The following is a 228,903-nucleotide window of genomic DNA, read 5'->3' on the forward strand; positions in this document are numbered from 1 at the left end:
GTGTTGCGATTGACGAAGGGAGATGTCAGCCACGCCAGGTGCGCCTGCTTCTCGTGCAGCAGGTAGATCCGGGTGGGATCGATCACGAAAGTGATGATGCCGCAGATCGCATAGACCAGCCCCGCCGCGGCCACCGCCCGCAACAGCCCCCGCGCCAGTCTGCGGTTGGCACCGAGCACGACGCCGATGGCGAAGCTGAGCAGGCAAACGATTCCGACGCCGATCGAATAGAACGGCTGACCGCGCGCGATCGACACGGCCGGCGGCAGCTCGGCAGGCAGCAATCTGCCGGCCTGCGCCCACAACGCGTTCGGCGCCGCACCCGACCAGGGCCGGACGACCGACTGCTCGTGCAGCACCAGCATGGCAAGCGCCGTCAACAACGCCGTCACGGCGAGGATCATGAGCTGACTGCCGCGCAGGCGCATCGGTAACACCCCGAGCAGTGCAATCCCGAGCAGGATCGACCAGATCGCGGGCGCAACCGTACCGACCGAGCCGAGCGGCAGCGGCGCCAAAGCGACGACGGCGCAGAACAGCCACGATGACCAGCGCACCGGCCACGGCAATGCCGTCGCCTCGCTTGAGCCGGAAGCTAATCGCAAACGTGTCATGAAGCCGGCCGTGCCGGCTCACGCCCCAATATCAGGGCGCAAGCTTGATCGAATTACGAAGTAGGGTTGCGTTGTAGGCGGCCACGATCGGATCGTTCGCCGTTGCGGTCACGAGGCGGATCTGCTGCATCACCTTGGCGTCCTCGACGGATGCCGCGTTCGACGCATAGAGCACGTCCTTGTTGCGCAATTGGAAACGCGTGGCCAGGAAATAGCCGGCCGGATCGCGGAAATTGATGTTGTAGACGACCGGGATGATCGGCCCTGAATATTTGCTGACGTCGACGCCAAGCTTGGCGGCCACTTCCGGCAGTTCGCCGCGATAGACGAACACCGAGGCCGGATCGGCCGAGGAGTCGTTCAGGCCGCCCGCCTTGGCAACGGCTTCGGCGAGCGAGATGCGCCAGGCCTCGAAATTGAACTGGCCCTGCGCGCCCGACGCGCCGAAGGCGACGAAGGTTTGCGGCTCGCGGTAGACATAAATGGTGTCGCCGGGATGGGCGTAGATATTGCTCTGGGGCTCGTAGACCAGCTGGCCGAACGGCACCGTAGTACGTTTGCCGTCGCGCTCGAGCATGACCCATGTGTCAAAACCCTGCCCTTTCGGGCCGCCGGCGCGCGTGATCGCGTCAAGCACGTGCTCACCCGCGGCATTGGCGGGGAAGCGGTTCGGCGAATTGACCTCGCCGAGCACGGAGATCAGCGAGGTGCGCTGCTCGATCAGGGCGACCACGGCCTGCGGCTCGATCGCGCGATTCTTCAACGCATCGACGATCGAGCGCTGCACTTCGGTCGGTGTGCGGTTCTTGGCGCGGATCGCGCCGGCATAGGGCACCGAGATATTGCCGTCGGTATCGACGTTCTGGTTCGGCAGCGTGATGTAGTTGCCGGGACGCACGCCGGCCTCGACCGGAATGAACAGGCCGCCGGCGGCGGCCTCGAAGATCGTGACGCTGACGACGTCGCCGATGCCGAAGCGGATGTCCTTCGGCGGCGGGCCCTGGATGCCACCGGCGAGTTGCGGCGCGAACGACGCCAGCACGTTCTCGATCTGCGGTGTGATCTTGACCATCGCATAGGGCAGGCTTTCAGGATCGCGCTGCCCGGCCACGACATCGGAGCTCGTCGGACCGTTGGTCGGCATGTAATGGCAACCGCTGACCCAACAGGCGGCCGCAAGCAATAACATTACCCGAATGAAATTCGCACGCGACATTCAAATACTCCGGCCGTGCCGTAACACGCCGACTATCACAATCACAAGTTTCCGCGATATATTGCGATGCAATTGATAAATAATGTTATCGAGGTGAGGCAATTCGGCGACACCGGCGCACCGTCGTGAGACAAAGCCCCGCGCGCCGTCACTCCGGCTTTGCTTTCGTCCAATCTCCCCGTTATCTGTGAATGAGATGGTTTGAGTTAACCGATTGAGGGTTCGATGGCCCGCAGGAAGCTACCCGCAATCGCGTTGGGAATGGTCGCCTTGCCGCTGCTAGGCGCCCTCGGCGGCTCCGCCGTTTCTGCCGCAGAACTAAGCGTTTCCCCGCGCGCCGTGCAACGGGTCGGCGGCAACTGTCAGCGGCTGCAATATTGTCGTGGCGACGTCTGTCAGTGGAAACGGGTTTGCTGGCACGGCTGTCCCGATCGCTACTCCTGCGCGCCGCTTTACGGCGCCTATGGACCGTATGGCGGCCGCGATTATTGGGCGGCCTATAGTTACGGCGATCTCCGCCCGTTCTGAATGTTAATCGACTAACAAAGCCACAGGCCATCGAGGTTGGCCGGCACCGCGCCGGCGGCTCTGCGACGTGCGGGTTAACCCCAGCTTAGGCCCGGCCCGATATCTTGGGGGCGCAGGGTTTGGCTATGTTATTTGTTTTCCTTGGCAATTTGATCGGCGGCGCCGTTCTCGGGCTGCGCCAGCACTATCTGGTGCTGGCACCGGTGGCGCTCGTGGAACTCGCGCTGCTGGCCGCCATCGGAGTCGCGCGCCTGTCGTGGTCGGAAACCGCGCTGCTCATGATCGCTGCGCTCGTAGCGCTGCAAGTCGGATATCTGGCAGGCACCTTCGCGCCGCTGTTCTGGTCCCGCACCTCGACGCCACGTCTCGCCCTGCGCCGTTCGCAATAGCAGGGCATGACACTGCCCGCTTTGGCGTGCCCGATTTCCGTTGACCTCGCGGCAAGCCCGGGGCATCCCGCTGAATTGCGTCTCATCCTCTGCAGGACCTCCCCTCTCGTGTGGAACGTCACGGCCTTCATCTGCATCTTGATCGGGGCGTCGATTCCGCTCGGTCTCATCGACGCATCGCTCGCGACGGGTCTCGTCGGCGCGGCGACGTCGCTCGGGCTGCTCGCAAGCCTCGTGGCGATCCGTCCAGGTGAGCTGTCGTTCCTGAAGTCGGTGGTCGGTCCCGCTGTTGCGGCGGCGCTTCTGCCGGTGCTCTGGATCGTCCTGCAGATGCTTCCCCTGGCGGTCCTGGCGCATCCGGTGTGGAAGTTCGCCGGCGAAACGCTGGGGGCACAGCTCAGCGGCAGCATCACGATCGACACCGGCGCAAGCCTCGGCGCGCTGCTCATCTGGCTGTCACTCATGTCGGTCATGATCACCGCCGCCGCGATCGCGATCGACGCTCGCCGCGCCGACATGGTGGCCCGCACCATTGCAGCAACGGCGGCCGTCGCAGCCCTGATCCTGCTGCTATCAAGCGATCCGGTCAAAGTCTGGCCTGGCGCTGCGCGCGATGAGACGGCAAACGGATTCCTTGTCGTCGTTCTCGTTGGCGTTCCGCTCAGTGTTGCGCGCGCGCTCGCCGTCGGAGGGCACGCCGATGGCCGCACCGCAGCCCAATTGACACGGCTGCGCTGGCTGCTCGCCGCCGTCGCGCTGTTCTGCGCCGTCAGCGCCTGCTTGGTTGGGCGGCGCGGCGCCGCGACCGCGATCGCCGCGGGCATCGCCCTCGTCCTGATGACCTTCGCCGCGCGGAAGCTTCATCTGCACCGCTGGAGCAGCGCTGCTGCTGCGGCAGCGATCGCGCTGATCGCCCTGGCGACGGCGATCGGCAACCGTCATCCCGACGTGCCGCTTGCGGTCGCCTTTGTTCATGCACCGTCCGAGTTCGTGCAATCGACCCACAATCTGCTCGCCGACCTGCCCGCGCTCGGCAGCGGCGCCGGCGCCACGGCAACGCTGGCGTCGACCTATATGGACTGGCAGGGCGCCACCACGCGCCCCGTGATTGCGACCAGCGCGGCGGCCTTGATCGCGCAATTCGGTTCCGCCATGTTCTGGACTCTAGTTGCGGCTATCATCGTCGGCATCGCAGCGTTCACGGCCGGTGCGCGCAATCGCGGCCGCGACTGGTCCTACCCTGCATCGGCCGCAGCCGTCCTGCTGACGCTGCTGCTTGCTGGCTTCACCTTGCCGGAATTGCCGGCGCTGCCCGGAGTGATCGTGTTGGGAGCCGTGATCGGAACAGGACTGGCACAGCGGATCAGCCGTTCACGGTCGCAGGCGGGCTAGACGCCAGATGCGCAGCTTCCTCCAGCGTCTTGTCGGCCAGACCGGCGATCTCGAACATGAGGGCGACGAGACTTGCATCTACGCCGTCGGCGATATCCACGGTCATGCCGACCTGCTGCACGAGATCTGCGCCCGCATCGATGCCGACATCCGTCGGTTCCGGCCGGCGCGACCGATCCAAGTGTTCCTCGGCGACTATATCGATCGCGGACCGGATTCGCGCGATGTCATCGCCATGCTCGAACAACGCCGCCGCACCCGCAGCATGGTCTGCCTGCTCGGCAATCACGAGGCCTGCCTGCTGGAATTTCTCGTCAATCCCGACATGCTCGCGCAATGGCGGCAGTTTGGCGGCTTGCAAACGCTGATGTCCTACGGCCTGACGCCCTCGCCCAATCCCGACGCTTCCGAACGCAGGGCGCTCGCCCGGCAATTGATCCGCCAGATGCCGCCGGTCCATCTCGCCTTCCTGGGCTCGCTGCCGCTCTGTTATGTGCACAAACGCTATTTCTTCGTCCATGCCGGCGTCAGGCCCGGCATCGCGCTCAACCAGCAGCGCAAGGAGGATCTGCTCTGGATCCGCGACGACTTCCTGATCTCGGAAGATGATTTCGGCAAGGTCGTGGTCCACGGCCATACGCCGGTGCATGAGGCCGAGCTGCTGCGCAACCGCATCAATGTCGACACCGGTGCCTATGCGACCGGCCGCCTGACCTGCGTCAAACTCGAGGGAGCACGGCGAACCTTGCTGATGACCGGCAACCGGGCCGCGCGCCATGGCTAATGCGATGGCTAACACGATGGCTGACGCGATCGGCCGGAATGCGAGGCGTCTCTCGCCGGCCTTCGTGCCGGCCGCCGCTGCGATCGGCGCCGCGACGCTCGCCTTGTCGGCCTGGTGGCTTGCCGCCGATGCATTGCGCGCCAAACCGGCGATCGCCGCAGAGGTCGGCATGGTCAGAGGCGAGCTGTGGCTGCGCGACGGCTGGAGCCAATTGCAGACGTCACCGGAGGCGGCCGAAGCCGCGTTCACGCGGGCGATTCGCCTCTCGCCGATGGACGCCGGCGCCTGGTTCGGCCTCGCCTCGGCAACCGGACGGTTCGACTGGCTGAATCCGACCGCGTCGAAGGCGCTCAAGATGTCCTACTATACTGGCTTCAACCGCAGCGATCTGATCGCGCCGCGCCTGATCCTCCTGGCGCAAGTCGACACCACGCGCGATGTCGAATTGGTCGACCTGCTGCAGCGGCAGATCCGCCTGATCCTCACGCGGGCGCCGGAACTGAAGGGCGCGATCGGGCAGGCCTATCGCGTGGCTGGCGACGCCAACCGGCGCATCATCGAGGCGGAGTTCAAGGACGCCAACCAGAGCATTCCGCAGTAACGCGCGCCTGGCGCCCAGATGCCCAGCCGTCAGATACCCTTGTGACGCAACACCGCGCCGACCGTGCGCAGCAGGATGCGCAGGTCGAGCACGAAGCTCCAGCTCTTGATGTAGATGAGGTCATGCGCCACCCGCAGCTGCATGTCCTCGATCGCCGGCGTCGCGCCGCGCAGCCCTTGCACCTGCGCGAGACCGGTGATGCCGGGCTTGACGTGCTGGCGCTCTGCATAGCTCGCGATCAGCTTCGAATATTTGTCGTCATGCGCCAGCGCGTGCGGCCGCGGCCCGACCAGCGACATGTCGCCGCGCAATACGTTCACCAGCTGCGGCAGTTCGTCGATGCTGCGGCGGCGCAGGGTCGCGCCGATCCCGGTCAGCCGCGGATCGTTCGGGCGGGCCTGCGTGATGATATCGCCATCCTCGAGCACGTGCATCGAGCGGAATTTGAGAATGGTGAATTGCTTGCCGTCGAAGCCGTTGCGGCGCTGCCGGAACAGGACCGGCCCCCTGGAGTCGAGCTTGATCGCAATCGCCGTTCCGATCAGCAGCGGCGCGAACAGCACCAGGAGGCCGCTGGACGCCACGATGTCGAACAGTCGCTTGCCGGCGCGCTCGAGCGAAGTAAGCGGCGAGCGCTGCATTTCCAGCGTCGGGATCGGGCCGGTCGCCACCATCCGCAGCGCCAGGAACCGCTCCGCGGTCCGGTCCGGCAGCAGCCGCACCGGCAGCGGCGATGCCCGCAGCTGATCGCACACGAACTGGATGCGCGGCTCCTGCTGCCAGGGCATGGCCAGGATGATCTCGTCGGCGCCGCACTCGCGTGCTGCAAGAATGGCCGACGCGACGGCGGCCCGGTCGCCGGCGTCGTCGGACGATCCGGAGAGCTGGACCCGTCGCACCTCGCTGAGGCCGAAATCGCGCAGCAGGCTCGCTTGCCGCACCCGGGACAATTCGTCCGCCATCCCGACCACGACCGCGCGGCGCGTTGCCAGCATGCCGCGGTCGATCGCGCGTTGCAGCGGCGCCTGCAGCAGCATCCGTCCGCCGACCAGCCCGAGGCCGCCGATCAGGCCAAATGACAGCACCGACCCGCGCGAGACGCCGGAACCCACCTTCAAAAGGAAGATGATCAGGGTCATCAGCAGAACGACCAGCAGCCATCCGCCGAGCAGGCTGCTCCAGCGCCGGTCGAGACCGGCCAGCACCTGCGCGTTGTAAAGGCCCTGCGACTTCGCCACGAACATGTGAAGGATGGCGGCGAGGACCCCGATCCCTAGAAAACCCTCGAAGCTGTTGCTATAAACCGTGTGGTAGTAAAAGAGGTGATAGGCCGCGCCGCCGACGATGCTGGACAGCACGACGATTATCATCTCGAACGCGACGGCAAACGCCTCGAGGGAGGCGAAAGCGAACGAGAAGGCGCCGAAGTTAACCGGTACCTTCGCCAATCGAGCGTCCGAAAGGTCGGTCATCGGGAATTAACATTCGTGTTAACAATTCATATGTGTATTATCAGGCGGGTCGTGAGCTCGCAAGAGCTGCTGCGGATATCGGATAGAGAGCGCGCATGAGTTCATCGGCTGGCGAAACCGAGGCCGCGCTGGTGGCCCTCCTCCATCTCATCCGCCTGATGGGCGCCGAGCTCGTCGCGGGCCAGCACCGCGACGACGTCGAGGTGCTGGTCAAGGCGATCGAGACAAAGCTGCGCGCGGCCCGCTTCCCGGCCGACATGCCGAATCAGGACATCGTCAGGGGCCTGGACCTTGCGCAGGCCAGACTGCGTCCGATCTTCGAAGAGCTGCGCGCAAGGTCGGAGAAGGCACATCTGAGCGACCAGCTGCTGCTGGCTCCCAGGCCTTCACGCATCCACTAACGGATAGCTTACGTCAGCTTTGGGCTTCACCACGGCGGGGCAAGCCGCTCCCGCCGCCGGACCTGAGCGCAAGCTTTTCCTCGATCTTCATTTTCTCGAGCAGCAAGTCGGTCACGATCCGGCGCAGCCGTTCATTTTCCAGCCGTAATTCATCAATACGGTTATGGACAGGGGGGATCCCATCTCTATCATCGGTGCGAGCGGCGAATTCGGTAACAGTACCATTCGCCTGGTGGCCGCGTGCGGCCTCCTGCTTGCGCCAGCGATGAAACGTCATCACGCTAACGCCCAGCACCTTGCACGCTTGGGCCTGGGACTGCCCCCGCGCCATGAGTTCCTCGGCCTGTTTGACCTTGGAACTGATCTCCTCAGTAGAATGACGCCTCATTGGTCATCTCATTGCCCCCTAGATTAGCAATCATCGCATGGCCTATAAGCTATGTAAATGCAACAGGAAATTCAAATTGAGGGTTTCCCGGGGGCCTTTCGGGAGCCTCGAACTTGCCGGTCGGCAGCAACACATAGTGCGAAGAAACGCCGAAGCTGCAAGGTATTGAGCGGAATATACGGGGAATATTCCTCCGCTGAAAGGGCCCGATAAAAAAAGTTATACGACTTTCTGTGTATGAGAGTTTGATCGGGATAACTGGCGCACTGTTTGCATTCTCAAACGGGAAGCAAATGAGAATATTCAATCGGTCTCTCGACAGATTGTGAGTGCGCCATGCCTCGCCGCGATAATCGCCCCACCGGTCAAGCGCAACTTTCACAAATTTCTAACAAATTAATCCCGCGAGTTTCGCGTCCGGCCGCTTGCGGGCATACACGCCCAGCAGTAGTTACTAGGATGTTAGGTGTCACGAGGGTTTCAACATATTTGAGGATTATTTTCACGAAACCTAACGCTCATATCTCGATCCACGAATTATCAATTAAGCGCTTTCCCACCCGAGGCCATCAGGCGGAACCACGTCCGCCCGATAATCCGCGAACCATTCTGTGCTGACGCTTGTCAGAGCCAGCCTCTGATCAACATTTTTGCGAGGATCGACACCATGGCGCGTCTCAAGGTCTTCGAGGGGAACCAACCCGCGTCAAGCGAGGCGGCCGACATCCTGGAACGCCTCGTCGCGGAGAATTGCGAGCTCCGGCATACCGCGGTCGAACTGGTCTTGCAGAATTGGATCCTGCGCGAGCGTCTGTCCGATGTCGGGGCACGCAAGTCCGTGCCGCTGGAGCACTGACCGCCCCCACCCTCACGACCGCGATTATCCGCAGCAACGTCCGCCAGCTCGCCTAAACGAGCATCGGGCCAGCGCATCATTCAATTTAGAATTGAAATGTCCGCAACTGCAGGCGCGCGAGCATGCTCGCCGGATTGGCGAGGATGTGGCCGCATATTCTGCCGATGAGAAAGAGGCTGACGGACTTCAGCTGTGAACCCGGCGCAGCGCGACGCGCGGAGTGTTCTGCTCTCGAGACATGCCGAACGAACGCGACGAGCCCGGGCGTTCCTGGATTTCACGTAACTCAGCGATATCAAGCATCAGCGCAACGACTTCGTTGCGCAGCGATTGATTGGTCGCGAGCAACGCCTCTTCGATCGGCTGATGCAAATGTTGAACTTTGTGCTGCTTCATGGCGCGCCCTCGCTCTGCGGTTAAGGGTATGAGCGATGTGATTGAAGTTTCGATGACAGGGTTATTCCGCGCACATGGAAGGCGGTTAATGGGGCAGGTTTGCGACCAACATGGCTCCGAGTTAAATTTTCTCAATCAGGTTCCACAACCTGATCGCGAAGCGCCCGATCGGCGGCCTTTGATGTGTCGTACAGATGAGTTGGCAGCGGCAGCTATGAGGCGCGCGGCTGGACAACGCGGCTCAATGTGGGTCGGAAGCTCTACCAAGCGCATGATATTGCTTGGTGATCATTGATGGCTGCCGCGTCGTTCAACCGAACGTGCATTGTCCGGCTATCACAATGTCGCCGTGTTACAGCGATCGCGCTTCAAGGGACGCGCTCAGGTGCACACAAGATATTCCACCAAAGCTGCTCCTTAGACGCAAAATCTGCTGCTGCCACGTCCATCAAGGATCGCAGAGTGTTTCGACCGGTTGCGAATATTGAAGCGGCTGACGGTGCCTTGAAGCGCTCGAGCAATCCAGCGAAATGAATTCAACGCTGGACATCGGACAAGCGCGATTTCGCCTCCGCCGGACCCAACCGCGCTAACGCTATTCTAATTAAAATGAGCGGGACCGAAGCGTCCGGCTTGAACAGTGGGAGTGAACGCCTTTCGCGCACCTGTCGCTGCATTCGCACGCTTGCACAGTCCCCACGAACAGCAGCGACAGTGAAGATTCGCCATAAGCATCGCTAATTCGCCCCGCGTCGCGATCGCGCGCTATTTCGATTTAGGAGGCGTATCGTCGTCCATCTTGCCACCATTGGCGACGCACTTGTTGAAATAGTCCCGCTGGGCTTTGGCGCCTCCCCGCGCGCTCCCGGAAGCGGGATTGCCGGGCTGTAGCGGCGGAAATGCCTTCGCGACCAAGGCATCGCAGGCGCGCGCCACCTGCACGTCGATCGCATGCGCGAGAACCATTGCGCTGGAGATCATGATCACGGCTGAGGCGATCGCAAAACCCGAGATAACTCGCATTGCCACACTCCGTTCCAAACTGAATCAGTTTTTTCTCGAGCCCGGACTCGCAATGAGCGCACTAAAGCATGATCCGGAGAAGTGCGAAGCGGTCTTCCGTCGCAACAAAACGCGGATCGCGTTTGCGCGAAGATCAAGCTCTGACTGCGAGCTGAAACACGACGACGCTTCTCGCGGCGCCTAGGTCCGATCGACGTCGTGATAGGCCCGATACCAGGCGACAAACCTGGCAATGCCATCCTCGATCCGCGTCTGCGGGCGGAAGCCGATTTCACGCTCCAGGTCGGAGACGTCGGCTGACGTCTCCAGTACATCTCCCGGTTGCATCGGCATCAACTGCTTTTCGGCCTGCCGCCCCAAGCCCTGCTCGAGCAGCGCCACCACATGCATCAGTTCTTCCGGCCTGCTGTTGCCGATATTGTAGACCCGCCACGGCGCCCGGCTCGAGCCCGGATCGGGATGCGCTCCCGACCAGTTGACGTCGCCTTCCGGCGCGCGGCCGATCAACCGCACCATCGCCTCAACCACGTCGTCGACATAGGTGAAGTCGCGCCGCATGTTGCCGTTGTTGAACAGCTGGATCGGCTTGCCCTTGGTGATCGCGTCGGCGAACGCATAGAGCGCCATGTCCGGCCGATACCACGTCCCATACACGGTGAAAAACCGCAGCCCGGTTGCCGGTACGCGATACAGATGGCTATAGGAATGGGCGATCAGCTCGTTGGCCTTCTTGGTCGCGGCGTACAGGCTGACCGGATGGTCGACATTGTCGTGGACCGAAAACGGCAATTTGGTGTTGGCGCCATAGACCGACGATGAGGACGCAAACAACAGGTGCTTGCACGCGGTGTGTCGGCAGCCCTCGAGGACGTTGAGGAAGCCCTCCAGATTGGAATCCGCATAGGCGTGGGGGTTCTGCAGGGAATAGCGCACGCCGGCCTGCGCGGCGAGATGCACCACGACCTCGAAGCGATAACGCTCGAACAGCGCCTTCATGCCGGCTCGGTCGGCGAGGTCGAGCTCCACGAAGGTGAAGCCACGGTGCTGCTTGAGCAGATCGAGGCGCGCGCGCTTGAGCGCCGGGTCGTAATAGTCGTTCAGATTGTCGAGGCCGATGACCGGCTGCCCTGCCCGCAGCAGATGCTCCGCCAGATGGAAGCCGATGAAGCCGGCGCAGCCCGTGACGAGTAGATTGCCTGCGATCACCACGTCTTGCCCGTGCCTTTCGCCTTGCGCCGGACCATTCGAATAAGCCGTTACACGCGGCAGCCGCAGCTGTCTTCGCGTTGCGCGCCGCCAGGCGTCAGTTGCTGGCGCCCGGAGGCTTGTAGTCCGGAAAGCGGCTCAGGACGGCAGCTTTCATGAACTTGAAGTGCGCAATCTCGGTCGCCAATTCCTTCAGCCGGCGCTGGCCGTTGGAGATCTCGGCGTCAAACAGGTCTTGATGATAGTTGTCAAGCGCCTCGCGTTCGAGATATTCGTCGGTGCCGTTGCCGAGAGTCACCGCGGCGCGGGCCAGAACATCATCGACGCGGCGGCCAAGACCGGATTGCTCGCTTTCGGCCGCCTGCAACGCGGCCTCGATCGCGGCCATGATCGATCCGATCCGGGCGCGATCGGTCTCGGCATCGCGCTCGGCCGAGCGTGCCTTGAAACCTTCCTCGCCGCGCCGCGATTTGATCAGGTCCTGCGCGCGAGACCGCAAAAACAGCTGAAACATCTGTCAGTATCCGGTTCGGGCCCATTGAGGCAGCACAGGTCAAAATCGCCCGGTCTTAGTTAAAAAAGGGTGAATTGCCCTCATGCCCGGCCCTCAGGTCGGCTTTCCACTTGATCCAGGCCTTGTCGTGCTTGTCATAGAGCTCGAGCCACCGTCCCTCACCGGCTGACGGCACCAGGCCCGTCCCGTTATCGTGCCCGTCCGCCAGTCCCGGCAGCGAGGAGTCCAGGTCCTCGAACTCCGACGTCTCCTCAAGCGTCAGCCCGACCAGCACACGCTTGCCACTGACATCGACGACATACCGCCTTGGCGAATGCCCCCTGAGATCACTCATGACGTGAAAGTTCCCTTGCGATCCGCGGGGCTGGCGACGAGATCAGGGGCACGCTGGCATGCAACCAACCCGCCTGCCGCAACGGACGCCGACATGATGACCGATTGCATGTTGCCAGCCAACCCCAACTCACCGCACACCGTCGCGCTACCTCGATCGAACTACTCCGCTAGAACGCGCGACGCATGTGGCCGAACGCACTGACCGGCTGTTCCCGCCTCGACGATTTCGCGGCTGATGGCGCCACATACGGTGCATAGATCCGATATTGCGCGCGGCGCTTGTGCGACCGCCACGAGCGCGCGGCGAAACCGGAGAAGAAGCCTGCGACGAACACCGCCGCGAGAATCAGAGCAGGAGAAACCATCACAACCGTCCACGTTCGCCCCGATGTTATTAACATTCGAAGTTGTGACGACATCATGATTGGACGCGCCGAAAGATTGTTCAGCCGCTGGAATTTTTGTGCAATCGAACGACGCATCAATGATCAGGCGTCGACAATAATTGTTCTCGCGAGAGAACGTCTCAGGAGAACCACCAGAGCATGAATTTCAGGAACATCGAGCTGAGAAGATAAATCCACCCCGCCATCGCCAGCACCGTCAGTCCGACGAAGACACCTGAAACGCTTTTCTCCTTGAAGCGCGCCAGCAACGAGTTTTTTTCTTCTTGCGAATAGAACATCTCAGGCTCAAGGCGTAACTGATTCAAATCAGCTAGCAGTCAATTTCGATGATCTCGTGACGCGTCGCAGCAGCCATTCGCATCGCGCATCACAGATCACCGCTGCAAAACGCCGCCAGGCCGCACGCCATCGCGCAGTGGAAATTCCGTTCGACACGATCAGGAATTTTACGTCGGCGATCGCGGCGGCCCGCGCGCCGGAATTTCCCTTCGGATCCTCGCCCGATCGACGTCACATACGTCGATCAAGACGGTCGTGCAGCTTGACCAGGCGATGTGGCCGGCATGCAGGATAGCCGCGCGCCGGAGGCCGGCGCGACCGAACGGATTCTTCCCGGGAGCAATCTGCCCGCTTCGCCCTGCCTCTCAGTTTAACAATCAAGTCCTCGCACGCGGTCAACCAATGATAATCGCCTCACACGCGGAAAAAGGCGAACCAGACAATGCCGAGGATCAGGACGGCCAGCCCTGTCGAGGCCGTGAGCAGCGCGAGAACCGAAGGTCCAGGCTCGGCCTGCCGTGCCTCGGTCGGGGTTTCGACGATTTGACCGTGTCGTTCCGTTGCCATGGCAACCTCTTTGCTTAAGTGCCTGTAATTCCGGCGTTTGCCGCGCCCCTTCGACAGCCAACGCGTGATCGGGAGCGATGTTCCGAGAGCGTTGACGGCTGGGCCGACGGCAGTCCCGCCCGCCGCGTCAAACGGGCGCAGCGCGAGGACACGGTTAACGCCGTTGCGAGATTCACCGGGCCGTGTTGTTTCAAACTGGGGTTCCCGGTGTTATCCTTGACCGTTCCGTCGGTTGCGTAATCGGAGTTTCCCTGGAGTTTCCCCATGGCCCCTCGCGCCAATTGGAAGGGCTTTTTGCGCCTTTCGCTCGTGACTTGCCCGGTTGCCCTGTACCCGGCGACATCGGATACCGAAAAGGTCTCCTTCAACCAGATCAACCGCAAGACCGGCCACCGGATCAAATACGCCAAGGTCGACGCGGAGACCGGCGAGGAAGTCTCCACCGAAGACATCATGAAGGGCTACAAGGTCGACACCGACACCTATATCGAGGTCACCAAGGAAGAGCTCGACGACATCGCGCTGGATTCGACCCGCTCCATCGAGATCGACGAATTCGTGCCGCGCAGCGAGATCGACAGCCGCTATCTGATCCGTCCCTACTACCTCGTTCCCGACGGCAAGGTCGGCCACGACGCCTTTGCGGTGATCCGCGAGACCATCCGCAGCCTGAACAAGGTCGCGATCGGCCGCGTGGTGTTGACCAATCGCGAGCACATCATCGCGCTCGAGCCGCTCGACAACGGGCTGATGGGCACACTGTTGCGCTACCCGTATGAAGTGCGCAGCGAGAAGGAGTATTTCGACGACATCCAGGATGTGAAGATCACCAAGGACATGCTCGATCTCGCCAGGCACATCGTCGAGCAGAAGTCCGCCGACTTCGATCCGGAGGAGTTCGAGGACCGCTACGAGCAGGCGCTGATCGACCTGATCAACCAGAAGCGCAACGGCATCAAGGTCGCCAAGCCCGCGGCGAAGACCAGCGGCAACGTCATCAACCTGATGGACGCGCTGAAGAAGAGCCTTGCCAACGAGAAGCAGGCCGCGCCCGCCAAGGCCGAGGCAAAGGCCGCGAAGGGCAAGAAGCCGAAGAAGCGCATCGAGGGCCAGCGCGAAATGCTGCTGCCGATCTCGGGCAGCGGCAAGCGCGAGCCCAAGGAGGCCGCCAAACCCGAGCCGAAGAAGGCCGAGAAGACAACGCGCGCCCAGGGCACCGCGGCGCGCAAGAAGGCAGGCTAGCGCAGCGACCGCAAGATGAGCCCGGTCCACAGCGCCTGAGATGTTCCGGTCGAGATGCCCTGGTCGACGCCGTTTGACGAACCGATCGCGCTGCATCGCGGCGGCACACTGGTGACGCTGCAGCACGCCGCCGACTACATCATGAAGCTATCGGAAGACACCCAGCAGGAAACGCGCTGGCAGATCGCGGTCGAGCATCTGATCAATGCGGCGGAACAAGGCGCCGGCTGGTTGATGTTCGCGCGCATCGCGATGCTGCGCGCGTTGAACGGGGACGACTGAATCCGGAAAATGCCGAGCTGCCGGCTGGGCTTACTTGAATGCCGAGCTGACGGCATTGAATTGGCCGCTCACGCTGGTGCCGATGCCCCTGACGCCGGCGACGATCACGATGCTGATGCCTCCGGCGATGATGGCGTATTCAATGGCCGTCGCCCCGACCTCATCACGCAGAAACCTTGCCATCAACGCGCGCATGAAAAGCTCCTGTCCGACGCTCGCGGCTTTTTCTCCCGCGCCGTAGTAATATGCCGGCCAAACTAGGCCACATTGGTTGACGGCCCATTGAGGGAAAGGATGAACGGTCGCTTAAAAGTTGCAGCGAATTTCCGTGCTAGTTCTGCCTGCATCGGGTTGCCGCCGGGCGAGGCACTTGGCCGCGGCCGGAGCGCTTTCCAGCGAAGTGGACACCGGCTCGCGCAAAGAAAACGCGTCAAAACAAGTATCTAGAGCTCCGTTCTGATCCTGTCTGAGCGGAAACAGCTCCAGTCGTAAACGCATATCAGAACTACCTGATCCGGCCCCGGCCGCGCTTTACCGGTGCCGCGGAATCCTGTTCCTTTATCGGACAGGCGACAACGAGGCCGGAACGAACCGGCCGCATGCAAAGGGAGCGACCGTCATGAAGCTCGGCACCGCGATCGCGGAAATCATGAAGCGCGAGGGGATCGAGATCCTCACGGGCTACCCGGTCAACCACCTGATCGAATACGCCGCCAATGCCGACATCCGCCCGGTGATGGTGCGCCAGGAGCGCATCGGCGTGCACATGGCAGACGCGATCTCCCGCGTCACCTCGGGCGAGAAGATCGGCGCCTTCTGCATGCAGCACGGCCCCGGCGCGGAGAACGCGATGGGCGGCGTCGCGCAGTGCTACGGCGAATCCGTGCCCGTCCTGGTGCTGCCGATGGGCTATGCGCGTCGGCTGGCGAATATCGACCCGAACTTCAATTCCAGCCAGGCGATGAAGGCGTTTTCAAAATCGTCGGAGCCGATCAACATCGCAGCCGAGGTCTGCAACATCTTTCGGCGGGCGTTTACAAAATTGAAGAACGGCCGCGGCGGGCCGGTCATCGTCGAAATCCCCGTCGACATGTGGAACGAGGAGGTGCCGGAGCCTTTGAACTACACGCCGGTGCTGCGCACCCGCTACGGCGCCGACCCCGTCCATGTGAAGGAAGCAGCCGCCCTGCTCGTTGGCGCCAAGCGTCCGGTGATCTATGCCGGCCAGGGCGTGCATTATGCAAAGGCCTGGCCGCAGCTGAAGCGCCTCGCCGAACGGCTCGCGATCCCGGTCACCACCAGCCTCGGCGGCAAGTCGTCCTTCCCCGAGACGCACCCGCTCTCGCTCGGCTCCGGCGGCCTCGCGGTGCCGCGCGCGGTGCCGAAATTTCTTTCCGAAGCCGACGTGATCTTCGGCATCGGCTGCTCCTTCACCGAGACGTCATTCGGCATCGCGATGCCGAATGGCAAGACCATCATCCATTCGACGCTCGATCCGAACCACATCAACAAGGATGTCGAGGCCAAGGTCGGTTTGGTCGGCGACGCCGGCCTGGTGCTCGACGCGCTGCTGGAGGAGATCGGTAAGACCGTGACCTCGGACCGCAACGCAAGTGCGGTCGCCGAGGAGATTGCCGCTTCCCACAAGGAGTGGCTCGCCAAGTGGATGCCGAAGCTGACGCACAACGACGCGCCGCTCAATCCCTACCGCGTGCTGTGGGACCTGCAGCACACCGTCGACATCCACAACACCATCATCACCCACGACGCCGGCAGCCCGCGCGACCAGCTCTCGCCGTTCTGGAAGTCGGTCGAGCCGCTGTCCTATATCGGCTGGGGCAAGACCACGCAGCTAGGCTACGGCCTCGGCCTTGCGATGGGCGCCAAACTGGCAAAGCCGGACAAGCTCTGCATCAATGTCTGGGGCGATGCCGCGATCGGCTTTACGGGGATGGACTTCGAGACCGCGGTGCGCGAGCGGATTCCGATCATGTCGATCCTGCTCAACAATTTCTCGATGGCGATCGAATTGAAGGTAATGCCGATCTCGACCGAGAAATACCGCTCGACCGACATCTCCGGCGATTACGCCGCGATGGCCCAGGCCTTCGGCGGCTACGGCGAACGGGTGACCAAGCCCGAGGACATCATCCCCGCGATCAAGCGCGGCATCCAGAAGACCAAGGAAGGCGTGCCGGTGCTGCTGGAATTCATCACCAGCAAGGAGACCGAGGTGTCGCGGCCGGGGACGTGACGGCAACTCACACGCCGCTCTGCCACTTGATTTGACCGCGCCAGCGCAGGCAAGCTCCCTCCGGTGCAACTTCGGAGGGAGAGATGGCGCGCATCCTGGTGCTGGGGGCCGGCTTTGCCGGGCTATGGGCCGCGCTCGGCGCAGCCCGCAAGCGCGACGAGATCGGTGCACGGGCAGCGGACACCGAGATCCTCGTCGTCGATCGCAACGCCTATCACAACATCCGGGTGCGCAATTACGAGGTCGATCTCGGCGATGTCGCGCTGCCGCTCAAGGACCTGCTCGATCCGGTTGGCGTCGGCCACATGGTGGCCGAGGTCGCGGCGATCGATCCGGCGACGCGCGCGGTCACGATCAAGACCAGCGCGGGCGCGGAGGTTCTGAGCTACGACCGGCTGGTGCTGACCACCGGCAGTGAGCTGGTCCGCCCCGCCATTTCGGGCCTTGCCGCCCACGGCTTCGATGTCGACACGTATGAGGCAGCGATGCGGCTCGACGCGCATCTGGCGGCGCTCGGCAACGAGCCGCCCTCAGAAGCACGCGCGAGCGTCGCCATCGTCGGCGCAGGGTTCACCGGGATCGAGGTCGCGGCCGAGATGCCGGCCAAGCTGGCGCACGCCGGCATCACCGGCGATCATCGGGTCATCCTGATCGATCCCAATCCCGTCGTCGGCGCGACCTTCGGCGCGCATGGCCGCCCGGTCATCAACGAGGCGCTGGCCACGCTCGGCGTCGAGACGCGGCTGAATGTCCGGGTCAGTGCCGTCGGCGCCGACAGCATCACGCTCGATAGCGGCGAGATCATTCCGACCAAAACCGTGGTGTGGTGCGCCGGCATGCGCGCCAGCCCCCTCGCCGCCTCGCTGCCGGTCAGGCGCGACGCGCTCGGCCGCATCAAGGTCGACCATACCATGCGCGTCGAAGGCCTTGCGGACGTCTTCGCCGCCGGCGACGTCGCCGCCTGCCTGATCGACGGCGAGCACCCGACCGTGATGTCGTGCCAGTTCGCGCGGCCGATGGGCCGCTTCGCCGGCCACAATGTGGTGGCGGACCTGTTTGGCGAGAAGTTGCTGCCGCTCAATATCGACTGGTATGTGACGGTGCTCGATCTCGGCGCCTGGGGTGCGCTCTACACCACCGGCTGGGACCGCGAGGTGCACACCACAGGCGCCGCCGCCAAGCTCACCAAGCAGACCATCAACCAGCAGCGCATCTATCCGCCACGCAACGGCGACCGCGCCGCGCTGCTCGCCGCGGCCGCGCCGACGATCCAGACGGCGCCGCCGACGCGCAAGTAGTTTGGACTCACATTCGCCGATCGTCATTGCGAGCCACCCGGTCGGCGCGAAGCGCCGCCGGATGACAGGCTCCGCGAAGCAATCCACCCCGGGATAGATGGATTGCTTCGTCGCTACAGCGCAAAATGGCTTCGCAATTTTGTCGCGAGCTCCTCGCAACGACGGCGAGTACGTCTGCTACTGCGACAGCTTCACGAAGTTCGGAAACTTCATCTGGCCCTCGGCGATCGCCTTCGGCCAGACCGTGATCTGCTTACCGCCCTGCCACTGGAACACGAGGCCGGTCACCGCGCCCGGACCGGACTTGATGCCGTGGGTGAACTCGTCGTTCTTGCCATAGAACTGGATCTTGCCGATCGTGCCCTCGAAGTCGGTCTTCTCGAGCTCGGTCACCATCTTGTCCGGATCGGTCGAGCCGGCGCGCTGGATCGCCTCGGCGATGATGTAGACCTCGTCATAGGCGGTGTAGCCGGTATAGGCCGGCGGCGTGCCGAACTTGGCCTTGAACGCCGCCGCAAACGGCTTGGTCTTCGGCGTTACCGCAACATCGGGCGTTGCCACCGCGAGCGAGGGCACGCCCTCGGCCGCGCCGTTGGTATCGCCCCAGAAGGTCGGGCTCAGCGCCTGCGCGCTGATGCCGAACATCGGGATCGGCACCTGCTGGTTCTTCCACTGCACGGTCGGCTGCACGCCGACATGGGAGATGCCGGTGACGATCACGTCGGGCTTGGCGGCTTCCATCTTGTTGAAGATCGGCGTGAAGTCGGTGGTGTCGGGCGAGAAGCGAATGTGCTCGACCACCTTCAGGCCCGCTTTCGGCAGGCAGGCCTCGTAGCCGACGTCGAGCGGCTTGGTCCAGGCCGCGTCCTCGCTCATGATCGCGACCGACTTGAACTTGAGCTGGTCGACCAACAGCTCCTTGGCCGCGTCGCAGACCAGCTGCGCCTGCGCGGCCGAGGTCAGGTAGCCGTGGAAGGTGTACTTGTTCTTCTCATAGTCGTTGTGCACCGCCTTGGTGATCTCGTTCGAGGCGGCGCCGGGCGTGATCAGCGGCATCTTCAGCCGCGCAGCCCACGGCTCGAGCGCCAGCACGACCTCGCTGATGTAACTCGCGATCACGGCCGAAACCTTGTCCTCGCTCACCGCGCGCTGGAAGGCGCGCACCGAGTCCGCCGACGAGCTCTTGTTGTCGTAGGTGACGATCTCGATCTTGCGGCCCATCACGCCGCCCTTGGCGTTGATCTCGTCGGCTGCGATCTGCGCGCCGCCCGGCGTCGCCGCGCCCGCGATCGACTGCACTTCGGCAATGATACCGATCTTGATCGGGTCCTTGGACTGCGCATAGGCCGGTGCCGCGAGGCAGAGCGCGAGCGCCGAGGCCAACAGGCTCACGCGGGTCGCGGTTGAATATGCTGTCATCATGATCTCCCTTGCTTTGCTTTCTTCTTTTCAAACTGCGAACGTCAGAGAAAGTCCTTGCCGGCCTCCGCGGCGAACCGGCCCGGATCGCCCTCCCAGACGATCCGCGCGTGCTCCAGCACATAGACGCGGTCGGCATGCGGAAGCGCAAACGTCACGTTCTGCTCGCCCAGCAGCACCGTGATCTTGGTGGTCTGGCGCAGCTTCTCCAGCGCCTTCGACAGCAGCTCGAGGATGACAGGCGCAAGCCCCAGCGTCGGCTCGTCCAGGATCAGGATCTGCGGCTGCATCATCAGCGCGCGGCCGATCGCCAGCATCTGCTGCTCGCCGCCGGACAGCGTCTGCGCCATCTGGCCCTGGCGTTCCTTCAGGATCGGGAACAGCTCGAACAGCCAGGCGAGTTGCTTGGCCCGCGCCGCGTCGTCGAGATGTTGGCCGCCGAGGTCGAGATTTTCCCGCACCGTCATCTCGCCGAACAATTCGCGCGATTCCGGACATTGCACGAGGCCGGAGCGAGCGATCTTCGCAGGTCCCGTGCCGCGCAGTGGCTGCCCGCCGCGCAGGATCTCGCCGGTATACGGCAGGAAACCCGAGATGGTGTTGAACAGCGTGGTCTTGCCGGCGCCGTTGAGGCCGACGACGGAGACGAACTCGCCCTCATGGACGTGGATCGAGACGTTTTCCAGCGCCTGCGCCTTGCCGTAATGCACGCTGATATTCTCGACCTGCAGCAGCGGCACCTTGTCCTTGAACGAGGTCTCGGGCCGCGCGTGCGTCTGGATCGCGCCGCCGAGATAGACCCGCCGCACGGTCTCGTTCTTCATCACGTCCTCGGCGCGGCCGGTCGTGATCTCCTCGCCGAGATACATCGCGAGCACGCGGTCGACCAGCGCCGCGACGCTCTTGACGTTGTGGTCGACCAGCATCACCGCGCGGCCCTCGTCGCGGAAGCTGCGGATCAATGCCGAGAAGGTGCCAACCTCGGCGCTGGTGAGACCAGCGAAGGGCTCGTCGACCAGCACGACCTTGGGGTCGCGCGCGATCGCTTTGGCCAATTCCAGCCGGCGCAGGTCGGCGAACGGCAGCGTCGGCGGGCGGCGGTCCATCACTGCCCCTAGCCCGACGCGCTCGGCGATCCACTTGGCGCGCTCGGTCAGCGCCTTGTCGGGAAACAGCATGAACAGGCTGTCGGGCAACAGCGCGACCATGATGTTCTCCAGCACGGTCTGCCGGTTCAGCGGCCGCGAGTGCTGGAACACCATGCCGAAGCCCTTGCGCGCGATCTTGTGCGCAGGCAGCCCGGCGACGTTCTCGCCTTCGAACAGCACCTCGCCCGCGGTCGGGCGCTCGATGCCCATCACGCTCTTCATCGCGGTCGACTTGCCCGAGCCGTTCGGTCCGATCAGGCCGAGGATCTCGCCGGGATGCAGATCGAACGAGAGGTTCTTCACGGCGGTCAGGCCGCCGAATCTTTTGGTCAATCCGCGGACGGTGAGCGTTGCGGTGGTCACAGTCTGATCCATTTAAGAGCGGGCCTCGCGTGACAGGGCCGCTCCGAGGAAACCGCCGGGGAAGAACAGGACGACGAGCAGCGCCACCGCCGAGACGATGAAGGTCGCTAGCTCGCCGGTCGGACGCAGGAACTCGCCGGCCACGATCAGGAAGATCGCGCCCAGCGCGGCTCCCAGCACGGTGCGCCGGCCGCCGAGCACGGCGGAAACGATCACGTTCACGCCGACCGCAACGTCAACCACGGTGCCGACCGAGGCGGTGCCGAAGTAGAACACGAGCAGCGCGCCCGACAGTCCCGAGAAGAAGGCGCTGACGATGAAGGCCGCGAGCTTGTGCTTGACGATGTTGAAGCCGAGCGCACCGGCCTGCACCGGATCCTGCCCGCTCGCCTGCAGCACGAGGCCGACCGGCGATTGCGACAGGCCGTAGAGGATGGCCGCGCTCACGGTCATGAAGCCGAGCGCGATCCAGTAATTGGCGCCGGCATTGATGGTGATGACGTCGGGGATGGTGAGCCCGATCTCGCCGCCGGTGAGATCGGCGAACACCACGACGAAGTTCTGCAGCATCAAGACCGCCACCAGCGTGGTCAGGCCGAAATACGGCCCCCTCACCCGCAGCGCCGGCAGCGCCAGCACGAAGCCCGCGACGACCGACGCCAGCGCGCCGAGCAGGATGCAGAGATAGACCGACCAGCCGAACTGGTTGTTGAGGATCCCGGCGGTGTAGGCGCCGGTGCCGATCAGGAAGGTCGGCCCGAAATTGACCTCGCCGGCGAAGCCGAACAGGAGGTCCCAGGCCATCGCGAACACGCCGAAATAGAACGCGACGGTCAGCAGCCCGAGGATGTAGCCCGAGACGTAGAACGGCAGCGTCGCGCCGACCACCACGCAGACCAGCGAAATGAAGAACAGGCGCGAGGAAAAGAAGCTGGCCATCTCAGCGCCTCCCGAGCAGGCCCTGAGGCCGGATATACATCACGAACACCAGAAGCAGCAGCGCCGGAATGGTGCGATAGGCCGGCGAGATCATGTAGGCCGTGATGGTCTCGAGATAGCCGACGACGAAGGCTGCGATCAGCGAGCCCGACACGCTGCCGAGGCCGCCGAGCACGACGATCGAGAACGCGCTCGCGGTCAGCGGCCCGACGCTGTAGGAGCTGACGCCGAGGAACATGCCGAGCAGCACGCCGGCGATGCCGGCGAGAATGCCGTAGATGCCCCACACCACGATGTAGATCTGGGTGAGCTCGAGCCCGAGCAGCGTGACGCCGCGCGGGTTCATCGAGGCCGCCAGTACCGCCTTGCCGGTCCTGGTGCGGTTCACCAGAAGCCACAGCAGGCCGATCACGAGGCAGCAGACCAGCGCGGTGAAGATATTGTTGCGCGGTGTGCGGTTGCCGAAGATATCGACGACACCCTCGACGATCGGCAGCACCGTCTTGGCGTTGTTGGTGAAGAAATAGGCGATCAGCTCCTGGATCATGATGCCCCACAGCAGGGTGCCGGTGAGGACGAAGATTTCCTTTTCCTCGTTGGGGATCCGCGTTGAATTCTGGATCGGCTTGACGACCGCGAAATAGGTCGCGAACGACACGATCAGCGCGACGCCGACACCGAACAGCGCGCCGGTGTAGATGTCGAGGTGCAGCACGCTGGCCGCGGCCCAGGCCGCGACCGCCGCGGCCACCATGATGGCACCGTGGGAGAGATTGAGGACGCCGGAGACACCGAAGATCAGGGTGAAACCGGTGGCGCCGAGCGCATAGAGCGCACTGATGGCAAAGCCATCGATCAGGATTTGTAAGGCAAGCATCTCAGATTGGCCGCGGCAGCAGGGCTGCCTGTTGTGGAGGACACAGAACCGAACAGGGATGCTCCCGGGTGGGGCCCGGGAGCATGATCATCAGTCAGTTCGTGGTGACCTTGATGAAGCTCGGGAACTTGAGATCGCTTTTGGCGACCTCCTTCGGCCAGACCGCGACCTGCTTGCCGCCCTGCCACTGCAGCATCAGTCCGGTGATCAGGCCCTTGCCGTATTTGATCGAATGGGTGAACGGATCGTCCTTGCCGTAGAACTGGACGCGTCCGATGGTGCCCTTCCCAGTCGGTCTTCTCCAGCGCATCGACCATCTTGTCGGCCTCGACCGAGCCGGCGCGCTTCACCGCATCGGCGATGTAGTAGACCTCGTCATAGGCGGTGTAGCCCGCGTAGGACGGATAGTTGCCGTAGCGCTTCTTGAAGCCTTCCGCGAACGGCACCGACTTCGGCGTCACCGCGACGTTCGGGCCGGACACGCCCTGATACAGCACGCCTTCCGCCGCGTCGTTGGTGTCCTTGCCGAAGGTCTCATTGGTCGCCTGCGAGGAAATGCCGAACATCGGAATCGGCACCTGCTGGTTCTTCCACTGCACCGTCGGCTGCACGCCGACATGCGAGATGCCGGTGATGATCACGTCGGGCTTGGAGCCTTCGACCTTGTTGAAGATCGGCGTGAAGTCGGTGGTGTCGGGCGAGAAACGGATATGGTCGACGACCTTGAGCCCGATCTTCGGCAGGCACTCCTCGTAGCCGACATCGAGCGGCTTGGTCCACGCGGCATCCTCGCTCATGATGACCGCGGTCTTCATGTGCTTCTGATCGACCAGCAGCTCCTTGGCGGCGTCGCAGACCGACAGCGCCAGCGCGGCCGAGGTCAGGTAGCCGTGGAAGGTGTACTTGTTCTTCTCGTAATCGGCGTGGACGCTCTTGCTGATCTCGTTGGAGGCGGCGCCGGGCGTGACGAACGGCGTCTTCAGGCGCGAAGCCCAGGGCTCGAGCGCCAGCACCACTTCGCTGATGTAGCTCGAAATGACGACGTTGACCTTGTCTTCGTTGACCGCGCGCTGGAACGCGCGCACCGAATCCGCCGAGGACGAGTGGTTGTCGTAGCTGACGATCTCGATCTTGCGGCCGTCGATGCCGCCCTTGGCATTGATCTCGTCGGCGGCCAGCTGCGCCGCCTGTGGGATCGATGCACCGGCAATCGCCTGCGCTTCGGCGATCACGCCGATCTTGAGGGTGTCGGCAGCCAGCGCTCCGCTCGGCGCCGCAGCCAACAGGCCCAACATGGCCGCTCCTGCAAGTTTCTGCATCGCGTGCACGGGGAGTCGCAATGTTCTTGTCACCCTGTTTCTCTCCTCTTTTTCTTCGGCTGCTTCGAGCTCTTGGGGCGCGACTATAGCCGCGACAAAATGCGCAGCAAGTGAAACTGCGCGCAGATCGCCATGCAAGGACGGTGACTAAAGTAGTGGGTCGGCGCTCACCAAATGAACAAACATGAGGCAGCGGGGGAATAAAGTGGTGGTGCACCGATCGCTCAGATCGTCATTCCCCGCTGCGCAAATTACGCGGGGCGAGCGAAGCGGAGAGAGCGGAACGAAAAGCACGGCTCGGGCAATTCATGTCGCGAGAACGCGGATTGTTGCCCGCTGGCCGTGCGACAAGCTCAGTGCCGTCCCTGCGAAAGCGCTAGCGTATATACATATCCTCCGCAGTCTTTCCGGAGTCTTCTCAAAGAGTTGGCCGAAAACCGCAGAGAGCTTACTCATCTGCACTAGGGTTGCGCCCGCCGATTTCGGCTCTCGCCTAGTAGCTAACCCCTTGATGATGAGTCGGTTTTCTAGCCTCGAAGAGATGTGTAAATGCCCTAGTGCGAAAGCGGGGACCCACAACCACGGATGCTCATTGTTACGCGATTTGGAACGACGAGTCCGATTCACAACATCCGCCGCGGCGACGACAGCGGTGTATGAGTCGACTGCCTCTACTCCGCCATCTCCGCCGGCGGGCGGGCGGCGGGACCAGCGAGCGGGCGCTCTTCCATCGTGATCATGCAGATCGAGGCGGTGGTCAGCAGCACGGCGGCGGCGCCGAACACGTAGCGGAACGCATGGATCATGTCGGCCATCGGGATCGCGCTGACGGTGCCGGCGGAGGCGGCATGATGCTCGCCGGCGAGCGAGATGTCGGTCCCCAGCGTCATCAGCAGGATGGTAGTGAAGGCGGCGACCGTGAAGGAGGCCATCATCGCGCGGAAGAAGTTCATCGCGCCGGTCACGGTACCGACCTGCGGCCGCGCCACCGCGTTCTGCAACGACACCACGCTGATCGGGAATGTGGTGCCGAGGCCGAGCGCGAACACGCTCATCAACAGCAATAATCCCCACAGCGGCAGCGTCGTCACCGCCATGCCGACGGCACAGATCGCGGCCACCGAGGTGCCGACGATGGCGACGCGCTTGTAGTGCTTGGCCTTCGCCATGGTCCGGCCGGCGATCGCCGCACCGAAGGTCGAGATCGCCGCGAGCGGGATCAGCGCGAGGCCGGCCTCGCTGGCGGTGAGATGATAGACCACCTCGTAATAGAGCGGCAGATGCACGGTGAGGCCGACCATGGCGCCGAGCGCACAGCCGCCCGCCCCCATCGCGAACGGCACCACCGAGCCGCCGAGCAGCGACAGCGGCAGGAACGGCTCGTCGGCGCGGCGCGCGTGCCAGACGAAGGCGCCGGCGAGCGCGATCGAGGCGCCCACCATCGCGGTGATGGTCGGCGACAGCCAGGACAGACGGGTGCCGCCCCAGGTCAGCACCAGCATCAACACGACGGCCGAGGCCATCAGCAGGATGCCGCCGAGCCAGTCGACCTTGCGCTTGCGGTGGAACACCGGGATCTTGCCCATCTTCGGCAACAGCAGCGCCAGCGCCGCCGCCGCGAGCGGCAGATTGATCCAGAAGATCATCGACCAGTGCAGATGCTCGGCGAACACGCCGCCGACCACCGGGCCGAGAATGCCGCCGGCCATCCAGACGCTGGAGAAATAGGCCTGATAGCGGCCGCGCTCGCGCGGGCTCACCACGTCGGAGATCACGGTCTGGACTACCGGCATGATGCCGCCGCCGCCGAGCCCCTGCAGGCCGCGGGCAACGATCAGCATCGTCATGCTGGGCGCGATCGCGCACAGCACCGAGCCGACCACGAACAGGCTGAGCGAGGTGATGATCATGACGCGGCGGCCATAGATGTCGCTCAGCGTGCCGAACACCGGCGCCACCGCTGTCGAGGCCAAGAGATAGGCCGTGATCACCCAGGACAGATTGGTGACGTCGTGAAACTGGCGCCCGATCGTCGGCAGCGCGGTCGCGACGATGGTCTGGTCGAGCGCGGCCAGGAACATCGTCAGCATCAGGCTGATGACGATGGTGCGGACCTCGTCCGGATTGAGTGGTGCCGGCGGCGCCAGCGGCGGCGCTTCGCTGAGTTCGATCACCTCGCTCGGAAGGCGGGACAGCTCTTCGGCAATGTCGTCGGGCAATGTCTCTTGGTCGGCAGGAATCCGGCTCTGCCGTTCATACTTGTTCATTTGAGGCGTAATGCTGCTGCGCGGGCGCGTCCCGCGATGGAATCATTCTCTGCTTCGCAATTTATGCAGCAATTGAATGCTGAGGCAGGCACCCCAGCGCATGGGTGCATCCCGCCGCGATGTTCTCGCGGTGACGTGATCGCGGACGCGGCGACGACGTCACGCTTTGGTCGTCTTGCCCAGCGTTTTCGGCCGCTTCTTCAATTGTGCCCGTTTCGGCAGCAGCGCCGGCCATCGCACGATATGATCCTCGAGATCGGCGTCGTTGACATCGAGCTCGGTGCCCTCCACCCGCCCGCGCACCGAGACGCCGGCTTCATGGACGGTGTTGGGATCGCCCGAGATCAGGGGATGCCACCAATAGAGGTCCCGCCCCTCGGCCACCAGCCGGTAGCCGCAGCTCGGCGGCAGCCAGTTCAGCGTCCGGACGTTTTCGGGTGTCAGACGGACGCAATCCGGAACCTGGTCGGAACGGTTCGGGTAGTCCTTGCAGGTGCAGAGGCCGGAATCGAGCAGCTTGCAGGAGATATGGGTGAAATAGATCTTGCCGGTGTCCTCGTCCTCGAGCTTCTCCAGGCAGCACCGTGCGCAGCCGTCACACAGGCTCTCCCATTCGGCGTTGGACATCTCTTCCAACGTCTTGGTTTTCCAGAAGAATCCCTCCTGGTCCGACGGGCGCTTGGGCGATGCGGTCATGATATCCCTGAAATGGCGGTGCAACTCTTCTTGGGATGCCGGCAACGCTTGCGCAAGGGGGTGGTATTGCGGGGTCGAAAAAGCCGGTGGGCAGCGTTAGGGCTCCCATTAAATTCACAAGCCGCGCCATTGGTTTATGGCAGCCGCTCGGATAGAACAACGAACGAGTCCCCATCGACGCAAAAGCGCCTTGGGATTGCCGCAACATCGAAGCAAGACGCTGCCCTGTGCCCGGTTTGGGCGCCCACAGCGCAGTCGAACTGATCAAGGGTCCGGTCCTTTCAGATCATGCCGTCCCATTGGAAACAGAGGGTCCGGAACTTCTTCCTGGACCTCGATGCGCGTATCGACTCGACGCTGTTCTCGTCGGGCAAGGGCCTGCGCGAGCTCTACGAGCGCTATTCCACCTTCATGGACCGCTTCTATGTCGGCCGCTGGAAGCGCTGGGTGTTCATCGAGCCGCTGTCGGAGGCCGCAACCCTTGGGCTCGGCGGCATGATCCTGATGCTGACGCTCGCGATCCCCGCCTTCCGCGAGACCGCCGACGAGGACTGGCTGAAGAAGTCCGACCTCGCGGTGACGTTCCTCGACCGCTACGGCAACCCGATCGGCAGCCGCGGCATCAAGCACAATGACTCGATCCCGCTGGAAGATTTTCCGGACAATCTGATCAAGGCGACGCTCGCGACCGAGGACCGCCGCTTCTACGACCATTTCGGCATCGACGTGCCGGGCCTTGCCCGCGCGCTGGTCACCAACGCGCAGGCCGGCGGCGTCCGCCAGGGCGGTTCGTCGATCACCCAGCAGCTCGCCAAGAACCTGTTCCTGAACAACGAGCGCACCATCGAGCGCAAGGTGAAGGAAGCCTTCCTCGCGATCTGGCTGGAGACGCGGCTCACCAAGAACGAGATCCTGAAGCTCTATCTCGACCGCGCCTATATGGGCGGCGGCACCTTCGGCGTCGACGGCGCGGCGCATTTCTATTTCAACAAGTCGGTGCGCGACGTGAATCTCGCGGAGGCCGCGATGCTCGCCGGCCTGTTCAAGGCGCCGACCAAATACGCCCCGCACATCAACCTGCCCGCGGCCCGCGCCCGCGCCAATGTCGTGCTCGACAACCTCGTCGATGCCGGCTTCATGACCGAGGGCCAGGTGTTCGGCGCCCGCCGCAATCCGGCGGTCGCGGTCGACCGGCGCGACGAGAACTCGCCGAACTACTATCTCGACTACGCCTTCGACGAGATGCGCAAGCTGGTCGACACCTTCCCGAAATCCTACACCGAGCGCGTCTTCGTGGTCCGCACCGCGATCGACATGAACGTGCAGAAGGCGGCCGAGGAAGCGATCGAGAACCAGCTGCGACAGTTCGGGCGCGACTATCACGCGACGCAGGCCGCGACCGTGGTGTCCGATCTCGACGGCGGCATCCGCGCCATGGTCGGCGGACGCGACTACGGTGCGAGCCAGTTCAACCGCGCCACCGACGCCTATCGCCAGCCGGGCTCGTCGTTCAAACCCTATGTCTACACCACGGCGCTGCTGAACGGCTTCACGCCGAACTCGAAGATCGTCGACGGCCCGGTCTGCATCGGCAACTGGTGCCCGCAAAACTATGGCCATTCCTATTCGGGTCAGGTCACGCTGACGCAGGCGATCACCCGCTCGATCAACGTGGTGCCGGTCAAGCTCTCGATCATGATGGGCGGCAAGGAAGGGCCGAAGGCGGGCCGCGCCAAGATCGTCGAAGTCGCGCGGCGCTTCGGCCTCAAGGCGCCGCTGCCCGATACGCCATCGCTGCCGATCGGCTCCGACGAAGTCACGGTGCTGGAGCACGCGGTCGCCTATGCGACCTTCCCGAACCGCGGCAAGGCAGTGACGCCGCATTCGGTGCTCGAGGTGCGCACCGGCGCCGGCGACCTGGTCTGGCGCTGGGACCGCGACGGCCCGAAACCGCGGCAAGCGATTCCGCCGAACATCGCCGCCGATATGGCGGGCATGATGAGCCACGTGGTCAGCGAAGGCACCGCGCGCCGCGCCGCGCTCGACGGCATTCCGACCGCCGGCAAGACCGGCACCACCAACGCCTATCGCGACGCCTGGTTCGTCGGCTATACCGGCAACTTCACCTGCGCGGTCTGGTACGGCAATGACGACTATTCGCCGACCAACCGCATGACCGGCGGTTCGCTGCCGGCGCAGACCTGGCACGACATCATGGTCGCGGCGCATCAGGGCGTGGAGGTCAAGGAGCTCGTCGGCGTCGGCATGGGCCAGAAGCTGCCGCCGCAGCCGGCGCAGGCCAATGCCCAGGCCAACGCGGCGCCGCGCGTATTGGAGACCAAGCCGGGCCCGCCGCCGGTCTTGACCAAGCGCGGCGCGGATATCCTGGTGCGGGTCGAGAAGCTGCTCGACGACGCGGCCAGGACGGCTGAGAAGACCACCGGCAAGACCACGCTGAACGAGTCCTCGAAGACCGGCAAGGCCGAGTCCTCGAGCGCGCTGGCGTTCCCCGAAAACTACGTTGCCGCGGCCGGGCCGGACGGCGCGACACCGGCACCGCCACGCAAGAACTGACGTGCGGCTCCTCCTCACCACTTTGCTGGCACTCGTCATCGCCACCGCCGTCGGCCTCGGCCTGACCTACGCGACGGCGACCCGCGGCACCGATCTCGGCACGCTGAAGATCGGTGCCTGGACCGCGCGGCCGAAGAGCGGCACCTCCGATGTCGATCCCTACTCGCGCGCCACCATCGCGCGCAGCGGCGAGCTGCCGATCGGCACCGGCGACGGCATCGCGTTCTCGGCGACCACAGACGACAAGAACAAGCCGCTCGACGGCCGCTGCGACATCGTGGTCAGCGGCGTGACACCGGCGGCGCGGTTCTGGACGCTGACACTGTTCGACCGCAAGGGGCACCTGGTCGCCAACTCGCTGCAGCGCTACGGCTTCACCAGCCAGGAGATCATGCGCGCCTCCGACGGCACGTTCGAGATCCACATCGCCTCGCGCTCGCGCGCCGGCAACTGGCTGCCGACCGGCGGCATCGAGCGCTACGCGCTGATGCTGCGGCTCTACGACACGCCGGTCGGGGTCGCGACCCGCACCCAGCGCGACGCGCCAATGCCGTCGATCACAACGACGGGCTGCCCATGATCCGCGTGCTGCTCACCATCCTCGCAGGCGTGCTGCTCGGCGGCGTGGTGCATCTCGTCAGCGTGCTGGCGCTGCCGCGCATCGCCTCGCAGGACGCCTATTCGCGACTGACGCCGATGACCAAGCTCAACGAGGTGACGCAGCTGCCGCTGGCCGACCCGAGCCATTCGCCGATGCCGCTGATGGATCCGGCCTTCGCGGTGGCGATCTGCCGCTACGATCTCTCGACCGGGCCGCTCAAGCTCACCGTGCCGGTCAGCCAGGCCTATACGTCGGTGTCGTTCTACACCCGCAACGAGGTCGCCTATTACGCGATCAACGACCGCTCGGCCGGCAAGAAGGTGATCGAGCTCGACCTGATGACGGAAGCGCAGCACAACGAGCTGCCGGAGGACGAGGAAATCACCGCTGCCGACCGGCTGATCATCGACTCGCCGACCTCAACCGGCCTGATCCTCCTGAAGGCGCTGGCGCCGGAGCCCGGCCTGATGCCGCAGGCGCAGGCCTCGCTCGCCGCCTCCTCCTGCAAGGTGCAGACCGAGCCGGTCGCGGCCAAGCAGGAGGCGCCGCCGCCGCTGCCTGTGCCGGCCCCGCCGCCTGCGGCACGCAAGCGCTAGCTCGCGGCGAGCGCGTGCCGGCCGCAGCGGCAGGTCTCGTAGTCGACGGGATCGTGGCTGTTGACGATCGTCACATCAGCGCCATGCGCCGCCTTCAATTGCCGCAGCCGCTCCTGGTTCTGGATGCGCATCGCGCGATCCATGTCCGCCCGGCGCTGGAACATGCCGAGCACCAGCGGGATCCGCGGCCTGGCATCGAGCTGCGCATGGTGGAAATAGGCGTCGCCGGCGTGCAGCAGCCAGCTGTCCTTGTCGCGCACCGCGATCCCGCAATGGCCGAGCGTGTGGCCCGGCAACGGGATCATCAGGATATCAGGCTCGCGGTCGCCGAGCGCGCGCACGCCCTTGAAGCCGAACCAGTCCTCGCCGCCGGCACCGTAGAACGCCCAGTCCGGCCCGTGCTGCCACTGCGCCGTGATGTAGCGCCCCTGCGGCGGCGCGACCTGATGCGTCACCGCCATGTCGTACTCCTTCCGATGGACGTGCACCTTGGCCTTCGGAAAGTCCGGCACGCCGCCGGCGTGATCGCGGTCGAGATGCGTCAGCAGCACATGGCGCACATCGTCCGGCGAGAAGCCGAGCGCCTTGACCTGCCGCACCGCCGCCTCGGCCGGATCGAGCCGCGGCGTCGTCTGCCGCACCCATTTGCGTCCAAGCCGCGGTGGGTCGCCGATATCGTCGAGCCCGATTCCCGTGTCGACCAGCACGAGGCCGTCATTGCTCTCGACCAGCAGGCAATGACAGACCATCCGCGCCCGCTGGAAGATGCTGCCGCTGCCGTTCACGAGCCGCTTTCCGATCGGGCACATCGTGCCGGTGTTGAGATGGTGGATGCGCATGACAAGTCCTCCGCTGTAACAGGCGCAGACTTGCCACTCGCATTTCCATAGGTAAAATATTGTCTTTCTATCGATGTGATAGGATGTGCCTATGGATATCCGCGAACTCCGCTACTTCGCCGCAGTCTACCGCGAGCGCAATCTGACCGCCGCGGCGAAGCGCTGCTTCATCTCGCAGCCGTCGATCTCGGCGGCGATCACCAATCTCGAGGCCGAGCTCGGCACCACGCTGTTCATCCGGCACAAGAAGGGCATGGCCCCGACCGCCTCAGCCGCGCAGTTTCACGGCATCGCCCGCAGGATCATCGACGAGGCGGACGCGGCGCGAAACCTCTTCCGCAAGCCCGCGACGCGGCAGGCGCTGACGCTCGGCCTGTTGCGGACGCTCGATCAGACCCGGACCATCGCGCTGCTGAAGCCGCTGACCGGCAATACCGATCTTGCGCTCCGGCTGGTCGGCGCCAGCGAGAAGGCCGACGCGCGGATCGTCGCCAAGACCATGGTCGGCGCCGGCGAGCACTTCATCCCGCTGTGGAGCGAGCGCTATGTCGCGGCATTGCCGCCCTCGCATCCGCTGACGCTGAAGGAGACGCTCCGGACCACCGACTTCGCCGGCGTTCCGATGATCGATCGTTGCCATTGCGAGCAGCAGGAATTCTTCAAGGGTGCCTCACCGCCGCGCAAGCCGGTGGCGATCGCGGAATCCGAGGAATGGGCGATGGCGCTGGTCGCGGCTGGGGTCGGCGTCGCGATCGTCCCCGAGGGCGTGGCGCGCGGCAATCCGGACGTCGCGACGCGCGCGATCGATATCGACGTGACGCGCCAGGTCGGCCTCGCCTACCCCTCGGCCCACCCGCCCTCCGATGCGCTGAAGGCATTCATTGCGAGCTTGCCACGGCAAGCCAACAGTCGCCGGGTCAAATCGACGGCGAAGAAAACGAAGCGTGCCTAGACTAGCCCTTCGTCACCACGGCCTGGCCCGTCACCGGCGCGGAGATGAGCGGCGCATTGGCGGTGAGCCGGGCGAGTTCGTTGATCTGGCGCTCGGCGTCGGCCGCCATGCCGTCTGGCGCCTGGATCACCAGCCGCTCCAGCGCCCAGCGATAGGACGAGATGCGCCGCTCCAGGGCCTGCTGGACCCATTGCACGATCAGCGTGTTCTCTTCCATCCGCGCCACCGCATCGGCGCGTTCACGCGGCGACACATCGGCGATCATGTGGAGGCTGGCATTGCGCTTGCGATCGAGCTCGATCACCTGGATCGCGGTGGCGAAGAACGGCTCGAAGCGGGTGATGTCGTCGCGCACCTCGTCGATCAGCAGCGAATAGCGCGAGGCGAACGAGCGATGCGGCTCGTCGATCAAATTGCGGCCATAGGCGGTGCGATCGAACACGACCCTCTGCCGCCACGGCGAAGGCAGCGGCTGGTAGTCGCCGAATACGCTCTTCCACGCCGGACGCGACAGCGGCGGCTCGATGAACTGATAGGCGAGGTCGCGCAGCTGACGTTCGTGTTCGGTGAGCTGGAATTGCGAGGCGTTCTTGCCGATGCTGCCGGTCGCCTCGGCACCGATCCAGCGATGCATATCGTCGTTGCGGAAATCGGCGCGGGTGCGGCCGAAATCGCCGCCGCTGCAGCCGGCGAGCGCCGAGCCTGCCAGCAGCAGGATCAGCGCCGGGAGTGACCGCCGCGCGACGGTCCGCTGCACAAGCTCCGGCATTGCCCGATGTCCGCGATCAGGAGCGGCGTCGGCGACGGCGGCCCTGCGCAGTGCCCTGCTCCGGTCCGCGACCACCGCCGGTCTCCTCCGTCGTTCGCTCGATCCGGACGACGGGAAGGATCAGTACGGTCCCCATGCCTTCGCCGGCAGCACCGGCCATGCCCGGCCGCCGTGCAGCCGCATCCGCCGGAAACTCAACGATGGTGCCCATGTTCCGTTCTCTCTGGCCCCGCACGGACATGATTTGCCCCGCGCACGCCGAGTTAAGAACGCGCATGGTTAATGACATCTTAAGCCGCCGGTACGGACGGTTACGGATATGGCGCTGTGCCTTAATAGACACGCGCAAATTCGAGCATTCACCTTCACGGCTTGTTTTCCTTAACTGCCTCTTAAAACAGCCTGCGTAGGCTCGCTGCCACAAGGCTTTCAAACCGAAGTTCACTGGCAAGTCGCGTACGCCCGAGATGAGCGCAGCTCCGCTATTTCCTGGTTTCGATGGGCTGATGACGCTCTCCCGTCGCGAGGGCGTCGACATCCGCCCGACGCTGCTGCGCGTCCTGACCGACCTCTATGTGCAGGCGAGCGCCCACTCCGCCGATGAAGAGCGCCAGTTCGTCGAGTTGACGACGCGCCTGATCGACGAGGTCGACGACGCGACGCGTGCCGCGGTCCGCGCGCGGCTTGCGATCTATCCGGCGACGCCCGCGCGGATCGTGGACAAGCTCGGGCTGCGCCGCGTCGGTCCCGACCAGCCGATGCCGGCGGCCACGCCAATTCCCGCGCCCGCCCCGTCAGCGCTGCCGGCCAAGGTCCCGACCGAAGCCGAGCTGCGGATGGCCGCGAGCCTTGCCATGCGGCCAAACGATGCCGCCGAAATCTCCGACATGTTCTTTGCCGCCAGCACGAGGGAGCGCGCGCAGATCCTGCACAATCTGCAGGAGACGCCGCTGAAGGCCGCGGCGCGGATCCCGGCCGCGCGCGCCGCGCGCGCGATCCATATCCTGGAGATGGCAGCGTTTGCCGAGGACCTCGATAACTTCACGCTCGAACTCGGCGAGGCGCTGATCCTGCCGTCGCGGATCGCCGCGGACGTCGTCAACGATCCCGGCGGCGAGCCGCTCGCCTGCGCGATGCGGGCGCTTGACGTGTCGAGCGCCGCGTTCCAGCGGATCCTGATGTTCCTCAATCCGGAAGCCGGCTCCTCGGTCAACTACGTCTATCGGCTGTCGCGGCTCTACGATCGCCTGAGCGAGCGCTCGGCGTTGGTGATGCTGGCGGCGTGGCGCGGCTCGACCATGGCGGTGGCCCGCGCCAGGTATCGCTCGTCGCTCTATGACGATGAGCGTCATCGCGTGCGCGCGACGGCGTCGCAGACGCGCCCCGCGTTGCAGCCCGGCAGCGCGCCCGCCATTCGCAACCAGAAGTCCGGAAGCTAGTTTTTCGCCAGATCAAGAAAGTGCCGCCCGGCACGGTCCTCGGTCTCGACGATCCAGGCATCGGGATCAAAGCGGAGCTCCTTGGTCAAGCGCTCCTCGACAGACGGCTCGGATACCGGCTGTGGTGCCATCGGCACGAACAGCCGCTCGACCGGACGGCTGTCGTCATAGACCGTCTGCGGCGCCGGCGCATACAGCATCGCGTTGCCGTCCATCAACGCCACCTTGACGAACACGGCGCCGGCTTCCTCAGCGCCCTTCTTGCGGACTGCGCCGAACACGCCCTCGGTCTGGCAGCGGCGCAGATACGCCGCGACCCAAATGCTTGTTTTCAATCGCATGCGCCGAGCTATAGGCCAGCGGCGCGGTCACGTCCAATTGTCACAGATGTCGTCACGCCGCGGCGGGTTGACCGAACCAATCGTCACCCATATCCTTGCATCTGCGGTGCAAGCCGCGCCCGGGTCCACGGGAAGGGTTGAACCCACTTGCACCAATTGAGCGGCCAACCAAGCCTTTGTGCAGCCGGTTTTGTGGACCATCGGCGATGATGCACGGAGGTTTCCATGGACCGATCGCCCGGGCGATTGAATCTCGATCATCTGAAGAAGCAGGCCAAGGAGCTCATTCGCCTTTATCGGCGGCAGGCGCCAGAGGCCTACGCGCGTTTCCGGCATGCGCTTCCGGCTGCGGCCGGGCGCAGCGACGCTCAAATCGCCGCGCTCAATCTGCAGCTGCACGATGCGCAGTCCTGCGTGGCGCGCGATCTCGGCTTCGCCTCCTGGCCGGACCTGCGGCGCTATGTCGACGCACAATTGCCGTCCGGTAAAAGCAAGGCCGATCGCGTGCGGCGATGGCTGCAGCTGGTCTATGCCGCGGACGTCGCCGGCACCACCGACCGCGCCAATCCGCGCGTTGCGGCGCGGATGCTCACCGAGGATTCCAGTCTTGTCGCCGACGATCCCTATCTCGCCTGCGCCATCGGTGACGAGGAGACAGTGCAACGCACCGCCAACGACGATCCCACATGGGTCAACCGTGCCGGCGGTCCGTTCAAACTGCCGCCGCTGGTCGCCGTGACGCATTCCAGCCTGCTGCAGATTCCGGAATTTGAAGCGCGGCTGCATCGCTGCGCACGCCTGCTGCTGCAGGCCGGCGCCGATCCCGACCAGCACATCAGCAGCCGCTGGCCGCCCGGAACGCTCGACGCACCCGATGACAGCAATCCGCTGTCAGCGCTGTACGGCGCCGCCGGCCGCAACCACGATCTCGAACTGACCAAACTGTTGCTCGAAGCGGGCGCCAACCCGAACGACAATGAATCGCTCTACCACTCGCTCGAAGGCTCGGTGACGACTGGCCTGCTGCTCGAGCATGGCGCACGGATCGCCGGCACCAACGCGATGTACAAGGTGCTCGATGACGAGAACGTGGCGGCGCTCGACCTGCTGCTGCGGCACGGCGGCAATCCAAACGAACCCGCCGGCAACGCGCCGCTGACCGAATGCGGCTCGCCGTTGCTGTGGGCGATCCGCCGGCGGCGGTCGCGAACCTGCATCGCGATACTGCTCGACGCCGGCGCGGATCCGCGCATCACGACACCAGGCGGGCTCAGCGCCTACAGGTACGCGCTGCAGTTCGGACTGACCGAGGTCGCCGAGTTGCTCCGCGAGCGTACCGGCGACGAGACGCTTGCCGATGATGAGCGGTTCGTCGCGGCGTGCAGCAGCGGTGACGAGAGCGAGGCGCGGCGAATCCAGGCCGGTCGGCCCGATCTTCCAGGTTCACTTTCACCGCGGCAATTGCGGTTGCTCCCGGAGCTCGCCGCGGCAGGCGGCGACGATGCGGTGCGGCTGATGGTCGAGCTCGGCTGGCCGATCACGGTGCGCGGCGGCGATTGGGATGCGTCGGCACTCAATCACGCGGTGTTCCGCGGCAATGCCGGCCTGACGCGATTCCTGCTCGAGCACGGCGCGGAGTGGACCGAGCAGCACGGCTTCGGCGACAACGTGTCCGGCTCCTTGTCATGGGCCTCCTGCAACGAGCCGGTCAGGGGCGGCGACTGGGTGGCCTGCGCGCAGGCCCTGCTCGATCACGGCATGCCGCGCGCTATTCCGGATCGCGACGATCCGGAATGGGTGCTGGTGGCCGGCCGCAGGAAGCTGTTCTCCGACGAGGTCAGGGACGTTCTGCTGGGCGACGCGCCTTAACTCGTCATGGCCGGGCTTGTCCCGGCCACCCACGTCTTGGCTGCAACAAGTCTCAAAGACGTCAATGCCCGGGACAAGCCCGGGCATGACGAATACATATTCAATGCCTTCGCAGAGAGACTACTCGATCGAATGGCCGATCATCGCGCCGAGCTCGCGCACCAGGCGATCGGACATCTGTCCGGTCACCGGCAGCTTGCGGGCGCGCTCGAACTTCGCGATCGCGTGCTGGGTGTCGGCGCCGATCGTGCCGGTCGGCTTGAGCTGGCCGTAGCCATACTCGGTCAGTGTACGCTGGACCGCGGCGATGCGTTTTCCGGCCGGGCTCAGATGCTGTGTCGGAATCGACGCCGGCGGACGAATGACGCTGGACGGCGCGGCGGCCGGGGACGGTGCTGCGGCCGGTGGCGCAGTGGTCGATTTCAGCACCAGATTGGCCATCGGATCGACCGGCTTGGCCTCGACCTTGGGTTCTGCCGGCTTGGCTTCGACGGACCTGGTCTCGGCCGGCTTGGTCTCCACCGGCTTCACGTCGACGGGCTCGGCCGATCGGGCAGCCGCCTCGGCCGGACGCGGGCGCGGTATCGGGCTGGTGGCCGCGGCAACCGGGGCCGGCGGCGGCAGCGTCACAACCGAACCGCCGAACATCGGCGACGGATGACGGCCCGCCTGCAGGAACAGCGCATTGATCAGGATCGCAACGATGGCAGACGTCGCCAGCACGCCGGCGACCAGATCCTTCGGACTGTGCAGCAGCAGGCGCAGGACGAGGCCACGTTCCTCCTCGGCCGCGATGGCCACTGCCTTGGCGCCGCGGCGACGGCGCGGCGTTTCATCGTCATCCAAAGTCTGTCTAGGCACTCTTCTTCACCTGATGGGTTTGCTCTTGTAGTCCGGAACGCAGCGCGGGCTTCAGGGTCGAGACATTGCTGGACGGCTCGACGGCGGCGGGCGGGGTGAACGCCAGCGGCAGCGCGACCGATACAATGGTGCCCTCGCCCACCTTGCTCTCCACATTGATTTCGCCGTGGTGCAGGCCGACCAGCCCCTTCACGATGGAAAGACCAAGACCGGTGCCCTCGTGGCGGCGCTGATAAGTCTTGCCGGCCTGGAAGAACGGATCGCCGATCCGCTTGAGATCATCGGCGGCGATGCCGACGCCAGTGTCCGAGACACGCAGCACCAGCCGCGATCCCTCGACACCGGCCGACACGGTGACCTTGCCGCCGCGCTCGGTGAACTTGATGGCGTTCGAGACCAGATTGAGCACGATCTGCTTGAACGCGCGCGGATCGCCGTTCACGATCGGCAGATCGTCGGGCACGCGGGTGACGAGATCGACGCCGCTCTCGCGCGCCTTCAACGCCACAAGATTGCAGCAATTGAGCAGCGCAGGCCGCGGCGCAAACGGCTCCGGCGAAATCTCGAAATTGCCGGACTCCATCTTCGACATGTCGAGGATGCCGTTGACGACCGACAGCAGATGCTGGCCGGAATCGTTGATCAGCTGCGCGTATTCCTTGCGGCGGGCCACGTCGAGGCCGAGCACGTCTTCCTGCGCGATCATCTCGGAGAAGCCGATGATGGCGTTGAGCGGGGTGCGCAGTTCGTGGCTCATGGTGGCCAGGAAGCGCGTCTTCGACGCATCGGCCTGCTCGGCCACATTGCGCGCCTGTTCGAGCGCCTGCTCCTGCACCTTGCGATCGGTCACGTCGCGGATCACGGCGACGACCTCGGCATCGGCGGCGGCCTGATCGAGCGGGCGGCAGCGCATCTCGGCCCAGATGAATTCGGCGACGGCTTCGCCCCGCGCACCGTCACGGCGCACGCGGAACTCGACGCTGCGGGAGTCACCGCGCGCGGCGTCCGACAGCGCCGTGAGATAGGCCGGGCGATCGGCGACATGAACGCGGTCGAACAGGCCGTGGCCCAACAGCCGCGATGCCGGCACGCCGAGCATGTTCTCGGCCGCGGGCGAAATGAAGCGCACCGCGCCGTTGCGGCTGTGCCGCGACAGCACGTCGCTCATGTTATGCGCGAGCAGGCGGTAGCGCTCTTCCTCGACATAGAGCAGCGCCACGCTGGTGCGCGCCAGCGACTCCGCACCGAAGGCGAGCCCGGCGGCGTAGAAGATCGCCGACACGACGCCGAAGCCGACCAGCGTGCTGTTCGAAGCAACCGCGGGATCGACGACCGGCAGTACATGATAATGGCCGAGCACGCTCAGCAGCGCCGCGCAGATCATCGCCAGCGCGAACGCAAACGCCACCACGCGCCGGGAGGCCGACAGCGCCGCCTCGATCGGAATGACGACGAGCCACACGGCGGCGAACGAGGCGAGGCCGCCGGTCGTCGCCGCGATCATCATCACGAGACCGGCGAGCGCCAGCGACGACAGCACATGCGCGCCTTCATAGCGGCCGGTGCGCGACAGGAACCACGACAGCAGGATCGGCGCGATCAGCCAGGCGAATGCCGCGACCTCGATCGCCGTCGGCGCACCGCGCATCGCAAGAAAGGCAGGGAACGAGGCAAGCGCCGCCAGGCTGCCGAGCAGCCGCGGCGCCATGAAGGCACGATGGCGCGCACGCGTCAGCGCATCATATTGCGCCGACGGATGCAGCAGCGCATCCAGGCAATCGCGGATCAGACTCAAACTACTCACAGCACTCGCGCTTCGGCTCAATCGTCAACACAGACGCGCCGGAACGCCTCCTTCGTGATTGCAGGTCAACGTGTCAGAGCGAACTTAAGCGAACGCTAAGGCTGGGCGGCCTGCCGCCAAACACCGTGCATTGGAGCGGGTTTGACCCGCTATTCACCGGCCATTTGTCGGGGATGGTGAACGGCTGGTTTCCGGATGCGACATTCTATGGTTTCGAAATGGTGGACGGGGCGAATCCTGCGTATCCGGCGCGCGTCGGCCGCCATCAATCGAAAATTTACGGCGAATCAATTCAGGCGAATTTTCCGCGATTTTTCGGCGGATTTACTTCAATGCAGATACTTCCGATTTATCGACCGATGCTAACCCTCAAGGCCAATAGCGGCATCGACCGCGCAAGAAGCAAAACAAGACAGACGACCGGGATCGCGCCATGTTCTTCCTGCTGCGTTTGGCATTCTGGCTCGGGCTTGTGCTCGTGCTGCTGCCGAGAGACAAAACACCCGAAGCGGACAAGGCGCCGCAGATCAGCGCGTCGGACGCGGTGTCGGCCGCGACCGCGACGATCAACGACATGGGTCAGTTCTGCAAGCGCCAGCCGTCTGCCTGCGAGGTCGGCGGCCAGGCCGCGACCGCGATCGGCCAGCGCGCGACCGACGGGGCGCGCAAGCTCTACCAGATCATCACGGACAAGAAGCCACCCGACCACACCGGCTCGATCGGCCAGGACGAGACCGATTCAGCCACCGCGTTCCGCGACACGCTGACCGCGGAGGATCAGTCGATCGAATTCCGCCTGCCGCCGACGCCGTGAGCGGAAACCAAAGCGCTGTCGAGCGAGGCAGGCACCGGTTCGCGTGAAGAAAACGCGTCAAAACAGCCGGGAACCGGTTCCATTTTCATCGCTTTCGCGGCCCGCCTTCCTATATAAGCCGTCAAGGACAGGAAGCGGGCCACGATGACGACGATCGACGAAATCAGGGACAATTTTGCGCTGCTGGACGAGTGGGACGACCGTTACCGCTATGTCATCGAGCTCGGCCGCACGCTCGAACCGTTGTCGGAGGCGGAGCACTCGGCCGAGAACAAGGTGCAGGGCTGCGTCAGCCAGGTCTGGCTGTCGAAGCGGATCGAGCGCGATGCCAACGGCGAACCGCGCCTGATCTATATCGGCGACAGCGACGCCCACATCGTGCGCGGCCTGGTCGCGATCGTGCTGACGCTGTTTTCTGGGCAAACGCCCAAGGAAATCCTCGGCACCGACGCGCTCGCGCTGTTCGACGAATTCGGCTTCCGCGACCATCTGACGCCGCAGCGCTCCAACGGCCTGCGCTCGATGGTCGACCGCATCCGCAACGATGCGCGCGAGGCGCTGGCGTCCGCCGCGTAGATCTTTACTTCCGCTTCCGCGCCTGCTGACCGAGACCCATCTTCTTGGCGAGCTGCGATCGCGCCACCGCATAGTTCGGCGCCACCATCGGATAGTCGGCCGGCAGGCCCCATTTGTCGCGATACTGCTCCGGGGTCATGTTGTACTGGGTGCGCAGATGGCGCTTCAGCGACTTGAAGCGCTTGCCGTCCTCGAGGCACACCAGATATTCGGGCGTGATCGACTTCTTCATCGACACCGCAGGCTTGGCCGGCTCGCTCGGCGTGTCGTTGCGTCCGCTCGACACCCGCAGCAAAGCGGAGTGGACCTGGCTGATCAGGTTCGGAATGTCCGAGGCCGGCGTCGGATTGTTGCTGAGATAGGCCGAAACGATGTTGGCGGTCAGCTCGACCGGCGTTTTGCCTGACGTATCGGACATGGCTCAATCTTCCCCGTGCTCTCGGCAGCCCGGCGCCCACCGGACAGTATCCATGCGCAGCAATACATTAATGGAATCGCGTACTACTTTGCGAATATGCACGAATTGCAGCAAATCTGACAACAACGGCCGCGTTTCCGGCTACGGGCCGGCCGCGCGCAAGTATTGGCCCGGATCTTAAGGCCGCTGCTCCAGATGCGACCTGAGCTCGTCGATCGAGGCAAATCGCATCATGCCCTCCGGCATCTGCGCCTCGATTGATCCGTCCGAATAGAGCGAATAGGCCATGCCGTCGACGACGCCGGATTTGAGCACGGTCACCGGCGGCTGCTCCTGCGGCGGCGGCGGATGGCCCGACGACGGCGAGGCGGCGGCGGCCGACTGGGCCTCGCCGAAGGTGGATGGCGTCCGGGGGCCGCGCCGCGGGGCGACGTCGACCGGCCGCGGCCGGTCGGCCTTCGGCCAGGCATCGTCGAAGGTTGCCGACGCCGGTTCGGCCGAACCACCCGGATTCGGACGCAGTTCCGGCGACAACAGATCCGGCGTGAGCGGTTCGGCGGCACGCCCCTGGCTCCGCTCGCGCTCCTTGCGCGAGGAGGAAAACAGCAGATTGCGCCGCTTGGGCGGCGCAGCGCCATCCGCGGGCGCGGCCGCCGGTGCGGGCGGCGGCACCTCGCCTGATGCGCCGCGCGAGGCGATCTCGTCGTGCCAGGGCGGCGCCGCGGGAGCGGATGGCGGGAACGCTGGAGCCAGCGGCGGAGGCGCCGAGACCTTCGGCTCAGGCGGCGGGAACACCGGATCGTCGGGAGTGCCGCGCGGGGAAGTTGCAGACGGCGACCCGGACCGCAGACCCACTGCCACGACGGCATCGAGCCGGTCGCCCATGGCCTGGAGTTCGCGAAGGATGGCGGCAAGGGCGAGAACAATCACGCCGGTACATGCGCCGGTCACGCCTGTTGCGATCAACGTGCCGCCGACGCTGAATTCCTTGTTTGGAATTCCGAGGCCGATCGCCGCCAGGCCCGCCACGACCAGGCCCGCGCCGACGACCAACAGACCAACCTTCATCGAACTAACCCCCGGGAGACCCATCCGAAAATCGGCGCGGGCCACCAACGCCACGATACCGTCATATTGCCCACACCGCCAACCGCCAATTGTAGACAGAGTTCCCTAAAATCCCGCTTAACCAAGCCGCGATGCGTTGCTTCACCGCGGCCGCAGTGGCTGTCGGGCAGCCAGCTCCCGTAGATCTACTGGCTACGAATTGCTGCCAATTTATTGCAACGCATCTGGGAAATTACGCCACAATTACCAATTACTCGGAAACGGAACTGCGCTATGGATGCCGGGGAATGAGGCCCTAAAGCGCCAATCTGGGCCACAGGCACGCCGGTATCACTAGCTATGTCATCGATTACGACGTCTGCCCTCGAGGCGCCTGCGCGGCGCTCGGTGGAGAAGACCTGCGACGATCTCGCTGTCCTCGTCCTCGGCGTGGTCGCCGTGGTCGCCGGCTTGACGTTCCGCGATTACGGTCTGGGCTGGGACGATTACACCCACGCTGAATATGCCGACCTCCTGCTGCGCATGTACGAGTCCGGGTTCAAGGACACCGGCGCGCTGTCGTTTGCCAATCTGTATATGTACGGCGGCGGCTTCGACATGGCCGCGGCCTTGCTGCACAAGCTCATTCCGCTCGAACTGTTCGAGACGCGCCGCCTGCTCGGCGCGATCGTCGGCGTCATCGGCCTTGCCGTAACCTGGCGCCTGGCACGCCGTGTCGGCGGCCCGCTGGCGGGACTGGCGGCGCTGCTGCTGCTGGCGCTGTGCCCGACCCTCTACGGCCACATGTTCATGAATCCGAAGGATGCGCCGTTCGCCGTGGCGATGGTGGTCCTGATCATGGGCCTGGTCCGCCTGATCGAGGAATATCCGGCGCCCTCGCCGCGCACCATCCTGATCGTCGGCCTGGGGGCCGGCCTGTCGATCGGCTGCCGCGTGCTTGGCGGGCTCGCATTGATCTACGCCGTGGTCGGCTTCGTCCCGCTCCTGATCGAGGAATTCCGCAAGCAGGGCCCGCGCGAGGCGACCCACCGCTTTGCCCATGTCGTCTATGTGCTGCTGCCGGGACTTCTGCTGGGCTATCTCGTGATGGGCCTGATCTGGCCGTGGTCGATCATGGAGCCCGGACATCCGCTCGAAGCGGTGACCTATTTCTCGCACTTCTTCGAGAAACCGTGGAAGGAGATGTTCGACGGCGCGCTGGTGTCGGTGCCGGACATGCCGTGGTCCTATCTGCCCACCTTGTTCGCGCTGCAGCTTCCCGAAGTGCTGCTGGTGCTGCTGGCCGCCGCCGTCGTCATCACCTTGATGTCGCTGTCGCGCTATGACGTCACCGCGAAGCGCAAGTCGATCATGCTGATGCTGACGCTGGCGGCGACGCTGCCGCTGGTGATCGCGATGGTGAAGCGGCCGGCGCTCTATAACGGCATCCGCCACTTCATCTTCGTGATTCCGCCGATGACGGTGCTGGCCGGCGTCGCATTCGCGCGCGGCATGGACTGGCTCGGCGAGAACCGCCGCGCCTGGCAGCCCGCGGCGCTCGCCATGTTCGCATTCGGCCTCTTGCTGCCGCTCAGCGAAATGATCCGCCTGCATCCGTATCAGTACACGCACTTCAACCACATCGCCGGCACGGTGCGGACCGCGGACAACTTCTTCATGCTGGACTATTGGGGCCTGGCGCTGAAGCAGGCATCCGACGGGCTGCGCGAGCAGCTGGCGGAGCGGCAGGAAGTGCCGCCGCAGAACCGCAAGTGGAAGGTCGCGGTGTGCGGACCGCAGCGCCCCGCGCAGGTCGCGCTCGGCCCCGATTTCACGATCGGATGGGACAGCAATGCCGCCGACTTCGCGATGACGCTCGGCGAATTCTACTGCAAGGGCCTGGCCGCGCCGGTCATGGTCGAGATCAAGCGCGACGACGTCGTGTTCGCCCGCGTCTATGACATCCGCGGCCGCAGCATCTCGAGCCTGCTGGCGATCCCGGCGCCGTAACGCATCAGACTGGCCCACTGACGATCGCCGTTCGGATCGTGGGCCGCATGCCGACATGACTGTCACGCCGTTACCCTGCCTTGCTGCGGTCCGGCGGCGGCGCTACGCTTGGACCAAGCAATAACGCCATCAATGGAGCAATCGGCCATGTCGCCAGCGGAAGTGCGCCTGAAGGAAGTGCCGTCGGATATGAGTGCGGCGGAATGGGAGCAGCGGATCAATCTTGCTGCCTGCTACCGGCTGGTCGCGCTCTATGGCTGGGACGATCTGGTCGATACCCACATCTCCGCCCGCGTGCCGGGGCCCGAGCATCACTTCCTGATCAACCCCTACGGGCTGATGTTCGACGAGATCACCGCGTCGAGCCTCGTCAAGGTCGACCTCGACGGCAACCAGCTTTCGAAGAGCGACTACAGCATCAACCCGGCCGGCTTCACCATCCATTCGGCGATCCACGAGGTGCGCGAGGACGCCGGCTGCGTGCTCCATCTGCACACCGTCGACGGCACTGCGGTATCGAGCGGCCCCGACGGGCTGCTGCCGCTGAACCAGACCGCGCAGCTCGTCACCCACGACCTCGCCTATCACGACTATGAAGGCATCGCGCTCGATCATGACGAGCGCCCGCGCCTGCAGCGCGATCTCGGCAACAAGAACCACATGCTGCTGCGCAATCACGGCACCCTGACGGTCGGCCGCTCGGTCGCCTCCGCGTTCGAGCGGATGTACCATCTGGAGCGCGCCTGCTCGATGCAGGTGGCGACCCGCGCGCTCGGACCGATCGCCTATCCGGTCGACCAGCATGCGATCGACAAGAACACCGAGCTGCTCTCCAACCCGGACCGCGCCGAGCTGCGCTCGACCCAGCTGGTCTGGCCGCCGCTGCTGCGCAAGCTCGACCGGGTCAATCCCGGCTACCGTGATTGAAATTTCATAATCTTCGGGTAGGCTAACGGCCAACACCCTCTGCACTACCGAATCAAAACGCCGCCCAATTCCGGGCGGCGTTTTTACGTGAATTGCCGTTGCGCTATTTGGCGTCGCCGAACGCCGCCAGGATCCGCGCCCAGGAGCGGATGCCCTTGTGGTAGCTCTTGAGGTCGTACTTCTCGTTCGGCGAATGGATGTTGTCGTCGTCGAGCCCGAAGCCGATCAGCACGCTGTCGAGGCCGAGCGTGTGCTTGAAATCGGCGACGATCGGGATCGAGGCGCCGGAGCCGATCAGCAGCGCCTCCTTGCCCCATTCGTCGGTCAGCGCGCGGCGCGCGGCTGCCAGCGGCTTCATGTTCCAGTCGAGCGCGATCGCCGGCGCGCTGGAATGGTCGGTGAACTCGGCCTTGCAGTCGGCCGGCAGGCGCGCCTTCACATAGTCGCGGAACGCCTTTCGGATCTTCTCGGGATCCTGTCCCTCGACCAGGCGGAACGAGACCTTCGCTGACGCCTCGGCCGCGATCACCGTCTTGGAGCCCTCGCCGGTATAGCCGCCGACGATGCCGTTGATGTCGCAGGTCGGGCGCGAGGAGACCTGCTCGATCAGGAGCCGGTCCTTTTCGCCGGCGGGCACCGAGAGGCCGATCGGCTTGAGGAAGCTCTCCGGCGTCAGATTGAGCTGCTTCCACTGGGCCAGAATATCCGGCGGCAAATCCTTCACGCCGTCATAGAAACCGGGGATGGTGATGTGGCCGTTCTCGTCATGCAGGCCGCCGAGGATCCGCGTCAGCACGCGGATCGGGTTCTGCGCGCCGCCGCCGAACACGCCGGAATGCAGATCGCGATTGGCGGCCTTGATCTTGACCTCGTCATAGACCAGGCCGCGCAATGAGGTGGTGATCGCCGGCGTATTCGGGTCCCACATGCCGGTGTCGCAGACCAGCGCGAAGTCGGCCTTGAGGTCGTCCTTGTTCGCCTCGAGGAACGGCACGAAATTCGTCGAACCGATCTCCTCTTCACCCTCGATGACGATCGTGATGTCGACCGGCAGCGATCCCGTCACCGTCTTCCAGGCACGGCACGCCTCGACGAAGGTCATCAACTGTCCCTTGTCGTCCTCGGCGCCGCGCGCGACGATAATCTTGCGCCCGTCGGCATGGTCGGTCACGACAGGCTCGAACGGCGGACGGTGCCAGAGATTCAACGGATCGACCGGCTGCACGTCGTAGTGGCCGTAGAACAGCACGTGCGGGCGTCCGTCGGCCGAGCCGTTCAGCTTGCCGACCACGGCCGGATGGCCGGCAGTCGGCCGCACTTCGGTCTTGAAGCCGACTGTCGCGATATCCTTGGCGAGATGATCGGCAGCCGCCTTGCAGTCATCAGCGAAGGCCGGATCGGCCGAGATCGATTTGATCCGCAGCAGCGTGAACAGCCGCTCGAGACTGTTGTCGAAATCGGCGTCGATACGGTCGAGGACGGGCTGCAGCTTGGCGTTGGACATCGCGGATATCCTTTTTGTTGGACGTTGCGCCAGGTTGTAGCGCGCCGGCCGCGGGAGGCAAAGCCGGTCTCCCGCTTCGGCCGACCGGCGCGGTGCTATCTGCGCAGCAATCCGCCGAGCGCGCCGCGCACCAGCGCCCGGCCGATCGAGCCGCCAACCGAACCGCCGAGCGATTTGCCGAGATCGGCGGCCACGCCGCCGATCACCTTGTCGGTCACCGAGCGCGTGACGCTGCGCGCGATCACCTGTCCGGTCGACATGCGGCCGCGCTTGACGTTGGTGCCGAAGATCGTGGACGCGATCGAACCGAGCTGGCCGAGGATGCCGCCACCCTCGCCGCCAGCGCTGCCGTCCGCCGGCGCCGCCGTCCCGGCGAGCCGCTTCTGGATGATCTCGTAGGCGGATTCGGCATCGACCGCGGTGTCGTATTTGCCCTTGACCGGGCTCGCATCCATGATCGCCTTGCGCTCCTCCGGCGTGATCGGCCCGATCCGCGCCGACGGCGGGCGCACCATGACGCGCTCGACCATCGACGGCGTGCCGCCGCCCTCGAGGAACGACACCAGCGCCTCGCCCTTGCCGAGCTCCATGATCACCCGCGCGGTGTCGAGCTTCGGATTGGGCCGGAAGGTCTGTGCGGCCGCGGCAACCGCCTTCTGATCGCGCGGCGTGAAGGCGCGCAGCGCGTGCTGCACGCGGTTGCCGAGCTGCGCCAGTACCTTGTCCGGCACGTCGATCGGATTCTGCGTGACGAAATAGACGCCGACTCCCTTGGAGCGGATCAGCCGCACCACCTGCTCGATCTTGTCCATCAGCGCCTTCGGCGCGTCGGTGAACAAGAGATGCGCCTCGTCGAAGAAGAACACCAGCTTCGGCTTCGGCAGGTCGCCGGCCTCCGGCAATTCCTCGAACAATTCCGAAAGCATCCAGAGCAGGAAGGTGGCGTAAAGCCGCGGGCTCTGCATCAGCTTGTCGGCGACCAGGATATTGACGATGCCGCGGCCGTCGCGGTCGGTGCGCATGAAATCCTTCAGCGTCAGCGCCGGCTCGCCGAAGAACTTGGCGCCGCCCTGGTTCTCGAGCACCAGGAGCTGACGCTGGATCGTTCCGACGGTCGCCTTGGATACATTGCCGTAGCCTTGCGCGGCCTTACGGATCGGCGCCAGCGGATCTTCCTCGTCGTCGGCAGCCTTCTTGCTGCCGTCCGGGGCGATCGCATCCAGCAGCGCCCGAAGGTCCTTCATGTCGATCAACGTGAGGCCGTTCTCATCGGCGACACGGAAGGCAACATTAAGCACGCCCTCCTGCACGTCGTTCAGATCGAGCATCCGCGAGAGCAACAGCGGTCCCATCTCGGTGACGGTGGCGCGCACCGGATGGCCCTGCTCGCCGAACACGTCCCAGAATACGGTCGAGAACTGATCCGGCTGGAAGGTCAGGCCCATCTCCTTGGCGCGCTTCAGGATAAAGTCCTTAGCCTCGCCGACTTCGGAGATACCGGAAAGATCGCCCTTGATGTCGGCTGCGAAAACCGGAACGCCGGCGCGCGCAAATCCTTCAGCCATGACCTGCAGCGTGACGGTCTTGCCGGTTCCGGTCGCACCGGTCACAAGGCCGTGGCGGTTGGCCAGCGCAAGCGTCAGCCAGGCTGTTTCCTCGCCCTTGCCGATAAAGATCTTCTCATCGGTATCGGCCAACTTGGTGTCGGACGTCGCCATCGCTTCGCCTCTTAACGCGATTTTAAATCGGCTCGATCCATTCGAACCGATGACATCATATTGCATCTTGCAGGTCGATTGAAACCATCGGCGCGCACTGATGTATATTGTCGCTGCACCAGTTCCTCATACTTTATTCCCGGCCAAGATTCCGGGCCAAGTGACGAAAGGCATTGCGCATTGCGACAAGATGGTGTGAATCCGCCGCTCAATCTTGCAGAGGTGCAACACTCCCGACGCGATCGAAAAAGAAAACGAACTGAAATGCGCGGATCGCTTGTATTTCGTGACACAGGCGCTCAAGATAAATCTTCAAGAATGATCCGGCAAAAACCGGTTGAGGCGGGGCAATATGGACGAATTGGTTGGGCAGCTGGCCGCGAAGGCCGGCATCGACGGTGCTGTCGCTGAAAAAACCATCGGCATCGTTCTGGGTTTCCTCCGTAACGAGGGACCTTCCGACAAAGTTCAGGCTCTGATCGACCAAATCCCCGGCGCCGAAGCGGCAATCGCCGCCTCCAACAACAGCGGTGGCCTATCGCGGTTGATGGGTGGCGGTCTGATGGCTGTCGGCACCCGGCTGATGGCGCTCGGATTGAGCATGAGTGAGATTCAGAACGTCGCGCGTGAACTTTTCAGGTTCGGCCGCGACAAAATCGGAGCGGATCAAATGGGCGAGATCATCTCGGGGACGCCGGGCCTCAGCCAGTTTGCCTGAAGCATTCTCCCAAAACGCCATTGCACGTGCGCTCCCTTCTACCTGCATACGAGTATCATGACATACCCCCTCTCCGAGATCGAAGGCCTGTCCGCCTATTGCGCCACCAAACTGAAATCGCAGGGTATCCGCACGACCGACGCACTGCTTGAAGCCGCCCGCACCGTCAAGGGACGCAAGGCGCTCGCCGCCAAGACCGGGATCAGCGAACAACAATTGCTCGAATGGGCCAACATCTCCGACTACATGCGGATTCCCGGCATGGGCAAGGCGAAGGTCGGTCTGGTCCGCGCCGCCGGCGTCACCACCGTGCGCGAGCTCGCGCACCGCAACCCGTCGCGGCTCGCGCAGAGCATGAAGGACGCCAATGTGCGGCGTAAGCTCGTCCGCGTGATGCCGTCGGAGAAGTCGGTCGAGCTGCTGATCGAAGAGGCACGCAAGCTGCCTCCCAAGATCACCTATTAGCCTGTCTTAACGGCATTCGGCCGCCGGCCGCGTCACCCGCCATCGCCACACCTTGACTTGCCGCTGCGGTCAGCGCAAAGCCACCGCATGATGGCGAGCAAGCCCATAGCATCGACGGTGACCGGCCCGGCCGTATCGGCGCTGCTGCCGGCGCTGTTGTCGCGGCCCTATCCGGCCGTGATGGGCATCCTGAACGTGACGCCGGACTCGTTCTCCGACGGCGGCCAGTTCGCCGCACCCGAAGAGGCGCTGGCGCAGGCCCGCAAGCTGGTCGCCGAGGGCGCCGATATCATCGACATTGGCGCGGAATCCACCCGTCCCTACGGCTCGCAGCCGATCACCGCCGAGGCCGAGATGGCGCGGCTGAAGCCCGTGCTTGCCGACGTGATCGCGCTTGGCGTGCCGGTCTCGATCGACAGCATGAAATCGGAGGTCGTGGCCTGGGCGCTCGACCACGGCGCTGTCATCGCCAATGACGTCTGGGGCCTGCAGCGCGATGCCGGCATAGCGCCGCTGGTCGCCGCACGCGGCGTGCCCGTGATCATCATGCACAATCGCGAGCAGGCCGATCCGGCGATCGACATCATGCAGGACATCGCCGCCTTCTTCGAGCGCTCACTCGCGATCGCCGCAAGCGCCGGCATTTCGCCCGACCGGATCGTGCTCGATCCCGGCATCGGCTTCGGCAAGACCCCGGAGCAGAGCATGATCGCGCTGGCGCGGCTTGCCGAGCTCGACGCGTTCCACCTGCCGCTGCTGGTCGGCGCCTCGCGCAAGCGCTTCATCAGCACGGTCGCGCCGTCGGAGCCGCAACAGCGGATCGGCGGCTCGATCGCGGCGCATCTGATCGCCGCGCAGAATGGCGCCCGTATCATCCGCGCGCATGACGTCGCCGAAACCGTTCAGGCGCTGCGCGTGGCCGCAGCAATCGAGGGACAGCAATGACCGATACGATCTTCATCACCGGGATCGTCATCCATGCCCGTCATGGCGTGATGGAACATGAAACGGAGGTCGGGCAGCGCTTCGTCATCGATCTCGAGCTCTATACCGACCTCTCGGAATCCTCGCGCACCGACCGCCTTTCAGATACGGTCTCCTATTCCAACGTGGTGGCGACCGCGACATCGGCATTCAAGAACACCAACTACAAGCTGCTGGAGCGCGCCGCCGGCGCGGTGGCCGAGGACATCCTGGCGAGCTTCCCGCGCATCCGGGCGGTCAAGGTCACGGTGCACAAGCCGCACGCGCCGATCGCCGCGATCTTCGACGATGTCGGCGTCGTGCTGACCCGCTCGCGCCATCAACCGCCCCAGGGTTGAACGCAGATGGCTGACGTCCTGATCGCCCTCGGCGGCAATGTCGGCGACGTCCGCACCACGTTTCGCAAGGCGATCGCCAATATCTGCGGCATGACCCAGGCCGCGCTTATCGCACGCTCGTCGGATTATTCGACGCCGCCCTGGGGCGAGCAGCAGCAGGACAGCTTCATCAACGCCTGCATCGAGATCGAGACCAGTCTCGATCCGCATGCGCTGCTGTTCACGCTGCACAAGATCGAAGCCAAATTCGGCCGCGACCGTGCCAATGAGCAGCGCTGGGGGCCGCGCACCCTCGACCTCGACCTGATCGCCTATGACGACGTCACACTGAACAAGCCGGAACTGACGCTGCCGCACCCGCGTTTGTTCGAACGCGCCTTCGTCTTGGTGCCGCTCGCCGAGATCGTTCCTGACCGCGTCATCGCCGGGCGCCGCGTCGCCGATGCGCTGGCGAAGGTCTCTACAGACGGTATTTTCCGTCTAGCGGACCTCGATTAAAGCGAAACCACCGCAAACAACCGTTTGGCTTGGCCGCCCGCCCGTGGCAATTTCCGGCCAAATCAAGGGGCCCCGCGCGGGGCCGGTGAAGGACGATTTGGGCGGATGACGACCTCGACTGACGATTTGGCTCTGGCTTCGGATTTTCGACCTGCGACCTATGACGACTGGCGCAAGCTGGTCGACGGCGTGCTGAAGGGCGCCCCGTTCGAGAAGCTGGTCGGCAAGACCTATGACGGCCTGAAGATCGATCCGATCTACCGCCGCGCCGCCAATTCAAGCCCGCTTGCCGGCCGCGCCGCCGCTGCACCCTGGCAGATCCTGCAGCGGGTCGATCATCCCGATGCCGCACAGGCCAATGCGCAAGCGCTGCAGGATCTCGAGAACGGGGCGACCGGCCTCGAATTCGAGTTCGCCGGGGGTCCCGGTGCGCGCGGCTTCGGTCTTGCCGACGCCAGCAAGAAGACGCTGGCGCGCGCCTGCGGCGGCGTCCATCTCGATGCCGGCATCATGATCGCGCTCAATCCGGTGATCGGCCGCGAGAACGCCGGCGAGACCTTTGCCGACATGGTCGAGGCCCGCAAGCTCGACCCGGCCAAGCTCGATCTGCATTTCAATTACCAGGCGCTCAGCACCATGGCCGTGCGCGGTGCTGCGGCCATCGCCTGGCCCGACTACGAAAAGTCGTTCGGCCAGGTCGTCAATGGCCTCATCAAGCGCGGCTTCAAGGGGCCGTTCGTGCTGGCCGACGGCCGGCCGGTCCATGATGCCGGCGGCTCCGAGGTGCAGGAACTCGCGTTCACGCTCGCGCTTGGCCTCGCCTATCTGCGCATGCTGGAGGGCGCCGGCATCGAGCTCGACGCGGCGCGCGCGGCGATCTCGTTCCGCCTCAGCGCCGACGCCGACCAGTTCCTGACGATGGCGAAATTTCGCGCGCTGCGGCTGCTGTGGGCACGTGTCGAGCAAGCCTGCGGACTTGCGCCGAAGCCGATCTTCGTCAACGCGCAAACCGCCTGGCGGATGCTGACCCAGCGCGATCCCAATGTGAACATGCTGCGCGCGACGATCGCGACCTTTGCGGCCGGGCTCGGCGGCGCCAATGCGATCACGGTGCTGCCGCACACGCTGGCGCTCGGCCTGCCTGATGACTTCGCCCGGCGCGTGGCGCGCAACACGCAACTCGTGCTGCTCGATGAGTCCAACCTCGCCAAGGTCTCCGATCCCGCGGCCGGCGCCGGCGGCATCGAGACGCTGACCTCGCAGCTCTGCGAGGCGGCGTGGATGCTGTTCCAGGAGATCGAGAAGGCCGGCGGCATCTTCGCCGCACTCGAGCAGGGACTGCTGCAAAACAAGGTCACCGCGACGCGATTGCTGCGCGAGACCAATGTGGCGAAGCGCCGCGACGTGCTGACCGGCGCCAGCGAATTTCCGGATCTGCGCGAGGCCGCCCCCGCGGTGCTGGATGTGAAACCATCAGCGCCGGCGTCCCTCGCCGGCGCCAAGGTGAAGTTCGACGCCCTCGCGCCGATGCGGCTTGCCGAACCGTTCGAGGCGCTGCGCGACAAGTCGGATGCCGCGCTGAAGGCGCATGGCGCACGGCCGAAGATATTCCTGGCCAATCTCGGCACCGCCGCGGACTTCACGGCCCGCGCGACCTTCGCCAAGAGCTTCTTCGAAACCGGCGGGATCGAGGCTATCGACAGCGAGGGTTTTGCCGACGCGGCGGCGCTGGCCGCGGCCTACAAGGCCTCGGGCGCCACGCTGGCGTGCATTTGTTCCTCGGATAAGGTCTATGCCGCCAGCGCCAGTGAGGCCGCCAGGGCCCTTCAAGGCGCCGGTGCAAGGCATATCTATCTGGCAGGGCGGCCCGGCGACCAGGAAGCGGCGCTGCGGGCGGCCGGCATCGGCGAGTTCGTCTTCGCCGGCGGTGATGCGCTGGCGACATTGCGCGACGCCTATCGGCGGATGGAGCAGACATGAGCGCAGAGGCACCATCGACACCCGTTCTGACCGGCGGCTGCCAGTGCGGCGCCGTCCGGTTTGCCGTCTCGGCGGCACCGACCCGGATCAGCATCTGCCACTGCCGGATGTGCCAGAAAGCGTCCGGGGCGCCATTTGCCTCTTTCGCCGACATCGATCGCAACGACTTCAGATGGACCCGCGGCAAGCCCGCCGCGTTCAGATCCTCCTCGATCGCCGAGCGCGACTTCTGCGCCGCCTGCGGAACGCCCCTGAGCTTCCGCCGCATCGACGGGCCCCGCATCGAGATCATGACCGGCGCCTTCGACCGGCCCGACCGGGTGATACCGACGCAACAATTCGGAACCGAGTCCCGCCACGGCTGGGTGGTCGGCATCGCCAACCTGCCGAGCCAGACCACGATGCAGAATTACGGACCGGACAAGATGGCGACCATCGTCAGCCATCAGCATCCGGACCACGATTGAGTTAGAAGCTACAGCGATTGATCGAACGCAATCGCCAGTTTGAGGAAGCCCAGGGATGACCCGCATTCCCAATTTCGCCGATGTCGCCTTCCAGCCCGTGGCCAGTACGGCCCCGGCTGCGAGCGCCGAGCCGTGGCTGACGCCCGAGGGCATCCCGGTGAAATCCGTCTACGGCGAGGCCGATCTCGAAGGCATCGACTTCCTCGAGACCTGGCCGGGCATCGCGCCCTATCTGCGCGGCCCCTACCCGACCATGTATGTCAACCAGCCCTGGACCATCCGGCAATATGCCGGCTTCTCCACGGCAGAGGACTCCAACGCGTTCTATCGCCGTAACCTCGCGGCCGGACAGAAGGGCCTGTCGGTCGCCTTCGACCTCGCCACCCATCGCGGCTATGACTCGGATCATCCGCGCGTCTCCGGCGACGTCGGCATGGCCGGCGTTGCGATCGATTCCATCTACGACATGCGCACGCTGTTCGCCGGCATCCCGCTCGACCAGATGAGCGTGTCGATGACCATGAACGGCGCGGTGCTGCCGATCCTCGCGCTGTTCGTCGCGGCTGCCGAGGAACAGGGCGTGCCGCCGGAGAAACTGTCGGGCACCATTCAGAACGACATTCTGAAAGAGTTCATGGTGCGCAACACCTACATCTATCCACCTAGCCCCTCGATGCGGATCATCTCCGACATCTTCGCCTACACCTCGCAGCGGATGCCGAAATACAATTCCATTTCCATTTCCGGCTACCACATGCAGGAAGCCGGCGCGACGCAGGACCTCGAGCTCGCCTATACCTTGGCCGACGGCGTCGAATATCTGCGCGCCGGGCTTGCCGCGGGCCTCGACGTCGATCGTTTTGCCCCCCGCCTCTCTTTCTTCTGGGCGATCGGCATGAACTTCTTCATGGAAGTCGCCAAGATGCGCGCCGCGCGGCTGTTGTGGGCCAAGCTGCTCAAGCAGTTCAATCCGAAGGATCCGCGCTCGCTGTCGCTGCGCACCCATTGCCAGACCTCGGGCTGGTCGCTGACCGCGCAGGACGTCTTCAACAACGTGATGCGCACCACGATCGAGGCGATGGCGGCAACCCAAGGCCACACCCAGTCGCTGCACACCAACGCGCTCGACGAGGCCCTGGCGCTGCCGACCGACTTCTCGGCGCGCATCGCCCGCAACACCCAGCTGTTCCTGCAGCAGGAGAGCGGCACCAACCGCATCATCGATCCCTGGGGCGGCTCCTACTATGTCGAGCGGCTGACCCGCGATCTCGCGCAGAAGGCCTGGGGGCACATCCAGGAGGTCGAGGCGCTCGGCGGCATGGCCAAGGCGATCGAGGCCGGCGTGCCGAAGCTCAGGATCGAGGAAGCCTCCGCCAAGACCCAGGCGCGGATCGATGCCGGCCGCCAGGCGGTGATCGGCGTCAACAAGTTCAAGCCCGAGAACGAGAAGCCGATCGACGTCTTGAAGGTGGAGAACTCCACCGTGCGTCGGCTGCAGATCGACAAGCTGGCGCGGCTCAAGAAGGAGCGCAACCAGAAGGACGTCGATGCGGCGCTCGCCGCGCTTACCCGCTCGGCGGGCGAAGGCAACGGCAATTTGCTGGCGCTGGCGATCGACGCCGCTCGCGCCAAAGCCACCGTCGGCGAAATTTCGGACGCCATGGAAAAGGTGTTCGGCCGCCACCGCGCCGAGATCAAGTCCATCACCGGCGTCTACAAGCGAGAGGCAGCGGCGATGTCCAACAAGGTCGAAAAAGTGCAGGCCCTGATCGATGCGTTCGAGGAGGCCGAAGGCCGCCGTCCGCGCATCCTGGTGGCGAAAATCGGCCAGGACGGCCATGACCGCGGCCAGAAGGTGATCGCATCGGCGTTCGCCGATGTCGGCTTCGACGTCGATATCGGACCGCTGTTCGCAACCGCCGATGAAGCCGCCCGTCAGGCGGTCGAGAACGACGTCCACATTCTCGGCGTCTCCTCGCTCGCCGCGGCACATCTCACCGCGGTGCCCGAACTGAAGGCCGCGCTGAAGAAACACGGCCGCGACGACATCATGATCATCATCGGCGGCGTGGTGCCGCCGCAGGATTACGACGCGCTGTATGCCGCCGGCGCCGAGGCGATCTTCCCGCCCGGCACGGTGATCTCGGATGCCGCCGAGGAGCTGATCCACAAGCTCAACGCCCGGCTCGGCCATAGCGCTGCAGCGGAGTAACGCTGCCGCGCTTGCCCCCTGCCACCTGGAGTTTTTCATGCGCGCCGATCGCTTGATGACGCCTGCCCGCATCATGGCTTTTACCGGCCTGCTGGCCTGCCTCTGCCTGCCCGCCATCGCCGCCGATCCGAAGCCCGACGCGTCGATCAAGAATGCGAGCATCGAGGCGAGCGTCTATCTCGACGACAGGATCAAGGCAGATAGCGCGCTGGCGGCCGATTGCCTCGCCGAAGGCAAGACGTGGATCGACAAGAATGCCGCCGAGGCTGCGGCCGACCGCAAGCAGGAGCCTGACCTCTTCAAGGATCGTGGTGGCTACTCGTTCGAACGCAAATACTCGGAGCGCTCCGTCGTCGACGGCCGCTATGTGAGCGTGCTGCGCGATGACTACATGGACACCCACGGCGCGCATCCGAACTCCGACGTCAACACCATCCTGTGGGACACCACCGCGAAGAAGCGCATCAGCATCCGCCCGTTCTTCACCGAGACCGCAGACAACGGCCCAACCCTGACGGCGATGCGCAAGGCGGTCATCGCCGCGCTCAACGCCGAGAAGAAGCGGCGCGATGCCGGCGAGACCGCAACCGCCGAGTGGTACAAGGAGATGAAGCCGACCCTGCTCAAGATCGGCGCCGTGACGCTGGCGCCGTCGACCGAAGCGGGCAAGAGCTCCGGCCTCACCTTCCACTACCCGCCCTATGCCGTCGGCCCCTACGCCGAGGGCCAATACGTGATCTTCGTGCCGTGGGAGACGCTGAAACCCTATCTGACACCGGAAGGCGCAAAGATCTTCGCCGGCGCACGGCCGAAGGGCGATGCGGACGAGCAGCAATAGTTCGTAGCCCGCATGAGCTGAAGCGATATGCGGGGCCGGTTTCCCCTGACATCGCGGAGCCTGTCATCGGGCGCGCGTTCGCGCGACCCGTTGGCTCACCCGGGCTACGGGTGTCTGCACGATTTCTGGATAATGGAAGAATGCCGCTGAGTTGCCCGACGTGTCAAGTAGCCTTGTCGCACGTGCCTTGTCGCACGCCGGCTGCCAGCCGCCGGCTCCTTTGCATGGGGTTGTTTTCGACATTTTGGCAGTGCGCCCCTGCGACGTGCCGATCCGCGTTCCCCTCGCCTGCCATGGCCAGCCGTTGTAAACCAACACCATGACCTCACCGAAGCCTGCCGCTCCCGACATCCGCGCCCTCGCCAAGGACCTCCGTGCCGGCCACCGTGCCGCGCTGGCGCGGGCGATCACGCTGGTCGAGAGCCGGCGCAGCGACCACCAGGCGGCGGCGCGCGAGCTGGTGCAGGCGCTATTGCCCGACACCGGCAAGGCGGTGCGGGTCGGCATCACCGGCTCGCCCGGCGTCGGCAAATCGACCACCATCGATGCGCTCGGCATGTTCCTGATCGAGCGCGGCCACAAGGTCGCGGTGCTGGCGGTCGATCCCTCCTCGGCGCGCACCGGCGGCTCGATCCTCGGCGATAAGACCCGGATGGCGCGGCTCGCCGTCTCCGACCAGGCCTTTATCCGTCCCTCGCCCTCCTCGGGTACGCTCGGCGGTGTCGCGGCGAAGACCCGCGAGGCGATGCTGCTGTGCGAGGCGGCCGGCTTCGACGTCGTGCTGGTCGAGACCGTCGGCATCGGCCAGTCCGAGACCGCGGTCTGCGATATGACCGATTTCTTCTTGGCCTTGATGCTGCCCGGTGCCGGCGACGAGCTGCAGGGCATAAAAAAGGGCCTTGTCGAGCTCGCCGACATGATCGCGATCAACAAGGCCGACGGCGACAACCTCAAGCGCGCCAACCTCGCCGCCGCCGACTATCGCAGCGCGCTGCACATCCTGGCGCCGCGCTCCGAGCACTGGCATCCGCCGGTGGAGACCTATTCCGCGCTGACCGGCGCCGGGCTCGACCGGCTCTGGCAGAAGATCCTCGACCACCGTACCGCGATGAACGCCTCGGGCGAGTTCGCCGGCCGCCGCCGGGAACAGCAGGTGAAGTGGATGTGGTCGATGCTGGAGAGCCGGATGATGGCGCGGCTGCGCTCGGATGCCGCGATCCGCGCCAAAGTGAAGAAGATGGAGGCCGAGGTCGCCGGCGGCCGCATCTCGCCCGCGGTCGCCGCCGAACAGATCGCGGAGATGCTGCATTGAGCGGCAGACTGCGCATCCTCGTCACCGGCTTCGGGCCGTTTCCGGGTGCGCCGTTCAACCCGACCATGCCGTTGGTGAAGCGGCTGACCGCCCTGCGCCGCCCGGCCTTCGACGACGTCGCGCTGTCGAGCCACATCTTCGACGTCACCTACGCCGCCGTCGATCGCGAATTGCCCGAGCTGATCGTACGACATCGGCCGCAGGCGCTCTTGATGTTCGGCCTCGCCGGCCGCACCGACTATCTGCGGATCGAAAGCCGTGCCCGCAACGCGGTGACCACGCGCTTCCCCGACGCCGGCCGCCAGCATGCACGCAAGGGATTGATTGAGGGCGGCGCCGATGCGCGCATGTTCGGGCCTCATACTGAAAAATTACTGCGCGCCGCGCTGGCGACCGGGATCGACGCGCGAGCCTCGCGCGACGCCGGCAGCTATCTCTGCAACTATCTGAGCTGGCGCGCGATCGAGGCCGTCAACGGCGACAATGACTTGCGCCTCGCGCAATTCGTCCACGTCCCGCCGCTCGCCCATGACGGCACGGCTGCACCCGGCAAATCATCGATCACGCTGGAAGCGCTCGTCGATGCCGGCGAGGCCATGCTGATGGAGCTGGTGAAACTGACCCGGCAGGCCTCGCGCGCGTGAGCGCACGGATCGGGCGGTGTAAGTACACGTCCCTAGTTGGCATCCTCCAACTCACGCGTACGCAAGCTGCGCATCATTTCAATGAACTCAGGCTCCGCAGGATCGATCTTGCGGAATCTGTAAGGCTCGAACCCAATCATCGGAGGAGGTAGCGCGACGCCCGCTAGCCCGACGGTCAGACTCCCCGTCCAGGTCGTCCCGATGAAATTGACACGGTAGATGCGCCCCTTGTGCAGCAGATGATGGATGGGCACTACCGGCCCAATGGCTCCTTTCTTCGGGCCATTGTCGATGCAGACAACCAGGTCTCCTACGTCAAACACCGGTCTCTCCTCTCAAGCCAGCGGGCGAGCAATACTCCAGACGCGTCAACCGTAGACCCCGGCAAATACTAAAATTGGATCGAATGACGAGGTCTGCAACGGGTTGAATTCAGTGTCGTCCCGGCGAACGCCGGGACCCATAACCACGAAAGATCATCGTCGCTGCGATGATGAGTCGCGTTCACAACACAAGCCGCGGCGTATGGGTCCCGGTCTTCGCCGGGGCGGCCTGGGAAGGAGTCGTGGGCCCGCATTCTCCCCGGTGTCAGGCCCGCGAAGGCGGGGCATCCAGTACGCCGCGGCCTCTCGATTCAAGCACCGGCGGCTCTGGAATTCTGGATTACCCGCATGCGCGGGTGACGACACCGAGGAACGACTGTTTGACAACGTGAATCGGTTGCACCCGCGATTAACCCTACCGCCAACAATCGCCGCGCTGCCTCGGCGTGTTCACCATGCCGCGCCGCCTTTCGCGCTACCACTCGACCCGCGAACGTCACCGCTCGCGAATGTTGCGAGGGCCTTGCCCATGGACGTCAACCGCCGCCATCTGATCGGAGTAACCGCCGCCGGCGCAGCCGGCGCGCTTGCGATGTCGCCGGACGCCGCGCGTGCCGCCGCGCCATCGACCGGCTCGCTCGGCCGCGACGTCACGCAATATGGCGTGCACCCCGGCAGCCCGGACGACCAGACCCGCAATCTGCAGCGCGCGATCGACGACGCCGCGCGGGCGCAGGTGCCGCTGGCGTTCCCGCCCGGCGTCTACCGCACCGGCCTGTTGCGGCTTGCGCCCGGCAGCCAGCTAATCGGCGTGCGCGGCGCCAGCCGGCTGGTGTTCAACGGCGGCGCCTCGCTGCTGGAGGGCGAAGGCGCCGGCGGCGTCGTCCTGATGGGCCTCACCTTCGACGGCGGCAACGTCCCGCTGCCGAACCGGCGCGGCCTCGTGCACTGCCTATCGGGCCGCGACATCCGCATCACCGATTGCCGGTTCACCGGCAGCGGCGGCAACGGCATCTGGTTCGAGCAGATGTCGGGCGACGTCAGCAACAACGTCTTCACCGAGATCGCGACCACGGCGCTGGTGTCGTTCGACGCGCTGGGCCTGATGGTGTCGCGCAACACCATTAAGGGCACCAACGACAACGGCATCGAGATCCTGCGCACCGCGATCGGCGACGACGGCTCGATCGTCGCAGACAACCGCATCGAGGACATCAAGGCCGGCCCCGGCGGCTCCGGGCAGTACGGCAACGCCATCAACGCCTTCCGCGCCGGCAACGTGATCGTGCGCGGCAACCGCATCAAGAACTGCGACTTCTCGGCGGTGCGCGGCAATTCGGCCTCCAACATCCACATCACCGACAACAGCGTCAGCAATGTCCGCGAGGTCGCGCTCTATTCGGAGTTCTCGTTCGAGGCCGCGGTGATCGCCAACAACACCGTCGACGGCGCGGCGATCGGCGTCTCCGTGTGCAATTTCAACGAGGGCGGCCGCATTGCGGTGGTCCAGGGCAACATCATCCGCAACCTGCTGCCGAAGCGCCCTGCAGGCACCGACCCGAACGACGGCGCCGGCATCGGCATCTATGTCGAGGCCGACAGCACCGTGACCGGCAATGTGATCGAGAACGCGCCGACCTTCGGCATCGCCGCCGGCTGGGGCAAGTACCTGCGCGATGTCGCAATATCAGGCAACGTGGTCCGCAACGCCTTCGTCGGCATCGGCGTCTCGGTAGTGCCGGGCGCCGGCACCGCGCTGATCAACAACAACATGATCTCGGAAACCCCGCGCGGCGCGGTGGTCGGGCTCGACCATGCCCGCCCGATCACGCCGGATCTGTCGGCAGGCGGCGCCCAGCAATATGCGCAGCTCGTGGTCGGCGCGAACGCGGTGCGGCGCTAGATCCGGGAAAGGGCGAAGCGGTTTTTCCTCGCGACAAGCACGGAGATCACGCTCAAAAAATAAGCGAGAGCGGTCGCCTACAGCGCGTTGCGCAGCAGCGGATAGCGCCGCTGGATGGTGTCGAGATCGAGCACCGGCGGCGGCGCAGCCGGAGCGGGCATTTCCAGCGGCGGCGCGTCGGCGACCGTGGGCGGCTGCTCCAGCACCTCGGCCGCCGTTTCCAGCGCGGCCGCGACCGCTTTCATCGCCGCCTCGGCCAGGACCGCAGCCTCCGGCCGGCGCGCGGGCGGCGGCGAGATGTGGGGCGGCGGCAGTTTCGACCTGCCGCGGCCGAGCCAGGACAGATCGATCGGCGAATTGTCGAGCGAGGCTTCGCGGGTCAGCAATTCGCGCCAGATGTCGACCGCGGCGCGGGCTTCCCTGATGTTCTCGAGAAAGGCCTGCTCGCTGTGATAGCGCCGCCAGCGCCCGGTATCGAACAGTTCGGTAAGGTGCTCCAGCCTTTGCTCGGCGAGGTTGCACCAGCGTGCAACGATCTCCTGGCCTCTGGCCACGTCGGTCCGATGTGTCATTCAAATTGCCCGCAGGAAAAGAAACGGACGCAGACGCAACCGAACGAACCGAACCGAATCAACTGGACGCGACGCCGATATTCTGTGGAAAAGGTAAATAAAGTCTAACTAAATTCTTAGTCGCGAACGGGCGATCGAAGAAGTCCGCTCTACTACGGAGTTTCTCGCTCGAACTGCCTCAAGTCATCGACTTGCCGTGGTGGCGATGCGCACCGCTCCTGGGGCGGAATGATCCACAGCAAACCGTCGCAGCCGTCGCGCGTTTGCCCATCCCGTTGCGATCGGTCGGCGCCATCGCGCCGCGCACCGTCGAGTCCGTCACACAAGGGACCCCCAAAATGAAAGACCCGTCCGGGGGGACAACCGGACGGGTCAAAGCCATATGGGCGCTTGGGGTGGATGGGCGCTCGCGCCTGATATAGCCGGGGAGGGATAAACCGCTCCCACACACATAAGTCGTGAGAGGAAGGCGGACGTTCAAATCGCCGGCGATTTTTTTAACCTTCTCGCGCCGCGGTTCCATCGCACCGTTGCCGGCGTTCGGCGTCGAAAATCACTGCGCAGCACGGCGATTTGCAGCGGAATCCTCCGATGCGATCGACGGCGCGGGTTCATTCGACGTGCGGCTCACGGAAGTGTTATTGCCGTCGGCCTGCTGTGCAGGCTGCGACGGTTTGTCCGCGGCAGAGGCACCGGGAGCACTGGTGGCCGCCATCACCGCGGCAAGCGCATCCGCCTCCCCTGCACCGAACAGATCGTCACGTCCAGGTGTCCCGAGATCGCGCGCCGTGCTGGCCAGGACCCGTCGCACCTCGGCGGGCTTCAATGCCGGATTGCGTTCCAGCACCAAGGCCGCGATGCCGCTGACGAACGCGGCCGAAAACGAGGTGCCCGACATCAGCTGGTATTTGCCATCGGGCACCGGCGCGAGGAGGTCGGCGCCCGGGGCCGCCAGCGCGATATGGCTGCCGCGGTTCGAGGCCGCCATCAGCCGGTCGCCGGCATCGGTGCCACTCACCGCGATCACATCGGGATGGGCGGCCGGATACAGCGGCGGCGATGTCGGACCGGCATTGCCGGCCGCGGCGACCAGCACGACGTCCCGTGCCGCGGCGGCTGCCACGGCGCGTCCGACAAGTGCGTCCTGCGGTCCGGCGAAGCTCATGTTCACGATCTGCGCGCCATGCGCCACCGCGTAGTCGAGGCTCCTGAGGATCACATAGGAAGTGCTCCCGGCGCCGCCCGCGACCGCACCGAAGGCGCGGATCGCCAGGATCCGCACTTCCGGCGCGCTCCCCGTGAGCCTGACACGCGCCGCAATCGCGCCGGCAATGGCGGTGCCGTGGGCGTTTGGAGCATCCTTGCTGCCGAGCGCATCGAACGTATCGGCGACCGTGTTCGCCAATTCCGGATGGGCGGCGTCGACGCCGGAGTCGATCACGGCAATGGTGACATTCATCCCGCGCGCCAGCTTGTGAGCCGCGGGCAGATGCAGCTGTGTCTGGGCATATTGCGCCGGATCGCTGCCGCCCGACGCCTTCTGGTCCTGCAGCGCGTAACGGTAGTTGGGCTGTACGGAGCGGACGCCGGCATCGCTTGCGAGCTCGCGGCTCGCCGTTTCGGCCGAACGATTGCCCAGGATGCGGAACAGGCCGATCGTCGCACCCAGCAGCGCGACATTCTGCGAGGCGATCCGCCTCAACCCATGACGGCGTGCGAGTGCATCTGCTTCCGCCTCCGTCAATGCACCGTCGATTTCGGCCACGAGCTCATTTGGCACGGTTCGCACGCTCGACGCATCCTGTGCACGCAAACTGCCGCCACCGCCGGCCCTGCCCTTCCGCGTTGCGCCCTTGCCGCCGTTGCCGGCGACCGGCCGGTCGGAACATTGGCCTCGATCGCCGTCATCGCAATTAGCGGAGAGACGGGGCGCGGGGCGCACAGGGGGCGGCACGCGCGGTCGCGGCCCATCGTCGGTCCACGACGAGGCCGGGCCACGGTCCACCGATAGCGGCGGCATGCGGCCAACTGAGCCGCCGAACCCGCCGGCGGGATTGCCACCAAGCCTTCCGATACCGGGATTGGCCCGCATCCCGGACGAGACCTGTGGCGCGCCACCGGTCGGCGATCGCATGAAATTCTGGGCGGAGGCGGAGCCGGCAACACAAACCAGCAACAATGCTGCGGCTGCGGCGATCGCGTGGTTCGTCGATCTGGTCCGGCCGTTGGCGGCCATGGTGACCTCAACTCGGCGCAGAACCGTCAGCCGCCGATTACGGCGTTTCGACCGCGAGGCTGACGATCTTCTCCTTCTGCAAACGCGCAATCAGCGCAGCGACGCTGCTCTTGTCCATTGCGCGGAACTGCAGCCGGAACATCCCGCCCTTCCCGTCGAGGATCGAGGCCTGGTAATTGTCGAGCAGCGACGTGATGTCGGCGACCCTGGCATCGGGTGTGAAGCGCACCAGCAGCCGGGTCGGCGTCGCCGCCACGCTGGCGCCGAGGTCGCGCGTGATCGGCGCACTGGGCGCGACCGGCGCACTGCGCTCGGCGACATCGAGCGACGCCGTCTGGAACAAGGCCGGCTGGCTGCGCATCAGCACCGCGCCGATCACACCCGCCTGCAACAACACCACGACCGCACCGAGGCCGGACGACCACGCCAGCGTCCGCGGCGACAATTTCGAAAAGAACTCCGAGACAGAGGCCGACATGCGCGCGCCCATCGACGGCTTGTGCTCCGGCTCGGCATCGATCGCGGCGAACAGCTTCTGCATCGCGCGCGCCGAGGGCGCACCGAGGCTCTCGTTGAGGCCGATGGTCTCGGCATATTCCTCGCGAATGACGGCATATTGCCGAGCGAGCTCCGGATCGCTCGCAAGCGCGTCCTCGACGCGGCGCGTGTCACGCGCGTTCAGCGTGCCGGCCGCGTGCCAGGGCAGCAGCATCTCGATATCGTCAGGCTCTTGCACCTTTGTTCTCGCAGCCATCATGGCCAACCTCGCTCGACACCGGCTGCCTTCAGCAACTCGGCAAGTTTCTTGCGCGCATAGAACAGGCGCGTCTTCACGGTATTCTCCGGAATCCCCACGATCTCAGCGACGTCTTCCACGGATTTCTCGTGATAGTAGACAAGATCGACAATTTCCCGATGTTCCGCCGATAGTCCCGTCAGGCACCTACGCAGCGTGTCACCGGTGTCCTTCTTCTGCACCACCGTTTCCGGATCGTCGGACGTGTCCTCGATCGCGTTCGCGGCCTCATCGTCCAGCTCGGCGTCCTTCCTTCGCCGCAGCGAAGACAACGCCTTGAACCGGGTAATCGCCAGAAGCCAGGTCGAAACGGCGGATCGTCCCTCAAACTTGCCCGCCTGACGCCACACGTCCAGGAAGACCTCGCTGATGAGATCTTCCGCCACCTGTTCGTCCCGCACGAGCCGAAGCCCGAAGCGGTACACCCTGACATGGTGCCGCCCGTACAGCACCTGCATGGCAAGCCGGTCGCCTTGAGCGATCCGAGCGATCAGAACGTCGTCTGAAGCCGCCTGTGTCGCGCTCAATGCCCGTCTCGCAAAGTTGGTCTGAAGGGGGCGGTGCGTGGTTCGACGCGAGAGCCAAGATTCTTCACATTACGGCAATGTCCGCACTGCATGTGTGATCTATGCCACAGTCGGCGCTTCCAATGAGAAAAAATCAGCCGAGACTCGATAAAGGGTATCATAATAGTGGAAACTCTCGCGGGCAGGCACCATCCGGCGCGACCATACCAAGGCTTTATCGGCACGCCAGCACCGTCACGAAGTCCGCCACAGCGCAGGCTTGCCGCACATCGCTCCCGTCTCGCCTCTGCGAACGGATTCCCCTTACGAAACAAGGGCGATGACCGGGCTACACCGGGGTAGATTCGGTTCCAAAAGATACCAAACCTAAAGGCTTTCCCACGTAGATTTTCGCCGGACTTCACCAATGGCGAGACCATGGGCAGCGCTGCGTCGTCACTTCCCAGTCCGATCGCGGGCGCATCGGAAAGCGGCCGTCCCAGGCTGACGGCCGAGCGCCTGGCGCGCCGGGCCAAGCAGCGCCGCCAGATCCAGTCGATGATCGCGGCCTGCTTCGTGCTCGACGCCGTCGTGCTGCTGATCTACGCGCATGGCGGCACCACGTCGGCTTGGGTGGCGGCCGCCTACGCGCTGACCGGTCTGTCTTTGGTCGCCGTCTATGTGGTGCTCTCCGAGCGCGGCTTTCACGAGCGCTTCCGCGACCACTATCTGGTCGCGCCGCAATCGGCGATCAACATGGTGAACCTGCTGGTGTTCACCTACATCGCGCCGGAAGTCGGCGTGCTGTTTCTCTGCAACCTGTTCGTGGTGTTCGGCTTCGGCGCGCTGCGCACCTCGGCGCGGCAGACTGCGATCGTCTGGACCGTCATGGTGCTGGGCCTCGCCGCTCTGTTCCTCGGCACCGACAAGGCGATCGGGATGCCGACCGCGACCCGGATCGATCGCCTCGCCACCATGCTGGTGTTCGCGCTGACGATCGGGCGCTGCATGTGCCTCGGCATCTTCTCCAGTTCGATGCAGCAATCGCTGTACCAGAGCGGGCTGAAGCTGAAGGAAGCCTACCGGCGCATCGAGGAGCTCGCGGAGCTCGATGAACTGACCGGCGCCTCCAATCGCCGCAGCATCATGCGCACGCTCGAAGAGGAGATCGCGCGCTGCGCGCGCAACGGCAGCTCCTGCGCGGTCGCGCTGATCGACCTCGACCATTTCAAGCGCATCAACGACGTCTACGGCCATCCGATCGGCGACGAGGCGCTGCGCACCTTCGCCATCGGCATGTTCGCCAACCTCCGCAGCGTCGATCGCTTCGGCCGTTACGGCGGCGAGGAATTTTTGCTTGTGCTGCCCGACCTGTCGCAGGATCAGGCGATGCGCGCGCTCGAGCGGCTGCGCGCGATCATCGCCGATCTCGACTGGAGCGCATTCTCGCCCGGCATGCGGGTGACGATCTCCGCGGGCGTCACGACGCTCAAGCCGCGCGAAAACTCCGATACGTTGCTCGCCCGCGCCGATGGCGCGCTTTACGCAGCCAAGGCCAGGGGACGCAACCGCATCGCCAGCGCCTGAAATCCTTTTCCTCTTCGGCGCCGGAGAAGCCGTCGCCACCGCTCCAGGACAGAGTCATGAGTTTGAAGCCCGAGACCGCTCCCGAAAGTCTGCTCGATGAGCTGCAGACGACGCTCGCACACGGCACCGTCGCACGCCGTGTCGAGACGCTGCGCCGCGTGACCGACCTCTTCATCAACGGCTCGGTGAACTATTCCAACGAGCAGATCGTGCTGTTCGATGATGTTTTCCAATGCCTGCTCGAGCACATCGAAAACTCGGCCAAGGCGCTGCTCGCCGACCGCCTCGCCCCGATCGATACCGCACCGCCGCAGACCATCCGCACCCTTGCCTTCGACGACCTGATCGAGGTCGCGGGCCCCGTGCTGACGCTGTCGCCGCGGCTCGACGACGACACCCTGATCGAAACGGCGCGCAGCAAGAGCCAGGCGCATCTGCTCGCGATCTCGAACCGCAAGACGCTGAGCGGCGCCGTCACCGACGTGCTGGTGCTGCGCGGCAATGACGAGGTGATCCAGAGCGCGGTCAACAATCCCGGCGCGGAATTCACCGAGCGCGGCTTCACCCGCCTGGTCAGCCGCGCCGAGGGCGACGACAATCTGTCGACCTGCGTCGGGCTGCGCCCGAACATCCCGCGGCATCTCTATCTCAAGCTGGTCGCCAAGGCATCGGACGCGGTCAGGCAGCGGCTCGAGGCTGCCAATCCGCAGCAGGCCAAGGAGATTCCGATCGCGGTGAAGGAAGCGACGCGACGCGCGCGCTCGGCGCCGGCCGCCGTGACGCCGGACACCACGATCGCGCATGCGCTGGTCAAGTCGCTCTACCAAGACGGCCGGCTCGACGAATTCCAGCTCGCGGCCTTCGCCGAGGCCGGCAAGTTCGACGAGACCAATGCCTCGCTCGCCGCGCTCGCCAACGTCTCGGTCAGCGTCGCCGAGAACATGATGATCGAAACCCGCGCCGAGGGCGTCATGATCCTGGCCAAGGTCTCGGGCCTGTCATGGTCGACGGTGCGGGCGATCATCAACCTGCGCGACGACATCTCGGGCGGCGAGCCGACCGATCTGCAGGCCTGCAAGGACACCTATGAGCGGCTGCGGCCGTCGACCGCGCAGCAGGTGCTGCGCTTCCATCGCATGCAGCAGTCCGCGCCAGCGGCCTAGTAGCGTAGCGCCCGGTTTCCCATCAGTGCGCCGACGCTCGCGACGATCGCGGTCGCCAGCGTGTACCAGGTGGCGACGAACAGCGGCGAGTCATCCGTGCAGTGCGACGCGTAGACGGTTGCCGCCAGCCCTGCCGAGAGCAGGCCGGCTATCGCACCGGCGACCGCCGGCCGCGCCGGCGCGCCCTGCCGCAGCCCGTACAACGCGCCGACCAGCAGCGGCAGCGACATCGCGGGGATCGCGGTCATGCAGGCCATCGAATTCTTGCCGATCAGCCGCGTCATCATCGGCGTCCGCTGTGGCATCATCATCTCGCCGCTGATGGCGGCGACGAGGATGGCGGCGGGAATCAGCAGCCACCAGCCGAAGCCGCGCAGCGAAGCCTCCGGGCGCGACAGATGCAGGCTGACCGCGATCGCCGAGGCGGCAAGCGCCAGCGTCACGGCGAATTTCAGGTCGAAGAACGGATTGTGCATCGCGATCATCACGTCGGGCCGCACGCCGAGTTCGGCGAAGAAGATCAGAAGCGAGACCGGCGCCGCCGCCAGTAGTGCCAGCATCAGCGCAAGACCGATCGGACGCGAGCGATAGGCATTGTCGGCGGCAAGGGTTCGAATGAGTTGATCGGTGTCCATGCTCATCGATCCCGTAATTTCGCAGTGAGGCTCGCAAGCCCGCGATGCAGCGCGACCCGCACCGCGCCCTCGGTCATCGAGAATTTCGCCGCGGTGTCCTTGATCGAGGTGCTGTCGACCGCGATCGATTGCAGCACCTCGCGCTGCCGCGCAGGCAAAGCCTGCAACTGGGCGCTCACCTCGCCCGGCGAGGCCGTCGGTTCCGGCGTTTCCCCGGGCAGCGTCTCGGCGAAATCATCGATGTTGACGAAGATCCGCTTGCCGCGGCGGCGCAGCGCGTCGATCAGCTTGTTGCGCGCGATCGCGAACAGCCACGGCGCGAACGCCGCGCTGGTGTCCCAGGTCTGTCGCTTCAAATGTACCGCCAACAAGATGTCCTGCACGATGTCCTCGGACTGATCGACCGGTTGTCCCGCGCGCGCCAGGCCGCGGCGCGCCGCAGCACGGAGTACCGGCGTGATGGCCTTGAGCAGGCGATGGTACGCCGCATCATCGCCTGAAATGGCCGACCGCATCAGGCCGGTCCATTCATCCTCACGTTCGCGCACGCAGGCTCCTGAATTGCAATTCGGCCGATCTTTCAGTTCGTTACGCGGCATGCCAGACGATCACGAATTCGTGATCTCTATCCTCCTGCAAGACCGCGCCGAGGATCGGCCTCAAAGAATCGCTCCGGCGGGTTTCCAGACGTCACGGCTCATAACACCGATCGGTCCGACAAGCATCGGTGCTGCTGCCGTCGATGGGCCACTGGGAAGAAATTGCCCAGCTTTTGCCCCCGGATGCCCGAAGATTCCCTTTTTCTGCCCCGGTGTGGACACGCAGCGGGGTCTCTTTTCGCCCTTGGGCGGGCGACATGGGGAGATCATCAAAATGAAGATCAAAGCCAGCGGGCGCTTGGCATTGATGGTTGCGACAGGACTGACAGGGCTTCTTGTGTGTCTCGCGGCTCCGTTGCCGGCGCATGCGGCCGGATCGGACGCATCGGCATCGAAATCCGACAGCGCAACGACCGACAAGTCTGCCGAGCAGAGTTCGCGGCATGGCCGGCGCTCGGCACGCCACCGGTCCTCCAGGACCGCCGACAAATCCGACAGCAAGAAGGCCACCAATAACGACGCCGGCAGGGTCACCTCGGCAGGCATTCCCGCCACCGTCGCCAACGCCAATGCGGAGCTGACCTCCGGCGACGACAATGCAGCGGCGACGCCGGTGAAAGCCAATGTGTTGATTGCCGCGGCCGACAAGCCCGCAGACCAGTCCGACGGTAATGTGGTCGCATCCGACCAGCTCAACGAGGTCGACCGCGCCCTGCAGCAGGAGCAGCCGGCGGAACAGCCGCAGCCGGCCCAGCCGCAGACCGCTCAACAGGAGGCATCGCCGGCGCCGCCGCCGACGGTTGCCGTGGCTGCACCCAAGCCGGCCCCGGTTCTGGCGAGCAGCGACAGCGCGAGCTGGGACCAGACCTCGCTGATCGGGAAGATCTTCATCGGGTTCGGCGCTTTGCTCACGGTGGCCTCCGCCGCGCGCATGTTCATGGCCTAGCGGAGGCACCTGCGGTGCGGCGCGGGGGGCGCCGCACCGCAGCCCAAAGCCTCGTTTCAGCCACTTGAAGCGCATCCCGTCAGCGGGCACATTGCCCGGCAAATCAGGCACGGGGTTTGCGTCCATGGCTACGTTCGAATTCATCATTGTCGAAAGCAAGGGACCGGTCGGCGTCATCACGCTGAACCGGCCGAAAATGCTGAATGCACTCTCGTTCGGCGTGTTCCGCGAGATCGCCGCGGCGGTCGACGATCTCGAGGCCGACGACAAGATCGGCTGTATCCTGATCACCGGCAGCGAGAAGGCCTTCGCGGCCGGCGCCGACATCAAGGAGATGCAGCCGAAAGGCTTCATCGACATGTTCAACAGCGATTTCACCGCCATCGGCGGCGACCGCGTCGCCCGTTGCCGCAAGCCGACCATTGCCGCGGTCGCGGGTTATGCGCTCGGCGGCGGCTGCGAGCTCGCGATGATGTGCGACATCATCATCGCCGCCGACACCGCCAAGTTCGGCCAGCCGGAAATCACCCTCGGCACCATTCCCGGCATCGGCGGCACGCAGCGCCTGACCCGTGCGATCGGTAAGTCGAAGGCGATGGACCTCTGCCTGACCGGGCGGATGATGGATGCGGCGGAAGCCGAGCGCTCGGGCCTCGTGTCGCGGATCGTGCCGGCCGACAAGCTGCTCGAGGAGGCGCTCGCGGCAGCCGAGAAGATCGCCTCGATGTCGCGCCCGGCGGTCGCGATGGCCAAGGAAGCCGTCAACCGCGCGTTCGAGACGCCGCTCGCAGAGGGCATGAATGTCGAGCGCAATCTGTTCCACTCGACCTTCGCGCTCGAGGATCGCTCCGAGGGCATGGCGGCGTTCATCGAGAAGCGCAAGCCGGTCAACAAGAACCGCTAAAGCATGATCCGGAAAAGTGCGAAGCGGTTTTCCGGACAAGATCATGCTCAGACAACAGGCTAAGGCGCGATGATCTCATCGCGCTTTAGCCATTCGGCTCCGTTGCAATGCCGCGGTGACGAGCGCGCGATAGGCGCGCTCGGCGAAATGCGTCGGCTTGTCGAGACCGAGCCGCGCCAGGCATTCGCGGTCGGCGGCATCGGGCGGATGTCGCATGCCCTGCCACAGCAGGCCGGCGAGTTGCAGCGGCGTGTGCTGCGCCTGCTGCAAGATCTGCAAGGCCGGAATCAACCGCTGCTCGACATCGGTGAAGTCGCTGCCGAACGGGAATGACGGCAGCAGCCCGGCATCGCGCGCGGGCCTCAGCGCATCGCCGATGCGCTCGGGATAATTTTCGCGATGCGCCGCAGGAATCTCGTAGCTGCGTTGCAGCTTGCCGGCATCCTTTGCCCGCCGCATCAATTCGCCCTGGAAGCGGGAGTCCGAGACCTGCAGCATCGCGGCGATCACGTCGGCATCGGATTTCCCCCTGACGTCGGCAACGCCATATTCCGTGACAAAGACATCGCGCAGATGCCGCGGGATGGTCTCATGTCCATAGGACCAGCGGATGTTCGACTGCGCTTGCTTGCCGGACTGACGGGTCGCCTCCAGCGCCAGCACAGAACGTGCGCCCTCGAGCGCGAATGCTTGCGCCACAAAATTGTACTGGCCGCCGACCCCGCTCACGACCTGGCCGTTCTCGAGACCGTCCGAGATCGCAGCGCCGAGCAGCGTCGCCATCATCGCATTGTTGACGAAGCGCGCATCGACCCGGGCGCGACGCTTGCCGTCCTCGTCGCCGAAGATCTCGTTGGTGAAGGAAACCGGCATCATCTGGATTCGCGCCAGCTGCTCCGGTGCCATCTCGCGCAGCGCCCGGTAGAATGATGGCGGGCCCAGGAAGAATGCGCCGTGCAGGATCACGCCGCCGACCTCGCGCTTGAGGATGCCGGCGTCGATCAACCCGAGGAACGCCTCGAACAGCATCTCGCTGACGCCGTAGAGACCCTTTTCGAACGACCCGGTCTCGGCCGCGGCGAGTTGCCCGGTACCGGGCGCAAGGCGCTGCATGATGCCGTGGAATTGGGCGTTGTCGCGATGGCGGACCACGAGCCCCTGCGCCAGCGCGTCGCCGACCTGCCCGATGCCGATCTGCAACGTGCCGCCGTCGCGGACCAGACCGGCGGTGTGCAAGCCGATCGCATATTTGGTGTCGCTGATCGGCTCGGACGGCGGCGCGAACAGCGGGAAATCGGTCTCGGGACTGTCGAGCACCGCGGCGAATTCATCCGCCGGCAGGTCGCCGGCGCCGGGCATGAAGGGCAGCTCGGAATTGACCTGGCCGATCAGCTTGAACGACGCCCGCCCCCGCGCACGGGCGCGCAGCACGTCGAGCGTGGTGTCGGTGTTGCAGCTCAGGCTGTAGCGCGGCACGCCGTCGACCATGCGCTTGGCAACGAGCTGAGGCACGACATTCAGTCCGCGCGACAACAAATATGACGCCGCATGGGTGTAGTTGGCGGAAATGTAGTGCTGTTGCGCGAATGGCTGGTGCAGCCACTGCCCCGCGAGGAAGAAGAACTCGATCACCTTGATGTTGGGCGGAAGTGCGCCGTGATGCAGCGCATCCGCGTAGGCGAGATCTGGATAGCCGCCGAACAGGCGATCGATCACCGGTCCGATGAAGCGCCGTTCGAGCAGGCTCTTCGGCTTCGGCTTTTCCAGCGTCAGCGCGGAGAACAGCGTCAGGTTGATGGAGCGGTCGGCCACTGCTCGCGCATACAGCGCGTTGACGATGTGGTTGGCCTTGCCGAGGCCGAGCGGCAGCCCGACCACCAGTTCGGTTCCGACGTCACGAATGATGTGCTCCGCGATCGCCTCGGGGTCGGAGAAGAATATCGGCATCAGCAATGGACCCGGACGAGACGGTGGATAACCGGCATCGTTGAATCGACGGCCGGCGGTTCAAACTTATACTTCATATGACCGATACGTGCGCCTGTGACGAACCGGCAACAGACAAGAACTGAAATGATGTGCAGATGTCGCGCGGCGGTTTGTCTGTGGCGGCACCGCCCCGTAAACAGGTAGATGTGTCGGCGGCGTCGGCGGGGGCGCACTGCCGGAGTTTTGGTTTGCGGGATCACATGGTTGAGCGTGCCGCGAGGGTCGGCGACGTAGCGAGGCGCGTGCTTTTGTCGGGCATCGGCCTTGGCGCGCTGGCATGTGCGCTGCTGACGGAGACCGCGGCACGCGCCGAGAGCCTGCCGGACGCCCTGGTCAAGGCGTATCAGACCAATCCGCAACTCAACGCCGAGCGGGCGCGCCAGCGTGCGACCGACGAGAACGTGCCGCAGGCGCTGGCCGGCTACCGTCCCCAGATCATCGCCGGCCTGTCGGTTGGTCTGCAAGCGGTGCGCGACCAGCTGCCCGGCAATGTGATCCAGACCGCAACGCTGAAGCCGTGGCAGATCGGCGTCACGGTGACGCAGACCCTGTTCAACGGCTTCAAGACCGCCAACAGCGTCCGCGTCGCCGAGTTGCAGGTGCAGTCCGGCCGCGAGGCGTTGCGCAATGTCGGCCAGGGTGTGCTGCTCGACGCGGTCACCGCCTACACCAACGTCCTGGCCAACCAGACCCTGGTCGAGGCGCAGCGCGCCAACGTCGCCTTCCTGAAGGAGACCCGGGCAATCACCGAACGGCGCCTTAATGCCGGCGACGTGACGCCGACCGATACCGCCCAGGCCGAGGCGCGGCTCAACCGCGGCCTTGCCGATCTCAACGCCGCCGAGGTCAATTACGCGATCAGCCAGGCCACCTATGCGCAGGTGGTCGGCAACGCACCATCCCAGTTGCGCCCGGCCGAGACCATCGACCGGCTGTTGCCGCGCAGCCGCGAGGATGCGATCGCGCTCTCGCTCCGCGAGCATCCCGCCGTCACCGCGGCAGGCTTCGACGTCGACGTCGCCTCGACCTCGATTCGCGTCGCCGAGAGCAGCCTGATGCCGAATGTCTCCGTGCAGGGCAGCGTCAGCCGCAGCCGCGACACCGACACCACGCTCGGCAGCTTCGGCACCGATCAAGCCTCGGTGATCGGTCAGGTGACGCAGCCGATCTATGACGGCGGCACCGCCGCATCGCAGACCCGGCAGACCAAGGAGGTCGCGGCGCAGAGCCGGCTGGTGCTGGATCAGGTCCGCAATCAGGCCAAGACCGCCGTGGTCAGCGCGTGGGTCGCCAATGAGGGCGCCAAGATCGCGGTGTCGGCTTCCGAGTCCGAGATGAAGGCCGCGGAGGTTGCGCTGGCTGGCGTGCAGAAAGAAGCCGCGGGCGGCCAGCGCACCACGGTCGACGTGCTCAACGCGCAGCAGGATCTGATCACCGCGCGAGCACGGCTGATCGGTGCGCAGCGCGACCGCGTGATCGCCTCCTACACGCTGCTCAGCGCGACCGGGCGCCTCGACGTCAAGACGCTGAACCTGAAGACGCCGGACTATCTGCCCGAGGTGCACTACCATCAGGTGCGCGACGCCTGGCACGGCCTGCGCACGCCGTCGGGACAATAGGCATCGTGGAACCGTTCGCACCGCGAACGGGCCCTTCCCGCCCGCTCTCTCCGCCGATAACCTCCGCCCCCGCCGGCAACCCATAATGCCGGCGCGCGTATGACGCGCATAACAGCCGAGCACGCAGGGAGACGTCCAATGCTGACGCGACGCGATATGATGCTGGCTTCCATCGCAGCCGGAGTGACCATGACCAGCAGCAACGCATTTTCCAAGGCAGCGCAGCCATCGACCGCGGTGAATTTCGACATGCCCGCCGGGGCGTGCGACTGCCACACCCATATCCATGGCGACCCCGAGAAATTCCCGTTCTTCGCCGGCCGCGTCTACACCCCGGAACCGGCCTCGCCGGAGGAGATGAGCGCGCTGCACAAGGCGCTCCATGTCGAGCGCGTGGTGATCGTGACGCCGAGCGTCTATGGCCCCGACAATTCGTCGACCCTGTTCGGCATCACGGCCCGCGGGCCGACCGCGCGCGGCGTCGCCGTGATCGACGACAAGACCAGCGAGAGCGATCTCGATGCCATGAACAAGGCCGGCTTCCGCGGCATCCGCCTCAACCTCGCGACCGGCGGCGTCAACGATCCCAATGTCGGCCGGCAGCGCTTCTCGGCCGCGATCGAGCGGATGAAGGCGCGCGGCTGGCATGTGCAGCTGTTCACCAGCCTCGCCATGATCTCCGCGATCAAGGACCTCGTCGCTACAGCGCCGGTGCCGGTCGTGTTCGACCATTTCGGCGGCGCCGAGGCCGCCCTCGGCACGGACCAGCCGGGATTTGCCGACCTGCTCGCGCTGGTCAAATCCGGCAAGGCCTATGTCAAGATTTCCGGCGCCTACCGCGCCTCCAAGCTCGCGCCCGATTATGCCGACGCCACGCCGCTGGCGCAGGCGCTGATCGCGGCCAATGCCGAGCGTATCGTCTGGGGCACCGACTGGCCGCACCCGGATTCGGTGACGCCGCAAGGCAAGAAGGTCACCGACGTGACGCCGCTGTTTCAGATCGACGACGGCCGCCTCCTCAACCAGCTTCCGGTCTGGGCGCCGGACGCCGCGGTCCGCAAGGCGATCCTGGTCGACAACCCGGCACGGCTCTACGGCTTCACCTGATTCCTTCTGAGCTAGCGCTCGCGCGGCCGGCGCGAGAAATAGAAGATCAAGACCGGCAGCGTGATCAGGATCACCAGCGGCGCCAGCATCATGCCGGTGACAACGACGATGGCGAGCGGCTTCTGCACCTGCGAGCCGATGCCTTCCGAAATCGCCGCCGGCAACAGGCCGACGCCCGCCACCACGCAGGTCATCAGCACCGGACGCAGCTGCAGCTCGCCGGTGCGGATCACCGCGCGCATCCGGTCGTAGCCCTCGTCGATCAGCTGGTTGAACTGCGACAGGATGATGATGCCGTCCATCACCGCGATGCCGAACAGCGCGATGAAGCCGATCGCCGCCGAGACGCTGAACGGAATCCCCGAGATCAGAAGCCCGAGCACACCGCCGAAGATCGCCATCGGGATCACGCTCATCGCGAGCATGGTGTCGATCATCGAGCCGAAATTGAAGAACAGCAGCACCGCGATCAGCGCGAGGCTGATCGGCACCACGATCGACAGCCGCCTGATCGCATCCTGCAGATTGCCGAACTCGCCGACCCACTCGACGCGCGATCCCGGCGGCAGCTGCACCTGCTCGTCGATCTTCTGCTGCGCCTCCCGGATCGCGCTGCCGAGGTCACGCTCGCGGACCGAGAACTTGATCGGCAAATAGCGCTCCTGCTGCTCGCGGTAGATATAGGCAGCGCCGGAGATCAGGTTGATCGAGGCCACTTCGGAGAGCGGGATCTGCGTGATGCCGCCGTTGGCGTTCGCCACCCCGATCCGCAAGTTCTGGATCGCCTCCGCGCTCTTGCGATATTCCGGCGCAAGGCGGACGATAATCGGAAAGTGCCGGTCGCTGCCGGGCTCATAGAGGTCGCCGGCGCTGTCGCCGCCGACCGCAACCCGGATCGTGGCGTTGATGTCGCCCGGCGACAGGCCATAGCGCGCGGCGCGCGCGCGATCGACGTCGATCTGGATGGTCGGCTGGCCGAGCGAGGTGAACACCGCAAGATCGGTGACGCCCTGCACCGTCGACAGCACCGACTTGATCTTGTTGGCGGTGTCGGTCAGCGCCTGCAGATCATTGCCGTAGAGCTTGATCGAGTTCTCGCCCTTCACGCCGGACACCGCTTCCGACACGTTGTCCTGCAGATACTGCGAGAAATTGAATTCGACGCCCGGGAATTTCTCCTGCAACTGCGCCAGCAATTGCGCGGTCAGCACGTCCTTGTCGTGAGTATTTGGCCATTCGCTGGCCGGCTTCAGCGGCGCGAAGAATTCGGCGTTGAACAGGCCGGCCGCATCGGTGCCGTCGTCGGGACGGCCGTGCTGCGACACCACCGATACCACCTCGGGACGGCTGCGGATCAGCTTCCGCATCTCGTTGACATAGGCATTGCCCTCCTGCAGCGAGATCGTCGGCGGCAGCGTGGCGCGGATCCACAGATTGCCCTCTTCCAGCTTGGGCAGGAATTCGAGGCCGAGGAAGCGCGCGAAGATGATGGTCATGACCACGAGGCCGGCCGCGCCGGCCATCACCAGCTTGCGGTTGGCGATCGCCCAGTTCAGCACCGGCAGGTAGATCGCATCGAGCTTCTTGACGATCCAGGTCTCGGTCTCGTGGATATGCGCCGGCAGGATGATCGCGCTGAACGCCGGAGTGACCGTGAACGTCGCCAGCAGCCCGCCGGCCAGCGCGTAAGCATAGGTGCGCGCCATCGGGCCGAAGATGTTGCCCTCGACGCCGGACAGCGTGAACAGCGGCAGGAACGCCGCGATGATGATCGCCGCGGCAAAGAAGATCGAGCGCGACACGTCGGCGGCCGCCGACAGGATCGCGTGGCTCTTCATCCCCATCACCGTGTCCTCGGAGATGTGGCTTCGCTCGTCTTCCGACAGCGCGGTGGTCTGCGACAGCCGGCGGAAGATCGCTTCCACCATGATCACGGTGGCATCGACGATCAAGCCGAAATCGATCGCGCCGACCGACAGCAGATTGGCGGATTCGCCGCGCAGCACCAGGATGATCACGGCGAAGAACAGCGCGAACGGGATCGTCGCGCCGACGATCAGCGCGCTGCGGAGGTCGCCGAGGAATATCCACTGCAACAGCACGATCAGGAGGATGCCGACCACCATGTTGTGCAGCACGGTGTGGGTGGTGAGCTCGATCAGGTCCTTGCGGTCGTAGATCCGCTCGATCTTCACGCCGGGCGGCAGGATCGAGGAATGGTTGATGTCGTGGACCAGCTGCTCGACGCGGGTAATCGTCGGCGAGCTCTGCTCGCCGCGGCGCATCAGGACGATGCCCTGCACGATGTCGTCGTCATTGTCGAGGCCGGCGATGCCGAGCCGCGGCTTCTCGCCGATCGTGACATGGGCGATGTCGCGCACCAGCACCGGATTGCCGCCGGACTGCGAGACCATGGTGTTGGCGAGGTCGTCGATCGAGCGGATCAGGCCGACGCCGCGCACCACGGCCGATTGCGAGCCGATGTTCACGGTGTTGCCACCGACATTGATGTTTGCGTTGGACACCGCCTGCAGCACCTGCGGCAGCGTCAGTCCGTTGGCGACCAGCTTGTTGAAGTCGACCTGGATCTCGTAGGTCTTGGTCTTGCCGCCCCAGCCGGTGACGTCGATCACGCCGGGCACCGCGCGGAAGCGGCGCTGCAGCACCCAGTCCTGCAGCGTCTTGAGGTCGAGCACGCTGTAGTTAGGCGGTCCCTTCAGGCGGTAGCGGAAGATTTCGCCGATCGGGCTGAGCGGCGAGATGCCGGGCAGCACGTTGCCCGGCAGCGGCGCGAGCTGCGACAGGCGGTTGAGCACCTGTTGCAGCGCCTCGTCATAGGTGTAGTCGAAGGAGAACTGCAGCTTGACGTCGGAAAGGCCGTATAGCGAGATGGTACGGATGGTCTTGAGGTTCTTGATGCCGGCGACCTGGGTCTCGATCGGGATCGTGATGTAGCGTTCGATCTCCTCGGCCGAGAGGCCCGGGCTCTGCGTCACGATATCGACCATCGGCGGGGTCGGATCGGGATAGGCCTCGATGTTGAGCTGCTTGAACGCGAGCAGGCCGCCGATCAAGACGGCCACGAACATGGCCACCATCAAGTAGCGGCGATTGACGGCAAGGGCGACGAGGCGATCCATTCAGATCGGCGCTTTCAACTGGAAGGGAATTTTCTTGTTGAGCGTGATCTCCGCGCAAACGCGCTCTGCGTTTGTCGCGAGGGAAAACCGCTTCCCACTTTTCCGGATCATGCGCTTAGGTGCCTGATGCGGCGCGGTCGATGAAGAGGCTTCCCTTCGTCACGATCTGCTCGCCCGGCTTGAGGTTGCCGGCCACCTCGACGAGGTCGCCATTGATGAGGCCGGGCTTGATCTGACGCAGCTCGATGGTCTTGTCGTCGGCCCTCGCGACCCAGAGCCGAACCTGGTCGCCCTCGTAGATCAGCGCCTGCTTCGGCACGCCGACTGCCGGGTGATCGCCCTTCGAATACAGCGTCACATTGGCGAACATCTCGGGCTTCAGCCGCTTGTCGGCGTTGTCGATGGTGGCGCGAACCAGGAGCCGGCGCGAGGTCGCGTCGATCGCCGCGGCGACATAGTTGACCCGGGCGTTCAGCGTCTTGCCCGGCAGCGCCATCACGCTGAAGGTAAGGTCCTGGCCGACCGCGACATTGTCTGCGTCGGATTCGCGGACAAAGGCGATCAGCCAGACCGTCGACAGATCGCCGATCACGTAGACCGGGTCGCTGGCGCCGGTCGAGACATACTGGCCGGGACCGGCCTTGCGCTGGACCACGGTGCCGCCGATCGGCGCGAACACCGTCGTCTCCGGATTGAGGCGGCCCTTCTGCCGCAGCGTCGTGATGTCGTCGTCGCCGAAGCCGAGAATGTGCAGCTTGTTCTGCGCCGCTTCCAAAAGCGTCTGCGCCGAGCGCGCATCGTTCTGCGCTTGCACCAGCGCGGTCTGGGCCTGCTGATAATCCTTCAGCGGGATCGCCTTGCCCTCGGACAGATCCTTGGCGCGCTTCTCCTGGATCTGCGCCAGGTCGAGCGCCGACTGCGCCTTGTTGAGGCCGGTCATCGCCGCGATGTAATCGTTCTGCGCCTGCACGGTGTCGGCCGCCTCGATCACGAACAGCGGCTGGCCCTTCACAACGGCATCGCCCGGCCGCACCATGAGGCGGGTGACACGCCCGGTATAGGGCGAATAGACCGGGGTGGAGCGGTCCTCATCGATGCCGATCTTGCCCTCGGTCACCAGCTCGGAGCGGAAAGTGTGCTCGCTCACGGTCTGGAAGGTCAGGCTGGCCCACTCGGCCGCCGACGGCGCATAGCGCGCGCCGCCCTTGCGGGACTGGCTGGAGACCTCCGAAGATGTCTGCTTTTCCGAGCCGAAACGCGTGTAGCCATAGGCACCCGCGCAGGCAACCGCCAGCAGCGCCGCGGCCACGACCAGGCGCGGACGGCTAAAGCTCTGCATTCTCTTGGTAAACTCTTTCACCATGCGGTCCGCGGGGTCGATCGTTGCAGCATCCGGCGGGACGGCCCCAGCGGTGCGCTAATAGTGCTGAATTGGCGTCTCAAACAACCTAAAAATCGCCATTCGGCGACGCCTGTCGTTAAAGTTTGCATAGCCTGAACGGCAGCTGAATGTCTTATCCGGGAAACTCCGGGGCAGGAAACTCCGGAGGGTGACTGCCGAGCGGCATGGCCGGACGGGACCAATGGGCCGGTGTGCTGGACAGCACTGCGGCATGCCGGACCGAGCTCAGCGTACCAAAGCCGGACGGCAGCCGTTCGATGAAGCGCTGCACCGCATCCGCCTTCAGGTCCCCGGTCGCAAGGCCTCCTTCGAGGCGGCCAAGATTCCACAGCCAGCGCCCGGTCTGCGCCAGCGATACCCGGACGTGCCAGCTGCCGCCTTCGCGGGCCTGGCGGGCCTTCGCCATCATGGCACCGAACGCCATGAAATATCCGGTGGCGTGGTCGAGCATCTGGGCCGGCAATTCCTTCGGCCCGTCCGTGCCGGCCGCCTGCCCTTCGGCATGATTGAAGCCGGTCGTGGTCTGCACCAGCGAGTCGAAGCCGCGGCGCCCGGCCCATGGTCCGGCATGGCCATAGGCCGACAGCGTCACATAGACGATCCCGGGATTGATCCGCGCCGCTTCCTCCGGCGAGAAGCCGAGCCGCGCGATCGCCTGCGGCCGATAGCCCTGCGAGAGAATATCGGCCTGCGCCACCAGACCCTGCATCACGCCCCGCCCCTCTTCGCTCCGCAGCTCGAGGAAGCTCGTGAGCTTGCCGCGGCCGGTGTCGATGGTGAGCCAGGGGATCGCCGGCAGATCGGGACCGGAAATCAGCAGCACCTCGGCACCATGCGCCGCGAGCGTGCGGCCAGCGACGGGACCGGCGATCACGCGCGACAGATCGAGCACACGGATGCCGGCCAGCGGCCGGCTGCCGGCGGGCCACGGCTTCGGCGCGGCTTCGCCGATCTTCTCGATCGAGATCAACGGCAGTTTTGCCAGTTCTTTGGCATGCGGCGTCGCCGACCATTCGTCGTGCGAGCGCATCAAGGCGACGACGCCGCCGGCGGCGTAGGCCGCGGTCTCGAACGCCTCGCCGTCCCATTGCAGCAGCGCGGCCTGGACCTCGTCGCGCTCAGCGTTGCAGCCGAGCACCCTGCAGACGGCGTCGCGATGATGCGGGAAATTGGTGTGCAGGCGGACAAAGCGGTTGTCTTTGACACAATAGACGCCGGCGATCTTGTCCCAGGCCGGCGGCGGCGGCTTGTCGTCGACGCGCAAATAGCGCTCGCTGCGGCATTCAACGACGGCATGGCGGATGTCGACCGCGACGTCCTGCTGCTCGCCGCTGCGGGCCTTCCAGATCTCGGCCGCGGCGAGGCCGGCTGCTGCGATCGGCGCCTGCGCTGCGGCTGCGACCCGAAACGACGACGGCAGCTGCGGCTCGCTGCCGGTCAATGTGACCGCATCGAGCGCGGCCGGCGCGCCGCCGGCGCCGGTCCAGACATCGGAAAGGATTTCACGAATGTCCTGCATGCGAATACCCGTTTGCGATTATCCTATGCCCGAGCATGATGACAAAAAGGCGGTGCCCGATCCCAACAATCATTTCCGGCCCTGCTTATATCCAGCTCTGCCCGACCCACACAGGAGTTGCAATGGCTGCCATCGATCCTCTCACCGCCGGCGCTGTCTTCCTCGCGACCGCAGCGACCGACGCGGTCTATGTCATGTTCACCTCGGCGGTCGTGGCGCGCAAGCGCGTGCCGGCGGCGACCTGGAGCAGCGTCTGGTATGTGCTCTCCTCCTATGCGGTGATCAGCTACACCGAAAACTGGCTCTACGTCGCCTTCGCCGCCCTCGGCTCGTGGGTCGGCGCCTACGCATCGATCACCTTCCTGCACCGCCCGCCGGGCGGACCGCCGGTCGGCGCCGCGGTGGAGTAGCATGCAGCGGCTGAGGAAGTCATCCGCCATCGATGCGACGGTGAGACCCGCCCGACAGGGACCAGCTGTAAGCTACGTGTCAGCATTGGCGTGTAGGTTACACGTTCGCATTCGCGCGACATCAGTCGATGAACTGGTTGGATGGACAATGGCGCGTTCGCGCCGCATGAACTCGGAGAACCCATACGCCGCGGCGAATGTTGTAGGCGGGACTCGCCGTTGCAAGAGTGCATAGCAATTTGCTTCGGTGGTTAAGTCCCAGGCGTCGTCCCGGCGAAGGCCCATAGGCGCTAAGATAGTTTGATCATAGTCTGATAGTGGCGCTTATGTCTGGGTGGCTCGCGTAGATGTCGCCGGAGAGCGTGACTGGCTCTGCAGAGTAGAGCGATTGCGGGCTGTGGAATGATCGCTTGCCGTAGCGAAGCGACGAGCTGGCGCAGCAGACGCCACGTCACTGGGTGGGTCAGGCGGCGTCGGCCAAGCGGGGAGAGTCTTCGAGTTCGTCGACGAGCGGCTCGAGCAATAGAATGATCAGCAGATGAGCGAGGATATGGGGTCTGGCGGACCGCTCGTCGGTTCCGGGAGGTCCCTTCAGGCCAATCAGGCTTTTCAGCCGCTTGAAGCCGAGCTCAATGCGCCATCGCAGCCGATAGAGGGCGAGGATATCTGCAGTCGTGAAGTCCTCTGGCCTGAGTGAGGTCACCAGGATCACCCAATCTGCGGCGTCAAGTGTTTGCCTGGAGAGCTGATGACCTCCCTTTTGTGCAGTCCGGCGCGCCTTGCGTCGCGCAGCCGCAGCAGCTTGCGCCGGCTTCTTCGCGGCAACCAGACGCACTGCGAGCGGCGGCGCACCTGACTTGCGCTTTATCCAAATCGGCCGATCGATCAGGCCACGCGCCGAGGCGTTGCGCAGTTCGGCAGTGAGGTCAACAAGATTACCTTCGGCATCGAGCCAGCGCGCGCTCTTCCAGCCGGCCCGGATCACGAAGTCTGCATCGGCATCGACGAGATGCGCCATGCGCTCCGGTTGCAGATAGGCTCGATCGGCAAGACGGATCTCACCGGCAACCGCCGGTATCCGATCCAGCGTCTCGCCCGCTCGCTGATCGGTCAGTTCGAAGTGACCAAAGCGCTCCTGCGGAAGATCGAACGCGCTATGGATACGCCACACTGCGTTCTTGTTCCTGCCGCTCGTCCCAGCCTTGGGGACCGTCGTGGCGTCAACAATACGGATCAGACGACCGCGGATCGCCTTCGGCGCCGCGTCGGCAAGCGCCTGCTCGACCAAGATTGCCAGCCAATCTCCGCACTGACGTAAGCGATACAACAGAGCCACGTTGGAGATATCGACAAGCCCAACCGACGTGGCCCATGCCGCCGTCAACCGCAGCCCTTTCTCACCAAGGCAATAAGCCAAGATCAGGCGCAGCAAGTCGACCGCATTGCTGATCTCCCGCGGACGGACAAACGCCTTCGTCTTGCGCGCGCTAATGTTCAGAGCCTCGGCTCCGCCAAGTCGGGCGACAACGCGCGCCCAATCTTTGTTCACAAGCGATTCGTGTGCCATTCCATCTTGGAATCACAAACGAATCCAAGGCGCAAATCCTATTTTAGCGCCTATGGGCGAAGGCCGGGACCCATACGCCGCAGCGGATGTTGTGGATGGCACTCGTCGTTCCAGCAGAGCGTAACCATTTGCAACGGTGGTTGTGGGTCCCGGCCTTCGCCGGGACGACGATGAGTGTGTGGCGCGGTATGTGAGTCATGCTTCCGCGTTCTCACGACATGTTTTGTCCGAGCTTTGCATCTCGTTCCGCCCTCTCTTTTGAACAGAGGGCGCAGGGAAAGCCGGGTGCCGATCGCACCCATGGGCCCCGAGCAATAGGTAGAAAGCTCGGGGGTAGGACCACAGGTGTCCTCAGGGTGACGGTGAGAGAGCCGTCGCACGCGGTTCAATGAAAATCGCGGGACGGCGGCAGGATGCGGACGTTGCGTGGGTGGCGGATCTTTTGCGGCGAGTTGTCGCCGTGATCGCGGCGGTCGTCGTTGAGCGGCTCGATCAGCGCGGGGCCCGCCGGCACCGGATGTTTGCGGCTCAAGGATTCGTTGGCGAGGCCGATCAGATCGTGGGAGCGATCGGTCATGCGCTGCGCCACCAGATGCGTCACGCCCTCCGGGCTGCTCTGGATATAGCCCTCGACCAGGATCAGGCGCGCGCCCATCACCTCCTTGCGGTACTGCTCCATCACCTTCGGCCACACCACGATGTTGGCGATGCCGGTCTCGTCCTCCAGTGTCATGAACACGACGCCCTTGGCGCTGCCCGGCCGCTGCCGCACCAGCACGACGCCGGCACAGCGGACGCGGCGGCGGTCGTTGCTCCGGTTGATGGTGTGACAGGCGACGACGCGCTCCTTCGTAAAGGTGTCGCGCAAAAACTCCATCGGATGGCCCTTCAGCGACAGGCGGATGGTCTGATAGTCGGCGACCACCTGCTCCGGACGCGGCATCTCCGGCAGCGGCTTGGCGCCCTCATCCGGCTGCTCGCGTGCGGTGGCGGCCTCGAACAACGGCAGCGGCACGTCGTCGGGCAGCCGGCGCACCGCCCACAGCGCCTCGCGGCGGTCGAGCCCGAGCGAGCGGAACGCATCGGCGTCGGCGAGCAGGATCAGCGCGCGCTTGGGCAGGCCGGTGTCGCGCGCGAAGTCTTCCAGCGAGGTGAACGGCCGGCGGTTGCGCGCGGCAACGATGCGGTCGGCCCAGTCTGTCTCAACACCGTCATTCCGGGGATCGCGAAGCGAGAACCCGGAATCTCGAGATTCCGGGTCTGGTGCTAGCGCACCATCCCGGAATGACAGTTGAAGCTGTTTCAGCCTCTCCTCGTCCTCATCCAGCCAGTGAAATCCGTCGATCTGGCGAAAGCCGAGCCGCACCGCGCAATGATCGCCGACCTTCTCCTCGAGCGTGTTCTGCGCAAAGCTATGGGAGACATCGACTTCGCGCACCGTGACGCCGTTCTTGCGGGCGTCGCCGACGATCTGGGCCGGGGCATAGAAGCCCATCGGCTGCGAGTTGAGCAGGCCGCAGCAGAACGCATCCGGATGATGGTGCTTAAGCCATGAGGAGATGTAGACGAGTTGGGCAAAGCTCGCGGCATGGCTTTCCGGGAAGCCGTAACTGCCAAAGCCCTTGATCTGGTCGAAGCAGCTGCGGGCGAAATCCGGATCGTAGCCGCGCGCCACCATGTTGCCGACCAGCTTCTCCTCGTAGCTGCCGATGGTGCCGAGATTGCGGAAGGTCGCCATCGAGCGGCGCAGGCCATTGGCTTCCTCAGAGGTGAAATGGGCCGCCTCGATCGCGATCCGCATCGCCTGCTCCTGGAACAGCGGCACGCCGAGCGTCTTGTGCAGCACGTTGTAGAGTTCGTCCTTGTCGCCCTGGTCGGGCGCTGGCGATGGATAGCTGACCTTTTCCTGGCCGTTCCGCCGGCGCAGATAAGGATGCACCATGTCGCCCTGGATCGGCCCCGGGCGCACGATCGCGACCTCGATGACGAGATCGTAGAAGGTACGCGGCTTCAGCCGCGGCAGCATGTTCATTTGCGCCCGGCTCTCGACCTGGAACACGCCGAGCGATTCACCGCGGCACAGCATGTCGTAAACTTTCTTGTCGTCCTGCGGGACCGAAGCTAGCTCCCAGTGCTCGCCCTTGTGGTCGGCGATCAGGTCAAAACATTTGCGGATGCAGGTCAGCATGCCCAGCGCCAGCACGTCGACCTTCATCATGCTAAGGGCGTCGACGTCGTCCTTATCCCATTCGATGAAAGTGCGGTCGTCCATCGCGGCGTTGCCGATCGGCACATAGGTGTCGAGCCGGTCCTGGGTCAGTACATAGCCGCCGACATGCTGCGAGAGATGACGCGGAAACTCGATCAGCTCGGTGGCGAGCTCGACCGCGAGGTTGATCATCGCATTTTTGGGATCGAGCCCGGCCTGTCGCACCTGCATGTCGTTGAGGCCCTTGCCCCAGCTGCCCCACACGGTGTCGGCGAGCGCCGCGGTGACGTCCTCGGTCAGCCCGAGCGCCTTGCCGACGTCACGGATCGCGCTGCGCGGGCGATAATGGATCACGGTGGCGATGATCGCGGCGCGGTGGCGGCCGTAGCGGCGGTAGACATATTGCATCACCTCCTCGCGCCGCGAATGCTCGAAATCGACGTCGATGTCGGGCGGCTCCAGCCGCTCCTTGGAGATGAAGCGCTCGAACAACAGATCGACCTTGGTCGGATCGACCGAGGTGACGCCAAGCACGAAGCAGACCGCGGAATTGGCTGCCGAGCCGCGTCCCTGGCACAGGATGTTCTGGCTGCGCGCATAGTGCACGATGTCGTGCACGGTGAGGAAGTAATGCGCGTATTTCAGCTCGGCGATCAGCGCGAGCTCCTTGTTCAGGGTGGTGCGAAGCTTTTCGTCGATCTCGCCGCCGAAATATTTGTCGACACCGGCCCAGGTCAAATCTTCCAGATGCTGCTGCGCGGTCTTGCCCGGCGGCACCGGCTCGTCGGGATACTGATATTTGAGCTGGTCGAGCGAGAAAGAGATGCGTGCAGCAAAGCGCATGGTTTCCGCGATCGCGTCCGGCAGATTGCGAAACAGCCTGATCATTTCATGCGCCGGCTTGAGATGCCGCTCGGCATTGGCCTCGAGCCTGCGGCCGACCGCCTCGATCGTGGTCTTTTCGCGGATGCAGGTCAGCACGTCCTGCAGCGGGCGGCGCGCCGGATGGTGATAGAGCACCTCGTTGGTGGCGATGAGCGGCACACCGGCGTCGGTGGCGAGGCCATGCAGCCGCGCGAGGCGGCGCCTGTCGTCGCCGCGATAGAGCAGGCTTGCGGCGAGCCAGACGCCGTCGGCGGCGCTTGCCTTCAGCTTTGCAAGCAGATCGAGCGTGCCTGCCTCCTCAAAGCGATGCGGCAGCGCCAGCACCAGGAGCTGCCCCTCGACGAAGTCGAGGAGGTCGGCGAGCTTCAGATGGCACTCGCCTTTCTCGATCCGCACGATGTCGTCGCCGCGCTTGCCGCGGGTCAGGAGCAGGCACAGCCGGCCATAGGCGGCGCGATCGCGCGGATAGACCAGGATGTCGGGCGTAGAGTCGATGAAGACGATGCGGGCGCCGATCAAAAGCTTTGGCGGATGGGCAACCTTCTCGCTGTCGAGCTCCTTCCAGGCGCGCACCACGCCGGCCAGCGTGTTGTGATCGGCGAGCCCGATCACGGGAATCCCGAGTTCGCTCGCCTGATGCACATAGGCGCGCGGATCGGAACCGCCGCGCAGGAAGGAGAAATTGCTGGTGATGCCGATCTCGGCATAATCAGGTGGAGGTGCGCTCATGCGAACAGCCCATGCACATACCAGTTGGCCGGAACGGGCTTGCCCTCCTCGTCGCGCAGCTCGCTCTCGTAGAGACCGTCGCGAAAGATCCAGAAGCGCTGGCCTTCGGCATCCTCGACGCGGAAATAATCGCGCGTCAGCGACGCGCCGTCCTGCTTCCACCATTCCATCGCGATGCGCTCGGGGCCCTCGACCCGCACCACCTCGTGCTGCGCGCGCCGCCAGGTGAATTGATGCGGCGGACCGTCGGGCACGGTCGCGAACGGCACCTTGATCGGTTCGGGCTGCTCGAATAGCCGCAAGGGACGCAGCGGTGGTTCGCTCGCAACGTGCTCCGGCCAGGCGGCGGCGCTGGCCGCGGCCAGATGATGCTGCGCCGGCAGCGCGAGCGCCGATCGTTCGGGGATGTGGCTCTCCAGCGGCAGATGCACGACGACGCGTTTTCCGCCGATGCGGGCGGCGATGCGGTCGATCAGCGCCGAGAGCTCGTCATTGTCGTGTATGGTGGCGTCGAGATCGCGCTGCTGCTGTACCACGATCTCGGTACGCCCTGCGGCGAGGCGAATGAGATCGAAGCCGAAGCCGGGATCGAGCGGATCATTCAGCGCATCGAGCCGCTCGCGGAATAGGCGATCGATCATCTCGGGCCGCGTCACCGGACGCCCGGTCTCGACCATGATCGCGCGCACCGCACCGTCAGTGCGGAAGAAGCTCGCTTCCAGCTGCCGCGCACCTTTGCCCTGCTTGTCCATCGCCGCAACCAGCATCTTGGCAAGGCTTGAGAGCGTCAGCGCGATCACGGTGTCGGTCGCGATCGGCTCGGGGAAACGCTTCTCGACGATGTAATCGGGCAGCGGCTTGCGCGGGCTGATCGGGGCATCGCCCTGCCCGAGCGCGTGGCTGAGCAAGGTGGTGAAGGCCGCACCGAACCGCGCCGAGATTTCATGCGGCGCGCGCGAGGCGACATCGCCGATGGTCTTCAAGCCGGCGCGGCGCAGGCCGGTGGTGACAGCGGCATCGGCACCGAGCGCCGACACCGGCAGCGGGCCGACCGCCGCCGCTTCCTCGCTATCGGGGACAATCTTGCCCGAGGCGGTGCGCGTCAGCGTACGCGCCGCGATCGAGGTGCCGGCAATGGCCGCGCTGACGGCAAAGCCGCGCCGGCTCAGCGCCCCCGTCACGGTCTGCAGCAGCGCTCGCTCGCCGCCGAACAGATGCGCGCAGCCGGTGATGTCGAGAAACAGACCGTAAGGCAGATCGAGCGCGACCAGCGGCGTGAAGCGGTCGCACCAGCCGGCGATGTCGTTCAGCGTCTTCAGATCGGCGGCGGGATCGGCATCATAGACCGTGAGCTCCGGACAGATCGCCCGCGCATTGGCGAGCGGCAGCCCGATCGACAGCCCGGCGCGCACCGCGGCCTCGTCGATCGCGTGCAGCAGGATGGCGTTGTGGTCTTTTGCGACGACGACGCTGGGGAGTTCTGCTTTCTTCGCCTCTCCCGCTTGCGGGAGAGGGAGCCCTGCCACCTCCCGTGCATCAGCTTGCGAGGCGATGTCCTGCGCGAGCTTGCGCTTGATGCGGTCGATGGGCAGGCGTGGCAGCCACAGGCTGAGGATACGCCGACGGTTCACTGAATTGGCACTCATCACATTTCCATTCCATGATCCATCGCCCGACAGGGCCATGACGATTGCGCACGAGTTCGGCCTCGAAGCGCGGCGCGCCCCACACGCTCGCGGCATTGCCCGGCGGCGAATGCGCCGCGCGCACGATCCAGCGCGTCTCCGCGGTCGAGGGGATCGGGGTTGCCGCGATCCGCAGCACCAGCGCGGTGACGCCGGAGGCCTGCGCGGCCAGGGTCAATTTGCGGCTGGCGACGAGATCGAGCTGGCGCGCCTGGCCCCAGACCTCGAGCACGACCGCGCCGAGCGCATCGCAGGCGAGCGCGTCGGCCGCGGCGCGCAGGCCGCTATCGACATCGGCAGCGCGCACCGTGACCAAGAGGCGCGGATCGAGGCCGAGCTCGGCAAGCCCGCGCATCGATAGCGCGCCGTTTTCGCGATCGGAAAAATCCTGCCGCACCCAGACCAGCGGCTTGCGTGCCGACAGCCGTCCGGCGAGCCCCGCAATGAAGCCGGTCGCCGCGCCGCCTTGATGGCCGGCCGCGAACACCTCGTGCAATGCCGCCGGCGCAAGCCCGCCGCGCAGCATCGCATCCGCGCCGGCATGGCCGAGCGCGACGCGGTTCGGCATCGCCGCATCCGATGACGCCTCGATACGCGCGATGCTGCCGCGCAGAGACGCAAGCGTACCTATGCGTGCGGCGGCGCATGATCCGCCAAAGTGTGAGCGGTTTGGCGACAAGATCATGCGCCTTTCTTAAAAAAGAGGAGCGCGATCGGACGCAAAACCGGCGACCACTTTTGCTGATCGCGCTCCGGCATATGCGCCGCTCCTTCCAACCAAAATTTGAGGCCGTCACTGGTCTGAACAGAGAACCAGGGACTGGCTCATTTGTTCATGATATGTTCTAATATAAAGCTAACAGGGCCCGCGGAGTCAATCGGATTGGTGAGATCATCGATTAATGAGTGGAATCAATGGGATTCAGCAGCCGCCGAACCGGACAGGCCCTCATCTTCCGCAAGTCAGGCACGCAGGCCCCGAAAATGACGGCGTGACGGAAACGGAGCAATCGCATGCGCATCATCGTGCTCGACAACGACACCGATTTCGAGGGCTGGCGCAAGGCCGCGCGGCGATTGGCGCTGAACGATGTGAAGCCCGCGGAGATCACATGGACCGTACGCAGCGACGACGAATTGTCGTCGGCATCCTGCGTGAATGAATTGCCGGATACGCCGCAGGCGCGGTTCAATGTGTCGGCCAAATTCGTCGAGCTCGCAAAGGCCGCGATCCTGCATCGCAGTGACGAACGCTTTGCCCTGCTCTATCGCCTGCTGTGGCGGCTGCGCAGCCGTCACGATCTGCTCAGTGCGACCGATGATCCCGATATCGCCGAGGTCCACGCGATGGCGCGCGCGATCTATGTCGATATCGACAGGATGCATGCGCATCTGCGCTTCCGCGAGATCGGCCGCGAGCGGACGGCTCATTACGTCGCCTGGTTCGAGCCGGAGCATCACATCGTCGAGCTTGCCGCGCCGTTCTTCGCCGGCCGCTTCGCCGACATGCCGTGGTCGATCCTGACCCCCGACGTCTGCGCACATTGGGACGGGCACGCGATCTCGATCACGCCGGGCGTCGCCAAATCCGAAGTGCCGACCGAGGACCGGCTCGAGGAGGCCTGGCGGCGTCACGACAACGGCCGCTTCAATCCCGCACGGCTGAAAGTGATGGAGATGCCGCAAGCCTATTGGAGGAACCTGCCCGAGGACTCGATCATTAAGCCTCTGATCGAAGACGCAATGCGCATGACCAGCGGCCCCTTCATCGCACGCAAGGCGGCCGAGCCGCAGAAGCGGCAGGATACGCCGATGCCCCGCAAGCAAGTTCAAGGCAAGCAAGTTCAAGGCAGGCAAGCTCACGACATCATCGCGGCCTTGCGCGAGGAGGCCGCCGATTGCCGCGCCTGCCCGCTGTGGAAAGACGCAACCCAGACCGTGTTCGGCGAGGGACCGCAAAGCGCAACGCTGATGCTGGTCGGCGAGCAGCCCGGCGACAAGGAAGATCTCGCAGGCCACCCCTTCGTCGGACCGGCCGGCCAGATGCTCGATCGAGCGCTGCAGGAAGCCGGCATCGATCGCCGCAAGGTCTATGTCACCAATGCAGTGAAGCACTTCAAATTCGTGCCGCGCGGCAAGATCCGGCTGCACCAGAAGCCGAGCACACCGGAGATCCGCGCCTGCCGCCAGTGGTATGAGCGCGAGCTCGCCACCATCAAGCCGGACCTCGTGATGGCGCTCGGCGCCACCGCGGCGCAGAGCGTGCTCGGCAAGATCACGCCGATCAACAAGAACCGCGGCCATCTGATCGACCGCGACGGAACCAAGGTGCTCGTCACCGTGCACCCGTCCTATCTGTTGCGGCTGCCGGATGAAAAAGCCAAGGCGCTGGAATATCAGCGCTTTGTCGACGATCTGAAAATCGCCGCACACCAGTTGCGCAGATCAGCCGATGCGGCCTGAGTTCCGCAAAACCGACGGAACCTGAGGAACCACATCGCAACGAGAAATTGTTCTAAACGCGGACAAATACCTACAACCTTGAATTGATCCGTGGTAAGGTAGCGTGTTCCGCAGGTATCGGGCGTCATGTTCACGCCATGACGTACCCTGAGGCGGGCGCGCTGCGCGGTTTGCTAGCCCCGATCGTGCGGCGCGCCACCTCATCTCTCAATCCCCCTCCCTCATTTCGCAACCTTCCACTCGCAGGCGCCCGCCGAATTCTCCGGCTGCCCGGCCGGCCGGATGCCGGTGTGATGTCCTCCGCACATTGTCTCGTCCCGCGAAACGCAGGCCAGAGGTTTCCGTCGCGATCGGCAATCCCTTTTTGCTGAAGATTGCCACGAGGCCGCGAAGCCACGTGCGCGCTCAATGCGTTGCACAAAACTTCGGCTCGATGTCCACCGCCACGGGAGACCGCGCGTCTCGCGGGCCGGATTTCAATTGCTTGTCATATGCATCGATCAAAATCGGGAGCATTGGGACAGGAGTTTACCATGAGCGATATGGCGTTACCCGGCTCGATCGAGCCCGCCCTGAAAAAGGGTCCGGACCTCGACAAGGGCTTTCATCCTCTCACCGGGGTTATCTATTTGGGCGTGGTTGCGGCCGCGCTGCTGTTCGTTGCCTACAGCATCTATGCCGATGTCGACGCCACCGGCACGCGCATCACCTCGTTCCTGCCGTATATCCTGCTGTTCGTCGCGCTGCTGATCGCGCTCGGCTTCGAATTCGTCAACGGCTTCCATGACACCGCGAACGCGGTCGCCACCGTGATCTACACCCGCTCGCTGCCGGCGCATGTCGCCGTGGTGTGGTCGGGCATGTTCAACCTGATCGGCGTGCTGCTCTCCAGCGGCGCCGTCGCGTTCGGCATCGTCTCGCTGCTTCCGGTCGAACTGATCCTGCAGGTCGGCAGCAGTGCCGGCTTTGCCATGGTGTTCGCGCTCTTGATCGCCGCCATCATCTGGAATCTCGGCACCTGGTGGCTCGGCCTGCCGGCCTCGAGCTCGCACACCCTGATCGGTTCGATCATGGGCGTCGGCATCACCAACGCGCTGCTGCGCGGCCGTGACGGCACCTCGGGCGTCGACTGGTCGCAGGCGACCAACATCGCGAAGGCGCTGCTGCTGTCGCCGCTGTTCGGCTTCGCGCTCGCCGCCGGCCTGCTCTACCTCCTCAAGATCGCGCTGCAGCGCGCGACGCCGGCGCTGTTCGGCGAACCGGTCGGCGACCAGCCGCCGCCGTGGTGGATCCGCGGCATCCTGATCCTGACCTGCACACTGGTCAGCTTCTTCCACGGCTCCAATGACGGTCAGAAGGGCATGGGCCTGATCATGCTGATCCTGATCGGCACCGTGCCGACCGCCTATGCGCTGAACCGCGCAATGCCCTCGAGCCAGATCGAGCTGTTCACGGCGCACTCGACCGCGGCCAGCAAGGTCATCGAAGGCAAGGCCGCCGGTTACAACGTGATCGGCAACCCGCGCCCGGCTGTGACCAACTATGTCGCGCAGCACCAGATCAACGAAGGCACCTTTCCGTCGCTTGCGGTGCTGGTGCGCGACATCGGCCAGCAGGTTGCCCAGTATGGATCGCTGGCCAAGTTCCCGGCTGACGCGGTCGGCAACACCCGTAACGACATGTACCTGGCGTCCGAGGCGATCCGTTTCCTGATGAAGGACAAGGAAGCCGAGCTGACCGCTGCCGACATCGCCACGCTGAACCAGTACAAGGGCTCGCTCGATGCCGCGACGAAGTTCATCCCGAGCTGGGTGAAGTTCGCCGTCGCCATCGCGCTCGGCCTCGGCACCATGGTCGGCTGGAAGCGTATCGTCGTCACCGTCGGCGAGAAGATCGGCAAGACCCACCTGACCTACGCGCAGGGCGCCTGCGCCGAGATCACGGCGGCCGCGACGATCGCGGCGGCCGACGGCTACGGCCTGCCGGTCTCGACCACGCACGTGCTGTCGTCAGGCATCGCCGGCACCATGGCCGCCAACGGCTCCGGCCTGCAATGGGCCACGATCCGCAACATCGCGATGGCCTGGGTGCTGACGCTGCCGGCCGCGATGATCATCTCGGGCGTTCTGTACTACGTGTTCTACCACCTGTTCTGACGCCCCACGCTTTCGGCGCAGCAACGCGCCGGACAAAGGCCCGCACTCCGGTGCGGGCCTTTTGCTTTGGACCTGCAGCCCGGCTCCTTGCTCAGGCGGCGCAGGCCTTCGCAACCTCGGCCAGCAGGCCGCGCGCCCATTTGTGCAAGCCGGATTTGGCCGTCCTGGCGCCCCAGTGCATGTCGATCGAGATCGGCACGCGGAACGGCAGCGCAGCGACATGGAGGCCGCCGCGCATCGCCCGCGCCAGATGATGCGGGATAGTCGCGACGAGCCTGGTGCCTGTGATGATGCGCTCCAGACTGTCGTGGTTGGGCAGGCTGACCACTGGCTCGATCTCGATCTTCCTCGCCCTCAGCGCCGCGAGATAGAGCGGCTGCCACTCACCGCTGTGGGTGATGAAGACATGCTCGGCCCTGGCATAGGCCGACAGCGCGATCCGGCCGCGCGCCAGCGGATTGGCCCGATCCATCACGCAGACGTAGTGGTCGGTGAGGATATGGCGCCGGAAGAAGCCTTCGCCGGCGATGCCGACCGGACCAAGCACGATGTCGCACTGGTTCTGCTTGAGATGGACATCGCCGTGGCCCGCGGCATCGAGCAGGACGAGACGGACTTGCGGCGCGCCGGCGCGCAGCCGCGTGCTGAACTGCGGGATCAGGGTCTGGCGTTCGTGATAGTTGCAGGAGATCGTCACGCTGCCCTGCGTCGTCGCCGGATCGAATTCCGCCGGTGAGGCAAGCCCGTCGATCTCGCCGATCATCTCCCGCGCCCAGGTAACCAGCGTCGCGCAGCGCTTGGTCGCCGTCACGCCATTGCCGCTGCGAACGAACAGCGGGTCATGCAGCGCGCCGCGCAGCCGCTCGATCGCATAGCTGATGGTGGACTGGTTGACGTCGAGCCGTTTGGCCGCGGCGGAGAACGACTGCAGGTCATAGACCAGCACAAGGGTCCGCAGAGTCCCGATGTCGATCGGATCGATCGAGGAATTGGCCGCCACCCTTGCACCTCCCGCATTGCTGGCGGCCCAGCCTAGCACAAGGTCATGGAATATTTCGATGGTCCGGATCAATCCCATCGAATTGAGCGATCGTGCACCCGGAGCTAGCCTTGGCGAAAAAGCGCTTCCGGGAGGACCAATGACCAGCGCCGTGCCTGTCGTTACCGATATCGCGTATCAGGATCTGCTCGACGACCCCTATCCGATCTTCCGCCGGCTGCGCGAGATCGCGCCGGCGGTCTTCGTCGCGCCCGCGAAGCTGACGCTGGTGACGCGCTTCGACGACATCATGCGGATCGAGCGCGATCCCGCGACCTACTCGGCCGATAATCCGGCCTCGCTGGTCAACAAGGTGATGGGGCCGACCTTCATGCGCAAGGACGGCGCCGAGCATGCGATCGGCCGCAAGGCGATCGAGCCCTCGTTCCGTCCGGCCACAATCAAGGAGCATTGGGCGCCGCAATTCACCGCGATCGCAGAAAAACTGATCGATGATCTGTTGGCGACCGAAGAGGCCGATCTGTTCTCCGCCCTTGCCGCGCCGATGGCCTCGCTCAGCCTGATGGCAATGATCGGGTTTCGCAAGATGCCGTGGCAAACCCTCGCCGAGTGGTCGCAGGCGCTGATCGACGGCGCGGGCAATTACGCCGCCGACGCCGAGATCGAGCGCAAGGCGATGCAGGCGAGCGCCGAGGTCGATGCCGCGATCGACGCGGTGCTCGACGATCACCGCCGCCAGCCGAATCCTTCGGTCCTGTCCTCGATGATCAATGCCGATCCGCCGATGCCGATCGAGGCCATCCGCGCCAACATCAAGGTGATCATCGGCGGCGGCCTGAACGAGCCGCGCGACGCGATCCTGACGCTCGTGCTCGGCCTCCTGGAAAACCCGCCGCAGAAGAACAGCGTGCTGGCAAAGCCGGATCTGTGGCCGGCCGCGCTCGAGGAAGCGGTGCGCTGGATCTCGCCGATCGGCATGTATCCGCGCCGCGTCACCCGCGACGTCGATCTCTCCGGCACCACGCTGCCGCAAGACCTTCAGATCGGCCTCTGCGTCGGCGCCGCCAACCGCGACGGCAGCCGCTTCGTCGAGCCCGATCGCTTCGACGTGACGCGGCCCAAGCAATCGCATCTGGCATTCGGCGCCGGACCGCATTTCTGCGCCGGCACCTGGGTGTCACGGCTCACCGTCGGCAAGATCGTGGCGCCGATGCTGTTCGCGCGCCTGCGCAATCTGCGCCTCCGCGCGGAGGCGCCGCCGGTCGTGCGCGGCTGGGTGTTCCGCGGACCGGTGACGCTGCCGGTGCGATGGGACGCGTGAGCCTCACGCCGCCAATGCGTTCTCGACGATCTTCACGAAATACGACGTGCCGAAGACGATCGCCTCGTCGTTGAAATTGTAGGCGGGGTGATGCAGGCCGGCGCTGTCGCCGTTGCCGCAGAAGATGAAGGCGCCGGGCCGCGCTTCCAGCATGTAGGAAAAATCCTCGGCGCCCATCAGCGGCGGCATCTCGTGCACGTTGGACGCGCCCGCGACCTCGCGCGCGATGCGGCTCGCGAATTCGGTCTGCGCCTCATGGTTGACGGTGACCGGGTAGCCGCGCTCATAGGTCAGATCGATCTTCGCGCCGGTCATCTTCGCAACGCCGTCGACCACCTCGCGCACGCGCTTCTCGATGAGGTCGCGCACCTCGCGGGTCAGCGTGCGCACGGTGCCGCGCAACTCCGCGGTCTGCGGGATCACGTTGCGGGCGTTGCCGGCGTGGAATTCGCACATCGAGATCACGGCGGAGTCGAGCGGATCGACGGTGCGCGCGACGATCTGCTGCAAGGCGGTGACGAGCTGCGCGCCGACCAGCACGGAATCGATGCATTTGTGCGGACGCGCGGCGTGACCGCCGAGCCCTTCGATCTTGATGTCGATCGCATCGGTCGCGGCCATGATCGGGCCGGTGCGGATCGCGAACGAGCCGATCGGAATCCCCGGACCGTTGTGCATGCCGTAGACCTGCTCGATGCCGAAGCGGTCCATCAGGCCGTCCTTGATCATCGCGGCGGCACCCGCTCCGCCCTCCTCGGCCGGCTGGAAGATCACGACCGCCTCGCCGGCGAAATTGCGCGTCTCGGCGAGATAGCGCGCCGCCCCCAGCAGCATCGCGGTGTGGCCGTCATGGCCGCAGGCGTGCATCTTGCCCGGCGTCTTCGAGGCGTAGGGCAAATTGGTCTGTTCGTGAATCGGCAGCGCATCCATGTCGGCGCGCAGGCCGATCACCTTGACGTCGCCCTTCGCCGGCCCCTTCTTGCCCTTGATGACCCCGACCACGCCGGTCTTGCCGAGCCCGGTCGCGACCTCGTCGCAACCGAACTCGCGCAACCGGTCGGCGACGAATGATGCAGTGCGGTGCACATCGTAGAGCAGCTCGGGGTTTTCATGGATGTCGCGGCGCCAGGCCTGGATATCGGGTTGCAGATCGGCGACGCGGTTCACGATGGGCATGAGAATTCTGGCCTCAAAGGTTGGACGTAAGTCATCTCTAGCATGCAAGAGCCGGTCCACCCAAACGGATGTGGCATGCTCGCGGCTGGGGCCTGCATTCGCAATCGGGATGCGGGCCGTCCCTCGCTGGACTTTGCGCAGACCTCGGGCCTGATATCATCGCATCCGACCAAAGCCTAATAGTGCGGGACATATCCGGCGCGGATACTACCCCAGGTTTTCCGCACCGAAATCCTCTCGCCTTCCAACAGGGAGCGGCTGCATGACGCCGGATCAGGCGGTGTTGTTTTCCACCATCATCCTGCTGGTGCCGATGGGATACTTCCTGCTGGCGGCGCCGGCGTTCCTGCTCGTGAAGCTCGACGTCCCGCCGGTCACACGGCTGCTGCGCGGCATGTTCAATGCCTACTTCCTGGTGCTCACTGTTTCGGGCGTGATCGGCACGCTCGCCTTTGCCACGGCCGGCCGGTTCGCCGTTGCGCTTGGCATCGCCTTGATCGCGGCGTTCGCGGTGCTGGCGCGCCGATGGTTCTTGCGGCGGCTCGATGCTGAGGCGGACGCGCGAGACTCGGGTGATCCTACCGCGGTGCGGCGGCTGCGCCAGCTGCATTGGGGCGGCATGCTGTGCAACGCGGTGCAGGTGTTCGCTCTGGTCGGCAGCATTCCCTACATGGCGCCGCTGCCCTGATCGCGGTTTGCTCGCTCGTCCGGATGCGGTTCCCGGCTGTCCGCTATGCGTCACGTTTCCGATGCGGATCGTACTTCGAAAGCACGTCCTTGAGATAATCCCGGCTTTTCCATTCCGGGGCGGGCGGCTCGTACCCGGGCCGAGGCACGTACAGATTCGCCGGTACGTCCGCTGAGGCGCCCATCAGGTCCGGAACGTAGCGCGGGCAATTTGGAAAGATCTCGCATTTGACGCGCACGACGACCTTCGCGCCGTGATGCCCGGCAAGCACTTCGGCGCTGTCGTGGATCGTTGCCTTGCCTCGGATGCGCGTGCGAAACGTCTTGCCGTCGAGCCGTACAAACAACAATCCGACGTTCGGGTTGCGGTGAATATTGCCGAGCGTGCGGTACATGTTGTTGCCGTCGTACTCAGGGAATTCAAGCGTATCAGGCCCGGTGATCTTCACGAAGCCGGGATCGCCGGAACGCATCGAGCAATCGACGTTGTCCTGATAGCTGGTCGCGATGAAAAAGAAGCGCGTCTCCGCGATGAGCTTGCGGTCCTGTTCCCAGAACTCGAAGTGGAGGCGATGCTTCTCGAGGCCGTCGGCGACACGCCGACCGTCGAAGCGGTCCTGCAACTCACGCATTCCGTCGTGATAGAAAGGGGCGCGGACTGGGTCGGCCACGGCAATCCTCCGGCAAGTTGAGCAATCGGTCTGCACTTTGACGTGGCCGCGATTTTCCTTGGCAGTTCACCCGGCCAGCAAGGCGAAAGACTATTCATTCGGCATGGGCGTGGAAAGCCATCCAGGTCCGGAGCGGGTGAAAAGGCGTCGATAACGGCCGTCCCCTACCCTGATGTCAGCATCTGGCTGCGGATCTCCTGCGCGGTGCGGCGCAGCGGCAGCAGGAACTTCTTGCGCGCGCCGGCTTCGCTCACCGTTCCCGAGATCGTGTTGACGCTGAGCGCGGCGACCACCGCGCCCGCGGGATCGCGCAACGGCACCGCGATGCCGCAGATCGCCGGATCGAGCTCGCCATCGACCCAGGCATAGCCGTCGCTCTCGACCCGTGCGAGCAACTCGCCGAGACGCTCCGGATCGGTGACCGTGCGCGGCGTGACCTGCCTGAAGCCCCCGGTCGCGAGATAAGCCTCGCGGGTGCCGGGCGGCAGCGCCGCGAGCATGACGCGGCCGAGCGACACCAGATGCGCGGGCAGCCGGCTGCCGACGCCGAGATTGGCCGAGAGGATCCGCCGCGCAGGCAGGCGCAGCGCATAGACGATCTCGTCCTCGTCGAGCACCGCCATCGCGCAGGACTCGCCGATCTCGTTGCGCAGATTTTCCAGCGCGCGCTGCGCATGACCCCAGTATGGCAGCGCGTTGAGATACGACAGGCCGAGCCCGAGCGCGCGCGGCCGCAGGCTGAAATAGCGTCCGTCGGAGGCGCAATATTTCAGCGCGATCAGGGTCGCGAGGATACGCCGCGCGGTGGCGCGGTTGAGGCCGGCAGTATCGGCGGCCTCCGCCAGCGTGTGCCGCCCCGGCGGCTTGCCGAGTGCCTCGATGATCGAGAAGCCGCGCGCAATCGCGCGCACGAAGCCGTCACTCTCTTTGCTCATGGCGGGCGCCCAGCTGGTTCCGTCATCGCGCTCATGACATCGCAGCCCGCATGGCTGCCTGCACATGACGCGGCCCTGCGCGCTTGTCAGGGGCTCCCGACCGCGCTAGCGTGAATTCATATAGCGAATGAATTGTTCGCCTGGCGAACTCAATAGCAGGAGGATGCACGATGGCGCAAGCAGAAAGTTCTGCGGCCACCCCGTTCGAAACCGATTTCTGGAAAGACGCGAAGCTGCGCAAGGTGTGGGACGACATCGTCCCCGGCGAGCCGCGCAAGACGCTGCCCTACAAGCTCACGCAGGAAGCGATCGCGCTGTACTGCCGCGCAGTCGGCGAGACCAATCCGCTCTATCTTGACGAAGCAGCCGCCAAGGCCGGGCCCTATGGCGGGCTGATCGCGCCGCCCGCGATCCATATCCTGCTGATGTTCGCCTGCACGCCGGCCGACGACTGGATGCGCTCGCCGGGCACCGTCAATGCCGGGCAGTCGTGGAGCTACAACATCCCGGCACGCCCCGGCGACACCATCACCCTGCAGGCGCGCGCGCTCGACAAGTTCATCAAGCGTGAGCGGTTGTTCGTGGTGCACGACAATGTCTTCTTCAACCAGCATGGCGACGTGATCTGCTCGGGTCGCGGCCAGACCATCCGTCCGATGTAAGGAGGATCACCATGACCACGGCGAATTTCGAATCTCTCAAGGCCGGCGACACCATCGACGGCCCGGCATTTGCGGTTTCGCGCGAATCGATCCGCCTGTTCTGCGACGCGTCGCTCGACTACAACCCGCTGCATCTCGACGACAACTACATGAAGGGCGATTTCGGCAAGACCAATTTCGGCGGCATCATCATGCACGGCATGAACAATTTCGGCCTGATCTCGCGCATGCTGACCGACTGGGCAACGCCTGCCGGCGCGATCCATCGCAGGCTCGAGACGCGCTGGCTGAAGCCGGTGAAGCCCGGCGACACCATCCGCCCGGCCGGCACCATCAAAGCCAAGCAAACGACCGCGAAGTCGCGCTGGGTGCTGGTCGACGTCGCCGTACAGAACCAACGCGGCGAGACGGTCGCGGCCGGCGAAGCGATGCTGGAGTTCCCGCCGAACGCGAAGGCAGGCTAGCCGCGCGCACTCGATCGGAGCAACGGGCTCTTTCGCCCCGCCTGCGGGGACAGGTCGGAAATGCATCGCTAGTGTGCTGAATGCGAAGTTCGTGCGATTTCGCGGCAGCCACTTTCACGAACTTCGCATTCATAAAGCACACTAGAATCATAAGTTTGCTAGTGTCCTTATCGAATCCGAAGTTCGCTCCGAAGGTGCGGCAAATGATGCGAACTTCAGATTCGGGACACTAGATGCATTCCGGGTGAGGGCGAGCCTCCGCGAGGGTTGCTGTCACCGTCTATGGGGAGACGGTCCCTCACCCCAACCCTCTCCCCCTAAGAACGGGGCGAGGGAGCCTACCGCCGTCGCGGCACCAACAAACAATCAAATAATCACTTGAGGAGACTTTCATGCAGGATGCGGCCCATTCGCGGCTCTATGGACGGATCGCCTGGCGCCTGATCCCGTTCCTGCTGGCTTGCTACACGGTTGCGATCATCGACCGCTTCAACATCGGCTTTGCCAAGCTGCAATTCCTGCACGACCTGCAGATCGACGACGCCGTGTTCGGGCTTGCTGCCGGCATCTTCTCGGTCGGCTATGTCGCGCTCGAAGTGCCGAGCAATCTCCTGCTGGTCAAGGTCGGTGTCCGCAAGACGCTGCTGCGGATCATGGTGCTGTGGGGTGCTGTCACCATCCTGCTCGCGCTGGTGCAGAACCAGTATCATCTCTATCTGCTGCGCTTCCTGCTCGGCGCCGCCGAGGGCGGCTTCTTCCCCGGCATCCTGTATTATCTGACGCTGTGGTTCCCGGATCGCGTACGCGGCCGCATGACGAGCCTGTTCGTGATGGCGGTGCCGCTCGGCGGCGTCATCGCGGGTCCCGTGTCGGGCCTGATCATGGATCACATGCAGGGCGTCCATGGCCTGCATGGCTGGCAGTGGCTGTTCATCCTCGAAGGCGGCCCGGCCGTGCTGCTCGGCATCGGCGCCTATTTCTACCTCGCCGACGGACCGCAGGTCGCGAGCTGGCTGAGCGCCGACGAGCGGCGGCAGGTCGCAAGCGACCTCGCCCGCGACCGCGCCGCTGTTCCCGGCACCACGCGGAGCTTCGCGGCGGCGCTGCGCGAGCCGCGCGTCTATCTGCTCTCCTTCATCTACTTCGCGTTCTTCTGCTCGCTCAACACCATCCTGCTGTGGACTCCGACGCTGCTGAAACGCGTCGGCGTGGCGACCACCACCGAGATCGGCTGGCTGAGCGGCGCGATCTCGGTTGCGTCCGCGATCGGCATGGTGCTGATCGGCTACAGCTCCGACCGCACACGGGAACGGCGCTGGCACGTGGTCTGCTGCGGCCTCGTCGCAGCGGCCTGCTTCATCGCCTTGCAGGCCGCGCAAGACAGCGTGCTCCTGACCGTCACGCTGCTCGCCGTCGCCTCGATCGGCATCTTCGCGATCCTGTCGCTGTTCTGGACGATTCCGAACGCGATGCTGGAGGGCAGCGCCGCGGCCGGCGGCATCGCGCTGATCTCGGCGATCGGCTCGTTCGGCGGCGCGGTCTGCCCTGCCCTGATCGGCTGGATGACTGCCGCAACCGGGAGCATCTACGCACCGCTCGCCCTCGTCGGCGCCGTGCTCGGCATCGGCATGCTGACGCTGATCGTCTGTGTTCCCCGCGCGAGCCATGAGGTCACACTGGCCGAACCGAGCCGCCCCTGATCATCCAGCGCACGCCCGGCATCCACTGCCGGGCTTGTGTCGGCCCGCTGCGTCTGACTAATAAGAACCCAACAAAAGACGCTTGCCGGGAACGAGGACATGCCGCGAAGGCTCGAGGGTGATTTCGACTACATTATCGTCGGCGCAGGCACGGCGGGCTGCATCATGGCCAACCGCCTGTCGGCCGATCCGAAGAAGCGCGTGCTGCTGCTGGAAGCCGGCGGCAAGGACAACTGGATCTGGTTTCACATCCCGGTCGGCTATCTCTTCGCGATCGGCAACCCGCGCTCGGACTGGATGTTCAAGACCGAGGCCGAGCCCGGCCTCAACGGCCGCGCGCTCGCCTATCCGCGCGGCAAGGTGATCGGCGGCTCCTCCGCCATCAACGCCATGATCTCGATGCGCGGCCAGGCCGCGGATTACGACCACTGGCGGCAGCTCGGCCTCACCGGCTGGAGCTACAGCGACGTGCTGCCGGCGTTCAGGCGGCTGGAGGATCATTTCCTCGGTGAAAGCGAGCATCATGGTGTCGGCGGCGGCTGGCGCATCGAGGCGCCGCGGCTGTCGTGGCAGATCCTCGACGCGGTCGGCGATGCCGCCGAGGAGATGGGCATCAAGCGCATCCCGGATTTCAACACCGGCAACAACGAGGGCACCAGCTACTTCCACGTCAACCAGAAGCGCGGCCGGCGCTGGTCGTCGGCGCGCGGCTTCCTCAAGCCGGTGCTGAACCGCAGCAATCTCAGGCTCGAAACCGACGTGCTGGTTGACCGCCTGGTGATCGAGAGCGGCCGCGCCGCCGGCGTGCTGTTCCGGCAGGGCAATGAGACGGTGGAGGCGCGCGCCCGGGGTGAAGTGATCCTTTGCGCCGGTTCGATCGGAACCACGCAGGTGCTGCAGCGCTCCGGCATTGGTCCGTCAGAATGGCTGTCGCCGCTCGGCATCGACATCGTGCTCGACGTGCAGGGCATCGGCCATAATCTGCAGGACCATCTGCAGCAGCGCGCGATCTACAAGGTCTCCGGCGTGCGCACGCTGAACGAGACCTATTACAATCTGGTTCGCCGCGGCCTGATGGGCCTCGACTACGCATTTCGCCGCCGCGGGCCGCTGACCATGGCGCCGTCGCAGCTCGGCATCTTCACGCGCTCGGACGTGACGCGCTCGCGCGCCAACATCCAGTTCCACGTGCAGCCGCTGTCGCTCGACAAGTTCGGCGATCCGCTGCACCGCTTCCCCGCGATCACGGTGAGCGCCTGCAATCTGCAGCCGAGCTCGCGCGGCACCGTGCGCATCAAATCGTCCGTTCCCGACGACAAGCCGTCGATCGCGCCGAACTATCTGTCGACCGACGACGACCGCCAGGTCGCGGCCGACGCAATCCGCACCACGCGCAGACTGATGAAGCAAAAGGCGCTGGAGAAATATCATCCCGAGGAATTCCTGCCCGGCCCCTCGGTTGGCGACGACGATGCCTCGCTTGCCAAGGCTGCCGGCGACATCGGCACCACGATCTTCCACCCCGTCGGCACCGCGAAGATGGGAACGGCCAACGATCCGATGGCCGTGGTCGACGAGCGGCTGCGCTTCTACGGCCTGCACGGCCTGCGTATCGCGGATGCCTCCGTGATGCCGACCATCACCTCGGGCAACACCAATACGCCGACGGCGATGATCGCCGAGAAGGCGGCGGCGATGATCCTGCAGGATGCGCGATAGAGCGACGATGAACGCCCCGAAGCGCTTCCTGGTTGGCGATGCCGGTGCACAGGTTGCGGTGGCGCAATGGGGCGAGCCGGCCTCGGACAAGCCGCCGGCGCTGCTGCTGCACGGTACAGGCTTTGTCGCGGAGGTGTGGACCGAGGTCGCAGAGGCGCTGGCGGCCGATTACACGGTCTACGCGCTCGACCGCCGCGGCCATGGCTTGAGCCACAAGCCGCCGGCCGATCGCTATCACTTCCAGGATTTTGCCGAAGACGTCCGCATGGTGGTGGAGCGCCTCGACCTCCATGACATCTACGGCATCGGTCACAGTGCCGGCGCAACCGACCTGCTGCTCGCAGCCAGACTGATGCCCGGTCGCTTCGCGCGCCTGCATGTCACGGAGCCGACCGCGATGGATCCGCGCGCGCCGCGCGCCGGAGACCTCAGCGACATCGCGAACGGCTCGGTGCAGGGCGTGCTGCGCCGCCGGGCCGAGTTCGACAGCGCCGACGATCTGTTCCAGCGGCTGCGCGCCGCGCCGGCCTTCGCACCATGGACCGAACGGTCGCTGTGGGCCTATGTCCATCACGGCTTTGCGCGGCTCGGCGACGGCCGCATGCGGCTGCTTTGTACGCCGGAAATCGAGTCGGCCCTGCTCGGGCCGATCTTCCAGGCCATGGAGCAAATCTACACCGGCGACGCCCGCGGTAATCCGTTCCCCTGGTTCTCCGACATTGCCTGCCCGGTCTGCATCGCGACCACCGAGCAGTCATGGCCAATCTACAAGGAAATGGCCGACCGCGCCGCGGCGCTGATCCCGCATGCGAGCCGCTGGACGTTCGACGGTGTCGGACATTGCGTCGCGCAGGAAGCGCCGGAGTTGATGGTGGCAGCGCTCACGACATTTGCCGCGCGTGCGCGTTAAGGCATGCACGTATCAATGCGTTGCGTCTAGCCGTAGTGATCGAACTCGCTCAGGGCAATTCGGACCTCTCGCGCGAAATCGACCAACGACACGATGAAAGCCACAACGGCAACAATGAAGAGAATGGCAACGCCCCGCTCGTGCTGGATGTGAAGGAACGCACTCACAAAGCCGACGACGATGACAACGCTGATCGAAATGCTTCCCATGATGGACCAGAAGATCGCGCGATTGATCATGGTGGCGCGCCGAGCAAGACGCGGCAGGTCTGCCTTGAGCCGGCATCTCGCCTGATCCTGATCCGAAATTTGGTTCAGGTAAATCGACCTGTCGATGATCCGGTTCAGGCGGGAAATCAGCACCGCGATAAAGGCCGCCAATGCGCCAAGCAGAAATGCGGGCGCGGCCGCTTGAGAAATCACTTGAGAGACTGACTGACCGACGGCGTATCCGGTAACATCGACTCCACTTTCGGGTTGGCGCGGCTGAAACCAATCGGCCGAGGATTGGCAGCGTGGACCCTGCTGACAATCACGACGCCCGCGTATCGAACCGGCGTCGGCTAAAATTGCCGGGCGGCGTCCGAACGGCGGGCATCGACACGGTTGCGGCCCATAGTGGCGTGATCTCGGCACAATCGAAGGCGCCAGCAGCGCTGCTATTTTGTCACGACCCGTCGGGTCGGCGTCACGGTGCTGGTCGGCGCCATCGGAGAGATCGAGAACGTCAACCAGGTATTCCAGCCGGCCGGGCGATTCTCTGCTGCAAATTCTCCATACCCTTTGAGATTCAGATAACCCTGCATGTCGCCTACGGGAAACAGGAAGCCGATCTGCGGACCAACGCCAAGCACGCGGGACCGGAAGCCTCCCAGGACAGGGTGCTGGCCGAAATCGTCGGTGACCTGCTGATAGGCATATCCAACCAGGCCAACGAAAACCTGCTTTGACAGGAATTGGGAGGCGCCCCAATCCAGATGGAAGTCGACCCCGCTCTGGTACTGGGTATCCGGATTCTTGAAATTGTAGGTGAAGCCCGCGACCGCGGAAAATTCGTGGCCCGCCTGCTGGTTGAAGTAGGTGTAGCCGCCGCCGGCATCGATGGCCGCGTGACCGATGCCGAGATTGGCAAGGCTGCTCGGGCTGTATGCTCCGACCGGGATGTCTCCCGTTACATAGCTCATGAAATTGTGCACCCCGGCGTTCCACTTCAGCGTCGCCTGCGGGTAGAGGTCGCCGACCGATGTGATCGAATCGCCGAAGCTGCCGGTGCGGGTTGTCGCCAGCGGACCGACGGCCGCCGTCAGCGTCCCCGCAAGATCCGCGCTCGACCGTCCGAACAGCCCGGTCACGCCGATGGCAAGTTGGCCACCCAGCACCGGCGTTGCGAACGTATAAGTGGGATTGAGAAGGATGAGATCCGCCTGCGCGTTGAGATGCAGGTTTAGGTTGACGTTAGCCGCGGCGGGGATTCTGCCGACCTGGATCTCCCTGGCGGCCGCGGCATTGCCGAATGCACTTACGCTGGTGTGATAGTAGACCTCCGCCATCGACCAGCCAGGGACCTGCGGGGTCGCAGCGAGGCTGCCGAAGCGGCCGGGAAGCCAGTATGAGACGCCGGCCTCGTCGGCACGCGCGGTCTCAGACGAAACTGACGCCATGACCAGTATCATGGCGATGCCGACATCCCTGAGTGTCTTGCCTCGTCCGTTTGGTCGCCGCCTCATCGAAAGACCGCGAAGCCGCATGTCGCGCCCCCTTTGGTGCGGTGCGGAACGACCTGTACGGCTCGCTCAAGCGCACGATTCGCCCGCGCAAATTGTCACATTGATTCATGCCGGCCCGGTTGGAGCCGGCATGAATCCAGTTTCTCAGGCCCCGATCTTCTTGGCGGCCGGAATCGTCCAAGTGCCGTTGATGATCGAAGGGTCGGTTTCCTGCGGCCAATACATCCGCAGCATGAGTATGAAATCTCCCTCGGGCGCAGGAAGCCAGTTCGATTCCTTGTCTTTACCGGGCGAGTCTTTCTGAATATAGAGATCGGTCGAGCCGTCCGGATTTTCCTTCAGATTTTCCCGCGCGCTGATCGAATATCGGTTGAGCGGATTGTTCACAAAGAAGTAGCTGCTGTCGTACATGGTGAGCGACCAGAATCCCTCGACCGGAGGCAAGTGGCCTTTGGGAAACCGCATGACGTATTTGTTCGCACCATTGTACTTGCGGCCATCCGCATCCTTTTGCGAGGTCGGATAGACGGCATCCTGCGGGCGGTTGGCGCCGAGTCCGATCGCGGTTACCAGGGCCCGCATCGGGTAGTCCGTCCCGTAGATGCCGGTTTTCGTCGTGAACGCAAAGCCGTTCTCATCCGTGATGGCCTTGTTGACCTTGAACTGAAGCATGATCCTGTCGAATGACACCTCGGGCACACGCTTCAGGAAGTCCGCCTTCAGCTTGGTCTCGTCAAAGTCCCGCCCGGGTACGATGCCGATGCGGGCAAATTTGGCGAGCTGGGCCGCGTCTGCCGCGTTCGGCGGGTTGCTTTTCATGAGCTCGCATAGCAGCTTGAAATACGACACCGCGTCCATGCGATTGACCTGTTCGCGGACGGCCGTCTTCATGTCGATCGAAGGATCGACCTTTCCTGGAGGCGGTGTGTACGGCTTGCCGTAAGCACTGAGCGGAACGAGCTTGCACTCATCCTGCAGCTTGTGGACGGCGGCGTAGTCCTCCGGCGTTCCGGTGCAATAGATGCGGCCGAGCAGCCACACGATATTGGTGGGCGATTTGTACTCCTTCACGCCGTCCGGCAGCGTGCCCTTCCAGCCGGGCCCGGTGATGGCATAGGTTTGTGCACCGGTGCCGGTGGTGCGCTTTCCGGGCACCTGGAACACCGTCGTCCAGCCATCAAGCATGGGCATCAGGAAATAGCGCCCCTTCATGTCCGGGATGCTGAGGACCCACGGCTCTTTGCCGACGTCGAAGAAGGACGTGGTGTAGAGCGTGTCCGCGTTGGGCGCAGTGACGTCACGGAACGACGCGTCCGGATATTGACGCAGCTTGATGATATGGCCCATCGGCCCCCGCGTGCCCACGGGCTCCGCGACGTTGGTGATGATCCTCCGCGTCATCTCCATCGTCACCAACGGATAGCCGAATATATAGGCGTCGCTCGCGAGCCAGAAGTCCTCCAAGCCCTGACCGACACCCAGGAAAGCTCCCTCCTCGGCGACGGCTGGTCGACCTATCGCCGCTCCGGTGAGCAGACCCATTCCGCCGAGCGCAAGATTGCGACGCGTGATCTCCATTGTTCTCTCCTTTGCAAATCGAATGGTCTTCAAACAATCGTCAGGCTGCTCCCACTGTCGGCCTGCCGTAAAAGGTGTCCGATCCCGCGGGTCAGGGCTGCATCCTGATCCCGAGCGCCGCTCTCATATCCTTGAAGACCGCCGCGATCGCCTCGATGATGAGTTGATCAGGATGCGCCTTGCAATGTTGGATTACTTCGTGCTCGGCCTCGCGGGACTTCTTGATGTCGAGGTAGTGCTTGCGCGCAAGCCCGTTGTACCAACCGCTGTACCAGGCAGTGAGAAGGTCGGCGTCTCCCTGCCATGTTCCGGCGAGTTGCGCGCAGGTCGGCTTCTGAACGTCCAGATAGCCTTCGGCGTTGGCGTAGGCGCTGAGGTCTGTCTGCGCGTGGGCCGACTGAATGCCGGCGACGATCAGCGATGCTGCGATCATAGCGGTTCGTCTCATGATGCTCTCCTGTGAGCTCGCGTGCCCGGCTTAGATCGCGGCCGATCTTCCACCTGTCGGCCCGGCGGCTTCGACGCGACGGTCGCGTTGCTCAGTAACAAGGCGGATAAGGATAGTATCCGCATCGGGGGGCGTAGTACGGATAGGCTGCCGCAGCTCCAAGCGCGGCCGCACCCGCGACTGCAGCGCCGCGGTAGTAAGCACCTCGCCAGGCGGTGCGGCGGGCAACGCCGGCAAAAGACAGCGGCGTGAATGGACGACCGATGATGTCGATAAAGATCGACGCCGGTCCATCAGCCCCCGCAAGGTCGCCTTCGAGCATATCGACATCGAAAGTCAGCCTGTCGCCTTCGAGCTTGGGCGATTTCAAGACGACGACGGCGTCCGCTACCGATGATCCGTCTTTCCTGAACCCGGACACCGTGGCGTTTGGAGGGTCCTTTGCGAAATTGTCACTGCCATTGCCCCAATCCTCGACAATGCGCGATGTGAGATCATGACCGGCTGCCCTCACGGGCCGATCGGCGAACACGATCGCATTCGGTGAAACCCCCGTCAGCACAAGCTTCCCGTCCTTCAAGCTCGCACCGCGCGAGTTGAGGACGAAGAGCGATGGCACGACTTCCGGCTTTGCCTGACCTATCGACTTCTCGAGCGGTACGTGTGGTTTGTTCTCGGGTGCAGTTTGGGAAAGCACCTTATGGGGAGCGGCAATCAATCCGGCGACGCAAAATACCAACAGAGCTGAGCGAAGGGTCATGTTTGTTATTCCTTTAGGGAGCGCTATCTCGGCAATCAGCTTCGCTAAGCATTTCGCGCCAATTCAAATCGCGCGTCTTGCCATTTCGCGCCAATGATCGGAATTGTCATGGCCCAGCGGTGTGGGATCTCTTGCGATGGCCCGCTTGGCCCTGCCGATCGGCAAGTTGCCGCTGCCTGTAAACGATAGGTTGGATTTTCATCAAACGCACGAACCTGCGGCTGAAGCTGCTGGCGTTGCTGTAGCCGACGAATTTCGCGATTTCCGACAGCCGCTTGCTTGAGTCTACGAGCAAGCGGCAAGCGATGTTCAAGCGAACCTCCGCGAGTATGTCGCTGTGGCTGGTGCCCAGGCGACCAAGGTGTCGCTGCAACGTGCGCGAGCTGATCTTGAGGGCGCGAGCGGTGCTATCAAGAGTTGCGTCACCGTGTCGCAGCGACGCGACAATGACTGCGCGGACCGCCTGGGCTGAAGGCAATCGGACAGCTCTCATCGGTTGGTTTGAGGCGTGAAGCCCGTGCTCCTGCAAGAAAAACGACGCTTCAAGATAAAGCAGCTGCGTCCACCGATCTGGCCATCGGCCGCCAAAACTTTCGCGAACCGGAATTCGTCGAACGCGTCGTCGCAGCTGGTTTCGCGATAAAGACAACGCAAGACGAGTTCCGGCCTGCTAAGCTGCGATCGCGGCAAAACTTCTTGGGTAGGTAGTAATGACCGTCATTCCATTGACCCGTTGTCAATTTCTGATCCCGTTCGCTGAGCTCCATTCTGAAATAGGCGGCCCGACGGCAGCACTTCTCGCCAGATTTCAACTCCCGACGTCCTTTGAAGAAAAAGCGGATCATTACGTGCCTTTGCTGCCGGCGGTTCGGTTCGCGACGACCGCTCAGCAAAAGCAGGGCCTATCGGAAATCGCCTTTCGCGCAGCCCAGCGGCTCTCGTTCGAACATTTGAGCGAAGCCATGCGGGCGCGGGTGCGCCATGCGCCAACGCTTCTGGTTGCCCTGCAGCAAATTTGCCGGTGGGCGCCGTGCGAAGATACGATCCTCCAGCTATGGCTCGAGCCAAGCGGCGAGAGCTTGAAGATTTGCAGCAAGCTTACTGGAACGGAGGGCATTTCCCATCTTGAGATATCCCAGTGGCTTCAGAACATATTCGTCCTGCACATCGTCCGTCAGTTCGCCGGGATCAGTTGGTCTCCGAGAGTGATTGCGTTTGAAGCACTCTATACGCCGAGCCCGGAGGTCCAGTCGCATTGGCCGAACACGCGCTTCATGTCGGGTCAAAAGGCGTCATGGATCGAAGTGCCGGCAGAACTCCTCAGTCTTGCAAATCCCGCAAACGACGTTCGGCCGACGCCCGCCGATCACGAGCCGCAGTCATTCGGAAAGGACGTCGTCAGCGCACTGAAGCTAAGCTTGCCCTCCTACCTTGATCAAGGAGGCCTCACGATCATGCAGGCCGCCGAGATGATGGGCGTGAGCACCAGGAGTCTGCAGCGGAGACTTTCGCTCGCTGGTCTGACATATTCGGGTCTGCTTGAGCAGGCTCGCTTCAACAATGCGGCCAAGCTTCTGGGCAGCACAGAAATCAAGATCATCGACGTTGCATTCTCGTCGGGCTATGCCGACCCTGCCCACTTCACGCGGGCTTTCCGCCGGATTTCCGGCTGCACCCCACGGGAGTTTCGGCAAAGGTCGAGCAACGGACAAGCCACGATCGATCGGCCTGCCTCCCGATCCAATGGCAATCGCCGCGCCTAGGGAAGGTTCTCGCCTTGAACGCGCCGCCACGTAACAACGCGGGGCTCCTGGCTCCCGGATCGATCTTGAGCGCGGCATTGTGCGCGCTGCTTATCGCCGTCCCGGTTGCGCAGGCCTTTGCCGCAAACGATGATGGCCTTGCCAATGCTTCGGTGCCGACGATCTATCTCGACCTCAGGACGATCTACGCACAGGTTCCGGCAGGATCGCTCGCGTTCGGCTTTGGCCATCCGACGCTGTTCAATACGCAGACGCTTGCGACATCAGGCGGCGCGGCATTTCCGGTCGGCCTGCCAGCAGCGAAATCTCTCAATATGGATTTTCCGCTGACGGTCGATGTCACCGAGAGCGCCTCGCTTTATGCCGGCGTCTCCGGTAGTTCGACGAGCTTTGGAAGCGCCGGCTTTTCGTCCTTTCAAATCACAAGCTGGAACATCGGCTTCCAGGCCGACCTTTACGAGCAGAACGGTGGAACCTTTCCTACCGTGACGCTGCAGTCGACTATCACAAAGTCGATTCCCGATGGTCCACTGAGCACAACCTCCTTCAACAACATTCTCGAATTTGACTATGCGCTCGATTCCGATGAGACCAGAGGCTTCCTCGGCGGTTTCCAATACACGCGAACCGACGTCGACGGTGCGCTGGGAAGGATCAACCCGAACACGATTGCCTATGTCGGCGGCTACTATCAATGGCCGAACAATTGGAAATTTACCGGCCGCGTGGGCGTGCAATCCTTCGAGGGCGCGCAGCTTCTGAACCTCGCATCCATTCAGCCCTTTGCGCAACCGATCGTGCGGATCGATCTCGACCGCGTGGACGATAATGACAACCGACTGTTTGGCGTCACAGCCGAAATCATGTGGGTGCCGAAACCGGCCTATCAACTGACGTTCAGAACGCCTCTGTATGCCGTCAAGAACTAGCCGGCGCCCCGGCCGCCCGAGCAAGCAAGCACCGAGACCATCCGACGAGGGTGCGAGCGACCCGCCCCCGACCGTGCTCCTACGACAGGTAGTTCTGCCCCGGTCACTTTGACTGCGTCCTCTGCGGCCGTCACCGGGTCGGCCATCGGCGCGCCGGGATGCTGCGCCAATCGGTGCAGTGACACGGCCAAACAGTCATGGCGTCAGCCGTTACCTCAAAAACCGAAGCGCGCTCGCGGCAACCAATCGTCCGGCTATTGTTGATCGTCGATCGGTTTGACCGAGTAGGCCGGCGCGCGCACCGGCTGGATCGTCAGCCGATAGGCGATCAGGTTGGTGCCATCGAAGGCCTCGAGCAAGTAGTCGCAAACGGGACAGCGATACTCACCCTTGGCGCCAGGTTCGGACCATAGCTCCAACCGCCGGAAACCTGCGCCACAGCACGCGCACGTCACATCCGCTTTGCGCACGTTGATCCTCTTGGCTGCGTTCCGCAGGACGTAAAAACACCAGGTGAACTCGGCAATGAAACGATGGCTGTCGCCTGACTGAGGCGAAAAGCAAATGCCATGGAACTCACGTTCGCATTCCAGGCAAGATGCTTCGGCAGCAAAGTACAGATTGTGCCTGGGGTTGATGACAGCTGCCTGACCCTTTTGGAATGCGCGCCCTACTGCATTCCGTTGATCTACGTCAATCTCGCGAGGCGAAATTGTCGCAGTGTCGCCGTTCGCAAATTGTCCCATAGGGAGGACACGCCATGCTTCGTTGCATCCTCGCCGCTCTGGCGGCTCTGGTTCTCGTCGCTGTCTGCCTGATTCCTGATGACGCCTATGCCCGTCGCGGAGGAGGCGGCGGCTTCCGCGGCGGCGGAGGCGGCTTTCACGGCGGCGGGATGCGCGGCGGTGGCATGCATGTAGGCGGCGGAAGAGTTCACGGTGGAGGATATCGCGTTGCCGGCCGTCCAGGTGGCCGACCGATTGCAGGGCGTCCGGGCTATCCCGGTCGACCGATTGCAGGGCGCCCTGGCCGCCCGGTCGCCGGCTATCCCGGCTACGGCAGAGGCTACTATCGGCCGGGCTGGGGTTATGGTGCTGCCGCCGTCGGCGCTGCAGCCGCAGCCGGCGCGTATGGCGCCTATGGCTACTACGGCAACCAAAGCTGCTACTACAATGAATACGGGCAAATGGTCTGCCCGCAGTATTGATCCGGCTGAGCTGCAATGGATGGACGTGCGGTTGCACCGCACCGGCTCGCTGTCGAGCTTCGGTCAGGCATCGGCATGTCCATTTTGAATGGATCGATCGCAAAGAGACGCCATGATCGCCATCGTGGCGGTCCCTTGAATTTTGCTTTTCCAAGGAGACGGCTCGATGGAGTACGACGCCTTCACCGACGCGAGCCTTAAGATGATGTACGAGGCTGTTCGCGGCGCGCTCGAAGCCGACGATGAGTTCGAGGCAAACGGTGAAGATCCAAAATTCCGGGTCCGGTCGACGGCCGAATGGAAGCGGCATGCCAGCAATCTTGAGGCCGAGATTCTGAAACGGGGGCTCCAGATCGACATCATCGACTGGACGCGCGGTCAGAGCGAGCTACCGCTCTAAAGCCATCAGGGGTCCGCGTGAACGCGACGAAGAACACGCGCCCTCGTCCGGATTGGTGCCGGCAACGCTCGCCGTTGATCAAACCGGGCCGTGCGATCCAGGTGGCACCATGTACAGGGTCATGGCGAAAATCACGTAGATGAGCACGAGCAAGGCGCCGATAAACCATGCCGACCGTCCGCTGTTGGTGATGAAGCAGGACGTCACGGAGGCGATCATGACCATCGTCACGGCGCCCGGCCAGAACTGCAAATCCATCGGCTTCGGACCGACGACGTAGCTCAGAAGCACCAGTGCCGGCGCGACAAACAAGGCGATTTGAGACGCGCTGCCGAGCGCAATGCTGACGCTCATATCGAGACGGTTCTTGCGCGCCGCAGAAAACGCGACCGCCATTTCTGCCGCGGCGCCGACCAGCGCGACGATGATGAAACCGACGAACGCCGGGCTCAATCCCAGCGTCTCGCCCGCTTTCTGCACCGAGCTGACGAATATTTCGCTGACCAGCGCAACCAGCACCGTGACGACGAGAAGGGTGCCTAACGCAAGTCCGATCGGCCAGCCGGCGCCGCCGGTTTCGCCATGCTCCTCGCTTGCGAACAGCTCCTTGTGTGTCTTGAGCGAGAACAGCAAGCCGAGCCCATAGGCGCATATCAGCAGCACAGCGAGGCCCGTACTGAGAGCCAGCGCCATGGCCTCGCCGCGCGCCGGATCGAGGTCGGCGACAGCCGAGGGCGCAAGCAGCGCAATCGTCGCCATCAGCAGCAGCGCTGCATACATCCTCCCGCCGGCCCGGTTATATTCCTGAACGTGATGGCGGAGCCCCCCGAGCAGGAACGATGCGCCGAGCATGAAGAGTGAATTGGTGACGATGGCACCAGCGATCGATGCCTTCACCAGCATGTATTCGCCGGCATGCAGCGCAGCGATCGCGATAATCAGCTCGGTCAGATTGCCCAGGGTTGCGTTGAGCAAGCCTCCGATTGCGTCGCCCGTTTTCTCCGCGACGCTTTCCGTCGCGTGGCTGAGAAGGGCAGCCAACGGCACGATGGCCAGCACGGCGAGCACAAACAGGGCGGTGTGGGCGGACGGAGCTGCCGTCTCGACCACCAGCACAATCGGCACGAAGACAAGCATCCAGAATAATGGATTGTGACGAATTTCCTTGAGCAGAAGGTGCATGGGACCGCCCGGTCGGTGGGAGTTGGACAGCAATTTCTGAACACCATGGACCGCCCGCGCTTGATCTAGCTCAACCCGCAAACAGCCGACGTCGCTCGGTATTTTGCGAACGGTCAGAAGAGCGTTCCTGCCTCCGGCTCCCTGCCCCTTTGACCTAGATCAACCGGCAGCCGATCCGGCTATGTTTTCCTTCTCGGGACGTCCAAGAAAAGCAGCTCAGGAGTTTGCAATGACGAGGAACGCAGCCGCCGCAGCGATTGCACTTTTGATGACAACCTCGTCTCTCGCCATCGCAGCGGAGACATCCCCGACTGTCGGCGTTGCGCCACCCAGCGCCGCCGACCTGAAGAGCCTGACCGACATGCGCGTCGGCATCGTCAAGGCCGCCTTGCAGCTGACTCCGGATCAGGAGAAGTACTGGCCGGCCATCGAGGATGCGATCCGCACCAGAGCGAAAAATCGGCAGGCTCGGTTGGAGCGCATTGCCGAATTGCACGAAAACGGACCGATGGACGGAATGCATGAAGGCAATCCGGTCGAATTCATGCAGCGCAGGGCGGATCGGCTGATTCAGCGCGGGACCGACCTCAAGAAGCTCGCCGATGCCTGGGAGCCGCTCTACAAGACATTGAGCGATGATCAGAAGAGAAGGATGGCGTTCGTGTCGTTCGCTGTCATGCGTAGCGTGCGAAATGCGATCGAGCAGCGCGGCGGTCCGGAAGACGAGGACGAGTAAAGCCAAACGGGCGCAGGCGTCCACGTTGCGGGGCGATTCCATGTCGCGGCGCGCATCGCCGCTTCGCCAGAGGCAGCGCCGCGTTCATCAACCGGCGGTCATTCCGGCGGCGGAAAGCGATCGAAGGTCGGCAGCTCGTGTGCATCCTCCATCCAGCGCAGCCGCTCCGCGACCTGGATATGCATCGTGGCCGGCACCGCGTCGGGATCGTCATAGGTGCCGCTCTGGATGTCGATGAACCCGGGCAGCATGTTGCCATTGGTATAGAAAAGTCCGCTGCCGCAGTTCGCGCAGAAGTGCCGCCGGCCATGCTCCGAGGATCGGTAGATCCTGGGCTGCCCCTTGGTCACCTTGACCATGTCCTCGGCAACCATGATCCAGCCAACCATCGGCGCGCCGGCGTGGCGCCGGCAATCGGTGCAGTGGCACAAAGCATGGACGACCGGTTCGCCGGTCACCTCGTAACGGATCTCGCCGCAGTGACAGCCGCCGGTGACGTCCGCCATGTTTTCCTCCGCTGGATCAGTGGTTTGCCGGATCGATAACGCGGCGAGCAGCAATGCTTCAATTGCGCATCTTGCCCTTGCGTCGAGCTGTCGCGCGGTCCCCTGCGCCCACCGATCATGCAGACCGGCGTCGTACCTCACGAAATCGTCATCCCTGCCCTCGGCCCCGCCAAAGCGTCGGGAATAAAGCCCCGGCCCCGCCGATCATCTCCCCGGAAACCCAATCCCTGGGCCCACGGGAGACTTGCCATGAGCGGACACGATCACGACCATCGCGATGAGGAAAAAGGCGTTAGCCGACGCAAGGTGCTGGAATGCATGACCTGGGCCGGCACCGGCGTGCTGTGGACCGTCACCGGCGGCGTGCCGCATTCGCTCGGCATCGTCGGCTCGGCCGCGGCTGCGGAAGCTGCGCCCGGCATGACCTTCATGCAGATCAGCGACAGTCATGTCGGCTTCGACAAGCCGGCCAACCCGAACGCCATCGGCACGCTGGAAGAGGCCATCAACAAGGTCCGGGCGATGCAGGTCAAGCCGTCCTTCATGATCCACACCGGCGACATCACGCATCTGTCGAAGGCATCCGAATTCGATGACGCCGATCGCATCATCTCGCAGGCCAAGCTCGACGTGCACTACGTGCCGGGCGAGCACGATTTCATCGACGAGGAGGTCAAGCTCTACAAGGAGCGCTACGGCCGCGGCACCAAGGGTCCGGGCTACTATTCGTTCGATGCCGGCGGCGTGCATTTCATCGGCCTCGTCAACGTCGTCGACCTCAAGGGCGGCGGCCTCGGCAATCTCGGCAACGAGCAGCTCGAATGGCTGGAGAACGACCTCAAGGGCCGCTCGAAGTCGACGCCGATCGTGCTGTTCGCTCACATCCCGCTGTGGACGGTCTATCCGCAATGGGGCTGGGGCACCGAGGACGGCGCCCGTGCGCTGGAATACGTCAAGGGCTTCGGCTCGGTCACAGTGCTTAACGGCCACATCCACCAGGTGATGCAGAAGGTCGAGGGCAACGTCACCTTCCACACCGCGCGTTCGACCGCCTTCCCGCAGCCGGCGCCGGGCTCCGCCCCCTCGCCCGGCCCGATGAAGGTGGAGGATGCCAAGCTGCGCAGCATGCTCGGCGTCGCCAGCATCAACTTCAAGCAGAACAGCCAGCCGCTGGCGATCATCGACACGCCGCTGCAAGGCTGAGGGACAAGACCGATGAGTTCGATCAATCGACGCGACTTCGGGATCGCCGTGGTCGCGACCATGCTGCTGCCGGTCACGGCGGCCCGCGCCGAAGATACCGCGGTTCACATCGACAACTTCTCGTTTACCCCGCCCCAGCTCGAGGTGAAGGTCGGCACGACCGTGACCTGGACCAACCGCGACGACATCCCGCACACCGTGGTGTGCGCGGGCAAATTCCGCTCCAAGACCATGGATACCGACGGCACCTTCTCGTTCACCTTCACGGAGCCCGGCGAGTACAAGTATTTCTGCTCGCTGCATCCGCACATGACAGGCAGTGTCAAGGTTGGCTAACGTGACAACCCATACAATCACAACCATGCCCGGCCGGTGGCCCTCCGCCCCCGGCCGGGCACGAGCCGTCTCTCGACATGCCGGGCAGGACACGATGGTTGTCAACGCGTCGCAAGACGATCCCGAAAAGGCGCGGCGCTTCCGCGAGGCCGCGCTGCCGTACCTTGACGACGCCTATACGCTGGCCCGCTATCTGCTGCGCGACGCCGCCGACGCCGAGGATGCGGTGCAGGAATGCTATCTGCGCGCCTACAAGCATTTCGACAGCTACCGCGGACCTGCGATGAAGCCGTGGCTGTTCGCGATCCTGCGCAATGTCTGCCGGGCCGAATATGCAAGGCGCAAGACCGCCCCGACCGCGGTCGAGGAGTTGCCCGAAGGCGGCGAGCAGACCCCGTTGTGGAATGAAGCCCCGGAGACCCCGGAAAAGCAGCTGCTGCGCCGCTTCGACGGCGAGACCGTGCGCAAGCTGGTCGCGGCGCTTGCCGAGCCGTTCCGCGAGACCTTCGTGCTCAGGGAAATCCAGAATCTTTCATACCGCGAGATCGCCGATGTCGCCGCCGTGCCGGTCGGTACCGTGATGTCCCGCCTCGCGCGCGCCCGCGCCATGCTGCGATCGGCCTGGCTTGCGGAACAGGAGCAAGTGAAATGACCTGCGAGGAAGCCGAAGTGCTGATCCACGCGCTGATCGACGGCGAACTCGACGCCGGCCATGCGCGCGAAGTGGAAGCCCATGTCGAGGGGTGCGCGCATTGTGCCGCGCTCATGAAGGAGTATCAGGAGATCCGCCAGGCGATCGCCGAGAGCGATTTGCGCTACAAGGCGCCGCTCGAGCTGCGCCGCAAGATCGAGAAGTCACTGCCGCAACCGCAAGCGCAGGCGGCGCCGACCCGGCGCTCGGTGCTGCGCGGCTTCGCGCTGGGCTCCGCGGTGTCGGCGATGGCAGCGACCGGCCTTGTCGCGATCGTGCTGCGCAACGAAGACGAGCAGCGCATCGAGAACGAGGTGGTGTCGGCGCATCTGCGTTCGCTGCAGGCCGGCCACCTCACCGACGTGATCTCGACGGATCAGCATACGGTCAAGCCCTGGTTCAACGGCAAGCTCGACGTCTCGCCGCCGGTGATCGATCTCACCGCGCAGGGCTTCACGCTGATCGGCGGCCGGCTCGACTACGTCAACGCCCGCGAGATCGGCGCCGTGGTCTACAAGCGGCGCCAGCACGTCATCAACCTGTTCGTGGCGCAGACCGCGAACACCGAACGCAAGGCGGCGAAGATCTCGACACTGCAGGGCTTCAACATCCGCCGCTGGAGCGACCGCGGCCTGAACTACTGGGCGGTCAGCGATCTCGGCGCCGACGAGCTCTCCGAGTTCGGCGACAAGTTCGAGGGCGCAATGCGCGCCAACAAGGAGGGGTGAAATCTTGTAGCCCGGATGCAGCGAAGCGCAATCCGGGAACGGTCTTTGGAGTGCACCCCAAAAGTGAGACACGGGAAATTAGGGACAGTTCTCTAACGGAGAATGTATGTCCAACAAATCACCCCGTGTTTTCAGCCGAGAGTTTAAGCTCGAGGCGGTCCGTCGCATTCTGGCGGGTGAGCGCATAAAGGCTCTTTCCCAGGAGCTGAATGTGTTGCGTAAGGACCTCTATGCATGGCGCGATCTATTTCGTGCCGGCGGGGCGGAGGCGCTGCGGCCGATCGGCCGGCCGCGCAAAAGTGATGCGGTTGCGCCGAGCGTGAAGGAGCGGGCACGCGATGTTGCGACTGCCGACCCTGGTGCGCCGGAGCGCATTGCCGAGCTTGAGCGCAAGATCGGCCAGCAGCAGATTGAACTGGATTTTTTTCGGCAAGCCTTGCGGCGGGTCAAGGAAGCACGCCGGCCGAGCACCGGGCCTGGCGTGACGGGGTCTACGCGGTCATCCAGGCGATGACGATGCCCCCGCGGCAAGGCGAGCTGACGATCGAGCGGATGTGCGTGCTGGCTGGCGTCAGTCGGGCCGGCTATTACCGGCACTGGGCGGCTTCCGCCCCACGTGCCGAAGAAACCGGCGTGCGGGACGCGATCCAGCGGCTGGCGCTTGCCTATCGGCATTACGGCTATCGCCGGATCGCCGCCCAGTTGCGCCGTGAGGGCTTGGCGGTGAACGGCAAACGCGTGCTGCGCCTGATGCGAGAGGACAATCTGTTGTGCTTGCGGCAGCGGCCGTTCGTGCCTGTGACGACAGACTCGCGCCACCCCTGGCGCGTGGTACCGAACCTCGCCCGCGGCATGGTGCCTGATGGCCTCGACCAGCTCTGGGTGGCGGACATCACCTACATCCGTCTGCAGGAGGAGTTCGCCTATCTCGCCATCATGCTCGATGCCTTCAGCCGGCGCGTGATCGGCTGGGCTCTGGAAACGCACCTGGAGGCGCGTCTGGCGGTTACAGCGCTCTCCATGGCGTTGGCGGCGCGCCAGCCGACGCCCGGTAGCCTGATCCACCACTCCGATCGCGGCATCCAGTACGCCTGCGGCGACTACACGGACCTACTTCAGCGGCACGACATTGCCCCGAGCATGAGCCGGGTCGGCAATCCCTACGACAATGCCAAGGCGGAGAGCTTCATGAAGACCCTCAAACAGGAGGAGGTCAACGGCCAGACTTACCGCGATGCGCAGCATGCCAGAAATGCAATCGGCGCCTTCATCGAGGAGGTGTACAATCGCCAACGGCTACACTCGGCCCTGGCTTATCGGCCGCCAGCCGAGTTCGAAGCAAGTTTACCGCGATGCGGGGCTGCTGCGCAGCAGCCCCGCATCGCGCCCGTAACCCATCAACCCGCCCAGCCGCCTCAAGCGCTCGGCACCTGTCCCTGATTATCGTGTCTCACATCAGGGGTGCAGTTCACTTGCCAGTTGCGAGAATCCCGGATTTCGCTTCGCTCCATCCGGGCTACAGGTTCGAAACTACGCCGACTTGCGCACCGCGTTGTCGACCAGCGTCTTGCCGAGCGACCAGATCGCGCCGGGCACCTTGTGGCTGCCGGCGATCACGTCGTCGAACGACTTCTCGATCCAGGTGCAGTCCTCTTCGGTGATCATGAGCGGCGGCAGCAGCTTGATGGTGTGGAGGCCGTGGCCGGCGACCTGGGTCAGGATCTTGTGATCCTTGAACAGCGGCACCGTGATCAGCTGGCAGAACAGGCCCTTGTTGGCGGTCTCCAGCAGATTCCACGACGCCTTGAGCCGCAGCGATTTCGGCGGACCGAACTCAACGCCGATCATCAGGCCTTTGCCGCGAACTTCCTTCATCAGTTCATAGCCAGGCACCATGCGCGTCAGCGCAAGACGGAGCTCGGCGCCGCGCTTGGCGGCGTTCTCGACGAGCTTCTCGGCCTTGATGACGTCGAGCGTGGCAATGCCGGCGGCCATCGCGAGATCGTTCTTGGCGAAGGTCGAGCCATGCACGACCGCGCGGTCCATCTGGTTGAAGATCTTGTCGAAGATGTTCTTGCGCGTCAGCAGCGCGCCGATCGGCACGTGACCGCCGGACAGCGCCTTCGCCAGCAGCACCATGTCCGGCTCGATGCCCCAATGCTCGATCGCGAGGAATTTTCCGGTGCGGCCGATGCCAGTCTGGATCTCGTCGGCGATGAACAGCGTGCCGTATTTGCGGCACAGCGCCAGCGCGCCGGGCAGGAACTCGTCGGTGGGCATGTTGACTCCCTTGCCCTGGATCGGCTCGACGATGAAGGCGCCGACCTGGCGCGACGACAGCGCCTTCTCCAGCGCTTCGAGATCGTTGAAGGGAATCGGAGTGCAGCCCGGCAGCAGCGGCTCGAATCCGCCGCGGAAATTCGAATCATCCGTCAGCGACAGCGCGCCGTAGGACAGGCCGTGGAACGAATGCCCGCAATAGACGATACCGGGGCGGCCGGTCGCGCCACGCGCGAACTTGATCGCGGCTTCGACGGTTTCGGCGCCGGAATTGGCGAAAAACACCTTGTCCAGGTATGGAACATGTTCCAGAAGACGTTCAGCGAGCACGCCGGCGAGCGTCGAGACATCGAGCTGCACGAGATTGGGCAGATCGGCGTCGAGCACGCTCTTCAGCGCCTGGCGCAGGGCCGGATGATTGCGGCCAATCGCAAAAACGCCAAATCCGCTCAATAGATCAAGGTAACGAGCCCCCTGACGATCGAAGAGGTATTGGCCTTGCCCCTTCTGGAAGCCGACGTCGTAGCCGATGGTCTTGAGAACGCGAACGAGCTGCTCGTTGAGGTGACGCGTGTGCATGGCACCGCGCTGCCCCTCGCGCTCCACAAAAATCTCGGAAACGTCTAAATTGGAACTTACCATTCGTTACATACGTCGGTTGATGGCCATCTCGTCAACTTAAAACGCTCGCTAGCGGCGTTTTGACCCCCGCTCGGATCGTCCAGTTAAGCACAGGTTTGGACCATGTTGCACTGCCCAAGAACTTTCGCGCGTACAATAGCCTTTTCAGGTTTATTTTTGGCCACCGTATTATCACCGGCACTTGCAGCGGACCCGACCGGCGACTGGAAGGTCGCTGACGGTGTCGCCACCATCCGCGTCGCCCAGTGTAATGGCAACATGTGGGGTGCGGTGTCTTGGGAAAAAACCCCAGGCGGCAAGGATAAGAACAATCCTGATCCTGCGAAGCAGAGCAGGCCGACGCTCGGCATGCCGATCCTGATCGACATGAAGAAGAAGGCCGGCGCGGATGCGTGGGAAGGTCAGGTCTACAACGCCAAGGACGGACAGCTCTACAGCTCGACCATCAAGCCCGTCGGCACCGATCAGCTCGAAATCCAGGGCTGCGTGCTCGGCTTCCTGTGCGGCGGCGAGACCTGGACCCGCGTCGGTCCGCCGATTCCGGTGAGCGCCGCCGGCAGCCCGGCGGCGAAGGGCACCCAGCCCAAGTCAACAGCACCGCAGAAAACCACCGGTGCCGTGGCGCCGGCCACCAAGCCGGGGCAAAAGCAGGCCCCGGGCAATGCCAATGCGCAGGCTGACGCCGTGGGCGATATCTGCCTGCTCCCCGACATCGCGCGACCGACGCATTAGCGGAAACCTGCGGGAACACCGTCCGCTGACATCGCGGCTCGGCGGCGCCTGCCGCCAAGCCGGTTCGACAGCGAATCGCCAACGCGTCAGGTGACGTCGTTGGCGATGTCCTCCTCCTTGACCTCGCGCGGCTTGCCCATCAGCGCCGGCTGGAACAGCAACACCGCCGCGAGCGTGGTGACCAGCGAGAGCGCCAGCAGCTTGCCCATGCTGGCGGTGCCGGGATGGCTCGACAGCCACAGGCTGCCGAACGCGGTCGCCGTGGTCAGCGCGCTGAAAAAGATCGCGCGTGTCAGGCTCGACTGCAGCAGATTCGTCCTGCCCTGGCGCCACGCCGTGACATAGTAGATCTTGAACGCCACGCCGACGCCGAGCAGCAGCGGCAGCGCGACGATGTTGGCGAAGTTGAGCGGCAGCCCGATCAAGACGCAAATCTCCAGCGTGACGATGCCGGCGACGAGGAGCGGCACCAGCGTCATCAGCACGTCGACGACGCGGCGCAGCGTGAGCCACAGCAGCAGGCTGATCGTGACCAGCGCCAGAATGCCGGCGTGGATGAACGCCTTCACGATGACGTCGCCCGACTTCAGGATCGAGACCGGTCCGCCGATCGCGGTCGGCTCGGCGGCGAGCACGGCGTCGGCAAAGCGGCGCAGATTGTCGTTGTCGTTCGGATCGCCCTTCGGCTCCACCTCGACACGCATCAGGCCGTCCTTGGTCTTCCAGCTGGCGACGAGTTCCGGCGGCAGGTTCTGCAGCGTGACGGTCTGGGCCTGCAGCGTATTGCGGAGCTGATCGAACACGATCTTCATCGGCGCGACGAATACGTCCTGCGCCTTGTCGCGGGTCGCCTCATTCGCATCGGCGAGCTTCTGCAGCGCGTCGGCGAGCCGGCGCGCGGCCAGCGCACCCGGCCCCTTGCCGTCGCCCGCGGTCTTGCGCAGGCCGTCGACCGAGCTCTTCAGCGACTCGACATTCTCCTGATCCGACGGCGCCGGATCGACCGAATCCGGGTTGAGCGCGGGGCCGAGCGTCTTGGCCGCCTGCGCGATCAGCTTCAGCTTGGCCGGCTGGTCGTCGGGCACGAAGCTGTCGAGCGACATCACGCGCGACACTTCCGGCAGCTTCTCGAGCTTGGCCTCGATCTTCTTGGCGTCGGCTTCCGAGCGCGTCATCACATTGATGGCATTGGCGCCGGTGTTCGGATCCTTCCTCAGGTCGAGGAAGGTCGCGATCGATTCCACCTTGGAATTGCGCAGATTGATCGGGTTGAAGTCGAACTTCATGTAATGGAGCAGCGGCAGGCCCGCGACCGTGACCAGCAGCGTGCCGACGATGATCGGAACGCGATGCTTCTCCAGGAAGTTATCGAGCGGCGCCAGGAAGGCGTAGCCGACCGGCTCCTTCTCGCCGGGCGGATTGAGCAGATCGAGCAGCGCCGGCAGCACCGTGATGCTGGTGACGAACGCCACCAGCATGCCGGCGCCGGCGATCTTGCCGAGCTCCGAGATGCCCTTGTAGTCGGTCGGCAGGAAGCAGAGGAAACCGGCAGCGGTCGCCATCGCGGCGAGCGACAACGGCACCGCCGAGCGGCGCGCCGCGTTTTCCAGCGCCAGCGTCAGATTGTCGTTCTTGAAGCGCTCGGAGCGGTAGCGGACGCTGAACTGGATGCCGAAGTCGACCCCGAGGCCGATGAACAGCACGGCGAAGGCAATCGAGAGCAGGTTCAGCGAGCCGACCATCATCAGGCCGACCGCCGTGGTGATGGCAAGCCCGATGAACAGGTTCACGAACACGGCGAAGATGATCTTGCCGGAATGCAGCGCCATCCAGAGGATGACCAGCACGATCACCACGGTGCCGATGCCGTTGGTGATCGCGCCGTCCTGCACGGTGGCGTATTCCTCGTTGGCGATCGGCACCGGTCCGGTCAGGCGAACGCGCGCGTGATATTCAGTCGGGAATTTCAGATCGGCCGCCGCCTGGCGGATCGCATCGGTCGCGGCCTTGCCCGGCTCCAGCGCCGAATAGTCGATGATCGGCTTGATCTCGATGAAGGCGCGCTTGTCCGAATCGGTCAGCGGCTTGTCGCTGGTGAGCTCGCGCCACGAGAAGGTCGCGTTGCCCTTGGCGAGGACGGTCTCGACCGTCTCGGAGATCAGGTTGAAGGGCGGCGCGGCATTGTCGAGCTTGACCTGCCCGCGCTTGACGCCGGCAAGGCCGGTCTCGAGCGCGCCGGTCAGGCCGCGTATCGAGGGATCGCCGGCCATGATCTCGATCAACGGTGCAGCCGATTCGAGCTGGCCCGCGACCTTGCCGACCTCTTCGGTCGGCAGGAACAAGAGGCCATTCTTCTCGAAGAATTCGCCGGAGCCGAGCGCGGTGATCGCTTCGAAGTTCTTCTTGTCGGCCTGCAGCTTCGCGGTGAGCGCCTTCGCGGCCGAGCTGGTCAGCTCCGGCGTCGCTGCCTCGACCACCGCCAGGATCAGCCGCTCGCGATCAAATGCTTCCTCGAACTGGTTGTCGCGCTTGCGCCAATCGAGATCCGGCGAGATCAGCTTGTTGATGTCGGTGTTGATCGAGAAGTTGCGGGCCGTGTAGAAGCCGGCGCCGATCGACAACAGGACAGAGATAATCACAACCGGAAGGGCAAAACGCGTACAGGTTCTAACAACGGAGACGACAATATTTGTCAGCACTTCGTTTCTTTCTATCTCGGGGAAGCATGGCCGAAAACGCCCGCTCTGTAGCGGAGTTCCCGGGACCGATCTAATGTTGTTTTGGTTATCTTCCTCGACGGGACGGCGAGGAGGTTCCAAACCACAGGAACGGCCACGAATGGCCGGTATAAACCGCATCAGTGGGCGATAAAGTGACGAACAAGTGAGGGAGACGGACGGTCGCAGGGGTCGAAATCCACACCATACTACCTCTAACGCCCCTCGTCCGTGACCACGCCCCCATCGAACCGCTACCTTTTTGCCACAAATCGCTGTATTTCCATGCGCTTGGGGCGCAGATCCCGTCCAGGAACTGTGATGGCTCAGACATTGCAACTGACGTTGCGACGTCCGACCTGTGGAGTGCGTTGCCGAAAAGGCCGCAGGGCATTGAACGAGATTGGTGCAATTTGCGTAACGGACGTCAGATGGAAGTGTTTCTTGCTCAGCCGCGCGGCTTTTGCGCGGGCGTTGTGCGCGCGATCGAGATCGTCGAACGCGCGCTCGAGAAGTATGGGCCGCCGGTCTATGTCCGCCACGAGATCGTGCATAACAAACACGTCGTCGAGAGCCTGAAGAAGAAGGGCGCGATCTTCGTCGAGGACCTCTCGGAAGTGCCGGCCAAGGCGGTGACCGTCTTCAGTGCCCATGGCGTTGCTAGGAGCGTCGAGGAGGAGGCGGAAGCCCGCGATCTGCCGGTGCTCAATGCCACCTGCCCGCTCGTCACCAAGGTCCACAACCAGGGCAAGCGCTATATCTCGAAGGGCCGCGCCCTGATCCTGATCGGGCACGCCGGCCATCCCGAGGTCGAGGGAACCATGGGCCAGGTTCCGGGGCCGGTCCTCCTAGTCCAGAGTGTCCAGGACGTGGCGGAACTGAGGCTGCCGAGCGATACGCCGGTCGCCTACATCACCCAGACCACCCTGTCCGTGGACGACACCAGGGACATCATCGCGGCCCTTCAGGCAAAATTTACAGATATTCAAGGCCCGGATATCAGGGATATCTGCTATGCGACACAGAACCGCCAATCTGCGGTAAGGGACCTCAGCAAACTGGTTGACGTCATTTTGGTGGTGGGGGCCGCCAACAGTTCCAACTCGAACAGGCTTCGTGAAATCGGCACCGAGGTCGGCGTCGCGAGTTATCTCATTGCCGATGGGAGCGAACTCAATCCGGATTGGCTCAAGGATGCGAAGGCCGTCGGCATTACCGCGGGCGCTTCTGCGCCCGAAGTTTTGGTCGACGATGTGATCGAGGCTCTGCGGCGGATCGGACCGGTGTCGGTCTCGGTCGTTCCGGGCCGAGAAGAGAATATCGAATTCCGGCTGCCAGCCGAACTGACTGCGGGCTGATCTGAACCCACATCCCTTTGATAAGTGCAGAAAGAAATCGTCTAATGGCTATACCGTTCTTCAAGGAAATGCGTATCGGCGGTTATCTGATCAAGCAGAAGCTGCTTGGCCGCAAACGCTATCCGCTCGTGCTGATGCTGGAACCTTTGTTCCGTTGCAACCTCGCCTGCGTCGGCTGCGGCAAGATCGACTATCCCGATGCGATCCTCAATCGCCGCATGACGGCGCAGGAATGCTGGGATGCGGCCGATGAGTGCGGCGCGCCGATGGTGGCGATCCCCGGCGGCGAGCCGCTGATCCACAAGGAAATCGGCGAGATCGTGCGCGGCCTCGTGGCCCGCAAGAAGTTCGTCTCGCTGTGCACCAATGCGCTGCTGCTCGAGAAGAAGCTCGATCTGTTCGAGCCGTCGCCCTATTTGTTCTTCTCGGTGCATCTCGACGGCCTGAAGGATCATCACGACAAGGCGGTGTCGCAGAAGGGCGTGTTCGATCGCGCCGTCTCGGCGATCAAGGCGGCGAAGGCGCGCGGCTTCACGGTCAACGTCAATGCCACAATCTTTGATGGTCATCCGGCCGAGGAGATCGCCAAGTTCCTCGATTTCACCACCGAGCTCGGCGTCGGCGTCTCGATGTCGCCGGGTTACGCCTATGAGCGTGCGCCCGACCAGGAGCACTTCCTCAACCGCACCAAGACCAAGAAGCTGTTCCGCGACGTCTTTGCGCTCGGCAAGGGCAAGAAGTGGAATTTCATGCATTCCGGCCTGTTCCTCGACTTCCTCGCCGGCAACCAGGAATACGAGTGCACGCCCTGGGGCATGCCGGCGCGCAACATCTTCGGCTGGCAGAAGCCCTGCTATCTGCTCGGTGAAGGCTACGCCAAGACCTTCAAGGAGCTGATGGACACCACCGACTGGGACACCTACGGCACCGGCAAGTACGAGAAGTGCGCCGACTGTATGGCCCATTGCGGCTACGAGCCGACCGCGGCGACCGCCGCGATCAACAATCCGCTGAAGGCGATGTGGGTTGCGCTGCGCGGCATCAGGACATCGGGCCCGATGGCGCCCGAGATCGACATGTCGAAGCAGCGTCCGGCGCAGTACATCTTCGCCGAGCAGGTGCAGAAGAAGCTCTCGGAGATCCGCCGCGACGAGGCTGCGGCCGCCGCCGCCAAGCAGCAAGCGAAGGCCTCGACCGCCGCCTGACGCGCGATGTGAGCGAAAGCAGAAATCGGGATAGGGGGGAGCCTCGCAGCCCTCCCCTCCCACACCACCGTACATACGGGTCCGTATACGGCGGTTCGCTGGATTAAGCGGCAAGAGTTGTTCTGTTGCCGCCGTAGTTTGGGTGTCAGCAATCGTCGCGCCAGCTTCGACTCCTCTGATCAGCGTCAGTCAGGGTTTCACCCCTTCCCGCCGTTCCGAGGCCAGTTGCCCGGAATTCAGTCGCATGGCCGATGCGATATCGCTGCATCTACTCGTCACTTCCAGCGTTCAGGCCTTCGGCGAAACTCGTTCCGCCTACTATGCCCTCTGCTGACTTCTGCACTGCGGTCAGATCGCCTTACGACGACCTCAGTCTCGTTGCCGAGACGCAGCGCAGATCTCCCGAGGTAAGATCGACCGCCTTCGCCGCACGCCCGCCGGATTTACCACCCCGCCCCTTGATGACCGTGGACTTCGCGATCACGTGCTCGCTCGTCCGGCCGGGTAGGCCTCGTTATCCGGTTTTTGTCCATCGGGCCGCGGCTTTGCTCCACGCTTCCTTCAGACCCCACCTCGCGATGACGCCCTTGCGCTTCGCTAATCCTTCACCGTCATCAGGTTGGATAGAGGACTTCCACCTCCAAGCTGCCGGTCATGCTCGGCACACACATGAAAGCCCCGGTTCAGCGAACCGGGGCTTTTTTCTTTGAATCAGGATGCCGCATGCTCTTCCGATCTCGTGCGCAGAAGCAATCTCTCGATCTCTGCCGCGCGCGGTGCACTGAGTGTGCCGCGCTCGATCCCGAGCGGGACGTTGCGCAGGGCGAGCTCGCGATACAGCGCGCCGGAGGGAGGAAAGCGCTCATCCAGCGCCCGGAGATGCTTGAGGATCGTTCCGACGTCGCCGCGCGCCACGCAGCCGCCCATGCCGTTGGCGAGGCCACCGTCGAGAACAGCCGCGACCGTCCCCCGCAGCAGCGGCATCATCGCGCGCAACGCGTCGGTCTCGCTGGCGCCAAAGCTCTTCCAGAGCTCGACGCCCTCCTTGAGCAGCGCGATCAGGAACGGACCGACGTAATAGGCGGACGCATGATAGAGCGCCCGCGCACCGGCCGGCAGCGCGAGCGGTTCACACCCGATGCGGGTCGCAAGCAATTCCAGGTCACGCCTGAAGTCGCCCTCTGCCTCGATGCCGACGGTGCATCCGCGCAACCCCTCGAGCGCGACGTCGGGATTGGCAAACATCTGCATCGGATGAAATCCGCCGGTCGCGGCGCCTGCGGATTTCGCATGATCGAGCGCGGCCAGTTCGGTCGCGCCGCTGCAATGAACCACGCGGTGACGCGGCTCCCAGCGCAAGTCGCGGCAGACCGGCAGGATCGCATCGTCGCTCACGGTCAGGAAAACCATGTCGCAGCGGTCGACGACCTGCTGCGCATCCGTCATCGGCCGCGCCGACGGGATGCGGGATCCGAGCCGCTGCGCGGCATCGGCACCGCGGTTGTAGAACGCCGCGACGTTCAGCCCCGCGCAGGCGAAGGCCGGCGCGAGCGTCTGCGCCACGCGGCCGGCGCCGATGAAGCCGATCCGCAACGCCGCCAGCGCCGTGCTCATTGCGCGTAGCTCCCGTCGATGCGGTCGAGCCTGCGCCGCAGCGCCGGCCGTTCCAGCAGGCCGTACCCGGCTTGCAGATTTTGCGCCGCTTCATTCAGCACCGGATTGGTGTCGCGCTCATTGTCCAGCGTGATCTCGGTGCCGGCAAAACAGGTCACCGTGTTGCCGATCGCCATCTCGGTCGGCGCATGCAGCGGCCGGCCACAGCCGAGCGCGTCGACCTGGATCCGGCAGGCCTGCTCCAGCCAGTAGATCGCGTTGAACGCCTGCGGAATCGTGTTGCCGCACACCAGGAGGCCATGATTGCGCAACACCAGCACATTGTTGCGACCGAGATCAGCGACGACCCGGTCGCATTCCTCCCGATCGATCGCCGGCCCCTCGAAATCGTGATAACCGATCCGACCGTGAAACCGCATCGCCGTCTGCGACAGCGGCAACAGCCCTTCGGCAAGCGCGCTGACCGCGGTGCCAGCCCTGGTGTGGGTATGGAGAACGCAGTTCACGTCGGGCCGCGCGCGATGGATCGGGGCGTGCAGATAGAAGCCGGCCACGTTGACGTTGTAGCCGTGGTCGGGCTGCAGCAGGGTCCGGCCCTCGATGTCGATCTTGACGAGGCTCGACGCCGTGATCTCCTCGTACAGCATGCCATAGGGATTGATCAGATACTGATCGTGATGCCCCGGGACCTGTGCACTGATGTGATTGTAGATCAGGTCGGTCATTCCGTAGAGCGCGACCAGGCGGTAGCACGCCGCAAGGTCGACGCGGGTTGCCCACTCCTCGTCTCCGACGACGGCCCTGACATCGCTGACGGCACAAACTTCGGTCTGACGCATGACTTGGACCCTCAGTGATGGATGACGGAGGCACGTTCGACGATGGCGCCAAGACCTTCCGTCGATGGAAGCCCGCCGAATACCTGCATCCCGTCCGCGCCAAGCCTGGATTTCACGAACAGTTCGGCGGCAGCGGCGTCGCCATGCTTCAGCATCTCGGCGGCCTGCAGCGCATGCGCCATGCGGGTGACGAGTGCTCTCGCATGCCCGTCGTCCGGGTATCGAGCACGCAAGCGATCGGCGAGATCGTCCGTGCTTCGGTCATAGACCGGATTGAGGCCCCTGCTCGCACGCAACTCGTCGACGAATGCGTCCCGGCAATTCGCATCGCGTTGCATGGCGCGCAAAACGTCCATGCACATCATGTTCGAGGTACCTTCCCAGATCGAATTCAACGGCGCCTCGCGATAGAGCCGGGCCATCGGATTCTCCATGATGAAGCCGTTGCCGCCATGCACCTGCAGGCATTCATAGGTGAAGGCCGGCGCGCGCTGGCAGTTCCAGAACTTCATCACGGGTGTCGCGACCCGCGCCAGCAATCGCTCGTGTTCGCTTGTCTGCAGGCCGTCGGTCGCGCGCGCGACCCGAAACGCGCCGAGCATCGCCGCCTCGCTCTCGAGCGCGAGGTCGGCGAGCGCGTTGCGCTGCATCGGAAGCTCGGACATCGGCTTGCCGAACGCCGTTCGCGTTTGCGCGTGGTTGAGGGCGAGGCTCAGCGCCTGGCGCATCAGCCCGGCGGAGCCGACCGCGAAATCCAGCCGCGTCAGATGGGCATGCGAAAGGATTTCCGCGATGCCGCGGCCCTCTTCGCCAACCAGGATCGACCACGTATCGTGGTACTCGATCTCGCTCGACGCGTTCGACCGGTTGCCGCACTTGTCCTTCAGACGCTGAATGTGGATGCGGTTGGCACTGCCATCGGGCAGCAGGCGCGGCACGAACAGGCAGCTGACGCCGGACTGGGTGCGCGCCAGCGTGTAGAATCCGTCGGCCACCGGCACCGAGAAGAACCATTTGTGGCCGGTGAGCGCATAGATCTCGCCATGCGCGCCGCGCTCGACAAAGCGCGCGGTGGTCTGGGTCTCACGCAGATCGGAGCCGCCCTGCTTTTCGGTCATGGCGTAACCGATGACCGCGGCGCGCTTGGCCTCGATCGGAAGCCGCCGCGGATCGTAGTCCGCCGCCAGCGTTCGCTCCCGCCACAAATTGAATTGCGGCTTGCCGGAGAACCCGGCGATCGCGGCGTACGCCATCCCGGTGGGGCAACCGACGCCGTTCTCGATCTGGTTCCAGAGATAGCTCAGCGCCGCGCGCGCCAGATGGCCGTGTGGTTCGCGCGTCGACCAGGCGAGGCTATGCACCTCGCTCCGGAACGCCAGCGCCATCAATTGATGCCAGGCCGGATGAAATTCGACCCAATCATTGCGGTTGCCATACCGGTCATGGGTCAGGAGCTTCGGTTCGTGCTCGTTGGCCAGCCGTGCCGCCTCCTGCACGGATTCGCTGCCGGCATGAGCTCCGAGTGCGGAAAGCTTGTCTTTCGCCCACGGCGCGATCGTCGCGATCAGGCCACTCAGCGCGCGGTCGTCATCGAACGCATTGAAGCCGAGCGCCGGCCGCGCCTGATTGCGTACTTCATGGGTCGCAAACGGAGCGGCTTTCGCTTCAGCGACGGCAACCGGCTGGACGCGCGCGTTCATGCGGAGACTCGCGATACAGGGATGAGTTCAGGCGTGGCGTGGCGAAACAGCATGCGCGCGGAAAGCCCCGCGATCGACTGTGCGATCGCCTTCGCCGCGTCGGAATCGGGGGCCGCTTCGGGCGCAAGGGGACCGACCAGCGCCTCCATGAAGGCGCCGGTCACGCAGGATGCCGCGACGTTCGCGTCGATCTCGACGAACTCACCGCCGGCGATACCGCGCCGAACCAGCCTTGCGATCTGATCGGCCAGGGCCGCCCGGTATTTCAGGCGCGCCGCGTCGATCTCGGGTTCACAGGGTTCGGCGATCAACGCGTACGCCAGGCGGCGGCCGCGCATCGCCCGGACCGCGAAAGTGTAGATCGCGTCGACCAGGCACTGGGACGCCGAGCCTTCCGCCTCGACGATCGCGGCGACGACAGCCACCTCGCGCTCGGACACCAGGGCGAGCACCTGCGCGTACAGGTCCGCCTTGGAGTCGAAGTAGCGATACACGCTGCCCGTGGCCACGCCGGCCCGTGAGGCGATCAGGGCGATCTGGGCGTCCTTCCAGCCACTCAGCGCCACGGCCTCCCTGGCGGCATCGAGAATACGCGCTTTGGTTTCGACCAGTTGGTTGAGGCGAACGGCAGCGATTGCCATAGTGAACCTTAATTCATGAATAAAGGATCATAGTTCATTTTCGGATGAATAGCCGTAGCTGTCAAGCGTCGACCCAGCGCGGTCCGCGTAGGGCCCTTCCCGGGGCGCCGGCGCGCTGCTGGCAAGTCGTCAGAGGCTGGCCGCGCGACCCCACCGGCCCGAGGGACACGGATATGCGGGGTCTCTCACCGCACAGCCGACGCGCAAGTCCGCTGACCGCGTGGAACCGGAACAGCGTGGCATCGAGCGAAACCTTTGGGCATCAATCGGGATAGGGGGAAGCCTCGCGGCTTCTCCCCTCCCACACCACCGGACATACGGGTCCGTATCCGGCGGTTCGGTGGATTATGCGGGCTGCTGTGCCGCGACGGAAGCCAAGCCGAGTGCCCTGAAGAACGCGATTGGCATGGCGATGGTGAGCGCGGGGCTGTTCGCGAGCCGCCAAGGGCCATGCGGGCTGCCGGCGGTTTGTGCCGCCAGATCCCGGCCGACGCCGCAGCGTCGCAGCTCGGCAAAGCGAGTGTCACCGCGCTTCCATTGTTTCCAGGCGATGGCGCGCAACCGCCGCCTGAGCCATTCGTCAAGTGTGCGCAACACCGACGGGGTTTGGCAGATGCCGAAGTAGCCGCGCCATCCGATCAGATAGCGCGATAGTTCCTTGGCAATCTGCGCGAGGCTTCGGCCGCAGGTGCGTCGTGTCAGTCCTCGGACCTTCGCCTTGAAGCGGGCAAGTGCCTGCGGCGCGATGCGCCGACGCGGTTCTTTCCCACCGATAAAGCTGAAGCCCAAGAACTTGCGAACGCTCGGTTTGGCGACCGCGCTCTTGGCTTTGTTGACCTTGAGCTTGAGGCGCTTTTCGAGGAACCGTTCGATGCCCGCCAGCACCCGCTCGCCCGCCTTCCGACTGCGCACATAGATGTTGCAGTCATCGGCGTAGCGCACGAAGCGATGGCCGCGTCTTTCCAGTTCCCTGTCCAGCACATCCAGCATCAGGTTCGACAATAGCGGCGAGAGCGGACCGCCCTGCGGCGTACCCTCTTCCGTCGGACTGACCAGCCCTCTCTCCAGCACACCCGCATTCAGGAATCCGCGGATCAGCTTCAGGAGGCGCTTGTCAGTCACCCGCTTGGCAACGAGCCTCATCAGGATGTCGTGGTTGACCCGGTCGAAGAACTTCTCCAGGTCGATGTCCACCACGAAGCTGTGGCCGGCCGCAATGTACGTCTGCGCCCGTTCCACCGCCTGATGCGCCGAGCGCCCCGGCCGGAAGCCGAAGCTGGTCTCGGAGAACGTCCCGTCCCAATCCGCCTGCAGCACCTGCATCACCGCCTGCTGGATCAAGCGGTCGAGCACCGTCGGGATGCCGAGCGGCCGCAGGCCGCCCGACGTCTTCGGTATCTCCACCCGCCGCACCGGCTGCGGCTTGTAGGTGCCCTCAAGTAACTGGGCTCGGATCGCTAGCCAGTGCTCCTTCAGGTGGGCCGGCAACTCATCGACGGTCATCCCATCGACGCCCGCCGCGCCCTTGTTGCGCGTCACTTGCGCCAACGCCGTCTTCAGGTTCTCACGCTCGATTACCGCTTCCATCGACGGCCCTGCGGCCGCCGGGCGTTCGAGGGCGGTGGCCGCCGCGCGCGCTTCGGACTCTTGGGCGGCGGCGTTCGGGGCTTCACCCTTCGCTCCGGTGCCCAAGTTCAGCTCGACCTGATTCTTCTGCCGCATGGCTCGCGCGAGATCACCGTTCTACTGGCCACTTCCACCGTTTGGGCCTTCGACGGCACGCCACCGCCTACTATGCCCGCTGCTGACTTCTGCGCTGCGGTCAAGTCGCCTTACGACGACCTCAGTCCCGTTACCGGGACACAGCACAGACCTCCCGAGGTAAGACCGACCGCCTTCACCGCACGCTCGCCGGATTTACCACCCCGACCCTTGATGACTATGGACTTCGCGATCACATGCTCGCTCGTCCGGCCGGGTAGGCCTCGTTATCCGGTAATTGTCCATCGAGCCGCGGCTTTGCTCCACGCTGTCTTCAGACCCCACCTCGCGATGACGCCCTTGCGCTTCGCTAATCCTTCGCCGTCATCAGGCTGGATAGAGGACTTCCACCTCCAAGCTGTCGTTCATACTCGGCACACAAGCAAAAGGCCCGATCGCGATGCGACCGGGCCTGTGAGTTGAGCTTGATGCGGTGAGAAACCCGGTCCCTGCCCGGCGCAGCGGATCAGGCCGCCTTCGCCGTGATCAGAACGTCTTCTACCGGCATCAACACCTCGTTGCCGAGCAGGAAGCCGCGGCAGCTGCGCAGCGAGCGCAGCGCGCGGTTGAAGTCAATTCCGGTCGACACCAGCGCGCGCAGCGTCCGTGGATTGCGGGCGATGCCGCGCAGCACCTTGCGCAGGTCGATGTCGCCGTTCGGCTTCACCGCGGATTTCGCAAGTTCCGGTAGCGCCCGGTGCGCGGGATCGCTGATTACGCGCAATGCGGCAAACGGAATGCGGGCCTTGGCGGCATAGGCCGCCGCGATATGGCTCTCCATATCGACTGCGGCTGCGCCCGTCATCGAGCGCAGAGCGGCCTTGCAGGCCTTTGCCGCGATCACCTCTTCCACGCCGGCGAGACTGCCGCGGACGATCCTGCGGCGCTTCAGCGCGGCGCTGGCGATCATCTCTTCGTTCAGCGCGGATGCGGCCAGGAAACGGGTATCGCCCGACATCACCTCGGTCGCAACCACGACGTCGCCTGACTTGAGCGACGGATCGAGCCCGCCGGCCACGCCGAACGAAATCACGCCACGGAAGGTGCTCGGATCCAGCGTCGCCAGCAACTCACGCAGCTGCTGCGGATCGCTCGAACTGCAGATTACGATCATGCCGGGGCCTGCCGCGATGCGAGCCTCCTGCACCAATCCAGTCACAATCAATACCGGCCGAGGATCAATTCTACTGCCCACGGTCTCGGCGGCCCCCGCCTCAACAATCACATCCCGACCCCTACCACCCTGCTATTGGTGCTTCTCAAATTTCGATACCGCGCCAGCGCCCAGAGCGGAAAGAACTTCGAGTAGCCATGATATCGCAAGTAAAATACCCGCGGAAACCCCGTAGCTGTGTATCGCTGCTCGTCCCACAGCCCTTTTTCCGTCTGTGTTGCCTTTAGGTACTCCACCCCGCGCGTAACAGCGGGATTTTCGACCTCTCCGGCCGCCATCAATCCAAGCAAAGCCCATGCCGTTTGCGAGGAGGTCGAAGGCGCAACTTCATAACCCTTGTAATCCAGGCAGTAACTGACGGCGTCCTCGCCCCAGCCGCCGTCCTGATTCTGGACTGACGCCAGCCAGTCGACCGCCTTCCGAATCATCGGGTCGTTGCGATCGACCCCTGCGACATTTAGCGCCGAGAGCACCGACCAGGTGCCGTAGATGTAGTTCAGGCCCCAGCGGCCGTACCAGGAGCCCTCGGCAAGCTGGGTGCGGCGCAAATAAGCGACGCCGTCAGCCATCGCCTTGTTGCTCTCGGCGGTCTCGCCGAGCTGGCCCAGCATCGAGATGCAGCGCGCGGTGACATCCTCGGTCGGCGGATCCAACAATGCCCCATGATCGGAGAACGGGATGTTGTTGAGGTAATATTCGAGGTTGTTGACGTCGAATGCGGCCCAGCCGCCATCGCGGCTCTGCAGCCCCTCGATCCACTCGCGGCCGCGCGCGATGGACTCATCATATTCCCTGGTTCCGGTATGACGCCGCACGCGATCCATCGCCATCACGACCACCGCGGTGTCGTCGAGATCGGGATAATGGTCGTTGTTGTACTGGAACGCCCAGCCGCCCGGGCGGACGTCCGGCGCCTTGACCGCCCAATCGCCCTTCAGGTCCAGCACCTGGCGCGGCTTCAGCCAGTCGAGGCCCTGCCTGGCCTTGGCCAGGGTGTCGTCGCCGCCCGCTTCCTGCAGCGCATGACAGGCCAGCGCGGTGTCCCACACCGGCGAAACGCAGGGCTGGCAATAGGCCTCGTGTTCGCTAATCACGAGCAGCTTGTCGATGCCGCGGCGGGTGGTGGCGCGCGGCGGGAAATTCTCGTCCTTGCCGAGCGCCTCGTACATCATGACGATGTTGGCCATCGGCGGATAAATCGCGCCCATGCCGTCTTCGCCGTTCAGCCGCTCTTCGGTGAAGGCGAGCGCGGCATCGATCGCGCGCTGGCGCAGGCTCTTCGGAAACATCGGCTCGATTACCCGCAGCACGGCGTCGAGCGAGCGGAACAGATAGAACCAGCTCGCGCTCTGATGCGGCGCCTTCGGCGCCATGCGGACCGATTTCGGATCCTCCAGGAACAGTTCGTCGATGCCGACGCCCTTCGGATTCTTCGCACGCGGCTTCAGCGCGGCAAGCACCATCAGCGGCACCATGGTGGTGCGCGCCCAGTAGGAGATCTTGTTGATGTGGAACGGCGACCACATCGGCAGCAGCATGATCTCGATCGGCAGCACCGGCGTCGCGCGCCAGGTCACGACGCCATAGAGCGCGAGCAGGAATCGCGTGAACACGTTGCTGCCCGAAGCGCCGCCGCGCGAACGGATCGCCTCGCGCGCCCGCGCCATGTGCGGCGCGTCGACGGAATCGCCGATCATCTTCAGCGCGAAGTACGACTTCACGCTGGCGCTCATGTCGAACGGGCCGTCATGCACCAGCGGCCAGCCGCCATGGGCGCCCTGGACGCGGCGCAGATAGTTGCCGATCTTGGCCTCGAGCCCGGCATCGATCGGCTCGGCCAGGTAGTGACGCAGCAGGATGTACTCGGCCGGAATGGTGCTGTCGGCCTCGAGCTCGAACACCCAGTGCCCGTCGGATTGACGGTAGCCGAGCAGCGCTTCGGTTGCCTTGGAGATGCTCTTCTCCAGCGCGACCGGGTCGACTGCAACGCTGTGATCTCTCGCAAGCATTTCGCTCGATATCCTCTTCATCGCGGGCCGGCTGATCGAAAGCCGCGGCCGCTCCAGAGCATGATCCGATTGCTTCGGATCACGTTCTTGTCCTTCTGTTTGGTCGCGTTTTCTTCACGCGAACCGGTAGCCACTTCGCTCGAAAACGCGCCAACAGGTCGAATCTAACGTCTGGCCAGAACCAGATCGGCGGCGCGATCCCCCGATCGCACCGATCCCTCGATGGTTGCCGGCAACCCGGTAGCAGTCCAGTCGCCGGCAAGGAACAGGTTTTTTTGCGCCGTCGCGGGCCCCGGACGCAGGGCATTCTGTTCCGGCGTCGCCTCAAATGTGGCACGGCGCTCACGCACGATCTGCCAGGGCGGCAGGTCGCCGGAAACCCCCGAGGCCTCGCAGATGTCCTGCCAGATCGCCAGCGCGAGCTCCTCGCGCGGCATGTCGACCAGGCGGTCGCCGTTGCTGATCGTCACCGACAGCCGTTGCGGGAACGCGAACAGCCACTCCACGAGGCCGCCGACCACGCCGAGAATGGGCGCAGCGTCGCGCGGCGGATCGACGCGGAAATGCGCGTTCACGATGGCGCGGAATTTGGTCGGGGTTTTCAGGCCGGGCAGCAGCGCGGCCGCGGCCCGCGGCGGCACCGCAAGCACGACGGCGTCGTCGGCTCCCAGCGCGACCTTGTCGCCATTGCCAAAATCGAGCTCACTGATGCGATCACCCGACATGCCGAGCGCACGCAATTCGTGACTGAACTGGACGCTGTGGCCGCCCTCCTGCAGCAGCTTCACGGCCGGCTCGATCAGGACCGAGCTCAGGCCGTCGCGCGCGATCAACGGACGGCAGGCCTGCCCGCCCGCGAGCAGCGTCTCGCGCACGATCGCGCCCGCGAGCCCGGCCGAGCCCTCCGGCGGATCGACGTTCAATGCGGCGAGCAGCAGCGGCTGCACCAGGCGGTCATACAGCGTGCCCTTGCAGGGAATAGTGTTGCCGACCAGCGCACCGGTGCCGGCCCAAGCCAGCGGCGCCAAGGCGAGATAGTCGCGCAGGCTAGTGTCCGGGACGCGGCGCGCCTCGTCGAACACCCACAGCGGCAGGCGGGAATCGCCGAGGTCGAGCTGCCAGCGCCGGCCGCTGGCAAGATCGACGAACGGAAACTGCGCGCGCGCAGGCCCGACGAGACCGGCCTCGGTGCCGATCGCGCGCGCGTAGCTCAGCGCATGGCGATTGCCCGACAGCAACAGATGGTTGCCATTGTCGATGGTGAGACTGGTGGCCGCGTCGAAATAGGAGCGGCAGCGGCCGCCGGCCTGCTGCGTTGCCTCATGGACGAACACCTTGTAGCCGCCATTGGCGAGGCGCACGGCCGCGGAGAGGCCGGAAATGCCGGCACCGATGATATGAACGGTCTTTTGCATCAGATGATCGCGTAACGAAGAAGGATGCCGATCTTGGCGGCCTTGGACACACGTACCGGCGCGCGCGGCGCGGTGAAGCCGCGCGCGATCAGAAGATCGAGAATCGCGCGGTAGTATTTCGACATGATCCGCGGCGCGCGCACGGCGCGGCGCGAATTGCGCTTCATGATCTCGTCGGATTTCTGGAAATGCATCTTCGCCCGCTCGGCCAGCGGCGCGCACACCTTCGGCAGCGCGCGGTCGGCGGTGACGCGGGCCGGATCGTTATTGGTGATGCCGGCGTGCCAGAGCCATTCGCGCGGCAGATAGAGCCGGCCGAGGCCGGCATCCTCGTCGATGTCGCGCAGGATGTTGGTGAGCTGCAGCGCGCGGCCGAGGTGATAGGCGAGCTGGATGCCGTCGTCCTCGGGCAGGCCGAACACGCGCACCGACAGCCGGCCGACCGCGCTCGCGACGCGATCGCAATACAAATCGAGCGTCGCGAGATCCGGCGCGCGGATGTCCTGCGGCACGTCCATCTCCATGCCGTCGACGATCGCGACAAAATCCTCGCGCTTCAGGCCGAAGGTCTTCACCGAGGCGACATAGTCCTTCAGCCGCTCCGGCGGATGCCCCGCATAGAGCGCGTCGATATCGTCGCGCCACTGCTGCAGCGCGGCCAGCCGCTCCGGCCGCGGGCCGTCGGAATCGGCGATGTCGTCGACCTGCCGGCAGAAGCTGTAGATCTGGAACATCGCCTCGCGCTGCGCGCGCGGCAGAATGCGCATCGCGGCGTAGAACGAGCTGCCCGACGCGGTGCTTCCGTAATTTGCGTTGGCCGCCGCCTCCACGCTCATGCGCCAGCCGCCGATTTGGAGACCGCACGCCGTCCGGTCGCACGCCGCGCCGTCTCGCCGGCCACGCCGCCAAGGCTCTGCAGCAGCAGTTCGAGCGGGCTCAAATGCACGCGCTCGCTGAGCGGATCGCGCACCTTCAGCATGTTGACGATCTTGTCGGCGAACGCCTGGATCACGGAAATCTCGAGCCCCAGCCTGAAATCCTTCACCTCGGCGGCGAGCGACTTGCTCTGGTCGAGCAGCGCCTCGGTGCGCACGGCGAGCGCCTGCAGGCATTTGAGCAGGGCCGGCTGCGATTTCGCCTCGCCGAGCATCTCGACGGTCGCGCCCGCGGCGGCCAGGGCATCGCGCGGCAAATAGACACGGTTCAGGTTGCGGTAGTCCTTGCCGCAGTCCTGCAGATGGTTGTTGATCTGCAGCCCGGCGCAGAGCGCGTCCGACGCCGCCCAGGTCGAGGTATCCTCGCCGTGCACGTCGAGCATGAACCGCCCGACCGGCATTGCCGAGTACCGGCAATAATCGATCACATCGTCCCAGTTCTCGTAACGCAGCTTGGTGACGTCGAGGCGGAACGCCACCAGCACGTCGAGCGCGTGCCGCGGCGGCATGCTGCGCTCGGCGAACGCGCGGCGCAGATTGACCGCTTCCTTCTGGGTGTCGCCATTGCCAAGCAGCTCGGCCTCCATGAGGTCGAGGTAGCGCAGCTTCTCCTCGGCGGGCAGCGTGGCGTGATCGGCGATATCGTCGGCGGTGCGGACGAAATTATAGAAGGCCAGGATCAGGGCACGATGCCGCGGATGAATGATCCACGACGCGACCGGGAAATTCTCGTCGCGGTGGGTCTTTCCGGATCGCAGGTCGCTCGCGGTGGTCATGGGAAATTTGGGCTACACTGGTCATGGCACGACGCAGGCGCGAAAGGTCAGCGCATGCGGGGGATTTGCGAGCCCCATATAGGGGAATACGCCACCAAAACCAATGCTGTCCGTGACCGCCAGCATACCAAGCCCGTGGCCGGCACACATGCCGAGCACGGGCTTTGCGGCGATCCATGGGGCCCGAACCGGCCTTACTGGCCGTGGGTCTTCAGCACCTGGTCGCAGGCGGAGCTGATCTTGCTGCGGTTCTGCTGCAGGCAGGCGAGAATGGTGAAATCGCCCTGATCGATCACGGCGCGGCAGTGACGCTGCACGTCGCGCGTGCAGGCCTTCTGCTCATCGGGTGTCCCGCGCGTCTGCTGCTGGGCGAAGGCGCTGGAGGAGAGCGGGATCGACAACAGGGCAAGAGCCAAGAGAAATTTACGCATCGTATTCCTTCATTTCCGACAGCAGAAAATCTGTTCCCGAAAAGCGCTTCGGCATGGCCGGGACGGATTTTGGGGATTTGCAGACGCCACGTAACGCGGCAACGGATTGACGACAAGCACCGCTAAATGCGGCTAAATTTGCGGCGCTGTAAACCCCTACATAAGTTATTGATTCGCAATGACGATTTGTGCCATCACTTTGTCGCGTTCGGCTATTGCGGATAGCAGTTGCGCAAAGCTACATGCCGTCACGAAGCCGACGGTTTCTGATTCTGTTCGATGACAATATGGGCGCCGCGCGCCGTTTCTGTCGTTTGAACCTAACATTCTTCGGTGACACTAAACCTTCGATGCGGCGAGACGCTTTCTTGCGTAGGAAGCGTTGATTTTGATGGGAAAATTCACGATGAAACGGTTTGGTTCCAGCCTTTATGGTCAGGCTCTCAGGGCTGTGGGCGTCGGCGCCGCACTGATGCTCTCTGCCTCCGCCGTCCACGCCCAGGCCAGCGGGCCGTTTGCCGGTTTTGCCGGCTCGTGGACCGGAACGGGCACGGTGGCGCTGTCCAACGGCACGACTGAACGGATTCGTTGCAAGGCGGATTACAAGGTCGCACCCTCGGGCATGAGCCTGAAACAGTCCCTGCATTGCGCCAGCGACAGCTACAAGTTCGACCTCTCCAGCGACGTCACCAGCCAGGGCGACCGGATCTCCGGCAACTGGAGCGAGGCGAGCCGCAACATCTTCGGCAATCTGCAGGGCACCGCCGGCGGCGGGCGGATCGACGTGTTCGTCGAGGCGTCCGGCTTTGCCGCGAACCTGAACCTGCAGACCAACGGCTCCAAGCAGGTCGTGCAGATCGACTCCAAGGGCGAGATCCGCGGCGTCTCGATCACGATGACGAAGAGCTGACGCTCCCGGCCGATTGCGCCCACAAGACACAAAGGCCCGGTTCCGAACGCTTCGGAACCGGGCCTTTTTGCTGCAGCTTTTTGATCGCTCGTCGATCAGGCCTTTTCGATCGGCGCGGGCTGGCCGCCCCTGCCGCGGAGCTTTTGCGACAGGTTGATCAGGAACATCGAGGTCGGCCGCAGGATGAAGAGGTCCGCGACCAGGGCTGCGACCATCGAGAACGCGCTGAGCCAGCCGAACAGGCGCAGCGACGGCAGGTCGGAGAACACGGTGACGACGAGACCGCAGGCCAGCACCACCGTGGTCAGGATCAACGCTGGGCCGACCAGGACGGTGGCGCGCTCCACCGCAAGTTCCGGCGTGACACCCGGCTTGGTCTCGAGCCGCAGGCGATTGAGGAAGTGGATGGTGGCGCTGAGGCCGAGGCCGAACGACACCGTCAAAGCCACCACGCTGGCGAATTGCAGCCCCTCCCCGAGCAGCCACAGCACCGTGCCCGACAGCACCACCGGGAAGATGCCCGGCAGGATGCAGGAGAACATCACCACGATCGAGCGGAATGCGAGCCCGATGAAGATCGCGACCAGCAGGAATTCGATAGTGAGGCCGTGGTTGAGCTTCTCGATCATGCTGGCGCTGTTGCGTGCGGCAATCACCGACAGACCCGTGACCGCGATCTCGTAGCCGGGATGCTCGGCGCGCACCTTGTCCAGCGAATGATCGAGCTTGTTCACCACCGGAAGCAACTGGCTCGAGTCCACATCCGGGACGCGGCCCGACACCACGACAGCATCCTGATTCTTGTCGATGAACCGGCGCACCAGGTGTTCGGGGATCAGGTCGACATATTCCTTCAGCGTCGCGACATCATTGCTGCCGGCCTTTTCGGCGAGCCAGCGCCGCAAGGTCTCCAGCGACCAGACGTTGCCGACGCCGGCAGAGTCCTCGACCATTGCATGGACATCGGCAATCGTCTTCAAGGTCTCCGGCGAGTACAGCGATTGCCCCTTGGGGAATTCGATCAGCACATCGACCGGATTGGCGCCGGTCAGCTTGGCGTCGAGCCGGCTCGACGCCGCCACCGCCTGCCGCTTGTCCGGCACCTGATCGGCGAGCCGGTAGCGCGGCTCGAGATTGGCGTAGATGATGCCGAGGCCGCCGACCACGATCAGCGCAAGCAGGCTGAACAGCCCGGGACGGCCGACCATGCGCACCGCGATCCAGTAGCAGAAATTGCGCAGCGCCTGTACGCCGGCATCCGCGCTCTGGAACTTGACCGCAAAGATCTTCTCGTTGCGCACGAACAGGACGCCAAACACCGGCACCAGCGACAGCACCGCGATCAGCGCGATGATGGTCGCCGCCAGCCCGGCCTCGCCGAACTTGCGGATCAGGTCGGAATCCGAAAACTGCAGCGCGATGAAGGAAATTCCGGCCGTGCCGTGCGTCAGCACGCAGGCCGGGCCGACCACCAGCACCGCATTCTTGAACGCGGTGAACTTGTCCTGCCCGGCGATCAGCCGGTCGCGCGCCGCGAATGTCAGCTGCATCGAGTCGGAGAAGCTGATCACCATGATGAGCGGCGTCATCACGTTGAGGAACATGTTGAGATTGAAATTGGCCCAGCCGAGGCCGCCGAGCGCGAGCAGGATCGCAATCATCGGCGGGAATGCCGCCGCCACCATGAAGGATATCTTGCGGAAGAAGATGATCGCGATGATGCAACCGGCGAGGATGCCGAGGATGTTGTAGGTCAGGCCGTCGCGCTCGACCGCGTTGCGGATCTCGAGCTGCATGACCGGCACACCGGACAATTGCGCATTGAGCCCGCTGCCGCCGAGGTCGTCGGCCATAATCTTCCTGATGTCGCCGACCACCTTGCTGAGCTTGTTGCTGCCGACCACCTCGGGCTCGAGCGATAGCACGATCAGCGCGAGCGTTCCGTCCTCCGACAGCAGCTTGCCGCGGATGATCTCGTTGCTTTTGACGGTCTCGACGAATTTGTCGTAGGCCGCGCCCTCGGGCAGCTCGTTCGGGAACAACGCCGCCGGCAGCTTGCCTCGCTCCGGCGCCTGGCGCGCGGAGAACAGCGACACCAGGCCGCGCACGCCCTCGACGAGTTGCAGATCCGTGACCATGTCACGCAGCTTGCCGAGATTGTCGCGCTCGAGCAGCGTCTTGCCTTCGACCACGACGAGCACGTCGAACTCGGTCGCCGGGAAGCGCTTGGTCACCGCCTCATACTGCTTGTAGTCCTTGGATTCGGAACGGAACAGCTGCGACAGCGAGTCGTCGATCTTGATCCGGTGCACGCCGAACACGGCGCCGATCAGCAACAGAACGAGGACGATGCAGGACAGGATCGGCGCCCGCATCGGGATCAGGCCGAGACGCTCGATCCCGAACGCGATGCTGAGGCCCGACCGCGGCTCTTCGATCTTCTCGACGTGGACCTGACTTTCGGAATTCTTTTCGAGCATGCCCTGTCCAGTTCTGAAAACGGCTCAATCTGTCTAGCTTGGGTCTAGGGGCGCGAATGAGGCGGGTGAGCGCAACTGATCGGCGCTAGTCCTTGAAAACACGCGAATATTGACCGGCGCCGGTTTTACCTGCCCGACCCTTTGCTCGCAAGCGCGAGGGGCTGACCAAATCGACAGGGAACCGCCGATCCCCGCCATTAAGTATCTGATTTGTCACACCCTGGTAGCGCATTCCTCGACGATCCACCGCCGCTTTCATCTTTCAAGGCGACCCCTGTGATCTGGCGTGCCAGGCCCTCGCGCACAAGCCACGAAATCCTGAATGCGGCCTCCGCATAGCTCAGCCCGGCATGGTGGATGTTGGAGATGCAGTTGCGGTCGGCGTCGGTGAGACCGATTCGCGGCGCGAAGGTGAGATAGGCGCCGAGGCTGTCGGGAGCGGACAGGCCCGGCCGTTCGCCGATCAGCATCACCAGCATGCGCGCGCCGACGATGGCGCCGATCTCGTCACCGAGCGCGACCCGCGCCCCGGACGCTGCGATCACCGCGCCGGCCTCGATCTTGTCGGCCGCCAAGCGCGGCACGAGATGCCGGATCAATTCGACGGCATGCACATTGACCGCCGTCGGCGACAGGCCGTCGCCAATCACGATGGCGCAGGGGCATGCGGTGATGCCACACTTCTCCAGCGACCGCCGCGACGCAGAATCCAGCATGCGCCCGAGATCGGGCCGCCGCAGATAGTCGCGCCGGCTGTGCGCCTGGCTCGACACCTCAAGCGGCGTGATGCCGAGGCCGGCAAGACCGGCCGCGATCCCGCTGACATCGAAGGCGGCGTGGACGGCGTCGCGGGCGCGGGCATGGTCGAGCGTGAACGACAGCAGCGCATCGGTCGGCAGGCTGGCACCGGACCGGCCAAGGCCGACGCGCGCCGGCGTGAGCTCGCGCAGATCGGCGAGCGAAGGGGACGTGGGCGCCGGCGGTGTCGTCATGCTGTTATTCGGCGGGGACGGAAGCCTCGCGCAGCCGGATCGAGTAGTTCGAGGCGTTCTGCCGGCCGCTGGAGGCTGCACGCGCAAAGGTGATCAAATGATGCGCAACCAGTGTCGCCGAGATCAACCCCTCGATGTCGCCGCGCTTGAGCCGGCCGAGCGCAAACCTCCAGAACACGCGCTTGTAGTCGCCGAGCACGCCGACCTTCCAGAAGATGTTGCGGAGCATGATCAGGCCGCGCCGGATGTTGGCCCAGCTCTTCATCTCCGGGCTAACCGGCACCTTGATGCGATTGGCATAGGTGTAGTTGCATTGATGCAAATAGCGCGCGAACAGCTTCTTCGGCTCGTAGGCAACTTCCATGCATTTGCGCCAGGAACTGACCACGTCCTCGTAGGGCAGCAGGAACTCGACATTGGAGTCGCGGCCCTCGTCATCGATCAGGCGCCCGGCTTTTTCGAGCCGATCCCACAATGGCGTCTTCGGCAGCGCCTGCAGCAGGTTGATGGTGAGCAGCGGAATCCGCGACTCCTCGACGAAGGAGAGCAACGCGTCGCCGGTCTGGGGCTTGTCGGTATCGAGCCCCATGATGATGCCGGAGACGACCTCCATGCCGAACGAGTTGATGGTGCGCACGCCCTCGAGGATCGGAACCATCATGTTCTGATCCTTATGCATGGCCTTCAGCGCGTCGGGATCGGGCGTCTCGATGCCGACGAAGATCGTCACGAAGTAGGCTTCGCGCATCTTCTCCAGGATCTCGGGACGCTTGGCGATGTTGAGCGTCGCCTCGCAAGCGAGGCGCGTGACATATCCGGTCCGCTTCTGCCACTCGATCAGGTGCGGCAACAGCTCGCTCGCCGCCTTGCGGTTGCCGATGAAATTATCGTCGACGAAATACACGGTGTCGGTGGCACCACAGGCGCGCAGCTTGTCGAGCTCGGCGATGATCTGCTGCGGCGACTTCAGGCGCGGATTGCGGCCATAGAGCCCGGGGATGTCGCAGAACTCGCACTGATAGGGGCAGCCCGAGGAGAACTGGATGCTGCCGAGGAAATACTTCTTGGTTTCGGCGAGCTCATAGGCTGGCAGCGGGAATTCCGTCATCGGCAGCCGGTCGATGGTTTTAAGCACCACCTGCTCGTCGGGACGGCTGGTATCATGAGCCAGACGCTTGATCAGCTCATTGGTCGCATCGCCGAGCTCGCCGACGTGGAGGTAGTCGAATGAAGGATAGTAGTCCGGGCAAGCACTGACCGACGGGCCGCCGATCGCGACCACCAGGTCATGGTCATGCGCGCGATGGCAGATGTCGTTCATCTGCTGGCGCTGGATATGCATACCGCTGACGAACACGGCATCCGCCCACTCGAAATCCTCCGCCGTCGCCGGACGCAGATTCTCGTCGACGAAACGCACCGGCCAGTTCTCGGGAAGGTATGCGGCGATCAGCAGCAGGCCCTGCGGCGGCATGAACGCCTTGACGCCGTCAGTGAGGGGGTAGGCGTGCTCGAAGGTCCCAAACGACGACGTATAGCGCGGAAAAACGCAGAGGATACGTCGTACTGTCTTTATGCCCTCAGCTCTCATCAAACGACCCCGAAGCACCGGCAAATCTAACCACGGCGCGGAACGCTGGGCCAGAAATTCTTCAACATTGTGGCACTACTTAACGTCATAACGACGAGATAGTTGCTCTGCAGAATTTCGCTATCCCCCTCAGGTCAGCAGCCTGGCAGCGAGGTCGGGCAGCCGCTCCGCACCGGCCACGAGGCGGAAGTCCTGCCCGGCAAGGCCGACGCGCGCGAGCCAGTCGTCGAATTCGGGAGCCCGCTTCAAGCCGAACAAGTCGCGGACATAGAGCGCATCGTGAAACGATGTCGACTGATAGTTCAGCATGACGTCATCCGCGCCTGGCACGCCCATGATGAAGTTCACGCCGGCGGCCGCGAGCAGCGTCAGGAGATTGTCCATGTCGTCCTGATCCGCCTCGGCGTGGTTGGTGTAGCAGACGTCGATCCCGAGCGGCAGGCCGAGCAGCTTGCCGCAGAAGTGGTCCTCGAGCCCGGCGCGGATGATTTCCTTGCCGTCATAGAGGTACTCAGGACCGATGAAGCCGACCACGCTGTTGACGAGCAGTGGATCGAACGCGCGCGCCACCGCATAGGCCCGCGCCTCGCACGTCTGCTGGTCGACCTGGTGATGGGCATTGGCGGACAGCGCCGAGCCCTGCCCGGTCTCGAAATACATCACATTGTCACCGACCGTGCCGCGGCGCAGCGACAGCCCGGCTTCCCGGGCCTCCCGCAACAGCGAGAGGTCGACGCCGAAACTGCGATTGGCCGCCTCGGTGCCGGCGATCGACTGGAACACGAGATCGACCGGCAGCCCCTGCCCGATCAGTCCGAGCGTGGTCGTGACATGGGTCAGCACGCAGCCCTGCGTCGGAATCTCGAATCGCGTGATGATGTCGTCCAGGAGCCGCAGCAGGGTGCCGATGACGTTCGGGTCGTCGCTCGCCGGATTGATGCCGATGCAGGCATCGCCCGCTCCCAGCAGCAGCCCGTCGAGAATCGAGGCGGTGATGCCCTTGGGGTCGTCGAAAGGATGGTTCGGCTGCAGTCGCGTGCTCATTCGCCCGCGCAAACCGATGGTGTTGCGGAAGCGGGTCGTGACCTCGCATTTCTTCGCGACCAGGATCAGATCCTGGTTGCGCATCAGCTTCGACACCGCCGCAACCATCTCTGGCGTGATGCCGCGCGAGATCTTCTTGATCGCTTCCCCGCTGGCGGCATCCGACAGCAGCCAGTCGCGGAATCCGCCGACGGTGAGCGACGACACGGGCAGAAAGCCGGCAACGTCGTGGCTGTCGAGGATCAGGCGGGTGACTTCGTCAGCCTCATAGGGGATGACAGGCTCATCGAGGAATTGCTTGAGCGGAACATTGGCCAGCGCAAGCCGCGCTGCGATCATCTCCTCCGCGCTGTCGGCGGCGATGCCGGCCAAGCGGTCGCCTGAACGCGGCGGCGAGGCCTTGGCAAGCAGGATGCGCAGATCGTCGAATGCGTAATTGGTGGCGTCGATGGTGTGACGATAGAGCATGAGGGGTTCGTCGCGGGCTGGGGCAGCGCAATCTAGCACCTCTTTGCGAAAGGCGTGCCATCGGCTTCGCCCCGCGTGCTGGCGCCTTTGCCGGTAACGGCGGCGCAGCCTCGGCACGACTGCAAGCCGCGAGCACCCGGCAGACTCAAAGCGGCCCATAAGGCATTGGGATTATTTACAGATTTTAACGGTTGCGGCTGCACAAATCTCGCGCGTTAAGAAATTGTCCATGAAAATTTTGCATAAGCTTTAATCGGCCGAAGGTACTCCCCGGCCTCTTGGAGTGCCCCGCAATGCCCGCCCCCGTCACATCCCCCATCTCCATGTCCCGGCCTCCAATGGCATCCCGATTCTCGCTTGCTGCCAGGCTGTACTCGACGTTTGCGCTGATTGCGGCGCTGACCGCGGCCATCACCTTCCTGTCCGAATACAATGCGCGGCGTAATGCCGAGCTGACCGAGGCCGTCGACCTCGCAAGCCGTGCCGCACTCAATGTCGAGCGGGTCAATTCACTGGTCTACGCCGTGGTGATGGAATCCCGCGGCATCTACATGTCGACCGATCCGGCAGCGGTGAAGAAATACGGCGACGGGCTGCTGGCGTTCAACGAACGCATTCTCGGCGTGGTCAAGAACTGGGAAACGCTGGTGCAGGCCGACGACGCCGCCCAGTTCGCGGTGTTCAAGAAGCGCATCGAGCAGTTCATCGATTTCCGCAAGGAGCTGGTACGCCGCGGCATCGAGATCGGCGCCGCAGCCGGGCGGGAGTGGGGCGACAACGACGCCAACCGCGACGTGCGCACCGCGCTGAACAAGGATCTCGAGGCGCTCTCCAAGGTCTATGCCGAGCGCAGCAAGAAGCTGGCGCGGGAGACCGACACCAACCGCACGATGGCGCTGGTGCTGACCGGCCTCGGCGCCGCGGCCTTGATTGTGGTGGTACTCGGCGTGCTGATCATCGCCCGCTCGGTGGCCCGGCCGCTGTCGCAGATCACCACGACGATCAAGCGCGTCGCCGAGGGCACCGACCATGTCGAAGTACCGCATGTCGGGCGCAGCGACGAGATCGGCGCACTGGCACGCGCCATCAAGGTGTTCCAGGAGGCGATGGACCGCAATCGCAGCCTCAACGCGCAGGTCGTACAGGAGTCCGAGGCGCGCGACGCGCGCGGCCGGCATATCGAGACCTTCGTCGAAGCGTTCCGTGGCACGATCGGCGAGGTGGTCCGCGCGGTGCATGACAACGCCGCGACGATGCGCCAAACCGCGCAGACCATCGCAACCGTCGCGTCGGACGCCAACGGTCGCGCCGTGGCGGCGGCAGGCGCCACCGAACAGGCTTCGAGCAACGTCTCCGCGGTGGCGGGCGCAGCCGAAGAACTCTCCGCCTCGGTCGAGGAGATCGGCCGCCAGGTCAAGCAGTCGTCCGGCGCAGTCGATCAGGCCGGTGCGCGCACCGACCGCTCGATCACCGAGATCGAGGGCCTTGCCGCCACCACCCAGCGCATCGACGGGGTGCTGAGCCTGATCCAGGCGATCGCCGAGCAGACCAACCTGCTCGCCCTCAACGCCACCATCGAAGCCGCCCGCGCCGGCGATGCCGGCCGTGGCTTCGCCGTCGTCGCGCATGAGGTCAAGGCGCTGGCCGGCCAGACCGCGAAGGCAACCGCCGAGATCAGCGAGAATGTGGGCCTGATCCAGGCCTCGACCCGCAACTCCGTGGCCGCCGTGCGCGAGATCGGTCAGGCGGTGCGCGAGATCAGCAACGTCACCGCGAACATCGCGAGCGCGGTCGGCCAGCAGGACGCGGCGACGCGCGAAATCTCCGCCAATGCCCAGATGGCCGCCCAGGGCAACGAGACCCTGGTCACTAATGTCGGCTCGCTCCGCGATGACATGGACCAAACCAGCAAGGCGGCGGAATCGGTGCTCGCGGCCTCGAACGATCTGATCACAACTGCCGAGACGCTGTCGCGCGAGGTCGAGCAGTTCTTCCGCAACCTGCGCGGCGACGTGGCCGACGGCCTGCAGCGGACCGGAACCTGAGCGGCGATCTGGCGGGGCCTGCGACAGGGCCCCGGCAATCCGGATGGTTAAGACTCTCCCAACGCACGGACACAAATTGCCTCCGCTTCGGGTCGCATTTCTCAATTTGATGCCTCCATAGAAAAGCGTCGCTGCGCGAGGGCGCGGGGAAGTGGAACCGAGCAATGAACGGGCTTTTGCCAAAGCCGAAGGCAGTGCCGACCAAACGGCTCCTTGCGCTCGGGATCGGCCTCGTTCTCTGCTTTTCGGCGATCTGCGCATCCATCCTCTGGGAGATGGCGGGCAAGGACTATCAGCATGCGAAGCAAGGTGCGACCAACCTCGTCGCCTCCATCGCCAGCGAGATCGACCGCAACATCGACCTCTACGACCTCTCGCTCCAGGCGGTCGCCGACGGCGTCAAGCTGCAGGAACTCGGCAAGATCAGCCCGGAGCTTCGCCAGGTCGTGCTGTTCGACCGCGCCGCCACGGCCAAGGATCTCGGCTCGATCCTTGTGCTGAATGCGGCGGGGGACGTCACGCTCGATTCCAGGACGTTGACGCCGCGGGCCGCAAATTTCGCCGATCGAGACTTCTTCCGGGCACATCAGACGCGAGCGGACGGCGGGCTGTTCATCAGCGCTCCGTGGATTACCTCTGACGGCGAATATCTGATCAGCCTCAGCCGCCGCATCAACAATGACGACGGTTCCTTTGCCGGCGTGGTCGCGGGCAGCATGCGGCTCAGCTATTTCCACAATCTGTTTCGCAAGCTGAATTTCGGCTTCGGCGACAGCATGGCGCTGTTCAACAGCGATGGCGTCATACTGATGCGCGCCCCGTTCGACATCAGCAAGATCGGGCAAAGCATCAAGGACTCTCTGGTCTTCAAGCAATTTCCGGCACGACAATCCGGCTCCTACATCACGAAATCGATCGTCGATCATGTCAGCCGGCTCTATGTTTTCCAGGCGGTCGGACACAATCGCCTGCTCATCGCCGAGGGTCTTGCGCTCGACGGCATCTATGCCGACTGGTGGCAGCAGCTCTGGCTGATCGGCAGCGTGGTGGCAGCGCTCTGCGGCTTCTCGATCGTGCTGATGTTCTACCTGGTGGCCGCTCTCAAACGGCGGGCCGCCGCGGAAGACCGGCTCGCGCACCTCGCGAGCACGGATGCACTGACGGGCCTCGCCAATCGTCGCCGCCTCGACGATACCCTTGACGTCGAATGGCGCCGTGGCATGCGTGCAAAGGCGCCGGTCTCGCTTCTGATGATCGACGTCGATCATTTCAAGATCTACAACGACACGTACGGGCATCAGGCCGGCGACGCCGTGCTCACCACCGTGGGACGGTGCATCGCAGGCAGCGCCAAGCGTGCAACTGATCTCGGCGCCCGCTATGGCGGCGAGGAGTTTTCGGTGTTGCTGCCCGGCATCGGCAAGGCGGGCGCCCTGGAAATTGCCGAACGGATCCGCGCCAAGCTGGCGGCCGCGCGGGAATCCGAGCCTGAGTTGCCGACCGTCAGCATCGGATTGTCCTGCCTCGTCCCGGACCACGAGCGCACGTCGCGCGATCTGCTCAAGGCCGCGGACCTTGCGCTCTATCAAGCCAAGCGTGAAGGCCGCGACCGCGTCATCGTCAGCCCGATCGGGTGGGATAAATCGGGCAAGCGGCACGTCGCCTGATCGCGACCGCATTGGCGCGGTCGAACGCGCCGCCCGCCCGTCTCGCTCACTCCACCGGCAGCACGTCAACCGCAACGGCGAGCTTTTGCTTGCGCGCGCCGACGATGACGCCATCGACCGGCGAGACGTCGGCGAAGTCGCGGCCGATGGCGAGAATGATGTGGTCGCTCCCGACCATCAGATCGTTGGTCGGGTCGAACCCGACCCAGCCGAGCGCGCTGCCGCACCAGACCGAGACCCAGGCATGGGTGGCGTCGGCGCCCTGCAGCCGCGGCTGGCCCGGCGGCGGAATGGTGCGCAAATAGCCGCTGACATAGGCCGCGGGCAGGCCGAGGCCGCGCAGCCCCGCGATCATCACATGGGCAAAGTCCTGGCACACGCCGTGGCGCTTCTCGAACACGTCGCGAAGCGGTGTCGAGATCACGGTCGCCTTGGGATCGTATTTGAAGTCGTTGCGGATGCGGCGCATCAGGTCGGCCGCCCCGGTGAGGATGCCGCCGCCGGGCAAAAAGCTCGCGGAAGCGTAGGCCGTCACGGGCCGTAGCACCGGCACCAGTGCGCTGGCAAAGACGTAGCCGACCGGCGAGGCCGCATCGAGGCTCAATGCCTCGAACGCGTTGTCACGCACGTCCTCCCAGGGCGGACTGGCGGCGTCGCACGCCGGCGGCTGTCGCGCCACCGAGACCCGCGAGCGGGCATCGATGCGCAGAATGCGATGCGCGGTCTCGATCAGGACGCTTTCAGTGAGCGTGCCGAAGAAGTCGCGCCTTGCGGTGCGTTCCGCGGGCCTCGGACGGATCTCGACCGAATGCGAGATCAACTGCTGCCCGTCGCCAGTGACCGGCTCCAGCCGCAGCGAGCAGCGCGCGAAGCTGACCTGGGTCTCGTAGCTGTAGGTCGTGACGTGACGGATGTCGTAGATCACGCCAGCCCCGTGAGCTTCTCCGGCCGGCTGGCATTCGGTCCGTGCGGGAAATAATGCAGCCCGATCGCGTCGGCGAGGTTGAGCAGATGCTGCTCCAGCGCGAACAGCGTCTTGACGTCGAGGCTCGAGGCTTCAGCCGTTGTGAGCATTGCCTCGACCGCGACGGCAAGACGCTGCGGCCGCTCGATCAGGCCATGCTCCTTCAGGCTCGGCAGCGCGGCAATATGCTCGTTCAGCGCCGCGACCTGGAATGCGACCGAGCGCGGATTGTAGGGGTCGAGCACCGCCAGATCGCGCACCGGTGCGAGCAGCGGCTGCACCAGATAGCGCGAGCGATAAGTGATCTGGCAGTCGACCAGCGTGAGCAGAACGTCGAGGTCCTCGTCACCGGCTTCGTCATAGGCGAACTGACGGGCAAAGCGCGTGGTGTTGACGGCGCGCTCGGCGCGGCGGCCCATCTCGAGGAAACGCCAGCCGGCGGCGCGGTTCATGTTTTCCTGCGCGAGGCCGGCAAAGCTTGCGAGCTCCTGCAAGGTCAGCTCGGCGGCGCTGACGACGCCGTCATCGTCATGAACCTCGATGGCCAGCCGATCAGCCATCTCGGTGATGACCTGCCAGGCGTCCGGCGACAGCCGCTCGCGGAGCGAGGTCGCCGTGCGCTGCGCGGATCGCACCAGCGACAGCGCCGAGCCGAATTTCTCCTCGCTCTGCAACGCTTCGAGCGCGACCTTGGCGAGATTGGCGCGCGCGGTCTGCGAGGCCGCGCCCCAGGCGACCAGCATGCGCTGGATGCGCTCGGCCGAATGCATCGCCGGCGCCGAGCCGTTCGAATTCGCGCGCGCGGGATCGCGCAACGGCGTGCACAGCGCGCGGATCAGCCGGATGGTGGCCTCGGCGCGCTCCAGATAGCGGCCGAGCCAGAACAGATTGTCGGCGGCGCGGCTCGGCAGCACGCCGGCGATGCGGCGGATGCGGACGGTGTCGACTGCTGGCAGCAGGGTCGAGGTCTCAACCGCCTTGTCGGAAACCACCCAGACATCGGCGGACACCGCGCCATCGCCCATCGACACCGCGCGCGCATCGGCCCGATCGGCAATCCGGCAGAAGCCGCCGGGCAGCACAGTCCAGCCGCTCGGCGTCGCCGCCGCGAACACCCGCAACACGAACGGACGCGGCGCGATGCGACCGTTCTCCCATACCGGCGTGGTCGACAGCCGCACGAGCTCCTGACCGACATAATCGATGCCGCGATGGCTGATGGCATCCTTCAGGCGGTCGCGGTCCGCTGCCGACAATTCGCCCGGGAGCACCGGTCCGTTGCCGGGAAAATCCGCAACGCCGCGGCCATAGGCGCCTTCGATCGCGAACTCGTCGAGCCGCGACAGCACCTCTTCGCGGGCGGATTTCTGGCCGCACCACCAGGTCGCGATGTGCGGCATCATCAGGTCTTCAGAGAGCAGGCGCCGGCACAGATTGGGCAGGAAGCCGAGCAGCGCCCTCGCCTCCATCACGCCGGAGCCCGGCATGTTGGCGACCACGACGCCGCCCTTGCGCAGAACCTCGACAAGCCCGGGCACGCCGAGATAGGAGGACGCGTCGAGCTCGAGCGGATCGAGCATGTTGGAATCGACCCGGCGCAGCAGCACGTCGAGCCGCTTCAGCCCGGCGACGGTGCGGATGTGGACGCGATCGCCTGAGACCGCGAGATCGTCGCCCTCGACCAGCAGGAAACCGAGATAGCGCGCCAGCGTGGCGTGCTCGAAGTAGGTCTCGCTGAACGCGCCGGGCGTCAGCAGGCCGATCCGCGGCTCGTCGCGATCGGCGCTGGCGCGCAGCGAATCGCGGAACGCCTCGAAGAACGGCGCGACGCGCTCGACATTCATCGACTTGTAGAGATTGGAAAAGGCGCGCGACAGCACCAGGCGGTTTTCCAGCGCATAGCCCGCGCCCGACGGTGCCTGCGTGCGATCGCCGAGCACCCACCAGCGGCCGTCAGGCCCGCGGCCGATGTCGGCGGCATAGAGATGCAGATAGCGGCCCCCCGGCCGGCTTGATGCCGCTGACCGCGCGCAGATACTCGCTGCTGCCGGCGATCGCCGCGGCAGGGATGGCGCCGTCCGCAACGAGGCGGCCTTCGCCGTAGAGGTCGGCCAGCACCATCTCCAGCAGCTGCGCGCGTTGCGCGACACCGGCGGCGAGCTGGCGCCAGTCCGCCGCGTCGATGATCAGCGGCAGATGGCTGAGCGGCCAGATCCGGTCGGAAGTGTCGCCCGGCGCGCGATAGGTGACGCCGGCTTCATGCAGATGGCGATCGGCGGAGGCGAAGCGGCGCTCGATATCGGCCGGCGACAGCGCGGCAAAGGCGTCGAAGAAGCGGGCCCAGACCGGCCGCGGCGCGCCGTTGTCTGCAATATACTCGTCGGGAATGCCGGGCAGCCGGACATAGTCGCGGGTCCACTGCGCCATCCGGCGCTGACCGGGACGGGCCCTGCTCTCCTGACTGCTGCCTGGACTATTGCCACCCGATGCGGACATTCCACTTCCCCTTGACACAATTAGTGCAGGAGCGGCGTCCGCAAGTCGAGGGTCAAGGGAAACTCAATTGTGCGTTCCTCAGGCGGCGTCTCGATCTTGCCGGGGGTATGGCCGTGCTCCTGGAAGCGCGCCAGCCGCCGCGCCTCGGCCTCGTAGGAATTGACCGGCTTGGTCTCGTAGTTGCGGCCGCCGGGATGGGCGACATGATAGACGCAGCCGCCGAACGAGCGTCCGTTCCAGGTGTCGATCAGGTCAAACGTCAGCGGCGCATGCACGGGAATGGTCGGATGCAGGCCGGAGGCCGGCTGCCAGGCCTTGAAGCGGACACCGGCGACCGCCTCGCCGGCACGGCCGGTCTCGGTCATCGGCATCCGTCTGCCGTTGCAGGTGATGACATGGCGCCCATCGACGAATCCGGTCGCCTTTACCTGCAGCCGCTCGACCGACGAATCGACATAGCGCACGGTGCCGCCGGAGGTGCCCTCCTCGCCCAGCACGTGCCATGGCTCGAGCGCCTGCCGCAGTTCGAGACCGACGCCGCCGTGATGAACGCGGCCGAAGGCGGGGAAGCGGAATTCGAGCTGTGCCTGGTACCATTCCGGCTCGACGTCGTAACCGGATTGCTTGAGCTCGGCGAGCACGCCGAGGAAATCCTCCCAGAGGAAATGCGGCAGCATGAAGCGGTCATGCAGCGCGGTGCCCCAGCGCACGAACCTGCCCTGCTGCGGCTCACGCCACAGCTTTGCGATCAGCGCGCGGATCAACAGTTGCTGCGCCAGCGACATCCGCGGGTCGGGCGGCATTTCGAGCGCGCGGAATTCGACCAGGCCGAGCCGGCCGGTCGGGCCGTCGGGCGAATACAGCTTGTCGATGCAGATCTCGGCGCGGTGGGTGTTGCCGGTGATGTCGACCAGGATATGCCGGAACAGGCGATCGACCAGCCACAGCGGCGCATCCATGCCCGGCGGCGGCACGTGCGACAGCGCAATCTCCAGCTCATAGAGCCCGTCATGCCGCGCCTCGTCGATGCGCGGCGCCTGGCTGGTCGGGCCGATAAACATCCCGGAAAACAGGTAGGACAGCGACGGATGCCGCTGCCAGTACAGCACGAGGCTCTTCAACAGATCGGGCCGGCGCAGGAACGGTGAATCCTCCGGCCTGCTGCCGCCGACCACGATGTGGTTGCCGCCGCCGGTGCCCGTGTGGCGGCCGTCGATCAGGAAACGGTTGGCCCCTAACCGCGTCTTGGCGGAGTCCTCATAGAGGCCGAGCGTGATGTCGACGGCCTCGCGCCAACTCTGCGCCGGCTGCACGTTGATCTCGATCACGCCGGGATCCGGCGTCACCTTGATCACCTCGATGCGCGGATCGAAGGGCGGCGCGTAACCCTCGACGTGGACCTGCAGCTGCAACTCTTCGGCGGCGGCTTCGATCGCTGCGATCAGGTCGAGATAATCCTCGACCTTCTCGACTGGCGGCATGAAGGCGCACAGCACGCCGTCGCGAACCTCGATCGACATCGCGGTACGCACCGGCAGCGGCTCGGGAATCTCCCTCAGCGCCTGCCGCAGCTCTTCGGAAAGCGCATCGCGCGGCGCCATCGGATCGCGCTCGACGACGTAGGGATAATCGTCCGGCGGCACATATTCGAGCGAGGCGATCGGAAGCCGCAAGCCCAGCGGCGAGTCGCCGGGCGACAGGAACAGATGGCTGCGTCGGATCTTCCAGCGCTCGCTGCGCCAGCGTGCCGGCACGCGATCACCGAGCGGGCTCCAGCGCTGGATCGGCAGCACGTAACCTTTCGGCGTGGTCAACCCCTCGTCGAACACCCGCGCCATCCGGGCGCGCTCTTCCGGATCGGTCAGCTTGGAATTCGCCGGGCTGACATTGGCCGGCAGGCCGGCCTCACGCTGCAGCCAGAAGGCGGGGTCTTCATAAGCCGGCATGGCATAGTCGGCGCCGAGACCAAGCTTGGTTGCTGTTACTTCGACGAAACGCTGGGCCTCCGCGATCTCGGCCCTGCGCGAATTCTCAATGCCGGCGATCAGCTCGGCATTCTTCCAGATCGGCTTGCCGTCCTTGCGCCAGTAGAGACCGAACGCCCAGCGCGGCAGGCTCTCGCCGGGATACCATTTGCCCTGGCCGTAATGCAGCAGGCCGCCCGGCGCGAACCGCGTGCGCAGCTTGCGGATCAATTCGTCGGCGAGCGCGCGCTTGGTCGGGCCGACCGCGGCGACATTCCACTCCGGCGATTCCAGATCGTCGACAGAAACGAAGGTCGGCTCGCCGCCCATGGTCAGGCGCACATCGTCTTTCCTCAGGTCGGCATCGACCTGCTCGCCGAGCTGGTCGAGCCGCGCCCAGGATTCATCGGAGAATGGTTTGGTGATGCGCGGCGCCTCGCCGATGCGCTTGACGCTCATCTCGAAGCCGAACTCGACATTGGCAACGCCCGCGGTGCCGGTCACCGGCGCGGCCGAACGATAGTGTGGCGTGGCGCAGACCGGGATGTGGCCCTCGCCCGTCAGCATGCCGGAGGTGACGTCGAAACCGATCCAGCCCGCCCCCGGCAGATAGACCTCGGCCCAGGCGTGCAGATCGGTGAAATCGCTCTCGACCTCGCGCGGCCCCTCGAGCGGATCGATGTCCGGCCGCAGCTGAATGAGATATCCGGAGACGAAACGCGCGGCGAGCCCGAGGTGGCGCAGCGTCTGGATCAAGAGCCACGCCGAGTCGCGGCAGGAGCCGGAGCCCGCGGCAAGCGTCTCCTCCGGCGTCTGGATGCCGGCCTCCATGCGGATGACGTAGCTGATCTTCTTCTGCAGCTGCGCGTTCAGCTCGACCAGGAAGTTGACGGTGCTGTCAGCCTGGCGCGGAATCTCCTTCAGGTAAGCCGCGAGCAGCGGCTCGGCCTCATCGGTCTCGAGATAGGGCGCGAGCTCGGTCTTGAGATCGCCGGGATATTCGAACGGAAAGCTGTTGGCAAAGGGCTCGACGAAGAAGTCGAACGGATTGACCACCGTCATGTCAGCGGTGAAATCGACCTCGACCTTGAGCTCGGTGGTCTTCTCTGGAAAGACGTAGCGCGCCAGCCAGTTGCCCTGCGGGTCTTGCTGCCAGTTCACGAAGTGATTGGCGGGCGTGACCTTGAGCGAATAGCTCGTGATCGGCATGCGCGTATGCGGCGCGGGCCGAAGCCGAATGGTCTGAGGCCCGAGATCGATCGGCCGGTCGTATTTGTAGTGCGTGACGTGATGCAGTGCGACTGATATCGACACGGACCGAGGGCTCCAGCAGCTTTTTTGAGCAGAACACTGCTGCCGGTCGACATCAAGCACTAACAACGGGCACGGGGTGCCCAAGGTAAGGGCGCGATCCGTAGCCCTGATGGAGCGAAAGCGAAATCCGGGGCCTTCATCCGCAGGAAGAGTCCCGGATTGCGCGGAGCCTGTCATCGGGCGCGCATTCGCGCGACCCGTTGGCTTCATCCGGGCTACGCGATTGCTAGCGGCCGATTGCGCCGGATACCTGCGAAGCAAGCTGCTCGGCGAGCATATGATAGCCCTCGGGGGTCAAATGCACACCATCGGGCTGATGGGGGAGTCCACCCAGCATCCCGTTAGGGAGCATGATCACCGCGATGCCACGGGCGCTGAGATGACTTTGGATATCCGCGGTCCGGTCAGGGCTGCCCTTGCGCCGGTCATTGCCGCCTGGCTGCAAAATAACCGCACGGGTCCCGTTCGGGACGGCGCGGTCGAGGCGTTGCAGCATCCCTTCCGTGGTGTCGCCGTTGATGCCGGCGTTCACGATGCGGACGCTCAATCCCTTCGCCCGCAAGATCGCTTCGAGCTGCGCGGGATAGGCCTGGTTGCGCGCCACGCCCTTGCCGTAGGTATTGCTCGCGCCAAGCGCGACTATGGTTGCGGCGTCAGCCGAAGCGGCGCCGAGGCTCAAAGCGGCGAGAAATGCAATGCATCCAACAATTCCAACCAACGCGCGCGCATGCTTCCTCCGTCCCCTCCGTAGCCCGGATGGAGCGCAGCGTAGTCCGGGAAGCTTCATTCGCCAAGTTCGTCCACGACTACTGTCAGTAGCTCGTGATCTGTCGCCTGTTTGTAGCTCGTGAAGTGTCGTGTTTTCGGTGCTCCGGAACAAGGGGGGCACGATGGGCACGGCATCCATTCACGAGGGTGTACGACGGATGCGGTTTTCAGATTTGCTGGATCGGACGGAGGCGAAGGAACTGACGCAGGAGGCAGCTTCGGAGGTTCTTGGGATCAGTGTTCGGACGTTTCAACGCTGGGCGGAGCGCTATGAGGCGGAGGGCGACGACGGGCTTGTCGACCGCCGGCTGGGGCGTCGTTCGCCACGGCGGGCGCCGGAGGAGGAGCTGGAACGGATGCTTGCGCTGTACCGGGACAAGTACGCGGACTTCACGGTGAAGCACTTCCACGAGCAGATGCAAAAGCGGCACGACTATGTGCTGGGCTATACGGTGACGAAGCTGGCGCTGCACGCGGCGGGGCTGGTGCGGAAGGCTCCGAAGCGTTCGGCGCACCGCAAGAAGCGGCCGCGGCGGCCGCTTCGGGGCATGCTGCTGCACCAGGACGGATCGCGCCACGTTTGGATCGAAGGCCTGCCCGCGAGGGACCTGATCGTCACGATGGACGATGCGACCAGCGAGATCTACTCGATGGTGCTGGTCGAGGAAGAAGGAACGGCCTCGACCTTCCAGGCCTTGCGCGAAGTGATTGGCGAGCATGGCCTGTTCTGCGCGCTCTACACCGACCGCGGCAGCCATTATTTCCTGACCCCAAAAGCTGGCGAGAAGGTCTCGAAGACGCAACAAACCCAGGTGGGACGGGCTTTGTCGCATCTTGGGATCGAGCATATCGCAGCCTATTCGCCGCAGGCGCGCGGGCGCTCCGAGCGGGTGTTCGGCACCTTGCAGGACCGGCTGCCGAAGGAGCTGCGGCTTGCCGGGATCACGACGGTTGAGGCTGCCAACGCGTGGCTGAAGGCGCATTACATCCCCGGGCACAACGCCGCGTTTGCGATCAAGCCCGAACAGGAAGGCACGGCATTCGTGGCCGACCGGCATGAGGCCTGGCGCGAGGCGCTGTGCGTGATCGAGGAGCGAACCGTCGCCAACGACAATACCGTTGCATGGAACGGTCGGCGGCTGCAGTTGCCGCAGAGCCGGCTCAGACCTCACTTCGTCAAGGCCTTGGTGCGGCTCCATGAGTATCCCGATGGCACCGTCAGCGTGTTCCTTGGACCGCATCGATTGGCGAGGTTTGCGCCTGACGGACAGCAGATCAGCCCCGACGCGCTTCAGCCTGGCGGCGTGCTCGGAGCCGTCAAGGACAAGCCCTGGCGGGCGCGCAAGCGCGCGTCCTTGACCGCTCCTGCGCGCGCCGCCGTCGAGAAAGCGCGGGTCGGGACGGAGAAACGGGCTTCAAGTCGAACAAAGAAACTCACCCACAGGGCTAAAACCGCCACAACAGCCGTGGCATGATCAATCAGGGAAAGCCGTCCCCGCCTTCCGGCTCCCCTGCAAATCAGACACGAAGGCGACAGATCACGAGCTACAAAAACACGACATCTTCACCCGCTACGGACAGTTCGTCCACGACTACAATCGGACCCGCCTCAAATGCCTCGGCTACCTGGCGCCAATCCAGGCCCTCGCCAATCACACGGGACCGAACACGAAAGCAGGGACCCAGACCGCGTGGTCCTAATGATGAAAGACGATGGCAGACGCCTCGCACATCACTACGGCCGGTGGTTATGGGTTCCAGCTTTCGCAGGGACGACGGCGGAGTGAAAGGCTAGATCGTGGCTCAAACTACATCGTCGCGCCCAGTACCCACGGCGCGAATTCAGCGCCGCCGAAGTCAAAGCTCTCGCTCTTGGTCAGCTGGCCCGAGGCGGTCTTGAGGATGAGGTCGAAGATGCGCTGGCCGCATTCCTGCACGCTCTCCTCGCCATCGAGGATGGTGCCGCAATTGACGTCCATGTCGTCTTCCATCCGCTTGAACATCGGCGTGTTGGTGGCGAGCTTGATCGACGGTGCCGGCTTGCAGCCGAACACGCTGCCGCGGCCGGTGGTGAAGCAGACGAGGTTGGCGCCGCCCGCGACCTGCCCGGTCGCGGCGACCGGGTCGTAGCCGGGCGTGTCCATGAACACAAAGCCCTTCTTGGTGACGGGCTCGGCGTAGTTGAGGACGTCGACGAGGTTGGTGCTGCCGGCCTTGGCCATCGCGCCCAGCGACTTCTCAAGGATGGTGGTGAGACCGCCGGCCTTGTTGCCCGGGCTCGGATTGGCGTTCATTTCGGCGCCCTCACGCTGGGTGTACTCCTCCCACCAGCGCATCAGGCCGACCAGCTTCTCGCCGACCTCGCGGCTGACGGCGCGGCGAGTCAGAAGATGCTCCGCGCCATAGGTCTCGGGCGTCTCCGAGAGGATCACGGTGCCGCCGTGACGGACCAGCAAATCGCTCGCCGCGCCGAGCGCCGGATTGGCAGATACGCCGGAGTAACCATCCGAGCCACCGCATTGCAGCGCCACGGTGAGTTCGCACGCCGGCACCGCCTCGCGCTTGACCTTGTTGGCATCGGCGAGCGCCTCCTTCACGAAGGCAACGCCGGCTTCCACCGTCTTGCGGGTGCCGCCGACCTCCTGGATGTCCATCGCGCGGAGGCGGCCGGCGAGCTTCTGCTCCTGCATCAGGCCGCCGATCTGGTTCACCTCGCAGCCGAGGCCGAGCACGATGACGTTGGAGAAATTGACGTGCCGCGCATAGCCGCCGAGCGTGCGGCGGAGCAGCGCCAAGGGCTCGTCCTGGGTCATGCCGCAGCCGGTCTTGTGGGTCAGCGCGACGACGCCGTCGACATTCGGGTAATCGGCGAGCGGATTGTCGCCGGTGAACGGATTCTTCTTGAACATGTCGGCCACGATGCCGGCGACATGGGCACTGCAGTTCACCGAGGTGAGGATGCCGATATAGTTGCGGGTCGCGACGCGGCCGTCGGCGCGGCGGATGCCTTCGAACGTCGCCGGCAGATCGAAGTTCGGCACCGGCTTGACGTCGACGCCATAGGCATAGTCCTTGGCGAAATCACCCATGCCGCAGTTCTGCGTATGTACGTGCTGGCCGGGCGCGATCGGCTGGGTCGCAAAGCCGATGATCTGGCCGTAGCGCCGGATCGGCTCGCCTTGCGCGATCGGCTTGATCGCGACCTTGTGGCCCGCGGGGATCCGATCGACCGTCGTGACGCCCTCAGTCACCTCAAGCCCCGGCGGCAGGCTCGCGCGCGCGATCAGGACGCTGTCGTCGGCGTGCAGGCGGATCACTTGTGCCGAGGCCATCGGAGTTCTCCTTTGGAGTTAGTCACCTCTCCCCGTCCTTTACGGGGAGAGGTCGAATTCTCGCACAGCGACAATTCGGGTGAGGGGCGACGCACGTTGCCAATTAAAAAGACGGTGCTAGCCGGATAGAGCCCCTCACCCCAACCCTCTCCCCGCAAAAGCAGGGCGAGGGAGCAGAGCTAACATCGCGGACAGAGCTTACGCCTTGCCGCCGGACTTTTCGCGGGTCGCGTTGACCTGCATCTTGGCGTAGACCTGCATCAGGCCGACCTCGTTCGATAGCGTCACGAGCTTGAAGCCCATGTTGATCGCGCGCACCGCGCCTTCGGCGCCCGAGCAGTGGATGCCCGGATTGAGACCGCGCTTGCCGCATTCCTTGATGATCTTCTCGTAGATCTTGAGGATCTCCGGCTCATCGCGATCGAGCTTCGGCACCAGGCCGTAGGAGAAGCCGAGATCGGACGGGCCGATATAGACGCCATCGATGCCTTCGACATCGAGGATCGCTTCCATGTTCTCGACCGCGGTCTTGGTCTCCATCATCGGCAGCAGCACGATCTCGTCGTTGGCGGTCTGCTGATAGGTGCCGGCCGAGCCGTACATGCCGGCGCGGATCGGGCCGTTGGAGCGCACGCCCTTCGGCGGATATTTTGCGTAGGAGACGAGGTTCTTGGCTTCCTGCGGTGTGTTGACCATCGGGCAGATCACGCCATAGGCGCCGCCGTCCAGCACCTTGCCGATGATGCCGGGCTCATTCCAGGGTACGCGGACCATCGGAGTGACCGGATGGGCGTGCATCGACTGGAAGCACTGCACCATCGATTGATAATCCTGCACACCGTGCTGCATGTCGACGGTGACGCTGTCGAAGCCGCATTGCGCGATCACTTCGGCCGAGAATCCCGAGGGGATCGCGAGCCACGCGTTCACCACCGCTTTGCCCGATGCCCAGACTTGCTTGACCTTGTTTGCCATTGATCGCGTTTCCCTTTGCGGTTTATTGGGGGACGAGCCTTCAGCTGGTCGCCCGCTGGATAGAAACTTCGCTGACGCCGACTTCGCGCGCGGTATTCACTATCGCCGCCCACGTGTCGTCAGGCAAGGGGATGCCATTCCTGGTGCGATCGGCACGGGGTTTTCCGCTCCGGATCGCCTGGAACCAGCACGGAATCCGTGCCCGCGATCGGCTTGGTGGCGCGGATGAAATCGGTGTAGCGGGTGATTTCTCCATCGAAGAAATTGCTGGTGTCGATCACCTTGGGGTCGATGTAGAACGCCATCATGCCGTTGGCGAAGCGCCGGTCCGACGACGTCGCGCCGGTGCCGGTCAGCGCGCCGCCCAGCAGTTCGCAGATGAAGGCGAGACCCGAGCCCTTGTGATCGCCGAAGGCGCGGATCGCGCCAGTTCCCTTGGTGTGGTCGCGCGGTCCGTCCGGCGTGTACGGCCCATACAGCACGTGGGGATCCTCGCTCAGCGTGCCGTCGGCATCGACGAGCGCGCCGGTCGGCAGCTTCTTGCCGCCGCGGCTTGCCACCAGGCACTTGCCCTCGGCGACAACCGAGGTCGCAAAATCGAGCACGATCGGATCCTGGCCCTGACGCGGAATGCCGACGCAATACGGCGCCGTGGACAGGCGCTTCTCGACGCCGCCGTAAGGCGCAACCAGCAGCGAGCCGGCCGCGGTCACGAAATGAATTGAAACAAGACCTTCGGCGGCGGCCATCTCGGCCCAGTCGCCGACGCGGCCGAGATGACCGGAGTTGCGCAGCGCGACCGCGGCGAGCCCCGCCTTCTTGCACTTCTCGATGCCGAGTCTGACCGCAACCGGCGTGACGGTCTGGCCATAGCCGAACTTGCCGTCGACCACCGCGAGCGATGGCGTGTCGACCACCACCTCGGGAGTCTGGTTCGGCACGATCGAGCCCATCTTCTTCCACCTGACATAAACCGGCACGCGGATCACGCCGTGGCTGTCATGACCTGTAAGATTCGCGGTCGTCAGATAGGTCGCGATGCGCTTCGCCTCTTCCGGAGAGGACTCCGAATGGGAAAACACCTCGGACACGAAGTTGATGAGGTTATCGACCTTGATGGTGACCATGAAAAACCAGCTCGCTCAGTAAAGCACGGGACGTTGTCAGGCGTGGGTTTTGGCGTGGCCGCCGAGATAGGCCGCGGCGATAGCCTCATTGCCCCACAATTCGTCGGGCTTGCCGCCCAGCACGATCCGCCCCGTTTCCAGGACAAAGCCATGATCGGCGACCGAAAGTCCCATGCGCGCATTTTGCTCGACGAGCAAGACCGTGGTGTCCTTCCTGATCTGCGAAATGATGCGGAACACCGCCTGCACGATCACAGGCGCCAGCCCGAGCGACGGTTCGTCGAGCAGCAGCAGCCGCGGCTTGGCCATCAGGCCGCGCGCCACCGCGACCATCTGCAGCTGGCCGCCGGACAGCGTCCAGCCGAGCGCGTTGGAAAAGGCGCGGATGTCCGGGAACAGATCGAACATCGCGTCGGCCTCGCGCGAGATCTGCGACGCCGGCACCTTCCGGTTCGATGCGCCGAGCATGATGTTCTCTTTCACGGTGAGGCCCGGAAACACGCGGCGGCCTTCCGGCACGTGCGAGATGCCGAGCCGGACGATCGCTTCGGGCCCGAGGCCCGCGATCGAGTGGCCGTCGAACATAATGTCGCCGGAGGCGGGCTTGGCGAGGCCTGAGATCGCGCGCAGCGTGGTCGACTTGCCGGCGCCGTTGGCGCCGAGCAGCGTGACCACCTGGCCCTGCTCCACGGCGATGGTGACGCCGCGCAGCGCCTCGATCTCGCCGTAGCGGACCACGAGATTACGGATTTCGAGCAGCGGCATCATTCGCTCCCGAGATAGGCGGAGACGACGTCGGGATGGCGCAGCACCGCCATCGACTCGCCGTCCGCGATGCGGCGTCCGAAGTTCAGCACGGTGATGTGCTGGGCCGCTTCCGACACCAGCGTCATGTCGTGATCGATGATCAGGATGGTGAGGCCCTGGGCTGCGATGCGCTTGAGCAGCTCATGCAGCTCCAGCTTCTCGGTCGAGTTGAGACCGGCCGCCGGCTCGTCGAGCAGCAGCAGCGTCGGGTTCGACGCCAGCGCCCGCGCGATCTCGATCAGGCGCTGGTGGCCGTAGGAGAAGCTCGAGATCAATTCGTTGGCGCGGTTGCCGAGCCCGACGAAGGTCAGCGCCTCCATCGCGCGCTCCGTCAGCGCGTCCTCGCCCTTCCCGATCATGGTGTTGCCGGGCCGCTCGGCGCCGATCTCGACATTCTCCAGCGCGGTCATCGAACGGAACAGGCGGATGTTCTGGAAGGTGCGTCCGAGGCCGGCCGCCGTGCGCTGATGCGGCGCCATGTTGGTGATGTCGGTGCCGTCGAGCACGATCCTGCCCGCGGTCGCCTTGTAGAGCCCGGACAGCACGTTCAGCGTCGTGGTCTTGCCGGAGCCGTTCGGCCCGATCAGCGCATGCACGCTGCCGCGCTTCACCGCGATATCGACGCCGTCGACCGCCTTGAGGCCGCCAAAGTGCTTCGAGAGCCCGGTCACTTCGAGCACGATGTCGCCGCCTGACGTCGCCGGCTTGAGCTGCAAGGCCGCCGCGGCCGGCGGCGCCTTGGTGTGCGCACGCCAGCGCGTGAATGCGTCCGACACAAAACCCCAGATACCGTCGGGCATGAAGCGGATGATCAGGATCACGAACAGGCCGTAGATCGCCAGATAAAGTCCCGGCACGCTCTTGAGGAAGCGCAGCCATTCCGGGATCAGGATCAGGAGGCCCGTACCGATCACCGAGCCAATCGGCGAGGCCACGCCGCCGAGCAGCGACATGGTCAGGAACACGATCGATTCTGCGAACGAGAACTGGTCCGGGCTGACATAGGCGAAGCCGCCGGCGAACAGGCCACCGGCCAGACCGCCGAGCAACGCGCACAGGCCGAAGGCGTAGATCTTGGTGCGGAACACGTCGATGCCATTGACGCCCGCCGCAAGCTCGTTGTCGCGCACCGCGCGCATGGCGCGGCCGAGCTTGGTATCAGGCAGATGCCAGACCAGATAACCGACGATCGCGAGCATCGCGACGCAGAAGGCCAGGTAGCTCTGCGAGGACTGGAACAGCTCCGGCCGGCGAATGTTGGCGACGCCGTCCGGCCCGTGGGTCACGCCGATGGCATTGATCATCACCAGCGTCACGATCTGCTGGAACGAGATCGTCACCATCGCAAGGTAGTGCCCGCCGAGCCGCAGCGTCGACATGCCGAGGAACGCGCCGGCGATCAGCGTGATCGCGCAGGCGCCAACCAGGCAGAGCCAGAAGTTCAGGTGCAGGTCCGCGGTGCCGAGCCCGACCACATAGGCGCCGAAGCCGAAGAACGCGGCCTGCGCCAGGTTGATCTGGCCGCACAGGCCGAGCACGACCGACAGCCCGAACACCGCGATCGAGAAGGTCGTGGCCTGCAGCAGGATGTTGAGGATGTACCCGTCGAACCGCATGCCGGCGGCGAGCGCCACCAGCACCGCGGCGCCGATGAAATACGGCAGATGACGGATGATCAGCGGCTTCGAGCGCACGGCCGGCGCGGGGATCATGTTGTCGGTGGCGCTCATGCTTTCTCCGCGACGCGTTCGCCGAAGATGCCCTGCGGCCGGAACACCAGGAAAGCGATCAGCACCAGGAAGGCAAAGCCGTCTTTGTACGGCACTGAAATATAGGCGGCACCGAACGTCTCGATGACACCGAGCGCGAGGCCGCCGACGATGGCGCCGGCGACGTCACCGAAGCCACCGATGATGGTCGCGGCAAACGCCTTCAGCGCAATCGTCGAGCCCATCTGGATCGAGACGAACAGCACCGGCGCCACCAGGATGCCGGCGAGACCGCCGAGCACGGCCGAATAGATGAAGGTGATCATGATCATGGTGGAAACGGAAATGCCGAGCAGCGAGGCCATTTCCTTATCCTGCGAGGTCGCCTGCAACTTCTTGCCGAGCAGCGTCTTCTCGAAGAACCAAAAATTGAACAGCACCAGAAGGATCGTGACGCCGATGATCAGAAGATACTGGCTGTCGAGATAGACCGGGCCGAGCTGGATGCCGGGCGTATCGAACCAGCCCTGCAGCACCTGCGGCTGCGGGCCGTAGATCGCAAGCACCGAGTTCGACAGCAGGATCGAGGCGCCGATGGTGGCGATGATCACGGGCAGATAGGTGCGATTGCGCAGCGGATAATAGACGCCGAGATTGAAGATGACGCCGAACAACGCCATGCCGGCGAGCGCGATCAGGAACGACAGCCAGTAAGGCCAGCCGAGATCGACCGAGAACACCACCATCAGATAGGCGGCGACCATCGAGAACTCGCCTTGCGCGAAGTTCACCACGTTGGTGGCACGGAAGATCAGCACGAAACCGAGCGCGACCAGCGCGTAGACCGCGCCGATGCCGATGCCGGTAAAGAGCAGTTGGAGGACGAGATCCATGACGAGCGCTCGATCTGAGAATTGTGTCGCGGGCGAACGGCCTCTCCGAGGTGGCCCGGAGAGGCCGAACCGCTATCAATCGTTGAAGTCGATATGCTTGTCGTAGACGATCTTGCCCTTGTCGTTCTTCACGACATTGTAGCCGTGCAGACCGTCGCCGTTCTTGTCGAAATTGTATTCACCCTCGGCGCCGGCGAACTTCTGCGTCGCAAGGATGGCGTCGCGGATCTTGTTCGGATCGGTCGAGCCGGCCTTGTTGATTGCCGCCGACAGGATGGTGATCGCATCGTAGGGCCAAGCGCTCTGGTTGTCGGGCGCGGTCTTGTAGGCATCGCGATAGGCCTTGCCGAACGCCTTCGCGGTATCGCTCGAATCCTCGGCGAAGTCGGCGACGCCGTAGGTGTTGAACAGCGCGGGGCCGGCGAGCTTGGTCGAGGAGACCGCCACCACCGAGGGCGAGCCGACCCAGGGGATATTGACGCCGAGCTGGCGCAGCTGGCGGGCAAAGATGCCCAGATCGTTCTCGAAGGTGAAGTAGGTGCCGAGCACATCAGCGCCGGACTGCTTCACGGCCAGCACGACCGGCGTGAAGTCCTGGCTCTGGTTGGCGTAACCCTGGTCGAGCACCGGCGGCGCGCCGAGCTTGGTCAGCGCTTCCGAGAGTGCCTTGCCGCCCGCGGTGCCGAAGGCGTCGGTGGAATGCACGATCGCCCATTTCTTCTTGCCGAGCGTGTTGACGCCGAAGTCGGCGATCACGCGGCCGGAATAATTGTCGTTCGGACGGAAGCGGAACAGCCAGGGATTGCCGGAATGGGTGAGGTCGGGATTGGTGCCGCCGATCATCACCGGCTTGCCGACCTTGATCACGTCGGGCGCCATCGCCTGCACCTGGGTCGAGCGGATCGAGCCGAGGAAGGCGACGATGTCGGATTGCGCGGCGAGCTTGGAGAATGCCAGCACGATGCCCGGATTGGTGGTCTGATCGTCCTCGATGACGAGTTCGACCTGCTTGCCGAGCACGCCGCCGGCCTTGTTGACCGCGGCCAGCGCCAGCTTGGCGCCGTTCTGGGCCCACAGCCCCTGCTCCGCCGCGGGTCCGGTCACCGGCACGCACATGCCGATCTTGATCGTCGCACCCTGCGCCCAAGCGCTGCGCATCAGCGCGGGTGCAGCGAGACCTGCCGCCAAACCAGCGGAAAACTCACGTCTCGTCAGTTTCATTCCATCCTCCCTGTGATGCGCCGAACTTGCTGTCGGCTGCGTTGAGACGAGCTGACGCGTCGATCTGTTGGCCCGTTCGCAGCCATCAAACGGCGCGACGAGCAAACGTGAGCACCGCTGCAGCGCACAAGCCGTGCAACGGCGACCATCAATCTGGCGCTTGACCCAGCTAAACATGATTGCACATTGCACGCAATAGTCAAAAGTTCGCTGGCAGAGGTGCGTAAATGCCTGCTACGAGCGACCATGACGCGATCACGTGATAGTGTGGCCAGCGGGCAGCCATTCCATGTCGATTCCACGAGCGAAATCGCAGACCAGACGAAAACAGCCGGCCTACGCGCTGATCAAGAGCGCATTGGCAAAGCACATCCGCGCCGGTCACGTGCCACCTGGCACGGTCCTTTCCGAATCGGCGATCGCGACCTTGTTCGGCTCCAGCCGCTCTCCGGTGCGGCAAGCTTTTGAACAGCTCGAGCATATCGGCCTGGTGCGGCGGTTCGACGGTCGCGGCGTCATCGCCGGCAAGCGCAAGGTCGACCCTCGGCGCGTCCCGATCACACCGGAAATGTTTGGGCTGACCGACGGCCCCGTCGATGCCGTGCGCAGCGACGCTTGGGATACGCTCTACTACAAGCTCGAACGTGAGATCATTTACCGGTCGCTGTTCGGACGCTTCCGCGTCAGCGAGCTCGCATTGGCGCGGCATTTCCGGGTGGGGCGCACGGTGGCGCGCAACCTGCTGCTGCGCGCGCAGGCGATCGGCATCCTCGAGAAGGGCGCCAAGGCGCACTGGTACGTGGTGCCGTTGGACGAGGACCGCCTCCGCGACATCTTCGAGGTGCGCGCAACGCTCGAGCCGCTGCTCCTCAAATCCGCGACGGCGACAATTCCTGCCGCCCTGCTCGACCGTATGGCGGAGCGGCTGCGCGAGGGGATCCAGCACCGCGACCGCGTCGGCGTCGGCGAACTCGATGAGATCGAAGGCGACCTCCATATCCGCTGCCTGGGTTACGGCGCCAATCGCGAGATGATCGAAGCCCTCAAGCGCACCCACTGCGCTTTCGTGATCGGCAAGCACATTCAGGTCGCCCTGACCGCGCCGCAGATCGATTCCTTCATGGACGAGCATCTGGTGATCATCGAAGCCTTGCGCACGCGTGACGGCGACGCGGCGGCAGCCATCTTGCGCCGCCATATCGAATGGTCCCACTCGAAGGTCGCGGGCTGGATTGCCGAATTCCGCGCCATCAACGTGATTTCGCGCGTGCCCTACATGGCCTGAGCGCGAATGCCGCGCATGATCGAAGCTACTCGTCAGCCTCGACCTCGGCGTCATCGGACGAGCCCATTCCGGCCAGGCTCGCTTCGAGCGCGCCCAGCATCTCCTGCAATTCGGCAAGCTTGCGCGCCCCGAAGCGCCGGGTGATCTCGGCATAGATCGTCTCCGACGTCGGCGCCACCGCCTCGATCAGCTTCAACCCCTTGGCGGAGATCGAAACCACTGCGCGCCGCGCGTCGTTCTCCGCTGCCTTGCGCTCGATCAACGCGCGGCCCTCGAGATCGCGAAGGATTCGCGACAGGCTCGGGCCGAGCAGAAACGCCATGCGGGCGAGTTCGGTGACCTCGATCTCGTCGACCGCGGTGAGCGCGCGCAGGATCCGCCATTGCTGCTCGGTCAGCCCGTGATTGCGCAGCGACGGACGGAATTGCCGCATCACCGCCTCGCGGGCGCGAAGCAGCGACATCGGCAGCGAGCGCGAGAACTCGCGCATCGGTGTCCGTCGCGCCGCCACGTCCTCGCCCTGCCCCGGCCGAATGTCGTTCGAATTTTTGCGCGCCATTACCTAATCCTGCGCAACGAAATTTTGCGTTGCAACATGCCTTGATTCAGTTTGCGGGAATTCACTTAACATGTTAATCATCTCCCGACATCCACTTTTGTGTAGCACGCATGGCCCTCTCCAAGGACGATATCCGCGCTGCCGCCGAACGGCTCGACGGCGCGGAAAAGACCCGCAAGCAAATCCGCCAGCTCTCGCTGGAATACCCCCGCATCACCCTCGAAGACGCCTACGCGATTCAGAAGGCCTGGGTCGAGATGAAGGTGACGCAGGGCCGCGTCGTCAAGGGCCACAAGATCGGCCTGACCTCGAAGGCGATGCAGAGCGCGCTCAATATCGACGAGCCCGATTCCGGAATCCTGCTCGACGACATGTTCTTCGCCGATGGCGGCCTGGTCCCGACCGACCGCTTCATCGCCACCCGCGTCGAGGCCGAGCTTGCCTTCGTGATGAAGCATCGCCTGACCGGGCCGAACTGCACACTGTTCGATGTGCTGAACGCGACCGATTTCGTGGTACCGGCGCTGGAGATCCTGGATACCAGGGTCGAGCGCGTCGATCCCGAGACCAAGGCGACCCGCAAGATTTTCGACACCATCGCCGACAACGCCGCCAATGCCGGCATCGTGCTCGGCGGCCGGCCGATCCGCCCGCTGGACGCCGACCTGCGCTGGATCGGCGCGCTGTGCTTCCGAAATGGCCAGCTCGAGGAAACCGGCCTGGCCGCCGGCGTGTTGAATCATCCGGCGACCGCGGTGGCGTGGCTCGCCAACAAGATCGCGCCGAACGGGCTGGCGTTGGAAGCCGGCCAGGTCGTGCTGGCGGGCTCCTTCATCCGTCCGATCGAGACCCGCACGGGCGACACCATCCAGGCCGACTACGGACCGTATGGTTCCGTAAGCTGCTACTTCGCCTGACGCCTTCAGCAGGAGCGCTGCATGCCGCATTTCACGCTTGAATACTCTGCCAATCTCGACGATCTGGTCGACATGGGCGCGACGGTCGAACTGGTCCGCAAGGCCGCGGTCGAGACCGGCATCTTCCCGCTCGGCGGCATCCGCGTCCGTGCCGTCAGATGCGAGCACTACGCGATCGCCGACGGCCGCAAGAATTACGGTTTCCTCGACATGGTGCTGCGGCTCGGCGAAGGCCGCGATCTCGCCACCCGCAAGAAGGCCGGCGAGTACATCTTCAAGGCGCTATCGGCTCATCTCGATCCGGTCTTCGCCAACAGCAAATTCGCGTTGTCGTTCGACATGCAGATCAACGACAAGGAAACCAGCTGGAAACGCAACAACATCCACGACGCACTGAAGGTGGAGACGGTCAATGGATAAAGCGACAGCGAAATCGCCAGCCGACGTGTTCCAGGCCAACCGCGATCGCGCCGGCCCGCTGCTTGCAAGCTTGAAAGCCGAAGGCATCGGCCATGTGATCGACGGCAAGATCGTGCCGGCGGCCTCCGGCCAGACCTTCGAGACGAGATCGCCGATTGACGGCACGGTGCTGGCGACGGTCGCACGCGGCAATGCCGAGGATATCGACCGTGCCGCAACCGCGGCGTCCAAGGCCTTCAAGGCCTGGCGCGACATGCCGGCGGCGCAGCGCCGCAAGCTGCTGCATCGCGTCGCCGATGCGATCGAGGCGCGCGCCGACGACATCGCCGTGCTCGAATGCATCGACACCGGCCAGGCGCACCGCTTCATGGCCAAGGCCGCGATCCGCGCCGCGGAGAATTTCCGCTTCTTCGCCGACAAATGCGGCGAGGCCCGCGACGGTCTCAACACGCCTTCGGACGAGCACTGGAACATCTCGACCCGCGTGCCGATCGGCCCGGTCGGCGTGATCACGCCGTGGAATACGCCGTTCATGCTCTCGACCTGGAAGATCGCGCCGGCGCTCGCGGCCGGCTGCACCGTGGTGCACAAGCCGGCGGAATGGTCGCCCGTCACCGCCGATCTGCTGGTCAAACTCGTAAAACAGGCCGGCATCCCCGACGGCGTGCTCAACACCGTGCATGGTTTCGGCGAAGAGGCCGGCAAGGCGCTGACCGAGCACCCCGCCATCAAGGCGATCGGCTTCGTCGGCGAGAGCGCGACGGGCTCAGCGATCATGGCGCAGGGCGCGCCGACCTTGAAGCGGGTGCATTTCGAGCTCGGCGGCAAGAACCCGGTGATCGTATTCGATGATGCCGATCTCGATCGCGCGCTCGATGCCGTCGTGTTCATGATCTACTCGCTCAATGGCGAGCGCTGCACGTCGTCGAGCCGGCTGCTGGTTCAGGAGAGCGTCGCCGGCAAGTTCATCGAGAAGCTGACCCAACGCGTAAAGGCGCTCAAGGTTGGCCACCCCCTCGATCCCGCCACCGAGATCGGGCCGCTGATCCATGAGCGGCATCTCGCCAAGGTGTGCAGCTATTTCGACGTCGCCAAGAAGGACGGCGCCACGATCGCGGTCGGCGGCAAGCCGCATGACGGTCCTGGCGGCGGCCACTATGTGCAGCCGACGCTGGTGACCGGCGCGAACGCAAAAATGCGCGTCGCGCAGGAGGAGGTGTTCGGCCCGTTCCTGACCGTGATCCCGTTCAAGGACGAAGCTGACGCCATCGAGATCGCCAACGGCGTGCAGTACGGCCTGACCGGCTATGTCTGGACCGGCGACATGGGCCGCGCGCTGCGCGTGGCGGATGCGCTGGAAGCCGGCATGATCTGGCTCAATTCGGAGAACGTCCGCCATCTGCCGACCCCGTTCGGCGGCATGAAGTCGTCAGGCATCGGCCGCGACGGCGGCGACTACTCGTTCGACTTCTACATGGAAACCAAGCACGTCTCGCTCGCGCGCGGGACGCACAAGATTCAGAAACTGGGAATTTAGCCAGCCGTCGTTCCGGGGCGATGCGCAGCATCGAACCCGGAACCTCGAGATTCCGGGTTCTCGCTTCGCGAGCCCCGGAATGACGATAGAATTGAGGGGAAACACCGATGCCCGTTCCAACGCACGTTTTCGATCCGCCGTTCAACATCATCCGCTGCAGCCATGCCGTGCTCGACGTCACGAATCTCGACAAGAGCGCCGCCTTCTACGAGAAGACGGTCGGCCTTCACATCGAGAACCGCGACGACAAGTCGGTGTATCTGCGCGCCAGCGAGGAGCACCAGCATCACTCGGTGGTGCTGCGCAAGGCGCCGAAGGCGGCCTGCAACCGGCTTGGCTTCAAGGTCGGCAACGACGGCGACCTCGACAAGGCCGCCGCCTTCTTCTCCGAGAACGGCATCGCCTACGCTTTCGTCGACCAGCCGTTCCAGGGCCGCACCCTGCAATTCACCGATCCGTTCGGCTTCCAGATCGAGCTTTACGCTACGATGGAGAAGCGCCCCCATCTCTTGCGGCGCTACGATCTCTACAAGGGCTGCCATCCGCAGCGGCTCGACCATTTCAACGTGTTCGCCGCCGAGGTGCAGGACACAGTCGATTTCTACGCCCGGCTCGGCTTCCGCCTCACCGAATATGCCGAGGAGGACGGGGACAACGGCCGCATCGCAGCCGCCTGGATGCACCGCAAGGGCAATGTCCACGACTTCGCCATCACCAACGGCCGCGGCCCGCGCCTGCACCACATCGCCTATTGGGTACCGACCGCGATGAACATCGTGCATCTCTGCGACGTGATGGCCTCCTCCGGCTACCTCAAGAACATCGAGCGCGGTCCTGGCCGGCACGGCATCTCCAACGCCTTCTTCCTGTACATCCGCGATCCCGACGGCCACCGCATCGAGCTCTACACCAGCGATTATTTCACCGGTGATCACGACCATGAGCCGCTGCGCTGGTCGCTGCGCGATCCGCGCCGCCAGACGCTGTGGGGCGCGCCGGCGCCGCGCTCCTGGTTCGAGGAAGGCTCGACCTTCGCCGGCCAAGCGGTGCGCGAGCCGCGCTTCGTCGCCGACGTGCTGGTCGCGGACTAGTGCGCGCCTTCCTCCTCACGTCGTCCCTGCTTTCGCAGGACGACACCAATTATGGGACTACTAATGCCCTCTCCTCGCCTCGCCACCTATTCCTTCAACGGCGCCACCAGCTATGGCGTCGTCACCGACACCGGCATCGTCGACCTCTCGTCGCGCTTCGCCAAGGACTATCCGACGCTGCGCGAGGCGATCGCCGCCGGCGCGCTGAGCAGGCTCGTGGAGGACGCCGCCAGGCGCGCGCCCGACCACGCGCTCGACGCAGTCGACTGGCAGCCTCCGATCCCGGCGCCGGAAAAGATCATCTGCATCGGCGTCAACTACCCGGACCGCAATGCCGAATACAAGGACGGCTCGGACGCGCCGAAATACCCGAGCATGTTCCTGCGGGTGCCGCGCTCCTTCGTCGGCCACAACACGCCGGTGGTGCGGCCGCGCATCTCGCCGCAGCTCGACTATGAGGGCGAGCTGGTTCTGGTGATCGGCAAGGCCGGCCGGCACATTGCGGAGAGCGCCGCGCTCGATCACATCGCCGCGATCACGCTCTGCAATGAAGGCACCATCCGCGACTGGGTGCGCCACGCCAAGTTCAACGTCACCCAGGGCAAGAACTTCGATTCCACCGGCAGCCTCGGCCCGTGGATCGTGCCCTACACCGGTGAAGCGCAGATCGCCGATATCCGCCTGACCACGCGGGTGAACGGCGAGACCCGCCAGGACGACCGCACCTCGCGCTTGATCTTCGGCTTCCGCTACCTCATCAACTACATCTCGACCTTCACGACGCTGGTTCCCGGCGACATCATCGTCACGGGCACCCCGACCGGTGCAGGTGCGCGGTTCGATCCGCCGCGCTATCTGAAGCCCGGCGATGTCGTCGAGGTCGAGGCCGAAGGCGTCGGCATCCTGCGCAACAGCGTCGTCGACGAAGCCACCTAACCTCACCAGCAAAGTGGACAGTGCCATGACCTCTACATCCGGCGGCGAAGCGATCGTCAACGGCCTCGTCGCCCACGGCGTCGACACCGTGTTCGGCCTGCCCGGCGCGCAGATCTATGGCCTGTTCGATGCCTTCCACCAGGCCCAGCTCAAGGTGATCGGCGCCCGGCATGAGCAGGCCTGCGGCTACATGGCGTTCGGCTATGCGCGCTCCAGCGGCAAGCCCGGCGTGTTCAGCGTGGTGCCCGGCCCGGGCGTGCTCAACGCCTCGGCGGCGCTGCTCACCGCATTCGGCTGCAACGAGCCGGTGCTGTGCCTGACCGGTCAGGTGCCGACGCAGTTCCTCGGCAAGGGCCGCGGCCATCTGCACGAGATGCCGGACCAGCTCGCGACGCTGCGCACCTTCGTGAAATGGGCCGACCGGATCGAATACCCTGATAACGCCCCCGCGCTGGTGTCGCGCGCGTTCCAGGAGATGCTGTCGGGCCGGCGCGGCCCGGCCTCGCTGGAGATGCCGTGGGACGTGTTCACCCAGCGCACCCAGGTCGCGCCCGTCAAGCCGTTCGATCCGTTGCCGGCGCCGCAGCCCGATGCGGACCGCATCAAGGCCGCCGCCGACCTGATCGCCGGCAGCAAGGCGCCGATGATCTTCGTCGGCAGCGGCGCCATCGAGGCGCGCGAGGAGATCCTCGAATTGGCCGAGATGATCGACGCGCCTGTCGTCGCCTTCCGCAGCGGCCGCGGCATCGTCTCCAACGCGCATGAACTCGGGCTCACCATGGCTTCGGCCTACAAGCTCTGGCCGAAGACCGACCTGATGATCGGCATCGGCACGCGCCTCGAGCTGCCGACGATGTCGCGCTGGCCCTACCAGCCCGCCGGACTGAAATGCGTGCGCATCGACATCGATCCGGTCGAGCTGCGGCGCTGGCCGGCCGATGCCGGCGTGATTGCGGACGCCAAGGCCGGCACCGCCGATCTCGCCGCCGCTGTGCGCAAGGTGGGCTACCGCAGGACCTCCGGCCGCCGCGCCGCGATCCGCGAGGCGACGGCCGCGACCGAGCAGGAGATCCAGCGCATCCAGCCGCAGATGGCCTATCTGAAGATCCTGCGCGAGGTGCTGCCGGCGAGCGCCATTGTCACCGACGAGCTGTCGCAGGTCGGTTTCACCTCCTGGTACGGCTTTCCGATCTACGAGCCGCGGACCTTCGTCACCTCGGGCTATCAGGGCACGCTCGGCTCGGGTTTCCCGACCGCGCTTGGCGCCAAGGTCGCCAATCCGGACAAGCCGGTGGTCGCGATCACCGGCGACGGCGGCTTCATGTTCGGCGTGCAGGAACTTGCCACCGCCGTGCAGTTCAAGATCGCCGTGGTGACGCTGGTGTTCAACAACAACGCCTATGGCAATGTCCGCCGCGACCAGCGCGAGCGCTTCGACGGCCGCGTCGTCGCCTCCGACCTGGTGAATCCGGATTTCGTGAAGCTTGCAGAATCCTTCGGTGTCGGCGCCGCGCGGGTCACCTCGCCGGATCACTTCCGCCCCGTGCTGGAGAAGGCGCTGGCCGACGGCGGGCCTTACGTGATCTCGGTGGAAGTGCCGACGGATTCGGAAGTCTCGCCCTGGGCGTTCATCCATCCGGCGCGGAATAACTAAGCCAAACGCTCGTCATTCCGGGGCGATGCGCAGCATCGAACCCGGAATCTCGAGATTCCGGGTTCGTTTCGCCCCCGGAATGACAACGCTAAGCGCTCTTCACCCCGTGTTGCAGCCGTGACGCGGCGATCACGAGCAGGCCGGCGCCGGCGACCGACCAGCAGGCGACCGGCGCCCAATGCACCAGCGGCGCATAGTCCGGCATCTTCTGCAGGCCGCCCGCGACCGCCGCCATCCGCGCAAAGGTCGCAAGCGCCAGCGCCGAGAACACGAGGCCGGTGACCTTGCCTTCCGCGCCGGTCTCCCCGATCGCGAGCGCCGCGGACACCGCGCTCATCAGCATGCAGCCCCAAGCGGCCCCCGCCATGAATTGCGCCACGATCAGGACGTTGAGACTGCCGGCGATCTCGGCGGCGATGATCGCAAAGGCACCGAGCAGTCCCGCCGCGCCCATCACGATCAGGCCGCCGCGATGCTTGACGACGATGCTTGCCGGAAACATCGCGATGTTGAAGCCGATCCAGAATACCGGCATCAGCCATTGCAGCTCGTCCGCCTTGGCAAAGCGCAAATAGAACGGCGCGCTGTTGATGTTGAAGTGCAGCTGGTAGCCGAGCGACAGCAGCACCATCGATCCGATCAGGAACATCGGCACCGCCCCGAGCCGCTTCGCCGGGGGCGCCAGCCGCGCCGGCTGCGCCTCTGCCGCGATGCGGCGCTCGACGCCTGAGAAGGCGAGCGCGGTCAGTAGCAGCACCGCGCCTGACAGCACGAACGGCAGCCGTGCATCCTGGTTGCGCAGCACGACGCCAAGATAGGGCGAGACCGCGCCCGCGATGCCATAACCCAGCATCGCCAGCGCCGCGAGGAACGGCACCGAGGGTTGCGCGCGATACTTGCTGAGCAGCGTCAGCGGCGGCGCCCGCAAGGCCGACGACGTCACGGCCCAGATCACGATCAGCACGATCAGCCAGACCCTCGCGCCCGGCCCGGTGCCGGCGACGTAAGGCAATGCGACGAAGGCGGCGCAGGAGATCGCGGCAAGGATACCGACAAACAAGCCAAGGCGGCCGACCAGGCTCGATATCCTGTCGGCGGCCATGCCCATCGCCGTGTCGGTGACGGTGAAGATGCCTTGATCCATCATCAGGATCAGGATCACGGTCGACGGCGCGATGCCGACATCGGCGCACAGCTTCGGCAGATAGATCAGATAAGTGGTCCAGCCCAGCGTGAAGACGAGCTGCAGCACGGCGAGATAGACGCCGGTACGGTTGACGGCGCGGTCGGCCTTGGTGGTCATCCGCCAAGTCTAGACCACCCGGCGGTTCAGCGCACCTTGCGGAAGGTCAAATTGATGCGCTGGCGGCCGAGCACGCTGTGCTCGCCATCTGCGAGCGGTGCCACGCCGTGATAAAATAGCCGTGACGAGCCGCCCCACACCGCAACGTCGCCATGTTCGAGTCGATAGCGGCGCGGCGTGTCGCTGCGCTGCAGGCCGCCGAACAGGAAGATCGCCGGCAGCCCGAGCGAGATCGACACAATCGGTGCGCGGTAGTCGAGCTCGTCCTTGTCCTGATGCAGCGACAGTTTTGCGCCGGGGACGTAGCGATTGATCAGGCAGGCCTCAGGCGCGAAGCCGTTGAAGCCGGCTTCATCAGCGGCGTCGGCGGCAAGCCTGCGCAACACCTCCGGCATTTCAGGCCAGGGTTGTCCCGAGACGGGATCGATCGGATCATAGCGATAGCCGCTGGGATCGGAGACCCAGCCGACGCTGCCGCAATTGGTCATCGCGACCGACATGCGGTGGCCGCCCGGCGTGATCAGATGCCGGAACGGCGCCTGCTTGACGATGGCACGCAAGGCCGGGATCAGCTCGGCCTCGAACGGCCGGACAAAGCCGCGCAACAGCACCGCGCCATCCGCGATCGTCTCGCGCGATGGCCGGGCATCGCCAATGGTCTCGAACAGATCGGTGGCCACGCCTCTCTCGCACTCACTTCGCGTCGTGGAAGATCACACCAACGGTGTGGCGATGGCCGGAGCGAATCCTGCTGACGCCGTGGCGCAGATTGACACGATACGGTCCGCGCGTCCCCTGCACCGGGCGATGATGCACGGCAAAGGCCACCGCATCGCCCTTGGTGAGCGGCACCACCTCGGGCCGCGACTGCATCCGCGGCCGCTGCTCGGTCAGCACGAATTCGCCACCCGTAAAATCGCGCCCGGGCTGCGACAGCAGGATCGCGACCTGGATCGGGAACACATGCTCGCCATAGAGATCCTGGTGCAGGCAGTTGTAGTCGCCCTCGCCATATTGCAGCAGCAGCGGCGTCGGCCGCGTCTGTTCGGCGTCATGGCAGCGCTTCAGGAACGCCGCATGCGACGCAGGATATCGGATATCGATCCCCATCGTCTCGTTCCAACGATTGGCTGCCGCGGTCAGCCGCGTATAGAGCGCCGGCCGCAGCTCCGCGATCAGGTCCGGCAGCGGATAGGAGAAATACTTGTACTCGCCGCGGCCGAAGCCGTGACGGCCCATCACGATCCGGCTGCGGAACTGGCTGTCGTCGGGATACAGCGCGGCGATGGCATCGCATTCCTCAGGCGTCAGCAGGCTGTTGAGGACGGCGCATCCCTGCCCATCGAGATCGGTCGTGATCCGGTCCCAGTCGAGCCCGTCGACGCGGGCCGGGATGCCGGTGGGTGGACGGGTGATGGTTTTGGCTGTTGCTGTCATGGGACGGAATCTGGCCCCTGATTGCGGCCCGCGCCACCCGATTTCCGATCGAAAGATGCAGAGAACGTCACCACAATTACGGTGTCGTCCCGGCGAAAGCCGGGACCCATAGCCACCGTCGTCAGTTGTTGAGATCGGTGGGGCCACAGCGTGCCAACCACAACACTCTGTGGTTATGGGTCCCGGCTTTCGCCGGGACGACGCACGTGGAGAAAGCGTCGGTCATCTCCCTCACAACAACAACGCGGCGAGCAATCAGCCCCTCACCGGCAGCGTCACCACGTCGTAGCCGTGGCTGATCTTCCGCTTCAGCACCGGGTCTTCCAGCTCGAACTCGAACCGGCTGGCCGGGCGGATGCCGCCCTTGGCCGCGAAGGTGCCGCCGAACATGGCGCAGCCGTCGGGCAGCGCGCCCTGGTCGAAGCCGCGCGCGATCAGGTCCTTCACCGGCAGCATGTGATCGAGCGTGCCTTCCTGGTAGAGCACGCGCTGGCCGCCGATCACGGCCCAGGAACGCAGCACCAGCTGGTCCCAGTGGCCGATCACGTCGTCGAGTTCCCACAGCTCCGATGCCATCGGCTTGTCGCACATCTGCTTCGACACGGTGACGCTGTAGCTCTCGACCTTGCGGTCGGTGTGGTCGGAGCCGCAGCCGACGAAAATGCGGCCCTGCCAGCCGATCAGCACGAACTCGACCTCGCCGCTCGAGTCCTCTCCGCAGACTTCGATGGCATCGGCGAAGGTGAGCCGGCGCGCCGAGCAGCGGTAGTAGATCGGCGTGGTCGCGGGCCGTGCGATGCCGAGTGCCTCGAGCTCGGCGATGTGCTTGTCGCGCGCCACCGGATCGCGGCCGGTCCAGCCGGCGATCACGGCCTGCCTGATTTCCAGTGTGAGCGGAGTGGCGACGCCTTTGTCGTCGACATTGAAGGTGAGATCAAACACGGATCACGGTCTCCATTCCGGCAGCGAGCTCGAAAATGCGCCGATCCGAACCACCCGCGGCGGCGAGCATCAGGCCGACCGGCGCCTCGCCCTCGTGATGCGCGGGCAGCGAGATCGCGCAGCCGTCGAGCACATTGATCAGCGTGCAATTGCGCAGCGCGCGCAAATTCTCGGTGGCGAACGCCTTGTCGTCGGCGAGGCTGGCGATCGTAGGCGGCAGGTTCGCCGTGGTCGGCAGCACCATCGCATCATAGGGCGCGATCCGCTTCTCGGTACGGGCGATGAAGGAGCGGCGCGCGTTGAGCAGATCGATATAGTCGGCGGCCGGAAAGCCCTCGCCGCGCTGGATGCGCACGGCGACGCGCGGATCGTAGATGTCGCCCTTGCTGGCCAGCAGGAAGCGATGCCAGGCATAGCTTTCGGCGGCGGCAAAGCCGCCCTTGACGTTCATGACGCCGACATCGAGCAATTCGGGCACCTCGATCCGCTCGATCAAGGCGCCTGCGCGCGACAACGAAGCAAGCGCGCGCTCGAAGGTTTTTGCGACGGCATCGTCGAGGTCGTCGAGCGCGACCGTGGTCGGCACCGCGAGCCGCATGCCCTTCACCGGGCGCGACGTGATCGGCGTCACCGGTTGATCCGCCAGCACCGCGTCGAGCGCGGCGCAGCAGGCCACCGAATTGGCCAGCGGGCCGTAGCTGTCGAGCGTGAACGACAGCGGCACGCCGCCATCGAGCGGAATCCGGCGTTGCGTCGGCTTGTAGCCGACGATGCCGTTGAAGGCGGCGGGAATCCGGCAGGAGCCGCCGGTATCGGTACCGAGCGCGCCGAACGCCATGCCGTCCGCGATCGAGACCGCCGCCCCCGAGGACGAGCCGCCCGGCACGTGGCCGGCGCTGCGGTTCCAGGCGCTCTTCGGCGTGCCGTAATGCGGATTGATGCCGATGCCGGAATAGGCGAACTCGGTCATGTTGGTGCGGCCGATCACGATGAAGCCGGCGCGCTTGAGCCGCGCCACGACAGGTGCATCGGCATCCGCCGGCGCGGAATCCTCCAGCGCGCGCGAGCCCGCCCGCGTCACCTGCCCCTTGATGTCGAACAGGTCCTTGATCGAAACCGGAATGCCGGCAAATGGCGACGGCGCGGCATTGGCCTTGCGCAGCCGGTCCATGGCGTCGGCGGCCTCCAGCGCGGCGTCGCGGTCGACATGGATGAAGGTGCGTTGGCCCTCGCCTGAGGGATCAGCGATTTTGGCGATGCACTGCTCGACGAGCTTGCGGGCAGAGGTCGCGCCGCCGGCGAGATCGGCGGCCAGGGAGGCGAGTGTCGGATTCTTGGGCATGGCTTTCACTTCACGGCTTGCACTTCATGGCTTGCAGTTGATTGTCGCGCGAACCGAGGCCGATTTCCAGCCCGCCGGCGCCTCACCTCGCATCACTTCAGCCCGAAATAGGCGCGGTGCAGCTCTTCATTGCCGCTCATCTCGGCAACCGTGCCGGAGAAGCGGATCCGCCCGCCTTCCAGCACGAATACGCGGGTGGCAATCTCGAGAAAACCGATATTTTGCTCCGCGATCAAGAGTGCCAGTCCGCGGCCCTGCAGGCTCGACAAGGCGCGCAGCACCTCCTTGACGAACAGCGGCGACAGCCCGGCCGAGGGCTCGTCCATCACCAGCAGCTTCGGCTCGGCCGACAGCGCCTTGGCGATGCCGAGCATCTTTCGCTGACCGCCGGACAGGCTGGACGCGGGATCGCGGCGCTTGTCGCGCAGCACCGGGAACAGGCCGTACAGTTCGTCGACCCGCGCCCCCGGATTGGCATGGCCCAGCGCCTGCGCGCCGACGCGGATATTTTCCTCGATCGACAGGTCGGGAAACACCGCAAGCTCCGACATGTAGGTCATGCCGCGCTTCATGCGGTCCGACGAGCGCATCCTGGTGATGTCCTCGCTGCCGAGCTTGATGTGGCCGCTGCGGGCCTCGATCAGGCCGACCAGCGACTTCAGGAACGTGGTCTTGCCCGCGCCGTTGGCGCCGAGCAGCAGCACGGTCTCGCCGGGGCGGACGTCGAGATCGACGCCCCACAGCACCTGCATGGTGCCGTAGCCGGCATCGACGCCCCTCGTGTCCAGAAGCGACACCGCATCAGTGGGCATGCTCGCCTCCCAAAAATACCTCGATCACCTGCGGCTCGCGTACCGCGGTCGCCAGCGTGCCCTCGAAGATCTCCTTGCCCGCATTGAGCACGATGACGCGGTCGGTGATCTGTTCGATGAAGCCCATCAGATGCTCGACCACGATGATCGCCATGCCGGTCGCGGCCAAGGCCTTGATGCGGCCGGCGATCCAGTCGAGCTCCGCCGGGTTGAGGCCGGCCGCGAGTTCGTCGAGCAGCAGCAGCCGCGGCCGCGTGGCGAGCGCACGGGTCAGATCGAGCATCTTCTGCTGCGCGCTGTTGAGATCGGCGGCCGGACGGTCGGCGACCTCCTTCAGCCTGAAATCCTCAAGCAGTTCGGCAATCGACGGCGCACCGGTCGCGCCGCCATAGGCCAGCGCCACCTGGATGTTCTCGCGTACCGTGAGCGACAGGAACGGCTTCGGCACCTGGAAGGTGCGGTTGATGCCGCGGTGAACGAGCTTGTGCGAGGCGACGCCGCCGGCGGACGCGCCGTCGAACACGATCTCGCCGCCATCTGGCGCATAGAGACCGGAGATCACATTGATCGCCGTGGTCTTGCCGGAGCCGTTCGGGCCGACCAAACCGAGGATCTCGCCCGGCACGACGTGAAAGCTGAGGCCGTCGAGCGCGTGGAAACCGCCGAAGCGCTTGACCAGCTTCGAGACCTTGAGGATCGGGTTTTTCTCAGGGGACATGCCACCCCCTGCGGGTTGCCAGCGACACCAGTCCAGAGGGCAGGAACAGCACCAGGCCCATGATCAGGAGACCATAGATCAGCTGGAAATATTGCGGCGTGGTGAAGCCGATCAGATTGTAGATGCCGTAGAGAATCAGCACGCCGACGATCGGTCCGGTGATGGTGGCAACGCCGCCGAACAGCGCGAACACGATCGCGAAGATGCTGAACTCGCCGGAGAACACGTTGTCCGGATAGAACACCGAGACGTACCAGGCATAGATGCCGCCGGCGAGGCCGGCGACCAGCGCCGAGGCGAGCCAGGCAATCACCCGCATCTTCACGATATTGACGCCGGCCATCGAGGCCGACACCGCATCCTCGCGCACGGCCTGCAGCGCCAGCCCGAACGGCGAGTTCTTCAGATAGACCACCGCACCGACCGTCAGCGCCATCACGACGACCGCGGCATAGTACGCATGGGTCGGGTTGAACGTGCCGGTGAGCGACACGCCGTAGGGACCCTTGGTGATCCCCTCCAGCGCCGGGTTGGCGACGAAGTGCAGCACCGCGAGCGAGGCCGCGAGATTGGCGATCGCGAAATACGCACCCGACAGCCGCAGCAGCGGTGTCAGCAACAGGCCGAGCGCCACCGCCACGACGCCGCCGACCAGCACCGCCAGCGGCGCCGGTGTATGCAGATGCATCACCATGATGGCGAAGCCATAGGCGCCGGCGCCGAAGAAGCCGACATAGCCGAACGGCAGATAGCCGGTGAAGCCATAGATGATGTTCACGCCTTGCGCGAGGATCAGGAAGATCACGAAGTTGAACAGCAGCAGATGGTTTTGATACACGCCGGGCAGCAGTGCGAACACCACCACCAGCGGCGCCAGGATGAACAGCAGGTGTTTCGAGGCGTTATGCAACGCGCACCCGCCTTCCGAGCAGACCGCTCGGACGCAACAACAGGATCACGATCAACAACACATAGGGCAGCAAGTCGGCCCAGGAACTGAGATAGGTCTGCACCAGCATGTAGCAGAGACCGTAGACGACACCGCCGAGCGCGGTGCCGAGCGGATTGCCGAGCGAACCCAGCACGACGATCGCAAACGACGTCACGGTCGCGTCGGCGCCGAACGCCGGCGTCACCGAGCCGAACATGAAGGGCGCGAACACGCCGGCGACCGCCGCGATGCCGAGCCCGATGCCGAACGCCGCCGCCGAGACGCGATCGACGTCGATGCCGGTCGCCAAGGCCTCGTCGCGCCGTGACATCACCGCGCGGGTCAGGGTACCGAGCCTTGTGTGGTAGAGATAGAGGTAGACCAGCGCGATCGCGATCAGACTGGTGATGGCCGCGATCACCCACGGCGCGGGAAAGCCCTGGCCGAAGATCTGGATCGGCCCTGCGCCGCCCGCCTTGCCGCCGAACCATTTCACCTTGATGGTCGTGAACACGGTGCCGAGCAGCCGGCTCTGGATCGAGCGCTCGCTGGTGCCGGCGAAGATCGTGGTGACGGCCTCGATCACCTGCGACAGGCCGAAGAACAGGATGATCGACAGCATTTCCGGATTGGCCGAGCCCTGCAGCCGCGGCACCAGCACCCAGTATAGCAGCACGCCCACCAGCACGAACACTACGAAGGCCAGGGGCACCGCGAACAGCGGGTCGATGCCGGCGATGCCGACCACGCCGAGCGCGATGAAGGCGCCCAGCATCAGGATGTCGCCATGCGCAAGGTTGACGATGCGCATGACGCCGAACACGAGATTGAGACCGATGCCGACCAGGCTGAAATACAGCCCGAACAGCACGCCGGCAACGAGCGCATAGGTCATGCTACCGCTCGCCGCCGACGGTTACGCCTGCCGCACCCACCTGCATCACGGCGCCGGGTAGATCGGCTTGCCGGTGGCGGTCTCGTGCGGATAGATCGAGACGAACTTGATGTGATCGTGCTCGTCGACCGTGAGCTGGCCGAGCGGCGTGAGTTCGCCGATCTGGCCGCCGGTCTCATCCAGCGCGAAGGTGCCGTCCAGCGTCTTGAGCTGGCCGCTGAGCGAGAACACCGCGCGGCGCAGCTCCATCTGGTCGAGGCTGGTCGCTACCGACAGCGTCTTCTCGATCACCAGCGCCGTGGTGTAGCCGGCCACCGCGTTGAAGCCGAACTCCATCTTGCCGTCGTTGTACTTTTTGGTCCAGGCGGCGCGGAAATCCTTCATGTTCATCCCGAAATTGACGGGATAGTCCAATTCGGACGGCGGCACATAGGTCCAGATGTGCTCGAGACCCTTGGCGCCGACGTTCTTCTCGAGCAACTCGGTCTCGAGGCCGGCATAGATCGCGAACAGCATCTTGAACTTGGTGCCGACGTCCTGGACGTTGCGCAGGAAGGCGATGTCGTTCGGCGCATAGCCGAAATGGATCACCGCGTCGGGATTGGCGTTGCTGATGTTGTTGATGATGACGTTGTAGTTGGTGGTCTCGGTCGGAACGCCCTGGTCATAGACGATCTCGATCGGCGCGCCGGACTCCTTGACGAACTTGCGGAACGCGTTGGCCTGGGTGCCGGTGAACTCGTTGGTCGAATAGAGGATCGCGACCTTCTTGATGCCGAGGCCAGGACCGTCATGGCTGATGAAGTCGGCGACCGGCTTCGGCCACACCGTCGACACCGGATCGGCCATCAGCGCGATGTAGGGATTGTCCTTCGAGAAGAAGCTCGCGCCGGTGCCGGTCTGGTCGAACAGGAACATCTTGTGATCGCGCGCGATCGCAACCGCGGGCGCCGTCAGCACCGATCCGGAATCGGCGACCAGGAGATCGACCTTATCCTGGGTGACGAGCTGATTATAAAGCGTCGAGGCGGTCGCGGTGTTGCTCTGGTCGTCATAGGAGACGAGCTTGATCGGGATCTTCTTGTCGAACGCCTTCACGAAGACGCCGCCCTCGGCGTTCTTCTGCTCGACCCACAATTTCAGCGAGCTGTAGACCGGCATCGAGATCGAGGCGTAGCGCCCCGAGGATGCGTAGAGCGTGCCGATCTTGATCTCCAACGGTGCGTCGGCGGCCATCGCCTGCGTGGCGAATGCGAGGCTGGCAGCGAGTGCCGCGCCGATGATCCTCAGCATCATATGTTCCTCCCGGCTATCTTGAACGTGTCTTGGACGTATCTTGGACGCGGCCCTTCTACGCGCCGGATCGGAGCGACACAAGCAGCGCGGCCTTAGCAATTGTGCGAGGGGCGGAATATGCGGCATGCGCGGGACACAGGCCGCTGCGCGGAGCATGGATGGACCGTTGACGGGCCTTGGTTCAATGTCGCATCAAGACTGTAACGATTTCGGGAGGAGACATCAGACATGGCCGAGCCCGCGCGCGCGAAACCAAAGCCGACACCGGAGACCCAGCATTTCTGGGATGGCACCAAGGCTGGCGAGCTGCGCCTGCAGCGCTGCGATGCCTGCGCCAATGTCTACTTTCCGCCGCGGCCGTTCTGCCCCTCCTGCGCCTCGCGCAAGGTCTCGATCTTCAAGGCCAGCGGCAAGGGCAAGCTCTACAGCTACGTCATCAACCACCGTCCCGCAGCGCCCGGCTTCACGCCGCCTTATGCGATCGCGGTCGTCGAGCTCGACGAGGGCCCGCGCATGATGAGCAACATCATCGATTGTCCGCAGACGCCGGAAGCGCTCGAGCTCGACATGCGGCTCGAGGTCGCCTTCGAGGCGCTCGACGACAAGATCACCCTTCCCTTGTTCCGTCCGGCAAAGGGGTAATGTGATGCGCAGGAACCAGGTTGCCGTCGTCGGTGCGGCCGAAACCACCGAACTCGGCGTCATCCCGAACATTTCGCAGATCCAGCTGCACGCGGACGCGGCGCTGAATGCGATCGCGGACGCCGGCCTGAAGCTGTGCGACATCGACGGCTTCGCTACTGCGGTCGAGACCCCGCAGCAGATGGCGCACTATCTCGGCATCACGCCGACCTGGGTCGACGGCACCTCGGTCGGCGGCTGCTCCTTCATGCTGCATGTTCGCCACGCCGCTGCGGCGATCGAGGCCGGCCTGTGCAAGACCGTTCTGATCACGCATGCCGAAAGCGGCAAGTCGATGATCGGCAAGCAGCCGCGCTTCACGCCGGCCGACAGCCTCAACGGCCAGTTCGAGGCGCCGTTCGGCGTCTACGGGCCGCCGAGCATGTTTCCGATTCCCGTGCTGCGGTTCATGAAGACCCACGGCATCACGCATGAGCAGCTCGCGATGGTCGCGGTGGTGCAGCGCGAATGGGCGGGGAAGAACCCGCGCGCGACCATGAAGGACCCGATCACCGTCGCCGACGTACTGAACTCGCGGATGATCGCCTATCCGTTCCGGCTGCTGCAATGCTGCCTCGTCACCGACGGCGGCGGCGCGCTGATCCTCACCTCGGCCGACCGCGCCAAGGATTTCCCGAACAAGCCGGTCTACATCCTCGGCACCGGCGAGAGCGTGGAAACGCCGATGGTCAGCCAAATGAAGACGTTCGACTCATCGCGCGCCTTCAAAGTGGCAGGGCCGCTGGCCTTCAAGGAGGCCGGCATCACCCACAAGGACGTCGATCATCTGATGATCTACGATGCATTCGCGCATCTGCCGCTCTACGGCCTCGGCGACCTCGGCTTCATGCCGTATGAGGAGACCGGCAAGTTCATCGCCGACGGCAACACCCGCCCCGGCGGCAAGCTGCCGCTCAACACCAATGGCGGCGGCCTCAGCTACATGCACTCCGGCATGTACGGCATGTACGCGCTGCAGGAGAGCGTGCGGCAGATGCGCGGTATCGCGCCGGCGCAGGTGCCGAACGCAAAGATCTCGGTCTGCCACGGCGTCGGCGGCATGTTCGCCGCAAGTGGCACGATCATCTTTACGAACGAGAAGTAACAACTCCGTCGTTCCGGGGCGCGCGAAGCGCGAGCCCGGAACCTCGAGATTCCGGGTCTGGTGCTTCGCACCATCCCGGAATGACGGAGAGCAAACCAGGAGAACCGACATGGCAAAATCACTGCAGGATAAGGTCATCATCGTCACCGGCGCGGGCCGCGGCATCGGGCGCGAGATCGCGCTGCTCTGCGCGGCGGAGGGCGCCAAGGTCGTGGTCAACGATCCCGGCGGCGCCGCCGATGGCGCCGGCACGAGTGCCGCGCCCGCCGAGGAGGTGGTCGAGGAGATCAAGAAGCGCGGCGGCACCGCGGTCGCCAATTTCGAGTCGGTGGCGGAAGCCATTCCCGCCAGCAAGATCGTGAAGACCGCGACCGATCATTTCGGCCGGCTCGACGGCGTCGTCAACAATGCCGGCATCCTGCGCGACATGATCTTCCACAAGATGAGCGTGGAAGCGTTCGAGGCCGTCATCAAGGTGCATCTGATGGGCTCGTTCTATGTCAGCCACGCCGCGGCGCGGATCTATCGCGAGCAGGAGTCGGGCTCCTTCGTGCACTTCACCTCGACCTCCGGCCTGATCGGCAATTACGGCCAGGCCAACTACGCCGCCGCCAAGCTCGGCATCGTCGGCCTGTCGAAATCGATTGCGCTCGACATGGGCCGCTTCAACGTGCGCTCGAACTGCGTGTCGCCGTTCGCCTGGACCCGCATGATCGGCACCATCCCGACCGAGACCGACGCCGAGAAGGCGCGCGTCGAGAAGATCAAGCAGATGGGCCCGGAGAAGATCGCGCCGGTCTGCGCCTATCTGCTCTCGGACGCGGCCAAGGACGTCACCGGACAGATCTTCGGCGTGCGCATGAACGAAATCTTCCTGTTCGGCCAGCATCGTCCGGTGCGCTCGGTTCATCGCGGCGAAGGCTGGACGCCCGAGACCATTGCCGAACACGGCATGCCGGCGCTGAAGGGATCGTTCGCCAAGCTCGACCGCTCGGCCGACGTCTTCACCTGGGATCCGATCTGAACTTGATCTGATCCTCCGATCCGATCTGGACAGTTTTATGAAATCGTCGCCTCGGCGAACTCCGCGCGCAATCGCGCGCTAGGCGGGGGCGACACACTCTTTGGTTGTTTCATCATGGCGTGCCCGCATTGTGCCAGAATTGCGGGGGTATGATCGTCCTCCCGATAACAAAAAAGCCTGGGAGGACTTTCGTGACAAATCCAAGCAACATTCAGAAACACGAGGGCGACGGTGCGAAGGCGTTCGACCGTCGGACAATCTTGCGCGGCGCAACCGCGCTTGCTGCAACCGCGATGGCCGCATCCGATGCCGCAGCGCGCGACTTCGGCCCCAACGCGGAGCCGCAGCGCTATCCCGATCCAGACGTCGTCGTGATCGACGACAAGCGCTTCAAGGCCAAGGTCGGCAACACCGCGATCAAGCGGCTCTACACCGGCTGCCTGTGGGCGGAGGGCCCGGCCTGGAACGCGCAGGGCCAGTATCTGGTCTGGAGCGATATCCCGGCCAACCGCCAGTTGCGCTATCTCGACGATGACGGCCACATCTCCGAGCAATTCCACAAGCCGTCGAACGAGGCCAACGGCTCGACCTTCGATTTCGAGGGTCGCCAGATCACCGCCGAGCGCACCCGGCTGGTGCGCTACGAGCACGACGGAACCGTCACGCCCTTGGCGGAGCAGGCCAATGGCAGGCAGCTCAACGGGCCGAACGACATGGTCGTGCATCCCAACGACAAGTCGATCTGGTTCACCGATCCCGGCTATGGCGCGATCTCGATCTATGAGGGCCAACTGGCCAACACGGGATCGAAGCAGCCCTACCAGAAGGAAGCCGTGTATCGCATCGATGCTGCGACCGGTCAGATCACCAAGGTTGCCGACGAGCCGTTCAAGCCGAACGGCATCGCCTTCAGCCACGACTACAAGAAGGTCTATGTCTGCGACACCGGCATCACGCACTATCCGAATGCCAAGAACATCGTCTGGCAGTACGACCTCAACGGCGACAAGCTCTCCAACCCGCGCACGCTGATCGACATGACGCTGGACGGCAAGTCAGGCTTCCCGGACGGCCTGCGTGTCGACGTCGACGGCAATATCTGGGTCGGCGCCGGCTGGGTCGGACCGGGCTACGACGGCGTGCAAGTGTTTGCGCCCGACGGCCAGCGGATCGGCCAGATCCTGCTGCCGGAGACCTGCGCCAACCTCACCTTCGGCGGCAAGAAGCGCAACCGCCTGTTCATGACGGCAAGCCAGTCGCTCTACGCGGTCTATGTCGAGACGAAGGGCGCGCACAACTGTTGATCTAACCGTCGTCCCGGCGAAGGCCGGGACCCATTACCACTGTAGTTGGTTGTTGAAGAAAGCTGGGGCCCACATCGTTCACGACACTCCGGTCGTGGTTATGGGTCCCGGCGTTCGCCGGGACGACACTGTGGCTAGCCGCTATTCCGCAACCCCGCCGAGATCCCGTTGATCGTGATCTGAATCCCGCGCAGCACCTGCTCGTCCGGGTTCTGCGCGCGATACTCCTTCAACAGCTCGACCTGCACGTGATTGAGCGGATCCATGTACGGGAAGCGGTTGCGGATGCCGCGCTCCAGCAGCGGGTTGCCCTGCAGGAGCCGGTCATGCCCCATGATGTCGAGCAGCGTCTCGATCGACAGGTGCCATTCGCGGCGGATCTGGCCGAAAATCTTCTCGCGCAACGCGACGTCAGGCACCAGCTCGGCATAGCGCGAGGCGATCGCGATCGAGCTCTTCGCCAGCACCATATCCATGTTGGAGAGCAGCGTGCGGAAGAACGGCCATTCCCGATAGAGCTCCTGCAGGAACGCCATGCCCTGCTCCGGATGCTCTGATATCCAGCTCTCGACCGCGCTGCCGAAACCATACCATCCCGGCAGCATCAGCCGGCATTGCGCCCAGGAGAACACCCACGGAATGGCGCGCAGGTCCTCGATCTCGCGGGTCTTCTTGCGCGAGGCCGGGCGGCTGCCGATGTTCAGCGTCGCGATCTCGTTGATGACGGTCGAGCCCCAGAAATAATCGGCGAAGCCTTCGGTCTCATAGACGAGGCCGCGATAGGCCTTGAAGGCGAGCGCGGAAATCTCCTCCATCGCCTTGAGATATTCGGGGCGCGGCGCGCTCTGCCGAGGCTGCAGCAGGCTGGTTTCCAGCGTTGCAGCCGCGAGGATCTCCAGATTGCTGCGGCCGACCTCGGCATTGGAATATTTCGACGAGATGATCTCGCCCTGCTCCGTGATGCGGATCTGGCCGTTCACCGCGCCGCCGGGCTGCGCGATGATCGCGTCATAGCTCGGGCCGCCGCCGCGGCCGACCGAACCGCCGCGGCCGTGGAACAGGCGCAGCCGCACGCCGTGGCGCTCGAACACCTCGACGAGGCCGATCTCTGCCTTGTAGAGCTCCCAACCCGAGGTGACGAAGCCGCCATCCTTGTTGCTGTCGGAATAGCCGAGCATCACCTCCTGCACGCTACCGAGACTGTCGACCAGCTTGCGATAATCGTGCAGCACCAGCATGCGGTCCATGATGCCGCTGGAGGCCTGCAGATCCTCGATGGTTTCGAACAGCGGCACGATGTTGACGGCGCTGCGGCCGGACGGATTGACGAGCCCGACCTCCTTCAGCAGCACCGCGACCTCGAGCATGTCGGACATGCCCTGGCACATCGAGATGATGCATTGGGAGATCACCTCCGGCCCGAACCTGGCATGCGCCTCGGCCGCGGCTCGGAACACGGCGAGCTCGCTCTGGGTCTCCTCGGAATATTTCACGAAGGGCGAGGCCATCGGCCGTGCATTGCGCAGCTCGCCCAGCAGCAGGCTGACGCGGGCGTCCTCGCCGAGCGCCAGATAGGACATCCCCGGATTGGCGGTGTCGAACAGTTCGGCGATGGTGCGCTCGTGCACCGCCGAGTTCTGGCGGATGTCGAGTCGCGCCAGATGGAAGCCGAAGCAATCCACCGCCCGCCGCAACAGCCGCAGCCGGCCGCGCGCGATCACGCTGGAATTGTTCGCAATCAGCGAGCGGTTGAGCACGTCGAGATCGGCCTGGAATTCCCTGGCGCGCGCATAGGGCTCGGCCTTGCCGACCGGCGGCCGCGTGGTCTCGACCTCGAGCCGGGAGGCTGTCGCCGCAAGTCTCGCATAGATGCCCGATACGGCCAGACGATACGGCTCGCCGCTGCGATGCGGTGAGGTGTCGGGCGAACGCCCGGCGAGGCTCCGCAGCTCGTCCGAGACGTCGGCGAAATGCGCCGCCAGCGACAATTCGGCGCCAAGCGCATGCAGCTCCTCGAGGTAGAAGTTGAGCGCCTGGCTCGACTGCAGGCGCAGCGTGCCGCGCATCACCTCCGCGGTGACGAAGGGATTGCCGTCGCGATCGCCGCCGATCCAGCTTCCCATCCTGAGGAAGGAAGCGAGTTCGCCGGCCTCGCCACCCTCCTTGTTCAGGCGATCCTCCAGCGCGCAATGCAGCCGCGGCACCTCCTGCAGGAAGGTGTAGTCGTAGAACGACAGGCCGTTGGCGACCTCGTCGAGGACGGTCAATTTGGTCCGGCGCAGCAGATTGGTCTGCCACAGCGTCACCACGGCGCGGCGAAGCTGCTCGTCGCTGGCCTCGCTTTCGTCCGGCGTCATCTGCAGCCGCTCGCGGCGGTCGAGCAGATCCGCGATCTCCATCTCGCGATCCATCGTGCTCTTGCGGCGGACCTCGGTCGGATGCGCGGTTAATACCGGGCTGACGAGCGCGCTCCGGAAGAAGCTGCGCAAATCGGCCGGGCTGATGCCGGCCTGGCGGGCATGCACCAGCGTCTGTTCCAGCGTGCTCGGCCGCGGCGCCCCGCTCGGCCCGCGGCTGCGCATCTGGCGGATGTTGTTCTGGTCCTCGGCGATGTTGGCGAGATGGGAGAAATAGCTGAAGGCGCGGACGATCTGCAGCGTCTCGGCAATCGACATGCCGTCGAGGATGCTCTCCAGTTCCCGTCGCGCCAGCTTGTCCTCGTCGCGATGGAAGCGAACCGAGGTCTGGCGGATGCGCTCGACTAGGTCGAATACATCGGCCCCTTCCTGGTCGCGCACGGTGTCGCCGAGGACGCGCCCCAAAAGGCGGATGTCGTTCCGGAGCCGCGCATCCTCCTCCTGCGCAGTCGCTTCCAGAAGGCTGGCCTCTGCGGCACGCTTGGCGCGGATTTCGGTCTCGGACGGCATGGTCTGGGGAGGCATTACCTGGGGAGACATGGCTCGGCTACTCCGGAGCCTGCCCGGCTCCTCCCGAGTGTGCGCTTTTTTTGCCGCAGCGCAAGATGAACTTGGTGGCGGTGCACACTCACCAACGCCGTCCCGGCGAAAGCCGACCCATAACCACCGGCGGCTGCGGTCGAAGCAAGCTGGGGCTACTGCAGCGCGCAACACGGAGATTGGTGGTTATGGGTCCCGGGTCGCGCGGAGCCTGTCATCGGGCGGCGCTTCGCGCCGACCCGTTGGCTTGCCCGGGACGACGGCGAGTTTTGTGGCGCTAGATCCTCCGCCCCGCTCGCTCCCAATAGGGATCGCGCAGCCGGCGCTTGAAGATTTTTCCGGAATCCTCGCGCGGCAGGCTGGTCTGGATCTCGATGTGCTTGGGCACCTTGTAATCGGCGAGCGCGGTCTTCAGCTGGGCGCGGACGGAGGCGATGTCGAGCGCGACGCCGGGCTGCGGCTCGACCACCGCCATCAGCGCCTCGCCGAACTCGGCATCGGGAATGCCGAACACCGCACAGTCGTGCACGCCGGTGACGGCATGCAGCACCGCCTCGATCTCGGCCGGATAGATGTTGACGCCGCCCGAGATCACCATGTCGCGCTTGCGATCGCAGATGAAGACGTAGCCGTCGGCATCGATATAGCCGACGTCGCCCGAGGTGATGAATCCCTGCCGGTCGATCTCGGCGCGCTTCTCGGCCTTGTTGTGATAGGTGAAATCGGGATTGCCCTTGATCCGCGAATAGATCTCGCCGATCTGGCCCTGCGGCACCTCCTTGCCGTCGTCGCCGATGAAGCACAGCTCGGCACCGGGCGAGATCTTTCCGACCGTGCCGGGCTTCTTCAGCGCGTCCTCGGAATTGGCGAAGGTCACCGCGCCTGACTCGGTCGAGCCATAGAATTCATAGATCACCGGCCCCCACCATTCGATCATGGCGCGCTTGACGTCGGGCGGACAGGGCGCGGCGGCATGGATGATGTGACGCAGCGATGACATGTCGTACTTGCGGCGCACCTCCTCGGGCAGCTTCATCAGGCGGATGAACATCGTGGGCACCATGAAGATGGTGTCGATCCGCTCGCGCGCGATCAACTGCAGAAACTCCTCCGCGTCGAAGCGCGGCATCAGCACCAGCGCGCCGCCGAGCTTGCCCGAGCGCAAGCCGAAGGAATTCGGCGCGGAATGGTAGAGCGGTCCGGGCAGGATCGCGCGTGCACCGGGCTTCAGGCCGTAGATCATCGCGCGCATTGCTTCCGCATTGGCGGTCTGCTCCGGCGTCGGCGCGAAGCGGCGCACGCCCTTGGGATGGCCTGTGGTGCCCGAGGTGTAGATCATGTTCTGCGGCTGCGGCACCACCGGGCCGTCATAGCGCGGGAACTGCGCCAGCCAGGCTTCGAAATCGATCGCGAAATCCGGTGTCGCCAGATGATCGGGATTGATCTTGTAGTTGGCGAGGATTTCCGGTGGCGTCGGCACGCTGAGCACGATGACGCCGGGCGGGATCGCGCCGCGCAGCGGATGCAGCATGTCGGCATGACCGATCAGGACGCGCGTGCCGGAATCCGTCAGCACGTAGTTGATCTCCTCCGGCTTGAAGTGCCAGTTGATCGGCACGCCATAGGCGCCGAGCCGCATCGCGGCATAGGCAGCCTCGATGAAGGCGATGTCGTTGCGCATCAGCATGCAGACGCTGTCGCCCGGCTTGACGCCGAGCTCATTGAGGCCGCTGGCAATACGGTCGGCGCGCTCGGCCACTGCAGCGTGATCGCGCCGGCGACCGCCGCTGACGATGCCGAGGAAGGGCTGGGACGTTTCCATTGTCGTTGTCCGATCTTTCGTCGGGTTAAATGTCATTCCGGGGCGCGCAGAGCGCGAACGCGGAATCTCGAGATTCTCCGGTGCGCAATTGCGCACCATGGTTCGATGCTGCGCACCGCTGCGGAATGACTGCGGTCGTTACCCCGCATCCACAAACCTTGGCGCGCGCTTCTCCAGATTGGCGCGCACGGATTCGGTCTGGTTCGGGCTGCCGAGCAATTTCTGCTGCTCGACCGATTCCGCGAGCAGCGCGGCCGCCGGGTCGACCGACAGATTGTTGAGCATGCGCTTGGCGGCACGGATCGCATCCGGGCTCTTGCCGGCGATTTCGCGCGCGACCTCGAGCGCCGCGGCGCGCGGATCGTCGCAGACGCGGGTGGCAAGGCCGTAACTTTGGGCCTCCTGCGCCGAGAAGATGCGGCCGGTATAGGTGAGCTCGCGCAGGATGTCGTCGCGCACGAGGCTCGCCAGAATCGGCGTGCCCGCCATGTCGGGCACAAGACCCCATTTGATTTCCATGATCGACATCCGTGCATCCTGCGAGAGGAAGCGCATGTCGGCGCCGAGCGCGAGCTGGAAGCCGCCGCCGAACGCGACACCGTGAACCGCTGCGATCACGGGCACCGGAAGCTGGCGCCAGCCCCAGACCGCCTGCTGCGGGAAATTGGCCTTGCCGTGGGTGCGGACGGTGAGATCGCGCTTCTCGCCGCCCGGCACTCCGTTACCGCCATCCTTCATGGCGGCGAAACGGCCCATGTCGAGCCCGGCGCAGAACGCCCGGCCCTCGCCGGACAGCACCACCACCCGAACGGCTTTTTCCCTGGAAAGCCGGTCGGTTGCGGCCACCAATGCCTCGAACATCGCGGCGTCGAGCGCGTTCATCTTGTCCGCCCGCACCAGGCGGACATCGGCGATACCGTCCGAAATCGATATCGAAACGCGATCTTCCATTGAAATCTCCTCCGCTGTTCCTTGTTGGCGCTTTACAGAAAGGCCGTTGTCCGCTTTTAGTCAATCGACCAATTAACTGACAACCCCCGTGGAGGAAACGATGTTCTCTGATCAGCTTCTTGCCGGGCGGCGCATACTGGTAACCGGTGGTGGCACCGGCCTCGGCAAGGCCATGGCCTCGCGGTTCCTGCAGCTCGGGGCCGAGGTGCATATCTGCGGCCGCCGCAAGAGCGTGTGCGACGAAACCGCCACCGAGCTGATGGCCGAGCATGGCGGGCGCGTGGTCAGCCACGGCGTCGATATCCGCAACGCCATGGCGGTCGACGAGATGATCGAGGCGATCTGGACCACCAGCGGCCCCCTCACCGATCTCATCAACAACGCCGCCGGCAATTTCATCTCGCGCTCGGAAGAATTGTCGCCGCGCGGCTTCGATGCGGTCGCCAATATCGTGATGCACGGCACCTTCTACGTGACGCACGCGGTGGGCCGGCGCTGGATCGCCGGCGGCCATCGCGGCAACGTGGTGTCGATCACCGTGACCTGGGTGCGCAACGGCTCGCCCTATGTGGTGCCGTCGGCCATGAGCAAGTCGGCGATCCACGCCATGACCATGTCGCTTGCGATCGAATGGGGCCGTCACGGCATCCGCCTCAACACCATCGCGCCCGGCGAGATCCCGACCGAGGGCATGAGCAAGCGCATCAAGCCCGGCGACGAGGCCGGTGCGCGCACCAAGGCGATGAACCCGATGGGCCGCGTCGGCACCATGGAGGAATTGCAGAACCTCGCGGTGTTCCTGATCTCCGGCGGCTGCGACTGGATCAACGGCGAGACCATCGCCATGGACGGCGCGCAGGCGCTCGCGATGGGCGGTAATTTCTATCAGCTCCGCGACTGGAGCGACGACGACTGGACCAAGGCGCGCGAGTCGATCAAGGCGCAGAACGAGAAGGATCGCGCGGCGCGGGGCTGAGGCCCGGCGCTTGCTCCTCAATCACTACTGTCGTCCCTGCGAAAGCAGGGCCCATAACCACCGCTGCGCGTTGTCGAGCTCGCTGTGGCTCCAGCGTCGCGCCACATACAGATTCGTGGTTATGGGTCCCGGCCTTCGCCGGGACGACGATGTTGAAACAGCGCGGCCAATTCCTCCGTATTGTTTTTCCCGCGCGATGCCGCCACACTCCGTGCAACCAAAACAAGACGTCACGGGGGAACATGTCCGACGCGCAGAAACTAACCAATCTTGCCGACATGGTGCGCGAGCGCGCCAAGAGCCGCGGCGACGCGCTGGCCTATGAATTCGAGGGACGGCAAACCAGCTTCGCCGGGTTCGACATCAAGACCAACCGCGTCGCCAACGCGCTGATCGCGATGGGCGTCGAGAAGGGTGAGCGCATTGCCTATCTCGGCAAGAACAGTGACTTCTATTTCGAGCTGTTGATGGGCGCGATGAAGGCCGGTGTGGTGATGGCGCCGGTGAACTGGCGCCTTGCAGGCCCCGAAGTCGCCTTCATCGTCGACGACTGCAATGCCCCCGTCCTGTTCGTCGGCCCCGAATTCATCACGCAGGCGCGCAACATCCGCGACAAGCTGCCGAGCGTTCGCACCATCATCACGACCGAGGGCGGCGCGCCGGAATGGCCCGACTTCGTCGCCTGGCGCGATGCGCAGGGCGGCGACGACCCGCGCATTGCGATCGAGCCGAAGGACATCGCGATCCAGCTCTACACCTCGGGCACGACGGGCAAGCCGAAAGGCGCGATGCTGTCACACGCCAATTTCCTCAACCTCGTGCAAAGCGGCAACGAGGCCGAGAAGCCGGAGTGGAACCGCTGGACCACCGACGACGTCTCGCTGGTCGCGATGCCGATCTTCCACATCGGCGGCTCCGGCTGGGGCGTGATGGGCCTCTATCACGGCGCCCGCGGTGTAATCGCGCGCGAGTTCGACCCGACCAAGGTGCTCGACTTCTTCGAGCAGTCCGGCATCACAAAGCTGTTCATGGTGCCGGCGGCGATGCAGTTCGTGGTGCGGCAGCCGCGCGCGCGGCAGGTCGACTTCTCCCGCCTGAAATACATGCTCTATGGCGCCTCACCGATTCCGGCGGCGCTGCTGAAGGAGTGCATCGAGGTCTTCAAATGCGGCTTCGTGCAGATGTACGGCATGACCGAGACCACCGGCACCATCGTCGCGCTGCCGCCGGAAGACCATATCGAAGGGCTCGACCGCATGCGCTCCGCCGGCAAGGCGTTGCCCGGCATCGAGCTTGCGATTCTCGATCCGGACGGCAAGCCGCTGCCGCCGGGCGAAGTCGGCGAAATCGCCACCCGCTCCGGCTCCAACATGGCCGGCTACTGGAATCTGCCCGAGGCCACCGCGCGCACCATCGACAGCGACGGCTGGCTGCGCACCGGCGACGCCGGCTACATGGACAAGGACGGCTATCTCTACATCCACGACCGCATCAAGGACATGATCATCTCCGGCGGCGAGAACATCTATCCGGCCGAGGTCGAGAGCGCGCTGTGCGACCATCCGGACGTGGCGGAAGCCGCCGTGATCGGCATCCCCGACGACAAATGGGGCGAGGCGGTGAAGGCGGTGGTGGTGATGAAGCCGGGAAAAGCCGCGACCGCGGCCGACATCATCAACTTCACGCGCGAGCGGATCGCCGGCTATAAGACACCGAAATCGGTCGACTTCATCCCGGCGCTGCCGCGCAACCCGTCGGGCAAGATTTTGCGGCGGAGCCTGCGTGAACCGTATTGGGCGGGCAAGGACCGGCAGGTGAATTAGCCCTCGCTGTCGTCCCGGCGAAGGCCGGGACCCATAACCATCGTTGTTCATTGTCTGTCGACGCTGGGGCCACATCTCGTTCAACCAATTGCCGACTGTGGTTATGGGTCCCTGCTTTCGCAGGGACGACGGTGGAGGGAGTGTCGCACTTCACTTCTTCCCCGTCCTCTCCCGCAAGACGCGCCACCGCTCCTGCGCCTCTTTCGGCCAGACCTCTTTCCGATCGTAATACTCGGCGAACACTTTCGCGCCCGGCGGGAACGTCACCCAGGGCTGCTTCGACGAGGTGAAGATGTGAGCATCCGGCGGGCACTGGCTCGGATCATCCAGCGTGCCGACGCGGACGAAGCGTACCGCCGGTCCCGCGCCCGGATAGTTGCTCCACACCGCGACCTTGCAGATGGAGCAACGCGCGATCTTCTGTCCCTTGCCGCTCGCCGAGGGCGTGTCGACGATCTCGGGCTCGGCCGCGATATGCTCGACCCGCTCGGCCTCGTACAACGCGTTGAGCGCGTGCACGGTGCCGGTCTCGCGCTGGCACCAGGTGCAGTGGCAGGCGTGCACGATCAGCGGCCTGCCGGTCAGGCGGTAGCGGACGTTTCTGCAGGTGCATCCACCTTCCATGCTCATGCCGCCTCCTCTGCGTTAGTGCTTGCCGGCTCCCATGTAGCCGAACAGGAAGCCCGCCACCTTGCGCTTCTGGATCTCCTCGCTGCCTTCCGTGATGCGATAGCGGCGGTGATGGCGGTAGATGTGCTCGAACGGCTTGTGGCGCGAATAGCCCATGCCGCCATGCACCTGCATCGCGCGGTCGGCGGCTTCGCAGCACAGACGGTTTGCCCAGAAATTGCACATCGAGACCCGGTCGGACAGCGTGTGCTCGACCTGCGCCTGGGTCAGTTGATCCATCTCCCAGGCGGTCTTGCGGATCAACAGCCGCAGCATCTCGGCCTGGGTCGCGAGCTCGACCAGCGGCCACTGGATCGCCTGGTTCTCGGCCAGCGCCTTGCCGAACGGCTTGCGCTCGCGAGCATATTTCACGCTCTCATTGATGCAGTACACCGCGGCGCCGAGCGAGCTCGCCGCCTGGCGGATGCGGTTCTCGTGCACGAAGCATTGCGCCAGCGACAGGCCGCGGCCGACCTCGCCGAACTGCGCATCCTCCGGCACGAACACATCGGTGAAGCTGACCCGCGGATGGTCGGTCGGCATGTTGAAGGTCCACATATACTCTTCGACCTTCACCCCCGCCGATTTCGCCGGCACCAGGAAGCAGCTGATGCCGCGCGCGTCGCCGTCATTGCCCGAGGTGCGGGCAAACAGCGCACAGTGGGTGGCGACATGCATGCCTGTCGTCCACATCTTCTCGCCGTTGATGATCCAGCCCTTGACGTTGTCGCGCGTGGCCTGAACCGCTCTGGTTTCCATATGGGTGGCGTCCGAGCCGTGCTCGGGCTCCGTCAGACCGAACGTGATGCGGTACTTGCCGGTGATCGAGCCGTCGATCATCGCCTTCTGCTCGTCGGTTCCGTAGCGGTCGAGCATGGTCACGATCGGCAGATTGCCGACGATCGAGTGTTCGTTCTGCAGGTCGTTGTGCAAACCGAGACCCTTTGAGGCAAAATGTTCGCGGATCACGGCCATCCACAGGTTGGAGCCGTCCTTGCCGCCATAGCGCTTCGGGATCGCGAAGCGCAGATGGCCGGCGGCATCGGCCAGGTTCTTGGCCTTGCGCAGCAAGAGCTCCCATTCATGGCGCGGCAGGCCGCCCTTGTCGAAATCGGTGCGCGCCCATTCACGGCGATGGTCGAAGAAGCGGATGTTGTCGTCAGCCTCTTCCAGCGGCTTGATCTCGCGTTCGATGAAGCGATCGAGCTCGGCGAGATAGGCTGTCAGGTCAGCCGGCAAGTTGAAATCCAAGGCGGTCTCTCCCGGAAATATTGTTGATTCTGATTTTGCGTCTAGACGCTGTCGCGCATCCGCGTTCGGATCGATTAAGGTGAGAAGCCTGTCGCCAAGTCAAGCAGGCGAGCGAGGCTTGCACGCGCGGTCGCCTTGCGTAATTGGATGGCACGGAACGACGCGCAGGCGCTAGGATATCAGCAATATTCTTCGCCGCAGAAAATCGACGGGAGCAAACATGGATCTGAAATTCTCCAAGGTGACGCGCAGGGGTCCCATCACCATCGTGACGCTGTCGCGGCCCGAGGTCTACAACGCGCTGCATATCGACGCGCATTTCGAGCTCAACAAGGTGTTCGACGAGTTCTCCGCCGATCCCGAGCAGTGGGTCGCGATCGTCACCGGCGCCGGCGACAAGGCGTTCTGCGCCGGCAACGACCTGAAATGGCAGGCTGCCGGAGGCAAGCGCGGCTGGGACAAGGGCGGCTTCGCCGGCCTGACCACCCGCTTCGACTGCGACAAGCCGATCATCGCCGCAGTCAACGGCGTCGCGATGGGCGGCGGCTTCGAGATCGCATTGGCCTGCGATCTGATCATCGCTTCCGAGAATGCGACCTTCGCCCTGCCCGAGCCGCGCGTCGGCCTCGCTGCGCTGGCCGGCGGCCTGCACCGGCTGCCGCGCCAGATCGGGCTGAAGCGCGCCATGGGCATGATCCTGACCGCCCGCCATGTCAGCGCCAAGGAAGGCCTCGAACTCGGCTTCGTCAACGAGGTGGTGCCGCAGGGCGAGGCGCTGGCAGCGGCCGAGCGCTGGGCCGAGACGATCACCAAGAACTCGCCGATGTCGATCCGCGCCTCCAAGCAGGCGATCCAGAAGGGTCTCGAAGTCTCGCTCGAGCAGGCACTGGCCGAGCAGCGCGACTATCCGGCGGTGAAGGCGATGGCCGCCTCGCAGGATTACATCGAGGGCCCGAAGGCGTTTTCGGAGAAGCGGCCGCCGAAGTGGCTGGGGCGGTAGCACGTCCCTTCTGTCATTCCGGGGCGATGCGAAGCATCGAACCCGGAATCTCGTCATTCCGGGTCTGGTGCTGACGCACCATCCCGGAATGACGGCAATCCTCTCATGACGACGTAGGATGGGTAGAGCGTAGCGAAACCCATCGAGGCTTGGCGCGTGGTCCTGATGGGTTTCGCTTCGCTCTACCCATCCTACTTTCCGAGCTCCCGCTTGTAGGACGCGTAGTTCGGCTGGTCGACGGCGAGCTTGTCCATCGTGGTCTGCCAGAGATGCTCCGATAGCCCCGGCGTTTTCAGATCGACCTCGCCACCTGCGATCTTCTCCGACAGCACGCGGTTCAGCTCCATCAGCGTCCCGTCGGTGCCCAGCAATTGCTTCAGCCGCGCGGCCTCGGTCGCATCGCCGGCCTCGGCGAGCGCGAGCTGCCGCGTCACCAGGTCGAGCGCGTTGATGCCGACGCGCAGCTTGAAGCCGTTGTGCCCCTTGATCGCGGGCGCGATCTCGCTGCGCAGGAAGTCGGCGACGGCCTTGATCAGTTCGGTGGGTGTCGGTTCGTCCTGCATGTCACTTGCTCTCTTTCTTGCGCATGATCGATTCCGAAGACCGGTCTCCACGTTCCGGGATCATGCGCGCGGCGCCAGCAACCGCAGCAGATCGATCTCGGTCTCCGACGCGCGCCGCCCGATCATCGCGCGCTCCATCGAGTGATCCGGGCCGCTTCGGAAGCGCTGCATCATGCCGCAACACATCACGCCCCAGCGCAGCGTGCCCATCACTTCCCAGAACATCACGCGCTCGGGGTCGGCCCTGCGGCCGGCTTCCTCATAGCCCGCGAACAAATCTTCGCGCGTGCCGAAACCGCCGACCGGCTTGTCGATCTCGCCGAAGCGCCATGAGTTGACGCAGATCCATCCGAGATCCTCCATCGGATCGCCGGTATGCGCGAGCTCCCAGTCGAGCACCGCGCGCACCCCGTCGGGACCGATGATCAGATTACCGTGGCGGAAATCGCCATGCACCAGCGTCGTCTCCGACGACGGACCGGGATCGTGATCGCGCAGCCAGCGCAGCGCCAATTCGAACACCGGCCGCGGCCAGTTGAAGCTGTGATACTCGCGGGAGAGATCCTCGATCTCCCTGGTCGCGGTCAGGCTGCGCAGCTTCGGCAGTTTGGCCTGCGGCAGGCCATGGATGCCGGCGATGACACGGCCGAGCTGGCGGGCGAGAATCGGCCGCGCGCCGGCAAATTCCTCGTCGCGCAAAATTTTCCGCGCGATGGTCTCGCCTTCGACCCGCGCCATGATGAAGCCGCGGCCAAGGCCGTCCTCCGGCCTCAAGACATGCATCACCTTCGGCGACGGCAGGCCGGCGTCATGCGCGAGCTGCATCAGCGTCGCCTCGGCATCGAGGCCGGCGGCGCGGCCCGGCGCGGCACCGTAGCCCGGCGGCGCGCGGCGCAGGATCGCGCCGACAGTGCCGTTCGGATGCACGATGTCGAACGTCCAGGTCTCCTGGCTGGCGCCGCCGGAGAGCTTTGCGGCGCCGGTGACGCCGGTCGCGCCCGGATGAAACGAGGCGACGCAGCGGGTGAGTTCGGTCTCGATCATTTGCCCTTGAACTTCGCCGGCCGCTTCTCGAGGAATGCGGTGACACCTTCCTTGAAATCCTCGGCGCTACCGGCAAGGCGCTGCGACTCGAATTCCAGATTGAGCTGATCCTCGAGGGTATTTTCCGGGCTGTCCCAATAGAGCTTGCGGATCAGCGACAACGCCACCGTCGGGCCGTTGGCGAGATCGTGCGCGAGCTTCATGGTTTCTTCCATCAGCGCGGCGTCGTCATAGACGCGGTTGACGAGACCCCACTCCAGCGCCTTCTCGGCCGGCAGCCGCTCGCCGAGCAGCGACAGCTCGACCGAGCGCGCCTTGCCGATCAGCCGCGGCAACAGCCAGGTCGAGCCGCAATCCGGCACCAGGCCGATGCGGCGGAACGCCTGCAGGAAATACGACGAGCGCGCGCACAGGATGAGGTCGCCCATCAGCGCGAAGCTCATGCCGGCGCCGGCGGCCGGACCGTTCACCGCCGTCACGATCGGACAGTGCAGCTTACGCAACCGACGCAGGAACGGATGGAACGCGGTTTCCAGCGCCGCGCCGGCATTGCTCTTGCCGGGCTTCTGCTGGTTGCGGCCCTGCAGGTTGGCGCCGGTGCAGAAAGCACGGCCCGCGCCCGTGATCACCAGGCAGCGCACCTCGTCGCGCTTGTCGTCGATCGCATCGAGTGCCTCGGCAAGCCCGCCCAGCATGTCGATCGAGACCGCGTTCATGACTTCCTGGTGGTCGAGCTTGAGGATCGCGACTGATCCGTCGAAGTCGAGCGTGACGTGCTTGAACTGCATGGTTTCCTCTTCACGTTGTTTCGGCGGTGGGTACCGCGGTAGGTCGATGCTTCGACCCATATTTGATTTTTGTGCCGGGCTTGTCCATGGTCGGCGGCAAGCCCATCCGTGAACGCGTGATTAGCGCGCACCAAACCAAATGGAAACCCCAATGAGTGGCATCTTCGATCTCACCGGCCGCGTCGCTGTCATCACCGGCGGCAACGGCGGCATCGGCCTCGGCATCGCGCAGGCGCTGAACGCCGCCGGCTGCAACGTCTCGATCTGGGGCCGCAACGCGGAAAAAAACGCCAACGCCGCGGCCTCGATGAAGGCCGGCCCCGGCAAGGTCGCGACGCAATTCTGCGACGTCAGCGATCCCGGCTCGGTCAAGACCGCGATGAAGGCAACCCTGGACACCTTCGGCCGCGTCGACGGCTGCTTCGCCAACGCCGGCATCGGCGGCGGCGGACGTAGAGCCTTCATCGACCGCACCGAGGAGGAATGGCGCAAGATGTTCGCGACCAATCTCGACGGCGTATTTCACGTATTCCAGGCTGCGGCACGCCACATGACCGACCGCGCCGAGGCCGGCGACAAGTTCGGCCGGCTGGTCGCGACCTCGAGCCTCGCCTCGCTGTTCGGCACCGCGCGCAACGAGCACTATGCCGGCACCAAGGCGGCGCTGAACGCGCTGTGCCGCGCACTCGGCGTCGAGCTCGCGCGCCACGGCGTCACGGCGAACGCGATCCTGCCCGGCTGGATCAAGAGCGACATGACCGCCGGCATCATGGCCAACGACAAGTTCGTCGCCAATGTGATGCCGCGCATCCCCCTGCGCCGCTTCGGCGAGCCGAGCGATTTCGGCGGCATCGCCGTCTACATCATGAGCAAGGCGTCGTCCTATCATACGGCGGATTGTTTTGTGATCGACGGCGGGTACACGGCGTTCTAGCCCGGCTCTTGCCGCATCAACGCCGTCGTCCTGGCGAAGGCCGGGACCCATACGCCGCGGCGGATGTTGTGAACGGGACTCGTCGTACCAGCATCGCACCACAAATGACATCGGTAGTTATGGGTCCCGGCCTTCAACGGGACGACGCTGAATATGTGGCGCGCGGTTGAGTCATACATCCGCACCCTCGCGGCGCAGTTGCGCGGCGTGGAATGACGGCCGGAGAGCGACGGATAGAACAACGCGCGACGCAGCGTCGCTTCCGTCGCGGCAAAACTGCTGCTAGCGTTTGAGCCGCAAGGGACGCAATGAGGCGGCTTTTAACAAGCAGGGAGGATATTTCAGATGTTTTCACACGTGATGGTTGGCACCAACGATCTGGACAAGGCCAAGGCGTTCTATGATGCGCTGCTCGGCACGCTCGATGTCCGGCCGGCCCGGGTTGACGGTCACCGCATCATGTACCTCACCAAGGCCGGCATTTTCATGGTGTCCAAGCCGATCAACGGCGAACCGGCGACGCATGCCAATGGCGGCACGATCGGCTTTGCCTGCTCTTCGCCGGAGCAGGTCCATGCCTGGCACGCGGCCGGCGTCGCCAATGGCGGCAAGCCTTGCGAGGACCCGCCGGGCGTACGGGAAGGTTCTGGCGTGAAGCTCTATCTCGCCTATCTGCGCGACCTCGACGGCAACAAGATCTGCGCGATGCACCGGATGAGCTAACAGGCGTCCGCCGGAATCTTTCACGCTGCACGCGGCGGCGTTCAAACAACGTTTGAAACGCCGTCGCTAAATTCCGCGATGCGGTAGAGGTGATCGGAAAATCGGTACTCGCGCTTGGCGTCGCACGCGTCTATTGTCCGCCGCGAAACGCGCCTTCGCGAGGGAGAAAAGACAGTGAAACATGCCTATGTGCCGCGCACCACGAACTACACGCTCAGTCCGGGCGACGAGCTCAATGACCTGCGCATGTCGGACAAGGTCCGCCCGCTCTACGACCATGTGAAGCAGTTCATCCGCGACACGGTCGACCCGATGTCGGTCGAGTTCTATCGCGCCGGCGAGAAGAAGACCAACCGCTGGAGCTTCACGGACGAGCAGCTCGCGATCCTGCAGAAGGCCAAGGACAAGGCCAAGGAAGTCGGCCTCTGGAACTTCTTCCTGCCCGATGCAGAAACCGGCGAAGGCCTCAACAACCTCGACTACGCCTACATCGCCGCCGAGCTCGGGAAGAGCCCGCTGGCCTCCGAGACCATGAACTGCTCGGCGCCCGACACCGGCAACATGGAGGTGCTGGAGCGCGTCGGCACCAAGGCGCAGAAGGAGAAGTGGCTGAAGCCGCTGCTCAATGGCGAGATCCGCTCGGCCTATGCGATGACCGAGCCGAACGTCGCCTCCTCCGACGCCAAGAACATCTCGACCACCGCAAAGCTCGTCGGCGACGAGTGGGTGATCAACGGCGAGAAGTATTACATCTCCGGCGCCGGCGATCCGCGCTGCAAGATCATGATTGTGATGGTGAAGACCAATCCCGATGCCGCGCCGAGCAAGCAGCAGTCGCAGATCCTGGTGCCGATCGACACCCCCGGCGTCGAGATCCTCGGGCCCATGCATGTGTTCGGCCACGACCACGCGCCGCGCGGCCACATGCATCTGCGCTTCAACAATTGCAAGGTGCCGAAGGAAAACATGCTGCTCGGCGAAGGCCGCGGCTTCGAGATCTCGCAGGTCCGCCTCGGACCGGGCCGCATCCATCACTGCATGCGCACCATCGGCAAGGCCGAGAAGGCGCTCGACATGATGGTGCAGCGCGGCCTGACCCGCGAGGCCTTCGGCAAGAAGATCGCCCATCTCGGCGGCAACATGCAGATCATCGCCCAGGCGCGTTGCGAGATCGAGGCGATGCGGCTGATGGTGCTGAAGGCGGCCAAGGCGATGGACGTACTCGGCAACAAGGAAGCCCGGGTCTGGGTTTCGATGGTCAAGGCCATGGTGCCCGAACGCGCCTGCAAGGTGATCGACCAGGCGATCCAGATGCACGGCGCCACCGGCATCTCGCAGTGGTCGCCGCTCGGCGAAATGTACCAGGACGTCCGCCATCTCCGCTTCGCCGACGGTCCGGACGAGGTGCACTGGATGGTGGTCGGCCGCCACGAACTGAGCATGCCGTAGTCGCTTCTTCTCCTTCTCCCCGCTCTTGTGGGGAGAAGGCCGGGATGAGGGGCTGCCTCCGCAAGCACGGTGAGAGATAGTCTCGCGGAGAATCCCCCTCACCCGGATCGCATCTGACGATGCGATCCGACCTCTCCCCGCAGGCGGGGCGAGGTAAGGGAAGAGCGCTCCAAGGAACAAAAACAAACAAGCAAGTCTGCAAGGCGGGTTCGCGCGAGCGTAACCCGCCTTTTGCTTTGCGGTCCGCTCGCGGCGGGTTACCCTTCGCTAACCCGCCCTACGAACTTCCGGACATCCCATGGAATATTCCCCAAGCGACCTCACCCAGCGCGAACGCTACAAGGTGCTGACCTCCTTCGTGCTGCCGCGGCCGATCGCCTGGGTGACGAGCACGAGCGCGGACGGCGTGGTCAATGCGGCGCCGTTCTCGTTCTTCAATGTGTTCTGCGAGGATCCGCCGCTCTGCATGTTTGCGGTCAATCGCCGGCCCGACGGCCGCGAGAAGGACACCCTGGTCAACATCCAGCGTCTCGGCGAATTCGTGGTCAACCTGACCGACGAGCCGCTGGCGCGCGCGATGCATGAGACCTCCGGCGACTTCCCGCCCGAGATCGGCGAGCCCGATTATCTCGGCCTCAAGCTCGCGCCCTCAAGCAAGATCGCAGTCCCTCGCCTCGCCCAGGCGCCGTTCGCGATGGAGTGCAAGACCTGGAAGCTGATCGACGTCAATGGCGACCGCCAGCTGATCATGGGCGAAGGCATCCATTTCCACATTCGCGACGAATTGTGGGACCGCGAGGCGATGCGCGTCCACATGGAGCGCTACCACCCGATCGGCCGCATGTTCGCCGACCGCTACTGCCGCACCGACGACCGCGTGGTGTTTCCCGCGGCCGAGGGCACAAAGAAATAGAGGATCAGACAATGAGCGAAACATTCCGCGACAACGAAGCGCAGAGCCGGTTCGAGCTCGCCGTCGACGGCTCAACCGCTTTCGTGGTCTACCGCAAGACGCCAGACAGGATCACGCTGGTTCACACCGAGGTGCCGGCGGAGCTCGGCGGCCGCGGCATCGGCTCCAAGCTCGCACGCGCCACGCTCGACGCCGTCCGAGCGCAGGGCATCAAGCTCGTCGTGAAATGCGAATTCATCCAGGGCTTCATGAAGAAGCATCCGGAGTATGACGATCTGTTGGGGTGATCGCAGGGCGGGTTGGCAAAGCTGTCATTTCGTCATGGCCGGGCTTGTCCCGGCCATGACGCGTTTCGTCACGACGCCACCGGCTCGCCGATCTTGTCCTGCGTCTTCGTTTCGAAATCGCTGGCGTCGTGGCGCTCATGGAGCTGGCTCGACGGCTCGCCCCAGGTGCGGTTGACCATGCGGCCGCGCTTCACCGCCGGCCGTGCCGCGATCGCATCGGTCCAGCGCTGCACGTTCTTGTAGTCCTGCACCGAGAGGAATTCGCCGCCGCCGTAAAGCAGACCCTTGGCGAGACTGCCGTACCAGGGCCACACCGCCATGTCGGCGATGGTGTAGACATCGCCCGCGAGATACTCGTTGTCGGCGAGCCGTCGGTCGAGCACGTCGAGCTGGCGCTTCACTTCCATCGCGAAGCGGTCGATGGCGTATTCGATCTTGGTCGGCGCATAGGCGTAGAAATGCCCGAAGCCGCCGCCGAGATAGGGCGCGGCGCCCATCTGCCAGAACAGCCATGAGAAGGTTTCGGCACGGGTCTTGACGTCGGTCGGCAGGAACGCGCCGAATTTTTCCGCCAGATAAACCAGGATCGAGCCCGACTCGAACACTCGGATCGGCTCCTTCCCGCTGCGGTCCATCAGCGCCGGGATCTTCGAGTTCGGATTGACCGCGACGAAGCCGCTGCCGAACTGGTTGCCGTCGATCTTGATCAGCCAGGCGTCGTATTCCGCGCCCTTGTGACCCGCCGCCAGGAGCTCTTCCAGCATCACGGTGACCTTGACGCCGTTCGGCGTCGCCAGCGAGTAGAGTTGCAGCGGATGGCGGCCGACCGGCAGTTCCTTGTCGTGGGTGGGACCGGCAATTGGCCGGTTGATGCTGGCGAAGCGCCCACCGCTCTCCTTGTTCCAGGTCCAGACTTTCGGCGGCTCGTAGGCAGGAATGTCATTCACGTCGTTGGCTCCCGATTCATGTTCTTGCCAGGTGGCGCGGCGGCGCCGTGCCCATCCCCATGTCCGCACTAGATGGTGCGCGGGCTGCGCTTTGCCCACCCCGCGGATCGCATTTTCTATCCAGCGGAATGCGCTGCGAGGGATGCAGCCGGAGCAGCGCCTGCACGCAAGATCGCCGTGGCCGAAACCCGCTTGGCTTCGCGGACCGTGATGCGCTAGCGTTGCAGCGGCTGACGCCAACAAGCACAAGAAGCAGCCGCCGGGAGAGAACCAGTCCATGAAATCACCGATCTGCGATATGCTGGGGATAGACTTCCCCCTGCTCGCTTTCAGCCATTGCCGCGACGTGGTGGCGGCGGTCAGCCGCGCCGGCGGCTTCGGCGTGCTCGGCGCGACCGCGCATTCGCCGGAGACGCTGGAGCAGGAGTTGAAGTGGATCGACGCGCATGTCGACGGCAAGCCCTATGGCATCGACGTGCTGATCCCGGAAAACATCTCGACCGCCGGCGAGAAGAACGTCACCTGGAAAAGCCTCGAGGCGCGGGTCTCGCAGGAGCATCGCGACTTCACCCGCAATCTCTTGAAGAAATACGACATCGAGCTGACCGGCCGCAACGTCGCCGACAACCAGCCGCAGCCGTTCGACGCCGAGACCGCGCTGCAACTGCTCGAAGTCTCGTTCCGGCATCCGATCCGGCTGATCGCGAATGCGCTCGGCGTGCCGCCGAAGGCGATGATCGAGATGGGGCGCAAGCACGGCGTGCCGGTGGCGGCGTTGGTCGGCTCCAAGGAGCACGCGCTGCGCCAGGTCGCGGCCGGTGTCGATATCCTGGTCGCGCAGGGCACCGAAGCCGGCGGCCATTGCGGCGAGGTCTCGACCATGGTGCTGGTGCCGGAGGTGATCAAGGCGGTCAAAAAGATCCGCGACGTGCCGGTGCTCGCCGCCGGCGGCATCATGACCGGCAGCCAGATGGCGGCCTGCATGGCGATGGGCGCGGCCGGCGCCTGGACCGGCTCGGTGTGGCTGGCCACGGTGGAATCGGAGACCTCGGAGATCTTCCGCGAGAAGATGATCGCGGCCTCCTCGCGCGACGCGGTGCGCTCCAAGGGCCGCACCGGCAAGCCGGCGCGGCAGCTCCGCTCGGTCTGGACCGACGCCTGGGACCGCTCGCCGGAGAGCCCCGGCGCGCTGCCGATGCCGCTGCAAAGCATCATCAGCCGCGACGCCTTCAACGCCATCGACCGCGCCGCCGCCGGTGGTAACGAGAAGGCCCGCGACCTCGTCAGCTATTTCGTCGGCCAGGGCGTCGGCTTGGTCGACAGCGTCAAGTCGGCCGGCGCCGTGGTGCAGGAGTTCAAGGAAGAGTTCGTCGAGGCCGTCGAGCACATGAACGCGCTGGTGGCGGAGTGACGATCCCTCCCCGCCGTCATTGCGAGGAGCGAAGCGACGAAGCAATCCACCTTTCCCCGTGTCGGAACATGGATTGCTTCGCTTCGCTCGCAATGACGCCAATAACAACCATCGAGTCCAAGACCGCAGAGTGAACCAACAAGAATGTCGAACAGCATCCCCGAAGACCGCATTCCCGTCATCGTCGGCGTCGGCGAGATCATCGATCGTCCGAAGGACATCGCCGTCGGCCTCGAGCCGCTCACGCTGCTTGAGGAGGCGCTGAAGCGCGCCGAGGCGGACAGCGGCGCCAGGCTGCTGTCCGACGTGCAGTCGCTCGACGTCGTCAACTTCCTGAGCTGGCGCTACCGCGATCCCGAGAAGCAGCTCGCCGCACGGCTCGGCATTCAGCCTTCGCATCTCTATTACGGCCCGGTCGGCGGCGAGAGTCCGATCCGCTATCTGCACGAGGCTGCGCAACGCATTGCGCGCGGCGAATGCAGCGTCGCCGCGGTCTGTGGCGCGGAGGCGCAGTCGACGGCGACCAAGGCGCAGCGTGCCGGCGTGGAGCTGCCGTGGACGCCGTTCGCGCACGACGTGGAGGAGCCGAAGCGCGGCGCCGCGTTCCAGAAGCCGATGGCCGTGAGCCTCGGCGTGTTCAGGCCGATCACGGTCTATCCGCTCTATGAATCCGCAACATCGGCGCATTGGGGCCAGACGCCGCGCGACGCGCTGAAGGAATCGGGCGAGCTATGGTCGACCTATGCGCGCGTCGCGGCCGACAATCCGAACTCGTGGCTGAAGAAGACGTTCACCGGCGACGAGATCACCACGGCCACGCCCGACAACCGGATGATCGCCTGGCCGTATACAAAGCTGATGGTGGCGAACCCGACGGTGAACATGGGCGGCGCGCTGATCCTGACCAGCCTCGCGAAGGCGCGCGCGGCCGGCGTGCCGGAGGACAAGCTGATCTATCCGCTCGGCGGCGCCTCGGCGGAAGAGCCGCGCGACTATCTGATCCGCGATCAGTTCGTCGAAAGCCACGCGCAGACCGCGGTGCTGAAGGCGGTGATGGATCTCGTCGGCGGCGACGGCAAGAAGTTCGACGCGATCGAGCTCTATAGCTGCTTCCCCTGCGTACCCAAGATGGCGCGCCGGACGCTCGGCCTCGGTGCCGACGTGCAGCCGACCGTGACGGGTGGTCTGACGTTCTTCGGCGCGCCGCTCAACACCTACATGACGCACTCGGCCTGCGCGATGGTGCGCAAGCTCCGAAGCGGCGGCACGCTCGGCCTGCTCTATGGCCAGGGCGGCTTCGTCACCAAGCATCATGGCCTCGTGCTGTCGCGCGCGGCGCCGAACGTCGCGCTCAAGCAGGACACGTCCGTGCAGGCGGAGGCCGACCGCAACAGGCGCAACGTGCCCGACTTCACCGCCCAGGCTGCGGGAAAGGGCAAGATCGAGGCCTTCACCGTGATCTATCGCGCCAATGGCGAAGTCGAGCATGGCGTCACCATGCTGCGCACCGAGGACGGCCGGCGCACGCTCGGCCGCATCCCGGCGAGCGACACGGCGACGCTGGCCTATCTGCAGGACATGGACCGCACGCCGGTCGGTACCACCGGCGACATCGTCACCGCCGGCGATGGCATGCTGGAATGGCGGGTGGGCTGACAATTCCTACCACGCCGCAAAATCCGCCGTCATCCTGAGGTGCGAGCGGAGCGAGCCTCGAAGGATGGGCTGCGAACACCGTCGTGATCCCATCCTTCGAGGCGCGGAAGGGCGCGCACCTCAGGATGACGGCAGAGCAAGCGGCTTGAGGTGAGAGGCAGGAACGAGCTTACCTGTCCTCCCCTACCCCTTCACGTCCTGCTTTTCGGATGCCGTGGTCGGCTTGCCCTTGGCGCCGGCACCAGTGACGCGGACATGGTCGCCGTCGGCGAGGCCGTCCGGCGGGGCAGTGATGATGCGATCGTCGGGCGCGAGGCCGGTGGCGATCTCGATCTCCTTGCCGAGGTCGCGGCCAATCTTCACGGTCTTGAACAGCACCTTGTCGTCAGGACCGACGGTTGCGACCCGCAGGCCACTGCTGTTGAAGATCAGCGCGCTGGCGGGAATGCTGAGCGGCGTGGATTCGCGCTGCAGATTGAGCTTCACGCTGGCATAGCTGCCCGGCATCAATTCGCCGGAGGAGTTGTCGAGCCCGAGTTGCATCCGCGTCGTGCCGGAGGCGACATCGACCGCCTGCGAGGAGGCTTCCACCGTCGCCTGGAAGGTGCGGTTCGGGTAATCCGGCAGCGCCAGCGTCGCCTTGGCGCCGATCTTGATCGCCGGGACGTAGTTCTGCGGCACGTTGACATAGACGCGCAGCTTGGTGATGTCCGAGATCGTGAACATCGCCGGGCCCGAGTTGCCGCCGGCGTTGATCAGCGCGCCGACGTCGGTGTCGCGCGAGGTCACCACGCCGTCGAACGGCGCCGTGATCTGCTTGTATCCGGCGAGCGCTTCCAGCCGCTCGACATTGGCCTGGCCGGCCTTGACCGCACCGTTCTTGTTGGAAAGGTCGGCGGTGCGCTCGTCGATCTCCTGGGCGGAGACGAAGTTCGAGGCCACCAGCGTCTTGCGCCGGTTCAACGTGGCCTCGGAGAGCTTGGCCGAGGCCTGGGCGCTGGCGAGATCGGCGCGCGCCTGCAGCAATTGCTGGTCGAGGTCGGGCGCCTCGATCTCGGCGATCACCTGGCCGGCCTTGACGCGGGCGCCGATGTCGGCGTCCCAGTTCTTGAGATAGCCGGACACCCGGGCATAGATCGGCGCGCGGGAATAGGCCTCGAGCCGGCCCGGCAGGTCGATCGTGGGGCTCAGCGCCTTGGCATTGGGCAGCGCCACCGCGACGGTCGGAATGGCCTGGTCGTCGGTCCATTCCTTCAGCCGCGTGTCCTGTTCCTCACGGGCGCGGATCCCGGTGCCGACGATCAGGCCCGCCCCTACCAGGGCCACCACGCCGAAGATGCCCAGCTTCCGGCGTGAGACCGGGGGGCGCTTTTCAGTGGGCGGCATGCGGAATCTCCGATGAGGCGGCGGCTTTGGCGCCTTGCTTCTTGTGTACCATACTGAATACCACGGGAACAAACATCAGCGTCGCGAAGGTGGCGAAGATCAGGCCGCCGATCACGGCCCGGCCCAACGGCGCGTTCTGCTCGCCGCCCTCGCCCAGCCCCAGCGCCATCGGCGCCATGCCGATGATCATGGCAAGCGCGGTCATCAGCACCGGGCGGAACCGGACGAAGCCGGCTTCCAGGGCCGCCGCGACGGGATCGCCGAGTTCCTCATAGCGCTCGCGGGCGAAGCTGATCACGAGCACGCTGTTGGCCGTCGCCACACCCATGCACATGATGGCGCCGGTGAGCGCCGGAACCGACAGCGTGGTCTCCGTCGTGAACAGCATCCAGACAATGCCGGCGAGCGCAGCGGGCAGCGCCGTGATGATCACGAACGGGTCCGACCAGGACTGGAAGTTCACGACGATCAGGAAGTAGATCAGCACGACGGCGCCGAGCAGGCCGAACAAGAGGCCGGTGAAGGCCGAGTTCATGGTCTGCACCTGGCCGAGCAGCACCACGGACGAGCCCTTCGGCACCTCCTTGGCAGTGTCGGCGATCAGCTTGCGCACGTCGGTCGCGACGCCGCCGAGATCCCGGCCTTGCGTCGTGGCGTAGATCTGCACCAGCGACTGGATGTCATATTGCGACACCACCGCACTCGAGGTCGCGCGCTTGATGTCGGCGATGCCGCCGAGGATCGGTGCCTGGGTGTTGCCGGTCGCGGTGATCGGCAGGGTCTGCAGCGCGCTCAGCGAGTCGATCTGGTATTGCGGCGTCTGCATCACGATCGAATACGACACGCCGTTATCGGGATTGAGATAATAGGTCGGCGCCACCTGCGAGGAGCCGGCGAGGTTGACCACCAGCGAGTTGGTGACGTCGCGCTCGGTCAGGCCGACATATTGTGCGCGGGTGCGGTCGACATCGATGTTGAAGGTCGGGTTGTTCGGCGACTGCTGGATCCGCGCATCGGCGATGCCGGGGATGCGCTTGATCCCGGCCAGCAGCTTGTTGGCATAGGCGAAGTTGGCCTCGAGATTGGCGCCGCGGATCTGCAGGTCGATCGGCGCCGGCGCGCCGAAGTTCAGGATCTGGCTGACGATGTCGGCCGGCAGGAACGCGAAGCTGGTGCCCGGGAACAGCCGCGGCAATTGCTCACGAAGTGCGCGGACATGCTGTTCGGTCGGCTTGTGGCCTTCCTTGAGGCGGATCTGGATGTCGCCGTCCTGCGGACCGATCACGCCGGTGTTGTTGTAGGTCATGTTGATGCCGGAGATCGGCATGCCGATGTTGTCGGTCATGGTCTCGATCTCGCCGGGCACCAGTTTGCGGATCGCCTTCTGGATGTCGGCGAGCTGGTTGGCGGTCTCCTCGACGCGGGTGCCGACCTGGGTGCGGACATGCATCAGGATGTTGCCGGCGTCGACCGACGGGAAGAAGTTGCGCCCGAGGAACGGCACCAAGAGGAACGACGCGGCGACGACTGCGAGAAAGCAGCTCACGAACACCGTGCGATGACCGAGCGCCATCGCGAGCAGGCCACGATAGCCGCTGCGGATGCGCTCGAACCGCGCCTCGAAGCCGCGCTGGAACCAGACCAAAGGATTGCGCGACTTCGGCGGCGCGCCCTCATGATGCACATGCGCCTGCAGCAGATAGTTCGCCATGGTCGGCACCAGGGTGCGCGACAGGATGAACGACCAGATCATCGCGAACATCACCGCTTCGGCCATCGGCACGAACAGGAAGCGCGCCACGCCGGTGAGGAAGAACATCGGCACGAACACGATGCAGATACAGAGCAAGGAGACGAAGGCCGGCGTCACGATCTGGTTGGCGCCATCGAGGATCGACTGCTCGACGGGTTTGCCCTGCTCGAGGTGATAATTGATGTTCTCGATCGTCACCGTGGCGTCGTCGACCAGGATGCCGACCGCGAGTGCGAGGCCGCCGAGCGTCATGATGTTCAGCGTCTCGCCGATCAGGGACAGCATGATGATGGCGCCGAGCACTGACAGCGGGATCGACACCGCGATGATGACGGTCGAGCGCCAGCTGCCGAGGAACAAGAGGATCATGATGCTGGTGAGCAGCGCGGCGATCACGCCCTCGAACGCGACGCCGGTGATGGCGCCGCGGACGAACACCGACTGGTCGCCGATGAAGCCGATCTTCAGCGCGTCCGGCATCTGGTCCTTGACCTCGATCACCTTCTGCTTGATGCCGGAGATGATATCGAGCGTCGAGGTGGCGCCGGCCTTCAGCACCATCATCAAGACCGAGCGGTTGCCGTCGACATGGACGATGTTGGTTTGCGGCGGGTTGCCGTCGCGGACCGAGGCGACGTCACGCACATAGACCATCGCGCCGTTGACCTGCTTGATCGGCAGGTCGCCGAGCTCCTCGAGCCGCAGCGGCGAGTTGTTGAGGTTGATGGTGTATTCGAAATTGCCGATCTTCTGCGTGCCGACCGGCGTGATCAGATTCTGCGCGGCGAGCGCGTTGGCGACGTCCTGGCCCGACAGGCCGCGCGCCTGCAGCGCGGTCGAATTGAGATCGATCTGGACCTGGCGCTGCTTGCCGCCGAACGGATACGGGATCGCCGCACCAGGCACCGTGACCAGCGGCGTGCGCAGCTGGTTGATGCCGATATCGGCGAGGTTCTGCTCGGTCAGTCCCTCGCCCGACAGCGCGACCTGGATGATCGGAACCGTCGAGGCGCTGTAGTTCAGGATCAGCGGCGGCGTCGCGCCCGGCGGCATCTGCTTGAGCAGGGTTTGCGAGATCGCGGTGACCTGCGCATTGGCGGTGCGGATGTCGACGTTGGGCTGGAAGAAGATCTTGATGATGCCGACGCCGTTATAGGAATTGGCGACGATGTGCTCGATGTCGTTGACGGTCGTGGTCAGCGCGCGCTGGAACGGCGTGGTGATGCGGCCGGACATCTGGTCCGGCGGCAGGCCGGTGTACTGCCAGACCACGCCGATCACGGGGATGCGGATGTCCGGGAAGATGTCGGTCGGCGTGCGCAACGCCGCCAGCGGTCCGATAATCAACAGCAGGATCGCGAGCACGACGAAAGTATATGGCCGGCTCAGCGCGATACGGACCAGTGCGATCATAAAACAAGCGTTCCCGAAATGAAGCCCGCCCAGGCAGAGGAATCGACATTGCAAAAGCCGTTCCGTAGCGGCCGATTTACCCGATGCCGGGCAAAACGCCAACCCGCGGAGCCGCGGCGGCTTTCACTTCCTCGGCATAGTGCGTGAGGCTGCGCGCTCCGAGCGACCATGCCGGGCGCAGTGCCGCCGATCGCGTGCGGATCATCGTCAAAAAGAGACGGCTCTGCTGCGAATGCGAGCCGGCCGAGGATGCTATTTCGGCCGACGCGAGGTTAACGCATCGCTGCTCTGCGAAAATGTAAAACGTGGTGGGCCGGGTCAGCCCACCACGTCGGCATCGGTTAGGCGAAGGATGGCGGCCGCCCGAGCGGCGCCGCCGGATCAGGCGGCGCGGACGGCGTCGAGGAACTTGCTGACCTCGAGCTTGAGGCGGCTGCTGTCGCCCGAGAGCGATTGGGCCGCCGACAGCACCTGGCTCGACGCCGAGCCGGTCTCGTTGGCGCCATGCTGGACGTCGGTGATGTTGGCCGAGACCTGCTGGGTGCCCTGCGCCGCCTGCTGCACGTTGCGGGAGATTTCCTGCGTCGCCGCGCCCTGCTCTTCGACCGCGGCCGCAATGGTGGACGAGATTTCCGACAGCCGTTCGATGGTCGAGGAGATTTCCTTGATCGCGCCGACCGACTCCTGGGTCGCGGTCTGGATGCCGGCGATCTGCTGGCCGATCTCGCCGGTCGCCTTGGCGGTCTGCTCGGCCAGCGCCTTCACCTCGGACGCCACCACGGCGAAGCCGCGGCCGGCGTCGCCGGCGCGTGCCGCCTCGATGGTGGCGTTCAGCGCCAGCAAATTGGTTTGGCCGGCAATGGTGTTGATCAGCTCGACGACGTCGCCGATCCGCGCGGCGGCCTTCGACAGCTCGCTGACGCGATCGTTGGTGGTGCGCGCCTGGCCGACGGCATCGCCGGCCATCCGTGCCGACTCCTGCACCTGGCGGCTGATCTCGGTCACCGACGACGACAGCTCCTCGGTCGCCGACGCCACCGACTGGACATTGGTCGAGGCCTCCTCGGACGCCGCGGCAACCGAGGTGGTCAGCTCCTGCGAACGCCGGGCGGTCGACGACAGCGTGCCGGCGGAGGCTTCGAGCTGGGTCGAGGCCGACGACACGGTCTGCACGATCTCGCCGATCATCTGTTCGAAATTGCGGGTGATGGTGTCGACCCGGCGGCCGCGCTCGATCTTGGCTTCGGCGTCGGCAGCCGCGGCTTCATCGGCCGCCTTCTTGGCGACCAGGGCTTCCTTGAACACCTGCAGCGTATCGGCCATCGCGCCGATCTCGGTCTTCTCGCCCTGATGCGGGACGTTTGCGGTCAGGTCGCCGCGGCCCAGCGCCTGCATCGGGCTCACGATCGAGGCGATGCCGGCCGAGACGTCGCGGATCATCAGGAAGCTGACGCCGACGCCGACGATGATGGCGGCGCCAAGGATCATCGCAAGCAGCATGACGGCCGACGCGTAGCTGTTTGCCGCCTCCTGCGCCGCCTTGTCGGCGCCGGCATTGTTGAGCTCGATGTCCTTGCGCAGGATCTCGTCGGCCTCGAGGCCGATCTTGTTGACGGTCTTGGCGTTCAGCTCATGCGCATCGTGCGGGGCCTTGCCGACATCCCTGCGCGACAGCGCCATCACCTCCTCGGTTCCCTTCTTGTAACGGGTCCAGGCATCGACCCATTGATCGTAGAGCGCGCGCTCCGCGGGGGTCGCGATCAGCGGCTCGTAGATCGCGCGGACCTTGAGGTTGGCGTCGACCACCGAGGTCAGGGTCTTCTCCTGCGCGAGCTTGTCCTCTAGCGTCTCGGACAGCATGTGCTCGCGGATCACGTTGCGATAGGTGATGACGCCGGCGCGCAGATCGCCGAGCGCACGCACGCTCGGCAGCCAGCTCGTCGTGATGTCGACAGTGTTGGCGTTGATCGACCGTAAATTCACGACCGCGAGCAGGCCCATGCCCGTCATCGCGACAAGCAGGAACGCAACCACGGCAATAATCTTGGCGCGGATCGAGAATTTGGCGAACATCGTGGGGGTCTCTTGATATCGGGCTCGCGAAGCCCGATCGAATGGCTGGGGGCGTGGCGGGACGCCGCAGACATCAAAGCCAGCCCCCCTCCTTAAGTAGGGTTAATTTGGTTCCCCGTTGAACTACGGAGGCGCTCTTCGACACCGTGGCATGATGCGCGCCAGCCGCATCAAGGCATCAACACGAGCGCATCCGAGAAAAACTCCGGCCCGCCGAAATTGCCTGATTTCAGGGCAAGCACCATCTCGCCTCTCCCGGCGCCGACCGCTCGCAGAACCGGCACGCCGGCGGCGATTTCCGCACCGACCAGGAATCCAGGAATGCGCAGGCGATCGACCACGGCGCCCGAAGTTTCACCACCGGCGACCACCAGCCTGTGCACGCCCGACTGCACCAGACCATCCGCGATGTCGGCCATCGCCTGCTCGATGGCATGCCCGGCTGCATCGCGACCATGACGGGATTGCACAGCTGCCACCTGATCCGGGGTCGAGCTGCTCGCAATCAGGATTGGCCCCGCCCCGAGCCGGTCTCTGGCCCAGGCGAGCGCACGCTGCGTTTCGTCCTTGCCGGCGACCACCTGCTCGGGATCGAGGTGCAGGACCGGCATCACTTTCTCGGCGTTTGCGATCTGGCGCAGGGTCGCCTGCGAGCAACTGCCGGCAAGGCACGCCGCCGGGCCGCCGACCGGCGTCGCCAGCATCGCATCCGCGCTGTCCGGTTTGGCCTTGCTCGCGGCGACCAGCGCCCGCGCCAGGCCAAGCCCGATCCCGGAAGCGCCGACTGAAAGACGGTGATCCAGCGCGACCTGCCCGATGGTCTCGAGGTCGCGGTCGAACACCGCATCGACGATGGTGGCGCCGATGCCGCTTTGCGTGAGCTCGGCGAGCTTTGCCCGGACGGCGTCCGCGCCACGGCTCAGCGTCGCCAGATCGACCAGGCCGACCTTGGTCGTGCTTTGCCGCGCCAGCACGCGAACCAGATTGGAATCATGCATCGGGTTGAGCGGGTGGTCCTTCAGCGGACTCTCGTTCAGCGGCACCGAGCCGACGAACAGATTGCCCTGGTAGACGGTGCGGCCGGTCTCCGGGAATGCCGGAGTCACCAGCACGATGGCATCCCTGGAATCGGCGCGCAGCGCGTCCATCACGGGGCCGATGTTGCCGGCATCGGTTGAATCGAAGGTCGAGCAGATCTTGAACAGGATATGTTTGGCACCGCGGCCGCGCAGCCAGGCCTCCGCTGCGCGCGAACGCGTCACGGCGAGGCCGGCCTCGATCGAACGGCTCTTCAGCGACACCACGACGGCGTCGACCTCGGGCAGCGCGAGATCGTCCGCAGGCACGCCGATGGTCTGCACCGTGCGCAGGCCGGCGCGGGTCAGCGTGTTGGCGAGGTCGGAGGCGCCGGTATAGTCGTCGGCGATGCAACCGAGAGACAGTTTTCCGGCTCGCGTCACGGCTTCACTCCGGCATAGGGCTTGAACCAGGCGAGACCGTCGGTGGTCTTGCCGCGCGGATTGTACTCGCAGCCGACGAAGCCGCCGTAGCCGAGCCGGTCGAGCTCGCCGAACAGGAACGGATAGTTCAGCTCCTCGCCGTCGGGCTCGTTGCGCGAGGGGATCGACGCGATCTGGACGTGGCCGATGATCGGCATCATTTCACGCAGCCGCATGGTGACGTCGCCATGGATGATCTGGCAGTGGTAGATGTCGAACTGCAGCTTCAGGTTCGCGATACCAAGCTCGTTGATCAGATCGCGCGCGAAGATGAAATCGTTGAGGAAGTAGCCGGGCACGTTGCGCGGATTGATCGGCTCGATCACGACGTCGAGGCCGTGCGGCGCGAAGAACTCTGCGGCATGGGCGACCGATTTGCGAAACGCGGCGACCGCCCTGGCATCGCTGCGGTCGGCTATTCCCGCCATCAGATGCACCCGCTTGACGCCGGTCGCCTGCACATAGGGCAGCGCGGTCTTCAGGCTTTGCTGGAGGTCGGCGAAACGGTCCGGCAGCGCGGCAAACCCCTTCTCGCCGGCGTTCCAGTCGCCCGGCGGCAGGTTGAACAGCGCCTGCGTCAGCCCATTGCCATTCAGCCGCTTGCCGACCTCCTCGGCCGGATGGTCGTAAGGAAACAGGAACTCGACCGCGGTGAAGCCCGCCTTCGCGGCCGCCTCGAAGCGGTCGAGGAACGGGACCTCGTTGAACATCATGGTGAGGTTGGCGGCAAAACGGGGCATTGCAGGATCCTCTTATTTCTCGCCTGGAAGCTTGGTGCCGGTAACCTGCGCATACATCCGCGCCACCGACGCATCGTCGTCGCGGCCCATGCCGGCGGCCGCGGTCATCAGGAACATCTGCAAGGCCGCGGCCGAGACCGGCACCGGGAAGCGTGCATTGCGCGCCATGTCCTGGATAATGCCGAGGTCCTTCACAAAAATTTCGACGGCGCTGCGCGGCGCATAGTCGCCGTCGAGCACATGCGGCATGCGGTTCTCGAACATCCAGGAATTGCCGGCGGAGGCGGTGATCACCTCATAGACCTTGCGGATGTCGAGCCCCTGCTTGGCGGCGAAGGCGATCGCCTCGGAGGCGGCCGCGATATGCACGCCGGCCAGCAGCTGGTTGATCATCTTGAACGCGGCGCCCTGCCCCGCGGCATCGCCGAGCTCGTAGAGCTTTGCCGCCATCGCATCCAGCGCCGGCCGCGCCTTCGCAAATGCCGCGGCGCTGCCGGAGGCGAGAATCGTCAATTCGCCCTGCGCCGCGCGCTGCGCGCCGCCGGAGATCGGGGCATCGAGATAGTGCCGGCCGGTCGCCTCGAGCTGCTTTGCGAGGCGCCGCGCGATATCAGGGTCCATGGTCGCCGAGGAGATGAAGACCGCGTCCTTGGCCAAGGTCTCGGCGACGCCGTCCTTGCCGAACAGGATCCCTTCAGTCTGCGCCGCGTTGACGACGACGCTGACGACAATGTCGGCATCCCGGGCCGCCTCGGCCGGCGACTTGGCGCCCTTGCCGCCGTCGGCGACGAAGCGCGCCACCGCATCGGCCGTGACGTCGCAGCCGGTCACCTCGAAACCGGCCCGCCTGAGTGAGGTCGCCATGCCGTATCCCATCGAGCCCAGCCCGATGACGGCGACACGTGATGTTGCGGAACTGGACATTTGGCGATCCCTGAACATTTTTAGTTGTTTGAGCATGACCTTTTCGGAAAACCGGCTGCCACTTTGCGCCAGCGCGGCCTTCCGGGCCCGGTTCATGCTCGTTGCTGCTTGCCTATCACGGCTTGGCCGCGCTGCCAAAGCATGAGACAAAGCGGAAAACGGATAGCGCCAAAGATGGCGCGGCGAGCGAAACCGGATGAGCGAAACAAAGCTTCGTGAGGACATCTGCCGCTTCGGCCGCTCGCTGTTCGAGCGCGGCCTGACGCCGGGCTCCTCGGGCAATATCAGCGTCCGGCTCGCGGACGGCGGCTGGCTGGTGACGCCGACCAACGCCTCGCTCGGCTTCCTCGATCCGGCGAAAATGTCGCGGCTCGACGGCAACGGCCGGCTCGTCTCCGGCGACGCCCCGACCAAGGAAGTGCCGCTGCACACCGCGCTCTACCAGACGCGCGCCTCCGCCGGCGCCGTGGTGCACCTGCACTCGACTCATTCGGTCGCGCTCTCGATGCTGCCCGAGATCGACCCGCGCGCCGCGCTGCCGGCGATGACCGCCTATTACGTCATGAAGTGCGGCCAGACCGCGCTGGTGCCCTATTATCGCCCCGGCGATCCGGCCGTTGCCGACGCGATCCGGGGACTGGCCGGGAAATATTCATCGGTGCTGCTCGCCAATCATGGGCCCGTCGTGTCGGGCGATACGCTGGAAACGGCGGTGTTCGCGACCGAGGAGCTGGAGGAAACCGCAAAGCTCTATCTGCTGCTGCGCGGCCTGAACCCGCGCTATTTGTCGCCCGACCAGGTGGCGGATTTGACCAGGACGTTCGGGCTCGTGCTGCCGGATCACCCTCACTAGATCAAGCGGAGGATCGATATGCGGAAGACAGTCATGATGAGGTTCACAGGCTTGGCGTTAGCGATTCCGTTCGCCGTCGGCCTTGCGGCGTCGGACGGACGGACCGAAGAGACCTTGCAAGGCATGCTGGCAACCCAGCTGCGCGCGCAAGGCTATGCCTGCGACAAGCCGCTCAAGGCCGAGCGGGACGACAAGCTCTCGAAGCCCGACAACGAGGCCTGGACGCTGACCTGCAGCAACGCGACCTATCGCGTCAGCCGCGTGCCGGACCTCGCCGCCAAGGTCGAGAAGATCGACGAGAGCAAGTAGGCTGCGTGGGCTGGATCAGTAGCCCGCATGAGCGCAGCGATATGCGGGACGCCCCGGATGTCGCTGCGCTCATCCGGGCTACGGGCTGGATTGCGCGCACCGCATGCACTGGCGTCATCCCCGCGCAAAGGCAAAGCCTTTGTCGCTGGAGGTACGAGCGTGGAGATTCCGTCGCTACAGCCCCAGATACGCCTTGCGCACGTCGGGATTGCCGCTGATCTCGGCGGCGGTGCCCTGCATCAGCACGCGGCCGGTCTGCAGGATGTAGGCGCGGTCGGCGATCTCGAGGCATTCGGCCATGCGCTGCTCGACGATCAGGACCGTCATGCCGGCGTCGCGGATGCGCTTCACGGCCTGGAAGATCTCGTCGACCAGTTTCGGCATGATGCCCTGCGACGGTTCGTCGAGCATCAGAAGCCGCGGCCGCGTCATCAGCGCACGGCCAATCGCGAGCATCTGCTGCTCGCCGCCGGACAGCGTCTCGGCGCGCTGGTCGAGCCGTTCGCCGAGTCGCGGAAACAGCTTGAACACCAGATCGAGCGGCGCGTCGCGGTCGGACTGGCTGCGATAGAGATAGCTGCCGAGGCGCAGATTGTCGCGCACCGAGAGCCGCGGAAACAGCCGGCGGTTCTCCGGCACGTAAGCAATGCCGCTTGACGTGATGACGTGCTGCGGCTGGCCGTCGACGCGCTTGCCGTCGAAGGTGACGGTGCCAGCGCGCGGCCGCTCGGCGCCGGCGATCGATTTCAACAGCGTCGACTTGCCCGCTCCGTTGGCGCCGGCGACGCAGACGATCTCGCCCTTGGTGACGTCGATCGACACCGAGGAGATCGCGACCAGGCCCTGATAGGCGGTGGTGACTTCACGCACCGACAGCATGACGATCCCCGAGATAGGCAGAAATGACTTCCGGATTGCGGACGACCTCAGTCGGCTTGCCCTCGACCAGCACCTTGCCGAGATTCAGCACGATGGCGCGATCGACCAGCGGCATCACGATCTCCATCACATGCTCGACCATCAGCACGGTGATGCCGGCGGCGCGGACCTTGCGCACCAGCTCGACGCCGGTCTGTGCCTCGACCGGCGTCAGTCCGGTGAGGACTTCGTCGAGCAGCAGCAGCTTCGGCTCGGTGGCGAGCGCGCGGGCCACCTCGAGCCGGCGCTTCTCCGACGGCACGAGGTCGGCGGCGAGCTTGTCGGCGCGCGCCGCAAGGCCGCAGAACTCCAGCACCTCGTAGGCCTTCTGCCGCGCGATGCGCATCTTGGTGTTGCGGATCAGCGCGCCGACGATGACGTTGTCGATCACGGTCATGGTCTCAAAACTCTTGACGACCTGGAAGGTACGCCCGACGCCGCGCTGGCAGCGTTCCGCCGCCGGCAGCTTGGTCACGTCCTCGCCGTCGAAGATGATCGAGCCCTGGGTCGGCGGCAGCACGCCCGCGATCAGGTTGAACAGCGTCGACTTGCCGGCGCCGTTGGGGCCGATCAGGCCGACGATCTCGCCGCGCCCGACCGAGATCGAGACATCGCTGTTGGCGACGAGGCCGCCGAAGCGCTGCCATACTCCGCGCGTTTCCAGCAGCGCCGTCATCGTGCAGCTCCCTTGCGCAGGGAGAACACGCTGACCAGTCCGCGCGGCAGCGCCAGCGAGATCACGACGATCAGCGTGCCGTAGACGATGAGGTCGACGCCGCGCCCGGAGCCGCCGATGAACGAGCGCGTCAGCTCGGTGAGCGGGATCAGGATGACCGCGCCCAGCACCGGGCCCCACAAGGTGCCGATGCCGCCAAGCACCGCAGGCAGCGCCATCAGCAGCGAGAACTGGAAGCCCATCACGCTCTCAGGATCGATGTAGGAGACGAACTGGGCGTAGAAGCTGCCGCCGACCGCAACGAGGAAGGCCGAAACCGCCGCCGCGCCCATCTTGGAGTTGAACACGACCACGCCGAGGCTTTCGGCCGCATCGGGATTGTCCTTCACCGCGCGCCACCAATAGCCCCATTTGGAATCCTCCAGCCACCAGGTGACGAACCAGGCGATGCAGGCCAGCGCCAGCGCGAAATAGAAGTAAGGCAGCTTCGAGCGGGTGAACTGGAATTTCAGCCAGCTGTCGCCGCGCACCGGGATGTCGATGCCGAGCGCGGCGCCGGCCCAATCCCAGTTCTGGATCAACAGCAGCGCGATCTCGGCGATCACGATGGTCGCGATCACGAAATAATGCCCGCGCAGGCGGAAGCAGGGATAGCCGAGCGCCAACGCGATCAATGCGGAGATCGCCCCGCCCGCCAGCATGCCGAACCACGGCAGCACGCCGAACTTGGTGAACAAGAGCGCGGTGGTATAGGCGCCGAGCCCGAAATACAGCGCATGGCCGAGCGAGATCTGGCCGCAATAGCCGGACAGGATGTTCCAGCTCTGCGACAGCGCCGCATACATCAGCGTCAGCACCATGATGTTCTGGACGTAGACGTCCTTGACGAACAGCGGCACCAGCGCGGCGATCACCGCGAGGCAGGCCGCCACGA

At 64.7% G+C, this 228,903-nt stretch carries 202 protein-coding genes and 3 pseudogenes (2 of these 205 running past the window's edge); 90 read left to right on the forward strand and 115 right to left on the reverse strand.

The annotated features are described in order from the left end of the window. Positions 1-614: the start of an O-antigen ligase family protein gene (locus ACVWZM_RS04350; protein WP_456852104.1), read on the reverse strand. It extends 901 nt beyond the left edge of the window; 614 of the gene's 1,515 nt are visible here — the first part of the coding sequence; it begins with the start codon at positions 612-614; its stop codon lies off the left edge, out of view. 31 nt (positions 615-645) lie between these two features. Continuing rightward, entirely contained in the window at positions 646-1,758 is a 1,113-nt protein-coding gene (locus ACVWZM_RS04355) for a polysaccharide biosynthesis/export family protein (protein WP_456852106.1), read from the reverse strand. Positions 1,759-2,055: 297 nt separating this feature from the next. Between ACVWZM_RS04355 and ACVWZM_RS04360 the strand changes: the two genes are divergently transcribed. The 5 genes from ACVWZM_RS04360 to ACVWZM_RS04380 all read left to right on the forward strand — a co-directional run bounded on the left by ACVWZM_RS04360 (position 2,056) and on the right by ACVWZM_RS04380 (position 5,524). Beyond that, positions 2,056-2,358, forward strand: coding sequence for a hypothetical protein (locus ACVWZM_RS04360; protein ID WP_456852108.1), 303 nt, complete (start codon positions 2,056-2,058; stop codon positions 2,356-2,358). A 125-nt stretch (positions 2,359-2,483) separates the two neighbouring features. Then, positions 2,484-2,747, forward strand: coding sequence for a hypothetical protein (locus ACVWZM_RS04365; protein ID WP_456852110.1), 264 nt, complete (start codon positions 2,484-2,486; stop codon positions 2,745-2,747). A 108-nt stretch (positions 2,748-2,855) separates the two neighbouring features. Then, positions 2,856-4,139: a hypothetical protein gene (locus tag ACVWZM_RS04370; protein WP_456852112.1), complete on the forward strand. Its 1,284-nt coding sequence runs from the start codon at positions 2,856-2,858 to the stop codon at positions 4,137-4,139. Positions 4,140-4,146: 7 nt separating this feature from the next. Continuing rightward, positions 4,147-4,923 carry a metallophosphoesterase family protein gene (locus ACVWZM_RS04375; protein WP_456852114.1) on the forward strand — a complete coding sequence of 259 codons (777 nt, stop codon included), beginning with the start codon at positions 4,147-4,149 and terminating at the stop codon, positions 4,921-4,923. Positions 4,924-4,939: 16 nt separating this feature from the next. Beyond that, positions 4,940-5,524, forward strand: a complete 585-nt coding sequence (locus ACVWZM_RS04380) for a hypothetical protein (RefSeq protein WP_456852116.1) — start codon at positions 4,940-4,942, stop codon at positions 5,522-5,524. Positions 5,525-5,553: 29 nt separating this feature from the next. Here ACVWZM_RS04380 and ACVWZM_RS04385 read toward each other — a convergent pair whose 3' ends face one another. Beyond that, positions 5,554-6,972 (reverse strand): undecaprenyl-phosphate glucose phosphotransferase, encoded by a 1,419-nt coding sequence (locus ACVWZM_RS04385; RefSeq protein ID WP_229193131.1) that lies wholly within the window; start codon positions 6,970-6,972, stop codon positions 5,554-5,556. Positions 6,973-7,091: 119 nt separating this feature from the next. On the opposite strand from ACVWZM_RS04385, the gene ACVWZM_RS04390 reads away from it, so the two are divergent. Continuing rightward, complete coding sequence (locus tag ACVWZM_RS04390) at positions 7,092-7,397, forward strand: hypothetical protein (RefSeq protein ID WP_016841787.1); 306 nt, start codon at positions 7,092-7,094, stop codon at positions 7,395-7,397. Positions 7,398-7,410: 13 nt separating this feature from the next. On the opposite strand, the gene ACVWZM_RS04395 is transcribed toward ACVWZM_RS04390, so the two are convergent. Beyond that, complete coding sequence (locus ACVWZM_RS04395; RefSeq protein WP_018270679.1) at positions 7,411-7,785, reverse strand: helix-turn-helix domain-containing protein; 375 nt, start codon at positions 7,783-7,785, stop codon at positions 7,411-7,413. A 667-nt stretch (positions 7,786-8,452) separates the two neighbouring features. On the opposite strand from ACVWZM_RS04395, the gene ACVWZM_RS04400 reads away from it, so the two are divergent. Then, entirely contained in the window at positions 8,453-8,641 is a 189-nt protein-coding gene (locus ACVWZM_RS04400; RefSeq protein ID WP_028331611.1) for a hypothetical protein, read from the forward strand. Positions 8,642-8,827: 186 nt separating this feature from the next. Here the strand turns inward: ACVWZM_RS04400 and ACVWZM_RS04405 are convergent, their stop codons facing one another. From ACVWZM_RS04405 to ACVWZM_RS04440, 8 genes are all read right to left on the reverse strand, one after another. Further along, a complete protein-coding gene (locus ACVWZM_RS04405) occupies positions 8,828-9,037 on the reverse strand; it encodes a hypothetical protein (protein WP_016841790.1) in 210 nt (69 codons plus the stop codon). Positions 9,038-9,802: 765 nt separating this feature from the next. After that, entirely contained in the window at positions 9,803-10,018 is a 216-nt protein-coding gene (locus tag ACVWZM_RS04410; RefSeq protein ID WP_456856622.1) for a hypothetical protein, read from the reverse strand. Between the two features lie 222 nt (positions 10,019-10,240). Continuing rightward, entirely contained in the window at positions 10,241-11,269 is a 1,029-nt protein-coding gene (locus tag ACVWZM_RS04415) for an NAD-dependent epimerase (RefSeq protein ID WP_141342556.1), read from the reverse strand. A gap of 94 nt (positions 11,270-11,363) precedes the next feature. Then, positions 11,364-11,780: a hypothetical protein gene (locus ACVWZM_RS04420; RefSeq protein ID WP_438079577.1), complete on the reverse strand. Its 417-nt coding sequence runs from the start codon at positions 11,778-11,780 to the stop codon at positions 11,364-11,366. Between the two features lie 55 nt (positions 11,781-11,835). Then, the gene (locus ACVWZM_RS04425; protein ID WP_057020207.1) at positions 11,836-12,114 is read right to left on the reverse strand and encodes a hypothetical protein; all 279 of its coding nucleotides are present in this window, start codon (positions 12,112-12,114) and stop codon (positions 11,836-11,838) included. A 169-nt stretch (positions 12,115-12,283) separates the two neighbouring features. Next, complete coding sequence (locus ACVWZM_RS04430; RefSeq protein WP_141342555.1) at positions 12,284-12,598, reverse strand: hypothetical protein; 315 nt, start codon at positions 12,596-12,598, stop codon at positions 12,284-12,286. Between the two features lie 44 nt (positions 12,599-12,642). After that, entirely contained in the window at positions 12,643-12,801 is a 159-nt protein-coding gene (locus ACVWZM_RS04435) for a hypothetical protein (RefSeq protein ID WP_168856472.1), read from the reverse strand. A gap of 415 nt (positions 12,802-13,216) precedes the next feature. Then, positions 13,217-13,369, reverse strand: a complete 153-nt coding sequence (locus tag ACVWZM_RS04440; protein WP_016841798.1) for a hypothetical protein — start codon at positions 13,367-13,369, stop codon at positions 13,217-13,219. Positions 13,370-13,633: 264 nt separating this feature from the next. Here ACVWZM_RS04440 and ku point away from each other — a divergent pair, with 264 nt between their 5' ends. Together ku and ACVWZM_RS04450 are read left to right on the forward strand one after the other, a co-directional pair. Next, positions 13,634-14,611 carry a non-homologous end joining protein Ku gene (ku, locus tag ACVWZM_RS04445; RefSeq protein ID WP_456852118.1) on the forward strand — a complete coding sequence of 326 codons (978 nt, stop codon included), beginning with the start codon at positions 13,634-13,636 and terminating at the stop codon, positions 14,609-14,611. Positions 14,612-14,665: 54 nt separating this feature from the next. Continuing rightward, positions 14,666-14,893, forward strand: coding sequence for a hypothetical protein (locus ACVWZM_RS04450; protein ID WP_016841800.1), 228 nt, complete (start codon positions 14,666-14,668; stop codon positions 14,891-14,893). Between the two features lie 30 nt (positions 14,894-14,923). Here the strand turns inward: ACVWZM_RS04450 and ACVWZM_RS04455 are convergent, their stop codons facing one another. Beyond that, positions 14,924-15,088 (reverse strand): Flp family type IVb pilin, encoded by a 165-nt coding sequence (locus ACVWZM_RS04455; protein WP_016841801.1) that lies wholly within the window; start codon positions 15,086-15,088, stop codon positions 14,924-14,926. A 424-nt stretch (positions 15,089-15,512) separates the two neighbouring features. On the opposite strand from ACVWZM_RS04455, the gene ACVWZM_RS04460 reads away from it, so the two are divergent. Then, positions 15,513-17,147 carry a thiamine pyrophosphate-requiring protein gene (locus ACVWZM_RS04460; RefSeq protein ID WP_168856471.1) on the forward strand — a complete coding sequence of 545 codons (1,635 nt, stop codon included), beginning with the start codon at positions 15,513-15,515 and terminating at the stop codon, positions 17,145-17,147. A gap of 83 nt (positions 17,148-17,230) precedes the next feature. Next, complete coding sequence (locus ACVWZM_RS04465) at positions 17,231-18,445, forward strand: NAD(P)/FAD-dependent oxidoreductase (RefSeq protein WP_456835265.1); 1,215 nt, start codon at positions 17,231-17,233, stop codon at positions 18,443-18,445. Between the two features lie 177 nt (positions 18,446-18,622). On the opposite strand, the gene ACVWZM_RS04470 is transcribed toward ACVWZM_RS04465, so the two are convergent. The 7 genes and pseudogenes from ACVWZM_RS04470 to ACVWZM_RS04500 form a co-directional block, all read right to left on the reverse strand. Continuing rightward, positions 18,623-19,867: an ABC transporter substrate-binding protein gene (locus ACVWZM_RS04470; RefSeq protein WP_076833195.1), complete on the reverse strand. Its 1,245-nt coding sequence runs from the start codon at positions 19,865-19,867 to the stop codon at positions 18,623-18,625. Positions 19,868-19,908: 41 nt separating this feature from the next. Further along, positions 19,909-21,387, reverse strand: coding sequence for an ATP-binding cassette domain-containing protein (locus ACVWZM_RS04475; protein ID WP_141342550.1), 1,479 nt, complete (start codon positions 21,385-21,387; stop codon positions 19,909-19,911). Continuing rightward, the gene (locus ACVWZM_RS04480; RefSeq protein WP_456835266.1) at positions 21,388-22,314 is read right to left on the reverse strand and encodes a branched-chain amino acid ABC transporter permease; all 927 of its coding nucleotides are present in this window, start codon (positions 22,312-22,314) and stop codon (positions 21,388-21,390) included. Between the two features lies 1 nt (position 22,315). Next, complete coding sequence (locus tag ACVWZM_RS04485; protein WP_050424320.1) at positions 22,316-23,191, reverse strand: branched-chain amino acid ABC transporter permease; 876 nt, start codon at positions 23,189-23,191, stop codon at positions 22,316-22,318. 94 nt (positions 23,192-23,285) lie between these two features. Further along, positions 23,286-24,510, reverse strand: a pseudogene (locus tag ACVWZM_RS04490) (ABC transporter substrate-binding protein). A gap of 671 nt (positions 24,511-25,181) precedes the next feature. Next, positions 25,182-26,777, reverse strand: a complete 1,596-nt coding sequence (locus ACVWZM_RS04495) for an MDR family MFS transporter (RefSeq protein WP_057020200.1) — start codon at positions 26,775-26,777, stop codon at positions 25,182-25,184. A gap of 159 nt (positions 26,778-26,936) precedes the next feature. Beyond that, the gene (locus ACVWZM_RS04500) at positions 26,937-27,473 is read right to left on the reverse strand and encodes a YcgN family cysteine cluster protein (protein ID WP_057020199.1); all 537 of its coding nucleotides are present in this window, start codon (positions 27,471-27,473) and stop codon (positions 26,937-26,939) included. A 288-nt stretch (positions 27,474-27,761) separates the two neighbouring features. On the opposite strand from ACVWZM_RS04500, the gene ACVWZM_RS04505 reads away from it, so the two are divergent. The 3 genes from ACVWZM_RS04505 to ACVWZM_RS04515 are packed head-to-tail and all read left to right on the forward strand — an operon-like array spanning position 27,762 to position 31,244. Further along, positions 27,762-30,047, forward strand: a complete 2,286-nt coding sequence (locus ACVWZM_RS04505) for a transglycosylase domain-containing protein (RefSeq protein ID WP_456835267.1) — start codon at positions 27,762-27,764, stop codon at positions 30,045-30,047. A 1-nt stretch (position 30,048) separates the two neighbouring features. Further along, the gene (locus ACVWZM_RS04510; protein ID WP_456835268.1) at positions 30,049-30,627 is read left to right on the forward strand and encodes a DUF1214 domain-containing protein; all 579 of its coding nucleotides are present in this window, start codon (positions 30,049-30,051) and stop codon (positions 30,625-30,627) included. Beyond that, positions 30,624-31,244, forward strand: a complete 621-nt coding sequence (locus tag ACVWZM_RS04515) for a DUF1254 domain-containing protein (RefSeq protein WP_057020197.1) — start codon at positions 30,624-30,626, stop codon at positions 31,242-31,244. Before ACVWZM_RS04510 ends, ACVWZM_RS04515 begins: the two co-directional genes overlap by 4 nt. Here ACVWZM_RS04515 and ACVWZM_RS04520 read toward each other — a convergent pair. Continuing rightward, positions 31,241-32,083 carry an MBL fold metallo-hydrolase gene (locus ACVWZM_RS04520; protein WP_456835269.1) on the reverse strand — a complete coding sequence of 281 codons (843 nt, stop codon included), beginning with the start codon at positions 32,081-32,083 and terminating at the stop codon, positions 31,241-31,243. The two genes, ACVWZM_RS04515 and ACVWZM_RS04520, sit on opposite strands and share 4 nt — an antisense overlap. A gap of 91 nt (positions 32,084-32,174) precedes the next feature. Here ACVWZM_RS04520 and ACVWZM_RS04525 point away from each other — a divergent pair, with 91 nt between their 5' ends. Further along, the gene (locus ACVWZM_RS04525) at positions 32,175-33,035 is read left to right on the forward strand and encodes a LysR family transcriptional regulator (protein WP_316394526.1); all 861 of its coding nucleotides are present in this window, start codon (positions 32,175-32,177) and stop codon (positions 33,033-33,035) included. A gap of 1 nt (position 33,036) precedes the next feature. Here the strand turns inward: ACVWZM_RS04525 and ACVWZM_RS04530 are convergent, their stop codons facing one another. After that, a complete protein-coding gene (locus ACVWZM_RS04530; RefSeq protein ID WP_038379546.1) occupies positions 33,037-33,804 on the reverse strand; it encodes a hypothetical protein in 768 nt (255 codons plus the stop codon). A 16-nt stretch (positions 33,805-33,820) separates the two neighbouring features. After that, complete coding sequence (locus ACVWZM_RS04535) at positions 33,821-34,015, reverse strand: hypothetical protein (RefSeq protein ID WP_026192521.1); 195 nt, start codon at positions 34,013-34,015, stop codon at positions 33,821-33,823. Positions 34,016-34,310: 295 nt separating this feature from the next. Between ACVWZM_RS04535 and ACVWZM_RS04540 the strand changes: the two genes are divergently transcribed. Next, entirely contained in the window at positions 34,311-35,243 is a 933-nt protein-coding gene (locus tag ACVWZM_RS04540) for a DUF2336 domain-containing protein (protein WP_143271184.1), read from the forward strand. Here the strand turns inward: ACVWZM_RS04540 and ACVWZM_RS04545 are convergent. Beyond that, positions 35,240-35,584, reverse strand: a complete 345-nt coding sequence (locus ACVWZM_RS04545; protein WP_456784350.1) for a DUF1491 family protein — start codon at positions 35,582-35,584, stop codon at positions 35,240-35,242. The two genes, ACVWZM_RS04540 and ACVWZM_RS04545, sit on opposite strands and share 4 nt — an antisense overlap. Positions 35,585-35,809: 225 nt before the next feature. Between ACVWZM_RS04545 and ACVWZM_RS04550 the strand changes: the two genes are divergently transcribed. Continuing rightward, entirely contained in the window at positions 35,810-37,453 is a 1,644-nt protein-coding gene (locus ACVWZM_RS04550; RefSeq protein WP_456835270.1) for an ankyrin repeat domain-containing protein, read from the forward strand. A gap of 120 nt (positions 37,454-37,573) precedes the next feature. Here the strand turns inward: ACVWZM_RS04550 and ACVWZM_RS04555 are convergent, their stop codons facing one another. Together ACVWZM_RS04555 and ACVWZM_RS04560 are read right to left on the reverse strand one after the other, a co-directional pair. After that, complete coding sequence (locus tag ACVWZM_RS04555) at positions 37,574-38,314, reverse strand: peptidoglycan-binding domain-containing protein (protein ID WP_199805192.1); 741 nt, start codon at positions 38,312-38,314, stop codon at positions 37,574-37,576. Then, entirely contained in the window at positions 38,307-40,118 is a 1,812-nt protein-coding gene (locus ACVWZM_RS04560; protein WP_200844492.1) for a PAS domain-containing sensor histidine kinase, read from the reverse strand. Before ACVWZM_RS04560 ends, ACVWZM_RS04555 begins: the two co-directional genes overlap by 8 nt. Before the next feature lie 433 nt (positions 40,119-40,551). On the opposite strand from ACVWZM_RS04560, the gene ACVWZM_RS04565 reads away from it, so the two are divergent. Next, positions 40,552-40,932 (forward strand): DUF5330 domain-containing protein, encoded by a 381-nt coding sequence (locus ACVWZM_RS04565; protein ID WP_168856462.1) that lies wholly within the window; start codon positions 40,552-40,554, stop codon positions 40,930-40,932. A 144-nt stretch (positions 40,933-41,076) separates the two neighbouring features. Continuing rightward, positions 41,077-41,508 carry a SufE family protein gene (locus ACVWZM_RS04570; RefSeq protein WP_141343262.1) on the forward strand — a complete coding sequence of 144 codons (432 nt, stop codon included), beginning with the start codon at positions 41,077-41,079 and terminating at the stop codon, positions 41,506-41,508. A gap of 4 nt (positions 41,509-41,512) precedes the next feature. On the opposite strand, the gene ACVWZM_RS04575 is transcribed toward ACVWZM_RS04570, so the two are convergent. Then, entirely contained in the window at positions 41,513-41,926 is a 414-nt protein-coding gene (locus ACVWZM_RS04575) for a MucR family transcriptional regulator (protein WP_057015640.1), read from the reverse strand. Between the two features lie 177 nt (positions 41,927-42,103). Further along, complete coding sequence (locus ACVWZM_RS04580) at positions 42,104-42,994, reverse strand: DUF308 domain-containing protein (RefSeq protein WP_316394547.1); 891 nt, start codon at positions 42,992-42,994, stop codon at positions 42,104-42,106. 339 nt (positions 42,995-43,333) lie between these two features. Between ACVWZM_RS04580 and ACVWZM_RS04585 the strand changes: the two genes are divergently transcribed. Both ACVWZM_RS04585 and ACVWZM_RS04590 read left to right on the forward strand, forming a co-directional pair. Beyond that, positions 43,334-44,983, forward strand: a complete 1,650-nt coding sequence (locus ACVWZM_RS04585; RefSeq protein WP_456852121.1) for a glycosyltransferase family 39 protein — start codon at positions 43,334-43,336, stop codon at positions 44,981-44,983. Positions 44,984-45,130: 147 nt separating this feature from the next. Further along, positions 45,131-45,910, forward strand: a complete 780-nt coding sequence (locus tag ACVWZM_RS04590; RefSeq protein ID WP_456835271.1) for a class II aldolase/adducin family protein — start codon at positions 45,131-45,133, stop codon at positions 45,908-45,910. Between the two features lie 103 nt (positions 45,911-46,013). On the opposite strand, the gene ACVWZM_RS04595 is transcribed toward ACVWZM_RS04590, so the two are convergent. Both ACVWZM_RS04595 and ACVWZM_RS04600 read right to left on the reverse strand, forming a co-directional pair. Next, a complete protein-coding gene (locus ACVWZM_RS04595) occupies positions 46,014-47,414 on the reverse strand; it encodes a M20/M25/M40 family metallo-hydrolase (protein ID WP_456852123.1) in 1,401 nt (466 codons plus the stop codon). Between the two features lie 95 nt (positions 47,415-47,509). Beyond that, on the reverse strand, positions 47,510-49,132 hold the full coding sequence (locus tag ACVWZM_RS04600; protein ID WP_076833148.1) for a helicase HerA-like domain-containing protein: 1,623 nt from the start codon (positions 49,130-49,132) through the stop codon (positions 47,510-47,512). A gap of 352 nt (positions 49,133-49,484) precedes the next feature. Here ACVWZM_RS04600 and ACVWZM_RS04605 point away from each other — a divergent pair, with 352 nt between their 5' ends. From ACVWZM_RS04605 to ACVWZM_RS04655, 11 genes are all read left to right on the forward strand, one after another. After that, positions 49,485-49,850: a hypothetical protein gene (locus ACVWZM_RS04605; protein WP_016841849.1), complete on the forward strand. Its 366-nt coding sequence runs from the start codon at positions 49,485-49,487 to the stop codon at positions 49,848-49,850. Positions 49,851-49,907: 57 nt separating this feature from the next. Next, entirely contained in the window at positions 49,908-50,315 is a 408-nt protein-coding gene (locus ACVWZM_RS04610; protein WP_018270650.1) for a DUF4332 domain-containing protein, read from the forward strand. Between the two features lie 87 nt (positions 50,316-50,402). Beyond that, entirely contained in the window at positions 50,403-51,260 is an 858-nt protein-coding gene (folP, locus tag ACVWZM_RS04615) for a dihydropteroate synthase (protein WP_456835272.1), read from the forward strand. Next, complete coding sequence (folB, locus tag ACVWZM_RS04620) at positions 51,257-51,637, forward strand: dihydroneopterin aldolase (protein ID WP_016842351.1); 381 nt, start codon at positions 51,257-51,259, stop codon at positions 51,635-51,637. The genes folP and folB overlap by 4 nt, the downstream gene beginning before the upstream one ends. A 6-nt stretch (positions 51,638-51,643) precedes the next feature. Continuing rightward, positions 51,644-52,135 carry a 2-amino-4-hydroxy-6-hydroxymethyldihydropteridine diphosphokinase gene (gene folK, locus ACVWZM_RS04625; RefSeq protein ID WP_028331647.1) on the forward strand — a complete coding sequence of 164 codons (492 nt, stop codon included), beginning with the start codon at positions 51,644-51,646 and terminating at the stop codon, positions 52,133-52,135. A 105-nt stretch (positions 52,136-52,240) separates the two neighbouring features. Next, a complete protein-coding gene (locus tag ACVWZM_RS04630; RefSeq protein ID WP_456835273.1) occupies positions 52,241-54,115 on the forward strand; it encodes a methylmalonyl-CoA mutase family protein in 1,875 nt (624 codons plus the stop codon). Then, complete coding sequence (locus tag ACVWZM_RS04635; protein ID WP_057015646.1) at positions 54,112-54,582, forward strand: GFA family protein; 471 nt, start codon at positions 54,112-54,114, stop codon at positions 54,580-54,582. Before ACVWZM_RS04630 ends, ACVWZM_RS04635 begins: the two co-directional genes overlap by 4 nt. 55 nt (positions 54,583-54,637) lie before the next feature. After that, positions 54,638-56,794, forward strand: coding sequence for a methylmalonyl-CoA mutase (scpA, locus tag ACVWZM_RS04640; protein WP_141339555.1), 2,157 nt, complete (start codon positions 54,638-54,640; stop codon positions 56,792-56,794). 73 nt (positions 56,795-56,867) lie between these two features. Beyond that, positions 56,868-57,632 (forward strand): RsiV family protein, encoded by a 765-nt coding sequence (locus tag ACVWZM_RS04645; protein WP_141339584.1) that lies wholly within the window; start codon positions 56,868-56,870, stop codon positions 57,630-57,632. A 319-nt stretch (positions 57,633-57,951) separates the two neighbouring features. Beyond that, positions 57,952-58,944 (forward strand): methylmalonyl Co-A mutase-associated GTPase MeaB, encoded by a 993-nt coding sequence (gene meaB, locus ACVWZM_RS04650; RefSeq protein ID WP_076833131.1) that lies wholly within the window; start codon positions 57,952-57,954, stop codon positions 58,942-58,944. Continuing rightward, entirely contained in the window at positions 58,941-59,588 is a 648-nt protein-coding gene (locus tag ACVWZM_RS04655) for a pyroglutamyl-peptidase I family protein (protein ID WP_456835274.1), read from the forward strand. The genes meaB and ACVWZM_RS04655 overlap by 4 nt, the downstream gene beginning before the upstream one ends. A 32-nt stretch (positions 59,589-59,620) precedes the next feature. Here ACVWZM_RS04655 and ACVWZM_RS04660 read toward each other — a convergent pair whose 3' ends face one another. Then, the gene (locus tag ACVWZM_RS04660) at positions 59,621-59,911 is read right to left on the reverse strand and encodes a hypothetical protein (RefSeq protein WP_057015652.1); all 291 of its coding nucleotides are present in this window, start codon (positions 59,909-59,911) and stop codon (positions 59,621-59,623) included. A 529-nt stretch (positions 59,912-60,440) separates the two neighbouring features. Between ACVWZM_RS04660 and ACVWZM_RS04665 the strand changes: the two genes are divergently transcribed. After that, positions 60,441-61,814: a TIGR03808 family TAT-translocated repetitive protein gene (locus ACVWZM_RS04665; RefSeq protein ID WP_141339551.1), complete on the forward strand. Its 1,374-nt coding sequence runs from the start codon at positions 60,441-60,443 to the stop codon at positions 61,812-61,814. A 77-nt stretch (positions 61,815-61,891) separates the two neighbouring features. Here ACVWZM_RS04665 and ACVWZM_RS04670 read toward each other — a convergent pair whose 3' ends face one another. The 4 genes from ACVWZM_RS04670 to ACVWZM_RS04685 form a co-directional block, all read right to left on the reverse strand. Next, positions 61,892-62,386 carry a TIGR03809 family protein gene (locus tag ACVWZM_RS04670; RefSeq protein ID WP_456835276.1) on the reverse strand — a complete coding sequence of 165 codons (495 nt, stop codon included), beginning with the start codon at positions 62,384-62,386 and terminating at the stop codon, positions 61,892-61,894. A 553-nt stretch (positions 62,387-62,939) separates the two neighbouring features. Beyond that, complete coding sequence (locus ACVWZM_RS04675; protein WP_456852125.1) at positions 62,940-64,622, reverse strand: S8 family serine peptidase; 1,683 nt, start codon at positions 64,620-64,622, stop codon at positions 62,940-62,942. 37 nt (positions 64,623-64,659) lie between these two features. Beyond that, on the reverse strand, positions 64,660-65,379 hold the full coding sequence (locus tag ACVWZM_RS04680) for a hypothetical protein (protein ID WP_050387103.1): 720 nt from the start codon (positions 65,377-65,379) through the stop codon (positions 64,660-64,662). Next, positions 65,376-65,945, reverse strand: coding sequence for a sigma-70 family RNA polymerase sigma factor (locus tag ACVWZM_RS04685; protein WP_016843228.1), 570 nt, complete (start codon positions 65,943-65,945; stop codon positions 65,376-65,378). The genes ACVWZM_RS04680 and ACVWZM_RS04685 overlap by 4 nt, the downstream gene beginning before the upstream one ends. Positions 65,946-66,362: 417 nt before the next feature. Between ACVWZM_RS04685 and ACVWZM_RS04690 the strand changes: the two genes are divergently transcribed. Then, positions 66,363-67,511 (forward strand): GGDEF domain-containing protein, encoded by a 1,149-nt coding sequence (locus ACVWZM_RS04690; protein ID WP_057015657.1) that lies wholly within the window; start codon positions 66,363-66,365, stop codon positions 67,509-67,511. A gap of 56 nt (positions 67,512-67,567) precedes the next feature. Continuing rightward, positions 67,568-68,674 carry a DUF2336 domain-containing protein gene (locus ACVWZM_RS04695; protein ID WP_028331661.1) on the forward strand — a complete coding sequence of 369 codons (1,107 nt, stop codon included), beginning with the start codon at positions 67,568-67,570 and terminating at the stop codon, positions 68,672-68,674. Here the strand turns inward: ACVWZM_RS04695 and ACVWZM_RS04700 are convergent. Together ACVWZM_RS04700 and ACVWZM_RS04705 are read right to left on the reverse strand one after the other, a co-directional pair. Beyond that, positions 68,671-69,309, reverse strand: coding sequence for an NrsF family protein (locus tag ACVWZM_RS04700; RefSeq protein WP_456835278.1), 639 nt, complete (start codon positions 69,307-69,309; stop codon positions 68,671-68,673). The two genes, ACVWZM_RS04695 and ACVWZM_RS04700, sit on opposite strands and share 4 nt — an antisense overlap. Before the next feature lie 2 nt (positions 69,310-69,311). Next, positions 69,312-69,857 carry a sigma-70 family RNA polymerase sigma factor gene (locus tag ACVWZM_RS04705; RefSeq protein ID WP_057015660.1) on the reverse strand — a complete coding sequence of 182 codons (546 nt, stop codon included), beginning with the start codon at positions 69,855-69,857 and terminating at the stop codon, positions 69,312-69,314. A 49-nt stretch (positions 69,858-69,906) separates the two neighbouring features. On the opposite strand from ACVWZM_RS04705, the gene ACVWZM_RS04710 reads away from it, so the two are divergent. After that, positions 69,907-70,854 (forward strand): hypothetical protein, encoded by a 948-nt coding sequence (locus tag ACVWZM_RS04710; protein ID WP_456852127.1) that lies wholly within the window; start codon positions 69,907-69,909, stop codon positions 70,852-70,854. Positions 70,855-70,978: 124 nt separating this feature from the next. Then, complete coding sequence (locus ACVWZM_RS04715) at positions 70,979-71,758, forward strand: enoyl-CoA hydratase (RefSeq protein WP_016843234.1); 780 nt, start codon at positions 70,979-70,981, stop codon at positions 71,756-71,758. 75 nt (positions 71,759-71,833) lie between these two features. On the opposite strand, the gene ACVWZM_RS04720 is transcribed toward ACVWZM_RS04715, so the two are convergent. Beyond that, positions 71,834-73,705: an acetyl-CoA hydrolase/transferase C-terminal domain-containing protein gene (locus ACVWZM_RS04720; protein ID WP_456835280.1), complete on the reverse strand. Its 1,872-nt coding sequence runs from the start codon at positions 73,703-73,705 to the stop codon at positions 71,834-71,836. A 242-nt stretch (positions 73,706-73,947) separates the two neighbouring features. Here ACVWZM_RS04720 and ACVWZM_RS04725 point away from each other — a divergent pair, with 242 nt between their 5' ends. Together ACVWZM_RS04725 and ACVWZM_RS04730 are read left to right on the forward strand one after the other, a co-directional pair. Next, a complete protein-coding gene (locus ACVWZM_RS04725) occupies positions 73,948-75,366 on the forward strand; it encodes a TolC family outer membrane protein (protein WP_143271176.1) in 1,419 nt (472 codons plus the stop codon). 138 nt (positions 75,367-75,504) lie between these two features. Further along, positions 75,505-76,473 (forward strand): amidohydrolase family protein, encoded by a 969-nt coding sequence (locus tag ACVWZM_RS04730; protein ID WP_456835281.1) that lies wholly within the window; start codon positions 75,505-75,507, stop codon positions 76,471-76,473. 11 nt (positions 76,474-76,484) lie between these two features. Here ACVWZM_RS04730 and ACVWZM_RS04735 read toward each other — a convergent pair whose 3' ends face one another. The 3 genes from ACVWZM_RS04735 to ACVWZM_RS04745 all read right to left on the reverse strand — a co-directional run bounded on the left by ACVWZM_RS04735 (position 76,485) and on the right by ACVWZM_RS04745 (position 82,534). Further along, entirely contained in the window at positions 76,485-79,613 is a 3,129-nt protein-coding gene (locus tag ACVWZM_RS04735; RefSeq protein WP_456852129.1) for an efflux RND transporter permease subunit, read from the reverse strand. 115 nt (positions 79,614-79,728) lie between these two features. Beyond that, a complete protein-coding gene (locus ACVWZM_RS04740) occupies positions 79,729-80,976 on the reverse strand; it encodes an efflux RND transporter periplasmic adaptor subunit (protein ID WP_057015665.1) in 1,248 nt (415 codons plus the stop codon). Positions 80,977-81,127: 151 nt separating this feature from the next. Continuing rightward, positions 81,128-82,534, reverse strand: coding sequence for a CoA transferase (locus ACVWZM_RS04745; RefSeq protein ID WP_168856441.1), 1,407 nt, complete (start codon positions 82,532-82,534; stop codon positions 81,128-81,130). 122 nt (positions 82,535-82,656) lie between these two features. Here ACVWZM_RS04745 and ACVWZM_RS04750 point away from each other — a divergent pair, with 122 nt between their 5' ends. Next, positions 82,657-82,944, forward strand: a complete 288-nt coding sequence (locus ACVWZM_RS04750) for a hypothetical protein (protein WP_018270628.1) — start codon at positions 82,657-82,659, stop codon at positions 82,942-82,944. A gap of 463 nt (positions 82,945-83,407) precedes the next feature. Here the strand turns inward: ACVWZM_RS04750 and ACVWZM_RS04755 are convergent, their stop codons facing one another. The 4 genes from ACVWZM_RS04755 to ACVWZM_RS04770 form a co-directional block, all read right to left on the reverse strand. Then, the gene (locus ACVWZM_RS04755; RefSeq protein ID WP_253587271.1) at positions 83,408-84,493 is read right to left on the reverse strand and encodes an IS4 family transposase; all 1,086 of its coding nucleotides are present in this window, start codon (positions 84,491-84,493) and stop codon (positions 83,408-83,410) included. 403 nt (positions 84,494-84,896) lie between these two features. Then, a complete protein-coding gene (locus ACVWZM_RS04760) occupies positions 84,897-88,334 on the reverse strand; it encodes an error-prone DNA polymerase (protein ID WP_456815857.1) in 3,438 nt (1,145 codons plus the stop codon). Then, positions 88,331-89,980 carry a Y-family DNA polymerase gene (locus ACVWZM_RS04765; protein ID WP_168856439.1) on the reverse strand — a complete coding sequence of 550 codons (1,650 nt, stop codon included), beginning with the start codon at positions 89,978-89,980 and terminating at the stop codon, positions 88,331-88,333. The genes ACVWZM_RS04760 and ACVWZM_RS04765 overlap by 4 nt, the downstream gene beginning before the upstream one ends. Beyond that, positions 89,871-90,704 carry an ImuA family protein gene (locus tag ACVWZM_RS04770; RefSeq protein ID WP_057015667.1) on the reverse strand — a complete coding sequence of 278 codons (834 nt, stop codon included), beginning with the start codon at positions 90,702-90,704 and terminating at the stop codon, positions 89,871-89,873. Before ACVWZM_RS04770 ends, ACVWZM_RS04765 begins: the two co-directional genes overlap by 110 nt. Before the next feature lie 329 nt (positions 90,705-91,033). Between ACVWZM_RS04770 and ACVWZM_RS04775 the strand changes: the two genes are divergently transcribed. Then, a complete protein-coding gene (locus ACVWZM_RS04775; RefSeq protein WP_168856438.1) occupies positions 91,034-92,482 on the forward strand; it encodes a UdgX family uracil-DNA binding protein in 1,449 nt (482 codons plus the stop codon). A 533-nt stretch (positions 92,483-93,015) separates the two neighbouring features. Then, positions 93,016-94,638 carry an inorganic phosphate transporter gene (locus tag ACVWZM_RS04780; protein ID WP_057015669.1) on the forward strand — a complete coding sequence of 541 codons (1,623 nt, stop codon included), beginning with the start codon at positions 93,016-93,018 and terminating at the stop codon, positions 94,636-94,638. 91 nt (positions 94,639-94,729) lie between these two features. Here the strand turns inward: ACVWZM_RS04780 and ACVWZM_RS04785 are convergent, their stop codons facing one another. Further along, positions 94,730-95,638: a LysR family transcriptional regulator gene (locus ACVWZM_RS04785; protein ID WP_057015750.1), complete on the reverse strand. Its 909-nt coding sequence runs from the start codon at positions 95,636-95,638 to the stop codon at positions 94,730-94,732. Between the two features lie 139 nt (positions 95,639-95,777). Here ACVWZM_RS04785 and ACVWZM_RS04790 point away from each other — a divergent pair, with 139 nt between their 5' ends. After that, on the forward strand, positions 95,778-96,959 hold the full coding sequence (locus ACVWZM_RS04790) for a cytochrome P450 (RefSeq protein ID WP_168856436.1): 1,182 nt from the start codon (positions 95,778-95,780) through the stop codon (positions 96,957-96,959). Positions 96,960-96,962: 3 nt separating this feature from the next. Here ACVWZM_RS04790 and ACVWZM_RS04795 read toward each other — a convergent pair whose 3' ends face one another. Further along, the gene (locus ACVWZM_RS04795; protein WP_057015671.1) at positions 96,963-98,135 is read right to left on the reverse strand and encodes a M20 aminoacylase family protein; all 1,173 of its coding nucleotides are present in this window, start codon (positions 98,133-98,135) and stop codon (positions 96,963-96,965) included. A gap of 262 nt (positions 98,136-98,397) precedes the next feature. Here ACVWZM_RS04795 and ACVWZM_RS04800 point away from each other — a divergent pair, with 262 nt between their 5' ends. Next, the gene (locus ACVWZM_RS04800; RefSeq protein WP_057015672.1) at positions 98,398-98,823 is read left to right on the forward strand and encodes a hypothetical protein; all 426 of its coding nucleotides are present in this window, start codon (positions 98,398-98,400) and stop codon (positions 98,821-98,823) included. Between the two features lie 43 nt (positions 98,824-98,866). Here the strand turns inward: ACVWZM_RS04800 and ACVWZM_RS04805 are convergent, their stop codons facing one another. Together ACVWZM_RS04805 and ACVWZM_RS04810 are read right to left on the reverse strand one after the other, a co-directional pair. Beyond that, positions 98,867-99,493, reverse strand: a complete 627-nt coding sequence (locus tag ACVWZM_RS04805) for a pyridoxamine 5'-phosphate oxidase family protein (RefSeq protein ID WP_456852131.1) — start codon at positions 99,491-99,493, stop codon at positions 98,867-98,869. A gap of 164 nt (positions 99,494-99,657) precedes the next feature. Then, positions 99,658-100,428 carry an IclR family transcriptional regulator domain-containing protein gene (locus ACVWZM_RS04810; RefSeq protein WP_076833082.1) on the reverse strand — a complete coding sequence of 257 codons (771 nt, stop codon included), beginning with the start codon at positions 100,426-100,428 and terminating at the stop codon, positions 99,658-99,660. A 170-nt stretch (positions 100,429-100,598) separates the two neighbouring features. Here ACVWZM_RS04810 and ACVWZM_RS04815 point away from each other — a divergent pair, with 170 nt between their 5' ends. From ACVWZM_RS04815 to ACVWZM_RS04835, 5 genes are all read left to right on the forward strand, one after another. Then, positions 100,599-101,090, forward strand: coding sequence for a MaoC family dehydratase (locus ACVWZM_RS04815; protein WP_028331684.1), 492 nt, complete (start codon positions 100,599-100,601; stop codon positions 101,088-101,090). A gap of 11 nt (positions 101,091-101,101) precedes the next feature. Beyond that, positions 101,102-101,554, forward strand: coding sequence for a MaoC family dehydratase (locus ACVWZM_RS04820; protein ID WP_057015675.1), 453 nt, complete (start codon positions 101,102-101,104; stop codon positions 101,552-101,554). A gap of 392 nt (positions 101,555-101,946) precedes the next feature. Then, a complete protein-coding gene (locus ACVWZM_RS04825; protein ID WP_456835284.1) occupies positions 101,947-103,254 on the forward strand; it encodes an MFS transporter in 1,308 nt (435 codons plus the stop codon). 99 nt (positions 103,255-103,353) lie between these two features. Continuing rightward, positions 103,354-104,973: a GMC family oxidoreductase gene (locus tag ACVWZM_RS04830; RefSeq protein ID WP_456835285.1), complete on the forward strand. Its 1,620-nt coding sequence runs from the start codon at positions 103,354-103,356 to the stop codon at positions 104,971-104,973. Positions 104,974-104,980: 7 nt separating this feature from the next. After that, a complete protein-coding gene (locus ACVWZM_RS04835; protein ID WP_456835286.1) occupies positions 104,981-105,883 on the forward strand; it encodes an alpha/beta fold hydrolase in 903 nt (300 codons plus the stop codon). Between the two features lie 26 nt (positions 105,884-105,909). On the opposite strand, the gene ACVWZM_RS04840 is transcribed toward ACVWZM_RS04835, so the two are convergent. The 6 genes from ACVWZM_RS04840 to ACVWZM_RS04865 all read right to left on the reverse strand — a co-directional run bounded on the left by ACVWZM_RS04840 (position 105,910) and on the right by ACVWZM_RS04865 (position 110,888). Beyond that, entirely contained in the window at positions 105,910-106,305 is a 396-nt protein-coding gene (locus ACVWZM_RS04840; protein WP_456835287.1) for a DUF2721 domain-containing protein, read from the reverse strand. A 236-nt stretch (positions 106,306-106,541) separates the two neighbouring features. Beyond that, complete coding sequence (locus tag ACVWZM_RS04845; RefSeq protein ID WP_307720407.1) at positions 106,542-107,543, reverse strand: SphA family protein; 1,002 nt, start codon at positions 107,541-107,543, stop codon at positions 106,542-106,544. A gap of 210 nt (positions 107,544-107,753) precedes the next feature. Continuing rightward, positions 107,754-109,187: a DUF1254 domain-containing protein gene (locus ACVWZM_RS04850; protein ID WP_057015679.1), complete on the reverse strand. Its 1,434-nt coding sequence runs from the start codon at positions 109,185-109,187 to the stop codon at positions 107,754-107,756. A 91-nt stretch (positions 109,188-109,278) separates the two neighbouring features. Further along, on the reverse strand, positions 109,279-109,620 hold the full coding sequence (locus ACVWZM_RS04855) for an HdeA/HdeB family chaperone (RefSeq protein WP_456856624.1): 342 nt from the start codon (positions 109,618-109,620) through the stop codon (positions 109,279-109,281). Between the two features lie 106 nt (positions 109,621-109,726). Next, positions 109,727-110,395, reverse strand: coding sequence for a hypothetical protein (locus ACVWZM_RS04860; RefSeq protein WP_225163358.1), 669 nt, complete (start codon positions 110,393-110,395; stop codon positions 109,727-109,729). Between the two features lie 106 nt (positions 110,396-110,501). Further along, a complete protein-coding gene (locus tag ACVWZM_RS04865) occupies positions 110,502-110,888 on the reverse strand; it encodes a helix-turn-helix domain-containing protein (protein ID WP_076833065.1) in 387 nt (128 codons plus the stop codon). A 217-nt stretch (positions 110,889-111,105) separates the two neighbouring features. Between ACVWZM_RS04865 and ACVWZM_RS04870 the strand changes: the two genes are divergently transcribed. Continuing rightward, the gene (locus ACVWZM_RS04870) at positions 111,106-112,158 is read left to right on the forward strand and encodes a helix-turn-helix domain-containing protein (RefSeq protein WP_456835290.1); all 1,053 of its coding nucleotides are present in this window, start codon (positions 111,106-111,108) and stop codon (positions 112,156-112,158) included. 14 nt (positions 112,159-112,172) lie between these two features. Continuing rightward, complete coding sequence (locus tag ACVWZM_RS04875) at positions 112,173-113,087, forward strand: hypothetical protein (protein WP_456815853.1); 915 nt, start codon at positions 112,173-112,175, stop codon at positions 113,085-113,087. 254 nt (positions 113,088-113,341) lie between these two features. Here the strand turns inward: ACVWZM_RS04875 and ACVWZM_RS04880 are convergent, their stop codons facing one another. Further along, a complete protein-coding gene (locus tag ACVWZM_RS04880) occupies positions 113,342-113,833 on the reverse strand; it encodes a hypothetical protein (protein ID WP_233475478.1) in 492 nt (163 codons plus the stop codon). A gap of 14 nt (positions 113,834-113,847) precedes the next feature. Between ACVWZM_RS04880 and ACVWZM_RS04885 the strand changes: the two genes are divergently transcribed. Together ACVWZM_RS04885 and ACVWZM_RS04890 are read left to right on the forward strand one after the other, a co-directional pair. Further along, positions 113,848-114,294 (forward strand): hypothetical protein, encoded by a 447-nt coding sequence (locus tag ACVWZM_RS04885; RefSeq protein ID WP_076833062.1) that lies wholly within the window; start codon positions 113,848-113,850, stop codon positions 114,292-114,294. Between the two features lie 166 nt (positions 114,295-114,460). Then, positions 114,461-114,694, forward strand: a complete 234-nt coding sequence (locus ACVWZM_RS04890; RefSeq protein WP_028331701.1) for a hypothetical protein — start codon at positions 114,461-114,463, stop codon at positions 114,692-114,694. Between the two features lie 78 nt (positions 114,695-114,772). On the opposite strand, the gene cax is transcribed toward ACVWZM_RS04890, so the two are convergent. After that, positions 114,773-115,876: a calcium/proton exchanger gene (gene cax / locus ACVWZM_RS04895; protein WP_076833060.1), complete on the reverse strand. Its 1,104-nt coding sequence runs from the start codon at positions 115,874-115,876 to the stop codon at positions 114,773-114,775. A 181-nt stretch (positions 115,877-116,057) separates the two neighbouring features. Between cax and ACVWZM_RS04900 the strand changes: the two genes are divergently transcribed. Next, on the forward strand, positions 116,058-116,612 hold the full coding sequence (locus ACVWZM_RS04900; RefSeq protein WP_233475477.1) for a Spy/CpxP family protein refolding chaperone: 555 nt from the start codon (positions 116,058-116,060) through the stop codon (positions 116,610-116,612). A 98-nt stretch (positions 116,613-116,710) separates the two neighbouring features. Here ACVWZM_RS04900 and ACVWZM_RS04905 read toward each other — a convergent pair whose 3' ends face one another. Continuing rightward, complete coding sequence (locus ACVWZM_RS04905) at positions 116,711-117,118, reverse strand: GFA family protein (RefSeq protein WP_076833057.1); 408 nt, start codon at positions 117,116-117,118, stop codon at positions 116,711-116,713. Between the two features lie 249 nt (positions 117,119-117,367). Here ACVWZM_RS04905 and ACVWZM_RS04910 point away from each other — a divergent pair, with 249 nt between their 5' ends. The 6 genes from ACVWZM_RS04910 (at position 117,368) to ACVWZM_RS04935 (ending at position 121,516) form a co-directional block, all read left to right on the forward strand. After that, positions 117,368-118,321 (forward strand): metallophosphoesterase family protein, encoded by a 954-nt coding sequence (locus ACVWZM_RS04910; protein WP_057015687.1) that lies wholly within the window; start codon positions 117,368-117,370, stop codon positions 118,319-118,321. Between the two features lie 12 nt (positions 118,322-118,333). Next, the gene (locus tag ACVWZM_RS04915) at positions 118,334-118,657 is read left to right on the forward strand and encodes a cupredoxin domain-containing protein (protein ID WP_028331706.1); all 324 of its coding nucleotides are present in this window, start codon (positions 118,334-118,336) and stop codon (positions 118,655-118,657) included. Positions 118,658-118,751: 94 nt separating this feature from the next. Continuing rightward, positions 118,752-119,309, forward strand: coding sequence for a sigma-70 family RNA polymerase sigma factor (locus tag ACVWZM_RS04920; RefSeq protein WP_168856432.1), 558 nt, complete (start codon positions 118,752-118,754; stop codon positions 119,307-119,309). After that, entirely contained in the window at positions 119,306-120,076 is a 771-nt protein-coding gene (locus ACVWZM_RS04925) for an anti-sigma factor family protein (RefSeq protein ID WP_168856431.1), read from the forward strand. Before ACVWZM_RS04920 ends, ACVWZM_RS04925 begins: the two co-directional genes overlap by 4 nt. Before the next feature lie 106 nt (positions 120,077-120,182). After that, positions 120,183-120,590, forward strand: a complete 408-nt coding sequence (locus tag ACVWZM_RS04930; protein WP_168857970.1) for a helix-turn-helix domain-containing protein — start codon at positions 120,183-120,185, stop codon at positions 120,588-120,590. A gap of 2 nt (positions 120,591-120,592) precedes the next feature. Then, positions 120,593-121,516, forward strand: a complete 924-nt coding sequence (locus ACVWZM_RS04935) for an IS3 family transposase (protein ID WP_456852134.1) — start codon at positions 120,593-120,595, stop codon at positions 121,514-121,516. Between the two features lie 90 nt (positions 121,517-121,606). Here the strand turns inward: ACVWZM_RS04935 and hpnO are convergent, their stop codons facing one another. Beyond that, positions 121,607-122,998 (reverse strand): aminobacteriohopanetriol synthase HpnO, encoded by a 1,392-nt coding sequence (gene hpnO / locus ACVWZM_RS04940; protein ID WP_057015689.1) that lies wholly within the window; start codon positions 122,996-122,998, stop codon positions 121,607-121,609. Between the two features lie 102 nt (positions 122,999-123,100). On the opposite strand from hpnO, the gene ACVWZM_RS04945 reads away from it, so the two are divergent. Next, on the forward strand, positions 123,101-123,730 hold the full coding sequence (locus ACVWZM_RS04945; RefSeq protein ID WP_057015690.1) for a DUF2147 domain-containing protein: 630 nt from the start codon (positions 123,101-123,103) through the stop codon (positions 123,728-123,730). 86 nt (positions 123,731-123,816) lie between these two features. On the opposite strand, the gene hpnN is transcribed toward ACVWZM_RS04945, so the two are convergent. Next, positions 123,817-126,429: a hopanoid transporter HpnN gene (gene hpnN / locus ACVWZM_RS04950; protein WP_057015691.1), complete on the reverse strand. Its 2,613-nt coding sequence runs from the start codon at positions 126,427-126,429 to the stop codon at positions 123,817-123,819. A gap of 449 nt (positions 126,430-126,878) precedes the next feature. Between hpnN and ispH the strand changes: the two genes are divergently transcribed. Continuing rightward, positions 126,879-127,805 (forward strand): 4-hydroxy-3-methylbut-2-enyl diphosphate reductase, encoded by a 927-nt coding sequence (gene ispH / locus ACVWZM_RS04955; protein ID WP_076833051.1) that lies wholly within the window; start codon positions 126,879-126,881, stop codon positions 127,803-127,805. Between the two features lie 44 nt (positions 127,806-127,849). After that, on the forward strand, positions 127,850-129,010 hold the full coding sequence (gene hpnH / locus ACVWZM_RS04960; protein ID WP_028331712.1) for an adenosyl-hopene transferase HpnH: 1,161 nt from the start codon (positions 127,850-127,852) through the stop codon (positions 129,008-129,010). Between the two features lie 711 nt (positions 129,011-129,721). On the opposite strand, the gene ACVWZM_RS04965 is transcribed toward hpnH, so the two are convergent. The 11 genes from ACVWZM_RS04965 to ACVWZM_RS05015 all read right to left on the reverse strand — a co-directional run bounded on the left by ACVWZM_RS04965 (position 129,722) and on the right by ACVWZM_RS05015 (position 142,305). Beyond that, positions 129,722-130,624, reverse strand: a complete 903-nt coding sequence (locus ACVWZM_RS04965; protein ID WP_168856430.1) for a Rossmann-like and DUF2520 domain-containing protein — start codon at positions 130,622-130,624, stop codon at positions 129,722-129,724. After that, the gene (locus tag ACVWZM_RS04970; protein ID WP_168856429.1) at positions 130,621-131,463 is read right to left on the reverse strand and encodes a class II aldolase/adducin family protein; all 843 of its coding nucleotides are present in this window, start codon (positions 131,461-131,463) and stop codon (positions 130,621-130,623) included. Before ACVWZM_RS04970 ends, ACVWZM_RS04965 begins: the two co-directional genes overlap by 4 nt. Positions 131,464-131,474: 11 nt before the next feature. Beyond that, positions 131,475-133,163: an acyl-CoA dehydrogenase family protein gene (locus tag ACVWZM_RS04975; protein WP_076833046.1), complete on the reverse strand. Its 1,689-nt coding sequence runs from the start codon at positions 133,161-133,163 to the stop codon at positions 131,475-131,477. Beyond that, positions 133,160-133,804 carry a TetR/AcrR family transcriptional regulator gene (locus ACVWZM_RS04980; RefSeq protein ID WP_057015695.1) on the reverse strand — a complete coding sequence of 215 codons (645 nt, stop codon included), beginning with the start codon at positions 133,802-133,804 and terminating at the stop codon, positions 133,160-133,162. The genes ACVWZM_RS04975 and ACVWZM_RS04980 overlap by 4 nt, the downstream gene beginning before the upstream one ends. Positions 133,805-134,149: 345 nt before the next feature. Continuing rightward, the gene (gene ltrA, locus ACVWZM_RS04985; protein WP_456816111.1) at positions 134,150-135,526 is read right to left on the reverse strand and encodes a group II intron reverse transcriptase/maturase; all 1,377 of its coding nucleotides are present in this window, start codon (positions 135,524-135,526) and stop codon (positions 134,150-134,152) included. 505 nt (positions 135,527-136,031) lie between these two features. Continuing rightward, positions 136,032-136,790 carry a phosphorylase gene (locus ACVWZM_RS04990; protein ID WP_076833044.1) on the reverse strand — a complete coding sequence of 253 codons (759 nt, stop codon included), beginning with the start codon at positions 136,788-136,790 and terminating at the stop codon, positions 136,032-136,034. Further along, positions 136,787-138,748 (reverse strand): squalene--hopene cyclase, encoded by a 1,962-nt coding sequence (gene shc / locus ACVWZM_RS04995; RefSeq protein WP_076833041.1) that lies wholly within the window; start codon positions 138,746-138,748, stop codon positions 136,787-136,789. The genes ACVWZM_RS04990 and shc overlap by 4 nt, the downstream gene beginning before the upstream one ends. Before the next feature lie 164 nt (positions 138,749-138,912). After that, positions 138,913-140,163, reverse strand: a complete 1,251-nt coding sequence (gene hpnE / locus ACVWZM_RS05000) for a hydroxysqualene dehydroxylase HpnE (protein ID WP_076833038.1) — start codon at positions 140,161-140,163, stop codon at positions 138,913-138,915. Then, positions 140,163-140,999: a presqualene diphosphate synthase HpnD gene (hpnD, locus tag ACVWZM_RS05005; RefSeq protein WP_076833035.1), complete on the reverse strand. Its 837-nt coding sequence runs from the start codon at positions 140,997-140,999 to the stop codon at positions 140,163-140,165. Before hpnD ends, hpnE begins: the two co-directional genes overlap by 1 nt. Next, positions 140,996-141,874: a squalene synthase HpnC gene (gene hpnC / locus ACVWZM_RS05010; RefSeq protein WP_076833033.1), complete on the reverse strand. Its 879-nt coding sequence runs from the start codon at positions 141,872-141,874 to the stop codon at positions 140,996-140,998. Before hpnC ends, hpnD begins: the two co-directional genes overlap by 4 nt. Positions 141,875-142,068: 194 nt before the next feature. Further along, positions 142,069-142,305, reverse strand: coding sequence for a hypothetical protein (locus ACVWZM_RS05015; protein ID WP_057015701.1), 237 nt, complete (start codon positions 142,303-142,305; stop codon positions 142,069-142,071). A 406-nt stretch (positions 142,306-142,711) separates the two neighbouring features. On the opposite strand from ACVWZM_RS05015, the gene ACVWZM_RS05020 reads away from it, so the two are divergent. Then, positions 142,712-143,215 (forward strand): hypothetical protein, encoded by a 504-nt coding sequence (locus ACVWZM_RS05020; protein ID WP_028331723.1) that lies wholly within the window; start codon positions 142,712-142,714, stop codon positions 143,213-143,215. A gap of 95 nt (positions 143,216-143,310) precedes the next feature. On the opposite strand, the gene ACVWZM_RS05025 is transcribed toward ACVWZM_RS05020, so the two are convergent. The 4 genes from ACVWZM_RS05025 to ACVWZM_RS05040 form a co-directional block, all read right to left on the reverse strand. Beyond that, positions 143,311-145,695: an efflux RND transporter permease subunit gene (locus tag ACVWZM_RS05025; RefSeq protein WP_076833031.1), complete on the reverse strand. Its 2,385-nt coding sequence runs from the start codon at positions 145,693-145,695 to the stop codon at positions 143,311-143,313. 197 nt (positions 145,696-145,892) lie between these two features. Next, the gene (gene eutC, locus ACVWZM_RS05030) at positions 145,893-146,687 is read right to left on the reverse strand and encodes an ethanolamine ammonia-lyase subunit EutC (protein WP_076833029.1); all 795 of its coding nucleotides are present in this window, start codon (positions 146,685-146,687) and stop codon (positions 145,893-145,895) included. Positions 146,688-146,691: 4 nt separating this feature from the next. Next, positions 146,692-148,278, reverse strand: a complete 1,587-nt coding sequence (locus ACVWZM_RS05035; protein ID WP_076833026.1) for a B12-binding domain-containing radical SAM protein — start codon at positions 148,276-148,278, stop codon at positions 146,692-146,694. A 129-nt stretch (positions 148,279-148,407) separates the two neighbouring features. Further along, a complete protein-coding gene (locus ACVWZM_RS05040; RefSeq protein WP_076833024.1) occupies positions 148,408-149,790 on the reverse strand; it encodes an ethanolamine ammonia-lyase subunit EutB in 1,383 nt (460 codons plus the stop codon). A 338-nt stretch (positions 149,791-150,128) separates the two neighbouring features. On the opposite strand from ACVWZM_RS05040, the gene ACVWZM_RS05045 reads away from it, so the two are divergent. Continuing rightward, positions 150,129-151,835, forward strand: a complete 1,707-nt coding sequence (locus ACVWZM_RS05045) for a methyl-accepting chemotaxis protein (protein ID WP_456815852.1) — start codon at positions 150,129-150,131, stop codon at positions 151,833-151,835. Between the two features lie 164 nt (positions 151,836-151,999). Further along, entirely contained in the window at positions 152,000-153,502 is a 1,503-nt protein-coding gene (locus ACVWZM_RS05050) for a sensor domain-containing diguanylate cyclase (protein ID WP_229189439.1), read from the forward strand. A 46-nt stretch (positions 153,503-153,548) separates the two neighbouring features. Here ACVWZM_RS05050 and ACVWZM_RS05055 read toward each other — a convergent pair whose 3' ends face one another. The 4 genes and pseudogenes from ACVWZM_RS05055 to ACVWZM_RS05070 all read right to left on the reverse strand — a co-directional run bounded on the left by ACVWZM_RS05055 (position 153,549) and on the right by ACVWZM_RS05070 (position 160,919). Further along, positions 153,549-154,427, reverse strand: coding sequence for a transglutaminase family protein (locus ACVWZM_RS05055; RefSeq protein ID WP_076833019.1), 879 nt, complete (start codon positions 154,425-154,427; stop codon positions 153,549-153,551). After that, positions 154,424-156,893, reverse strand: a pseudogene (locus ACVWZM_RS05060) (circularly permuted type 2 ATP-grasp protein). The gene ACVWZM_RS05055 and the pseudogene ACVWZM_RS05060 overlap by 4 nt, the downstream one beginning before the upstream one ends. A gap of 89 nt (positions 156,894-156,982) precedes the next feature. After that, the gene (locus ACVWZM_RS05065; RefSeq protein WP_076833014.1) at positions 156,983-160,240 is read right to left on the reverse strand and encodes a transglutaminase family protein; all 3,258 of its coding nucleotides are present in this window, start codon (positions 160,238-160,240) and stop codon (positions 156,983-156,985) included. A gap of 226 nt (positions 160,241-160,466) precedes the next feature. Then, positions 160,467-160,919: a GDSL-type esterase/lipase family protein gene (locus ACVWZM_RS05070; protein ID WP_143271202.1), complete on the reverse strand. Its 453-nt coding sequence runs from the start codon at positions 160,917-160,919 to the stop codon at positions 160,467-160,469. Positions 160,920-161,166: 247 nt separating this feature from the next. On the opposite strand from ACVWZM_RS05070, the gene ACVWZM_RS05075 reads away from it, so the two are divergent. Continuing rightward, positions 161,167-162,483, forward strand: a complete 1,317-nt coding sequence (locus ACVWZM_RS05075) for an ISNCY family transposase (protein WP_456852136.1) — start codon at positions 161,167-161,169, stop codon at positions 162,481-162,483. Positions 162,484-162,816: 333 nt separating this feature from the next. On the opposite strand, the gene ACVWZM_RS05080 is transcribed toward ACVWZM_RS05075, so the two are convergent. From ACVWZM_RS05080 to ACVWZM_RS05110, 7 genes and pseudogenes are all read right to left on the reverse strand, one after another. Then, entirely contained in the window at positions 162,817-164,340 is a 1,524-nt protein-coding gene (locus tag ACVWZM_RS05080) for a UxaA family hydrolase (protein WP_076833008.1), read from the reverse strand. Positions 164,341-164,538: 198 nt separating this feature from the next. Then, positions 164,539-165,315, reverse strand: coding sequence for an HpcH/HpaI aldolase family protein (locus ACVWZM_RS05085; RefSeq protein WP_018270573.1), 777 nt, complete (start codon positions 165,313-165,315; stop codon positions 164,539-164,541). 40 nt (positions 165,316-165,355) lie between these two features. Continuing rightward, positions 165,356-166,442: pseudogene (locus ACVWZM_RS05090) on the reverse strand (malate/lactate/ureidoglycolate dehydrogenase). A 36-nt stretch (positions 166,443-166,478) separates the two neighbouring features. After that, positions 166,479-167,207 (reverse strand): ABC transporter ATP-binding protein, encoded by a 729-nt coding sequence (locus tag ACVWZM_RS05095; RefSeq protein ID WP_057015754.1) that lies wholly within the window; start codon positions 167,205-167,207, stop codon positions 166,479-166,481. Further along, a complete protein-coding gene (locus ACVWZM_RS05100; RefSeq protein WP_141339479.1) occupies positions 167,207-168,979 on the reverse strand; it encodes a branched-chain amino acid ABC transporter ATP-binding protein/permease in 1,773 nt (590 codons plus the stop codon). Before ACVWZM_RS05100 ends, ACVWZM_RS05095 begins: the two co-directional genes overlap by 1 nt. Continuing rightward, positions 168,976-169,851: a branched-chain amino acid ABC transporter permease gene (locus ACVWZM_RS05105; protein WP_016841141.1), complete on the reverse strand. Its 876-nt coding sequence runs from the start codon at positions 169,849-169,851 to the stop codon at positions 168,976-168,978. The genes ACVWZM_RS05100 and ACVWZM_RS05105 overlap by 4 nt, the downstream gene beginning before the upstream one ends. A gap of 75 nt (positions 169,852-169,926) precedes the next feature. After that, entirely contained in the window at positions 169,927-171,072 is a 1,146-nt protein-coding gene (locus ACVWZM_RS05110; RefSeq protein ID WP_076832996.1) for an ABC transporter substrate-binding protein, read from the reverse strand. A gap of 289 nt (positions 171,073-171,361) precedes the next feature. Between ACVWZM_RS05110 and ACVWZM_RS05115 the strand changes: the two genes are divergently transcribed. Then, positions 171,362-172,357 (forward strand): GntR family transcriptional regulator, encoded by a 996-nt coding sequence (locus ACVWZM_RS05115; RefSeq protein WP_076832993.1) that lies wholly within the window; start codon positions 171,362-171,364, stop codon positions 172,355-172,357. A gap of 25 nt (positions 172,358-172,382) precedes the next feature. Here ACVWZM_RS05115 and hpaR read toward each other — a convergent pair whose 3' ends face one another. Next, the gene (gene hpaR, locus ACVWZM_RS05120; protein ID WP_057015717.1) at positions 172,383-172,916 is read right to left on the reverse strand and encodes a homoprotocatechuate degradation operon regulator HpaR; all 534 of its coding nucleotides are present in this window, start codon (positions 172,914-172,916) and stop codon (positions 172,383-172,385) included. 110 nt (positions 172,917-173,026) lie between these two features. Between hpaR and hpaH the strand changes: the two genes are divergently transcribed. The 6 genes from hpaH to ACVWZM_RS05150 all read left to right on the forward strand — a co-directional run bounded on the left by hpaH (position 173,027) and on the right by ACVWZM_RS05150 (position 179,471). Next, a complete protein-coding gene (hpaH, locus tag ACVWZM_RS05125) occupies positions 173,027-173,833 on the forward strand; it encodes a 2-oxo-hept-4-ene-1,7-dioate hydratase (RefSeq protein ID WP_456835291.1) in 807 nt (268 codons plus the stop codon). Between the two features lie 21 nt (positions 173,834-173,854). Beyond that, positions 173,855-174,253 carry a 5-carboxymethyl-2-hydroxymuconate Delta-isomerase gene (locus tag ACVWZM_RS05130; RefSeq protein ID WP_076832987.1) on the forward strand — a complete coding sequence of 133 codons (399 nt, stop codon included), beginning with the start codon at positions 173,855-173,857 and terminating at the stop codon, positions 174,251-174,253. Next, positions 174,246-175,790, forward strand: coding sequence for a 5-carboxymethyl-2-hydroxymuconate semialdehyde dehydrogenase (gene hpaE / locus ACVWZM_RS05135; RefSeq protein WP_456835292.1), 1,545 nt, complete (start codon positions 174,246-174,248; stop codon positions 175,788-175,790). Before ACVWZM_RS05130 ends, hpaE begins: the two co-directional genes overlap by 8 nt. 107 nt (positions 175,791-175,897) lie before the next feature. Continuing rightward, complete coding sequence (hpaD, locus tag ACVWZM_RS05140; RefSeq protein ID WP_057015721.1) at positions 175,898-176,881, forward strand: 3,4-dihydroxyphenylacetate 2,3-dioxygenase; 984 nt, start codon at positions 175,898-175,900, stop codon at positions 176,879-176,881. A gap of 63 nt (positions 176,882-176,944) precedes the next feature. Next, positions 176,945-177,817 (forward strand): fumarylacetoacetate hydrolase family protein, encoded by an 873-nt coding sequence (locus ACVWZM_RS05145; protein ID WP_057015722.1) that lies wholly within the window; start codon positions 176,945-176,947, stop codon positions 177,815-177,817. Between the two features lie 25 nt (positions 177,818-177,842). Further along, a complete protein-coding gene (locus ACVWZM_RS05150; protein ID WP_057015723.1) occupies positions 177,843-179,471 on the forward strand; it encodes a thiamine pyrophosphate-dependent enzyme in 1,629 nt (542 codons plus the stop codon). A gap of 88 nt (positions 179,472-179,559) precedes the next feature. On the opposite strand, the gene ACVWZM_RS05155 is transcribed toward ACVWZM_RS05150, so the two are convergent. The 10 genes from ACVWZM_RS05155 to ACVWZM_RS05200 all read right to left on the reverse strand — a co-directional run bounded on the left by ACVWZM_RS05155 (position 179,560) and on the right by ACVWZM_RS05200 (position 189,147). Next, positions 179,560-180,774 carry an MFS transporter gene (locus tag ACVWZM_RS05155; RefSeq protein ID WP_076832981.1) on the reverse strand — a complete coding sequence of 405 codons (1,215 nt, stop codon included), beginning with the start codon at positions 180,772-180,774 and terminating at the stop codon, positions 179,560-179,562. Between the two features lie 26 nt (positions 180,775-180,800). Continuing rightward, positions 180,801-181,454, reverse strand: coding sequence for a DNA oxidative demethylase AlkB (alkB, locus tag ACVWZM_RS05160; protein ID WP_057015725.1), 654 nt, complete (start codon positions 181,452-181,454; stop codon positions 180,801-180,803). A gap of 13 nt (positions 181,455-181,467) precedes the next feature. After that, on the reverse strand, positions 181,468-182,211 hold the full coding sequence (locus ACVWZM_RS05165; RefSeq protein ID WP_076832978.1) for a 2OG-Fe(II) oxygenase: 744 nt from the start codon (positions 182,209-182,211) through the stop codon (positions 181,468-181,470). Between the two features lie 255 nt (positions 182,212-182,466). Beyond that, positions 182,467-183,153 carry a DUF2848 domain-containing protein gene (locus ACVWZM_RS05170; protein ID WP_076832975.1) on the reverse strand — a complete coding sequence of 229 codons (687 nt, stop codon included), beginning with the start codon at positions 183,151-183,153 and terminating at the stop codon, positions 182,467-182,469. Next, positions 183,146-184,495 carry an amidase gene (locus tag ACVWZM_RS05175; RefSeq protein WP_076833562.1) on the reverse strand — a complete coding sequence of 450 codons (1,350 nt, stop codon included), beginning with the start codon at positions 184,493-184,495 and terminating at the stop codon, positions 183,146-183,148. Before ACVWZM_RS05175 ends, ACVWZM_RS05170 begins: the two co-directional genes overlap by 8 nt. Positions 184,496-184,587: 92 nt before the next feature. Further along, positions 184,588-185,307: an ABC transporter ATP-binding protein gene (locus ACVWZM_RS05180; RefSeq protein WP_076832973.1), complete on the reverse strand. Its 720-nt coding sequence runs from the start codon at positions 185,305-185,307 to the stop codon at positions 184,588-184,590. Next, positions 185,297-186,025, reverse strand: coding sequence for an ABC transporter ATP-binding protein (locus ACVWZM_RS05185; RefSeq protein ID WP_076832970.1), 729 nt, complete (start codon positions 186,023-186,025; stop codon positions 185,297-185,299). The genes ACVWZM_RS05180 and ACVWZM_RS05185 overlap by 11 nt, the downstream gene beginning before the upstream one ends. Further along, positions 186,015-186,935, reverse strand: coding sequence for a branched-chain amino acid ABC transporter permease (locus ACVWZM_RS05190; protein WP_057015729.1), 921 nt, complete (start codon positions 186,933-186,935; stop codon positions 186,015-186,017). Before ACVWZM_RS05190 ends, ACVWZM_RS05185 begins: the two co-directional genes overlap by 11 nt. Further along, positions 186,928-187,851 (reverse strand): branched-chain amino acid ABC transporter permease, encoded by a 924-nt coding sequence (locus ACVWZM_RS05195; protein ID WP_028338731.1) that lies wholly within the window; start codon positions 187,849-187,851, stop codon positions 186,928-186,930. The genes ACVWZM_RS05190 and ACVWZM_RS05195 overlap by 8 nt, the downstream gene beginning before the upstream one ends. A 45-nt stretch (positions 187,852-187,896) precedes the next feature. After that, on the reverse strand, positions 187,897-189,147 hold the full coding sequence (locus tag ACVWZM_RS05200) for an amino acid ABC transporter substrate-binding protein (RefSeq protein WP_233475624.1): 1,251 nt from the start codon (positions 189,145-189,147) through the stop codon (positions 187,897-187,899). Between the two features lie 228 nt (positions 189,148-189,375). Between ACVWZM_RS05200 and ACVWZM_RS05205 the strand changes: the two genes are divergently transcribed. The 4 genes from ACVWZM_RS05205 (at position 189,376) to ACVWZM_RS05220 (ending at position 193,261) form a co-directional block, all read left to right on the forward strand. Beyond that, positions 189,376-189,789, forward strand: coding sequence for a Zn-ribbon domain-containing OB-fold protein (locus tag ACVWZM_RS05205; protein ID WP_016841161.1), 414 nt, complete (start codon positions 189,376-189,378; stop codon positions 189,787-189,789). Positions 189,790-189,793: 4 nt separating this feature from the next. Continuing rightward, positions 189,794-190,933 carry a thiolase C-terminal domain-containing protein gene (locus ACVWZM_RS05210; RefSeq protein ID WP_076833558.1) on the forward strand — a complete coding sequence of 380 codons (1,140 nt, stop codon included), beginning with the start codon at positions 189,794-189,796 and terminating at the stop codon, positions 190,931-190,933. 109 nt (positions 190,934-191,042) lie between these two features. After that, positions 191,043-191,957, forward strand: coding sequence for an SDR family oxidoreductase (locus tag ACVWZM_RS05215; protein WP_018270553.1), 915 nt, complete (start codon positions 191,043-191,045; stop codon positions 191,955-191,957). A 191-nt stretch (positions 191,958-192,148) separates the two neighbouring features. Further along, positions 192,149-193,261: an SMP-30/gluconolactonase/LRE family protein gene (locus tag ACVWZM_RS05220; protein WP_143271172.1), complete on the forward strand. Its 1,113-nt coding sequence runs from the start codon at positions 192,149-192,151 to the stop codon at positions 193,259-193,261. Positions 193,262-193,395: 134 nt separating this feature from the next. Here ACVWZM_RS05220 and ppc read toward each other — a convergent pair whose 3' ends face one another. The 3 genes from ppc to ACVWZM_RS05235 all read right to left on the reverse strand — a co-directional run bounded on the left by ppc (position 193,396) and on the right by ACVWZM_RS05235 (position 198,991). Next, complete coding sequence (gene ppc, locus ACVWZM_RS05225) at positions 193,396-196,203, reverse strand: phosphoenolpyruvate carboxylase (RefSeq protein ID WP_456856626.1); 2,808 nt, start codon at positions 196,201-196,203, stop codon at positions 193,396-193,398. 292 nt (positions 196,204-196,495) lie between these two features. Beyond that, complete coding sequence (locus ACVWZM_RS05230) at positions 196,496-198,040, reverse strand: acyl-CoA synthetase (RefSeq protein WP_076832964.1); 1,545 nt, start codon at positions 198,038-198,040, stop codon at positions 196,496-196,498. A gap of 138 nt (positions 198,041-198,178) precedes the next feature. After that, entirely contained in the window at positions 198,179-198,991 is an 813-nt protein-coding gene (locus tag ACVWZM_RS05235) for a crotonase/enoyl-CoA hydratase family protein (protein ID WP_076832960.1), read from the reverse strand. A gap of 100 nt (positions 198,992-199,091) precedes the next feature. Between ACVWZM_RS05235 and ACVWZM_RS05240 the strand changes: the two genes are divergently transcribed. Both ACVWZM_RS05240 and ACVWZM_RS05245 read left to right on the forward strand, forming a co-directional pair. Then, positions 199,092-199,967, forward strand: a complete 876-nt coding sequence (locus ACVWZM_RS05240) for an SDR family oxidoreductase (protein WP_057015759.1) — start codon at positions 199,092-199,094, stop codon at positions 199,965-199,967. Between the two features lie 242 nt (positions 199,968-200,209). Then, the gene (locus ACVWZM_RS05245; RefSeq protein WP_456835293.1) at positions 200,210-201,790 is read left to right on the forward strand and encodes a fatty acid--CoA ligase; all 1,581 of its coding nucleotides are present in this window, start codon (positions 200,210-200,212) and stop codon (positions 201,788-201,790) included. Positions 201,791-201,940: 150 nt separating this feature from the next. Here the strand turns inward: ACVWZM_RS05245 and ACVWZM_RS05250 are convergent, their stop codons facing one another. Together ACVWZM_RS05250 and ACVWZM_RS05255 are read right to left on the reverse strand one after the other, a co-directional pair. Further along, positions 201,941-202,420: a GFA family protein gene (locus ACVWZM_RS05250; protein WP_076827205.1), complete on the reverse strand. Its 480-nt coding sequence runs from the start codon at positions 202,418-202,420 to the stop codon at positions 201,941-201,943. Positions 202,421-202,435: 15 nt separating this feature from the next. Then, positions 202,436-203,710, reverse strand: coding sequence for an acyl-CoA dehydrogenase family protein (locus ACVWZM_RS05255; RefSeq protein ID WP_076827204.1), 1,275 nt, complete (start codon positions 203,708-203,710; stop codon positions 202,436-202,438). Positions 203,711-203,930: 220 nt separating this feature from the next. Between ACVWZM_RS05255 and ACVWZM_RS05260 the strand changes: the two genes are divergently transcribed. After that, positions 203,931-204,710 (forward strand): enoyl-CoA hydratase-related protein, encoded by a 780-nt coding sequence (locus tag ACVWZM_RS05260; protein WP_076827202.1) that lies wholly within the window; start codon positions 203,931-203,933, stop codon positions 204,708-204,710. Positions 204,711-204,901: 191 nt separating this feature from the next. Here the strand turns inward: ACVWZM_RS05260 and ACVWZM_RS05265 are convergent, their stop codons facing one another. Genes ACVWZM_RS05265 through ACVWZM_RS05275 form a run of 3 tightly spaced genes read right to left on the reverse strand, consistent with a single transcriptional unit; the run spans position 204,902 to position 207,105 of the window. Next, on the reverse strand, positions 204,902-205,273 hold the full coding sequence (locus ACVWZM_RS05265) for a DUF6285 domain-containing protein (protein ID WP_076827200.1): 372 nt from the start codon (positions 205,271-205,273) through the stop codon (positions 204,902-204,904). A 60-nt stretch (positions 205,274-205,333) separates the two neighbouring features. Next, complete coding sequence (locus ACVWZM_RS05270) at positions 205,334-206,317, reverse strand: phosphotransferase family protein (protein WP_076827199.1); 984 nt, start codon at positions 206,315-206,317, stop codon at positions 205,334-205,336. Next, complete coding sequence (locus ACVWZM_RS05275; RefSeq protein WP_092083353.1) at positions 206,314-207,105, reverse strand: enoyl-CoA hydratase/isomerase; 792 nt, start codon at positions 207,103-207,105, stop codon at positions 206,314-206,316. Before ACVWZM_RS05275 ends, ACVWZM_RS05270 begins: the two co-directional genes overlap by 4 nt. Before the next feature lie 151 nt (positions 207,106-207,256). Between ACVWZM_RS05275 and ACVWZM_RS05280 the strand changes: the two genes are divergently transcribed. The 5 genes from ACVWZM_RS05280 (at position 207,257) to ACVWZM_RS05300 (ending at position 211,411) form a co-directional block, all read left to right on the forward strand. Then, positions 207,257-208,039, forward strand: a complete 783-nt coding sequence (locus ACVWZM_RS05280) for an SDR family NAD(P)-dependent oxidoreductase (protein WP_016845858.1) — start codon at positions 207,257-207,259, stop codon at positions 208,037-208,039. Between the two features lie 345 nt (positions 208,040-208,384). Beyond that, positions 208,385-208,762, forward strand: coding sequence for a VOC family protein (locus ACVWZM_RS05285; protein WP_057015741.1), 378 nt, complete (start codon positions 208,385-208,387; stop codon positions 208,760-208,762). Positions 208,763-208,936: 174 nt separating this feature from the next. After that, positions 208,937-210,211 carry an acyl-CoA dehydrogenase family protein gene (locus ACVWZM_RS05290; protein ID WP_076827195.1) on the forward strand — a complete coding sequence of 425 codons (1,275 nt, stop codon included), beginning with the start codon at positions 208,937-208,939 and terminating at the stop codon, positions 210,209-210,211. A 298-nt stretch (positions 210,212-210,509) separates the two neighbouring features. After that, positions 210,510-211,124: a flavin reductase family protein gene (locus ACVWZM_RS05295; RefSeq protein ID WP_057015743.1), complete on the forward strand. Its 615-nt coding sequence runs from the start codon at positions 210,510-210,512 to the stop codon at positions 211,122-211,124. A gap of 11 nt (positions 211,125-211,135) precedes the next feature. Beyond that, positions 211,136-211,411: a GNAT family N-acetyltransferase gene (locus tag ACVWZM_RS05300; RefSeq protein WP_076827194.1), complete on the forward strand. Its 276-nt coding sequence runs from the start codon at positions 211,136-211,138 to the stop codon at positions 211,409-211,411. Between the two features lie 68 nt (positions 211,412-211,479). Here ACVWZM_RS05300 and yghU read toward each other — a convergent pair whose 3' ends face one another. Further along, positions 211,480-212,358 (reverse strand): glutathione-dependent disulfide-bond oxidoreductase, encoded by an 879-nt coding sequence (gene yghU, locus ACVWZM_RS05305; protein ID WP_076827192.1) that lies wholly within the window; start codon positions 212,356-212,358, stop codon positions 211,480-211,482. 277 nt (positions 212,359-212,635) lie between these two features. Between yghU and ACVWZM_RS05310 the strand changes: the two genes are divergently transcribed. Both ACVWZM_RS05310 and ACVWZM_RS05315 read left to right on the forward strand, forming a co-directional pair. Continuing rightward, positions 212,636-213,769 (forward strand): nitronate monooxygenase, encoded by a 1,134-nt coding sequence (locus tag ACVWZM_RS05310; RefSeq protein ID WP_168857531.1) that lies wholly within the window; start codon positions 212,636-212,638, stop codon positions 213,767-213,769. A gap of 144 nt (positions 213,770-213,913) precedes the next feature. Then, positions 213,914-215,425 carry an acetyl-CoA acetyltransferase gene (locus tag ACVWZM_RS05315; RefSeq protein WP_076827188.1) on the forward strand — a complete coding sequence of 504 codons (1,512 nt, stop codon included), beginning with the start codon at positions 213,914-213,916 and terminating at the stop codon, positions 215,423-215,425. A 183-nt stretch (positions 215,426-215,608) separates the two neighbouring features. On the opposite strand, the gene ACVWZM_RS05320 is transcribed toward ACVWZM_RS05315, so the two are convergent. The 6 genes from ACVWZM_RS05320 to ltnD all read right to left on the reverse strand — a co-directional run bounded on the left by ACVWZM_RS05320 (position 215,609) and on the right by ltnD (position 225,438). Beyond that, positions 215,609-216,811 carry an efflux RND transporter periplasmic adaptor subunit gene (locus tag ACVWZM_RS05320; RefSeq protein WP_456852138.1) on the reverse strand — a complete coding sequence of 401 codons (1,203 nt, stop codon included), beginning with the start codon at positions 216,809-216,811 and terminating at the stop codon, positions 215,609-215,611. Next, a complete protein-coding gene (locus ACVWZM_RS05325) occupies positions 216,798-219,977 on the reverse strand; it encodes an efflux RND transporter permease subunit (RefSeq protein ID WP_168857530.1) in 3,180 nt (1,059 codons plus the stop codon). Before ACVWZM_RS05325 ends, ACVWZM_RS05320 begins: the two co-directional genes overlap by 14 nt. Positions 219,978-220,358: 381 nt before the next feature. Beyond that, a complete protein-coding gene (locus ACVWZM_RS05330; RefSeq protein WP_057017651.1) occupies positions 220,359-222,050 on the reverse strand; it encodes a methyl-accepting chemotaxis protein in 1,692 nt (563 codons plus the stop codon). 170 nt (positions 222,051-222,220) lie between these two features. Further along, positions 222,221-223,510 (reverse strand): 3-oxo-tetronate kinase, encoded by a 1,290-nt coding sequence (otnK, locus tag ACVWZM_RS05335; protein WP_057017650.1) that lies wholly within the window; start codon positions 223,508-223,510, stop codon positions 222,221-222,223. After that, positions 223,507-224,289: a 2-oxo-tetronate isomerase gene (otnI, locus tag ACVWZM_RS05340; protein WP_057017649.1), complete on the reverse strand. Its 783-nt coding sequence runs from the start codon at positions 224,287-224,289 to the stop codon at positions 223,507-223,509. The genes otnK and otnI overlap by 4 nt, the downstream gene beginning before the upstream one ends. Before the next feature lie 12 nt (positions 224,290-224,301). Next, positions 224,302-225,438, reverse strand: a complete 1,137-nt coding sequence (gene ltnD / locus ACVWZM_RS05345; RefSeq protein WP_375162622.1) for an L-threonate dehydrogenase — start codon at positions 225,436-225,438, stop codon at positions 224,302-224,304. Between ltnD and otnC the strand changes: the two genes are divergently transcribed. Both otnC and ACVWZM_RS05355 read left to right on the forward strand, forming a co-directional pair. Then, positions 225,410-226,066 carry a 3-oxo-tetronate 4-phosphate decarboxylase gene (otnC, locus tag ACVWZM_RS05350; protein WP_057017647.1) on the forward strand — a complete coding sequence of 219 codons (657 nt, stop codon included), beginning with the start codon at positions 225,410-225,412 and terminating at the stop codon, positions 226,064-226,066. The two genes, ltnD and otnC, sit on opposite strands and share 29 nt — an antisense overlap. Positions 226,067-226,099: 33 nt before the next feature. Then, positions 226,100-226,375, forward strand: a complete 276-nt coding sequence (locus tag ACVWZM_RS05355) for a hypothetical protein (RefSeq protein ID WP_057017646.1) — start codon at positions 226,100-226,102, stop codon at positions 226,373-226,375. Positions 226,376-226,549: 174 nt separating this feature from the next. Here ACVWZM_RS05355 and ACVWZM_RS05360 read toward each other — a convergent pair whose 3' ends face one another. The 3 genes in view from ACVWZM_RS05360 to ACVWZM_RS05370 are tightly spaced (each overlapping or abutting the next) and all read right to left on the reverse strand, a layout consistent with a single transcriptional unit that may run on beyond the window. After that, on the reverse strand, positions 226,550-227,254 hold the full coding sequence (locus ACVWZM_RS05360; protein ID WP_076827185.1) for an ABC transporter ATP-binding protein: 705 nt from the start codon (positions 227,252-227,254) through the stop codon (positions 226,550-226,552). Further along, on the reverse strand, positions 227,238-227,969 hold the full coding sequence (locus tag ACVWZM_RS05365; RefSeq protein ID WP_016842862.1) for an ABC transporter ATP-binding protein: 732 nt from the start codon (positions 227,967-227,969) through the stop codon (positions 227,238-227,240). The genes ACVWZM_RS05360 and ACVWZM_RS05365 overlap by 17 nt, the downstream gene beginning before the upstream one ends. Continuing rightward, on the reverse strand, positions 227,966-228,903 hold the 3' portion of the coding sequence (locus ACVWZM_RS05370) for a branched-chain amino acid ABC transporter permease (RefSeq protein WP_076827183.1). It continues 40 nt past the right edge of the window; only the last 938 of its 978 coding nucleotides appear in the window; the start codon falls outside the window, past its right edge — the gene reads right to left on this strand; it ends in the stop codon at positions 227,966-227,968. The genes ACVWZM_RS05365 and ACVWZM_RS05370 overlap by 4 nt, the downstream gene beginning before the upstream one ends.

This window comes from Bradyrhizobium sp. USDA 4501 (genome assembly GCF_054062115.1).

Bases quoted from the DNA above. Each gene is read 5' to 3' on its own strand.
- ACVWZM_RS04910 (WP_057015687.1), top strand. From the start codon at position 117,368: ATGAGCGGACACGATCACGACCATCGCGATGAGGAAAAAGGCGTTAGC.
- ACVWZM_RS04595 (WP_456852123.1), bottom strand. From the start codon at position 47,414: ATGTCCAACGCCAAGCTGCAGCCCGTCCTCGACCGTATCGACGCCGAT.
- ACVWZM_RS04405 (WP_016841790.1), bottom strand. From the start codon at position 9,037: ATGAAGCAGCACAAAGTTCAACATTTGCATCAGCCGATCGAAGAGGCG.
- ACVWZM_RS05265 (WP_076827200.1), bottom strand. From the start codon at position 205,273: ATGCAGGACGAACCGACACCCACCGAACTGATCAAGGCCGTCGCCGAC.
- ACVWZM_RS04800 (WP_057015672.1), top strand. From the start codon at position 98,398: ATGACGCCGGATCAGGCGGTGTTGTTTTCCACCATCATCCTGCTGGTG.
- ACVWZM_RS04545 (WP_456784350.1), bottom strand. From the start codon at position 35,584: ATGCGATTGAAAACAAGCATTTGGGTCGCGGCGTATCTGCGCCGCTGC.
- ACVWZM_RS04845 (WP_307720407.1), bottom strand. From the start codon at position 107,543: ATGGCGTCAGTTTCGTCTGAGACCGCGCGTGCCGACGAGGCCGGCGTC.
- ACVWZM_RS05035 (WP_076833026.1), bottom strand. From the start codon at position 148,278: ATGAGAGCTGAGGGCATAAAGACAGTACGACGTATCCTCTGCGTTTTT.
- hpaD (WP_057015721.1), top strand. From the start codon at position 175,898: ATGCCCGTTCCAACGCACGTTTTCGATCCGCCGTTCAACATCATCCGC.
- ACVWZM_RS05230 (WP_076832964.1), bottom strand. From the start codon at position 198,040: ATGGAAACGTCCCAGCCCTTCCTCGGCATCGTCAGCGGCGGTCGCCGG.
- ACVWZM_RS04455 (WP_016841801.1), bottom strand. From the start codon at position 15,088: ATGCGCGCGTTGATGGCAAGGTTTCTGCGTGATGAGGTCGGGGCGACG.
- ispH (WP_076833051.1), top strand. From the start codon at position 126,879: ATGGAAGTGTTTCTTGCTCAGCCGCGCGGCTTTTGCGCGGGCGTTGTG.
- hpaR (WP_057015717.1), bottom strand. From the start codon at position 172,916: ATGGCGCGCAAAAATTCGAACGACATTCGGCCGGGGCAGGGCGAGGAC.
- ACVWZM_RS05320 (WP_456852138.1), bottom strand. From the start codon at position 216,811: ATGCCGCCCACTGAAAAGCGCCCCCCGGTCTCACGCCGGAAGCTGGGC.
- ACVWZM_RS05210 (WP_076833558.1), top strand. From the start codon at position 189,794: ATGCGCAGGAACCAGGTTGCCGTCGTCGGTGCGGCCGAAACCACCGAA.
- ACVWZM_RS05015 (WP_057015701.1), bottom strand. From the start codon at position 142,305: ATGCGTAAATTTCTCTTGGCTCTTGCCCTGTTGTCGATCCCGCTCTCC.
- ACVWZM_RS05115 (WP_076832993.1), top strand. From the start codon at position 171,362: ATGTCGATTCCACGAGCGAAATCGCAGACCAGACGAAAACAGCCGGCC.
- ACVWZM_RS05310 (WP_168857531.1), top strand. From the start codon at position 212,636: ATGAAATCACCGATCTGCGATATGCTGGGGATAGACTTCCCCCTGCTC.
- ACVWZM_RS04630 (WP_456835273.1), top strand. From the start codon at position 52,241: ATGACGACCTCGACTGACGATTTGGCTCTGGCTTCGGATTTTCGACCT.
- ACVWZM_RS05145 (WP_057015722.1), top strand. From the start codon at position 176,945: ATGCCCTCTCCTCGCCTCGCCACCTATTCCTTCAACGGCGCCACCAGC.
- ku (WP_456852118.1), top strand. From the start codon at position 13,634: ATGGCCCCTCGCGCCAATTGGAAGGGCTTTTTGCGCCTTTCGCTCGTG.
- ACVWZM_RS05355 (WP_057017646.1), top strand. From the start codon at position 226,100: ATGATGAGGTTCACAGGCTTGGCGTTAGCGATTCCGTTCGCCGTCGGC.
- ACVWZM_RS04930 (WP_168857970.1), top strand. From the start codon at position 120,183: ATGTCCAACAAATCACCCCGTGTTTTCAGCCGAGAGTTTAAGCTCGAG.
- ACVWZM_RS05105 (WP_016841141.1), bottom strand. From the start codon at position 169,851: ATGGATCTCGTCCTCCAACTGCTCTTTACCGGCATCGGCATCGGCGCG.
- ACVWZM_RS05025 (WP_076833031.1), bottom strand. From the start codon at position 145,695: ATGCTCGAAAAGAATTCCGAAAGTCAGGTCCACGTCGAGAAGATCGAA.
- ACVWZM_RS04450 (WP_016841800.1), top strand. From the start codon at position 14,666: ATGCCCTGGTCGACGCCGTTTGACGAACCGATCGCGCTGCATCGCGGC.
- ACVWZM_RS05195 (WP_028338731.1), bottom strand. From the start codon at position 187,851: ATGACCTATGCGCTCGTTGCCGGCGTGCTGTTCGGGCTGTATTTCAGC.
- ACVWZM_RS05295 (WP_057015743.1), top strand. From the start codon at position 210,510: ATGGAATATTCCCCAAGCGACCTCACCCAGCGCGAACGCTACAAGGTG.
- ACVWZM_RS04675 (WP_456852125.1), bottom strand. From the start codon at position 64,622: ATGGCCGCCAACGGCCGGACCAGATCGACGAACCACGCGATCGCCGCA.
- ACVWZM_RS04925 (WP_168856431.1), top strand. From the start codon at position 119,306: ATGACCTGCGAGGAAGCCGAAGTGCTGATCCACGCGCTGATCGACGGC.
- ACVWZM_RS04525 (WP_316394526.1), top strand. From the start codon at position 32,175: ATGGATATCCGCGAACTCCGCTACTTCGCCGCAGTCTACCGCGAGCGC.
- ACVWZM_RS04580 (WP_316394547.1), bottom strand. From the start codon at position 42,994: ATGAAGGTTGGTCTGTTGGTCGTCGGCGCGGGCCTGGTCGTGGCGGGC.
- hpnD (WP_076833035.1), bottom strand. From the start codon at position 140,999: ATGAGCGTGGAGGCGGCGGCCAACGCAAATTACGGAAGCACCGCGTCG.
- ACVWZM_RS04690 (WP_057015657.1), top strand. From the start codon at position 66,363: ATGGGCAGCGCTGCGTCGTCACTTCCCAGTCCGATCGCGGGCGCATCG.
- ACVWZM_RS04780 (WP_057015669.1), top strand. From the start codon at position 93,016: ATGAGCGATATGGCGTTACCCGGCTCGATCGAGCCCGCCCTGAAAAAG.
- ACVWZM_RS04605 (WP_016841849.1), top strand. From the start codon at position 49,485: ATGGACGAATTGGTTGGGCAGCTGGCCGCGAAGGCCGGCATCGACGGT.
- ltrA (WP_456816111.1), bottom strand. From the start codon at position 135,526: ATGCGGCAGAAGAATCAGGTCGAGCTGAACTTGGGCACCGGAGCGAAG.
- ACVWZM_RS05020 (WP_028331723.1), top strand. From the start codon at position 142,712: ATGAAACGGTTTGGTTCCAGCCTTTATGGTCAGGCTCTCAGGGCTGTG.
- ACVWZM_RS05260 (WP_076827202.1), top strand. From the start codon at position 203,931: ATGGATCTGAAATTCTCCAAGGTGACGCGCAGGGGTCCCATCACCATC.
- ACVWZM_RS04485 (WP_050424320.1), bottom strand. From the start codon at position 23,191: ATGCTTGCCTTACAAATCCTGATCGATGGCTTTGCCATCAGTGCGCTC.
- ACVWZM_RS04730 (WP_456835281.1), top strand. From the start codon at position 75,505: ATGCTGACGCGACGCGATATGATGCTGGCTTCCATCGCAGCCGGAGTG.
- ACVWZM_RS05315 (WP_076827188.1), top strand. From the start codon at position 213,914: ATGTCGAACAGCATCCCCGAAGACCGCATTCCCGTCATCGTCGGCGTC.
- ACVWZM_RS04480 (WP_456835266.1), bottom strand. From the start codon at position 22,314: ATGGCCAGCTTCTTTTCCTCGCGCCTGTTCTTCATTTCGCTGGTCTGC.
- ACVWZM_RS05150 (WP_057015723.1), top strand. From the start codon at position 177,843: ATGACCTCTACATCCGGCGGCGAAGCGATCGTCAACGGCCTCGTCGCC.
- ACVWZM_RS04970 (WP_168856429.1), bottom strand. From the start codon at position 131,463: ATGCGTCAGACCGAAGTTTGTGCCGTCAGCGATGTCAGGGCCGTCGTC.
- ACVWZM_RS04865 (WP_076833065.1), bottom strand. From the start codon at position 110,888: ATGAGAGCTGTCCGATTGCCTTCAGCCCAGGCGGTCCGCGCAGTCATT.
- meaB (WP_076833131.1), top strand. From the start codon at position 57,952: ATGACCTCACCGAAGCCTGCCGCTCCCGACATCCGCGCCCTCGCCAAG.
- ACVWZM_RS05215 (WP_018270553.1), top strand. From the start codon at position 191,043: ATGGCAAAATCACTGCAGGATAAGGTCATCATCGTCACCGGCGCGGGC.
- ACVWZM_RS05075 (WP_456852136.1), top strand. From the start codon at position 161,167: ATGCGGTTTTCAGATTTGCTGGATCGGACGGAGGCGAAGGAACTGACG.
- ACVWZM_RS04540 (WP_143271184.1), top strand. From the start codon at position 34,311: ATGACGCTCTCCCGTCGCGAGGGCGTCGACATCCGCCCGACGCTGCTG.
- ACVWZM_RS04890 (WP_028331701.1), top strand. From the start codon at position 114,461: ATGGAGTACGACGCCTTCACCGACGCGAGCCTTAAGATGATGTACGAG.
- ACVWZM_RS04670 (WP_456835276.1), bottom strand. From the start codon at position 62,386: ATGACACATCGGACCGACGTGGCCAGAGGCCAGGAGATCGTTGCACGC.
- ACVWZM_RS04790 (WP_168856436.1), top strand. From the start codon at position 95,778: ATGACCAGCGCCGTGCCTGTCGTTACCGATATCGCGTATCAGGATCTG.
- ACVWZM_RS04410 (WP_456856622.1), bottom strand. From the start codon at position 10,018: ATGATCTCCAGCGCAATGGTTCTCGCGCATGCGATCGACGTGCAGGTG.
- ACVWZM_RS04390 (WP_016841787.1), top strand. From the start codon at position 7,092: ATGAGTTCATCGGCTGGCGAAACCGAGGCCGCGCTGGTGGCCCTCCTC.
- ACVWZM_RS04945 (WP_057015690.1), top strand. From the start codon at position 123,101: ATGTTGCACTGCCCAAGAACTTTCGCGCGTACAATAGCCTTTTCAGGT.
- ACVWZM_RS04535 (WP_026192521.1), bottom strand. From the start codon at position 34,015: ATGGGCACCATCGTTGAGTTTCCGGCGGATGCGGCTGCACGGCGGCCG.
- folP (WP_456835272.1), top strand. From the start codon at position 50,403: ATGATGGCGAGCAAGCCCATAGCATCGACGGTGACCGGCCCGGCCGTA.
- ACVWZM_RS05085 (WP_018270573.1), bottom strand. From the start codon at position 165,315: ATGGCAAACAAGGTCAAGCAAGTCTGGGCATCGGGCAAAGCGGTGGTG.
- hpaH (WP_456835291.1), top strand. From the start codon at position 173,027: ATGGCCCTCTCCAAGGACGATATCCGCGCTGCCGCCGAACGGCTCGAC.
- ACVWZM_RS04965 (WP_168856430.1), bottom strand. From the start codon at position 130,624: ATGAGCACGGCGCTGGCGGCGTTGCGGATCGGCTTCATCGGCGCCGGC.
- ACVWZM_RS04760 (WP_456815857.1), bottom strand. From the start codon at position 88,334: ATGAGCGCACCTCCACCTGATTATGCCGAGATCGGCATCACCAGCAAT.
- ACVWZM_RS05280 (WP_016845858.1), top strand. From the start codon at position 207,257: ATGAGTGGCATCTTCGATCTCACCGGCCGCGTCGCTGTCATCACCGGC.
- ACVWZM_RS04425 (WP_057020207.1), bottom strand. From the start codon at position 12,114: ATGAGTGATCTCAGGGGGCATTCGCCAAGGCGGTATGTCGTCGATGTC.
- ACVWZM_RS04680 (WP_050387103.1), bottom strand. From the start codon at position 65,379: ATGATGGCTGCGAGAACAAAGGTGCAAGAGCCTGACGATATCGAGATG.
- ACVWZM_RS04735 (WP_456852129.1), bottom strand. From the start codon at position 79,613: ATGGATCGCCTCGTCGCCCTTGCCGTCAATCGCCGCTACTTGATGGTG.
- ACVWZM_RS04430 (WP_141342555.1), bottom strand. From the start codon at position 12,598: ATGCGTCGTTCGATTGCACAAAAATTCCAGCGGCTGAACAATCTTTCG.
- ACVWZM_RS04530 (WP_038379546.1), bottom strand. From the start codon at position 33,804: ATGCCGGAGCTTGTGCAGCGGACCGTCGCGCGGCGGTCACTCCCGGCG.
- folB (WP_016842351.1), top strand. From the start codon at position 51,257: ATGACCGATACGATCTTCATCACCGGGATCGTCATCCATGCCCGTCAT.
- shc (WP_076833041.1), bottom strand. From the start codon at position 138,748: ATGCTTGCGAGAGATCACAGCGTTGCAGTCGACCCGGTCGCGCTGGAG.
- ltnD (WP_375162622.1), bottom strand. From the start codon at position 225,438: ATGTCCTCACGAAGCTTTGTTTCGCTCATCCGGTTTCGCTCGCCGCGC.
- ACVWZM_RS05185 (WP_076832970.1), bottom strand. From the start codon at position 186,025: ATGTCCCCTGAGAAAAACCCGATCCTCAAGGTCTCGAAGCTGGTCAAG.
- ACVWZM_RS05245 (WP_456835293.1), top strand. From the start codon at position 200,210: ATGTCCGACGCGCAGAAACTAACCAATCTTGCCGACATGGTGCGCGAG.
- ACVWZM_RS05365 (WP_016842862.1), bottom strand. From the start codon at position 227,969: ATGACGGCGCTGCTGGAAACGCGCGGAGTATGGCAGCGCTTCGGCGGC.
- ACVWZM_RS05235 (WP_076832960.1), bottom strand. From the start codon at position 198,991: ATGGAAGATCGCGTTTCGATATCGATTTCGGACGGTATCGCCGATGTC.
- ACVWZM_RS05095 (WP_057015754.1), bottom strand. From the start codon at position 167,207: ATGCCGCTGCTCGAAATCCGTAATCTCGTGGTCCGCTACGGCGAGATC.
- ACVWZM_RS04860 (WP_225163358.1), bottom strand. From the start codon at position 110,395: ATGACCCTTCGCTCAGCTCTGTTGGTATTTTGCGTCGCCGGATTGATT.
- ACVWZM_RS04975 (WP_076833046.1), bottom strand. From the start codon at position 133,163: ATGAACGCGCGCGTCCAGCCGGTTGCCGTCGCTGAAGCGAAAGCCGCT.
- ACVWZM_RS05175 (WP_076833562.1), bottom strand. From the start codon at position 184,495: ATGCCCAAGAATCCGACACTCGCCTCCCTGGCCGCCGATCTCGCCGGC.
- ACVWZM_RS04575 (WP_057015640.1), bottom strand. From the start codon at position 41,926: ATGTCCGATACGTCAGGCAAAACGCCGGTCGAGCTGACCGCCAACATC.
- ACVWZM_RS04460 (WP_168856471.1), top strand. From the start codon at position 15,513: ATGAAGCTCGGCACCGCGATCGCGGAAATCATGAAGCGCGAGGGGATC.
- ACVWZM_RS04570 (WP_141343262.1), top strand. From the start codon at position 41,077: ATGACGACGATCGACGAAATCAGGGACAATTTTGCGCTGCTGGACGAG.
- ACVWZM_RS04610 (WP_018270650.1), top strand. From the start codon at position 49,908: ATGACATACCCCCTCTCCGAGATCGAAGGCCTGTCCGCCTATTGCGCC.
- ACVWZM_RS05270 (WP_076827199.1), bottom strand. From the start codon at position 206,317: ATGATCGAGACCGAACTCACCCGCTGCGTCGCCTCGTTTCATCCGGGC.
- ACVWZM_RS04775 (WP_168856438.1), top strand. From the start codon at position 91,034: ATGCGCATCATCGTGCTCGACAACGACACCGATTTCGAGGGCTGGCGC.
- ACVWZM_RS04465 (WP_456835265.1), top strand. From the start codon at position 17,231: ATGGCGCGCATCCTGGTGCTGGGGGCCGGCTTTGCCGGGCTATGGGCC.
- ACVWZM_RS04695 (WP_028331661.1), top strand. From the start codon at position 67,568: ATGAGTTTGAAGCCCGAGACCGCTCCCGAAAGTCTGCTCGATGAGCTG.
- ACVWZM_RS04920 (WP_168856432.1), top strand. From the start codon at position 118,752: ATGGTTGTCAACGCGTCGCAAGACGATCCCGAAAAGGCGCGGCGCTTC.
- ACVWZM_RS04435 (WP_168856472.1), bottom strand. From the start codon at position 12,801: ATGTTCTATTCGCAAGAAGAAAAAAACTCGTTGCTGGCGCGCTTCAAG.
- otnI (WP_057017649.1), bottom strand. From the start codon at position 224,289: ATGCCCCGTTTTGCCGCCAACCTCACCATGATGTTCAACGAGGTCCCG.
- ACVWZM_RS05110 (WP_076832996.1), bottom strand. From the start codon at position 171,072: ATGAAACTGACGAGACGTGAGTTTTCCGCTGGTTTGGCGGCAGGTCTC.
- ACVWZM_RS04885 (WP_076833062.1), top strand. From the start codon at position 113,848: ATGCTTCGTTGCATCCTCGCCGCTCTGGCGGCTCTGGTTCTCGTCGCT.
- ACVWZM_RS04515 (WP_057020197.1), top strand. From the start codon at position 30,624: ATGATCCGCGTGCTGCTCACCATCCTCGCAGGCGTGCTGCTCGGCGGC.
- ACVWZM_RS04665 (WP_141339551.1), top strand. From the start codon at position 60,441: ATGGACGTCAACCGCCGCCATCTGATCGGAGTAACCGCCGCCGGCGCA.
- ACVWZM_RS04585 (WP_456852121.1), top strand. From the start codon at position 43,334: ATGTCATCGATTACGACGTCTGCCCTCGAGGCGCCTGCGCGGCGCTCG.
- ACVWZM_RS05240 (WP_057015759.1), top strand. From the start codon at position 199,092: ATGTTCTCTGATCAGCTTCTTGCCGGGCGGCGCATACTGGTAACCGGT.
- ACVWZM_RS05045 (WP_456815852.1), top strand. From the start codon at position 150,129: ATGGCATCCCGATTCTCGCTTGCTGCCAGGCTGTACTCGACGTTTGCG.
- ACVWZM_RS05050 (WP_229189439.1), top strand. From the start codon at position 152,000: ATGAACGGGCTTTTGCCAAAGCCGAAGGCAGTGCCGACCAAACGGCTC.
- ACVWZM_RS04815 (WP_028331684.1), top strand. From the start codon at position 100,599: ATGGCGCAAGCAGAAAGTTCTGCGGCCACCCCGTTCGAAACCGATTTC.
- ACVWZM_RS04645 (WP_141339584.1), top strand. From the start codon at position 56,868: ATGGCTTTTACCGGCCTGCTGGCCTGCCTCTGCCTGCCCGCCATCGCC.
- ACVWZM_RS04475 (WP_141342550.1), bottom strand. From the start codon at position 21,387: ATGGATCAGACTGTGACCACCGCAACGCTCACCGTCCGCGGATTGACC.
- scpA (WP_141339555.1), top strand. From the start codon at position 54,638: ATGACCCGCATTCCCAATTTCGCCGATGTCGCCTTCCAGCCCGTGGCC.
- ACVWZM_RS04710 (WP_456852127.1), top strand. From the start codon at position 69,907: ATGCCAGACGATCACGAATTCGTGATCTCTATCCTCCTGCAAGACCGC.
- ACVWZM_RS04830 (WP_456835285.1), top strand. From the start codon at position 103,354: ATGCCGCGAAGGCTCGAGGGTGATTTCGACTACATTATCGTCGGCGCA.
- ACVWZM_RS05285 (WP_057015741.1), top strand. From the start codon at position 208,385: ATGTTTTCACACGTGATGGTTGGCACCAACGATCTGGACAAGGCCAAG.
- ACVWZM_RS04420 (WP_438079577.1), bottom strand. From the start codon at position 11,780: ATGTTTCAGCTGTTTTTGCGGTCTCGCGCGCAGGACCTGATCAAATCG.
- ACVWZM_RS04470 (WP_076833195.1), bottom strand. From the start codon at position 19,867: ATGATGACAGCATATTCAACCGCGACCCGCGTGAGCCTGTTGGCCTCG.
- ACVWZM_RS05100 (WP_141339479.1), bottom strand. From the start codon at position 168,979: ATGAGCGCCACCGACAACATGATCCCCGCGCCGGCCGTGCGCTCGAAG.
- ACVWZM_RS04870 (WP_456835290.1), top strand. From the start codon at position 111,106: ATGACCGTCATTCCATTGACCCGTTGTCAATTTCTGATCCCGTTCGCT.
- ACVWZM_RS05130 (WP_076832987.1), top strand. From the start codon at position 173,855: ATGCCGCATTTCACGCTTGAATACTCTGCCAATCTCGACGATCTGGTC.
- hpnH (WP_028331712.1), top strand. From the start codon at position 127,850: ATGGCTATACCGTTCTTCAAGGAAATGCGTATCGGCGGTTATCTGATC.
- ACVWZM_RS04600 (WP_076833148.1), bottom strand. From the start codon at position 49,132: ATGGCGACGTCCGACACCAAGTTGGCCGATACCGATGAGAAGATCTTT.
- hpnE (WP_076833038.1), bottom strand. From the start codon at position 140,163: ATGCAAAAGACCGTTCATATCATCGGTGCCGGCATTTCCGGCCTCTCC.
- ACVWZM_RS04855 (WP_456856624.1), bottom strand. From the start codon at position 109,620: ATGATCGCAGCATCGCTGATCGTCGCCGGCATTCAGTCGGCCCACGCG.
- ACVWZM_RS04550 (WP_456835270.1), top strand. From the start codon at position 35,810: ATGGACCGATCGCCCGGGCGATTGAATCTCGATCATCTGAAGAAGCAG.
- otnC (WP_057017647.1), top strand. From the start codon at position 225,410: ATGAGCGAAACAAAGCTTCGTGAGGACATCTGCCGCTTCGGCCGCTCG.
- ACVWZM_RS04635 (WP_057015646.1), top strand. From the start codon at position 54,112: ATGAGCGCAGAGGCACCATCGACACCCGTTCTGACCGGCGGCTGCCAG.
- ACVWZM_RS04715 (WP_016843234.1), top strand. From the start codon at position 70,979: ATGGCTACGTTCGAATTCATCATTGTCGAAAGCAAGGGACCGGTCGGC.
- cax (WP_076833060.1), bottom strand. From the start codon at position 115,876: ATGCACCTTCTGCTCAAGGAAATTCGTCACAATCCATTATTCTGGATG.
- ACVWZM_RS04770 (WP_057015667.1), bottom strand. From the start codon at position 90,704: ATGATCTTGTCGCCAAACCGCTCACACTTTGGCGGATCATGCGCCGCC.
- ACVWZM_RS04590 (WP_456835271.1), top strand. From the start codon at position 45,131: ATGTCGCCAGCGGAAGTGCGCCTGAAGGAAGTGCCGTCGGATATGAGT.
- ACVWZM_RS04375 (WP_456852114.1), top strand. From the start codon at position 4,147: ATGCGCAGCTTCCTCCAGCGTCTTGTCGGCCAGACCGGCGATCTCGAA.
- ACVWZM_RS04905 (WP_076833057.1), bottom strand. From the start codon at position 117,118: ATGGCGGACGTCACCGGCGGCTGTCACTGCGGCGAGATCCGTTACGAG.
- ACVWZM_RS04365 (WP_456852110.1), top strand. From the start codon at position 2,484: ATGTTATTTGTTTTCCTTGGCAATTTGATCGGCGGCGCCGTTCTCGGG.
- ACVWZM_RS05040 (WP_076833024.1), bottom strand. From the start codon at position 149,790: ATGCTCTATCGTCACACCATCGACGCCACCAATTACGCATTCGACGAT.
- ACVWZM_RS04520 (WP_456835269.1), bottom strand. From the start codon at position 32,083: ATGCGCATCCACCATCTCAACACCGGCACGATGTGCCCGATCGGAAAG.
- ACVWZM_RS04880 (WP_233475478.1), bottom strand. From the start codon at position 113,833: ATGGGACAATTTGCGAACGGCGACACTGCGACAATTTCGCCTCGCGAG.
- ACVWZM_RS05325 (WP_168857530.1), bottom strand. From the start codon at position 219,977: ATGATCGCACTGGTCCGTATCGCGCTGAGCCGGCCATATACTTTCGTC.
- ACVWZM_RS04700 (WP_456835278.1), bottom strand. From the start codon at position 69,309: ATGGACACCGATCAACTCATTCGAACCCTTGCCGCCGACAATGCCTAT.
- ACVWZM_RS04360 (WP_456852108.1), top strand. From the start codon at position 2,056: ATGGCCCGCAGGAAGCTACCCGCAATCGCGTTGGGAATGGTCGCCTTG.
- folK (WP_028331647.1), top strand. From the start codon at position 51,644: ATGGCTGACGTCCTGATCGCCCTCGGCGGCAATGTCGGCGACGTCCGC.
- ACVWZM_RS04720 (WP_456835280.1), bottom strand. From the start codon at position 73,705: ATGCCGATATTCTTCTCCGACCCCGAGGCGATCGCGGAGCACATCATT.
- hpnO (WP_057015689.1), bottom strand. From the start codon at position 122,998: ATGGTAAGTTCCAATTTAGACGTTTCCGAGATTTTTGTGGAGCGCGAG.
- ACVWZM_RS04500 (WP_057020199.1), bottom strand. From the start codon at position 27,473: ATGACCGCATCGCCCAAGCGCCCGTCGGACCAGGAGGGATTCTTCTGG.
- ACVWZM_RS04900 (WP_233475477.1), top strand. From the start codon at position 116,058: ATGTTTTCCTTCTCGGGACGTCCAAGAAAAGCAGCTCAGGAGTTTGCA.
- ACVWZM_RS04495 (WP_057020200.1), bottom strand. From the start codon at position 26,777: ATGAACAAGTATGAACGGCAGAGCCGGATTCCTGCCGACCAAGAGACA.
- ACVWZM_RS05360 (WP_076827185.1), bottom strand. From the start codon at position 227,254: ATGCTGTCGGTGCGTGAAGTCACCACCGCCTATCAGGGCCTGGTCGCG.
- ACVWZM_RS04400 (WP_028331611.1), top strand. From the start codon at position 8,453: ATGGCGCGTCTCAAGGTCTTCGAGGGGAACCAACCCGCGTCAAGCGAG.
- ACVWZM_RS04565 (WP_168856462.1), top strand. From the start codon at position 40,552: ATGTTCTTCCTGCTGCGTTTGGCATTCTGGCTCGGGCTTGTGCTCGTG.
- ACVWZM_RS05205 (WP_016841161.1), top strand. From the start codon at position 189,376: ATGGCCGAGCCCGCGCGCGCGAAACCAAAGCCGACACCGGAGACCCAG.
- ACVWZM_RS04725 (WP_143271176.1), top strand. From the start codon at position 73,948: ATGGTTGAGCGTGCCGCGAGGGTCGGCGACGTAGCGAGGCGCGTGCTT.
- ACVWZM_RS05180 (WP_076832973.1), bottom strand. From the start codon at position 185,307: ATGCCCACTGATGCGGTGTCGCTTCTGGACACGAGGGGCGTCGATGCC.
- ACVWZM_RS04745 (WP_168856441.1), bottom strand. From the start codon at position 82,534: ATGCAGGACATTCGTGAAATCCTTTCCGATGTCTGGACCGGCGCCGGC.
- ACVWZM_RS04440 (WP_016841798.1), bottom strand. From the start codon at position 13,369: ATGGCAACGGAACGACACGGTCAAATCGTCGAAACCCCGACCGAGGCA.
- hpnC (WP_076833033.1), bottom strand. From the start codon at position 141,874: ATGACCACCGCGAGCGACCTGCGATCCGGAAAGACCCACCGCGACGAG.
- ACVWZM_RS04395 (WP_018270679.1), bottom strand. From the start codon at position 7,785: ATGAGGCGTCATTCTACTGAGGAGATCAGTTCCAAGGTCAAACAGGCC.
- ACVWZM_RS05155 (WP_076832981.1), bottom strand. From the start codon at position 180,774: ATGACCACCAAGGCCGACCGCGCCGTCAACCGTACCGGCGTCTATCTC.
- ACVWZM_RS04505 (WP_456835267.1), top strand. From the start codon at position 27,762: ATGCCGTCCCATTGGAAACAGAGGGTCCGGAACTTCTTCCTGGACCTC.
- ACVWZM_RS04825 (WP_456835284.1), top strand. From the start codon at position 101,947: ATGCAGGATGCGGCCCATTCGCGGCTCTATGGACGGATCGCCTGGCGC.
- ACVWZM_RS04795 (WP_057015671.1), bottom strand. From the start codon at position 98,135: ATGCCCATCGTGAACCGCGTCGCCGATCTGCAACCCGATATCCAGGCC.
- ACVWZM_RS04980 (WP_057015695.1), bottom strand. From the start codon at position 133,804: ATGGCAATCGCTGCCGTTCGCCTCAACCAACTGGTCGAAACCAAAGCG.
- ACVWZM_RS05200 (WP_233475624.1), bottom strand. From the start codon at position 189,147: ATGATGCTGAGGATCATCGGCGCGGCACTCGCTGCCAGCCTCGCATTC.
- ACVWZM_RS04380 (WP_456852116.1), top strand. From the start codon at position 4,940: ATGGCTGACGCGATCGGCCGGAATGCGAGGCGTCTCTCGCCGGCCTTC.
- ACVWZM_RS04835 (WP_456835286.1), top strand. From the start codon at position 104,981: ATGAACGCCCCGAAGCGCTTCCTGGTTGGCGATGCCGGTGCACAGGTT.
- ACVWZM_RS04355 (WP_456852106.1), bottom strand. From the start codon at position 1,758: ATGCCGACCAACGGTCCGACGAGCTCCGATGTCGTGGCCGGGCAGCGC.
- ACVWZM_RS04810 (WP_076833082.1), bottom strand. From the start codon at position 100,428: ATGAGCAAAGAGAGTGACGGCTTCGTGCGCGCGATTGCGCGCGGCTTC.
- ppc (WP_456856626.1), bottom strand. From the start codon at position 196,203: ATGCCTCCCCAGACCATGCCGTCCGAGACCGAAATCCGCGCCAAGCGT.
- ACVWZM_RS04935 (WP_456852134.1), top strand. From the start codon at position 120,593: ATGCCCCCGCGGCAAGGCGAGCTGACGATCGAGCGGATGTGCGTGCTG.
- ACVWZM_RS05330 (WP_057017651.1), bottom strand. From the start codon at position 222,050: ATGTTCGCCAAATTCTCGATCCGCGCCAAGATTATTGCCGTGGTTGCG.
- hpaE (WP_456835292.1), top strand. From the start codon at position 174,246: ATGGATAAAGCGACAGCGAAATCGCCAGCCGACGTGTTCCAGGCCAAC.
- ACVWZM_RS04750 (WP_018270628.1), top strand. From the start codon at position 82,657: ATGGCTGCCATCGATCCTCTCACCGCCGGCGCTGTCTTCCTCGCGACC.
- ACVWZM_RS04915 (WP_028331706.1), top strand. From the start codon at position 118,334: ATGAGTTCGATCAATCGACGCGACTTCGGGATCGCCGTGGTCGCGACC.
- ACVWZM_RS05275 (WP_092083353.1), bottom strand. From the start codon at position 207,105: ATGCAGTTCAAGCACGTCACGCTCGACTTCGACGGATCAGTCGCGATC.
- ACVWZM_RS05080 (WP_076833008.1), bottom strand. From the start codon at position 164,340: ATGGCCTCGGCACAAGTGATCCGCCTGCACGCCGACGACAGCGTCCTG.
- ACVWZM_RS05165 (WP_076832978.1), bottom strand. From the start codon at position 182,211: ATGACAGCAACAGCCAAAACCATCACCCGTCCACCCACCGGCATCCCG.
- ACVWZM_RS04850 (WP_057015679.1), bottom strand. From the start codon at position 109,187: ATGGAGATCACGCGTCGCAATCTTGCGCTCGGCGGAATGGGTCTGCTC.
- ACVWZM_RS05250 (WP_076827205.1), bottom strand. From the start codon at position 202,420: ATGAGCATGGAAGGTGGATGCACCTGCAGAAACGTCCGCTACCGCCTG.
- ACVWZM_RS05300 (WP_076827194.1), top strand. From the start codon at position 211,136: ATGAGCGAAACATTCCGCGACAACGAAGCGCAGAGCCGGTTCGAGCTC.
- ACVWZM_RS04740 (WP_057015665.1), bottom strand. From the start codon at position 80,976: ATGGTGAAAGAGTTTACCAAGAGAATGCAGAGCTTTAGCCGTCCGCGC.
- eutC (WP_076833029.1), bottom strand. From the start codon at position 146,687: ATGACGACACCGCCGGCGCCCACGTCCCCTTCGCTCGCCGATCTGCGC.
- ACVWZM_RS04820 (WP_057015675.1), top strand. From the start codon at position 101,102: ATGACCACGGCGAATTTCGAATCTCTCAAGGCCGGCGACACCATCGAC.
- ACVWZM_RS04765 (WP_168856439.1), bottom strand. From the start codon at position 89,980: ATGAGTGCCAATTCAGTGAACCGTCGGCGTATCCTCAGCCTGTGGCTG.